This window comes from Brevundimonas sp. MF30-B, from assembly GCF_004683885.1.
Classification (GTDB): Bacteria; Pseudomonadota; Alphaproteobacteria; order Caulobacterales; family Caulobacteraceae; genus Brevundimonas.
In genome coordinates, this window is record NZ_CP038440.1 from 996,136 (window position 1) to 1,214,745 (window position 218,610).

Here is a 218,610-nt window from a genome sequence, read left to right on the forward strand (position 1 = left end):
GTCAAGAACCCGTATCTGGAAGAGCTGCTGGACGCCAAGGGCCAGAACACCGACGCCGTCTGGTCCTCGATCCTGGAGCACGAGGGCTCGGTCCAGCATCTGGATTTTCTGAGCGACGACGAGAAGTCGGTCTTCAAGACCGCCTTCGAGCTGGATCAGCGCTGGATCGTCGAACTGTCGGCGGATCGCTCGGCCGACATCTGCCAGGCCCAGTCGGTCAATCTGTTCATCCCCGGCGACGTGAACAAGTGGGACCTGCACATGCTCCACTGGCAGGCCTGGGAGCGGGGCGTGAAGTCGCTCTACTATCTGCGCTCCAAGTCGGTTCAGCGCGCCGCCTTCGCCGGCGCCGAGGACAAGGCTGAGGCCGAGGTCGACCTGAACCAGCCCGACCTCTTCGCCGTCGCCAAGACGGACTACGAGGAATGCCTGGCCTGCCAATAGGCCGGTAACGTCCCCGTCAGACGACGATGGCCGCGGAACGATCTGCAAGGACGCCGCGTTTGCCGCCTGATGTCAGGATCGTGTCCGCAAAATGGCCGTAGACTCCCCGCCGTCAACCGGTGCAGGGTGACGCGTGCCGGCGGATCGAGGGGACCGTTGATGCGTGCATTGGCCGGGATGGCGGGACTGGGAGCGGGGGTGGCCATGGCGGCTGCGGCCTCGGCTCAGAACTATGTCCCCTCGGCCTGGAGCGATCCGGCCGGCGATCAGATCACAAACACACTGATGCGCCTGGACCGCCAGGCGCGTTTTGAAGCCGCCCTGGATGGGCCGTTCGGCCCGGCGGTCGACGTGGAGGCGACAAGCCTGTCCGACACCCCGTTCGCGGCGGCGAGCCGTCGCGACGCCTGGTTTGCGGGCGACGGCTTCGCAGACCGGGTCAGCCTGACGACCACCGGCCTCGCGCGCCGCGGGGACGGCGCGCCCCTGCCAGCCGCAGCGGGTCAGGCCGTCCGACTGGACGAGAGCGGATACGATCTGCGCTATGTTCGGGGCTGGACAGGTCCCGCCAGCCGGACGGCCTCGGGCCTGGAGGTCAGCCTTACGCCGCACGCGGGAGTGGGTCTGGGGTCCGAAGGCCGCTCCGCCGAGGCCGGCGCGACCTTGCGCATCGGTTCGGGCCTGAACAGGCTGGTGCAGGACGGACAAGAGGCTTTCGGCGAGCGGCCGCGGTGGTATCTCTACGCCGCCGGATCCGGCCGGGCGGTCGGCTACAACTTCGCCCGGAACCGTGATGGCGACTTCGCCCGCTCGGGCGTCAGCCACGACTCTGGAACCTTCATGGGCGACGCGTCGGTCGGCGTCGCCTTACGTCGTGGCCCTGTGCAGAGCTCCTTCGGCGTGGTCTATCGCAAGATCAAAGTGCGGGGCTTGCGTACCGGACATGGCGACGACACCGACGCGACTGAAGGTCTGGTCGCCTTCCAGCTGTCGATCAAGCCCGGCCGCTGATCCGCGCTACTGCGTGCGCGCCACGCCCTCGCGGCGGGTGTCCGCCCCGCCGTCCCACCGTCCATTCCGCCACACACCGCCGTGCAGGCCCGAGGTCTCCGACGCATTGGGGCGCAGAGCCATGCCGGCATCGGCCAGGGCGTCGCGCACAGCCGGATCGAACAGGGCGGTGTCGGCCCCCACGCTTTCACCGCGCACAACCAGATTGGGCAGGTCGAAGGCCTGCTGCAGCGGCAGGCCCCAATCCAGCACGCCGATCAGCGCCTTGGCGTTATAGGCTAGGATGGAGTTGCCGCCGGGCGATCCCAGGGCGGCGACGAAGCGTCCCTGGCTGTCCAGCACGATCACCGGGCTCATCGACGAGCGCGGCCGCTTGCCCGCCGCCACCGCATTGGCGGCTGGGCGGCCTTGCGCGTCCGTCGGCGTCAGGGAGAAGTCGGTCAGCTGATTGTTCAGAAAGAAGCCGCCCGCCATCCGGCCCGATCCAAAGATGCTCTCGACCGTGGTGGTCATGCTGACCGCATTGCCCTGGGCGTCCACCACGACGAAGTGCGAGGTGCCGGCCGGCTCTCGCGTGGCGTCGGCGCCGGTGAAGACGCCGCCGGGCGGATTTCCCGCCTCAGGCGCGCCGCGCAGGCCGGGAACCAGAGCCGCCCGCGAGGCGACGTAGCCGTCATCCAGCAGACCTTGGACCGGCACGCGGGCGAAGGCGGGGTCGCCGACGTAGCGGTCGCGGTCGGCGTACATCAGCTTCTGCAGACGGCCGAAGGCGACCCAGGCCTCGGGGCCGTTCGGACCGCGCTGGATGTCCGGGGTCTTCTCGGCCATGGCCAGCAGCTGCAGCAGCGCCAGGCCGCTGGACGGCGGCGGTGGGACGCAGACGACATAGACCCGATAGGGCCGGCACAGGGCGCCGCGCTCCAGCGGCTCATAGTCGGCGATGTCCGCCTCGGTCAGGGCGCCCGGCCGCGGATCGCGGCGCACGGCCTGGACAATCTCGCGAGCGATGCGGCCGGTCTGAAGGGCGGCGGCGCCGTCACGGGCAATGGCCGAGATGGTCTCGGCGTAGGCGGGGTTCCTCAGGGTGTCGCCGGCCTGATACGGCTGGCCGTCGGGCCGAGTGAAATAGGCGCGGGCGTCCGGCGTCGCGGCCTGGGGCGCGCTGCTCGAGATCATGCCGGCCAGGCGCGGGCTGACGACGAAGCCGTCGCGGGCCAGACGTTCGGCGTCGGCGAACAGCTCGGACCAGGGCAGCCGCCCATGATCCTTCTGGGCCTGGGCCAGCATCGGCAGGGCGCCCGGCGCGCCGGTCGAGCGGCCCGACAGCACCGCGTCGCGGAAGTCCAGCGGCCGGCCGTTCTCGAAAAACAGCTCCGGCGTGGCCGAAGCCGGGGCCGTCTCGCGGCCGTCATAGGCCGTGATGTCGCCGGTGGCGGCGTCGAAATGCATCATGAAGGCGCCGCCGCCCAGGCCCGAGCTCTGCGGCTCGACCAGCCCGAGCACCGCCTGGATCGCCACGGCCGCGTCGACGGCCGAACCGCCGGCGTTCAGCACCTTCAACCCCGCCTCGACCGCCAGCGGATTGGCCGCCGCCACAAACGGGCCGCGCGCCGGCGGAGCGGTCGGCGCCTCGGTCGGCGTCGGCGCGGTGGTCACAACGGGCGCGCAGCCGGCCAGCAGGCCGATGGCGGCCAGGGTGGAGGCCAAGGTGCGGATCGGGCGGCGCATGGCGGGCTCCGGAACAGTCTCGGGGGAGGAGACCTGTGGCCTAGCCCGCGAGCGTCGCCGCGCCAAGGGCGGCGTCCATGATCGCCGCTGGAACCGGCGTCAGCCGAGGCCCGTCGGTCCACACCAGCGCCGCCTCGACCGGGCGGTCCGGATACAGCCGCTGCAACACCGCGCGATAGGCCGCCATCTGCAGCACATAGGCCGGATCGGCGTGTTCGATACGATCCGGCGCCGGCCGATTTGTCTTGTAATCGACCACCAGCACCCGCTCGGGCGTCACCACCAGCCGGTCGATCCGTCCCGACAGCACCATGCCGGCCGGCAGGCCGGGCGCGGCGCCGGTCAGGGCGACCTCGGCGCGCGATCCGGGCCCGAATACGGCGGCGAACCGCTCGTCGCCCAGCACGCCCAGCGCGGCCTGGATCATCTCGTCACGGACCGCATCCGACAGGTCCGTCTCGCGCGCCAGCAGCCGACGGGCCAAGTCGGGCCAGGCGCCGGGCGCGGCCTCGGGCAGTCGCTCCAGCAACCGGTGGATCAGGTCGCCGCGCCGGAACCGCCCCAGACCGCCCGCCGCCCGGTCGAGCGGCGACGGCGCGCGGCCCCCGATGTCGCCCGCCAGCTTGGACGGGGCCGCCAGCCGCGCGCCCGGATCCGCCGCCGGCCGCTCGCTGACCCAGGCCGGCAGGGTAATGCTCGAGGCGGCTTCGCCGGGCGCCGCGCCCGCCTCGACCGGATCGACGCCGAAGCGAAACTTGCCGTCGCCAATGTCGCGCGCGCGGCCGTCGGCCAGCAGGCTCTCAAACGTCTGGCCGACGACATCCCACCACGAACCGGGCTCGAACCCTTCCTTGGGACGGCCCATGGCGCGGCCCATGACGATCACCCGCTCGCGCGCCCGCGTCAGGGCGACATAGAGCAGGCGCAGCGACTCGGCGTCGGTGCGGTCGATCCGGCCCTGACGCGCCAGGGCCGAGGCGTCGCAATCGCCGGCCTTGGACGACGGACACATCAGCCACGCTTCGGTCCCATCCGCCTGATCCACGGCCATCAGGGTCGGGCCCTGCGGCTTCGCCTTGCCGGTGGTGTCCGGCAGGATGACGATGGGCGCCTCCAGCCCCTTCGAGCCGTGCACGGTCATGACGCGCACCTCGTCGCGCGCGCCCTCCATCTCGCGCTTCACCTGGACGTCGGCCTGTTCCAGAAGCGCCAGGCAGGTCTCCAGGTCCGTCCCGCCGCGCGCCTCGGCGGCGAGAATCTGGGCCAGGGTCTCGTCGATCGCCTCTTCGGCCTCGCGGCCCAGCCTGTGCAGTATGCGCGCCCGACCCGAACGGCCATCGGGGCCGAGCCGGTTCAGAGCCAGGGAGAAGAAGGCCAGCGGATCGCGCCCGCGCGACGCGATCAGGGCGCCGGCCAGATCGCGCGCCTCGGTCCATTGCGGGTGCTCGGCGGCCCGTTCGCGCAAGGCGCGCCATAGGGACCGGCCGTTCCGGGCTTCGGCGTCGGCCAGAGGATACAGCGCATGCGCCGGTCCGAAATCGGGCACGTCGCAGAAGGGCCCGCGCAGCACCTCGGCCAGGCTCAGATCGTCGTCGGGATACAAGGCGAAGCGCGCCAGGGCCATCAGGTCGTCGAAGACGATGTGGGCGTTCAGCTTCAGTCGGTCGGCCCCAGCCACGGGCGCGCCCTTGGCCTTCAGGGCGCGGATGATCTCCTCGAACGTCGCATCGCGGCGGCGCACCAGGATCAGGAAGTCGCCATAGCGCACGGCGCGCCGGCCCTCGGGCGCCTTGCGGTCATGGATCGTCACGCCCGCCTCGACCTGGCGGCGGATTTCGCGGGCGAGGGCGCGGGCCAGCTGCTTGCGCGCGCTCTGGGGGCCTTCCTGGTCGACCGGCGCGGTCCAGGCCTCTGGCGGCTTGGTCGCCGGTTCCTGGAACAGCGGCCAAAGGTCCACTGATCCGTGCTGGCCCAGACGCGCGGGGAGGTGGCGCGGAATTTCGCCGGTCTCGCCGACCAGGGCGCGGGCGCGCTCGGGCGCGTGGAAGGCGGCGTCCACGAAGGCCAGCACCTCTTCAGTCGAGCGGAACGAGGTGTCGAGCGGCACCTCCTGAAAGGCGTGGCCGGCGTGGCGCACGGCCTGGTCATAGACCTGAGCTTCCTGACGCAACCGTTCGGGACGGGCGCCCTGGAAGGAGTAGATCGACTGCTTTTCGTCGCCCACGGCAAAGACGGTGCGCGCCGGAACGTCGGTGGGACGCTCGCTTCCGTCGCCGGCGAAAAAGGGCTCGGTCAGGGCGCGCACGATGGCCCATTGCTCGGGCGCTGTGTCCTGCGCCTCGTCGATCAGGACGTGCTCGATCCCGCCATCCAGCTTGTACAGCACCCAGGCGGCGTCGGCCCGGCGGGTCAGCAGGTCGGCGGTGCGGCTGACCAGGTCGGTGAAGTCCAGCGCGCCGGCCTCGGCCTTGGCCGTCTTGTAAAGCGCGTGATGCTCGTCGGCGAGCGCTAGCACCTTCATGGTCTCGTCGGCGACGCGGGCGGCGCGGACGCGCTGCAGGGTCGCCAGATATTGGCCGCTGGTCCGGGTCAGGAACTCGACCGCGCCGGGCGGCGACCCCTTGGTCGTCAGCTGTTTGCGCGGCTCTCCCGATGTCAAGAAAACCTGACCGACGCTGTCGAATGTCCAGTCCTGCTTGGCCGCCCTCATGCGCTCGGCGCAGCGCTGATCCATGATGCCGCCGGTCGCCATAGCATCGGCTGCGGCATTCCAGGCGGTGCGGTCCAGGTAGCGCATGAAGTCGTCGGACAGGCTCTGCGGCGTCTCGTCGGGCGTGACGCCAGTCAGGTGATAGGGGCTGGGCGCGCGGCCTTCGGCGATGGCCAGCAGGTAGGCGTTCAGGCTTTCGCGCCTCGCCTCGATCACGCCCAGCAGGGCGTTGAAGGCGTCGAACGCCAGCTCGACCGCGAAGTGTGAATAGGCCCGGCCCACACGGCCGTCGGGCTGGTTCAGCGCTGCCCGCGCCAGGTCCGCCCGCGCCCGGTGCGACAGGGCCAGGGCGGCCTGGTCCTCCAGCACCTCGAACCCCGGCGCCACGCCGGCCTCCAGCGGGAAGCGACGCAGCAGGCTTTCGCAGAAGGCGTGGATGGTCTGGATCTTCAGCCCGCCCGGCGTCTCCAGCGCGCGGGCGAACAGCCGCCGGGCCTCCGACAGCTCTTCGGCGGTCAGGGACCGGGGGTCGCGCCCGTCCAGCTCGGCCAGGGATTCCGACAGCGCACTATCGTCGGCGACGGCCCAGCCGCCCAGCTTGTCGAACAGCCGCGTCTGCATCTCGGCGGCGGCGGCCTTGGTGTAGGTGATGCACAGGATGTCGCCGGGCCGCACCCGTTTCAGCAGCAGGCGCGCCACCCGGTTGACCAGGGTCGAGGTCTTGCCCGAGCCGGCGTTGGCGGTGACGAAGACCGACAGGCCGGGATCGGCGGCGACGGCCTGATTGGCGCGGGCGATGTCGGCAGGGGAGAGCGGCGAGGTCATTGCGCGCCCTCTTCTTCGGCCCCGGCGACATGCCATTCCCAGACGCGCGCCAGATGGTCGAAATTGCCGCCGAAGGTCCCCATGAATTGAGGCGCGACCCAGCTGCGATACGGCATGGCCTCGTCGTCGAAGAGGGCGACCCCGGCCTTGAGCCGCGCCAGCTCGCGCTCGGCCATGAAGGCAGCGCCCTCGGCGCCGACGTCGGTGACCTTGCCCGGCTCGCGTCGGCCGGTCAGTTGGACGTAGAGAAGCTCTGTCGCCTCGGTCGGCGGCGCGGGGAAGCCGCCCTCGGCCAAGATGGCGGCCGCCAGGGTCAGCTGCGGCGCAAAGCCGGCGGCCACCTGCTTGGCCTGAGGCGCGGTCCCGGTCTTGAAGTCGATGACCGCTGCGCCCGTCGCATCCAGTTCGATCCGGTCGGCCTTGGCGGTGACGGTGAAGGGCCCGCCGGGCGCGTTAAAGGTCAAGGCGCCCGACTGCTCGACCAGAAGCTGGGCGCCGCGCGCGCGCCGGGCCCGCTCGAAGCCTTCCAGCCAGCGGGCGCAGTTGGCCGCCAAGGGGCGTTCGCGCGCCATGGCGTGATCCTCGAAACCCGCGGCGTCGATCTCATGGATCAGCCAGGCTTCGATCTGTTCGGCGCAGTCTTCCGGCAGGGCGTCCGGCCAGGTCCGCACCACGGTCTCCAGCGCCGCGTGGATGGCGGTGCCGCGCGCCATGGCCTCGGCCGAGGCGCCCGGCCGGTCCAGCTTCTTGAGCCCCAGCACGCGCGAGGCGTAGATGGCGTAGGGATCGCGCACCCAGCGCTCGATGCTGGTCACGGGCAGTTGGCGCGGCCGGCGGTGGACCGGGGGGCGCGGCTCGGGGCGGCGCGCATAGTCGGGCGTCGCGCGCGCGGGCGCATCCAGCGCGCGGGCCAAGCTCAGCACCGCGTCGGGCGCAGCGATGGTTACGGGCGTGGTTTCGCCATGTGCGCCGCTGACCAGCATTTCCAGCCGCCACAGCCAGCGTGACCGGACGGCCGGCTGACCGCCGCGCCGCTCGCGCACCACCATGACCGCTTCTGGCGCGCAGGCGGCCTGGACGAAGTCCTGGGCTGTCTGACCCAGCCGCCGCTCGGGCGCCGGCAGGCCCAGGGCCTTGCGCATGGGTCGCGACAGGAAGGGATCGGTTGGCGCGGGCCGGGGCCAGACGCCCTCCTCCAGTCCCGCTAGGATCATCAGGTCTGCCCGCGCCAGCCGCGCTTCGATGGCGCCCAGAATGCGGAGTCGCGGATGGCTGGCGCCGCCGGTGCGCACGGTCTCGGCCGCGATCAGTTCGGCGACCAGGGCCGCCAGCTCGTCGGGGGTGACGCCGCCCAGGGCCTCGCCCTGTTCGATCAGGGCCGACAGAAGGCCGGCGGCCGCCTCGCCGTCCCGCCCGCCCCAGGCGGCTGGCCCGGCCAGCGCCTCGATGAGTTCGGTCAGGGTTGTCGCGGCCTTGTCCAGCGGCGCCCGGTCGCCGGCGAAGGGCGCGTGCGCCGCCTCGACCAGACCCTGCAGGGTCTCGGCCAGGTCCCGCGCCTCGCTCAGACGGGCCAGGCGCTCGGGCGAGGGCGCAGCCTGGCCGTCGCGCGGTTGGCCGGCCTGCTCCAGTTTGCGCAACAGGGCGGTCCAGTCGCGCGGACGCGGGCCGCGCAGACCCTTGCCCTCCAGAGTGCGGGCCGCGATCTCGGTCGCAAGCTCGGGGCGACGCCGCGCGTGCTTCAGCAGGGCCAGCAGGGTCTGGGGCGACAGCGGGTCCCCCATCCAGCGCGCGGCCAGCTGAACCAGCCCGCCCGCTTCGGTCAGGGCCAGGGGCGAGCCCGCCGACGAGTCCGCCGTGATGCCCCAGCGCTCCAGCCGCGCCTCGACCCGGCGCGACAGATCCAGGTCCGGCGTCACCAGGGCGCAGGTGCGGCCCGGCGTCTCCAGCGCCTCTCGCATCATCAGGGCGATGGCGGAGGCGGCCTCCTCCTCGGCGCGGACGGTCAGCAGCGACAGGCCCTTCAACCCTTCGGCGATGGGGTCGGCGGAGCGGTCGGCCCAGACGCGTGCGCGCAGTTCGCGGATGGCGCCGCGCCAGTCGTCCGTCGCCTCGGCGGGCCGCAGAGCCTCCTGGATGACGCGCGAGCGCGCCGTCTCGACCTCTGAACCCAGCCAGCGGTGGACGGCCGCACGCTCCACGCCGTGCCGTTCCAGCAGCCGTTTCAGCGCCGCCAGCGGATGCGCCTCCTCGATCTTGGACCACGCCGCCTCGTCCAGGGCCTGATCCAGGCCGGGCACGACGACGCAGCCCTGGGGCGCCCGCGCCACAGCGCCCAGGACATCGGCGGCCGAGGGCAGGGTGCCGGTCGAGCCGGCGGCGATGACCGGGCGGGCGGGCGGTTCGGCGTCCCAGGTCTCGGCCAGCCGCCGCAGCAGGGTGGCGCGTCGCCACGCAGGATCGACCAGCCCCAGCGTCTTCAACCGTTCGGGCCAGGCCTCGACGGCGAGGGACAGAAACTGCGCCGACCGCTCCCAGTGCCGCGCCATCTCGCCCTCAACCAAGTCGGCGACGCGGGCGGGATCGACGATCTCCTCCAGCTGGCAGGAGTCCAGAAAGCCGCCCAGCGCATCGGCCAGCTCCAGCGCCCGCAGCGGCGTCAGATCCGCGTCGAACCGCTCAACGATCAGGCGCGCCATCTCGAACCGGCGCCGCAGGGGCGCGATGGCGGGCGGCAGGTCCAGGCCGAGCGCGCCGGGGGCGAAGGGCGGCTCGTCCTCTTCCAGGTCGCCCAGCGGACGGACCTCGGGCAGCAGCACCGGCCGCTCCCCGGCCGCCCGCGCCAGGGCGGTCGAGAAGGCGCGAGCGGCGCGTCGATTGGGCAGCAGGATTATGGCGTCCGACAATGTTTCCGGCGAGGCCTCGCCCAGCCAGGCCAGCACGCCGTTGGCCAGGTCTTCCAGGAACGGCCGTTGAGCGGCGATCGTGAACCAGCGCGGGCCGGACCCGGCGAAGGGGTCGAACGAAGTCACGCCTCGCCGTCCAGCCGCGCCTCGGCCTGATCGCGCGCCTGCGGGTCGCCAACGTGCATCCAGTCGCCGTCCAGAACGCAGCCATAAAGCCGACCCTCGGCCGCCGAACGCCGCCACAGCGGGCTGAGCGAAAAGGGGCCGTCGGGCCCCGCATCTGCATAGTCCGGCCGGGTGATGTGCACGCCCATATAGGCGAAGGGCGCGCTGGTCGCGTCGCCTCGGAAGGTGAGGCGGCCGTCTTCGGCTAGGAAGAAGTCGCCATCGCCCTCGAAACCGATGGAGCCCTCTCGCCGCGCCAAAAGCAGGGCGGCGTCCATCCGCGACGGATCCCACAGCCGCGCCAGCTGGGCCAGAGCATCGCACCGGTCGATCCAGATGCTGTCGATATTGGCCACGACAACCGGGTCGTCGCCCAGCAAGGGCCGCGCCTTCTTCAGCCCGCCGCCGGTCTCCAGCAGTTCGGCGCGCTCGTCGGAAATGGTGATGCGGGGCGCGGTGCGGTCCGCCAGGTGCGCCTCCAGCCGATCCGCGAACCAGTGGACATTGACCACCGCGATCTGGACGCCCGCCTGCGCCAGCCGATCCAGCACATGGTCGATCAGGGCGCGGCCGCCGACCTCGACCAGGGCCTTGGGCCGATCGTTCGTCAGGGGACGCATGCGGGTGCCCAGACCGGCGGCCAGCACCATGGCGGTTCGTGGAGGGGTCTGGGGCGTCATGCGCGCGCCTCCGCCGGCACATGGGCGTCGAACCAGCGCGCGACGGGCACCAGCGCCGGCTGCTCCAGATTGGCGTTCAGATGGCCCCACATGCGCGGCAGGAACTGGCGGTAACGCGGCTTGCCGTCGCGCGCGATCAGCCGCGCGAAGACGCCGATGATCCGCGCCTCGTTCAGCGCCGCCAGGCCGGCGTAGTCGGCCATGAAGGCGGCGCGGTTCGTGTGAGGTCTCAAGGCGAAATAGCGCTCCAGCGCCTCGGCCTCCAGGGCGGGCGAGACGTCGCGCCGGGCGTCCTGCAACAGCGAGTGCAGGTCCCAGCTGGGGTGGGCGCGCACCGCATCCTGGAAGTCGATCATGCCGACCCGCGCCGCGCCGTCGCGTTCGGGCAGCCAGATCAGGTTCTCGGCGTGATAGTCGCGATGGGCCAGCACCGAGGCGCCCGCCGCGCCCGAGGCGACCATGGGCGCCCAGGCCTCTCGCCAGGCGTCGACGGCGGCCGCGTCGAACCGCACCCGCTCGTCCAGCTTCGGCAGCCATTCCACGAACAGGTCCGCCCCGCCCTGCAGCGCCGTCTCGTCATAGGTCAGGATCGGCCAGTCGCCGCCGGGACCGCTCAGCACCTCGGGAGGCGCCCCGGCTTCATGCAGCCGGGCCAGCGCCTCGACGGCGGTCAGGTACAGGGGCACCTCAGGCTCGCCGTCCTCGATCACGCGGGCGAACAGGGCGTCGCCGAAATCCTCGAGCACCGCCAGGCCGTTCGCCGCATCGACGGCCACAACGCCGGGCGCGGACAGACCCAGCGACCGCAGATGCTCGGCCACGGCGGCGAAGGCCTCGATGCGTCCAGCCGACAGGCGCGCGACCGCGTTCCAGCCTTCGGCGCGGCGCCGCTCTGGGCTCCAGTCGGGGGCGCACGGACGGCTCTCCGCCGCCGGCGGCTGATCCATCAGCATCAGCGACGGCTGGCCCGACCGGATCAGCCGCTCATAGCGGCGCGTCGAGGCGTCGCCGGGCAGGGGTTGTCGCTCGCTTACGCCCAGGTCGAGGGCGTCCAGGAAGGCGTCGATCAGGGGCGCGCGGTCAGACATTCAACTCTCCGATCCGGGCTTCCCACGCCCCTGCGCCGGAAACGGTCGCAGTTCTTCCATTCTGGGCCCTACCGCCAATCTCGCGGAGATTGGCTGCTTGAGGGAGGGGGGCGCTGGGGTCCGACAGCGTGACGACCAGTCGGTCGGGGCCGAGAAACTTTGAAGGATCGTCGCCTAGGCGTTCGGGCCATTCGATCAGGGCGCAGCCTTCGTCCAGGGCCTCGTCCAGGCCGATCTCGAAGGCCTCCTCCGGCCGGGTCAGGCGATAGAGGTCGAAATGGGCGATGGGCGGGTCGCTTTCGTAGAACTGGACCAGGGTGAAGGTCGGGCTGGGCACGTCTTCGTCCGGCCGGGTCAGGGCGCGGATCAGGCCGCGGGCCAGGGTCGACTTGCCCATGCCCAGCGGGCCGTACAGCAGCACCGCCTCGCCCGGCCGCAGCAGGGGCGCGATCGCCTGGCCCAGGCGCGCGGTGGCCTCGGCGTCGGGCAGGTGGAGCCTCATGCGAACTCCGCGTCCGGCTGGCCCGGCAGCATCCGCTCGACAAAGGCCTTGAGCGCATAGGTGGCGCGCGTGGCGTCCGCGTCGATGCGCGAGGGCGGGATCGGCAGGCCGACGGACAGGCGAAACGCCTGCTTCTTCTTGTTCAGCATCTCGTGGAACAGGGTCACGTCGCGCAGTTCGGTCGAGAACCGGTCGAACAGGTGAAACAGCTTCGATGTCGGGCCGGCGACATGGATGGGCACGATGGGGGCGTCGTATTTTCTGGCCAGGGACGCGGCCGTGGGCGCCCAGTCGGGATCGATGAGAGAGCCGCCCTTGTCCACCCGCGCCAGCCGGCCGGCAGGGAACATGATCAGGCAGCGTTCGGCCTCGAACGCGTCGCGCGCGGCGGCCAGGGTGGCGCGGGTCTTTTCGCGCGTGCGCTTGTCCAGCACCCATTCGACCGGAATGACCGTCTCACCCAGGCGCGGCGAGACCCTGAGCGCGTCGGCGTTGGCGAAATAGATGGCGTCGTCGCGCCGCTTGCGGATCGCGTCATGCACGGCCAAGCCGTCGGCGATGCCGGTCGGGTGGTTGCAGACCACGATGCAGCGTCCCGTCGCCGGGATGCGGTCCAGGTTCAGCGTCGAGACCTTCAGGTCCAGCAGGTTCGAGACATAGGCCAGGGCCTCTCGCCCCGACAGGCCGGCGATGCCGTCGGCCATGGCGCGCGCCTCGCGATAGCCCAGCAGCCGATACAGGGCCGGGCGGATCAGCGGCCAGGCGGGCGAGCCCGTCAGACGCGGCGCCCGCTCGGCGATCAGCACATCGACGATGTGGTCGCGGTTCGATCTGGCGGGCGGGGATGCGGACGACATGCCTGTCGCTTGTCGCCGCTCGCGCGACGCGGGGCAAGACGCCGCCTTGGCGTTTGGCCGCCGCCACGCTAGCCCTTTCGCATCGACGGTTTCGGGAGTGGGCGGATGGTGCGGTTTCTGACGGCGGCGGGCCTTTCGGCCTTGATGATCGGTCTGTCCGGCGAGGCGGCGTGCGCGCAGGCCGCGCCCGAGACGGCTACGCCCGCCGCCGCAGAGGTGCGGCAAACGACGGCTCGCTCGGGTCTGGGCCTGCGCGACCTGGCGATGATGGAGCGTGTGTCGGATCCGCGCCTGTCGCCCGACGCCCGGCAGGTGCTTTACGGCCTGCGGACCACGGACTGGGAGAACGACCGAGGCGTCAGCGCCCTGTGGCTGGTCGATGTCGAGGGCGGGACGCCGCGCCGCTTGGGCGCTTCGGATGGCGGCGCCGCCACGGGTCGCTGGGCGCCGGACGGCCGCGCCATATATTTCCTGTCCTCGCGCGGCGGCTCCAGCCAGGTCTGGCGTATGGATCGCGAGGGCCGAGCGGCGGTGCAGGTCACGACCCTGCCGGTCGAGGTGACCCATTTCCAGGTAGCCCCGGACGGCCGATCGCTGATTCTGTCCGCGCCGGTGTTCGTGGATTGTGACACGTTGCAATGCAGCCGCGACCGGCTGGACGCCCGCAGCCAGTCCAAGTCCAAGGTCCGCACCTTCGACCGCCTGCCGCTCCGGCCGTGGGACAGCTGGAACGACGGGCGGCGCAGCCAGCTGTTCGTGCAGCCGCTGAATGGGTCCGGCTTGGGCGACGGGGCCCCGCGTCCTCTGACGCCCGGCCTGGACGCCGACACACCCTCGCGGCCCCAGGGCGGGGACAACGCCTTCACCGTCAGTCCCGACGCGACGCAGGTGGTCTTCTCCACCCAGACTCAGGGCCGCACCGAGGCGTTTACGAACAACACCGACTTGTTCCGTGTACCGCTTGCCGGCGGCGAGCCGGTCAATCTGACAGACGCCAACAATGCGCCCGACGGCGCGCCCGCCTATTCGCCGGACGGTCGACGCCTGGCCTGGCTGGCCGGCCGGCGCGAGAACGTCGGGGGCGATCAGCCGGTGGTCATGGTCGCCGACGCAGATGGCTCGAACGCCCGCGCGCTGACCGACTGGGACCGCGGCCCGGGCGGCCTGTCGTGGCGCTCGGACGGGCGGGCGCTTTACGTCACCGCCGCCGAAAACGGGCAGCAGAAGCTTTTCGAGATCGACGCCCGCACCGGCCGCGTGACCGCCCTGACGGAACAGGGCGCGGTCTCCGCCTATGACGAGGCGCGCGGCGTCCTGGTCTGGGCCCAGGACGGCTTCACCAGCCCGACCCAGCTGTGGGTCAAACGCGGGTCGGGCGAGGCGCGTCGTCTGACCGATCACAACGCCCAGGCCCTGGCGCGGCTGGACCTGCCCGCGCCAGAGCTGTTCACCTTCGCGGGCTGGAACGGCGAACAGGTGCAGGGCTGGGTGTTCAAGCCCGCCGGCTTTGTCGAGGGGCGGCGCTATCCGGCGGTGCACCTGATCCACGGGGGGCCCAAATCACCCTGGACCGACAGCTGGTCCTATCGCTGGAACCCGCAGACCTACACTGCCGCTGGATACGCCGTGGTGATGATCAACTTCCACGGCTCGCCCGGGTTCGGCCAGGCCTTCACCGACGCCATCAACGACCATTGGGGCGACCGGCCGCTTGAGGATCTGCAGAAGGGCTGGCAGGCGGCGATCGAGGCCAATCCCTGGATCGACGGCGGCCGCGCCTGCGCGCTGGGTGCGTCCTACGGCGGCTATATGGTCAACATGATCGCTGGCCGCTGGAACGAGCCCTGGCGCTGCCTGGTCAACCATGCCGGCGTCTTCGACGTGCCGCAGTTGATGAACGCCATGGATATCGGCACCTTCATCTGGGAGTTCGGCGGGCCCAGCTGGGAGCGCAAGGAGCTCTACGACCGGCACAACCCCGAGACCTATGTCTCGAACTGGTCCAAGCCGATGCTGGTGCTGCACGGGTCGCGCGATTTCCGGGTGCCCGAGGAACAGGGGCTGGCGACCTTCTCGGCCTTGCAAAGGCTCGGCATCCCCAGCCGCTACGTCCACGTCCCGGACGAGAACCACTGGGTGACGAAGGCCCGCAACTGGGTCGACTGGCAGCAGGAGATCCTGGACTGGACCGATCGCTGGACCGCCGAGAGCCCCTGATCTTTTGTCGCACCCCCGGCGGTGCTACGGCTGACGACCTCGGATTTTGAGGAAGCTCGCCCATGCGTCGCCATTCGCTGCTCTCGGGGGCCGTCGCGGCCCTGGCCCTGATCACTGCCGTGCCGGCCTTGGCGCAAGCACAACCTGCTCCCGCTGTTTCAGGCGCGCCGGCCATGCCGACCACGCCTGCGCCGCATCCGGCCGCGACGCCGGACGCCTTCACCTATCAGGACATGATCGGGCTGAACCGCCTGGCCGATCCGCAGGTGTCGCCCGACGGCCGTCGCGTCGTCTATTCGGTGACCGCCACCGACGTGGATGCCAACCGCCGCGCCACCACCCTGTGGATTCGCGACATCGACGGCGACGCCGCGCCGCGCCGACTGGCGATCAACGAGGGCGGAGCCAATACCGCGCGCTGGGGCGCCGATGGCAATCTGTACTTCCTGTCGGGCCGTTCGGGGTCGAGCCAGGTCTGGCGCGCCGACGCCTCGGGGGCCAATCCGGTGCAGGTGACGCGCCTGCCGACCGACGTGAACGCCTATCGCCTCAGCCCGCGCGCCGACAAGGTCGCTGTGTCGCTGGCCGTCTATCCCGACTGCGCCGACCTGGCCTGCTCGGTCGAGCGCGCCAAGGTCCAAGGCGAGCGCAAATCCACCGGCCAGGTCTATGAGCGCATGTTCGTGCGCCACTGGGACACCTGGGAGGATCACACCCAGAACCACCTGTTCGTCCTGCCGATCGCCGCCAGCGGGCGGGCCGGCGAGGCGGTGTGGGTGACCAAGGGCTTCGACGGCGACACGCCCTCCAAGCCGTTCGGCGACGAAAGCGAATTCACCTTCGCGCCCGACGGTGAATCGGTGGTCTTCTCGGCGCGGCTGAAGGGCCAGTCCGAGCCGTGGAGCACCAACTTCGACCTGTGGCGCACCAACGCCCTGACCGGCGACGGCACGTTCGAGAACCTGACGGCCGACAACCCCGCCTGGGACACCGGCCCGGTGTTCTCGCCCGATGGCCGCACCCTGGCCTATCGCGCCATGGCCCGACCGGGCTTCGAGGCCGACAAATACGCCATCTTCCTGAAGGACGTGGCGACCGGCCAGACCCGCCAGATCGCGGCCAACTGGGATCGCTCGGCCGACACACTGCAATGGTCCGCCGACGGCCAGACGCTTTACACCACCGCCGGCGACGTGGGTCAGACCCGTTTGTTCGCCATCGATACGCGCAACGGCGTGGTGACGCCGGTGACCGGCCCGGGCCATGTCTCGGCCTTCGCCCAGACGCCCTCTGGCTTCGTTTTCGCCCAAGACGCGCTGGATCGACCTTCGGACCTCTGGTTCAAGACCTATCTCGGCCGCGAAATGCCGCGCCGCCTGACCAACGTGAACCCGTCGCTGGACGCCAAGACCTTCGGCGAGGCCGAGCAGTTCAGCTTCCCCGGCTGGAACGGCGAGACGGTGCACGGCTATGTCATCAAGCCCGCGGGCTATGTCGAAGGCCGACAGTATCCGGTCGCCTTCCTGATCCATGGCGGGCCGCAGGGCTCGTTCGGCAACAGCTGGTCCTACCGCTGGAACCCGTCGACCTACGCCGGCGCGGGCTATGCGGTGGTGATGATCGATTTCCACGGCTCGACCGGCTACGGCCAGGCCTTCACCGACTCGATCAGCCAGCACTGGGGCGACCGCCCGTTGGAAGACCTGCAGAAGGGTTGGGCCTACGCCCAGCAGCAGTACCGCTTCCTGGACGGCGACCGCGCCTGCGCGCTCGGCGCATCCTACGGCGGCTATATGGTCAACTGGATCGCGGGCAACTGGCCCGGCGAGTTCAAGTGCCTGGTCAACCACGACGGCGTCTTCGACACCCTCGGCATGGGCTATTCAACCGAGGAGTTGTGGTTCACCGAGTGGGAATACGGCGGCACGCCGTGGGAGAATCCGCGCGGCTATCAGCAGTTTAACCCGGCCAACCACGTTCAGAACTGGCGCGACCCGATGCTGGTGGTCCAGGGCGACCGCGACTTCCGCATCCCGACCGCGCAAGGCCTGTCGACCTTCACCGCCCTGCAGCGTCGCGGCATCGAAAGCCGGCTGGTCTTCTTCCCGGACGAGAACCACTGGGTGCTGCGGCCGGCCAACAGCCTGCAATGGCACAATGAGGTGTTCGGCTGGCTGAACCGCTTCATCGGGCCGGACGCCGAGCAACGCTGACGCGACCATCCGCCCGGTCGCGCGTTCAGGTCTCTTCAAGGAGAGCAGCGCGCTGACCAAGGGGTTGAAAGATCGACTGAACTGGAGGGGCTGGCGCGACGGCGCGCTGGCCCCTGTCGGCGTTCGCGCTCGCGCCTTCGGCGGCTGGGTGCGCGACAACGACCCGGTCTATCGCGCCTTTCGCCATCCGGGGCCGGTCGAGAAAGGCGCGGTGCTGGGCGTGCTCATCCTTGTCGCGGCCCTCGTCCTGTTCCTGATCCTGTTCGACTGGAACTGGCTGCGCGGGCCGATCGGACGCTGGGCCTCGGTCCAGTATGATCGCGAGATCGCCTTGAACGGCGATCTGGATGTAAGGCTGTTCAGCTGGACGCCGTCGGTCACGGTCAATCAGCTGACGGTGGGCGGCCCGTCCTGGGCGAGGGACGAGGACACGGCGCGCGTGTCGCGCATCGAGGCCTCGGCCAAGCTTAGCCAGCTCCTGCGCGGGCGGATCGAAATGCCGCTGCTGGCGATCACCCGTCCCCAGCTGGTCCTGATCGCCACGGAGGACGGCCGCCGCAGCTGGGACCTGAACCCGGACAAGCCCGACGATGGGCGCGGCGCGAACCTGCCGTTGATTGAGCGGCTGATCATCACCGACGGGCGCCTGTCACTGGATGAGCAGCGGCGAGGCATGAGGCTGGACGCTGTGGTCAACGCCCGCGAGGCCGCGGCCTCCGCCGACCCCGGCGAGACCGGCTTCCGCCTGGAAGGCGAGGGCGAGATAAACGGCGCGCCCCTGACCCTGACCATCGAAGGGGGCGCCTTCGTCAACATCCGGCGCGACCGTCCCTATCGATTCACCGCCGAGGTGGAGGGCGCGCGCACCCGCCTGCGCGCAGATGGCGCCATCACCCGGCCTTTCGATCTGGGCCGCTTCCAAGCGAGGCTGGCCTTGCGCGGTCAGGACCTTAACGATCTCTATGTCCTGACCGGCGTGGTTGCGCCCAACACGCCGCCCTATGAGCTGGCGGGCACGCTGACGCGCGACGAGGCCTTGTGGACCTTCACCGACTTCGCCGGCCGCGTCGGGTCGTCGGATCTGGCCGGCGACCTCAAGGTGGACAAGGTCGGCGACCGTCGATGGGTGGAAGCCGACCTGGTATCGCGTTCGCTGGACATAGACGATCTGGCCGCCGTGCTGGGGGCCCAGCCACAGGTCACGCCAGGCGACACTGTGGCTCACTCCGGCGCCCCCGGGAAGCTTCTGCCCGACGCCCCTCTGCAGACCGACCGCCTGCGCCAGATGGACGGCCGCCTCAGTTTCAAGGCGGGCTCGGTCAAGCGCAACACCTTCGCCGTGCGGCAAGTGGATCTGGGCGCGGCGCTGAAGGACGGCATTCTGAACCTGGACCCCGTCAGCTTCACCTTCAGCCAGGGCGAATTGAACGGCACGGCCCGTATCGACGCCACCGACGACATGCCCAACAGCACGGTCGATTTCCGCCTTTCCGGCTATCCACTAGAGGCCATCATTCCCGCGCGGAACGGCGCGCCGACGGTGACGGGTCGAGCGCTGGGGCGCGCCCGGCTGGAAGGGCCCGGCCGCTCTATCAGCGAGTTCGCAGGCCGGTCGAATGGATCGCTGAGTCTGGTCGTGCCGCAGGGGCGGATCCGATCCGCATTCGCCGAAATGCTGGGCATCAATGTCGGCGCGGGCCTGCGTCGATTGTTCAGTGGCGACGTCAGCGAAAGCCCGATCCGCTGCGCCGTCGCCGACTTCACGGTGAGGGGCGGCACGGCGACGGCCCGGACCCTGGTGATCGACACCGACGTGGTCCTGACAAAGGGCGAAGGCACCATCGATCTGGGCTCGGAGCAGATGAACCTGCGTCTAGACGGGGAGACCAAGAAGCCGCGCCTGTTGCGCGTCTGGGCGCCCATCACGGTCAGCGGCCCGCTGCAGCAGCCGCGCATCGGCGTCGACACCGGGGCGGTCGCGGCCCAGGCGGGCATCACCGGACTTCTGGGCGCCTTGGTCGCACCCGTCGCGGCAGTCTTCGCTTTCGTCGATCCCGGTCTGGCCGAGGACGCCGACTGCGGCGGATTGATCGCAGGCGCGCGCTGAGTGGAGCCGAAGGCCCCTTGTGTGCGTATCTGTCGGACTTCGCATGCGCCGAGAGAGGCCAGATGACCCGGAGAGGCGTTTTCGCCGGCGCGCTTGGCGCCCTGACGGCGGCCTGCTCGCCGCTTTCCCTTTTGAACACTCTAGGCCCGCGCGACCGAGGAGCACGGCGGGTGGCGCGCGGCCTAGCCTATGGCCAGGACGCACGCCAGACCATGGATGTCTATGCGCCCACCGATGCGCGTGACCTGGCCGTGGTCGTCTTCTTCTACGGCGGCGGCTGGGATTCCGGCTCGCGCGAGGTCTACGGATGGGCCGCCCAGGCTCTGGCGGCGCGCGGCTTTGTGGTCTTTCTGCCTGACTATCGGGTCGTCCCCCAGGTGCACTTCCCCGCCTTTGTCGAGGACGCGGCGGCCGCGACGGCCAGCGCTGCGGACTTGGCTGCGGGGCTTGGCGGCGATCCCTCGCGCCTGGCGGTGGCGGGCCACTCCGCCGGAGCGCATCTGGCGATGATGATCGCTCTGGACCGCCGCTACATGCAGGCCGCCGGCCGGCCCGATCTGATCAAGGCGGCGGTCGGCTTGGCGGGGCCTTACGAGTTCCTTCCGCTCGCCGTGCCGGCCTCGATCAACGCCTTCGGCCGCGCTCCGGACCCTACGCTGACCCAGCCGGTCACATTCGCGCGTCGCGACGCGCCGCCGCTATGGCTGGGCCATGGCACGGCTGACACCGTGGTGCACGACGAGGATACGGTGATCCTGAATGACCGCATGCGGGCCGTCGGGGGGCGGTCCGAAGCGAAACTCTATCCCGGCCTCGACCACGCCGACCTGATCGCGACCTTCTCGCCCCTTTTTCGCAAGAAGGCGCCGGTCTTGGACGACGTGACAGCGTTCCTGAATCGGGAACTGGGCTAAATCTTCGAGGCGCGGGTCAGCCGAGAAGGGCCGCTTCATGCAGATGGCGGTCCTGCGATGGATTTCAGGCGGGAGCTCCGCCTCCGCGAGCGATCCACCCGTCGATCTGGTCCTCAAGCACGTCCAGCGGCACTGAGCCGGATCCCAGAACGACGGTGTGGAAGTCCTTGATGTCGAAGCGGTCGCCTAGCGCTTGGCGGGCGCGATCGCGCAGCTCCATGATCTTCAGTTCGCCGATCTTGTAGCTGGTCGCTTGGCCCGGATTGGTGATGTAGCGCTCGACTTCCTTTTCGATGTCCCGCTCGCTCAGCAGAGAGTTCTGGCGGAAGTAGTCCATGGCCTGTTCGCGGGTCCAGCGCTTGGCGTGCAGGCCGGTGTCGGTCACCAGGCGCACCGCGCGCCACAGCTCGGTCGAGAGGCGGCCGAAGTCGGAATAGGGGTCCTGATAGAAGCCCATCTCCTTGCCCAGCCGCTCGGCGTACAGGCCCCAGCCCTCGGCATAGGCGCCATAGCCGCCGAACCGGCGGAAGCGCGGCAGGCCCTCGATCTCCTGGGCGTAGGCGATCTGGAAATGGTGGCCCGGCGCGCCCTCGTGATAGCTGATGCCCTCGATCTGGGGCTTCAGCACCTGGGTCATGTCCGACAGGTTGACGTAGTAGATGCCTGGCCGCGAGCCGTCCGGCGCGGGCGAGTTGTAAAATGCGATCGAGGCGGTGGCCTCGCGGAACGGCTCCACCGCCCGCACCTCAAGAGCCGCCTTTGGCAGGGTCGAGAACCACTGCGGCGCGATCTCCATCACCTGGGCCACGAAGGCCCGCGCGTCGGTCAGATACTGCTCCTTGCCTTCGGGCGTGTTCGGATACTGGAAGCGCGGGTCGGTCTTCAGCAGGGTGAAGAAGTCGGTCAGCGGGCCGTCGAAGCCCACCTGCTGCTTGATGACCTCCATTTCGGCCTGGACGCGGGCGACTTCCGCCAGACCGATCTCGTGGATCTGCTCCGCCGTCAGGTCGGTGGTGGTCGAGAGCTGGAGCCGGGCATTGTAATAGGCCTCGCCGTTCGGAAGGCGCCACACGCCGGCGTCGCTGTCGGCCATCGGCCGGACCTCGTCCAGCGCGGCCAGCACGGTCTCATAGCCCTGGCGATACGGCCCGGTCAGGGCGGCGCGCGCCGAGGCGAGCAGACGGTCCTTGGTCGCCTGGTCCGCCTCAAGGGCGCCGACCTTGCGCTGGACGTCGGCCCACACCGGGTTGTCGGCGCCGTCGTCGAAAGGGGCCCCTGTGATGACGGCGCGGGTGTTTTCGATCGAGGGCTCGAAGACGAAGCGCGGCGACACGACGCCCCGCGCGGCCCGGGCCTTCAGCGTATCGGCGACCTGGGTCATGTAGCGGTCCACCGCGGTCAGGCGGGCGACGTAGGCTTCGGCGTCCTGGACGCTGGTGACCCGGTGGTTGTTGATCATGAAGACCGGGATAGAGGTCGTCGGATTGCCGTTGGCGGCGAACTGGAAGCCCCAGTCGCGCCACTGGTTCGCCAGCCGCGCCTGCTCGACGCCATATTCGAACATGCGCCACGAAAGCCGGCTCTGCGCGCTCAACGCCTCTGGGTCGAACCGCGCCTTCATCTCGGCCAACTGCGCCTCCTGCAGAGCGAGGGCGCGGTCGGCTGCCGCTTCGGACACGTCGTTCAGCTTGTCGTAGTCCGTCTTCAGCCCCAGGGCCGTCATCTGTTGCGGCGACTGGGCGATGCGGGCCTGAAATGCCCGTTCGAAGAAGGCGTCGAGCCGTGCGTCCTCGGTCTGAGCCGCCGCAGCGGTCGGCATCGTCTGCGCCAGAACGGCTGAAGGGTGCGCGGCCAGGATCATTGCGGCGCAGGAGGCGAGCAGAAGACGGCGCATCAAGCGGACTCCAGAAGGGAAGAGGCAGAGACCTTCGCCGTCCGCCGCCGTCGTGGCAAGGGCGCCTGTCCAAGCCATTTCCGGAAATCAGGCATGAAAAAGCCCGCTGCGGGGGATACGTCGCAGCGGGCTTTCTCGCTCTCTGAAGGAGCGGACGTTTCCTCCCCGAAACGCCTTCAAGATGCGCTTCAGCGCGTCTCGAGTGGGTTCAAATGACGCAGGGGCGCCCCTGTCGTCAACCAGACCTCGGGCGAATTCCGCCCTTTATCCGACTAAACGTCGATAAGTCACACGCCTGTGTTGATGTTTATCGACGAACCTTCGATAATATCCCGAACTGCGGCCACCATCTGGCCGCGTGGCACGACCCGCTGTCCGGGCCGTTCGGCCTTCCACGCCTCGTTGTCGGCGATGGCGGCGGCGCGGGCGCGGCCGGCGTCCAGATCCTTGAGCGTCACCTGACCCGCCGCGATCTCGTCCCCGCCCAGGATGACCGCGACCGGCGAACGCCGTCGGTCGGCGTATTTCATCTGCGCCTTCATGCCTGCGTGGCCCAGATAGACTTCGGCCGGTAAGCCCGCGCGGCGCAGCTCGGCCACCGCATCCAGATAGTGGCTCATGTCGTCCTGGCTGAAGACGATGACCACCGCCGGGCCGCGCGTCTCGTCCTGGGCGCCGCGTCCCGCCGCGCGCAGGGCCGACGCCAGACGCGAAACGCCGAACGAAAAACCGGTCGCCGGCGTGCGCTCGCCGGTGAAGCGCGCCACCAGGTCGTCGTAGCGCCCGCCCCCGCCGATCGACCCGAACCGGACCGGCCGGCCCTTCTCGTCGGTGGTGCTGAGCAGCAGCTCCGCCTCGAACACCGCGCCGGTGTAGTATTCCAGTCCCCGCACGATGGCTGGATCGAACTGGACCTGGGCCTGGCCCGCGCCCATGGCCGTCAGGGCCCGGTCGATGGCCGACAGCTCCGCCAGGGCGGCGTCGCCCGCCGCGCCCAGGGCGCCGGACGAAGCGATGGCGTCCAGCACGGTCGCGCGGCTGAGGTCCTGCGCCGCGGCGGAAGTCAGGAACGCCTCCACCGCCGTGATCGCCGCGCCCGACAGCTGGGCGCCCTTGGTGTAGTCGCCTGACTCGTCCAGCCGGCCCTCACCCAGCAGGGCGCGCACGCCCTCGATGCCCAGACGGTCGAACTTATCGATGGCCCGGAGCGCCGTCAGACGCTGGCGCGGGTCGGCCACGCCTTGCGCCTCGAACAGGGCGTCGAACAGCTTGCGGCTGGAGACGCGGACCACCGCCTGGCCTTCGCCCAGGCCGGCAGCCTTCAGCCCCTCGACCGCCATGGCGATGATCTCGGCGTCCGCCTCGGGCCGGTCCGAGCCGACGGTGTCGGCGTCGCACTGGACGAACTCGCGGAAGCGGCCGGGACCGGGCTTCTCGTTGCGCCAGACCGGACCGTAGGCGTAGCGGCGGAACGGCTTGGGCAAGGTCTCCCACGACTGCGCCGCGAACCGGGCCAGCGGCGCGGTGTGGTCGTAGCGCAGCGCCATCCAGCTGTCGGCGCCGTCGTCCTCGGGATCGTCCTGCAGCGCGAAGACGCCCTCGTTGGGCCGGTCGGCGTCGGGCAGGAACTTGCCCAGCGCATCCGCGAACTCGAAAGCAGGCGTCTCCAGCGGCTCGAAGCCCCAGCGCTCATAGACCTCGGACACGCGCGCGACGATGCGGCGCTCGGCGGTCAGGTCGCGGCCGCGGCGGTCGGCGAAGCCACGCGGATTGCGGGCGACGGGGCGTGAGGAGGCGTCGGTCATGTCGGGCGCTTAAGCCATCGGCCGCGCGCTCGCAACGCGGCTTAGTTCTGGCGGCGGATCGCGACGCGCCGGCCCAGGGTCAGCGATCGCCACAACCACTCGAACGGACCATACTGGAAACGCGCCAGCCATAGCGGCGACCAGATCAGCTGAAGCGCCCAGACCGCCACGACCAAGGCCCACAGCGCGGGCCAGTCCATCAGGCCGAACCATCCCAGTCCCCGACCGACGTAAAAGATCGTAGTCATGATCAGCGTCTGCGTCAGATAGTTGGTGAAGGCCATCCGGCCGGCCGCCTTCAGCGGCGTCAGCAACGCGCCGGCGCCGAACCGGATCAGCAGGATCAGCACCGTGACGTAGCCCAGGGCGATCACCGGCGCGAACAGGTCGTTGACGGGCCGGCTCATGTACTGCGGGAACGGAAAGTCCTGGGCCAGCATAGCGCGAGCGTGCGCCGCCGCGCCCGCCAGCAGCACGCCGGCGACGACGACCAGCGCCAGATAGGCCCAGACCGGCCAGCGGCCCGTCCAGAACCCAAGCTTGAAGAGTCCCAGCCCGGCCAGCATCAGGCCGATGGTGGAGGGGCCGAAGCCGATCAGGCTGTTGGGCTGAAGCACGGCCCAGGCCTGGAAGTTCTGCCAGGTCCCGGCCAGAGCGCCCTCACGATAGGCGGCGATAGTGGCGCGCACCCCTTCTGCTCCACCCAGGGCCATGCTGGTGCGCACCTCGCTCAGGACGTCGGGCGGCGCATAGGCCAGGGCCGCCATTGCGCCGGCATAGGCCAAGCCTAATCCGAACCAGGTGCAAGCGCCGAGGATCAGCAGGCTGCGCCCGCTCCATGACCGCATGCGCATCGCGATGAAGCCGCACACGGCATAGAGAAACAGCACGTCGCCGTACCAGAACACCAGGCCGTGGATCAGACCGAACAGCGCCAGCCAGCCCAGCCGCCGCGACAACAGGCGGCCTCGGGTCTCATCGCCATGCTCGCCCCCTACGAGAAAGATCGAGACGCCGAACAGCATGGAGAACAGGGCGAGGAACTTGCGCTCGAAGCCCACATGCATCGTCGCCCAGCCCAAGGCCGACCAACCCTCCAGCGGAAACGGCGACAGGTTCGGCGACGGATAGACCGCCATCGGCATGGCGTAGGTAATGACGTTGACCGCCAGTATTCCGAGGATGGCCAGGCCGCGCGCCGCATCCAGGGTGTCGATGCGTGCCCCACCGGGCGCGTTCATCGCGGCTGGCCGCTCATCAGCCCAAGCCGGTCGCGCACCGGTTTGGGCCGAGCGCGGAAGGCCACGAAGGCGGCGATCAGTCCCGCCCACAGGCCGTGACTGACGCCCACCAGCATGGCGATGGGCAGGCCGCCCAAGCCGTAGATCAGAAGCAAGGTCTCCACAGAGCCCAAGGCCTGCCCCAGGCTCTGAGACTGGACCGCGCCCAGGATGACCATCACCAAGGCGACCACCAGCTGCAGCCCGGCCGCCAGCAGCCCGCCGAACAGGATGAAACGCCAGACCACGCCCAGCCGGGTCGATGGCCGATCGTCGCGATCCAGCTCGCGGCGCAGCAGAGCCAGACCGGCCGGCACGGCGATCACGGCGATGATCAGGACGGTCAACCGCCAGTCCATCTCAAAACCGGGCCACCAGTTCGCCGGCGGCCAGATCGGCAGTGTCAGCCACAGCGGCGGCCACAGGGCGCCGGCCAAGGCAGCGATGGCGACAGGCGCGCCGCCGCCGCGCCAGACGACGCCTTCTCGCCCCGGAAGGTCTTGAACCGTGCGGATCATCGGGTCGGCGCCGGCGTCGGGCCGGAATAGTCATAGAAGCCGCGCCCGCTCTTACGCCCCAGCCAGCCGGCCTCGACATATTTCACCAGCAGCGGGCAGGGCCGGTATTTCGTGTCGGCCAGCCCCTCGTGCAGCACGTTCATGATGGCCAGCACCACGTCCAGCCCCATGAAATCGGCCAGCTCCAGCGGCCCCATGGGATGGTTGGCGCCCAGCTTCAGCGCCGTGTCGATCGAGGCCACGTCGCCGACTCCCTCGTACAAGGTGTAGACCGCTTCATTCATCATCGGCGCGAGGATGCGGTTGACGATGAAGGCGGGGAAATCCTCGGCCTCTGTCGTGGTCTTGCCCAGGCTTTCGGCGAAGGCGACGGCGATCTCGTAGGTTTGGGCCGAGGTGGCGATGCCCCTTACGATCTCGACCAGCTTCATCACCGGCGCCGGCTTCATGAAGTGCAGGCCTATGAACCGCTCGGGCCGGTCGGTCACCGACGCCAGCCGCGTGATCGAGATCGAAGAGGTGTTGGACGCCAGGAGCGTGTCCGGCCCCAGCAGCGGCGTCAGCTCGGCCAGAACCGCCTTCTTGGCCGCCTCCTGTTCGGAAATGGCTTCGATGACCAGGTCGGCCTTGGCCGCCTCGCCCAGCGACGAGACCATCGATATCCGCTTCAGCGCCGCCTCGGCGGTCGCCGCATCGACCAGGTCGCGCGCCACGCGCCGCGCCAGGCTGGCGCCGATCACGCCCTGCGCCCCGGCCGACCGCTCCGCCGAGACGTCGTACAGCCGCACCTCATAGCCGCCCAGCGCCACGGCCTGGGCGATGCCCGAGCCCATCTGTCCGGCGCCGAGAATGGATACGGTCTTGATCGAGGTCATGGTCAGCGGCAGGGCGGTTGCGGAGGCGCGCACCTTAGGAACATGGGGGGCGGGCGCAAGCGGAGTCTGTCCTGCGGGGTCAGTAGCCGCCCAACAGACGCAGCAGCGTCACATGCAGGGCCGGCAGCAGATAGCCGCGTACGCCCTGGATCACGATCAAGGCGATGATCGGGGTGATGTCCAGGCCGCCCAGGCTGGGGATCACACGCCGCAGCGGATCAAGGATCGGTCCGGTCAATCGATCCAGCCCATACGCCAGCTGGCCCACGAACCGGTTGCGGGGATTGATCACATCGAAGGCGAACAACCAGCTCAGAATCGCCGAGGCGATGATGGCTATGACCAGAAGGAGCAGCAGGGCGTTGGCGACGAAGAAGATGAAGCCGAGCACGCCGACGATGAGGTTCATGGGGAAATGTCCTTGGGAATCTGCGGCGGACCTTAGCCGAAAACGGCCGCCGGTCTAATCTCCAGATCACCCAGTTGACACCCGCCCCGCCGCCCGCCTATGTCGCGCCTCGCCTGGGGCCCGATCCAGACTGGAAACGGGGCCGTAGCTCAGTTGGTAGAGCGCGTCGTTCGCAATGACGAGGTCAGGGGTTCGACTCCCCTCGGCTCCACCAGGCGCATCTATTTTCCGCAATTATTTCAAGCCTTTGTCGCACCGCCGGTTTAGTTACCCTAACCGCGACCCTAACTCGGAAGCGTCATGACCGCCGGGCGCCCCAACGCTGACCGTTTGGACGCGATGCTCGCCCACGCTGAGCCGGGTGCAGTGCTCGTCCTCAGCAACGCCGACTGGTTCGCCGTCCGAGCCGAACGCGCGCCAAGCGTTGATGATCACGGAGCCAAGGGCCTTATCTTCAGGGGGCGGCAGGTCTATGTGGGCGGTGAGACGCGCCTCATGGGCGCCGCCGAGGCCGCCGAGTGGGGCATCAGGCAGGTTTAGGGGCTTCGGGCGAATGTGTCCTTGGGCGATAGGACGACTGACCATCATCACGCTCACCTGTCGAAACAGTCTGCTCTGAGTCAGACCGACGATCTTCTGGACCGGGTCTGGATTGAGCAGTCCAATCAATCACCGCATTTCCGGCCGCGTCGTTGATATGTTCGGCCCCGAAAGGCAGGCGTGCATCACTTTCTGAAGCGCAGCACGTTCGCGCGGTGCGATTGTTGGCCGCGTCGTAGCTGTAGCTCCGCGTCGAGCCTTCGCCGGAACTGGTGCTGATCAGCCGGCCATGGACATCGTAGGCATAGACTCGGACTTGAGAATGGGCGGGCTCTGCTGGCGAAGCGCAGCAGATCATCGCGATCGCGCAAAAGGCGATTGTACAGGTCCGCATCCCCAGGTCCCCCACACCGACAACTCTACCTTGACGCGTTCCTCGCTCCGAGACAACCTTGTTATGGGGAAGGGGGCAAGAATGAACCATAATCATAAACGCGGCGCGCGCCGTGTGCACGGTCGCGACGTCAGCGTGCTGGCGCTCATCTTGGCGGGCGCGCTCAGCAGTCCCGCGCTGGCGCAGGTTCAGCCCATCCCTCCGGAGTTTTATCAGCTCGACGGCCGAGGGGTGGACCTAGCCCGAGGCACTTTCAACTATTCGACGACCGAGGTGGTGATCGGCCAGCCCGGCGCGGGCGGCCTGGCGTATGGGCGCAGCTATCTCAGGCTCGGCTCGACCTGGCGGAACAACCTGCTGGGCAATCTGACGATCTCTGGCTCGGTCTACACGGTGGCGATCGGCGCGTCGGCCCAGGTGTTCATCTCGTCCGGCCCGGCCTTCAACCCTGTCATACGTGATGGGGCGACGCTGAGCCGCAGCGGCGACATCTTCACCTACACCACCGCCGACGGGGTCCAGGCCCGGTTCCGATTCTACAGCCCGACGACCTATCCGACCAACCGCTATGGCGGATATCCAATGATCGATCTGCGCCATCCCAATGGGGAGCTGCGCACCTACGACTACGAAGAGACGCCCTACTGCACCGTCTGGTGGGAATGGGGCGAGTGCGCGGCGTTCGGCGCCGCCATGCGGCTGACCAGCGTGGTCAATAACTACGGCTACGCCATCAATTTCGACTACGCTTCCAACGACCCAGACATTGAAGGCGTTGAGCAGTGGCTGGATCTGCGCACCGTGCAGGGGCGCAACCTGGCCTATCCCGCCATCTGGGGTCCGTCGGTGACCTACGATAACGGCTTTCGGCCCACGGTCGTGACCGACCAGGACAGCCGCGAGACGCATTACGCCTACAACAGCTGGGGCAGCCTGTCGGGCGTGCGCCTGCCGGGCGACGCCGCGGACACCGTCAGCGTGACCTACGATACGAGCGTGGGCCGGGTCAGCGGGGTGACCGACGCCTCGGGAAGCTGGAGCTACGCCTCCACGGTCGCGGACGGCTTGAGGACGATGATCGCGACCGGCCCGATGGGCCAGCAGATAACGGCCGTGTCCGATGAGCAGACCCACCGCCTGCGCTCGGTGACCGACGCCCTGGGGCGCGAGGCGAGCTATCAATACGACACCGGCGGACGGACGACGCGGGTCACGCGGCCCGAGGGCGACGCGACCGTGTGGACCTATGATGCGCGCGGCAACCGCCTGACCGAGACCCGGCAGCCCACGCCCGGCTCGGCCGAAGCGCCGGTGACGACAACCTGGACCTATCCGGAGGTGTGCGCCAATCCGGTCACCTGCAACCAGCCGACGGCCATGACCGACGCGCGCGGCCATGTCACCGACTACACCTACGATCCTGCGCACGGCGGGATGACCAGCGTCACCGGGCCGGCGCCCACCATCGGCGCTGTGCGTCCCCAGACCCGCATCGCCTATGCGGCTCAGACGGGATCGGGTTTCTCGGCGCCGGGAGGGGCGATCACCCTGCCGGTTTCGGTCTCGGCCTGCGCAACCCTGGCCTCGTGCGCCGGCACGGCGGACGAGGTGCGCAGGACGATCGCCTATGCGGGAGCGGGCGGGGCCAACAATCTGCTGCCCACCTCGACCTCCACGGGGGCGGGCGACGGTTCGCTGACCGCGACCACAAGCCAAACCTACACGCCCTTCGGCGACGTGGCCCGCGTGGACGGGCCGCTGACCGGGACGGAGGATTCGGTCCATTACCGCTACGACACCGCGCGGCGATCGGTCGGCGTGATCGGCCCCGATCCGGATGGCGCGGGCCCTCTCCCGCGCCGGGCCTCGCGCATCACCTACGACCCGGCCGGGCGGGTGGTGCTTCAGGAGGTCGGCACGGTCGTCGGGCTGAGCGAGCCCGACTGGGCCGCCTTCGTCAGTCTGCAGCAGACCGCCGTCGTTCACGATCCCGTGGGACGCCCAACGCATCAGCGCGTCCAGGCCGGCGGCCAGACCTTTGCCCTGACGCAGCTCGGCTACGACGCCGCCGGGCGGGTGGAGTGCGCGACAACGCGCATGGACCCGGCGGCCTTCGCCGCGCCGCCCGCCGACGCCTGCGCCCTGGGGCCGGTTGGCGCGTTCGGTCCGGACCGGATCCTGCGCACCGCCTATGACGCGGTGGGTCGCCCGGTCTCGACGACCTCGGGTCATGGCACGGCCGATCCGATCACAGAGAGCGTGGCCTATACCGCCAATAGCCAGGTCGCCTCGCTGACCGACGGTCGGGGCAATGTCTCGGTGATGGAGTACGACGGCCTGGGTCGGTTGAGCCTTCAGCGCTATCCCAACCCAACGGGCGGCGGGACCTCCACGACCGACTATGAGCAGTACGGCTACGACGCGGCCGGGAATCTGGTCACGATGCGCGACCGGGCGGGGCAGACGACCACGGCGGCCTACGACGCGCTGGGCCGCGTGACCCAGGTCGCCTATCCGGGCGCGACGCCGGACGTGGCGACCACCTATGACCTGCTGGGCCGGCCGCTGACGGTCTCGACGCCCGGTCAGACCCTGACCCAAGGCTGGGATGCGCTGGGCCGGCTGGTCACCGAGACCGGGCCGTTGGGGACGATGGCCTCGCAGTACGACCTGGCGGGGCGGCGCACCCGCCTGACCTGGCCGGACGGCTTCTTCGCGGCCTACGACTACAACCTCGCCGGCGAGCTGACGGGCGTTCGCGAGAACGGGACCGACTGGCCCCTGGCGGCCTTCGCCTACGACGCCCTTGGCCGGCGCATCGGCCAGACCAACGCCAACGGCTCGATCGCGACCTGGGCCTATGACGGGGCCGGCCGGCTGGCCAGTCTGGGCCACGCCCTGGTCGATGCGCCGTACAATGTGACCCTGGGCTTCAGCTACAACCCGGCGGGCCAGATCGTCGCCCGGTCGGTGAGCAACCCGGCCTACGACCAGGCCCCGACAGCGGGGACGACCGCCTACGCCAACGACGGGCTCAACCGGGTCACGGCGGTCGACGGCGCGGGCGTGACCTACGACACCCTGGGCAACCTGACCGCCGCGCCGGGGACGCCGGCCTACGGCTACGACACGATCAGCCGGCTGACCTCGGCGGGGAGTTCCAGCATGGCCTACGACCCGGCCGGCCGGCTGGCCCAGACGACGGGCGCGGCCACGACCCGCTTCCTCTACGACGGGCTGCAGCTGATCGGGGAGTATGACGCCGCCGGAACCCTGGTGCGCCGCCATGTGCCCGGGGCGGGGCTGGACGGGGTGATCGCCTCCTACGAGGGTACGACCTTCGACCGGCGCTGGCTGCTCGCCGACGAGCGCGGCTCGGTCCTCACCCTCAGCAACAACGCCGGGGCCGTCACCGCGCTGAACACCTACGACGAGTACGGCGTGCCGAGGCCGAACAACGCGGGGACGTTCCAGTACACGGGGCAGGTGTGGCTGCCGGAGGCGCAGCTGTACCACTACCGGGCGCGGGCCTACCTGCCGGGGCTGGGGCGCTTTGCCCAGGCCGACCCGCTGGGCTACGCGGCCGGGGCCAACCTCTACGCCTACGTCGGGGCCGACCCGATGAACTGGATCGACCCGCTGGGGCTGATGCAGGAGCAGGACGCCTGGTGGGTGGATGACGTCTGGGTATTCGCGGATCGTATTCGCACGGGTCCTCCGGGCGGGGGCGACATCGTTGGGGGGTGTGGCCCGCAATGGGTGGCACAGGTGTCCACGGATAGCGTCCGCTGCTTGGCGAACCTTGGTCTTGGACGACCCGGGACACATCATCGTCCGGGGCAGCGTCCTGAAGCTGGGTTTTGCGAGGGTTATAGCGATACCCGTCTAGCATCTACTATTGCCGGCTATACTTCTGATTTGGCAACTTTGGCTCGCGTAACCGGCGAAAGATCACCAGCCAGGTTCGTGCCTCAGGCTCAAGGATACTTACAAGCGTTGCGCATTATTGAACTTATTGGAAGTTCGGCCGCAACCGGAGCCGCTTTATGGCTTGCGTATAGGTATGAGGATTATAGCGGAGCAGCGGAAGCTCTTGCCCGCGAACTAGCTGGATCGGGCGTTGCATCCGCTTATCGGCGGCTTCCTGCCTCGATGAGGGGGGCATCTGGAGACCTTGCGACTGACCTCATGAGTCTGATAGTGCCTCAAGGCATAAATATAGAATCCGCTGGACCGTGTAGAAACAGGAACTAATATCGTGATTACATTTTTTATTTTTGCGGTGTATATATATTTGTTTTTCTTGGTTCCAGATAGGATAATATTGTCCACGTCAAGAGACATGGGTTTCAACTCTAAGCTATTTGATGGTAAGTTTAGATATTTTCAGTTTTACCGTGTAGTATTCGTTGCCGTAAGCGCACTTCTGGCCCTAGCTATAATGCTAATTTTTAATAATAAAGACTTATCGATAATTATTATCATTGCGTCTAACATAGCTCTAAACATAATGGACTTTACTAAGATCCAAAAGATCGGATCCAACATTAGGAGCGAAAATCTAGAGAGGGGGGCAACGAGCCGACCTCGACAATAGCATAGACCCAGCTCCTGAAGGCAGCTGGTGCATTCTTCGGGGCTAGGGCAGATGCATTGTGCAACAAACGGCCTCCAGTTGGCCCCAGAACGCCGGCCGAAGCCGAGACGGAAAGCTCCCGCGACCCACCGCTGAGACTGAACGTGTCCCTGCCACAAGCTTGGTCAGTCGGATCGACGCCGCCGCGCGGGCCAACGGCATGACGCGCTCGGCCCTGCTGAGCGTGGCGTCACGTCAGTGGTTGGGCGCGAACGCGCGGCACGGCTGATTGGTATCGGAACGATTGCTTTACAACCTCCGGGGATATAGCAGTGTTCGCCCTGACGCATGGGCCGTGCGCTGCTGGAGGAAAGCGACCGAATGGCTGGAACTTCAGTCACCCTTGATATCTCTACGCGTTTCGTAGGTCAGAACGAAGAGATGTACATCGTTCGGCCGGGTGAGGGCTTCTCACTCTACAACGACTTCATGCGCCATAGGGCCATCTTCCTAGACTTCCCGGACATTCGCCTAGACTTTGCTGCCACCCCGAAAAAGGACGCGTTAAGGCAGGCTGTCGTGCGCTCCATGGAGCTCCGAGAGTGGCACCGTAGGCATCAGCGGGGCCCGGAGCCGTCCCGCGATCCCTCGGATTATGTAGACGCGGCAAAAGGCCGCCGGGTCGGACGCTATGTGGGAGCGGTAGAGCGCCTTTATTACACCCTGAAACCAGGCACGATCGTTGTCGTGCCTGGGCCGGGATACTTCAGCGACGTCTTAATCGGTGAAATCGTCGGCCCGCCCACGACCGTCACAGACGTTTCCCTCTACCCTGGAGAGACACTGCCCGCTCGACGGGTACGGTGGATTGGGAAGCGGCCTAAAGCTCGTTTCAAGGAGGTTCTGAGGGACAGGCTACAAAAGCCCACCCCCCTCATGGCGATTGATCGCAGCGTTCGCCATGAGGTTTTGGAGGCGGCATTTGATCAGTTCGCGATCGGGGAGACATTCAGCGCTCGGCTCCGAACCACAGCAGCCGATTTCAGCACTCTGGACGATTACAACATCCAATCATTCCTGAACTATGTCTCAGGAGTGCTGGCAGCGGTTGAGGAGGAGAAGAGGCCTGCCAAGGCGATGGACATGGCAGCGGCCCTAGAGATGTTGAAGGCGCACCGGGATCTTGTCCCGGAGCTTACATCCAATATCAACTCACCAGGCGCGCTTCGGCTATTTAATAAGAGGATGCTGCCAATTGCAGCCGCTTTGCTTCTGGCCCTCGCCACGTCGGGCGCCTCCATTTCGCCGGCCACCGTTGATATCAAGGTGGTGAACAGTGCAGTCGCCGGCGACGATCCGTGCGCACTGGTGGTGCAGGAACACGTAATGGCGGCTGTCCGGCTGATGGACCTAGATACATGGCATCAAGTTTGCGTTCAGGCGCGGGATGCCGCAAAATCGACTGGACTGGCGACGAGCATCACAGTCGTGAACGACGTGGACACGCCATGACGATGGCCGCAGCAGCGCCGGGCCGGGACAAACCAGCAAGCAAGACGCTGGTCGTCGCTGGTTTCATATCTGCCACGCTTTTTACAACTGTTGCTGGCGGTCTCGTGACGCACTGGGTCGGTATCCGCTCCGTGCAACATCAAGCCCACCTTTCGGAGCGATCTGCGCAGATCGAACGGTTCAGGACTGCGGCCGAAGCCTTTGACCCTTTGGTGGTCGCGTTCGTCAGCGAAGTCCGGGACGGTCGGCTCCGTCAAAGCACCAAGGACGCCATAAAGGCGAACCTCCTTCAGCAGCGAAGCGCTCTCGAGAGCGCTGAAAGTTTGCTTGCTGACCAAGATCGCGATCTCGCCGTGAGCTATGTTGAAGCTCTGGTTGCGGCTGATGCTGGCTCAAAGAGAGCAACTGGCGCTCTCGATTCGCGGGAGTTCGCTCAGGCCGCAGTGCAAATCGCTACGCTGAGACCAAGGCTGGTTAGCGCCCTTCGAAACGGCTAACCCTTAGACCCTAAATTTTGCAAAGGCGCGACCACACCGCGTTGTGCTCCTTCACTTCGCGGATCGTCTCGTCGGTGTCCCGCGACGACCAGGTGATCGGACGGGCGACGGCGCAGTAGGTCGCCGCGCCCTGGATCGGCTCAATCGCGCCGGAACCCGTCATCGTCGCGCAGGCGCTCAGGATCGGCGTCGCGGCGAGCAGCATCGACGCGAGCAGCAGTGGCTTCCTTGACCGCATGACCGGCCTCCTTTCGTTTTGAGGTGACTGCAGACGCGCGCCCGTCCTTGCGGCCCTCGCGGAAGATGAAGAGGGCGGCTAGGCCGGCGAGGGCGCCGGCGGCACCCCGGATGCCGAGCAACCGCCAGGCGGCGTAGATGAGGCCCACCCCGCCGACGAAGGCGACCGGGAAGGGGACGTGTTCGATCAGCCAGTTCATCGGGCCCAGGCTCCGGTCTTTCCGTGCAGCCACGACAGGAACTGCCCGACCGTCTTGCCGCGGAGGATTGAGGGGTTGGCCGCCGTCGCTGCCGGGCCGGCCAGGCTTTCCGCGCTATCGTTGACGTCGGCCTTGATGACTTTCGCGGCGACGCCTGGTCCGAAGAAGTGCGCAGCGTAGAGGCTGGCCTTATTGATCGGGATGCCTTGCCGTTTCAGGTAGTCCGCGTTCTTGGCCGTGAATGTCTTAGCCCTCGCCAACTGCTCGGCCTCGCTTGGGCGTAGCCCCCCGAAGGCTGGTCGCGCGATCAGGCGACCCTTGGCGTCGCGCCCCCACGAGCCGCCCTCGCCGATCCATGTGCTCTGGATGAACTGGTATAAGCCGGAAGCGGTGCTGGTGGGCGCCTGGACATAGGGCCGGTTGTTGCTCTCGATCTTGCTGAGCATCGGCCAGTAATCGTCAGGAATTTGGCTGAGCGGAACCTGAGGTTCCTCGATGCCAGCCAGCCGCGCCAGCTCACGCAGCTTGCCGACGGTGTCGTTGCCAGCCCATCCGTCTTCCTTCAGGCCGAACGTGCGCTGAAACAGACGAACGAAGTCGTCGTCGCTCATGATGCTCATGGCGCTGTCTCCAGATTGTGAGGATGGATTTGGCCGCCAGCGTGAGAGGCTGTTCCGGTTCAACCGGAGGAAGCCATGGGCAAGGCCAAGGATTTGATGATCGAGACCCACCAGCTCCGGAGGGTCGCGGAAGCGCTGGGGATTGAGGTCGCTGAACTGGAAGCCGCTGATTACGAGGTCGAGGCGGACACCGATCGAGACGGCAACGTCATTCGAACCTTCATCATCTGGCACGATGAAGTGCCGGACGGGGTCGACCTTGACCCCGGCAGTGAAAATGAGACCACGATTATTTTGCCCGATGATCCAGACGGGCCTGATTGATGAGCCGATCCCGCCGCGCTGTTCAGAATATCCGCAGGCGTCAGCCCGGCCCGTAGCTCATGGCCGCGAGGAAGGCCGCGACCGCTACGATCAGCAGGCCAGCACCCGTCAGGATCGCGATCCGACCTCTACGCTTGGACTGCGGCTCGTCACGGGGTGGCAGGGCTCCCATCGAGGCCGGGGGCAGGCGCATCGCCGCGAACTTCACAGGCCCATCGCGCCCGAGCAACGCGACCATCCGCAACATCTGAACGGTCCAGGCCGGGGGGTTTCGGTCGGCCTGGACCCATTGCAGCAGGGCGAGGGTCACGCCGAGGACCGCGGCGGCCGACATTGGAGCGACGAAGCTGATGCTGCTCGTCTCGATGAGCTTGCCGGGGAAAAGCAGGGTCACGCCTCGGATGAAGAATACGATGGCCGCACTGCGTGTCAGCCATCGCCAGGCCCAATGGAGCGTCTTGATCTTGTCGAAGTCGGGACCGAGCAGGCGACCGATCTCGAGCAGGATCATGCCCGAGAACATCCAGATCAGACCGGCGACGGCGGCGAGCAGGTTGCCCATCTATTTGCCCTCTTGGTTCATGGCGGCTTTGATGATGCGCTGGCCCATGGCGAAGATGCCGCGCGGGTCGTTCGTGGCGGTCCAGCCGAGGACCAGGGCCACGCCGCGCATGTCCAATAGGGGCAGCACGGCGAGGATGACCGGCCGGGTCAGCGCCTCGGCCACGATGGGACCGGCCAGCAGGCCGAACCCGAGCCGCCACCACGCCTTGACCTGGGCGCCATCGGATCCAGCCCTTGCGGAGTAGGCGGTCATCAGACCGTGCAGGCCCGACAGCAGGCCGCCGCACAGGCCCCAGAACGCGGGCCACTCAAGCGCGCCGCGCAGTAGGTCAATCATCCGCCCCTCCAAAGGAACAGCCGGTTACAGGTGCACTCTCGGGCGGCAGGGCGAACTCAATCGCGGCTGAAGTTCAGCAGGACGGTGATGAAGGCTATGACGCGCCACGACAGCCGGACGCCGTCGACGGCCATGGCCTCCAGAAAGATCACGTCGGCCTTCAGCTTGGGCACGCGCCGGTCTGAGCGCAGGAGGTCATGCACGATGCTGGCGCGGGCAAGCTTGCGGGCCAGGCGTCGTCCCCAGCGCAAGCGCTGTGTCCAGACCGGGAGGCTGGCCAGGTCGGTGCAGAAACCCTCCGGAGCCTCGACCACCCATCCCGATCCGAGATAGCCGATCTCATATGCCAGCGGCGTGGTGAGGCAGACTTCCGGCCGGCCGTTGCGCATCTTGCCGGTCAGCTCGTAGCGGGCCTCGGTGAAGCGGCTCATTCCGGCCAGCCATTCCGCCATTCGAAGGCCGTCAGGTCTTCGGCCTCGGCCGCCGCATCCTTCAGGCCACGGGCATGGAAGGTCAGGGCGGACTTGAACGCCACCCCGGCCTGAAACAGGGCCAGCACCTGATAGGCGTCCAGCGGGACCAGCTGGTTGTCGGCCGTGATCCAGACGAAGTCCTGATCAGGGTTGGCCCACCGCAGATTGCCCGGCTCCGCGCCCTGGCCAATCGCGCCCACGGCCAGTTGAGCCGCGCCCATGATGTTCTCCCGATCCGAGGGACGAGACTGGAAGCGGTGGCCCATGAAGGTGAAGCCGCTGTCGATCCGGCGGTCCCGCTCCCGGTCGATGTCGCGGCTGACAGTTTGAACGGTCGGGACCGCCGGTGCGGCCAGCAGGCCCGGGGCCGTGCCCTTGGCGAACGACAGGGACCGCGCCAGCGGTGCCGGGAGGCCGACCGGGAACAGGGACTGATCTCCCTCGACGCCCGACAGCGCTTCCGCCACCTGACTCAGCAGCAGGCCGATATGGCGTTCGACAGACAGGCGGTCGGTGAAGGTCTCGGTCATATCGTCCTCACGTGGTGGAAGAAGCGCGCAGCGTGCCGTTGATGGCGATGTCGCTGGCGGCGACGGCCGATCCGCTCAGGCGGCGCGTCTGGAGTTCGTATGTGATGTTCGGGCCGGACTTGGCGCCCAGCAGCCCGTCGAAGCCGATCAGGCCCGTCCAGATCGTGCCGCTGCTGTCCCAGGTGGCGCCGAAGCTGGTCGTGGACCCAGCGATGACGGCCCCGCCCGAGAGGTCGTATTCCAGCCAACGGGCCTCGCCGTTCCAGGAGCCCGACTCTGACGCGAAGCTCCCCCCGAACAGAGACAGGTCGAAGTCGAGATACGGATTGACCGGGATGCGTGAGGTGACGCTGTAGGTGGACTGCCAGGCTGTCGAGGCGCTAAGGCCGATGAACCCCTCCAGAGGCTTCGTTACCGGCGCCCGGTCCATGCTGGTGACGTTGGTGTTGTCGAAGACGTAGGGCGAGTTCGTCATCCGCCCGTTCAAGCCGTTCGCCGTGGTCATGGCGCTCAGGGCGATGGACGACGGCCCCCACCACTCCAGCAGGTTGCTGGCGGCGCCGAACGGTGAGCCCAGCGCCAGCACACGGCGTAGGGAGCCGATGGTGGTCTGAAGGGTATCGGTCGCATCATCGAAGACGGTGTTGTCGCCCCAGTAGATGAAGGGCGCATCGATGGCGGCTGCTGAGCCGAGGCTGGACGACACTAGCCGGAAGCGGGCGGGCTTTCCGCCAGACGCGGCGGCGATCAGCTCGAACTTGGCGAGCGCCTGGCCGGTTTCGAGATCCACAATGGCCAGGCGCTGCTCTGAAACGCTCGCGGCCAGGTCACGCTGGGTGGCGTCATCGCTCCAGTCCGTGGCGACCGGGCCGCTGTTGACCTTGACCCTGGACCAGTAGGCCGGAACCCCCTGCGTATCGATGACGACGCGAACGCCTGTGGTGCCCTCGGGCGCAGGGAAAGCCGACGTCGATCGCTTGCGGGTCCAACTGCCTGTGTTGAACGAGACGAACTGCGCGATCTGAAAGCTTGGAAGGAAGCTGAGATAGGCGAAGCCCCCGCTCAACTCGGTGTCGATCGACAGGCCTTTCACATCACCGGGGCCGCACGGGATCACGTCCGACACATAGGATCCGGTGCCGAAGAAGATGCTGCCCTGGGCCGAGCCGTGAGCGACGCTGAGGGGACCGCCAGAGTTGACATGCCAACCCTCGGTTCCCTCGATCGCACCTCCGTTTCTCACGAGGTTCGGCGTCGAGGCGGACCGCGCGATGATCAGGCTGTCCGCCTGCTCCCTCAGAACAGTCTCGCTGGCCTGAAGCGCCTCCAGAGCGGCGAGTTCTTCCTCCAGCGCCACCAGAGAAGGCGCGGTAGGGATCAGGTCTCCAGCGACAAGGCCAGGGGACAGGTGGGGGCCGTCCACGACTCGCGCAGAAGAGCTATCGCCGCGTCGGTTGGTCAGCCCGATCCAATACCACCGTCCAGGCTCCACACTGATAGGGACATCGGTCGTGGTCGGAGGCCAGATTCCTGCGGACTTCCAGCCGATGGCCGGCGGCGGCGTGTTGGGATCGGTGCCGTCGGGGACTTCCCAAAACTCGACTAGCACTGTCGTGACGGTCGGGTTGCTGACGACGATCGACAGGTCGAAGCCGGGCACCTGACCGCCGGGCACCGGGGGCCGAGGCGTGACCGTCACGTCGCCGGGTTCGGGCGGGCTGACGAAGGTCGGGTCCGGCGGCGTAAGGTCCGGATATGCCGGCAGCTCAGTCGTCTTGCCGAGCGCCAGTGGGTGCTTGCTATCTGTCTCGGAACGGAAGGCGACGCGGACGATGCCGGTCTTCGGATCGTATCCCCGGCTCAACACTATGCACTTCACGCCGTTCAGCACGAAGTTGGGCTCGTTGATGGTGAAGCAGTCGCCGCGTTTCAGCTGACGCAGGTGCGGCTTGAGCGGGATCGTCCCGCTGAAGGGTTCGCGCGCGTCCAGGATGTCGTAGGCAGCCAACTCCGCCGCCTGCTTCACGGATGGGACGAAACGATAGTCGATCAGGTCGGACCGACGCCCACCATCCTCTGTCACATAAGCCGGAAAGCTCACCGGCGCGGCCGGCGTCGCCTGCCACTTGTGCGCCGCGCTCATGAACCTAGGCGTGATGGTGTTTAGACGGTTGAAGCGGCTCGCCCCGGTATCAAGCTCGATCGCGCCCGCAGTATCTTGGCGGGTGATGGTGACGATGGATGGGCGCGGGGCCCCTCGGCTTACGCAGCTGATCTTGCCCGCGTGCCTGGCGCGCACGGCGCCGCCGGCTTGCAGCATCTGGTCTAGCACCGACGAAACGTCCTCAGACGTGTCGGGCCAAGCCGCGATCTTCCAGCCGTTCGCGTCAGCGGTGTTGGCCGCATCCACGAAGGCCGGGAAATCTATGCCGCGCGGCGAGACGCCGACGCCACCGACGATCTTGCCATTCTCCACCATGCCCAACGACCAGTTCAGGGCCGCGATGATGGGGTTTTCGATCCAGAGGTAGGTCGAACGGACGCCGAGCCGGCACGCGCCCATGCCGCCGGGATAAGTGCTGTCGTAGCGAGGGTCGTAGCCGTAGATGCCGTCGATGACCGACAGCGGCTTGGGCTCCGCATTGCCCGGATAGACGCTGAGCTTGGAGTCTTGCGTCAGGGTCCACAGATCGCATGCCTTGCCAGACAGCCTGTAGGCTGCGCCCCACATTGGCATGGCTGGGCCGGACATGGGCGGCAGAGACAGCGCCGTGTCGGGCTGCGCGCCAAGGCGCCACGACCGATACATCTGCCCATTGCGCGAGCCGGTTGCTGATCCCCCATTGGACGCGAACGTGATCGGCACATCATCGGCCGAGAAGCTTACGAACGCGCGGACTGGCCCAGCGCCGGAAAAGACGTGCACGAAGCTCTGCGCGTGGTTGTCCTTACCCCACTCGTCCCGGTGAATGATCTTGCCGGTGACGCCCATCCGGCCAAAGAGGAAGGGCGTTGGCTGATCGGGGTTAGACGTCCAGTCGGTCGGGTTTGCAGAGGCTTGAGACTTCGGCTTGTCCAGCAGGCCGCCGACAGCCATCAGCCCGGCGCTGGCCATTTGAAGGCTGGAAATGCTCGCGGTGCCGATGCCCGCGATGCCGATGGCGGTGACCTGAAGCCCAGCGATGGCCCCGACACCGGTCGCGATCAGGACGGCTCCCCCGATGATGGCGCCGGCGGTTTTCAGGGTCTTACCCATCGATCACCCTCCATGCCATCGGGTCGCCGCTCTCGTCCCGGGCAAAGCCGGTGATGTCGGTCATGATTTCGGCCGTTCCGGTCTCTTCGGTAAAGGTCAGGGCTGTGCCGTTTCCCAGCCAGATGGCGAGCGAGCCGAACCGATGTCCGCACTCCAAAGCCACGATGTCCCCGACCCCCGCCATGGCCGGCGCGATGCGCGGTAGACCGAGGCTGTCCAGGGTCTCAAACAGGGTCTTGAAGCCGAGGGATCGAAGCACCTTCAGGCCCTCGGCTTCCGACCGGTAGCGGAGCTTGCGGGAGAAGGGGACGCGGACATTCATCTGGCGCAGCGCGTGCAGAGCCATCATGCAGCAGTCTCGCTTGCCGGGCTCGTAGGGCTTGCCCCGGAAACGGTCGATGCAGCCCTGCGCGGCTCGCAATCGCATGCGGGCGCGGGCGGGTCGGTATTGGCTTCTGGTCATAGGGAATTGCCGAACCCTGGACCGGAGCCGGGCACGCCGTAACTCCCTCCGCCGCTCATTCCCGATGGCGGGTTCTGGCGCCAGTAGATCTTCCGCCCGACGCCGGTGACATGGCTCATCCCAAGCTCCCCCGGCCAGATGTCGCGGTGAGCGGAGTCTGACAGTCGGCGGTCCTCGTTCGGCTCGTTCAACAGAGCGTCCTCGGTTTCGCACTCCAGGATCAGCTCGTTGCGCTCACCTATGACGAACCGGGCAAAGTCCACCTCACCGGAGAAAAGCTCGTCCGGCTCACCCCACAGGGCGCCGGTATCCGGATCGATGGCGCAGTCGAAGACCTCGATCCGCGAGCCCTGATGCTCATTGCCGGCCATGGCGGCCAGGGCGGCCTCACCGTCCGGGTAGAAGCCCAGGTCAACCCGAGTGGTCTGGTTGTCGATGCCGTCCTCGAAAGGCGGCAGATCGGCCAGGACGCCGTAGGTCGGGTCTCTCTGCAGGAAGACCTCCGAACCCCAGACCACAACCCCGCCTGTCGTGAGGCGCAGTGTGAAAGCACTCGTGGTCCAGCGGAGGATTTGGGTCAGCCAGACGGCCTTGCCGGACCGGCCGGCGATCGCTGCGCTGTCCACTACTCCCGCTCCTCGACGGTGAAGCGCAGCCAGACCAGCTGATCCACCCCGACCCGAAGGCTTTCAGGGTCAACCGTGGCCCAGCCCTCAGCCTTCGGAGCGGCGATGGCGACCGCGGCGTTATTCGCCGGCGGAACCCGGATCATCGTGCGCAGCGGCACGGCGACATTGCCCGAACCATCGGCGGTCGCCGCAGCACTCGTCTTGTAGGCGAACCACTGTGCGCTGACCTGAAACGACAGCCATTGGCCCTTCCGCAGCACATAGCCGGGCGTCAGACCCTTGAGGTTCAGCGTCCGGCCCAGCTGGCTCCCGCCGTTGATCTGCGGCGCGCCAGGATTGCCTATGACAAGACCGGGCTGAAGGATGTCGATGACGACCGTTTCGTCCTCGGAAAGGATGTCGTCGAACGCCAGCGCCTGCACATAGGTCATCGCCGGCATGTCGATATCCCAGGCCCAACGGGTGCCGGGGCGAAGATTGCGCCCGACCGAACCGCCATAGGCCGGGCGGGTCTCGTTACGCGCGAAGATCGGCCGGGGCGTCATCGACGACGGCCCCGGTGAGGACGGTAGGATATGAGGCATCTATCGTCTCTTTCGTCCGACCGCAGAGGCCTGCTGTTTGGCGGTCTGGCTCATCGTCAGTTTCGGGGCGTCAGCCATGGATCGGCCGTAAGCACGGTTCTCAGCCCCTCCTGTTTCCGCCTGGATTTGACGCCAGAACTCCGGCGTGAGCAGGTTGCCCTGAATGACGTAGGTCGCACCCGTTGGCCCGAGGTCTTCTCCCGGACGTCGGACGTTCACCATCTCGCCGGGCGTCAGGCGCATCGACACGAGCTTGCTGTCGATCCCGCCGGCGCCGCCGACCTTGAACGACCCGCCTGTCGAGAAGCCGGGAATGCGGCTGAAGAACGAGCCGATGGTCTTGCCGATGCTGCCGAGGTTGAAGCCGCCGGCGCCGCTGCCAGACCTGTCGAACAGCGAGCGACCGATGTCCTTCAGCCCATTGCGGAAGGCGTCGCCGAGGAGCCCCTCCAGCAGTCCCTTCCAGTCGCCGCGGAGAGCGCTTTCCATGCCCCAGGCGAAGCTGTCGGCGAAGTCCTCGCGAGCGTCGTGGATGGCCTTTTTCATCCGCTCCATCGCCTCGTTGAGGCGCTGAATGCCGGGATTATCACCGATAGGCGTGAGACGAGACAGCGGCCGGATCGATAGCCCCTCAGCGTCGAGGCCAGCACTGTCTTCGGCAAACTTTGCGTTCAGGCGCCGGCGCGCCTCAGCCAGGAATTGCGGATCGAAGCGGCCGGATCGTTCAGCCTCGTCTAGATCCGAACTCTCTTTCCGGAACTCCAAAACCAGCTTCTCGCGATCAGTCAGCAGGTCCCGCATGATGCCCTGCACGCGGCGCTGTAGGTCGGCGAAAGCGTCGCCAGCCCTTTTGGTGGCCTTTTCGGCAGGATCGACGAGCGTTTCCTGAAGCTTGCCCATCCACTGGCCGATCTCTTCGACCATGTCCGGCACGTAGCTGTTTCCAACGACGCGGTCATAGAGCGTGAAGAAAGCGTCGCCGACCTCTTTCGCCTTGTTGCTCACCCAGTTGAGGATTGAACCGAGACGATCCTGAAGCCAGGTCTTCACGCCGTCGTAGAGCCGGCGCATGGCTTCGACCGTCTTCGGTGCCACCGTCTCGAATGCGCGCCAAATCCCGCCCAGCACGCTGGCGACTGCCGAACCAAGCGCGTTCCACATCGTCGACCAGTCGCCGCGCAGCAGCGCGCCGATGGCTCGGAAGACGTGGCCAAGCGCTTCGAACAGGCCGCGCACGACCTCCATCACCCCCGCGAAAACCTCTCCGACGATCTGGCCGAAGAAGCGGAGGGCCGGGACGACATCGCCGCTCTCGCCGCCAAGCAGTTGACCGATGAGCCTGCCGAACTCCACGAAGGCTGTCTTGGCAGCCTCGATGACAGGCATGATCGTAGGTCCGACGGCTTCGATCACGGCGCTGCCGAAGGCCTTGAGCGCCGGAATGACTTGGTCGCCCCAGATCAGGAAGGCCGCCGCGACGGCAGCAACGGCGATCCCGATCGGTCCGAGCAGGGGCACGATGCTGGCCAGGACGCCGGTTCCGCCGAAAGCCGCCATGAGGGTGCCCCACGCGGACACCATCTGGCCCACCACGATCAGCACGGGCCCGATGGCAGCGGCCAGACCAGCGAAGATCATTCCGAACTGCAGAACCTGCGGGCTGAAGGCCGCGACACGCTCCAGGCCCTCGGCAAGAGCCCGAACCACCTTAGTCACAAGGTCCAGCAGGCCGCTGTTGCCGATGGCGATGGCGACCTCTTCGAACGCGCCGCCGAGTTGCTCGAGCTGGCCGGCCAGACCCTCCATCCGCTTGGCGGACTGGGCAGCCGCATCGGTCGCCTCAATCCGTGCAGCAATGTTGTCCAGCCCGGCCGCGCCCTGGTCCATCAAGGCGATGGCGGTCCGCATGGAGTCGGTGCCGAAGATGCGGCTGAGCACCTCGGTCTTCGCCTTGTCCGAAAGGCCACCGAGCTTGTCCTGCAACATCTGAGCGATGTCGGCCATCGGGCGCATCGCGCCAGTCGCGTCATGGAATGTCAGGCCGTACCGCTCCATCATGGCGGCGGCCTGCTTGGTCGTCGGGACCATGCGCTGCAGGAAGGTCTTGAACGATGTGCCGGCGTCCGAGCCGGAGGCGAACAGCGGGCTGGTGGCCGCCAAGACGGTGTTGAAGTCCTCGAACGTAACGCCGAGGTTCGCCGCGACGCCGCCAGCCTGACCGATGGCGAGAGTGAAGTCGCCGAAGTCGAGCTTGCTCTCGTTCACGGCGCCGGTGATGCCGTTCACGATCCGGGGCAGGTCTTGGACCGTCAGCTTGAACTGCGCCATGCTGTCGGTGATCGCCGCGGCAGCCGGGTCAAGCTCGGTACCTGCGGCGGCGGCCAAATCCACCGCCGCGCGCGCGGCACCTCCGAGGATGTCTTCGACGGACACGCCGCTCTTGGCCAGCATGTCGATGGCGTCGGCCGCCGTACTGGCGCTGAAGACGGTTTCCCGCCCGATCTCGCGCGCCAGGTCAGACAGCTGGCGGAAGGTGTCGCCAGCCGCGCCAGTCGAGATCGAGACGCGGTTCATGGCGGTTTCAAAGTCGGCGGCCGTCTTGGTGACCGCCACGCCGAGACCAAGAACCGGCAGAGTGATCGCCGTCGACATCGTTTTGCCGAGGTCGCCGATCTCCTTGCCGATCTTCTGAAACTCCTTCCCGGCTTTTCGGAGCTCCTTCTGGGCCGCCGTCAGGCCACCCTCAAAGGCGGCCGCATCCAGGCCGAGGACGACCTTCAACGCGCCGATCGTGGCTGCGCTCATATGGCCTCCTTGCCAGGCGCGCCCGGCTGGTTCTGAATAGAGAGATGAAATCGCTTCTGATCGCCGCCGGCCTGATGGCCTTCGTTGCCCCCCAGCAGACTGTGCCTGGCCCAGGGACCGCCCAGCTCGCAGCCGCTCGCGCGGCGCTCGATGAGCGGTTGCTCGACTATCCGTCTGCTCGGTTTCGGGAGGTCCGCGGGAACAACATGGTGCTCTGCGGAAACGTCAACGCGAAGAACAGGATGGGCGCGTACAGTGGCTGGACGCGCTTTGCCGTTTTCCACAGCGACGGCTCTTCGTCCGTGTACATGGACGGCGAGGGATCAGGGACGATTATGGTCGATGGGTTCTGCGGAAGCGGTGTCTTCGACGGCAGGGACTACACCGATCAGCTGCGCCACCGCTGAGCCCCCAATCAGTGACGCGCCTCGCGCATGGCCGCAAAGACACCCTTCATCTGATCTGCCGACTGCAAGGCGACCTGGACCTTCTCGCCGGTGATGTCCTCCAGAGACGGCATCCGCTTGACGCGCCCCAAAGCGGCAGTCGTCCACGCCGCCCAGGCCATTTCCTTATGCGCGTGGTCCTGAAGGTCTCGAAAGGCCTTCAGGACCAGCGCGAAGGTTCTGGGCGTCTGGCACCAGAACTCGGCCTCAGGACGACCGGTCCGGAACCAGGCTGTGAGCGCTACTTCCCAGTCCCAGCTTTGCCGGGAGCCGTCTGAGGGGAGGCGTCTTCCTCCCCTCCGGCTGGAAAGGACGCCTTCATGCCGTCGACGACGAGAGCCGCAGCTTCCTTCAGGCCCAAATCCTGCATTACGCGGCCGGCGTCATGCACGGTAAGGCCGGGATGGTGCTGGATGAGGCCCGCCCAGAACACCGCCCGGATAGACCGGACGGAGCTCAGGTCGGCGTCGCCGTCCATCAACCCTGCAACGTGGGCCTCGGCCTCGCAGAGGGCGTTCAGGTCCAGCAGGAAGGTATAGTCCTTCCCGCCAGCCTGGAACGGCACCTCGCCCTTGATCGATTTTGCCATTCGATCAGGCCTCCGTGTAGACCGGCAGGCCAGAGACCTTCATCGGCAGCGAGAAGCGGCGAACGCTGTCGACTTCGATCGCTTCGCCCGGCTTGCCGGTGACGATTGCGTCGAAGTCCTCGGTCGAGCCGTCCGGATAGTCGATGCGGAACCCCTGGACATTGTCGTCGAGGAACAGCGCCGACGCCTTGGCGTAGGCGGCCGGGGTGAAGTTGAACATCACGTTCACCTCGCCGCCGTCACGCAGCGTGCCCTTGAACTCGCGAGTGCCGTTCGGGCTCTTCAGGTGGGTCACATCCACCGTCTCGCGGGTGGGGTTCGGCGGGGTGATGGACACGGCCTCGCCGACCTCGGCGTAGACCGCCGGCGTCACGCCGGCCGCCGACGTGCGGTGCAGGAAGGCCGAGCCAAGGCCGATAGTCGCTTCAGAAGCAGCCATGACGTTCTCCTTTATGAGGTCGGGCTGAAGGACACCCGGACGTCTATCCGGGTGCGGAAGAGGGTGTTGGGGGCGTCGCCGAACTGGCCGCGTTCCTCGTCGAGGACCACCGCCCCTTGAAATTTCATCCCGCCGATCACGGCGCCGATGCTGGGAAGGGCCTGTTTAAAGGCTTCTCCGATGGCCTTTGAGCCCAAGAAGGTGACGGCCCAGCCGTCCGCCTGGACCCGCGCCATGACCAGACCGCTCGGGCCGCCCAGATGCCAATCAGGCGGCGCATCAATGAGGTGGAGCGCCAAGGACGGCGCGCCTTCGCGCACGCCCCACTGGATACGATCGGCGACGAGGTCCGTCAGCGCAGTATTTGCGGCGAGGTGGGCGCGCAGAGCCTCTTCCATGTGTCAGCCTTTCCCGGCACGCTTGGCCCGGCGCTGCGCGCGGGCGCGCGCCTTATCGATCTCCGAACCCAGCGAATCCTTCACCCGCTCAAGGGTGAGGCGCTGTTCCTGATCCCAGGCGGGACGGCCGTAAGGCTGCGGCCCGTGGTTCTCGTTGCCGAACTCCTGCTGGATCGCCTGCGGAGGCATGCCGCCTCCGACCACTGATACGCCCGCGTAGGTTTCGACCGTGCTGCTTTCCGGGAAGTGCTTCTTGGAGCCCTTCTGCCGTTTCGTCCCGGTGTGGATGGCGTCACGTAGGTCTTCGCGTCTTTTCGGCGCCTTGTCCTTCATGACCTCGGCGACAGGCTCAAGCGCAGCTAGACCGGCGCGGCGAAGGATGTTGCGGGCCGTCGCCTTGCTGAACTCGCCCAGCGCGACGTCCATCTCCTTGAACCCCTCCAGCTTGACCAAGGGCTTCACTGAGGGCCGGGCACCTGCTGGGTGACCGCGTGCAGTTCGACCACATCGTCGAATGGGCGGACGTCCTGAATGTCCCAGTCCGACCCGTCGAACATGATCTTCATCGAAAGGTCGACGGGTCGGGGGTAGATGCGGAACACGCCCCGGCGAGAGGTGTCGGTGCCGGAGTTTGCGAGAAACTCCTTGCCGCCCGGAAAGGCGACCTTGGCCCAGACACGGGCCACCAGCTGCGAAGTCTGGACAGGCGCTCCGGCCGCATCTCTCCCGGTCCCGGTCGGCCTGACCAGATCGATCAGCTTGTTGAACTCGCCGGGGTCCATCAGGCGGCCTTGGACTTACCCGAGGCCGGCGCCTTGGGCTCTGCCTTCAGGACGCCGGCCCGGTCGGCCGCCACGGCGCGGTCGTTGCTGATCTCGCCGCTGAATCCGGCAGGATATTCTTCGTAGGAAGTCGCGCTGGTGGGCCAGCGCCAGGCCTTCGCGAACTCGACAGGCTTCATGGGTTGATGTCCCTGAAAGGAGCGAGCAGCGCATTCACGCCGAACGGCAACTCGGTCACGGATAGGTTTCCGGTGTTCACCGGAAGGCGGTTTCGGAACCACATGGCGATGAGCAGAAGCGCCGCCTGACGCAGTTCCGACGGGTGGTCCTCGCCGTCGATGAAGGCACGCCCGGTGAGGCGGCCGATGTAGGCCTCAGCCGCCTCGATCAAATCCCTGATGAACTGATCCTCGTTCGCCTCAGTCACTCGCAGATTGGCCTTGGCCTGTTCCAGACTGACGAGGCTCATGGATCAGGCCTTGGTCTCGGCCGCCTTGACGGCCTTGTTCTCGGGCGCGCCGGTCTTGGCCTGGGCCGCCTTGACGGCCTTGGCGTCCAGATGCCCGGCGGCGACGGTGCCCTTGGCGATCAGCTTCTCGCCGTAGGCCTTTTGGATGCGGTAGTGGTCGCCCTCGACGTGCGAACCCTCGGCGTTGAGGTGCTGCTTCAGCGCGGTCACCTCGATCTTGCCGTCTTCGGTCTTCTCGGTCTTCTCGGTCATGTCGCCCTCCTCAGGCGGATAGACGGGGACCGGCGAACCGGCCCCGTCTTCAGGTGGATCAGGCGGCAGCCAGGGCGCCGGTGATGAAGGCCGGCGGGCGGTAGACCGTCAGGGCCAGGCGTTCTTCGGCGCGCACCGTGATGGCGTTGCGAACGAAGTTGTCCTTGTCCTCGGTCGAGACCTCGACGCCGGCGTCCTCGCGATCCCATATCTGGGCGGCGGTGGCGAAGGCGCCGACGAGGAAGGAGCCGGCGGCGATGGCGTCGCTCTCGACCACGCGCAGGCCCCACAGACGCTGTTCGGCGCCGGAGGTGAACGCGGAGTAGAGGTAGCGGCCGTCCGCATCCTTCAGCAGCTCGATCTTGGCCCAGTCTTCCGGATTCAGGACGACGCCGTCGGCCGGCAGGAAGGCCTTGCGGGCCTGCAACTTCGCCCAGCGCAGTCGGTCGACGAAGCTGGTCGAACCGGCCGGGATGCCGGTGGCGCTGAACGCGGTCGCCTGAGGGATAATGCCCTCGAGGTTCTGGCCGGTCCCGTCGCCCAGCAGCAGTTGCGCGTCTTCGATGACCGCCAAACCGTAGCGCAGTTGGCCGTCGATTATGCTCTCCAGCATCGGCGTGTCGTCCAGCACCTGCTTGGAGGCGGCCACCCAGTGCGCGATGGTGCGGACGGGCACCGTCTCCATGCTGAACTGCATGTTCGACTCGGGCTTCAGCGCCAGTTCCGCGACGGGCGCGGCGGCGTTGGTGAAGCCCGTCATGCGCGGATATTCCACGGCCGACTGGCTGGTTCGGCCCTGGGCGAGCAGCGACCGGACGGTGACCGGCTGCTGGGGCAGGCCGACCAGGCCGACGCGCTGCGCTTGGCCGAGCGCCTGGACGGTCTGGCCGGAGACCGAGGTGTTGGCCAGGGTGATGGCCTTCATCTCGATGCGGCCGGTCGAGCCGCGGCGAGCCTGCTGCATCGCCTTGAACTGCTCGGAGGCTGACGCGATCTGGCCGGCGGACTTGCCCTCGATGTCACTGCCGCGAGGGCGAGACGCCTTCTTGTCCACCTCGTCGGCCAGGTCGACGGCCTTCTTCACCTCGACCTGCAAGTCCTTCAGGCGGCCTTCCAGATCGGTCGTGTCCGCCTTGCCTTCGACGGCCTTGCGGATTTCATCGATGACCTGGGCCAGATCCTCGGTCTTCTTGTCGACCTTCTCGTAGGTCGACTTCACCTCGCTCTTGATTTCGTCGGCGAGGGCTTGGGTTTCAGCATCATAAGCCATGGGTTCAGCTCCTGTTGATGGCTTTGAGGTCGGAGAGGACGGCGTGAGCCATCCGGTTGACCGCACCGTCACCAGCGTCACGCTTGGCTTGGATGGCGGGGAGGCCGGAGCGCATCAGGGCGCGCGCGACCGTTCGGGAAAGCCCAGCGCCGCGCGTGAGCCGTTCCTCGATCTCGTTGGCGGTCATCTCGGCCGCCTTGACGGAGTCGATGCGGGCCGTGCCCAGCATCGGGAAAGTGACGATCGACGTTTCGAAGAGGCGCACTTCCGTCAGGCGTCGGCCTTCGCCGTCGCGCTCGAAACGCAGGGTCTTGTAGCCGATGGACAGACCGTCGAGGGCGCCCATCTTTATCAGGCCGTGGGCTTCGCGCCCGTCCTGCACGTCGAGGGCCAGCTGGCCTTTCACGCGCAGGCCCCGGTCGTCCTCGGTGTAATCCGTCCAGACGCCGATCACGTCGCGGGGCTCATGCTCGCGAAGCATGGGCATGGGCCGGCCAGCGCGGATCGCCAGCGTCTTCGTGAACGCGCCGCGCACCACCGTGTCGCCGCCGTCGTCGCGCTGGCCGAACAGCGAGGCGTAGCCGGTGATGATCCCCTCGTCGGTGATGGTCGCGTCGGCCAGGCCGATAGCCTTATGCTCCAGCATTGTTGGTCTCCTTCGGCGCGTCGCCGGCGCCCAGGCGCATGTTCAGGGGGCTCAGGAACTCGTCGCCGCCGTCGCGGGGGTTCCGGTTCTCGGCCTCGCGGACCTCGTCTGGGCTCATCGCGCCCATGTTGACCATCTTCGCGTAGAAGGCCGACCGCTTGTCGGGGTCGCCCTCCATCAGACCGTCGAGGATGAACCGCGGCCAGACGTCCACGTCCTTGGTTTCCCAGCGCACCACGTCGCGTTTCAGCGCACCCTCCCAGCGCTCGGTCCAGGGCGCGATGGAGTGGATGACGTGGGCTTGGAAGAAGGCCCCGGCCGAAGCGAAGGTCGAAGCCTTGTCGGACTGCATGACCATCTGCGGAAAGACACGCACGGCGCGGCAGCCTTCTTCGATTTGGAACCGACGGGTCTCCAGCTGCTGGGCGTCCACGCCGGTCATATTGAGGGACGTGAACTTCCAGTTCCCGTCGAGCATCGCCACACCGCCATCGCCGCCGGGACCGAAACGCTCATTCCAGCGCACGCGCATCTTCTGGACGGCTTCGTCCCCGACCGGCGTCTCAGTCGCGAGAACCCCTGACGGCCTTGCCCCCTTGCCGAACAGATCAGCCTGGGACTGCTCCAGCGCCGTGGCCAGGCCGATGGCTTCTCGGGCGAGGCTCACAATGTTGAGGCCGATGGCGCCGTCCCACGACGGCCCCTTGAGGTGGAAGATTTTCTCCCGCTCGACCTTGGTGAACTGGCCGCCGCCCAGGTTGATCTCGTAGCGGACGCTGCGGTCTTCCTCGACGATGACCTTGATGTCATCCGGGGCGATGGGGATCAGTTCCCGGACCTCGCCGTCTGAGTCCCTGCGATTGATGAAGGCATAGGCGTTGCCAGCCAGGACCGCATGCAGGGTCAGGGTCTCGCGAAACTCGAACGAGGTCATCCAGTCGTTCGGCTGGTAGGCGATCAGCTTGTAGAGGGCGTGATCCCGCGCCGGCGAGCGCACGGTGCGGCCGTTGGGGTCGTTCTTTTCGTCATAGAGCTTGAGCGGAACCTGGGCCACGCCTTCCGCAATGACGCGGGCGGCGCACAGGATCGAAGTCACCTGCAAGGCGGTCTCGGGCGTCACCGAGACCTTGGAACGCGTGCCGGAGCTTTCGCGGCCGTTGACGACCGAGGGGCGACGGATGCGCCCCCAGATGCCGCGCCAGCTGGGAAGGGTCCAGGACGCCATCAGAGGATGATCAGCTCACCGGTTTCGAGATAGCTCTTCATCGGCTGCTCCTGTGCGAGGACGCTCATCGCCGGGTGCAGCCCGGTCACGAGCGCGTCCATGCCGTCGATCTTGTTCGGGGAATCCGGGCTCTCCTTCTTCGGAAGGATCGTCCCGTCGATCTTCTTCGTGACCACGACGTTCGAGGCCATCCAGTCCATGACGGGATTGCCGTCGTGCCGGAGCTTGCTGGGCCCGGCCTTCACCCGAGCCTCGATCTCCTTGGCCGGGTCGGTGTGGTTCCTGGCGTTCTTCGGCAGGATCGCGGCGACCGGGTCGTCGGGATTGCCCAGATCCTTGTTGATCCGGCTGGCCATCTGCTGGAAGGCGGCGAACTGGTCGCCGGTCGCCCTGCGGACGGAGTAGCGCTCGATCCAGGCCCTGATCTGGGCCTCGATCACGTCATGATCGACCCAGTCGCCTTCGGTCAGCTGCAGGTGGCCTTGGTCGACCCAGGTCCGATAGGGGGCGGGGCCGTCGCCCTGGGCATGATCGGGCTGGTCCAGCACGGCGCTGGGCAGCCAAAAGATCGGCTTGAAGATCAGCCGGCCCTGCTTGTCGAAGGCGCACAGGACCAGGGCGGTGATGTCGTCCTTGTCGGCAAGGTCCGCGCCGATCCAGCAATCCAGGCCGTCGAAGTCTTCCCAAGACAGGGCAGGGTCGGCGCAGGCGCGCCACGCCGTCATGTTCAGCCAGGCTGACGCGGCGCCCAGCCAGCGGTTCAGGTTCTTCGTGAAGAAGTTGGCCTCGGCCGAGGGCGAGGCTTTCGCGTCCGCCGCCTCCTTATTCATGAAGGCGATGCTGGGGGTCACGCCCAACATCGGGTTGGCCTTGACCCAGACCTTCGGATCGTAGGGGTCGTCGGCCGGCGTCACGACGGCGCCGGTCTCGTCTAGGACTTCCTCGTCCAGCGTGAAGATGATGCCGAAGTAGTGGTCGGCTTCGAAGATGCCCTCTAGCACCTTGGTCAGATAGGTCCGCTGCTCGTAGCAGATGCCGTTGGTTTTGAAGCCGGCCGTGGTGATGATCCACATCAGCGGGTTCTGGCGCGCGCCGAAGGCCGACTTGATCACGTCGAACAGGGCGCGGGTCGGGTGAGCATGAAGCTCGTCCAGCACGCCAAGGTGCGGGTTATGACCGTCCTGCGTCGAGCCCTTGGAGTTGATCGGCTGGATGTAACCGCCGTTGTCGCTGCAGGTGATCGACTTGGCCCAGGCCTCGACCCCGAAGGCTTCGCGAAGGTCCGGGCTCTTGCCGACCATCTTCCGGGCCGGGTCGAACACCTTGCCGGCCTGGGCGCCGGTCGTGGCGCCGATGACCACCTGCGGGCCGACCTCGCCCTCACAGGTCAGGCAGTAGAGGCTGACCCCGGCCGTGAGCGTGGACTTGGCCCCCTTCCGGGCCATCTCGACGTAGGCGTAGCTGAAACGCCTGCACCCGTCGTCGCGGCGGCGCCAGCCGAACACCGCAACGAGGATGAAGATCTGCGGCGGCTCCAGCCGGATGTTCGGCGTCTCCCAGACGCCCTCGACGTGCGGCAGCTTCTCGATGAAGTCGCACACGTCGTCGGCGTGCCAACGATCAAAGACGTAGCCCCAGCGGCGATCCCGTTTCGCGCGCGCCAGATCGGCCAGGTGCCGACGACACGCCAGCTTGACCCATTTGCAGGCCACAACCCTCCCAGTGTCGACCTGTTTGGCCCAGCGCTCCGCGATGCCAGCGTAATCTCGGGCACCGTGGCCCTTAATTCGCGCGGCCATTCCGCGCGAACGGGTTGGCGGGCTTGCCGTTGTCGGCCGGCTTCACCAGCCGCGACTTCGGCCCGGCCAGGCCGAACAGCTCACCCAGCATCCTGAACTGCGCCACGTAGCTGGCCGGCGCCGGTTCCTCCGCCGTCCGGCACTTCCGCAGGTTCGCCGCCATCGAGCACCACTCCGCGAAGCTCTCCGCATCGCACTGGCGCGCGCCGTGCGCGATGGCCTCGTTGACGTAGTCGGCCCAGACCTCGGCGACCTCGTCGGGCAGTGGCGGCGGCTTCAGCGAGAGCGCAGGCGAGATGGTCTCCATGACCTTGACGCCAGTGTCGCGGCTCGGGCGAGCGGTCCCGCGGGCCTCCTTCTGACCCGGCAGAGCAGGGCGGCGATGACCTTTCTGCATTTTTCGGGGCCTCCGAAATGTTTCATTCGCACGCGTCTTTTTTCGTCCCCGCCCGCCGGTCCCCAGGCGCTCGCGCCCAAAGATTGACCTCCCCCCTCCCCTCTGATGCGATCCGCTCGCATCTGGGGGTCGTCGCGGGTCAGGGGCGGGTGACGACCTGATGGTCGCCCACCCTCCGCTCATAGGCTGCCCACCATCGGAGGATGGCGCGGCCCATGCCGTCGATGGCGTCTGTCCTCTCTGGGTCGAGGCGCAGGCGGGCGCGACAGACGGCGGGGTCGGTCTCCATGACGGTGATGGACGCGGGCTTAAGGGTGTCCTTCCACCACTGGCGACGCTCGGCCTTCGGCTCGGAGACGATCAGCCAGGCGGCGGGCCAGGAGCAGGGCGTGCGGGACAGGCGGCCCAGCAGTTCGTTGCGCTCTCTCAGCGCCGGGTCCAGCCATTGGCTTCCCCAGCTGTGCTGCCCCTTGCCCGAGAGGCGGGAGGCGATCACGTCGAGGTCGAGGACCAGGTCGTCGGGCCCAGCTCTCTCCCGAACCCATGTCGACTTACCCGAGGCGGGCGGACCACAGACGATGTGCAGCGGAACCGATGCGGGCCGAAGCCAGTCGGGCCAGCGAGCGCCCCGGCCGCCAAAGGCCTGATCCCGCGCGGTGCGCCGGTCGTGGCATGGCTTGCAGAGCGGACGCAGGTTGGACCAGACGAGGCGCAAGTCAGGCCGGTCCTCGATGCTGATGATGTGGTCAGCGACCGTGGCAGCCTCGACTATGCCGGCCTCTTCACAGAACAGGCACAGCGGGTTGGCCTGGAGCAAAGCGGCCCGGAGGCGGCGCCAGTCCGCATCGTATCCGCGGCTGGCTGCCGAGCCGCGGCGGCTATCCGCTTTGCGCTTGGCGACCTTGCGCTGTTGAACCAGGAGGGGCGACGCTCCGATGACCGGCGGGCGTGTGGCCATCAGCGTCTCCAGTGATGTCCGGGTGTCCCTGGCCATGGCCGTCCGTGGCCGCAGCCCCGTCGACGCCGGCGTTGACGCCCGAGGGCGCTGGTCAGGTGGATGCGGCCTCGCCCGGTCAGGCCCCGCTCGCAATGCGTCGACGGTGTCGGGTCGGAGGGGGCGACTGGCGGTAGCTGGCCGAGGCTTGGCGCCCATCCCAGCTTTTTGTATTTTCCCCCCTCATTTAGCGAGGGAGGACATGACCTACTTTTGCTTCATCGAGTCGTCGATCCTGTCGGTCCCGCATATGGAGCCGCTGATCGCAGAAACACTGGAAGAGGCTGAGGCCGAGGCTGAAGCTCTGCTGCGCACCCACTCCAGCGGATACGCAGCGCATGTCATTCTTGATGACGAGCGAGTGGCTACGATCAGGAAATCACCGCCACGACGACGCGGAGGAACAGCGGACGGCGCTGCCGCATCTCAGAGCCTGTAATCAGGATCACAAACGAGAGGCCGACGGCGGGACTCGAACCCGCGACCTCGACGCTACGGTTGTCGCTTCCGCTTACCCGCAGCCCCGCGCTCTCAATCTCTGCTGAGCTACGCCGGCGCTCTCGCTCGTGATGACGTTCGCCGGTGATCAATCCGGCGGCCTGCCGAGGCAGGTCTCAAAGCCCGATGCCGAAGCAGAGCGGGGACAGTCGCGTCCGTGCGTTGAAAGGCCTGATCGTCGGAGGCAGGCTCTAGGTCTCAACTCGAGAGGGCATCAATGACCCACGACCCTAAGTTCATGTTCGACTGCTTCTTGTGCCAGCGGCCATTCCGGTTCGGTCCGCACCGATATGAGGGCCGCGCCATCGGGCCTTGGAAAATCCGGGCCTGCGACCGTTGTATCGATCAGAACTGGGATGGTCTGGTTCCAAGTCAGCATCCTCGGCTGCTGGAGCACCTCGAGAGCATTGGAGTGCCGATCAAGCTGAACGAGGACGGTTGGCTGTCCATCCCGCCGCGAGGCGCCTGACTGTCAGGACAGCATAGCTCTGAGGCCTTCAGGCAACGAGACTGGAGGCTTTATGCCTACGGGCCCTTCCCAGCTCTTCCCGTCCACCGTCAGAACGACCTTGCTGGCCGTGTGGTTGACCGAAAACTCGGTAGGCGGACCCTTCACAGACCAAATTGCCAGCCTGCGAATGTTGTCGGCTGCAAGGAACTGGGACGCGGCCAAGAGGCTGCTGCTCACCTTCTCAAGGTCGGTCACTGCCGCTCTTGCCTGGCCGAGCCTCGCCTTGCGGGCCGTCGGGCTCAGGCCATCAGCCCAGACGCGTGCATCTGGACTCGCATCCCTGGCCAGCGCTTGGAGGGTGCCGATCGCCGCAGTGAGCTTTGTCGCTAGATCCCATTGCCCGATCAGGAAGTCGCGCCCCGCGATCTTGCCGATGGTCTCCGTACGGTACTGACCATCCGCATAGAAGGTCGCGGTCACTGAGTCATTCGCCTTAAGGACGCGGTGTATCGTGGATCGAAGTCGTGGCAGCGCCTGTCTGAGACCAGCTTGCGCTTTGGATGCCGCAGTTGCTGCGGCCTTTGAAGCCGTCGCCCAGGAAATGAGATCGGGAGCCAATGTCGCGATGTCAGCGAGGATTCGCGCTCGGCGCCGCTCCTGCTCCTCGACGTTGTAGGCGTTGATCGCGGAACTGATCCGGTCACCGCCATCCAAACTGGTATAGCAGTCGGGGCCTATCACGTAGACCGCCTCAGTGTCCTCGCACCAGATCAGCGTTCCGTTCGACAGCCACTTTCCGGCGGCCGTGCTGCAAATGGGGCAAGGCACCCGACTGCCGCCGCGCGCCTTGTCGTTCACCGAGATGGGCCGAAACAGCACCTCAACCCGCCCATCTCGGGGAAACCCAGTTTGGGTGACACCTGGGAAGGTCTCTGGCCTTGCGGTCTGCCGTACGTGCTCGCGGAAGGCCGAGACGAAGTCGGGACCGGGCGGTTCTTCGAAGCGAATGATGGGCTGCGCACTCACGGTTGAAACCGTTGCACGATTCGGGCGCATTTCCGGATTGGGTCGGATCGGGCCGCTGAGCGGTTGCCTGTCCGAAGGTCTAGCCGGCCCCTGCGGTGGAGCACTGTTCCGGGTCGCGTTGCCCGTGCCGTCGCCTTGCAGCATCTATGGGGCGCTTCGCTGGAAACCGCAAGATGTGCGATCACGCAGCCTCGCTCTCGTCCACAGGCTCGAAGTGATCGGCGGACATCGGGATCGGTTCGGCACGAAACACGCCCTCGAACCGGACCATCAGTTTTCCGTCCGCGATCTCGACGACCCGGGCCGAATGGCCGGTCGCCCAGCCGGTAACGGCGCGGACCAGCTGATCCTTGCAGTAGGCCGGGCGCTTGGACGTCGTGTGGTCGAAGATCCCGGCTGCCTCCATCGCTGCGATCTGGACCACCGACCAGGGGCTGATGATCGCAGTGCGGCCGTCAGTCTGGAGCACGCCCTCGATGCCGTCGACTTGCGTGAGGTCGTAGACCGCCTGGTGGGGCGCCAGGCCGATGAAGATGTAGCCCACCAGCAGCGGGCGCATGGTCTCGATCTTCACGCCGCGCGGTCGGCGGTAGAACCTGTTCATCGGCATGTAAGCGGCGATCCGCCGTTCACGCAGGGCCGTGAGCACCTTGCGCTCGGCCATGACCCCGGTGCGCGCGATGCACCACCGCATGGGCTCGGTCCGCACTCCGGAAGCCATCACGTCGGCCGGAGAGACGTGCAGGTGCGCAACGTCGAGCAGCGGGTCGACGGGGCGCGGGGCCTGTGGCGCCTCGGCCACCCGGACGGCGCGAGCGGCAGCGCGAGAGGCAGCGGCGGCTTGAGCGCGGCGCTCATTGCGCCGGACTTTCGCTCGACGGGTGTGTGATCCCTTACCCATCAGGCGGCCTCTTGATCTGGCGCGGGCGCCTCGAAGATCGTCACGGTCACGCGCTTCTCGGTCAGCCACGCGCCCAGCTCGGCCCTGAGTTTTTTCGCGGCGAAGGCGTTGCGCGCTACCAGGCGCCGGTTCTCGGCGTCGTACCGGCACTGGGGCAGCCACTTCTGGGCGAAGTCCTCGCCCGCGGCCCTGGCCACCGAGGCAAAGACCTCTGGCGGGCCGTCGAAGGTTGGCGTCGGTAACGCCGACGCCGCCGTGACGAACCCCAGGTGCTTGGCGCTTTTGAGCCAGCGGGCCATGTCTGGCGCGCCCTTGCCGCCGCAGACCTCGACCACCTTCGGCTTGAACCGGCCGATGGCGTCCAGCAGTCCAGCGCGTTCCTCGTCGGGCAGCGCCCGCCAGTGCTTCAGCGCCTCCGGCTTCGACGAACGGCCCTCGACGTGCGGGTACGCCGCCCAGGCCGCCTCAAACTCGGGCGGGCCGACAGTGCGCTGGCGGCGTGCCTTGGGGGTCTCGGCATCGCCGAGCGGCGTCGGCGTCTTCGGCTCGGCGAAGACAATATCTTTCTCTTTTAATGTCCCTGTCCCTGTCCCTGTCTCTTGGGACAATATTCCGGGCTTTTGGTCATCCCTGTGGGACGCCGCTTCTATCCCACTGGGATCGCCTGTTCGTCCCAGTGGGATGCCAGCAGCGATCCCAGCGAGAGATTTGCGGGCCTTCATAATGGCCTTCGACTGCGGGTTCAGTCGCTCCAGGCACTGGATCAGGGCTTCGAGGTCAGCGGCCAGAGGCGCTGGGTCAAAAGCGACGCCCCACCGCTTGCCGTTGCCGTTGCCGCTGGCCAGGCGCTGGCGCAGCTTCTCCTGCCAGCTTTCGAGGGCGACCTCGCACACCACCGGGTGATAAAGGCGGCCGTCCTCGCACTCGACCCAGCCGCGCATGGCGAGAGCCTTGGCCTTGTCGAATGACTTTCGGTCGAAGCCAAGCTCTGCGAGGTGACACAGGTCGTCGGGGTCGGCGGGCAAGCTTCCGGCCGGCACCTGATGCCATGAGCGATACCAGAGCTTGTGACCGATCATCCAAGCCAGCGGATTGCGCGAAGCCGTGGCGTTGAACGTGCTCGCGAACAGGCGCGGAACGTCGATCATCAGCTTGGGGAAGTCCCGCAGATCGCAGCCAGGAGGGGTCAACGGCGCGGTCATTGGCCACCACCGGCGAAAGAGTAGACCGGCTCGCGCGAAAGGCTGGGCGTGTGTCCGTAGCGATCGTCTCGGCCGAGGTTGCCGAACTTGGTCGTGTCCTCATCGAATGAGAGGCGGACCGTTCCGATGGGGCCGTGCCGCTGCTTGCCGACAATGACCTCGGCAAGACCGTCGACGTGGGCCATCTCGTCGGACCAGGCCAAGTGCTCGGGAGTGTTCTCGCGCGGCTCCTTGCGGGCCTGATAGTAGGCGTCGCGGTAGACGAACATCACGCAGTCGGCGTCTTGCTCGATAGAGCCCGACTCCCGCAGGTCCGACAGCATCGGCCGCTTGTCCTCCCGCTGCTCGACCTGACGCGACAGCTGGGACAGGGCCAGCACCGGTACATTCAGCTCCTTGGCCAAGGCCTTGAGCGCGCCGGTGATGATGCCGACCTCCTGGGTGCGGTTCCCACCGGCCAGGTCAGTGGTCATCAGCTGCAGATAGTCGACGACGATCAGGTCGATCCCGTGCTGGCGATGATGGCGCCGCGCGCGGGCGCAGAACTTCTGGATATTGATCCCGCCGGTCGGGTCGATGAACAGGGGGATGCTGCTCAGTTCGGTGGCGGCATCGGCATAGAGCCGGATTTCGTGGGCGTCGGCCTCCCCCTTGCGGATCCTGTCGCCAGGGACGCCGCTGCGCTCGGACAGTATTCGGGCCGCCAGCTGTTCCGCGCTCATCTCAAGGGAGCCGAAGAAGACGCGCCCGCCATCGACAGTCCGACGGCCGCTCGGCGCCCCGTCATCGGGCTCCCAGACGTAGGACCGCGCCACATGGAAGGCGATGTTGGTCGCCAACGCCGTCTTGCCCATCGACGGGCGCCCGGCGAGGATCAGAAGATCAGAAGGGTGAAGACCGCCGAGCTTGCGGTCCAGATCAACCAGGCCGGTCGAGATGCCCGAGAGCTTGCCGTCGCGCTTGAAGGCGGCCTCGGCCATAGCGACGGCGCGGGCGGAGGCGGCGGCAAATGGGACGATGGCCTGAGCCTTATCGCCGCTCTCAGCGAGCCCGAACAGAACCCCTTCCGCGTCGGCGATGTGCGCCACGGCCGTCTGGTCGAAGTTGTGGGCCTGGACCTTCAGGCTGTCACCCAGGCGTGAAAGATCGCGGCGGACCGCGAGGTCGTAAATCTGGCGCGCGTAATCCCGGGCGGCGGGTGCCGGCGGGGACTTCTCCATCAGAGCGGCAAGGTACTTGTATCCGCCGTAGTCCTGATGCGCCGGATGGCTGACCAGTGTCCCGGCGATCAGGGTCGGATCGGCCAGGCGCCCGGCGCCTGCTTCTGATCGGAGGGCGTGGAAAATGGCCTGATGATACGGCTCGTGAAAGTGCTCCGGACGCAGCTGCCCGCCAATGGCCTCCAGCTTCTCATTGTCGAAGAGCAGGATGCCGAGCAGCGCCGACTCAGCTTCGAGGTTGTGCGGCAGTGGTCTGAACTGGAGATCGCTGGGCGTCATCGGCCCTCCGGGGGGCAGGCGTAGTCAATCGCACGCTGCATCGCCGCGCGACCGGCCGCGGGGCCGAGCAGGGCCGCCAGATGAACAGCGGCGGCCATGGCGAGAAACGAAACGCCCGACCCCGGCTGGCCATTCAGGTCCAGCTCGTGTCCGGCGGCTTCCACAATGGCGTGCGCCCTCGGAACGCGGCGCAGGGTCGGGCACCGGTCCACTCGAACTTCCTGAAGGACGGTGATGGTCATTGCGCCACCGTCAGCTTGCCGACAGCCGCGACGGTGTCCCGGGCCTGGGCGAAGAGCGTCTCGGCTTCCCGCGCCAGCTCGGCTTGCTCTCCAGGCGTGACGACGCCGTCGGCGATGGCGCGGCGCACCTTGGACTGAAAGGACGCCGCTGCTTCGGTGCTTTCCGAGGCCTCGGTCATCAGGCAGTCGATCTCAGCGGCGCTGGGCCGGGCATCGAGAAGCGCCTGCCCAACGATCGACTGGCCGCTGTAGGCTTCCAGACAGGCGATGATGTCGAGGGGCAGGTAACAACCCGACCCGGCCGTCTGGCAGCGCGAGAGCTGCGCGATCGAATAGGGGCGCGTCATGTCCTCGCAGGCCTTGGAGGCCTCTTCGAGACCACCGCATGCGTCGATCAGGCGCTTTGTGAGGATGGGCAGGCGGCGAGCGGTCAGCATGGAAACGGAGCCTTTGCGTTTCCGGTGACGCCGGTTGGCGAGCGGGCCAAGTTGGCGGCGTCAGAGCGGAGGGATTGCAGATGGACAGAGGAAACGGGGGGCAGGAGCCGGGCGGCGCTTGGCTGCAGGCGATCCTTCATGGGGTGGCGGCTGGGGCGTGCCGGGTGGCGGCGCGCGAGACAGGGGACATGACGTGGGCGGAAGAGGCCGGGCGCCAGTCGTTCAAGGCGGCCCGCGAACTGCATCACGCAGCCTCGGCGCGCGACAGCCGCCGGCGTTCGGCGACGTCAGCGAGATGAGCCACCGTCACGCCGTCAACGCCGCGCCGCCTTGCGGCTCGGGCGACGGCGGCGAACCACTCAGCCGGGATAGAGTCGAGATCGACCCAGCGACGGACGTTCTTGCTGGGCAAGCCTATAGCTTCGGCCAGGTCGGTGACGCCGAAGCGCTCGATGATCGGAATGAAGAACATGAGCGCGATGCTACACGAAACGTGTCACGCGTCAACATGACGGACGATCCGTTTTCTGCCACGGCGAGTGCTATGGAACCTCGCGAACGATTGCGCCTGCGCCGTACGGATGCTGGGCTCTCGATTGAACAGCTGGCTGTGCGCGCCGGCATGGCGCCCTCGACTATTAGAGCGCACGAGAATGGGCAGAATGGGATCCGCAGGCCCGCGGCGGTCAAATATGCTCGCGCGCTGGCCACCACGCCGGAGTGGCTCATGTTCGGCGCTGGGCCTGAGGCTGCCGACCAGGCCGCCAATGACGCTGCGCCGGTCGCGCGTATGGTCCCGATCCTCGGCCAAATCCAAGCAGGCGCCTATCTGGTGATCCCTGATGAACCTGAGCCAGAGGGCTTCGTACCGTTCTATGACCCCCGCTATAACCGGGCGAACGTGTACGCCTTGCGCGTCGTAGGCCGCTCGATGGACCTGCATTATCCTGATGGCGCGACGGTCTATGTAGTGCCGGCGGTCGAGGCTGGCATTCGAGAGGGCGACCACGTTGTAGCGCGACGCGAACGGTCGGGTCTGTGGGAGACCACCCTGAAAGAGATCGTTTTGATCGACGGTAAGATGGCCTTGCGGCCTAGGTCTTCAGACCCGGCGCACCAAGACGTTTTGCGCATCGACGACGGCGGCGCTTGGCCGGAAATCATTGCTGTGGTGGTGGGCAGCTACGTTCCAGCGACCCCTCGCACAGCCCACGTGTTGATGGGCGGCGGCATGTGACACGAAGCGTGTTGACACGAAACGTGTAAAGGCGCACTCATGCTCCCGACTTCAGGGAGACGCCGATGTACGCCGCCACTACCGAAAGGCCCGCCGCTAAGGCCGCCGCTGCCCTCCGCAGCGTCAAAGCGGCATCCATCCGCCACGCTGATGTAGCGCCCAGCAATCCGTGGCCCGATCTCTACGACAGGTATCTCGCAGCCAAGGCTCTGAGCGACGCCGCGGCCGATCGCGAAAGCGTCGCGGTCGGTTCCGATGAGCATGAAGCCAACAAGACGATCCACGCTGACTTCATCGCCGCGCGCGCTCAACTGTTCGAAGAGCCAGCGACCACGTGGGAGGCTATCTCCCAAAAGGCGGCAGCGTTCGCCTACGCCCACGATGAAAAGGCGAGCTGGGTTGCTGAGGCCGTCGCCTTAGAGGGCGCCGCTGACGAGATCGCGATCAAAGGCCCTGACGCCATCCGACTGATCAACGCCTGCGGTCACGCGGAGCGGATCATGTTCTATCTCTGCAAGCGGCCGGACGGGTTCGCAGACTACGGCATCGGCCTTGGCCAGGTCGGGCGGATGGCGCAGGCCGCTGAGCGCCTGGTTCAGGACGTCCGCGATATCTGCGATGCGGACCCTCTGGCCAAGGCCATGCGCGGCGCCGCGATCGACGCGGTTTGGTACGGCAGGGTGCCGTTCGAACAGCCGGCGAAACCCTGCCCGATCGAAGTGGTGGCCGACGAGATGTCGCGCCTCATGCGGATCGCTCAGGTGGATGACGCGAAGGAGTCCCCCGCCAATCGCGCCAAGGCCAAGGCGGCGCTGGAGGACATTCTCGGCATCGAGACGGAATCCTTCGCTTCGGTCCCCAGGACGCAAGCCGGTGTCGCTCATCAGCTGATCGTCGCCGCAGGCGAACTTGATCTGATCGAGAACGGCTCGGAGCCCGAGGACAAAGAGCGGGCGCTGGCCAATGTCCGCGCGGCCATCTGCAACACCATCCGCGCGATGGGTTTGCCCTTCGACACTCTCGTCGCCGAGCACTACCTGGGCAACATGCTCGCGGACCTCGATGGGTCGCGCCGGCCGGGTGCGGCCAAATGATCCGCCGAACCTGGACCAACGACGCGCACCGCGAAGTCTCAATCTGGAAGCTCTGCGTCATGGGTGCCGTCTTTGGCGTCGCCAGCATGGGCTTGGGAGAGCTGCTGCTCCGGGTGGCGGGATGAGCCCGGTTTTCTGGCTCGCCCGTCTGATTGAGCGCAAGCGGTTGGTTTCCGCCGCCAACGCCGTTCTCGGTGATGACGACGCGCACGACCGTGAGGTGGAGCGCCTGTCGGATCTGGCCCTCGCCATTGAGCGCGAGATAATCGCTGCCGACCCCGCCGAACCGTGCGCTCAGGCGGCCCAGCTTCAGCTTGCGCTCTGGCATTGGGCCGAGGGTGCGCCTGTCGAGCCGCGCCTTCAAGCCCTGCTCGGTGCCTTGGCGGCCGAACTGGTGCTGACGCCCGTCCCTCTGCATCCCCACGTCGTCGAAGACCTTCAGAAGCAGTCGGCTGACGACCTATGCGCGGGCGTGGCGATGGCCGTCCTGCTCTCGCTGCGAGAGCCATCCGAGGCGATGCAAAACGCTGGCGTCGACTTCGCTTCGAGCGCCTTTGACGGCTGGGTGGACGAAGGCAAGGTCACTAAGCTTTTTGCCGCGATGATCGACGCGGCCATCGCCGAGGGCCGAGCGCCGTCGCTCGCGTTCGATCGCGGCGAGACGATCCGGCTGATGCAGGCTGAGCCAGCAGTCCGCCGAGCGGTCGACTGGCTGGCCGACGAGACCGCCGCCGCTGAGCGGGGAAAAATCAGCACCCGAAAAGCCCGGAAGGGCCAGGCCAAGAATGAGGCCACCAACCGGATCATGGCGGCGGTGCTGCCGAAAGGAGACCCAGCGTGAGCAAGCATGTTGAAGGCCTGCTGGTCGTCGTGGCCGTGCTGGGCGGCTTGAAGGCTGTTGAGTTGTTCTTCGGGTCCGTGGTCGCCGGCATCCTGGCGCTGGTCATGCTGGCCTGGTGCCTAGGCGTCTTCTGGGGCGCGGGCGATCAGATCAGGAAGTCTCGCGAAAACCCCGACGCGGGTGACGCATGAGACCCGAACTGCTGAAGAAGCTCGCGGCGGCACTGTCCCGCGAAGGAAAGCCGCGCGGCGATCACATGATCGAGGCCTACGCGATGATGGCGAAGGTGGCTGAGTCATCCGGCGACGAGGACCAGGTCGCATTGGCCAGCGTCTTCGACTGCGCGTCACGCTCAATCGCCGCCGAAACCGCCATGTTTGACGGCCTGAAGGCGGCAGTCGCCGACATTCTGGACGCTGAGGTCGCGGCTTCCGTTCCCCTCTCTCCCGACCAGCGGATCGAGCGACTTGAGGGCGTGGTCCATTCTCTGGCGAGATGGGCGTGGGGACAGGAACGAGCCAACGCCGCGTTGGGTGCTCGGCCATGAGCCTCAACCGCCGGCAGATCGCGTGGCTGCGCCTGCCCGCAGCCGACCCAGCGCCGCATCGCTGGGCCTGGGTTGACCGTTATGGAAGCCGCAGGCCGCCGATGTCCGAGAAGAACTACCTGCGCGCCTGGCGCATCGGTCCATACAAGATCGGCGGTGCCAAAGTGCAGCAGGCCACCATCCATCAAGACGACCGCGCTGGTCTGGAGCCCTTCATGAACTCGCTGGCGATCAACGACGCCGGCCGGGCGCTGCTGGAGACCCTGAAATGAAGATCACCCGCGAACAGTTCATCCGAGGCTTCAACGCTCTGAAAGCCGAAATCGATCGGCGCGCTCTCATTGAGCAGACCGCCCTCGACGCCGGCCTGCAAGACTTCAATATGGGCAGCAGCCCGGTCGCCAACGAGCTTGAACAGCAGTTGGTCGAGCGGTGCCGGGACGAGTGGGACGACAACGGACCGTGGCCTGAGGACTCCTACGGCGAAGGCGACATCTCGCTCGCGCTCCACGACGCCGATACCCCGATCTACGATGAGGATCACGTCCGTCTGCCGAACCTGTCGACGGCCGAAGAAGTCTGGGCGCACTGGGAAGCGACGCAGGCCGGGCCGTTCAGGCCGGAGGTCTTGAAGTGAGCCCGGTGGACTTCGAGCACGAGCGCGCCGCGCGCCTAGGCCCATGGACCAAGTGGGCCGACGCCCCACCGGCTGATGACGTGGTGGGTCGCCTGCGTGGGGACGTCCGCCTTGCCGGCGAAACGGTGAACATGACCTTGGGCGGTCGATACTGCCGCCGGGGCCAAGCTCTCTGTCACATTGAAGGCGACGGAACACTTCGCCTCGTTCGGCCGCCATACGACCATCTTGAATGGACGCCAGGATGACGAGCGCCGCGAACTGCAACGATCAGAAGCGCCGCAAGGCTATCGACCTCCCGCCTGGTGCTAAGCTGGCCTACACGGTCGATGAGGCCGCGCAAGCCCTTGGCCTGAGCGTCGCGACAGTGTGGGCGATGCTGAAGGTCGGTGAGATCACAGCCAAGAAGCTGCGGGGCCGGACGCTGGTGCCCCGCGATGAGCTGGAGCGCGTCCTAGGCGCGGCGCCGTCCGCGCGGGCAGCCTAAGCTCGCCTCATGTCCACCACGTTCCCGGCCTTCGGGCGGTCGCAGTAGCTCGCCCAGGCCTCCATCATCTTGCGGCGCTTCTCCAGCACGTCGCCGCGCTTGTAGGCGCGCTCGACCTCGGTGCCGACCTGATGGGATAGGGCGGCCTCGGCCACGGCCTCGGGGAATGTCGTGGCTTCGCCGGCCCAGTCCCTGAAGGTCGACCGGAAGCCGTGCACGCTGAAAGCTGAGAAGCCCATCCGAACCCGCAGCAGCCGCGACATCGCGGCGTCGGACAGTTGGTCCCCCTTGGCATCGGCGAAGACCAGGCCGTCCGGATCGGGCATGTCGGCGAACACGCCCTCAAGCAGGACCACCGCCCGCGACGACAGCGGCACGCGGTGATCGACGCCCAGCTTCATGCGCTCAGCCGGGACGGTCCAGACCCTCTTGTCCATATCGAACTCGGCGCGGCGGGCGCCCAGCACTTCGTTGGTGCGCGCCGCCGTCAGGATCACAAACTCAAGAGCGCGGGCAGACAGCGCCGGCCGGGAGCGCAGCAGGGGCATGAAGTCGCCGACCTGTTCGAACGGCATAGCCGGGTGATGGCCCTTGGTCAGCTTCTGGCGCTTCGGTAGCAGGGCGGCCAGGTGGCCCTTCCATCGCGCGGGGTTCTCGCCTGTCCGGTTGCCCGCGGCGCGCTCGGCGTCGAGCACACGCTCGATGCGTCCACGCGTCCGCGATGCCGTCTCCGGCGTCGTTGTCCAGATCGGCTTCAACGCGGCCAAGACATCAGCCGTGGTGATCGCGTCGACGGCCAGCGGGCGCAGCGAGGCCGCCAGGGTCTCCAGGCTGTATTTCCACTGGTAGGCGTGTTTGTCGTTCCGCCACTCCGGTTGTAGCGAAGCCAGCAGATCGTCGGCGGCTTGGCCGAACGTTCGCCCCTTCGTCCGCGCGGCCTTGCGCTCGGCAATCGGATCCAGTCCCTTGGCGATCTGACGCCGGGCGGCGTTGGCCATTTCGCGCGCTTCGGCCAAGTCCGTCGTGAGTGTGCCACCCAAGCCCATTTGCCGCCGCCTGCCGCCAGAGCGCCAGATGAAGGTCCAGCGCTTGGAGCCGCCCTCGTCGACCTCTAGATACAGACCACCACCGTCGGAATGGAGTCCGGCCTTCTTCGTGGTCGCGACGAAGCGCGCGCTCAGGAGGTTGATCGGCCGGGCCATAGAGAGCCTTGAGCGGGCCGAGGTTCGGAAGGCGTCGGTCTTACCCTAACCGTTACCCTAACCCCGGCTCTAGATTGTGGTGTAGCACTATGGAGCACTACGGAGGACGGGGCGGGAAAAAGTCAAGCCGATCAACAGCAGGACGATCACTATAGACCGTTATGGAGGCTGGTCAGACGGCCCTCGGCTCCACCAGGCGTTACTAAGCCCTTGTGGCTGAAGTAATATTCCTGAAAATCAGCCACTTACGGTCTATATGTCGCGCGCGTCTGCTACACACGGTGCAGGTGATGATATGTTGACAGGGCTTGTTCGTCGCGGCGGTCGCTACTCCTTGAGGCGGCGTATTCCGCACGATTTGGTCGCACATTATGGGAAACGGGAAGTCACGAGCGCACTCGGCACCTCGGACCCTAAAGAGGCGAGGCGATTGCACCCTCTTCGATGGGCGGACCTCGATAGAGAGTTTGAGGCGGTGCGGGCTAACACCGCTGCTTCAGAACCAATCAACGCTGTCCCAGTGTCCGAACTCAGCCCTACCCTGATTGCACTGGTCAATCTTGATAGAATCCGGGGCGAGCGAGACCAAGCGGCCAAGGACGGCACTCTCAGTGGCTTTGTAGCCCGGTCTCGCGAGACGCTTCGACTCATCCAGTCGATGCTGGACGGCGAGGTCAGGCCGACCGAGGACCTGAGGGTGCTGGAGGGGAAGCGCAACGCTCTCAAGGCTGTCCTAGACGGTGAAAACGCCTTTGCAATCTCGGCGGCTAGAAGGGCTCGCCACGCCCTGAGCGAGGATGAAAACAACATGAGGTCTAATACAGAGACCTCTTGGGGTGAGCTTGTCACTAAGTGGGCTCGAGAGCGAAATAAGGACGCCAAGAGTAAGAAGGCACACGAGGCTGTTACGAGGTGGTTTGTGGAGCGTGTTGGGGGCAAAACAGTTGAGAAGATAACCAAGAAAGATATCATTCTCTTCAAAGACAAGCTTGTTGAAGAAGGCGTCGGCCCTAGCAATATCAACGTAAAGCTAACTCGCCTTAGAACTTTGCTGAATTTTGCTTATATGAATGACTTAGTAGCCATCAAGGCTGCTGAGGGTATTCGAGTACACGATTACGAAGCAGCGAAGAATAGGCGAAAGCCCTTCGATGAAGCTGCTCTTGTCAGGCTCTTGTCCGGCCCCGTTCACTCAAGCGGCGAAAGACCGTCTGGCGGCAAGGGTGAAGCAGCTTTCTGGCTTCCGCTTCTTGCGCTCTTCACAGGGGCCAGAATGGAAGAACTGGGTCAGCTAAGGCCACGCGACGTCGTTCGCCAGCACGTTCGTTCCGGCCAAACTTCCCTCCCCGTTTGGGTCATCCACATCAGGGCCGACGACGCTGATGGCCTAAAGCTGAAGAACGAGGGCAGTGAGCGGATAGTGCCCGTTCATAACGCTTTGATTAGACTTGGCTTCACGTCGTTCTGCGAGTCGGCGGTAAACGAGGGCCGCGCTTGGCTCTTCCCCGATCTGAAGCCCAATGTACACGGAGTGCGAACAGCAAAGTGGGGCGAGTGGTTCTCACGATATTTGAGAGGTGTCTGTGGCGTATCAGACAGCCGTATAGTCTTCCACTCGTTGCGACACACGTTTAAGGACTGTGCGAGAAATTCAGGCATCGAAGAGGGGATGCAGCGCCAGATTATGGGTCACGCTGGAAGGGATGTTGCGGACACCTACGGGTCTGGGTACTCACTCGAGAAAATATCCAATGCCATCACTCGCTATGAAATTCCAAACGATGCTCAGAATATAATAGATTCATTGCAATCATTGCAATACAAATGAGTATGTGGGTTTATAGCTGACTTCGACATTTCCTTATCTATTATATATCAATTTCATAGGCGTATAAAGAGGTCTTTCTTTAGCTGCATCTATATAGAGTTGGAATCCTATCTAGTGATATTTAGGCAAGCTCCACCATTACCCTCGTTTTGGCGAGGGCATGGGTTGGCTTTGGAAATGCTAGAGGGCGGCATCGTCCGGTTCGGGATACTACATGCGGTGATTGCCGCCTTCAGATTTTAGGCGAAGGCTTGCCTAGATTGGAAATCGCCGGTCCAGAGCACCTTTGCTGGATCGCCGCTGATTAGGTCGACTTCCTTGGAGCAGTAGGAAACCCAACCGTAGGGGTCTGTCAGGGGCGTTATGAGAACGGACCCACCTTCATGAATCTCTCGAAACTGTCTGGCGTAAAGGTCCGCTAAGCCATCAAATCCAAGCGTATCGAGGTCGTCGGCCGGAAGCCGGATCAGTCCGTGATAATGGGGATGGCCAGCGTCGAATAGCTCGGGCGAAGCCGTAATCGCTAGCCGCTCGCTAGCTGGCTTCTCGTACCATCGACCGCCTAACCTGCGCTCGTCGATGGCCGCCTGATATCTCTTAACCACCGCCTTAGTTGCGAAATGCGAAAAATTGGTTCTGTTAAATACTATCGTGATAGCGGCTGGATTGGGTGAGTGAAAATCTACATAACCATCCACTAGTAATTTTCGGTTCAAGAATAGATTCCGTAATATTCCTTTTTTTATTGAGTCAACTCAGTATTGAGAGACCGAATCATAGCCGAATTTGGGGATTTTGGCAAGGCTGCGCGGGGTAACTCGTGACGCGAGGAGATATTTTGTATCGCGCCTACGTCTCATGCCGGAAGAGGCCGGGGGGTTGAGATTGCCGGCTTTCAATCTTTCTCCGTTAGGCTGCTAGTGCTCTGTAGACGCTAGCTCTGCCAATCTTCAGGCGCTTTGCGATCTCCGTAGGGGCTACGCCCTCAGCCTTGAGGGCTTTGATGGCCTCCACCGGCACTGAGGGCTTACGACCGCGATAAACGCCCTTGGCCTTGGCCTTCAGAATCCCCTCCTTCTGCCGTTCCCGCCTGAGGTCGGTCTCAAATTCAGCAAACGCCCCCAATAGGTTCAGCATCAGCCTGCCGTTAGAGGTGCTGGTATCCACGTCCCCTTGCTGAAGCGCGCGAAATGCCACCTGCTTCGCAGTCAGCCGGTCGATGATCTGGCGTAGGTCTGTGATCGAGCGAGCCAACCGGTCGAGGCGGGTGACAACGAGGGTGTCACCGTCCCGAACGTAGTCTAGCGCGAGGGCGAGTTGCTCCCGACCATCCTGCGACCCACCGCTCCGCTTCTCCTCAAACAGGCGAGTGCAACCAGCCGCTAGAAGCTGATCGCGTTGCACCTCTAGTGACTGGCCTGTGCTGCTGACCCGCGCGTATCCGATCAAAGCCATCTCGTTTGTCCCAATAGGTTCTAGACCATGGGACTATGAGTCTCAGAACTGTGGATTGCAAGCCTATTGAGACGGTATAGGCGTCTCAGCCCCCAGTCCCAATTGGGTATACCCAAAAAGGGAGTTGTCTAGAGCCACTGACGCTGCTTACGGTTGACTATCGGAGGGGCCATGCGGTTTGAATCTTTTCGGATCATCAATTTTCGCGGGATCGAGGACGCTAAGCTCGACCTCTCGCCACGCGGCGCTGGCATATTTACCCTAATCGGTCTGAACGAGAGCGGAAAGACCACCATTCTCGAAGCGATCAACAGCTTCAGCTTTGATGAGGGGGAGGAGAAGTCACTTTACAATCGATCTCCTACGGAAGAGGACCCTTCTACTTTTGTCCCCAAACACAAAAAGTACAATTTTTCAGGCGATATCGAAGTCGTCGCAGTCACAGCGTTTGAGGCGGATGAAAAGGAATACTGTATAGCTCTCGCTGAGAAGCGCACTGGTTCAAAGATTGACCCAGATTCGGTACCGGATCGATTCGCAATCACACGTGGTCATGTCTACGTTGATTCCGATAAGACACGGACTATTAGCACATGGGACCTGCCCCTAGAGGTCAAGGACAAGGGGGCGAGAAAATTTAGAGAAGTCCCTAGCTCCCATGAAACGTGGAAAAGTTTTGTTGGCATAGTCAAAGAGCGTCTGCCGGAGATTGTGTATTTCCCGACCTTCATATTTGATCAGCCTGACAAAATTGTCCTCAATCCAAAAGAGGACGAAACTGACGTTGATCGCCTGTATAGGCAAATTATAGAGAACATAGGATCGTCACTGCCGAATCCTATAAGTACTAAAAAGCATATAGTTGACAGGATAGTTGATCCCGCGACTCCCATAGAGCAGTTTGCCGGACTTTTTGGCCTGAGTGATAATAAGCAGCAGCAGATAGACTCTGCGCTTGAGCAGTTATCCAGCCATCTTAAAGATACTATATTTGATAGCTGGTCGAAGGTGTTTGGACAGTCTTTCAAAGACCGTGAAGTGCGTTTAAAACTTATAACTGATAAGTTTGACGATGGCTCTCCGAGGATAGCCGTTCAAATTTGGATGAGGGATGGAAAGCAGCAGTATTCTCTCTCGGAGAGATCGCTGGGTTTTCGTTGGTTTTTCTCATTCCTACTATTCACTATTTTTCGCTCAAACTCCTCTCGAAACAAGAAGACTATATTTCTTTTGGATGAACCAGCCTCAAATTTACATTCAAGTGCTCAGACCCAGCTTTTAGATAGTTTTCCTCGCATCACCTCGGGTGGGAATATACTGCTGTATTCCACGCATAGCCACTATATGATCAGCCCGGAGTGGCTGGACCAAGCTTTCATAGTATCCAATCTGGCCGTGGATTATGACGACACGAATAGCCTTCCGTCAGCGCCCAGTCACACTAACATAAAGGTTCAGAAATACAGAACCTTTGTGGGGTTGAATGCCGATAAGGCGACGTACTTTCAACCTGTGCTCGACAGGCTGCAAGTTGTTCCTAGTCGGCTTGACGCGCTTCAGCCGAGCGTGCTCGTGGAAGGTAAGGGTGATTACCTAATTTTGATGTATGGGTTAAAATCGTATGGCCTATGGGATGGTTCATATTCGATTATCCCAACTAGAGGCGCTGATGGGTTCGAGGAACTTGCAGGCATAATGCTAGGTTGGGGCGTGAACTTCGTTCTATGCTTTGACGATGATAAGAAAGGTCGGGCTGCATGCGAATCTTTCCGATCGGAATGGTGCATTTCTAGAGATAAGGCCTTTACCCTCGCAGAGGTTCACCCATCACTAGCAGGAAAGCCTATCGAAGGAATACTCTCCAAAACCGATGAAGATTTGATATCTGACCACTACGGTATTAATTCGAAGCCGTCAAAAAGCCAAATCCAACTGTTCTTCAGCGAAGGATTGGCTCTGTCCAGAGAAAATAGCTTGTCCGACCATTTCAAAGCTTGCGTTGAATCGTTCGACAAAGCTTGCCGGAGCGGCTTGAGTATCTCCTGATACCCCGATTCCGGGTTGTAGTTGCAGTTTGACCTTCGTCGTCACTCAAACAAGTGTCATCTCATCCACTGGAGTTGTTGGAACTGTTTGATGGCACTTCGTGGAGAGCGAAAAGCTCGATTATATTGACCTGAAGGGCTTCGCTTAGGCGCGCCATCACCGAGAGGCTGGGGTTTCGTTTCCCTCTCTCGATCCCGCCTTGATACGTGAGGTCGATACCCGCGTCGAACGCCACCTGCTCCTGCGTTAGACCGCGCTCCAACCGCAGTCGGCGCACGTTTCCACCGACAATCGCTTTCCAATCCATTTGCAGGACAGGGCAGGATCGGGCTTATAGTCACTAGGGAATATAATCCACATTCGTGCCTTGGGGGCAAATGCACATGACATTCGAACTTTCACCTCTGCCGCCGAGCGATCCTAAGACGCAGCCCCCAAAACCTAGCATTGGGCCGGTGCTTCTGACTCTCCTGTTGATTCTGTGCATCGGAGGAATTGTTGGCTGGTTCTTTGATGGGAGAGACCTAGGAGCGTTCGTTGGCGGCTTTATGATTACCGGCCTTATTGTCTCAGTTTTGGGCGCGCTGGTGCGTTTGCCGTTTTTCTTCAACAAGAGGCTCGTTGCTATCGGTGCAGGGCTAGTGACGCTGCTTGCGGGCGTCCCTTTCGCAATGAGCCTTGAGGCACCTGAGCGGACCCTAAAGCGAGAGGCGAAAGCCACCGTCGCGAAGGCTGAAAGTCGGGGGACGTACGACGACGTGCACCGGAAGCCGGAGAGGTACCTCGTGATGCGTCCGGTCTACGGGAGGGAGTTTGGAAGGGTGAGCATCGGGGGAACGCTATCCAACTCCTCGCCGTACGCAATCAAGGACGTGAAGCTGAAGTGTCGGGCGGTAAGCGAGACCAATAAGACGTTGGCAAGGCACCGCCTCACCATTTTCAAGCGTGTTCCCGCTGGCGAGACCATCACGTTTGCCCCTGTTGAGGTTGGCTATGTCGATCCTCAGGTCGTGGAGGTCTACTGCGAGGTCTCGGGTGCTGACATGATCCCCGGTCCCGCTAAGGTTAGCACGACTGCGGGCTGAACCTGCGCACCCCACATGGGAGGCTTGGTAGCCGAAGCTGATTTTGCTACACATAGCCCCCACACGCAGGCTCCGAGATATAGGCCATCTAGCTGTTTTCGTTGAGGAACGAGAATTTCCCCTCGGCTCCACCAGGCGTCCTTTGGGAATGAAGTTCCGGCCGCGCTTGATTGCGGAACGGAAGTAGAACACAAGTTCGGGATGCCTGCCGCAGCCGTGCATCTCGAACTGGTCTTCTCGCGTCCCGAGACGACGCTCGGTGTCACACGCGGCGCGGCGCGGCTGCTGATGGACATGGGCTATGCGCCGCTGACCGAGGTCTGCCTGCCCAATGGGCGTCGCGCGGACGTCATGGCGATCGGCCGGCGCGGCGACATCGTCATCTGCGAGGTGAAGTCCGGGGTCGAGGACTATCGCGTGGATCGCAAGTGGCCCGAATATGCGCCCTTTTGCGACGCCTTCTTCTTTGCGGTGGCGCCCGAGTTTCCCGAGGGCGTCCTGCCTGACGAGCCGGGCCTGATCGTGGCCGACGGGTTCGGCGGCGCGGTGGTGCGGGAGGCCCCGGTCAACGCCCTGGCGCCGGCGCGCCGCAAGGCGCTGACGCTGGCCTTCGCCCGCCTGGGCGCCCTGCGCGCGATGCGCTGCGACTGAACGAAAAAGGCCCCCCGCCGAAGCGAGGGGCCCTGATCTTGTCGATCCCGCCTGCGGTTCAGACCGCGACGACTTCCGAGGCTTCCTCGGCCAGGATGGTCAGGCCCTGGGCGTTGACGTCCGCGAAGCCGCCCTTGACCGCGAAGACGCGGCGAGCAGCGCCTTCGTAGATGGTGACCGCGCCTTCGCGCAGGGTGGTCATGAAGGGCGCGTGACCCGGCAGGACGCCGAAGTCACCCTCGACGCCCGGCGCATCGACCTGGTCCACGAGGCCGGTGAAGACCTCGCGTTCAGGGGCGACCAGCGAGAAGTTGAGCTTGCCGGCCATCAGGCTTCCGACGCCATCTTCTGGGCCTTCTCTACGGCCTCTTCGATCGCGCCGACCATGTAGAAGGCGGCTTCCGGCAGGTGGTCGTATTCACCGGCGACGATGCCCTTGAACGAGCGGATCGTGTCTTCCAGCGAGACGAACTTGCCGGGCGAGTTGGTGAACTGCTCGGCCACGAAGAACGGCTGCGACAGGAAGCGGCTGATCTTGCGGGCGCGCGAGACGACCAGCTTGTCCTCTTCCGACAGCTCGTCCATGCCCAGGATGGCGATGATGTCCTTCAGGCCCTTGTAGGACTGCAGGACTTCCTGGACCGAGCGGGCCACCTGATAGTGCTCTTCGCCGATGACCAGCGGGTCCATGATCCGCGAGGTCGAGTCCAGCGGGTCCACGGCCGGGAAGATGGCCTGGGCGGCGATGTCGCGGCTCAGAACGGTCTTGGCGTCGAGGTGGGCGAACGAGGCGGCGGGCGCCGGGTCGGTCAGGTCGTCGGCCGGGACATAGATGGCCTGGATCGAGGTGATCGAGCCCTTCTTGGTCGAGGTGATGCGCTCCTGCAGGTTGCCCATCTCGGTGGCCAGAGTGGGCTGATAACCCACGGCCGAGGGGATGCGGCCCAGCAGAGCCGACATTTCCGAGCCAGCTTGCGTGAAGCGGAAGATGTTGTCGACGAACAGCAGCACGTCCTTGCCTTCCTCGTCGCGGAAGTACTCGGCCTGGGCCAGGCCGGTCAGGGCGACGCGGGCGCGGGCGCCGGGGGGCTCGTTCATCTGGCCATAGACGAGGGCGCACTTGGAGCCTTCGGTCGAACCGCCGTTCTTGGTCGGGTCCACGTTCACGTTGGACTCGATCATCTCGTGATACAGATCGTTGCCCTCGCGGGTGCGCTCACCCACGCCGGCCAGAACCGAATAACCGCCGTAGGCCTTGGCGATGTTGTTGATCAGCTCCTGCATGGTCACGGTCTTGCCCACGCCGGCGCCGCCGAACAGGCCGGTCTTGCCGCCCTTGGTGTAGGGGCACATCAGGTCGATGACCTTGATGCCCGTGACCAGGATTTCCGACGAGGTCGACTGCTCTTCGAACGAGGGCGCCTCGCGGTGGATCGGGCGGTACATGGTGGTCTGGATCGGGCCCTGCTCGTCGATCGGCGCGCCGACGACGTTCATGATGCGGCCGAGCGTGCCCGGGCCGACCGGCGCCTGGATCGAGCCGCCGGTGTCGATCACGGCCTGGCCGCGGGTCAGACCCTCGGTCGTGTCCATGGCGATGGTGCGGACCATGTTCTCACCCAGGTGCTGGGCGACTTCCAGGACCAGGGTGAAGGGCTCGCCCGTCTTCTGGTCGACGTTCTGGGTCTGCAGGGCGTTCAGGATCGCCGGCAGGTGGCCTTCGAACTCGACGTCCACGACGGCACCGATGACCTGGGCGATCTTGCCCGTGGCGACGGCGGAGACGGGAGCGGCAGGCGCCGCCGTCTTCTTGGCGGCGGGCTTGCGGGCGGCGGGCTTCTTGGGGGCGATGGCGTCGGTCATGGGGTGCGTCCGGTTCGGAATGTCGGTTCGGTCGGGATCAGAGGGCTTCGGCGCCGGCGATGATCTCGATCAGCTCGGTGGTGATCTGGGCTTGGCGCTTGCGGTTGTACTGCAGCGTCAAGGCATTGATGAGGTCGCCCGCGTTGCGCGTGGCGTTGTCCATCGCGGCCATCTGGGCGCCGAAGAAGCCGGCCTGGTTCTCGTACAGGGCCGCCAGGATCTGGGTCGTGATGTTGCGCGGCAGCAGGGTCTCGAGGATTTCCTCTTCCGACGGCTCGTACTCGTACACCGCGCCATTGAGGTCGATCGGCTCGGCGCCGCCCTCGACGACGGCCGGGACCAGCTGCTTGGCGGTCGGCACCTGCGAGATGACCGACTTGAACTGGCTGTAGAACAGCGTGACCACATCGGCCTCGCCGCCCTCGAACGCCTCGGCGATCAGTTCGGCCACGGGCTGGGCGGCGGGCAGACCCAAGGTCTTGTGCTCGCTCAGCTCGAAGGTGCGGATCACCTTGTCGCCGTACAGGCGGGTCAGCTGGTCGCGCGACTTGCGGCCCACGGCCACGATCCGCACGTCCTTGCCCGAGGCGATCAGGCTGTTGATGCGCTCACGCGCAGCACGGATGACATTGGTCGAGAAGCCGCCCGCCAGGCCCTTGTCGGCCGTCGCCACCACGATCAGGTGACGCTGGTCCGAGCCGGTGCCGGCCAGAAGGCGCGGCGCGCCTTCGCCCGACACGCCGGCGGCCAGATTGGCGATGACCGAGGCCATGCGCTCGGCGTAGGGCCGGGCGTTCTCAGCCTGGTCCTGGGCGCGCTTCAGCTTGGCCGCGGCGACCATCTGCATGGCTTTCGTGATCTTCTGCGTGGCTTTCACGCTTCCGATCCGATTGCGCATTTCCTTGAGACTGGCCATCCGGCTTTGCTCTTCCTCTAACTAACCGGTCGGGCTCAGGCGAAGGTCTTGGCGAAGGCGTCCAGGATGCCCTTGAGCTCGGCTTCGAGCTCGGGCGTCAGGGCCTTCTTGGTGCGGATGCCGTCCAGCAGGCTGGCGTGATTGCCGTGGACGCGGGCCAGCAGCTCGCGTTCGAAGCGGCCGACGTCGGCCACCGCGATGCCGTCCAGGTAGCCGCGCGTGCCGGCGTAGATCGACACCACCTGCTCCTCGACCGCCAGGGGCGAGTACTGCGGCTGCTTCAGCAGCTCGGTCAGGCGGGCGCCGCGCGCCAGCAGCTTCTGGGTCGAGGCGTCCAGGTCCGAGCCGAACTTGGCGAAGGCGGCCATCTCGCGATACTGCGCCAGCTCGCCCTTGATGGTGCCGGCCACCTGCTTCATCGCCTTGATCTGGGCCGAGGAGCCCACGCGCGACACCGAGATGCCGACGTTCACGGCGGGGCGGATGCCCTGATAGAACAGGTCCGATTCCAGGAAGATCTGGCCGTCGGTGATCGAGATCACATTGGTCGGGATGTAGGCCGACACGTCGTTGGCCTGGGTCTCGATGATCGGCAGGGCGGTCAGCGAGCCCGAGCCGTTGTCCTCGTTTAGCTTGGCCGAACGCTCCAGCAGGCGCGAGTGCAGGTAGAAGACGTCGCCCGGATAGGCTTCGCGGCCCGGCGGACGGCGCAGCAGCAGCGACATCTGGCGATAGGCCACAGCCTGCTTGGACAGGTCGTCATAGACGATCAGGCCGTGCATGCCGTTGTCGCGGAAATACTCGCCCATGGCGGTGCCGGCGAACGGCGCCAGGAACTGCAGCGGGGCCGGCTCCGACGCGGTCGAGGCCACGACGATGGTGTACTCCAGCGCGCCCGACTCCTCGAGGGTCTTGACGATCTGGGCCACGGTCGAACGCTTCTGACCGATGGCGACATAGATGCAGTAGAGCTTGGCGCTCTCGTCGTCGGTCTGGTTGACGTTCTTCTGGTTCAGGATGGTGTCGACGGCGACGGCGGTCTTGCCGACCTGACGGTCGCCGATGATCAGCTCGCGCTGGCCACGGCCGACAGGGATCAGGGTGTCGATGGCCTTCAGGCCGGTCTGCATCGGCTCGTGCACCGACTTGCGGGGAATGATGCCCGGCGCCTTGACGTCGACGCGGCGACGCTCGGTGAACTGGATCGGACCCTTGCCGTCGATCGGCTCGCCCAGCGGGTTGACGACGCGGCCCAGCAGGCCCTTGCCGACCGGCACGTCCACGATCTCGCCCAGGCGGCGCACTTCGTCGCCCTCGGCGATGGCGGCGTCGGCGCCGAAGATCACCGCGCCCACGTTGTCGCGTTCCAGGTTCAGGGCCATGCCCTTCACGCCGGCCTTGGTGAATTCGACCATCTCGCCGGCCTGGACGTTGTCCAGTCCGTGGATGCGCGCGATGCCATCGCCGACCGACAGCACCTGGCCGACGTCGGAAACGTCGGCTTCGACGCCGAAGTTGGCGATCTGCGACTTGAGGATGGCCGAGATTTCAGCGGCGCGGATGTCCATGTGGATCTCTCTGTCTTGGTCTCTGGTGCGCTGTTCAGGCGCCGTCGTGGGTTAGGCGCGCTTGAGCGCGAACTTCATCTGGTCGAGCTTGGTCTTCAGCGAGGCGTCGAAGAGCTTCGAGCCGACCTTGACCTTCAGGCCGCCCAGGATCGACGGATCGACGCGGGCGGTGAGTTCGGGATCGCGGCCCAGCGCCTGACGCAGCGCGGACTGGATCGATTTCGACTGGGCGGCGCTCAGCGGCTGGGCCGAAACGACCTCGGCGGCGACCACGCCCGTCTTCTTGGCGTACAGGACCTCGAACCCGGCGATGACGGCGGGCAGGTCGCGGGCGCGGTGATTCTGGCCCAGCAGACCCAGGAAGTTGCGCGTCGCCGAATTGAAGCCGGCCGCAGCGGCGATGGCGACCAAGGCCTTCTGCTGATCGTCTGCGGGAATGATCGGGCTGGTCATGGCGCGGCGCAGGTCCGCGCTCTCGCCCCACGCAGCGCGCAGGCTCTTCAGATCGGCCCGCACGGCGTCCAGCGCGCCTGTTTCGTCGGCCAGATCGAACAGCGCTTGGGCGTAGCGTCCGCCGACTTCGGTCGTTCTGAAAAGATCAGCCACTTATATAGTCCGCCACGAAAAGCTTTGGGTCGCGCCGGCGAATGCTGTCGCGACGATCTCAGGGGCTTGAAATGCTTGCAGAAAGCACGCCGGGGACGCGCCTTGCGACGCGCCCCTTGGCTAAGCCGGGCGCCTGATAGCACGGGGCCTTACCCCCCGCAACCGAGGCAGCGCGCCACACCCGACCCCGTTGCAGCGATGGGAACCAGCGCGGTAGAAGACGCGTTCGGCGCCCGCCGACCTCTCCATCTGGATCCCCGCACATAATGTTCGATATCGCACCTCTCGTCACCGACCCGGCGGCTTGGGCGGCCCTTGTCACGCTCATTGTCATGGAAGTCGTGCTAGGCATCGACAACCTGATCTTCATCTCCATCTTGTCGAACAAGCTGCCGCCCGAGCATCGCTCGCGGGTGCGGCGCATCGGCATTTCGCTGGCGCTGATCATGCGCCTGGCGCTGCTTTCAACGATCGCCTGGATCGTGACTCTGACCGCCCCGATCTTCTCGGTCATGGGCAACGCCTTCTCGTGGAAGGACGTGATCCTGATCCTGGGCGGCCTGTTCCTTGTCTGGAAGGCGACCAAGGAGATCCATCACACGGTCGATCCCAAGCCCAGCAAGGACCTGTTGGAGAAGAACAAGAAGGATATCGTAATCAACAACGCCGGTGCGGCGATCTTCCAGATCATCCTGATCGACCTCGTCTTCTCGATCGATTCGATCCTGACGGCGGTCGGGATGACCGAGCACCTGCCTATCATGGTCATCGCGGTGCTGGTGGCCATCACCGTCATGCTGCTCGCGGCCGACCCGCTGGGCGACTTCATCGACAAGAACCCGACCGTGGTCATGCTGGCCCTCGGCTTCCTCCTGATGATCGGCATGGTGCTGATCGCAGAGGGTTTCGGCGCCCATGTGCCTAAGGGCTACATATACGCCGCCATGGCTTTCTCGGCGGGTGTCGAGGCTTTGAACATGTGGGGGCGCCGCTCTTCGGCCAAGCGCACTGCGGCCGAAGAGGCCCTGCTGGCCCGCGCCGAGGCCGATGAGGCTGAAGCCAAGGCGCAGAAGGCGGAAGCTCGCGCCGAGGCCGAGCCGAACGCCAAGGTCTGATCGGTCTGTTTCGCCCGGCGGCCGGTTTGGTTCGCCGGGCGAGCGGCTCGCGTGCGTTAACCCTGCCCTGAAATCGCCTCCCACGGCGAAGCTGAACGCGAATCACCCTGAGTCCGTTGGGTTTTTCGGAAGGGCGATCAACTGCGCGGGAATGCGTTCATGAGGACGGCGACAGACGCCTTGATGGCGGAATGGCTCGATGCGTTCGGAGAGCCGCCAGCGGTGGCGGACGCGGAACTGATGACGGCCTTGCTCGCTGAGCAGGTCGAATATCAGGAGCCCGAGACATGACGGAAAAAACCTTCAAGGCTGGCGACAAGGTGCGCTGGGACCACAGTCAGGGGTCCACCACCGGCAAGGTGGTCAAGAAGCTGACCTCCGCCACCCAGATAAAGGGCCACAAGGTCGCCGCGTCCAAGAATCATCCCGAATATCTGGTGGAAAGCGGCAAGACCGGTGCGCGGGCGGCGCACCGGCCGCAGGAGCTGCGAAAGGCGTGAGCGCGAGACAGGCCGTCGCCGCCGCCCTTGGGCTGACCCTGCTGGCGGCCTGCAGCGCCGAAGAGGATGCGCCCCGCCCGGCTGGGCCCAACGTCCCCGGCCCGGCGGCGGCGAGCCCGTCCGAAAGCCATACCGAGACGCGGAAGTTTCGCGGCTGGCTGGCGGTCTGCGACAATGGCCGGGACTGCTTCGCCTTCGCCGGCCCCGTTGATGGGGACACGGGCTGGCTTCGCATCGCCCTGCCGGCGGGACCGGACGCGCGCCCCGCGGTCTGGGCCGGGCGAGCCGCCTGGGATGAAGCCGACCAGCCTTTGGTCGTCGAAGTCGATGGCCGACAGTGGCCCACGGGGGCGCCTGAGCCTCAAGACGGCGGCGATATCGGGGCTCAAGGCGTCGTGACGCAGGACGTCTCGGGCCTGATCAACGCCCTGGGCCAGAGCCGCTCGATAAGGCTGCTCGCAGGCGGTCAACCCGTCGCGGTGCTGTCGCCGTCGGGAGCCGCGGCGGCCTTGCTATGGCTGGATGAGCGTCAGGGCCGACTGGGCACGGACACTGCCGTGTTCCGCAAGGGCGACCGCCCGGCCGCCGCCGTGCCGGCAGGGCCGGCCCTTCCCCCGGCCCCTCGCCCGACCGGCTTGGCGCAGCCTCTCGAAGCCCGCCGCGCGCCCGCCGCCGCCGAGCTGCTGCTCAAGATCGTTGCCTGTCGGGCCGACATGGCCGAGCGCAAGGATCTAGAGATTCCGGACCAGGGCTGGCGGCTGCCTGACGGCCGGCATTTGTGGGCCATACCGTGCTTCGTCGGGGCCTATAATGTCGGCCAGTCTTGGACCATCACCGATGCGGCCGGCGGACAGTCTCGCCTGCTCAGCCTGCCCTCGTCTCGCAGCGCCCTGGACGAGACCGTCAACGGCGAGTTCGATCCGGCGACCCAGACCCTGACGGCGTTCAACAAGGGAAGAGGCCTGGGCGACTGCGGGATACTGTCGCGCTGGGTCTGGACCGGCGACGCCTTCGCCCTGGAGAGTGAAAGCGAAATGCGTGAATGCTGGGGCGCGCCGCCCGAGGCCTGGCCGACGACCTGGCGGACGCGCTGACCGGTCAGGCACGGCGGCGCCTTCAGCCGGAATGGAGTTGCTGTTTGACGCGCTCGGCCAGGGTCTTGATGTCCAGCGGCTTGGGCAGGAAGGACACGCCCGCCTCGTCCTGAAGCAGGTCCGAGAAGTCGCTCTCGGCATAGCCCGAGATGAACATGACCGGCGCGTCGCCCAGATAGGGGCGGGCCTTCTTCAGCAGGGCCGGTCCGTCCAGGCCGGGCATGATGACGTCGGAGATCAGCATGTCGATCCGACCGGCCCATTCCTCGGCCAGCTCCAGCGCCTCTTCGCCGTCGGCGGCCTCGATGACCTCGTAGCCGCGTTGGCGCAGCAGGCGGGCGGCGATGCCGCGCACGGCCGCCTCGTCCTCGACGAACAGGATGCGGCCGGCGCCGGACAGGTCGCGCGGCGCCTTGACGGCCTTGACTTCGACGGGCTGCACCTCGGCCAGTTCGGCCTCGCCGGCGGCCGGCAGGAAGATGCGGAAACAGGCGCCGCCGCCGGGCGCGGCCGTCACATCGATGTGGCCGCCCGCCTGCTGGACGATGCCGTAGACGGTGGCCAGGCCCATGCCGGTGCCCTCGTTCACCGCCTTGGTGGTGAAGAAGGGCTCGAAAATCTTGTCCATCAGCTCGGGCGGCACGCCCGGCCCGGTGTCGGCGACCTCGATCAGGGCGACCTCGCCGTCCGGCGCCCCGGACCAGCCCTGGACGCGGGCCTCAGCAGCCTCGAGCCGACGGGTGCGGATGGTGACCACCCCCGAGCCGGGCTCGACCACGCCGCGCATGGCGTCGCGCGCATTGACCGCCAGGTTCATGACGGCCGTCTCCAGCTGGCTCTTGTCGGCGACGACGGCGGGCAGGTCGCGGCCGTGGTCGGTCTCCAGCCGCACGTCCTCGCGCAGCAGACGACGCAGCAGCACGGCGAACTCGCTGACCAGCTCGGCCAGGTCCAGCCGCTCGCGCCGCACCGTGGACTTGCGAGAGAAGGCCAGCAGCTTGCGCACCAGATCGGCGGCGCGGATGGCGGTCTGGCGGATCTCGTTCAGCCCCTCGTAGGAGGGGTCGCCAACCGGGTGGCGCTCTAGGAGGCCGCTGAGCTGCAGCTGGATGGCCGTCAGCAGATTGTTGAAGTCGTGCGCCACGCCGCCGGCCAGCTGGCCGACCGCCTGCATCTTCTGCGCCTGCGACAGCTGAAGCTCCATGGACTTCTGGGTCGAGACGTCGAACAGCCAGATGCGGCGCTTGTCGCCCTCGGGCGCGACATAGAGGTGCAGAACCCGGTCGGGCCAGGCGCGCGGCGCCAGATCCAGCGGGCCGGACGAGCCCTCGGCCAGGCGGGCGCGGGCCTCGGTCACGCCGGCGGGGTCGAACAGATGGCCGAAGGCGGCGTCGCCGGCGGCGGCCGGGCCGGTCAGCTGGCCGAAGGCGGGGTTGGCCTCCTCGATGCGGCCGGTGAACAGGTCCTCCCCGCCGATCACCGCGGATCCGAAAGGCGCGCCGGCGGCCATGGCGCGCGCCTCACCGGGCGTGAAGCTGGGCGCCGCGGCGGGCTCGGCCGGGCTGATCGTCAGGGCGGCCTCGGGCGCGGCGCGAACCAGGAAGCGGCCTTCGCCGGCGCGGGCCACCACCACCTCGACCTCTCGCTCGCCGATCGGCACGATGGCGCGTCCGGCCTCGCCCTGACGGGCCTGGGCGAAGGCCATGTACAGCGCCTGGGCCGATCGGCCGGGCGCGGGCCGCGGCAGGCTGGTCATGGTGCCGTTCTCGGCGGCCCAGGCGGCGTTGAAGGCCAGCACCTGACCGCCGGCCAGCACCAGGGCGGCGGGCTCGGCCAAGGCGTCCAGCAGGTCGACCGAGGCGTCCCCTGACGGCGCGCGCGGCTCGGCGCGCGAAAAGCCCAGCAAGGCCATCAGGCCGACGGCCGCCGCCGCCAGGATCAGGATCAGGCCGGGCGTGGTCAGCGGTCCGGCGCGAAAGGCCGGCCAGGCCAGGGCGGCGACCGCCACGGCCAGCCCGACCGCCATCAGCAGCAGCCAGGGATCGAAGGCGGGACGACGGATATCGGAAGGGGCGGCGGCCATCGGACCTCGCGGGCGCGAATCAGATCGAACAGCATACGCCCGTTCGCCGTGCGACGCGCGGCGCGCTTCTCTCGACCGAGACGAGCGGCTATCAGGCCCCATGACCCTGCCTCATCCGCTGCCCGCCCTGTCCGCCGTCGCCGGGGACTATGACATCCTGCTGTGCGACGTCTGGGGGGTGATCCACAACGGGCGCGAAAGCTGGCCCGAGGCGTGCGAGGCCCTGACGCGGTTCAATGCGGCGGGCGGCCATGTGGTGCTGATCTCCAACTCGCCGCGCCCCTCGTCCGACGTGGTGGGGCAGCTGGATGGGCTGGGCGTGCCGCGCGAAAGCTGGAAGGCCTTCGTCACTTCGGGCGACGCCACGCGGGCGGAACTGGCGCGTCGCGCGCCGGGGCCGGCCTGGATCATCGGGCCGGATCGCGACTGGCCGCTGTACGAGGGGCTGGGGCTGGACCTGGCCGAGGGCGCGGGCGACGCGGCCTTCGTCTCGGTCACCGGCCCGCGCGACGACGCGACCGAGACGCCCGAGGACTATCGCGAGCGCCTGATCCCCGCGGTCGAGCGCGATCTGGAGCTGATCTGCGCCAACCCCGACCGCGTCGTCCAGAAGGGCGACCGGCTGATCTATTGCGGCGGCGCGCTGGCCGACCTTTACGAGGCGCTGGGCGGACGGGTGGTCATGGCTGGCAAGCCCTTCGGCCCGATCTACGATTTGGCGCTGAAGGAGGCGACGGCGCTGCTGGGCCGCGCCGTCGATCGCTCGCGCGTGCTGTGCATCGGCGACGGGGTAGTGACCGACGTGCTGGGCGCCAACGCCCAGGCCCTGGATTGCCTGTTCATCGCGCAAGGAATTCATGGTGACAAAGCGCGTGGCGAAGACGGTGCGCTGGACCCGGCGCGGGCCGGCGAACTGCTGAAGGCGGAGACGGCCTACGCCCGCTACGCCGCGCTCGACCTGCGCTGGTGAGGCTCGCCATTTCGTCGCACCCCGTCTAAGGACCGCCCATGGTTGAGACAGTTCAGCAACATCCGTCGGGCGGCTACATCCTCGACGAACTCTTCGTGGGCATGACGGCCGAAAAGGTCGTGGACGTGACCGAGGACCGGATCGCGCGCTTCGCCGAGGCTTCCGACGACTTCAACCCCGTGCACATGGACGAGGCCTTCGCCTCCAAGACCGCCTATCGCGGGCGGATCGCGCACGGCCTGCTGAGCGCCTCGTTCGGCTCGGCGGTGGTGGGGACCATCCTGCCCGGCGCCGGCTCGATCTACATTTCCCAGACCCTGGCCTTTCATAAGCCGGTGCGGATCGGCGACGCGGTCGTGGCGCGCATTTCGGTGGCCTCGATCGATCCGGAAAGCGCGCGCGTGGCCCTGCGCTGCGACGGCTACGTCGACGGCGAGCTTATCATGGAGGGCGAGGCCGTGGTGCGTGTGCCGCGCCGCCGCCGTCCGACCCGCGGCTGAGGTGACCCACGGCGTTCAGATCGTCCGCGACTGGCGTGGGCTGAGCCCTGAGCTGACGGGCGCGGCCGTGGCGGTCGGCGCGTTCGACGGCGTGCATCGCGGCCACCGCGCCGTGATCGCCCAGGCCGCCGAGGCTGCGCGAACCCTGGGCGCGCCGCTGGGCGTCGTCAGCTTCGATCCCCATCCGCGCCGCTGGTTCCAGCCCGAGGCCGCCCCCTTTCGGCTGATGAGCGCCGACCAGATGGCCACAGCCCTGACGCCGCTGGGCGTGAAGCGCCTGTATCTTCTGCCCTTTGACGCCGAGATGGCGGCCATGAGCGACGCTGATTTCGCGCGACGCGTGCTGTCCGAGGGCCTTGGGGTCGTCCACGCCGCCGTCGGCTTCGACTTCACCTTCGGCAAGGGCCGCAGCGGCTCGCCCGAGGCGCTGAAGGCCTATGGCCGCGACCTGGGGTTCACCGTCTCGGTGGCCGAGCGGATCGACGACGCCTCAGGGCTGAAACTGTCGTCCAGCGCGGTGCGCGAGGCGCTGGCGGCCGGCGACATGGACCGCGCCGCCGCCATCCTGGGCCGCCCCTTCGCCATCGCCGGCGAAGTGGTGCACGGCGACAAGCGCGGCCGCACCATCGGCGTGCCGACCGCCAATGTCCGCATGGGCGATTACATGCGCCCAGCCTACGGGGTCTATGCGACGCGCACGCGCCTGGCCGACGGCCGGGTGATCGACGGGGTGGCCAACCTGGGCGTTCGGCCGATGTTCGAGACGCCCGAACCCCTACTGGAAGTCTGGCTGTTCGGTTTCGACGAGAGCCTCTACGGCCAGGTCATCGAGACCGAACTGGTCGCCTTCCTGCGCGGCGAACTGAAGTTCGACGGCCTGGACGCCCTGAAGGCCCAGATCGACGCCGACGCGCAAGCCGCGAAAGCAGCGCTTAATCGATAGACGCCATCAGCGTCTCGCTGACCGGGCGCCCGCCCTCGGGCTGGATGTCATCGACGCGCCACAGCGGGCCTTCCTTCAGCAGCGACAGGGTCTGGGTGCGGGTTTCGCCGCCCTGGGTGAAGGCGACCTGGGCGCGGGCGGTGGTCGGCCGTTCGTCGGCGATGCTGACGGACTGAAGCGTCACGTCGGTCGAACCGGGCGGGCACTGGCAGATCGGGTCGACCGACAGGGTGCGGCGCTGGCGGCTGTCCTCGCCGATCATGGCGTTCAGCATGCGCGAATGGACGGGGTCCTGACCGGCGGCCGGCGGCGTCTCGGACGCAGCGTAGGAGGCGTAGAGCGCGCGAACGAAGGCTTCGGGCGTGCCGCGCGCCGCCTCGTAAACAGCTTCTCTGCCCGCCAGCGCAGGCGCGGTCTCGGCGGTCGGCGCCGGCTCGGCGTTCTGAGCCGGCTCAGAACAGGCGGCGGCGAGGGCGGCGAGGGCGAGGACGGCGGCGCGGCGCATGGCGGTCTCCTGAACGTGCAGGGTGGACTATCGGCAAGCGCGAGACTGGCCGCAAGACACGCCCCGAAGGCTGGCGCGGGCGGGCGGCCCCTGCTATCGCCCATCCATCATGACCGCGCGCGTCCCTCGCCTGATTTCGATTAGCCGCCCGGCGTAGCGCCGCAGGGCCCAAGGCCTCGCGCTCGCCGGGTTGCCGCCGGACGGCGGACCTTCAGACCAAGCGCACGATCCCCTTGCCCGAGACCGAATTCATGGCTGACGCCCAGACCCCAGATGCTCCCACCGGTCGCGACTATCGCGAGACCGTCTTCCTGCCAGAGACGCCGTTCCCGATGCGCGGCGGCCTGCCCAAGAAGGAGCCGGAGATCATCGAGCAGTGGGGCGACCTGTATGGCCGCCTGCGCCGCCTGCGTCAGTCGCAGGGCGCCGAGCTGTTCGTGCTGCACGACGGCCCGCCCTACGCCAACGGTGACATCCACATCGGCCACGCCCTGAACAAGACGCTGAAGGACTTCGTGGTCCGCAGCCAGTTCCTGCTGGGCAAGGACGTCGACTATGTGCCCGGCTGGGACTGCCACGGCCTGCCGATCGAGTGGAAGATCGAGGAGAAGTTCCGCAGCCAGGGCAAGCGCAAGGACGAGGTCTCCAAGGCCGCCTTCCGCGCCGCCTGCCGCGAATACGCCGCCGGCTGGATCGACGTGCAGCGCGACCAGTTCAAGCGCCTGGGCGTGCTGGGCGACTGGAACAATCGCTACGCCACGATGGACTTCGGCACCGAGGCGGCGATCGTCGCCGAGTTCCACAAGTTCAAGAACTCGGGCCAGCTGTATCGCGGCTCCAAGCCGGTGATGTGGAGCCCGGTTGAGCGCACCGCCCTGGCCGACGCCGAGGTGGAGTATCACGACCACGTCTCGCCCACGATCTGGGTCAAATTCCCGGTCATCGGCGCCTCGGACAGCCATTCCGACGACCTGCTCGCCTTCCGCCATTCGACGCCATCGGTGGTGATCTGGACCACCACGCCCTGGACCATCCCGGCCAACCGGGCGATCTCCTACGGTCCCGACATCGAATACGGCCTGTATGAGGTCACGGCCATGGAAGAGGGGCTGGAGTTCGAGCCCTGGGCCAAGCCGGGCGACCGCTTCATCATCGCCGACAAGCTGGCCGCCGATGTGCTGAAGGCCGCCAAGGTCAGCGCCTTCGACCGGGTGGACGCCATCGACCCGTCGGGGCTGGAGTGCGCCCATCCGCTGGCGGCTCTGGACCCGGGCTACGGCTTCTCCGTGCCGCTGCTGGCCGGCGATCACGTCACCGACGACGCGGGGACAGGCTTCGTGCACACCGCGCCCGGCCACGGCGCCGACGACTTCGAGGTGTGGAAGGCCCACGGCCATCGCGAAGTGCCCGACACGGTCGATCCGGACGGCGCCTACTATGAGCACGTGCCGCTGTTCGCCGGCCTCAAGGTGCTGGAGACCGAGGGCAAGAAGACCGGCAAGTTCGGCCCCGCCAACGGCGCGGTGATGGAAAAGCTGATCGAGGCCGGAAATCTGCTGGCGCGCGGGCGGATGGAGCATTCCTATCCGCACAGCTGGCGGTCGAAGGCTCCGATCATCTTCCGCAACACGCCCCAGTGGTTCATCCGCATGGACGAGCCGCTGAAATCCGGCGAGACCCTGCGCGAGACGGCGCTGGCGGCCATCGACGCCACCGCCTTCCACCCGGCGGCGGGCAAGAACCGCATCCGCTCGATGGTCGAGGGCCGCCCCGACTGGCTGATCAGCCGCCAGCGCGCCTGGGGCACGCCGCTGGCCATGTTCGTCGACCGCCAGACCGGCCAGCCGCTGCATGACGACGAAGTCGACGCCCGCATCCTGAAGGCCGTGTCCGAGGGCGGCGCCGACGCCTGGTTCGAGACCCCCGACGCCGACTTCCTGGGCGCCCACGATCCGGCCCGCTACGAAAAGGTCGAGGACATCCTGGACGTCTGGTTCGACTCGGGCTGCACCCACGCCTTCACCCTGGAGGCGCGCGACCCGGCCCATGGCTACAGCGGCGACCGCCCGTCGCACTGGCCGGCGAACCTGTATCTGGAAGGCTCCGACCAGCATCGCGGCTGGTTCCAGTCCAACCTGCTGGAAGGTTCGGGCACGCGCGGCTGCGCCCCCTATGAGGCCGTGCTGACCCACGGCTTCACCCAGGACGAGAACGGGGAGAAGATGTCCAAGTCGCGGGGCAATACGACCGACCCCGCGGTGGTCATCAAGGAGAGCGGCGCCGACATCCTGCGCCTGTGGGTCGCCCTGGTGGACTACGCCGAGGACCAGCGGATCGGAAAGCAGATCCTGCAGACCACGGTCGACGCCTATCGCAAGCTGCGGAACACGGTCCGCTATCTGCTGGGCGCCCTGGCCGACTTCGACGAGGCCGAACGCTTGCCGCTGGACCAGATGCCGCCGCTGGAGCGCTTCATCCTGCACCGCCTGTGGGAGCTGGACGGCCAGGTCCGCCAGGCCTATCGCGACTATCGCTTCCAGGACGTGGTGCGGCCGGTGCTGGAGTTCTGCTCGGGCGATCTGTCGGCGCTGTATTTCGACATCCGCAAGGACAGCCTGTACTGCGACCGCCCCGACGCGATCCGCAGGCGCGCCGCCCGCACGGTGATGGACGCGGTGTTCGAACGGCTGACCGCCTGGCTGTCGCCGCTGACGCCCTTCACCATGGAAGAAGCCTGGACCACGCGCTTTCCCGAGGGTGGGAGCAACTGCGACCGGGTGATCCCGGAGACGCCGGGTGAGTGGCGCAACGGAGCCGAGGCAGAGCGGTGGGCGAAGGTCTGGAAGGTGCGAGAAGCGGTAAACGCGCAGCTCGAGTATGAGCGCGGTTTCAAGCGTATCGGGTCGAGCCTGGACGCGACCGTGCGCGTGTACTTGGACCCGAGTGTCGAAGGCTATCTGGAAGCATTCGACGGGCTTGACCCGGCGGAGGTCTTCATCGTCAGCGAGGCTAGCGTTTCATCAGGGCCGGCTTCTGAGAAAGCCATTCAAGACGACGATTACGCCCACATTGAAACTGCGGTAACGGCCTCAAGCCTCCCCAAGTGCGCCCGCTCGTGGCGGCGGGTGCCGGACGTGGGATCGGACCCCGCCTATCCCGAGCTGTCGGCGCGCGACGCCGATGCGGTAAGGGCCTGGGATGCGGCGCGGGGCTGACGCGCCTCAGCCCCCGCTGTCGTGGTGAGGGCCTGATGGAGGGTTTCAGGTTCTGGCCTGGCCGGCTGTCGCCTGAGGAACAGGCCTCGCTCGTCGCCGAAGTGCTGTCCGCCGTCGAACACGCTCCGTGGGTGCAGCCGGTGACGCCCGGCGGTCGACCGTTTTCTGTGCGGCAGACCAGTCTGGGGCCTCTGGGCTGGGTGTCGGATCGGGGCGGCTATCGCTATCAGGCGACCCATCCCGAGACCGGCCGCCCCTGGCCGCCCATGCCGGCCCGGCTGATCGACCTCTGGACCGAGCTGACCGGCTGGCCCCAGCCGCCGGACGCCTGCCTGCTGAACCTGTATCGCGGCCCGGCCAAGATGGGACTGCATCAGGACAAGGATGAAAGCGACCTCGGCGCGCCTGTGCTTTCGATCTCGCTGGGCGACACGGCGGTGTTCCGCATCGGCCCGGCCGAGGGCGGGCGTACGACGAGCGTGCGGCTGGCGTCAGGCGACGTCTGCGCCCTGACCGGCCCGGCGCGACTGGCGCGCCATGGCGTCGATCGGGTGCTGGCGGGCTCGTCCAGCCTGATCCCCGGCGGCGGCCGGCTGAACCTGACCCTGCGCCGCGCGGCCTGACGCCCGACATCGTGACTCGACCGGCCGCCTACGCCGGGCCAAGGTCCGCGCCTCACCCTTTGCGACGAGGCGTTTCATGACCGTGCTGACCCGACCCGAAGGCTCCGAACCCGCCGACTTCCACCTCAGCCGTCGGTCGCTGGGCCTCGCGGCCGCGGTCTTCGCCGGCTATGCGCCCGCCGCCCTGGCGCAGGAGGCGCAGCCCGTCACGACCGACGCCGACGGCCTGACGACCGAGACGGTCAGCGTCCAGGCCCCCGACGGCTTCGACCTGCCGGTTTATGTGGCGCGCCCGGCGGGCGAGGGGCCGTATCCGGTGGTGCTGGTGGCGTCCGAGATTTTCGGCCTGCACGCCTATATCCAGGATGTGTGCCGCCGCCTGGCCAAGGCCGGCTACGCCGCTATCGCTCCCGCTTTCTTCGTGCGCGCCGCCGACCCGGCCCCGCTCAGCGACATTCAGGAGATTCAGCGCATCGTGGCTCAAGCGGGCTATGAACAGGTGATGGGCGACATCTCCGCCAGCCTGGAATGGGCCAGTCGCCAAGCCTGGGCCAACGATCAGCGCATCGGCATCACCGGCTTCTGCTGGGGCGGCAAGGTGGTGTGGCAGGCCGCGGCCCGCTTCGCCAACATCCGCGCCGGGGTGGCCTGGTACGGGCGCCTGGCTCCCGCCGCGAACGCCACCGAGCAACAGCGCGAGGCCGGCAAGCCGTGGCCCGTCGACATCGCCGCCGATCTCAAGGCGCCGGTGCTGGGCCTGTACGGCGAGGCCGATCAGGGCATTCCGCTGGACACCGTCGAGGCCATGCGCGCCGCCCTGCAACGCGCGGGCAAGACCGACAGCGAGATCGTGGTCTATCCGGCCGCCCCGCACGGCTTCCACGCCGACTATCGAGCCAGCTATCGCGCGGCGGACGCCCAGGACGGCTGGAGCAAGCTGCTGGCCCTGTTCGAGGCGCGGCTCAAGGGCTGATTCGGCGAGGGCGGCGTCAGTCCCAGCGGGTCGAGACGCCGCCGCCTTCGTCCCATTCGCCGCCGGCGTCGAAGGCGTCGTCGAAAGTCAGCAGGCGGTCCAGGATGATGCCGGCCACGGCCCCCGCGACGGCGACGCCGATCAGGGTGGCCAGGCTGGCGACCCCGACCTTTTCACTGCGGGTCAGGCGGCGACGGCCCGAGGCGTCGATGACGCGGTCGCGGCCGCGGGTCAGGCGAGAGCGGGCCATCAGGCGGCCATCCGCTCGCGAGCGACCTTCTTGCACTTGGCCGCCGCGCGTTCGCGCTTCAGGCGCGACAGGTGGTCGATGAACAGCACGCCGTTCAGGTGATCCATCTCGTGCTGGATGCAGACGGCGTAAAGGCCCTCGGCCTCCTCCTCGATCGTCTCGCCCTGATAGTTCAGATAGCGGATGCGCACGCGGGCTGGTCGCTCGACCTTGTCGAAATATTCGGGGATCGACAGGCAGCCTTCCTCGTAAGTGAACATCTCGTCGGACGACCACAGGATCTCCGGATTGACGAAGTGACGCGGGTTGCGGCGCGCTTCGGCGTCCTCTCCCTCGGCCTCTTCGACGCCAGGCTTGTCGCCCAGGTCCATGACGATGACGCGCTTCAGCTCGCCGATCTGCACGGCGGCCAGGCCGATGCCGGGCGCGTCGTACATGGTGTCCAGCATGTCGTCCATGAGGGTGCGGACGGCGTCGTCGACGCCCTCCACCGGCTTGGACACCTGCTTCAGGATCGCCAGGTCGGCGGCGTTGTCGATGGTGAGGATGCGTTGGACGGCCATGACCGCGAGGTAGGACGCCGGACCCTCTCGGTCAAGATTTCCCAGCGTCGCGCTGGGTTAATCCTGAGGCGGCGGCAGAAGGCGCGGGCGACGTTCGTCGTCGATGGCGACGTAGGTGAAGACCCCCTCGGTGACCCGCACGAGTTCAGAGCCCGTCTGGTTGCGCGACCGCTTCCAGGCCTCGACATGGACGCGGATCGAGGTGCGGCCCCGCTTGACCACGCGGGCGTAGGTCGAGACCTCGTCGCCGACCGACACCGGCTGGTGGAACACCATGCCGTCCAAGGCGATGGTCACGCAGCGGCCTTCCGCGAGTTCGAACGCCGGCGTGGCGCCCGCCAGGTCCATCTGGGCCAGCAGCCAGCCGCCGAAGATGTCGCCCTCGGGATTGGTGTCGGCGGGCATGGCGATGACACGCCCGACCAGCTGGCCTTCGGGATCGGAAGAGACGGGCTCGGTCATGGCTCGGGATCGGGCGTCGGCGACGGAGAGGGGAGGGCCGCCTTCTTGCGCGTCTGGCGCGGGGTGTCGACCGGTCTCAGCGTCAGAGTGGTGTCGGGCAGCAGCGCCTCGTGCTGGACCATGTCACGCCACAGGGCTCCGAGCTTGAGTGCAGAAGCAAGCGCTTCGCTCGCAGCCACGCCGCGTCGCGCCCGCAGCCAGGCGCATCCGGCCAGTGCTCCGGACGCCTGGACCAGTTCCGGCGTCTCGCGATGAACGGCCCCCAGGTCATCGCGAGACCCAAAGCGCCACCCGGCCTCACGCGGATGGTCCGCAGACAGTGCGAACTTCTGTTCGGGCGTGAGGGTCTCGGCGATGAAGGCCCAGTCCATGGCGCCCGGCGCGCGGCGATAGTGGCCTTGCGCGGTCGGCAGGCCGTGGCGCGCATAGACGGCGAGGGCGGCGCGCTCAACCTCCTCGAGGAGGTCGGCGAAGGCGTCGACCTCGGAGGGGGCCCGGTCCTGAGCCGCGATGAAGGGATCTCGCCCCGGATCTGCGTCCGCACGGCGCGATCCCAACAAACGCGACAGCCAGCCGGCCATGGCTAGTCGAGATTCAGGGCGCTGGTGACAGAGATGTCGTAGATCACGCGGGTGAAGCTCTGCACGAACTCGAAGAAGGTGCGCGCCTCCGCCGCTCCGGCTCGGGAAACGTAAACCACGTCGTCGGGCCGAATCTCGAAGTTGGAGGCGATGAAGAAGCCCGACCCCTCAGCCAGGTTTAGCCGATAGACAACCGGCACGCCCCGCGGCGTCGGCGGCTGATCCACGCCCAGCGCTCGCGCGACCTCTGGACGCTCGAAACGGAAGACCAGCACCGAACGGGCGTTCGCCTGCTGGGGATTCAGCCCGCCCACGCGGCCGAGCGCTGTGGCCAAGGTCACTTCGCCCGCGCCCATCTCGGTTTCGCGGATGGCGTTCAGCGCCCCGAAGGTCGAGAAGCGGCGCGGCTGATAGCGCAGATTGATCTGGTCGCCAGCGCGCAGCCTCACATTCTCGTCGAAGGCGGTGGTGACCACCGCGAGCGGTGCGGTGAAGGTCTGCCCGTCCCGCTGGATGGCGACGACGACGTCCTCGGTCGGACGCGCCGTTCCCCCGGCGCCGGCGATCACGTCAAGGATGCGGTCGGCGTTGACGGTGAGCGGTTGCCGACCGGGCTGCCGCACCTCGCCCAGAACGGTGACCGTGCTGGAGACCGGCTGCGCCACCGACACGACCACCTGGGGATTGGCCACGCGGCCGATCAGGGCGCGCCGGATGGCGTCGGCGGCCTGGCCTGACGTCAGGCCTTGCACGTTGATGCGGCCGGCGAAGGGGACAGACACCTGTCCCGCGCGGTCGACCGTGAGGGGCGGCAGCGCCTGGTTGCCGGCCTGGACGCGGATGTTGCCGCCGCCGCCGCCCCCGAACAGAGCGCCTGAGGGTTCGAAGATGGATACGGCCAGCACGTCCCCGACGCCGATCAGGTCGGTTGGGGCGTCGCTGTCGGCCGACGCCAGCGTGCCCAAAAACTGCTGCGGGACAGCCTTGATGATTTCCGACGCCCGATAGTCCAGCGGCACGATCGCGTAGGAGCCCTGGGATTCAGGGGTCGTCGCACCCTGGTCGATCGCGCGGCCGGAAGGGCCATCCCGAGGCAGGGTCGAACAGCCGGCGAGCAGGGCGGTGATGGCGAGCAGGGCGGTGATGGCGAGCAGGGAAAGGGTCGAGCGCATCATGGAGGCGGCGTCTCTCGTTAGGTCCGCTGGGCGCGGATGCGATTGATTTACCGGGCTTTGCAGCCTGGGGCCAGAGGTTCGGCGGACCCCCCGCCCGAAAGGCCGACGCAGGCCGCGACGGCGGCGAAGTGCGCGGCCCATGTGGGAGCGACATAGGGCGCGGGCGCCGCAGGCCGCACGCGGGTGGCTGACTCTAGGGCGGCGATCCAGCCCGGTCCGTCCAGCGGGTCGATCAAAGCGGCGTCGGGCACGAGTTCCCGATGCGCCGGAATGTCCGACGCAATCAGCGGCACGCCCATGGCCGAAGCCTCGACTGCCGGGAGGTCGAAGCCTTCGACAGCGGAGGGCGCCAGAACCGCTCGTGCGCCCCGCATCAGCTCCGACAGAGCGCGGTCGGGCAGATTGGCCGCCTGGTGCACAAGGCCTCGCAGCCTGGGGGACCGTTCGAGATGGTCCAGCACGGCTTCGTTCTCCCAGCCGTAGCGCCCGATCAGGACGAGGCGCGGAGCCTCGGCGCCCATCCGCTCCTCCAATCGACGCCACAGCGTCAGGAGGAAGGCCAAGTTCTTGCGCGCCTCGATCGTGCCCACATGGAGGAAGTACGGCGGGGCGTCTTGCGAGGCTCCCGGCGACAGAAACACGGGCTCCAGTCCCAGGTGAGCTACCTGCACGGGCGGCGCGCGCAGGCCTTCGCTTGCCGCGAAGGCTTGAACTTCATGGCCGGTATAGGCGGAGTTGACCAAGATTTGGTCCGCATGGGTCAGGGCGTGCCGCACCCGGCGCTCATGCTTGGGCCCGTCTCCGGGACGGCAGAACTCAGGGTGGGTGACGGGGATCAAGTCGTGGATCATGATTACCGGCCGCACACCCCTAGCCTGCAGACCGGCCAAGATGTCGGGCGTGTTGAGGCTGGTGTGGCCGACGTTGAAATAGAGATCGCCGCCGGGCGTCTCGGCGCGGCGACGCGAACGGAAATACTGCTTCACCACCCTGAGGCGCGAAGGCTTGGCGTCGGTCGCCGGCGGTGAGCTGATGACCGAGGCGGCCGGGCGGTCGGGCGCGCGCACGGCGGCAAGCAAACGAGCCTCGTGCTCGGTCGGCGTCCGATCGAAGAAAGCGCCGCTCCACTGTTCGCGCATGCGTCTGGCGCAGGCCCTGAACCAATCGTCGTCGACCGCGACGAGCCGCTCGTCCAGGCAGCGAACCGCCCGCATTTCGACGTCGGGATGATCCAGCAGCCATTCGGCGTAGGCGAGGCAGACTCGGTCCACGCCGGTCGGCACGCGGCGTTCTGTCCGGCTCAGCAGCCGGCTGACGTCGAACAGGACGCGGACGCTCACAGCACCCCGACGCGGCTGTAGAGATCGCGCAGCCGATCCTGATAGGCGGCGGGCGTGAACCTGGCGGCCTGCACCAGGCCTCGCTCCACCAGGTCGTCACGCAGAGCTTCGTCGGAGTCCAGCGCCTGCAGGCCCCGCGTCATGGCCTGAACATCATAGGGATCGACGCTCAGCGCCGCGTCGCCGGCCACCTCGGGCAGGGACCCGCCCGTCGAGGTCAGCACCGCGGTGGACAGGGCCATGGACTCCAGCACCGGCAGGCCGAAACCTTCGTAAAGCGAGGGGAAAAGCGTGGCCTTGGCGCCGCGGATCAGGCTGATCAGCATGGAAAAGGACATGTATTCGTACTGACGGATGCGGTCCGCCATCGGCCCGCCGTCGCGCTTGACCTGGTTCAGCAGCGCCGTCTCGGGCTCGTCCAGCCAGGCGCGGCCCCCGACGATCACCAGGGGCGTGGTCAGGCCCGACGCCAGATAGGCCTCCACGATGCGGCCTAGATTCTTCTTGGGCTCGATGGCGCCGAAGTGCAGGAAATAGTCCTTCCAGCCCAGGTTGAAGACGCCTTCAAGCTCCAGCGCCACCTCGGGCTGAGGACGGGAGGTCAGCCGTTCGGGCAGGTCCACGGCCTGATAGGTATTGGTGACCCGGTCCTCGGACACGCCCAGCAGGCGGATGACGTCCTGGCGCGTCGTTTCGGAAACAACGGCGATATGATCCGCCCGCGCCGCGATCTTGCGGCACAGGTCCATGTACTTGTCCTTGTTCTCCAGCGTCGTGTGCGGGAGGCGCAGCGGGATCAGGTCATGGATGGTGTAGAGATTGGGCACGCCCTTGGCGTACAGCGGCAGGGTCGCGGTCCAGTGCATGGCGCCGGGCGCCGGGGCCTCCGAGGTTGCGTCGAAGCGCACGGGCGTCTCGGTCCCGTAAGCTTGGAAAGCGCGGTGAGACACGGCGAACAGGTCGCGCGCCGCCCAGAAGTAGTCGGCGTCCGGCCGGCCGCCGCCCCGTGAAGGCCAGACAATCTCGCCTGACGGCAAGATCGGATGGGCGTCATGACCCATCCGGCTCATCCACGTACGCTTGAACCGCTCGAACCGCTTCTGCTTCGCCGGCGGACGGTCCGCGTCGGCTAGAAGGGCTTCGTTCAGGGTGTTGTTCTTGGATCGCGAGGAGGGCGGGCCGTAGAGAACCTGGGTGCCCAGACCCAAGGCGCGGGCGTTGGGCAGCAGGTTGCGACCGTAGGTGGCGATGCCCGACCCCTTGGGCAGCGCGATGTTGAAGCCGTCGATGCAGATGGAGCTCATGAATCTCTTCGCGGCTTTGGAGCGGGCTTCGGGAAAGGGCGCGACGCCTAAAGGCGGCGACCGGTTGGGTCAACCGTGGCCGTCAGGAGACGTAGCCAGCCTGCATCAACTCGGCGATGTGGACGATCGCCACCGGGCGGCTGTCCTGCACGACGAACAAATTGGCGATCTTGTTGGCCGCCAGCAGATCGACGACGTCGCTCATCCGGGCGTCGGGATCGACGATGATGGGGCTGCGGCTCATGATGTCCTCTGCCTTAAGGGACGTGATGTCCTGAGCGAAGGCGCGGCGGATGTCGCCGTCCGTGACGATCCCGGCCAGGGTCTGGTCAGGGTTCAGAACCGCGACCGCGCCCTTGCGGCCCTCTGTGATGGCGGAGACCACATCGGTGAACGGCGCGTGAAGCGGCACGCTGGCCGGGGCGGCGGCGTTGTCGCCCATCCATTCGCGAACGCTCTGCAGGCTCATGCCCAGCGAGCCGCCGGGGTGGTGCAGGCCGAACGCCTCGCGCGTGAACTCGCGGCGGTCCATCAGCACCATGGCCAGTGCATCGCCCATGGCCAGAGTCATCAGCGTCGATGTGGTTGGCGCTAGGCCGTTGGGGCAGGCCTCCGCCACGCTCGGCATGGTCAGGCAGACCGCCGAGTTGCGCCCCAGGAAGCTGGAGGCGCGCTGGGTGATGCCGATCACAGGGATGCCGCTGCGCTGGCAGAACAGCAGCGGGTCGCGCAGTTCGCGGCTCTCGCCAGAGTTGGAGATGGCCAGGAGCGTCGTGTCCGCGCGAAGCATGCCCAGATCGCCATGGCTCATCTCGGCGGGGTGGACGAAAAAGGCGTTGGTGCCGGTCGACGCCAAGGTGGCGGCGATCTTGTTGCCGATGTGTCCCGACTTGCCCATGCCGGTCACCACCACGTAGCCCGGTCGGCTGAGAATGATGTCGCAGGCCCGCGCGATGTTGACGTCAATGGCGCGCTCCAGCGCTGTGAGAGCGTCGATGTTCAAACGAACGACCTCGCGGGCGCGCTCGGTCATCCGGGCGATGTCCTCGGGGGGCGACGCGGCGATGTCGAAACTCATGGGGCGGGGCCTCGGCAGTGGTCGATGCATGGCAGATAGACCCTTGAAGCGGCTTGGCCAATGCCGCACGCCGGGCCAGCCGGCGCCGCAAATGCGAAGAAATGCGCGACGAGGGGTCAACTTTGCAGGCCCAAGGGCGTTAGGCTGGCCGGGGATCAAACAGAAGAACCGGAATGCCGCCAGCGACCGCCATCGTCGAACCGTCCTCGGCCGGAGACCTGCCCGCACCGCCTTCGCGTCTGGCGCGGCCAGCGCTGTTCCTTGACCTGGACGGGGTGCTGGCGCCTATGGCGCCGACGCCGGACGCCGTGCTGCCCGACCCCCGGCGAACGGCGGTCTTGAAGGCGCTCGACGCCCGTCTGGCGGGCCGGCTGGCCATTGTCAGCGGGCGCACCCTGGCTGAGATCGACCGCATCGCCGACGGCGCCAGCCGATCGGCCTCGGGCGTGCATGGCCTGGAGCGGCGGCGACGCGACGGCTCGATCGTGCGCGGCGCGCCGGACGCGGGCGTGGCTGAGGCGCTGGCGGCCTTCCAGCAGTTCGCTGAGCGCGACGAGGGCTTGATCGTCGAGGACAAGGGCGTCTCGGCGGGTCTGCACTACCGCCAGGCGCCGGATCAGGCCGAGGCGGCCGCCGGCCTGGCAGACGACTTGGCCGGCCGCACCGGCCTGACGCTTCAGCCCGGCCATATGGTGCTGGAACTCAAGACGCCGGGTTCCGACAAGGGCACGGCGGTGACCGCCTTCATGGCCGAAGCGCCTTTCGCCGGGGCCATCCCGGTCATGCTGGGCGACGACCTGACCGACGAGCACGGCTTCGAAGCGGCGCAGCGACTGGGCGGCTTCGGCGTCCTGGTCGGGCCCGCGCGCGCCACGGCCGCCCGCTATCGACTGGACGGCGTGGACGCCGTCATGGACTGGCTTGAACGACTGGAGGTCGACGCATGACCGAGACGAAACGCACCCAGGCGAACCTCGACCTCTTCCCCATCGGCAACTGCGCGCTGAGCGCCCTGATCGACCGACAGGGCCGCCACGTCTGGGCCTGCGCGCCGCGCGTGGACGGCGATCCGATCTTCTCGGCCCTGATGGACGGCGACGACCCTGAGCACGGCTTCTGGTCGGTCGAACTGGCGGACGTGAAACACGTCAGCCAGACCTATGTGCGCAATACCCCGATCCTGCGTACGGTCCTCACCGCCGAGGACGGGGCTTCGGTCGAAATCCTGGATTTCGCCCCGCGTCATTCCAAGCAGGGCCGCACCTATCGCCCGCTGGCGTTCGGCAAGCTGATCCGGCCGCTGGAGGGCGCGCCGCGGATCACCATCCGCCTGCGGCCGTCCGCCGACTGGGGCGCGCGCCGGGCCAAGATCACCTCGGGCTCCAACCACATCCGCTATCTGTGCAGCGACGTGGTGATGCGGCTGACCACCAACTGCCCGGTCTCGCACGTGCTGGACGAGCGGACGTTCCGGCTGGAAAACGAGATGGCCTTCTTCCTGGGGCCGGACGAGGGCTACGACCAGCCCGTGCTGTCGGGCGTCACGGCCGCCTATGAACAGACGGCGTCCTATTGGAAGAACTGGGTGCGCACCCTGTATCTGCCGCTGGACTATCAGGAGGCGGTGATCCGCGCGGCGATCACGCTCAAGCTCTGCGCCTATGAGGAGACCGGCGCCATCGTCGCCGCCATGACCACCTCGGTGCCCGAGTTCCCCGAGAGCGGGCGGAACTGGGACTATCGCTACTGCTGGATCCGCGACGCCTATTATACGGTGCGCGCGCTGAACCGGCTGGGTGCGGTCGACATTCTGGAGAACTACCTCGTCTATCTGCGCAACCTCGTCGACGCCTCAGGCGGCGGCCACGTCCAGCCCGTGTACGGCGTCGGTCTGGAAGAGGACATCGACGAGCGCATCACCGAGACCGTCGAGGGCTATCGCGGGATGAAACCAGTGCGCGTGGGCAACCAGGCGCGCGAGCACCTGCAGCACGACGTCTATGGCCAGATCGTGCTGCCGCTGGTGCAGAGCTTCTACGACCATCGCCTGCTTCGGCCCGGATCTGTCGAGGATTTCTGCGCGCTCGAGAAGGTGGGCGAGCGCGCCTACGCCATGCACGATCAGCCCGACGCCGGCCTATGGGAGTTCCGCACCATCGCCCGGGTGCACACCTATTCGTCGGTCATGTGCTGGGCCGCCTGCGATCGCCTGGCCAAGGCGGCGGATCATCTGGGGCTGCAGTCTCGCGGCGAGGTCTGGCGCGAGCGGGCGTCCGAAATCCGCGCCCGTATTGAGAAGGAGGCCTTCCTGCCCGACGAGGGCCGGTTCGGCGCCAGCTTCGGCGGGACGGAGCTGGACGCAAGTCTGCTCCAGATGACCGATCTGGGCTTCCTCGATCCGGCGGACCCGCGCCAGGTCCAGACCTTCGACGCCATCGAGCGCGACCTGAAGAAGGGCAGCCATCTGTTCCGCTACGTCGAGCCGGATGACTTCGGCGAGCCGGAGACGGCGTTCAACTTCTGCACCTTCTGGTTCATCGAGGCCCTGCACCTGAACGGCCGCACCGAAGAGGCGCGCGAAATCTTCGCCGAGATGCTGAACCGACGCACGGCGGCGGGGCTGCTCAGCGAGGACATCGCCATCGAGACGGGCGAACTGTGGGGGAACTATCCGCAGACCTATTCGCTGGTGGGCATCATCAACTGCGCGGTGCTGCTGAGCCGTTCCTGGACGGAAGCCCGCTGAAGCCATGTCGCGTCTGATCGTCGTTTCGAACCGGGTCTCCGCGCCCAAGGACCCCGCCGCCGGATCGGCGGGCGGACTGGCCATGGCCCTGTCCGCCGCCCTTCGCAAATACGACGGCCTTTGGTTCGGCTGGTCGGGCGAGACGGTGGAGACCTTCAAGCCCGAGGCCAAGTTCGAGGATCGCGCCGGCGTCACCGTCGCCCTGGTCGATCTGGAAGCCCAGGACGTCGACGAATACTACAACGGCTACGCCAACAAGACGCTGTGGCCGCTGTTCCACCATCGGGTGGACCTGACCGCCTATGAGCGCAGCTTCGGCGAGGGTTACGAGCGGACCAATGCGCGCTTCGCCGAGGTGCTGGCGCCGCTGATCGAGCCCGACGACCTGATCTGGATTCACGACTATCACATGATCCCGCTGGCCCGGGATCTGCGGCGGTTGGGCGTGACCAACCGCATCGGTTTTTTCCTGCATACGCCGTGGCCGGCGCGCCAGCTGCTGGTGACCCTGCCGTATCATCGGCGGCTGGTCGAAAGCCTGTTCGACTTCGACCTGATCGGCTTCCACACCCGCGAGTGGATGGACCTGTTCACCGACTATGTGGTCAGCGAGGCCAAGGGCGATGTGACCGGCGAGAACGGGCTGGAATGCTTCGGCCGTCAGGTGCAGGTCGGCGTCTTTCCTATCGGCATCGACGTCGACGGCTTCCTGGAGGCGCGAAACTCGACCCTGGGCGCGCGCACCTACGACAGGATGGCGGCGTCCGCGGTCTTCCGCTCGATGATCGTGGGGGTGGACCGGCTGGACTACTCCAAGGGTCTGGAGCAGCGTCTGCTGGGCTATGAGCAGTTCCTGCACAACAATCCGTCCATGCGCGGCGACGTCTTCCTGTTGCAGGTGACGCCGATCTCGCGCGACGACGTGGACACCTACCAGGACATTCGCGGGCGGTTGGACGCCCTGGCCGGGCGGATCAACGGCGAGTTCGCCGACATGGACTGGCAGCCCATCCGCTACCTGAACCGCACCTACCGCCGCGACCAGCTGGCGGGCATCTATCGCGCCGCGCGAGTGGGTCTGGTGACACCTCTGCGCGACGGCATGAACCTGGTCGCCAAGGAATATGTGGCGGCCCAGAACCCGGAAGATCCCGGCGTGCTGATCCTGTCGCGCTTCGCCGGCGCGGCCGAGCAGATGGGCGAGGCCCTGCTGGTCAATCCGTTCAGCCGCGAAGAGCTGTCGGACGCCATCAAGAACGCCTTGACCATGCCCCTGGCCGAACGCATTCGGAAATGGGAAGCGCTGATGAAGGTGGTGCGCGACACCGACGTGTCGATCTGGCGCGACGACTTCGTGCAGGCGCTGATGTCGGCGCCGCGCGTCAAGGAGCTGCCGGTTTTCGACGCGGCCTGATCGGGCGGAATACTTGACTATTTCCTAGGGGCTTCTATATGCGCCCCAACCCCGGGACAGGTCTGCGATGCGCGCCGCCCGTTCGCCCCTGAACATTTGGGCGGTTCCGAGGTCCGCAACGCGACCCTTCGTTCCCATAGGTTTCATGACTGAATTCACCCAACTGGGCCTTTCGCCCACGACCCTGCAGGCCGTCGCCGACACCGGCTACACCACCGCCACCCCCATTCAGGCCCAGGCCATTCCGGTGGCGCTCGCCGGCCGCGACGTGCTGGGCATCGCCCAGACCGGCACCGGCAAGACGGCGGCCTTCACCCTGCCGCTGGTCGACCGCCTCGCCTCGGGACGTGCCCGCGCCCGGATGCCGCGCGCCCTGGTGCTGGCGCCGACCCGCGAGCTTGCCGACCAGGTCGCCGAGAGCTTCGCCAAATACGCCAAGGGCACCAAGCTGAACTGGGTGCTGCTGATCGGCGGCGTCTCCATGGGCGACCAGGTCGCGGCGCTGAACAAGGGCGTCGACGTTCTGATCGCGACGCCCGGCCGCCTGATCGACCTGTTCGAACGCGGCAAGATGATGCTGAACGGCGTCGAGATCATGGTCGTTGATGAAGCTGACCGCATGCTCGACATGGGTTTCATCCCGGACATCGAAAAGATCTTCAAACTGACGCCGCCCAAGCGCCAGACCCTGTTCTTCTCGGCCACCATGCCGCCCGAGATCACCCGGCTGACGACGCAGTTCCTCAAGGATCCGACCCGGATCGAGGCCTCGCGTCCGGCCATGACCGCCGACACCATCACCCAGTATGTGGTGCGCATCCCGACCTCGGACCCCAAGGCCAAGCGCACGGCGTTGCGCGCCCTGGTCGGTCGCGAGGACGTCAAGAACGGCATCGTTTTCTGCAATCGCAAGAGCGAGGTCGACATTGTCGCCAAGTCGCTGAAGACTCACGGTTTCGACGCCGCGCCGATCCACGGCGATCTGGACCAGTCGCTGCGCACCAAGACCCTGGCGGACTTCCGCTCGGGTGCGCTGAAGATCCTGGTGGCGTCCGACGTCGCAGCGCGCGGCTTGGACATCCCCGACGTCAGCCACGTCTTCAACTACGACGTCTCGCACCACGCCGACGACTATGTGCACCGCATCGGCCGCACGGGTCGCGCCGGCAAGCTGGGCCAGGCTTTCATGATCGTCACTCCCGCCGACGACAAGTCGTTGGACAAGGTGCTGAAGCTGATCAAGAAGGACCCGGTCGAACTGGCGCTGGACGGCATCGATTTCGCCTCGATCAAGGACCGGCCGCGTGACGACGAGCGTCGTGGACGCGGCCGCGAACGCGGCGGGCGCGACCGCAAGCCGCGCGCCGAGGCCGCCCCGGCCGAAGCCGCGCCTGTCGCGGCGATCGAAGCCGCCCCCTCGATCGAAACCGAGGCGCCGGCGCCCAAGCGCGGCCGCTCGCGCCGCAAGCCGGCCGCCGATGCGACTCCGGTCGAAGTCGCCGCAACCGAACAGGCCGCGCCGGTTTCCGCCCCGGCTCGTCCGGTCCAGGCCCCTCAGCTGCGTCAGTCCGACCGTCGCGGCGAGCAGCGCCAGCCCGAGCCCGAACGCCAGAACGCGCGCGGCTTCGGTGACGACATACCGGCCTTCCTGCGGCGTCCGGTGCTAATCAAGGGTTGAATTCAACCTGCCGAGGCGGCGCGTTTAACCCGCCGTTACGGAAGCTGATCTACGCTCGTCGTCGCGTCTGTTCCGGCGCGCGGCGAGGACTGTTCATGACCACTCAGGTCGAAACCGCAGTGCGGGGCCCGGAAGCGTATGGTCTGGCCCGCCGCGTCATCAACGAGATGGAACAGGCCGGGGTCTGGCCGACGCCGCTGAACTTCGAACTGTGGCTGCACTATCTGGGTGATCCTGAAGGTCCTCTAGGCCGCGAGATTCAGCGGGTGTTGGGCGCGGGCGAACCCTTCAGCGAATCGACCGCTGAAATGCTCGCCGCCGAGTATCTGCCGCGCGGCCGCCTGTCTGAAGAAATCCGCGACGCCGGCGTGGTCCTTGATCGCGAGTTGCGCACGGTGGCTGAGGCGATCGCGGCTGCGTATCGCACCCATTCCGACTACGGTGCCACCCTGGCCGACGCGGGGCGCAGCATGAGCGCTTCGGTGGATTCCACGCGGCTCAAGAAGATCGTCGCTGGACTGTCGAGCGCCACCCGCAAGGTGCAGCGTGAGACCGCGGGCCTGGAAAAACGGCTCGACACCTCGACCCGGGAGATCGCCCGGCTGCGTGAACATCTTGAGCAGGCGCGGCGCGACGCCATGACCGACGCCTTGACCAATCTGGCCAACCGCAAGGCGTTCGATGAACAACTGGTCCGCGCCTGCGCGGAGGCGGACGCCTCGCAGCGCCCGCTGACGTTGGCTGTCGTCGACATCGACCATTTCAAGCGCTTCAACGACACCTGGGGCCACCAGACCGGTGACCAGGTGCTGCGCTATGTCGCCAGCGTGCTGAATCGCCTGGCGCGCCATCCGCGCGTGGCGGCCCGCTACGGTGGCGAGGAGTTCGCCCTGATCTTCCCGGCCGAGAACCGCATGAAGGTCATGGAGGCGCTCGAGGCGGCCCGCAAGGAGATCAGCAGCCGCGCCCTTCGCCGGCGGTCGACCAACGACGAACTGGGCGCGATCACAATCTCAGCCGGCTTGGCGCAGCATCGCTTGGGCGAAAACGCTTCCGCGCTTCTCGAAAGGGCGGACGAGGCGCTTTACGCCTCCAAGAGAGGCGGCCGCAACCGCGTCACGGACGCCGACGCCGTCGATGCGGCGGCCGCTTGATTATTCCGGCCGCGATACAGCGGGATCTAGTCGAGAACCACGTCCGACACTCCGCCAGCGTCGGGCTGCGACTTGGTCAGATTGGCCTTCAGCACCTCGAAGCCGAAACCCAGCGGGCCCTTCTTTGACACCCACACGCGCCCGTCGTCTCCGTCGAAGCGGATAAGGGTTAGGGCGGGATCGTCCTTGCCGTCCGGATACCAAGCCGCCACGACCGGATTCCAGTATTGGTCGATACGCTCACGGTCATGCTCGAGTGTCATGGAGCCATGTATGCAGGCCTGCACCTCCTGGTCTTTCGACTGATAGGTGAACATGCCCGCCTGGGCGCCGCCTCCGATGTCACGCGCCAAATCCGTGTCACTACGGGTGAAGAACCAGATCGAGCCGGTCTCCGGCTCGCCGAAGCCGGTCATGGGTTGGCTGTGGGCGCCCGGACGATCCAGGCCCAGCATGCCTGTGTTGAACTCCTTCAGGCTGCGCCAGAACTCCTTTTCGGCGTCCTGAGGGGTCAGGGTGTCGTCGGTCATGATCGGTCTCTCCGTTTCGGGGGCCAGGATCAAACCGACGGCTGGCGTCGCGGTTCCGCTATTCGGCCCCGACCGCCAGGCGTGCGGCGTGGATGAGCAGGAGCAGGGCCAGAGCCGCGCTCAGCAGCATCAAGAAGCGCCAGGGCACCAGCCGCGGCCCACGCAACGGATCGGGCTCGCGCGCCCCACGCCATCCCGAAAAGCCGGCGAGGGCGAGCGCGGCGATCAACAGAGCGAAAGTCATTGGGCCGGACATCGGCGGGCGTTTGGCGCTGCTTGCGGCCCCGCGCAAGGAAATCTTTCGCAGGGGTTAATCTTAAAGGCGCGTTAACCACGCCGGAGCGAAGAACGGAACCGGCGGGACAGGTGTCCACAGGAATGCCGGATCGGCGCTAGATATTGGGGTTAACCGCGCGTTTACACCCCGCATCTTGCCGGTTAGCGTCCTTGCCATGGGTCGGGAGGCGAATCAGTGACCGCAGCCGCGCCGTGGAGCGTGAAGGGTATCGATCCCAAGGCGCGCGAAGTCGCCAAGGACCTGGCGCGCCGGTCAGGCATGACGCTGGGCGAATGGCTCAACTCCATGATCATGGAGGACAATGACGATGACGACGTGGTGCCGCTGGCCCGTCGTCCCCACGTCGAGGTCCATGAGCGCCGGGGCCGTAGCCGCCGGCTCGAGGACGCCTACGGAGTATCCGACGAGACGGTGCAGAGGCTTGGCGCCTCGATCGAGGCCATCGGCGCGCGACTGGAGGCTTCGGAACGTCGCGCGACCGTCGCCATACAGGGCGTCGATCAGGCTGTGGCCGGTCTGGTTCGTCGGCTGGACGGCGCAGATGTCCTGGCTCAGGAATCGGGCCGTCGAATTGACGACATCGCCCAGGAGTTGAGAGAGGGCCACCGTCGTCTGCGCCGCTTCGAGCAGGAGACAGGCCCGCATACAACGGAAGCCTTCGGAAAGGTCGAGGCCTCTCTGGGGGGGCTGTCCAGCCGGCTCTACGATATCGAAGAGCGCCAACGCACGGGCGTGATGGAGCTGCGCCAGCGTCTGGACGCGGTCGAGAAGACCACGGCCGCAGGCTCGGAAAGCGATGCGCTCGCCCATATCGGTCAGCGGCTGGACCAGGCGCAGGCGCGCACCACCGAGGCCCTGCGCCAGCTCGAACGGTCTTTCGGTGATCTGGACGCGCGTGTTCGTCTGGCGGAAGGGCGGGGCGAACCCGAGGGCGCCCGGTTCGAAAAGCTGGCTGAAAGCCTCACTCGACAAGTGGAGAGCAGCCGAGCTGAGCTGTTGCGGCGGCTGGACACGGCCGAGACCGAAGGCCGCATGGACCGCATCGAGCGCGCGGTCTCTTCCATGGCCGATCAGGCGCGCGCCGCCGAGCAGCGCTCCGTCGCCGCCGTCGAGGCCATGGGCCGCGAGATCATGCGCATTGCGCGCAACCTCGACGATCGCGTCGAGAGGGTCGAGCGGTCGGCCGGCGGCGTCGATCTGACGGAACTGACCCAAGCCCTGTCGGCTCGAATCGATCGCGATTTCGCCCGTCACGCCCAGACGGTGGATCAGCGGCTGGCCGCCAGCGACGAACGTCATGCCCAGGCGCTGGAGCGTCTGGGCGGCGAGATCACGCGCATCTCGGACCGCCTGAGCGAGCGCATCGCCCAGTCGGAACGTCGCTCGGCGGAGGCGCTGGATGACATCGGCCGTCGACTGGCGGATCGCTCGGAGAAGATCGAGCAACGCCACGACCGCACGTCTGGCGAGCTGGCTGAACGCATGCGTCAGTCCGAAGAGCGCACCGCCCGGCTGCTTGCCGAGGCGCGCGAAAGCATAGAGCGACGGACGTCTCGGCCGGCCGCGCCGCCCGTGGCCGACTGGCGCGCCGCAGCCTTCCCGGAGGACGCCTTCGAGCCGATGTCGCCCACGGCCGACTGGTCTCGCGATCCCCTGTCGGACGAGCCCCCCCAGCCGTTCCCCGCAGGCCTGGAGGTCGGCGACGAGCCGGATGTCTTCGTGGCGGAGCCATCACCGCAGTCCGATCTAGAAAGCCCTGAAAACCTGGACGACCAGGCCGCGCCGGCTGCGTTCGGCGAAGGGCCTTTCGGCGCTCTCGATCCCGCCACGGCGCCCTCGATCGAGGCCGCAATCGAAGACGACTTCGACACTGTCGAAACGCACTACGCCGCCGACGCGGCCGACGCCGAGTACGTCGACCGCGAGGCTCTGCGCGCCGCCGCAGCCGCCGGCCGCGCCGCCAGCGGGACTGAGTCGGTGTCGACCATCGACGCCGTTCAGGCCGCGCGGGCGGCCATGGCCGGGCCGGCTGAGGATGCGCGAAGCGGTTTCGGGCTGAAGCGCGGCGGTAAATCGCAGTTGCAGGAGAGGCTTGACCGCCAGGCGGCGAAGGAGGGATCGACTGTTCGGCGCGCCCTGGCGGTCTCAGCCGCCGCGGCTTTGGTTACGGCCGGCGGCTATGGATACGCCCGGGTGGCGGGCGAGTTCGGACTGCCCATGCCGCAGGGGCTGTCGCAGGTTCTTCAAGCTCAGGACGCCACCGCGCCTGCGCCGGGCGACGCGGCGCCAGTGGCGGCGCTGGCCTCGGTTACGGCCACGCCGGCGCTGGATCCGGCTGAGGGCGCCAATCTGTATGCACGCGCCGCCCGCCTTCTGACTGAGGGCGACCCGACGGCCCTGGAGACGCTCAAGCGCGCCGCCAACCTGGGGTATCCGCCCGCTCAGCTCCACTTGGCGGGTCTGTATCAGCAGGGCCGGGACGGTGCGCCGATGGATCGGCCAGAGGCGCGGCTGTGGGCGAAGCGGGCCGCCGAAGGCGGGGACGCCAAGGGCATGCACGCCTACGCCATGTATCTGTTTGACGGCGTGGGCGGGCCGGCCAATCGCGCGGAGGCCGTCAGTTGGCTCAAAAAGGCCGCCGAGCAGGGGCTTGTCGACAGCCAGTACAACCTCGCCAAGATTTATGAGGACGGGCAGGGTGTTGCGGCCAATCCCACCGAGGCGCTCAAGTGGTATGCGATTGCCGCCCGCGGCGGCGACCAGCAGGCCCAGATCGGGCTGGAACGCCTGACGCCTTCGGCCACCCCGCAGGCGCGCCAGGCCGCGCGTCGCGCGGCCGACGATTTTCAGGCGGAGCCGCTGAAAGGCTGACGCCGCCTGTGGCGCGGCGCGCGCCGCGCCTCTAAGACCGATCAGTCGCCTTTCGGCGCGTAGTGTTCACCGTCCAGCCGAAGGCGCGCCCTTTGGACATCTATCTGCCGATCGCCGAGGTTTCGGTGAACTGGCCGACCCTGGTGATCCTGGGGGCGGTGGTCGGGTTCGTGTCGGGCCTGTTCGGCATCGGCGGCGGCTTTCTGATGGCGCCGATCCTGGTCTTCCTGGGCATTCCGCCTACGGTGGCGGTGGCCAGCCAGGCCAGTCATGTGGTCGCATCCTCCACGTCCGGCGTCATCCGGTACACCAGTCAGAAGATGGTCGACTATCGCATCGGCGGGGTTATGGCGCTGGGCGGCGTTCTGGGGGCGCTGCTGGGCGTTGAGTTGTTCCGCTACCTGCGCCTGCTCGGCCAGGCGGATCTGGTGGTGGCCCTGGCCTATCTGCTGTTCCTCGGCTCGATCGGCTCGCTGATGCTCTACGAGAGCCTGACGCAGATTCTGCGCCGGATACGGGGCGAAACGCCGCCGCGCAAGGATCGACGTCGGCCCATGTGGCTTTACGGGCTTCCGCTGCGGATGAAGTTTCCTCGTTCAGGCCTCTACATCTCGGCCATCCCGCCCTTCGGCCTGGGCGTGTTCGCGGGCATTCTGTCGGCCATTATGGGGGTCGGCGGCGGCTTCATTCTGGTTCCGGCCATGCTCTACGTGCTGCGCATGAAGGCCAGCGTCGTGGTCGGCACCAGCCTGTTCCAGATCATCATCACCACCGCCATCACGACCGTGCTTCAGGCCGGGCGCAATCAGACTGTGGACATTGTCCTGTCGACCATACTGCTGCTGGGCGGGGTTGTCGGAGCGCAGATGGGAGCCAAATACTCGGGCCGCTTCCGGGCCGAGGAGCTTCGCGCGGTGCTGGGCCTGATCGTCCTGCTGGTCGGCATCCAGATGGGGCTGGAGCTGTTCGTGCGGCCCAGCGACATTTTCCTGTTGGCGCCGGGGATCGCGGACTGATGATGTTCCAGGTCCTCCCTCCCACGCCGCCGGTGGCAGAGGCGCCGGCTCCGGAACGCTCTCAGGCGACGCTGGACGAGGTGCGGGTCGCCGCCGCCTTGACCGACGCCCGGGTCCAGGTCGACTCCAGCTTCACCGGCGCTTCGATCGTGTTGTACGGCGCGGTGTTCAATCCAACCCCCCAGCCGGCCGATGTGGTCGTCGTTGTCAGAGGCCCCGACGCGCCGGTGCGCCTGGTCAAGAAGACGCGCAACATGGGTGTCTGGCTGAACAGCCGGCCCGTGCTGTTCGAGGGCGCGCCCGGCTTTTACATGACGGCCTCAACCCGGCCGCTCAGCGACATCACGGATTTCGGCCAGCTGCGTCGCCTGGGGGTGGGGGTCGATCACCTGCGCATCGACGCGCCTGAAGAGGCCCGCACCGTCACCCGCTACGGCGTTCGCGACGTGGTCGTCAGCCGGCTGGGCGACGATTATCTGGACTGGCGGCGCGCCGTGATCCGGCTGAGAGAGGCGGCGGCCCTCTACGCGACCGATCCCGAAGGCGTGTCATTCGTCGATCGCGGCCTGTTCCGCGCCGAGGTCAAGCTGCCGACGGTGGCCCCAACGGGCCGCTATCATGCGGAGGTGTGGCTGTTTCAAGAGGGAGCGCCCGTCTCGGTGTCCAATCTGACCCTGACGGTCGAGAAGGTCGGGCTGGAGCGCGACATCTATGAGTTCGCCCATCGCCGACCCTGGACCTATGGTCTTCTCTGCGTGTTCCTGGCGGCGTTCACCGGCTGGGCCGCGTCGCGTGTGTTCAGAAGAGATTAGGGTCAGGGCGCTTCGGCTCTGATCCCGAGGGCCTGAATCTGGGCTGAAAGCACGGCATCCACCGGCGCCGCCCAGGCCTGCAGCCCGCCTTCGGCGAAACCGCCGACGGAATAGGTCCATTCCAGCGAGGTTCCAGTCTCGGTCGGTGTCAGGACAATGTCCAACGCTCCCGAGACGCCCAAGGTGTTCAGAGGACCCAGAGCCCCGTGCAGCACCAGCCTTCGTTCCGGCTGGACCATGGCCACGCTGAGGTGTCGCGCGCCGCCGCCATCTTGAGCAACTTCGCACCAGCACCCACCCGGCGTCGCGTCCAGGGTCAGTCGAGACCCGGCGAACCAGCGATGGGAGCGGCTCCACCAATCGTCAGGGTGGACCAGCGCCGTCCAGACCCTTGCGGGAGAGGCCGCAATCACGATTGACCCGCCGATCTTGAACCCACCCGCGTCGGCGACGCGGACATCGGCCACGGCCGGAGCGGCGAGGGACAGGACGAGTGTCGACAAAATGATGGGCGCGGGTCTGAACACGGGTGCCTCCTATCTTCAGGAAGCGGGCTGCGGGCCAGACCGTCAAGCCGTCTTATCCAGGTCACCAAGCTTCGCTAGAGATGGAGGTCGGGCCGGCCGCGGTTTCGCACTTGAATGCGGAAGGGTCGCCGCAGCATCAATTCGGAGCATTTGACTGGCTGCGGATTGATCCGAGACGATAATGGTCTAGAGGAGGCCATGACAGAACTGATGACAGCCGAGGCGGCGCTGGACCGCCTGCAAACCCTTTATGATGACGCCGTGGCCAATCTGCGCCGGGCGGTGAAGATCTTCCTGGACACCGGTCAGCGCGCCGACCCCCAGGCCCGGGCCAAGGGCCTCTTCTCCTATCCCCAACTGAAGATCAGCTGGTTCGGCGAGCGGCCGGCCAATCTGGAGACGCGGGCCTATGCCCGCCTGTCGCGGCCGGGCGTCTATTCGACCACGGTGACGCGGCCGGACCTGTTCCGACCCTATCTGATCGAACAGCTGACCCTGCTTCAGCAGGACTATGGCGCGACCTTCGAGGTCGAGCCGTCCGAGCAGGAAATTCCCTTCCCCTATGTGCTGGACGGCTCCGACGTGGCGCTGGACCGATCGCAAACCGCCTCGATCGCCCGGTATTTCCCGACGACGGATCTGGCGCATATCGGCGACGAGATCTCCGACGGCCTGTTCGACCTGGGCGAGGATTTCCCCCTGTCGCAGTTTGACGGCCTGCGCACCGACTTCTCGCTGGCGCGGCTGAAGCACTACACCGGCACGCCGGTCGACGATGTGCAGAGCTACATCCTGTTCACCAACTACAACCGCTATGTCGACGAGTTCGTGCGCTGGGCCATCGAACAGGTGCGCGATCCCGACAGCCCGTATCAGACCCTGTCGTGCGCGGGCGGACTGGTGATCACCGCCGAGACGGCGGACCCGCAGACGGCCATCTCGGACTCGGCCTGGAAGAAGCACCAGATGCCGGCCTATCACCTGACCGCGCCGGGCGCCGAGGGCATCACCCTGGTCAACATCGGCGTGGGCCCGTCCAACGCCAAGACCATCTGCGACCACCTGGCGGTCACGCGCCCGCACGTCTGGATGATGATCGGCCACTGCGGCGGCCTGCGTCCCAGCCAGACCATCGGCGACTATGTTCTGGCCCACGCCTATCTGCGCGACGACCACGTGCTCGACGCTGTGCTGCCGCCGGACATTCCGATCCCCTCGATCGCAGAGGTCCAGCGCGCGCTGTACGACGCCTCCAAGATCGTGTCCGGGGCGCCGGGCGAAGAGGTCAAGCGGCGCCTGCGCACCGGCACCGTGGTCACCACGGACGACCGGAACTGGGAGCTGCGCTATTCCAAGTCGGCGCTGCGATTCAACCAGAGCCGGGCTGTCGCAATCGACATGGAAAGCGCCACCATCGCCGCCCAGGGCTATCGTTTCCGCGTGCCCTACGGGACGCTGCTGTGCGTCTCGGACAAGCCGCTGCATGGAGAGATCAAGCTGCCGGGTCAGGCCAACCGCTTCTACGAGGGCTCGATCTCCGAGCATTTGCAGATCGGCATCCGGGCCGTGGACCTGCTGCGCCAGGAGGGGTCGCGTCTGCATTCCCGCAAGCTGCGCGCCTTCGACGAGCCGCCGTTCAGATAAGGCGGCGGGGCGGGCGTCGCCTCAGCGGCTGCGCAGCAGATACAGGCCGAAGCCGAAATAGGGTCGGCCGAACTCGAACAGGGCGCGGATCCGGTCGGCGGTCGCCTGCACGCGCGGCGTGGCCTCGTCGTCGGGATGGGTTTCCAGCCAAGCGCTGACGGCTTGATCCATGGCGGCGATGTAGCGGGCCCAGGTTTCGTCCGATGACATGACGGCGCTGACGACGTCCAGGCCGGCGCCCTCGGCCGCAGATCGCCAACCCTCGTCGGAGGCGTAGGTGTTGGTCAGCTCCACGATCTGGCGGAGCGGGTCAGGCGGCGAGGCCGTCCAGACCAGATCGCCCCACAGCAGCCAGCCGCCCGGCGCCAGGCCTCGGCGCAGACCGCGGAACACGTCGGCGGGGTCCAGGCGGCCGTCCCCGACAGGGTCGGTCGCGCCGATGGCGGCGATCAGGTCAAAAGGCGCGTGAGTCTCCAGCGTCTCTCCTGACCGACCCTGGTTCAGGGCGACGCGCGCCGAGGCCGGAGAGGCGCCGATTCGCGCCTGGGCCAGTGCGACCATGGCGGGATCCAATTCGATGGCCGTGACGTCCAACCCGAACCTTTCGGCCAGCCGAACGGCGATCGCGCCGTTGCCGCACCCGATGTCCAGGGCGCGTCTTCCTGCCGGGAGGCCGGTCTGGGCCACCGCCTGATCGACCGAGGACATCTCCAGGGCGTTGCAAGCGTCGAGCGCCGCATAGGCTATGCTGTGGAAGCTGGTGCGCATGTCCGACGCATAGGCAAGGCCAACAGATGTGTCCAAACAAATCGCTTTACAACGCAAAGTACTTGATGCAATGTTGCGCCATCAACGACGGGAGGTCGACATGGCTGCTCACCAAACAGCGCCCCAAGCGCAAGACGACATCGCCTACATCCGCGCCCTGGCTCAGGAGGGGCGCCACGCTCCGCCTCTGAACGGGCCTTTCCTGGTGACTGCGGCGGTGATTTTCGGCGGCGCCAGTGTGGCGCAGTGGGCGATCCAGAGCGGCTTGGTCGACGTCAACCCCTGGGCTCAGCTGTGGGTCTGGTTGGCGGCGGGCGCCGCCTTCGCCGTCGCCTTGGTCTTCCTGATCCGCAATGTGAAGACCAAGCCGGGAGCCAGCACAGTGCGCAACGAGGCCATAGGCGTGGCCTGGTCCGGCGTGGGCTATCTGATCTTCACGGTCTGGCTGTCGATGATGGCCGTGGGCTTCTCCACCGGCGATTGGACGCCGATGCGCCTGATGCCGTCCCTGGTGTTCGCCGCCTACGGAACCGCTTGGCTGGTCGCCGCCGCCATGAGCGGTCTGAAGTGGATGAACCTGGTGGCCCTGGTTTCCTTCGGCGGCGCGGTGCTGTTCGGCGCCCTGTCTCATACGGTCTGGGTCTATCTGGTCTTCGCCGGGATGCTGATGGCTGTCGCGCTGATCCCCGGCCTGATCCTGATGCGTCAGGAACCGGCCGAGGTGATCTGAGCATGGCCGACGATTTCGACATCGGTCGCATCGATGACGTCATTCACGGTCGCGTCAGACTGGGCATCATGGCCTATCTCTCGACGGCCGGTACGGCGGACTTCAACGATCTCAAGACACGGCTGCAGGCGACGGACGGCAATCTGTCCGTCCATCTTAGGAAGCTTGAGGACGCCGGTTTCGTGGCCATAGACAAGAGCTTTCAGGGTAAGAAGCCCCTGACGCGGGCGCGCCTCACCGAGCCGGGGCGCAAGGCTTTCGTCGCCTATCTCGACGCCCTGTCCTCCCTTATGCCCACGAACTGACTTTGACGCATTGGATGCGCGGACTAAGCAGGCGGTCATGAGCGACCGCCTGCACGCCTTCGAGGCCTTGGACAATTTTCGCGACTTCGGCGGCCATCCGACGGCGGACGGCCGCCGCGTCCGCAAGGGACGGCTTTTTCGCGCGGCGCATCAGGCGCGCCTGACCGAAGGCGATTTGGCTACGCTCGGCGCGCTCGGCCTCGGCTGCGTCGTGGATCTGCGCCGCCCCGGGGAGCGCCGGGACCAGCCCAGCCGCCGGCCGCCGGACTTCGAGGGGCTGATCATCGAGGGCGGGGTCGACGACGGCGCCGAGGCGCCACACCTGGCCTTTCTGAAGTCGGGAGACCTGACCGCAGAAGCGGGCCGCCGTTTCATGACCCGGACCTACGCCTCCCTCATGTTCGATCCGGCGCACATCGACGTCTTCTCGCGATACTTTCGGCGCCTGGCCGACAGCGACCGGCCGGTGCTGATCCACTGCGCGGCGGGCAAGGACCGGACCGGGGTTCTGGCGGCCTTGACGCTCCACCTGCTCGGTGTGAAGCGCGAGCCGCTGATCGCCGACTATCTGGAGACCAATCGCGCGGTGGGCCTGGTGGGTCGCGCTCCGGCGATCGCCCTGCAGATCGAGCGAATGACCGGCCGGCGCCCATCCAACGACGCGGTCGTCGCCTTTCTGGGTGTGGACGCCGCCTATCTGGACACCGCCTTCGCGGCGGTCGAAGCTCGTCATGGCGACCTGGACGCTTATGCTGAACGGGCGCTCGGCGTGGACGACGCCTTGCGGACGCGCCTGATCGAGCGGCTGGTGGAATGAGCCTGTGGACGGCGACCGATCGGCGCCAGCTGGCTTGGCGCGATCCTCAGGCCGTGGCGGCAGGGCTGGCTCCAGCGCCCGGCGCGCTGCTGCTGATGTCCGACGGCGGTCCTCTCGGCCGATACTCCTGGCTCACGGCGCAGCCTGAACGGATCGAGATCTGCGACCGGGTCCGAGGCGATCTGTTCGCAGCCCTTCGCGATCCCCTCTGGTCCCGCGGCGTTGCAGGGCTGGCGGCCTATGACGTCGGCGCCCGCCCGGCGACAGGGGACCGGGGCGGCGGCTGGCCCGACCTGATCCTTGGCCGCTATCCCGCCTGGCTCAGGTTCGACCATCACACGCGCCGCCTGACTGCGATCGGTCACGGGATCGACGAGACAGCCGCGCGTTGCGCGCGGGCGATGGCCGAAACCTGGCTGGATCGGTCGGAACGAATGAACACAGTGCGCGCGCCCGCCGAAACCTGGCTTGAGGAGGTGTCGGCGGATGCGTACCGTCAGGCGGTCGCGCAGGTGGTGCGCCGCATCGGCGAAGGCGAGCTGTTTCAGGCCAACATCGCTCGCGCCTGGAGCGGACGACTAAAGGCCCACGCTGATCCGATCGACGCCTTCTTCAGGCTGCAGTCCGGGCGTGCATCCGCCTATGGGGCCGCTTGGCGACTGGACAACCGGGCCCTGGTCTCGAACTCGCCGGAGCTTTTCCTGACCTTCGATCCGGCTAGTCGACGCATCGAGACGCGGCCTATCAAGGGCACCCGCCCGCGACGGGCCGACGCCGCCGCCGACGCCGCCGAGGCCCACGCCCTGGCCCACAGCGCCAAGGATCGAGCCGAGAACCTCATGATCGTCGATCTGATGCGCAACGATCTGGCGCGCGTGTCTGAGCCGGGTTCGGTCACGGTCGATAGGCTTTTCGCGGTGGAGCGCTTGCCCACCGTGCACCATCTGGTCTCGACCGTTTCGGCCCGGGCGCGCGCAGAGGTCCAGGCGGCCGACCTGCTGCAGGCCGCATTTCCGCCCGGGTCGATCACAGGGGCGCCCAAGCATCAAGCCATGAAGGTGATCGCGGACCTGGAGCCGCCCCGCGGCCCGTGGTGCGGAAGCCTGTTTCACCTGGACGACGAGGGGCGGCTTGCGGCGTCGGTCCTGATCCGAACCGCCGGTTTCGAGCGCGGGGCCGACGGCTGGACCTATCGGACCCTGGCCGGCGCAGGCATCACCGCCGACAGCGACCCGCATGCGGAGGCCGACGAAACGGAGGCCAAGATTCGCGCGCTTCGCGAGGCGCTGATCGGATCCTATTCGCTGTAGGCGACCTGGTTCACGGTCCGCGGCCGCAGATAGTACCGCTGCGAAAACTTGGTCAGTCCCGGCATCAGATAGTTGGCCGGGGATCTGTAGTTGTAGGTGGCTTCAGCCATGATCAGGCTTTCACCATTGCCGATGAGGCCCGTCGGTATCCCCGTTACGACGAAGTTGCGTTCGAGCGCGTCCTCCCCCGACCCGCGGCTCCAGTCGACCTTGGCCACCCCCGAGGAGTCTCGAGTCACGCTGCTGACCCGCTGGGTCAGACCGCTCGCGGTGAAGGGGCGCATGATGAGGGCGCCGATGCTGAAAATGTCATCCACCTGGGCGCCGGTCACGGAATCCGACTGAGCCACGAGGTCGGCGACCTGCGACGCCACGTGCCCCATGCGCTTCTGCGCCATATAGCCCTGGCAGAATTCGACTAGGCCGAAATAGAAGAAGACCATGATCGGGGCCAGGAGAGCGAACTCTACGGCCGACAGGCCTCTCTGATCTCGTCGCAGGCGGCGAAGCAGGGCGGTCATGGGTTGGTTCCCGTTCCCCAGCCCCAAGGCTCGTTGCGGAAGGCGGTGGTGGCCGTCAGCATGGCCTTGCCGTTGTTGAGGCGAGATAGGCCCTGCGAGAGAAAAGGAGTGACGAGCGGCTGCTGGTACCAGGCCCGCACCACCATCAGGCTGCCCGGCTGGCCGTTGGCGTAGGTCATCTGGCTGGTGTCGAAGGTTCCACCCGCCATGGGATCCGGCAGAACGGGATTGCCGAAGCGCGGCACCTCGCGCACATCCACCTGGGCGCGGCCCTCGCAGTCTCCGGCGAAGATGCTCATCCTGCCGCACATCTCGGCCTTGAAAGCCGCCTGATCGAAGTTGCGGGTCGACGCCTGTCCGGTCCGCACCAGCCGCGCCGTCTCGAGCGTCGCGTTCTCCAGCAGCGAACTTGTCACGAACACCATCCCAATCTCGAAGATGGCGAACATCATGAAGAAGAACGGCAGGGCGACGATGCCGAACTCAACGGCGGCCGCCCCCTCGCGTCGGTTGCGCCCGGTCGATCGACGGCTCTTCATCACCCGACGCATCTACGGCTCAGGGGGCCTCTGAGCCGACGCCGCCGCCGGCGCGCACCGACGGCGCGCACGACGATCCGGCGCAGGCCATTTCCGTTGCGCGGCCGCCGCGCCACACGCGGACCGCATTGTTGGCGCCCGCCGTCACCACGATCGGGCTCTGAAACACCGTCCGGCCGATCGGGTCCACGGCCACCACTTCGGTGACCCCATAGCCCTTGCCTGTGATGAAGAGCGTGTTTGCGTCCACCACCGTGACATCGGCGATCGCGGGGTTGCCCACGATGACGGAGGCGGCCGGCGCACGCAGGCTCACCCGGGTTGAACGGTCAATCTCGACGTGCACGCCGCTTGACTGGCTGGTCGCCGAGGTCGCCATGGCGCCCGCAAGGACGAGGGCGGCGGTCAGCAGTGTAACGATCTTCATCCGAATGACCCGGCTGGCGAACGCCCGTGAGGCGAACCCCCTCAGGATCGCTCGCAAAGCTCAAGAAAGTCTGAAATGCGGATCAGGCTGTCTACGCCTCTACCTGCGCGGCGTCAGGCGTCGGTCTCGGGATCCACGCTCACGAAATCCTGGGCGAACTCCGGCGCGTCTTCGGCGTCGGGCGGGGGCTCGTCGTCGCCGTCGTCGGCGCGGGCGGGGTTGGGGACTTCGAAGCCGGCGGGCAGGGACAGGTCCAGCAGGCCGGCGGTCTTCATTTCGGCGGCGCCCGGCAGATCGATCAGCGACGCCAGGCCGAAATGCTCCAGGAAATGGTCGGTGGTGCCGTAGGTTACGGGCCGGCCTGGCGTGCGGCGACGCCCGCGCAGGCGCACAAAGCCCATCTCGAGCAGCAGATCCAGGGTGCCGCGCGACATCGAGACGCCGCGCACGCTCTCGACCTCGGCGCGGGTGCAGGGCTGGTGATAGGCGATGATCGACAAGGTCTCGAGCGCGGCCTTGGACAAGCGCCGAGGCTCCTCGCGCTGATCGGTCATGAGGAAGGACAGGTCCTCGGCCGTGCGAAAGCGGAAACGCCCGGCCACCGCGTCCAGCACCACCCCGCGATCGGCATAGCGGGCCTGCAACGCGCGCACGGCGCTCTCGGCATCGGCGCCCTCCGGCAGGCGGGCGGCGATGTCGGCGAGAGACAACGGCCCGGCGGCGGCGAACAGCAGGGCCTCGACGCGACGCTCCAACTCGGCGGGATCGGGGGCGAAGGACAGGCTCATCCCGTCAGCTCCAGCGGCTGGCCCTGGCCTCGGCGTTTCAGCAGCAGTTCGGCGAAGGCCGAGGACTGGCGCATGTCCAGCGCGCCTTCCTTGACCAGCTCCAGGCTGGCCGAAAGGGTCGAGGCGACATAGCTGGCCTGGCTGGGTCCCTCGACCTCCGGCTCGATCCCGACGCTGGCTTGAGGTGCGATCTGCTCCAGCGGCGTCCAGGCGTCCAGGCGGGGCAGGCGGTCGCGCAGCCAGTCGCGTGCGGCCTCCAGCGGAAAGGCCTCGACCCGCTGGCCGGGGGCGTAATGGCGGGCCTGTTCGCGGCGGCGCTGGGTCACATAGGCGGCCATCAGGTCGTACAGGCTGGCGTCGATCTGATCCGACGGGATCACCACCGTCGCCTCGGGGTCGCCGCGCGTGAAGACGTCGCGCTTCAGCTGGGGCCGCTCCATCAGGGCGTCGACCGAGCGGCGCATGGCTTCCAGCTTCTGCAGGCGGAAGGCGAGGGCGGCGGCCATCTCTTCGGCCGGGGGCTCTTCGGCCTGGGCCTTTTCGGTGCGGGGCAAAAGCAGGCGCGACTTCAGATAGGCCAGCCACGACGCCATCACGAGGTAGTCGGCCGCCAGGGCGAAGTTAAGCCGCCGCGCCTCGTGCACGAAGGCCAGATACTGTTCGGCCAGGCGCGTGATGGACAGCTTCAGCAGATCGACCTTCTGGGTGCGGGCGAGGGCCAGCAGGACGTGCAGCGGCCCTTCATACCCATCCAGATCCACCACGAACGCCTCGCGCGCATCGACTTCCTCTACGGCGGAGAAGTTCAGCGTGGGCTGAAAGGCGTCGGTCATGCTCAGGCCTGGGCCTCGCCCACGTCTGGGCCTCGGGCGGCGTCAAGCCGGCCCGCCAGCAGCGCGTCGAAGCGGGCGCGGGCCTCCGGCAGGTCCAGCGGCTCGGGCGTATGGACAATGCGCGACAGGGCAGTGGCGGCGCGAGCGGCGGCCTTGCCCTTCAGGCGCCCCACGCCAGAGGCGACCTGCTGCATCTCGGCCATGTCGCCGGTCCAGTGGACGACGAGGTCGCAGCCGGCCTTCAGCGACTGACTGGCCCGCTCTTCAAGCGTGCCGGACAGGGCGTTCATGCACAGGTCGTCGGACAGCAGCAGGCCGTTGAAGCCCAGGCGCTCGCGGATGAGGCGGATCGCCGTCTTCGACTGGGTGGCCGGACGTTTCGGGTCGATGGCGTCGAAGACGATGTGGGCGGTCATGCCGATGGGCATGTCGGACAGGGCCTTGAAGGGGGCGAAGTCCCAGGCGTCGAGCGCGTCCAGATCGGCGTCGACGACCGGCAGCTCCTTGTGGCTGTCGGCGAAGGCGCGGCCGTGGCCGGGCATGTGCTTGATGACCGGCAGGACCCCGCCGGCCAGCAGGCCCTCGGCCACCGCGCGGCCCATCCGGGCCACCATCGCGGGATCGCGGGCATAGGCGCGGTCGCCGATGATGTCGTGGGCGCCGGGCGTGGGCACGTCCAGCACAGGGACGCAGTCGACGTCGATGCCCACGGCCTTGAGATCATGCGCCATCAGCCGGCCGGACAGCCGGGCCAGCTCGCGCGCGGTAAAGGGATCGTTGGCCGCCTTCAGATAGGCGTCGCCCGGCGGATACTTCGGCCAGTGGGGCGGCCCCAGCCGCTGGACGCGGCCGCCTTCCTGATCGACCAGGACGGGCGCGCGCCAGCCGACGCTGTCGCGCAGGGCCTCGGTCAGGCGCAGAACCTGCTCGGGGCTTTCGACGTTGCGCCGAAACAGGATGAAGCCCCAGGGCCGCACATCCGAAAAGAACGCGCGCTCGGCCTCGGTCAGAACCGGACCCGAGCAGGCGTAGATGGCGGCGCTGGTCAAACCCCTACCGCACCAGGCAGTCGCGGCCGGCGGCCTTGAGCGCGTTGCAGAAGGCGGTGGCGCGCTCGCGGCTGAGGCCGGTGAAGGTGGTGCGATAGACGGTCGAGCCCGACGAAGTGGTGACCTCCTGCACGCGCTTCTCGGCGCCGCGCGCGAACTCGGGGAAGCGGGCGGCGACCGTGGCGTATTCGCGATCCGCGATGGCGGTCGAGGAAAAGGCGCCGATCTGCACCGCCGAGGCGCCGCCGGCCGCTGCGGGCGGGGTCGCCGGCGCGGGAGTCGGGGTGGCGGGCGCCGGACGGGCGGGGGCAGGCGCGGCGGGCGCGGGCGCCGCCGGGGCCAGGCCGCCGCCGGTCACGGGCGGATTGGCGGGCAGGGGCTGGGGTTCGGGGCGCGGCTGGGGCGCTTCGGGTCCGGGGGTGAAGGTGGGGGCGGCGTCGGTCGGCTCGCCGGCGTCGCGATAGACGCGGATGTCGGCCTCTGGGTCGACCGGCTGGGCGTCGATGGGGGCCTCGACCTTCATCTCACCAACGGGCGAGCCGACGGCTGCGGGCGCGTCGGTGGAGGAGCGCACGCCCGAGCGATAGAAGACCACCACGGCCACGATGAGCAGCAGCAGCACCACGGCGCTGACGATCAGGGTCACGGGCGGGGCCTTGGACGCCGGGCCGCGCCGCGCGTCGAAATCGCCGCGGCGGAAGGGCAGGTCGTCGTCGGTCGGCGGCGTATAGGCGCCCCGGTCGCGGTTGTAGCGGTCGTCGTCGTGGTGGGACATCGGGGCTCTCGCACATAGGCCCGGCCGCGAATCGTCGCGCCGGCCGTCCAGTCTAACCCGCCCCCGCGGTTCTACGAATCACAGATCGCGATGCAGGTCGAGGCGGAACAGCCGCCCATGCTCCTCAATGGCGAAGCCGTCGGTCATGCCGGCGATGTAGTCGCACACCGCGCGCGCCTTGCGCACCGGGTCGTCGGCCACCGCGCGGGCGGCCCATTCGGGCGGCAGCACGCCGGGATCGGCCAGGAACAGGTCGAACATCTCGGCCAGACGTCGCCGCGCCTGACTGCGCATCCGATTGACCCGATAGTGGCGGTACATCCGCTGATGCAGGAAGGCCCGCAGCACGCCCAGGTCGGCCATCATGGCGTCCGAGAACTGCACCAGAGTGCGCGGGGCGGCCCGCACGGCCTCGGGCGAGGCGATGTCGTGCTCGGCGATCCGACGGGTGGTCTCGGCCAAGACGTCGTCGATCATGACGCCGATCATGCGCCGCACGGCCTCCATACGGGTCATGCGCCCGTCGATCTCAGGCCAGTCGCGCCGCACTTGGGCCAGCACCGGCCCGATCAGCGGCAGGTCGGCCAGGTCGTCCAGGGTGAACAGGCCCGCCTGCACCCCGTCGTCCACGTCGTGGTTGTTGTAGGCGATGTCGTCGGCGATGGCGGCGACCTGGGCCTCGAGCGAGGCGAAGGTGTCCAGCCGCAGGTCCCAGCCCTCGGCGTATTCGGCGATGGCGCGCCAGGCCGGCTCGTCCAGACGGTGGGCCACGGGACCATTGTGCTTGATGACCCCCTCGACCGTCTCCCAGCTGAGGTTCAGGCCGTCGAAGGCCGGATAGCGGTTCTCCAGCTTGGTGACGACGCGGAACGTCTGGACGTTGTGGTCGAAGCCGCCCCAGTCCGCCATGCGCGCCTGCAGCTCGTCCTCGCCCGCGTGACCGAACGGCGGATGGCCCAGGTCGTGCGCCAGGGCGACGGTCTCGGCCAGGTCCAGGTCCAGGCGCAGCGCATGGGCCAGCGACCGCGCGATCTGCGCCACCTCCAGCGAATGGGTCAGGCGGGTGCGGTAATGGTCGCCTTCATGCGCGACGAAGACCTGCGTCTTGCCCTTCAGCCGGCGAAAGGCGGTGCAGTGGATGATGCGGTCGCGGTCGCGCGCGAAGGGGGTGCGGGTGCGGCTGGCGCCCTCTGGAAAGCGACGCCCGCGCGTGGCGTCGGGACGTTCGGCGTAAGGGGCGCGGTCGGGCTGGCTCAAGTGATCGGGCCTGAATGGTCGCGGACCCTTTGCGAACGCCCGCGCCGCCCTCATATAGAGCCCCGTGAGCAGCGTCCAATCCGCCCCGTCCGAACTGAAGCTGACGATCGCCCCGCGATCGCCCGAGGGCATCGTGCTCGCCGACAGCGCCGCGCGCCGGCTGGACGCCCTGTCCCAGGCCGAGGGCCGCGAGCTGATGCTGCGCGTCGCGGTCGACGGCGGCGGCTGTTCGGGCTTCCAGTATCGGATGGAGCTGATCGAGGCGGCGGACGCCGACGATCTGGTGATCCAAGCCCACGGCCGCGCCCTCGTGGTCGATCCGGTGTCCGTGCCGTTCCTCAAGGGGTCGGAAGTCGCCTATGTCGACGAACTGGCCGGGGCGCAGTTCGTGGTCCGCAACCCCAACGCCGCCTCCAGCTGCGGCTGCGGCGTCAGCTTCTCGATCTGACGCAGGCGGCTTTTGGCCGTCATGCTCGGACTTGATCCGAGCATCCAGGCGTTCGGACCTCACCGGCGACGGAGCTGGATCGTCGGATCAAGTCCGACGATGACGGCTTCAGGGGCGGCCTAGGCCCCCAGGATCCAGCCCTCTTCGCCTTCAACGCGGGCGATCAGGGCCTCGTCGGCGCCCTTCGGCGGAGCGAAGGCCTGAGCCAGGGCGCCGGTCTCGTCCATGCGGGCGAAAGCCTCCGCCGTCGTGCGCACCTGGGCCTGGTCCTTGAACTCGCCCGGCTGGGGCTTGGTGTCGAACATCGAGGGCCAGACCTCGACCACCAGGGTCGACAGCGGCTCGACGTCGGCGGCGTCCAGCGCACGCCAGCCGGTGCCGAAGGGCCAGACGGCGCCCGACGGGCCTAGTGTCTCCAGCAGGCGGCGCACCATGGGCACGCCGACCAGGGTCTGACCGCCAACCGCGCCCGCGCCGTGCATCTGCCAGACGCTCTTGGGCTGCAGCCGGCCCTTGCGGGCGGCGTCTTCGGTGGCGCGGAACTCGGGGATGTCGGCGCCCGATCCGGCGGGCGGCTTGGTCGTGGTCAGCCAGCGTTGCGCCTGCTTGGCCGGCGCGCCCCAGAAGGGCCAGGGCTGATCGGTCATCAGCCGGTTCATCTTGGCGGCGACCTGATAACGGTTGTTGGTGTTGTCGACCTTGTCCACGACGTTGCCGGCCAGGAACTTCCACATCGCCTGCCACGGCGTCCCATCCAGCTTCAGCCGCTCGGCGGTGCCGGCGGGGAAGCCGAAGTTGAAGTCCAGGCCCAGCAGCACGCGGTCGCCGCGCTTGCGGTGATCGGCCAGCAGCGCCTGCAGCAGCTTTTCGCCCTCGGCGCGCGTCGCCACATTGTGCGTCTCGGCATAGAGGCGGAAGCGCACGTCGCGCTTGGCCACGCCGATCCAGACGGACTGGTCGCCCAGCTTCTTGGTTTCGGCGGCGGTCCAGTCGGCGATGATGTAGGCGTCGAAAAGGCGGGCCACGGCGGGCCTCCTCAGGCAGGCGTTACAGGAATGCCGGCCTTCTAGCCCTCTCGCGTGGCGGACGAAAGGCCGTCAGGCCTTCAGCAGGGCCTCGATGTGCGAAAGCCAGCGCCGCCCCAGTCTCAGCGCCTCGGCCGGCGAGCTGGTGGGGGCGGGGCGGTCAGCGTTCCACAGTGACAACTCGAACTCGGGATTGCGCGGATCGGCGAACATCAGGCGCAGCACCACCTGCTCGGCGTCGGGCGCCATGACATCCAGCGCCTTGCGCGCCTCGCCGCGCCGCACGCGGGCGACGACGTGGCCGTCGACGATGATCTCTCCGCCCTCGGTCTCCTCGAAGCCGTAAATCAGGCCGTTGGAGCCTCGGTCCCACAGAACGACGACCTGGCCCGCGTCGAAATCCAGAACGGCTGCTCGACCCTCGGCGGGCGAGAAGGCTTCGGTCTCGATGCGGCCGACCACGGCCTTGGTCATGGCCCGGCGCAGTCGGCGCGCCGGCTCCATCCACCAGGAAAAGGTCAGGGCGGCCGTCGTCAGCAGGGCCGCGGCCAGACCGATCAGCAGGACGGCGCGCACCGCCTCGCCCATGGCTCAGTCCTCGATCTCGATGACGACCGGGACGTGGTCGGAAGGTTTCTCCATGTCGCGGGCGTCCCGGTGGGTCTCGATGCCGCGGAACCGGTCGGCGGCCTGCGGCGACATCAGATGGTGGTCGATGCGGATGCCGTGGTCGCGCTGCCAGGCGCCGGCCTGATAGTCCCAGAAGGTGTAGGTCCCGGCCGGCTCGCCGCCGGCTTCGTGCGCGTCGGTCAGGCCCAGCCACTTCAGCGCACGCCAGGCTTGGCGGCTTTCGGGCTGGAACAGGGCGTCGCCGGTCCAGGCGTCGGGGGTCTTGGCGTCCTTGGCCTCGGGGATGACGTTATAGTCGCCGCACAGGACAAAGGCTTCCTCAAGCGCCAGCAGGTCGCGGGCGTGGGCGTTCAGCCGTTCCATCCAGCGCAGCTTGTAATCGAACTTCGCCGTGCCGATCGGATTGCCATTGGGCAGATAAAGTCCGCCGACACGGATCGGGCGCGGCGCCTCGATCACCGCCTCGATGTAGCGGGCGTGGTCATCGTCGCCCTCCAGGCCGGACTCTTCGTGGCCGGGCAGGCCGCGCCGCACGTCCGAGACCGGATGCTTGGAGAGCAGTGCGACGCCATTGTAGGTCTTCTGGCCGTGGACCTCGACATTGTAGCCCAGCGACTCGAAGGCCTCGCGCGGGAACTTCTCGTCGACGCACTTGATCTCCTGGAAGCAGGCGACGTCCGGCTGGGCCGCCTCCATCCAGGCCAGGACGGTCGGCAGGCGGGCGTTGACGGAGTTCACGTTCCAGGTGGCGATGCGCATGGCGCGGACGCTAGATCGCGTCGGCAAATGCGGCAAGCAAAAGGCCCGGCGGATCGCTCCGCCGGGCCTCGTTCATTCCGGGGGGAATGAAGCCCTAGTTCTGCTCGGTCGTCGCCGGAGCGGCGGCGACCTGGGTCAGGGTGCAGCCGCCGCCGATGCGCTGGGCGGTTTCGCAGGGATAAACCTGCTGCACGGCGGTGTCCTTGATGCGAGCGATCAGTCCGTTCCCGGCTGCGCACTTGGCTTCATAGAAGCGGCCGTTGGCGTTCTCGCCGATGAACCGCGCCTGATTGACGTCGCAGGCTGCGCCCTCTGATCCCGCAAGCATCGCCTTCACGCTGGCGGCGCCCTCCGCGGCCGTAGTGAAGCGGCAGGTGGAGTTCTGCGTGATGATTTGCAGGCACTCAGAAGCTGCGAATCCGTCTGAAACCTGCTCGACCCAATAGCCCTGAACACCGTTGCAGCCGACCTCGTACATCGCCAGTCCAGCCTCAGTGCGACCGATCGCCAAGGCCTGGTCCACTTCGCAGGGCACGCCCGCCTGACGGGCGTAGTCGGCAATAACTCGGACGATGTCCGTGTTGCTTTCCAGCGTGCATTGGGTGCCAACGTCGGCCTCCGGGTTACGCTCGCGCTCGCGGACAGCCTGGCTGGCCAGCAGCACACAGTCTGATGACTGAGGGGGCTCGGAAGCGATGATCAGGTAGCCCGGCCCCTTCGCGCAGGCGACCTCATAGTAGGGGTGTTGCTCAGCGTCGCGTCCTAGCAGGCGCGCATCGGTCACGTCGCAACCCTGCACTGCGCGCGCAGTTACCTCGCGAGCGCCCTGCAGCACATCCTCACGAGCACTTTCCACGGCTGCGGCAGCCGCCTCACGTCGAGCTCGCCCCACCCGACTTTGACCACCGCCGGAACTCGATTCCACTGCCGTGCCACCGCTGGCGTGCGCGGATTGAGGCGTTGCGCCCAAGGCTATGGCCGCTGCTGCGCTCACGGCTAGAAAGGTCAGCTTAAAACTCATGGACGAACTCCCCTCAACACCCCGGCTTCTATAGCCGCGCTCTAGACCCAGACACATGCTCCAGCCGCCCGGCGACCGCAAGCGTCACCTCAAAAGTGGTGAACTGTGTCCAGATTGTAACAACCGGGCAGGAATGTGGCGGCAGTTGGCTCCCGCGGGTTGCCTCCACCAAGCCCGTGCGGGTAACCCCAATGCACCAGCAGTGGGCAAGGTGCGCGCTGCGACGTCTATCAACCGCTAGGGGGCGCTGCTTATGCAGAGACACCGTCAGATTTTGTTTGGCACCACATTCCTCGCAGGAATGGTGGCTTTGGCTGCGCCGGCTTGGGCGCAAACTGCGCCTCAGCCGCAGACGCCTCCAGCCCAACAAGCTCAAGACCAAGCGGTCCAGGTTGAAGAAGTGGTCGTCACGGGTTCGCGCATCCCGCGTCCCCAGTACGAAGGCACGATCCCCGGCGCCCAAGTGACGCGCGACACCATTGAGGATCGCGGCTTCACCAACGCCATTCAGATCCTGAACGACATCCCGCTGGTCGGCCCTCCGGTCTCCGCGGTCTCGACCGGCACGGCGCAGCCCGCCAACCTGGGCGCCCAGTACGTCGATCTGCTGGACATTGGCTCGGCCCGCACGCTGACCCTGGTCAACGGCCGTCGCATGGTGTCGAACAACGGTGGTACGATCTTCGTGGCCGGCAACGAGCCCGGCAACCAGGTTGACGCCAGCACCATTCCGCCGGCGCTGATCGAGCGCGTCGACGTTCTGACGGTCGGCGGCGCCGCCGCCTACGGCTCGGACGCGATCGCCGGTGTGGTCAACTACATCCTGCGTGAAAACTTCGAAGGCTTCGACCTGCGTACGTCGGTGCGCGGTTACGAAGGCGGGCAGGGCGAAGTCTATTCGCTGGGCGTCACCACCGGTAAGAACTTCCTCGATGGCCGGCTGAACGTCACTCTGTCCGGCGATTTCTCGAAGACCGACGCGCTCTACGCTCGCGATTTCGACTTCCTGGCCCGCAACGACAACACCTACGCCTTCCCGATTGCGCGTCGCAATCCGGCTTACGTCCTGGGTTCGGGCGTCGGCAGCGTCTTCTTCCCCGCCAACGCCGATGGCCTCCCGCCTTCTCTGTACGTTGATAGCTTCCGGTCTCACACCGCTCTGCCCGGTGGAACGATCTGGCGCGCCAATCCCATCCGTCAGCTTCAGCCCGGCGCAACCGCGCAGGTCTGGGAAGGCGGCGCGGCGAGCACGACGCCGAACGTCAACGCTAACTTCAACCTTCTGTCCGTCGACTCCGGCGCCTGGTACTCGGGCCAGTTCTTCCCGAACCAGCCGGCGCTGTGTAATGCGGGCGCCTTCTCGGCGGCGCAGATCTCCGCCGCCGCCACGGCCAATGCTCGTGTTTGTAACTTCGCGCCCGCATCGCTGCCCGGCTCTACGGCTGCCGAACAGGCGGCCAACGCTGCTCGCGTTTTCGCCGCCTATGGCGTCACGCCCACGGCCGGTCTGACGCAAGCCCAGCTGAATCGCCTGGCGCTTGACACCTTGCAGGCGAACTTGCCGACGGCCCGCGAATACTTCCAGGCCAACCCCGGCCTTGACCCGAACCTGTTCATCGGTTCGTTCATCCAGGGTTATCCCGGTGTCGCCAGCGGCAACGCGATCCTTCCGATCCTGGCCCAGCCGCTTCGCTTCGACAGCTCGGGCAACATTGTCCAGTTCTCGACCGGAACGCTTGGCCCCAACTCGCCGGGCCAGTTCGGCAGCGCGCCGGGCAACAGCTCCGATCTGTACAATGCTACGGACCGCAACGTCTCGCGCTTTGAACAGACCCGCGCCATCGGCAACCTGAACGCTCGCTTCGACATCACCGACCGGATCACCTTCTTCACCGAGAACCTGTACTCGGACATCGAAAGCGTGAACCCGATCAACCAGCAAAGCGCGTTCAGCAGCATCGGTTCGACCGGCGTTGAAAACGGCGCGATCCTGGTCAACAGCCAGACCAACCCGTTCCTCACCGCTCAGAATCGCGCTGACCTCGCCGCTCGCGGCATCACCGGCAACTTCGTTCTGTCGACCGACTATTACTCGCTGTACGGCGAGAACAATGAAGCGATCGGCCGTTCGAAGACCTTCCGCACCGTGAACGGCCTGCGCGGCGACTTCGATGTCTGGAATCGTCGATTCACCTGGGAGCTGGCGCACTCGTACGGCGGTTCTGACTTCGAGTACCGTACGACCTGGATCAAGGACCTCGAGTTCCTGCTGGCCATCGACGCCGTCAATGACGGCGGCACCATCCGCTGCCGCAGCCAGACTGCGGCGGGCGCAGGCATCGTTGGAACGACCCTGCCGGGCATCACCAACAACGTCGTGCGCGTGCCGTTCGCGGTCGATCTGCCTACCGGCGTGACCCGTCCGGTGCCGGTGACCGGAGATGTGCCGCAAGACCAGAACTATCAGCCGGTCGTCACTCAAGCGATGGTCGATGGCTGCCGGCCGCTGAACCTCTTCGGCGACGGTCGCGCTGATCCGGCGGCTCTGAACTACATCCTGGCGGAAACCTTCATCACCAACGAAGCGCGCCAAGAGTATTTCTCGGGCGTCTTCACGGGCGAAATCTTCAAGCTTGACTCCGGTTCGGTGGCGTTCGCGCTGTCGGCCGAGAAGCGGACTGAAAGCCTGAACTACGGCGGCGACCAACTCGGCATCCTGGGACGCTCGCGTTCGGCGCCGACGGCCTTGACCGACGCCTCGATCGACACCGAAGAGTATGGTGTGGAGCTGGATATCCCGCTGGTCAGCCCCTCGATGAACATTCCGTTCGTTCACAGTCTGTCGATCAACCCGGCCTGGCGCTGGGTGAAGCAGACCGGCGAGGCGGCCTCGTTCCGTAACGCGAACGGCACTCTGGTGTCGCCGCAGTACGATGGCGACTTCGAGAACATCTACTCGATCGCCATGACCTACGCTCCGTTCCAGGATCTGACCTTCCGCGGCAACGTGTCTCGGTCGGTTCGTCAGCCGGGCATCGTGGACCTGTTCCTCGGCAGCCAGCCGGCGTTCCTGAGCAACGGTACGGACGTCTGCGGCTCCACCCAGATCGACTCGGGTCCTAATCCCGCGATCCGCCGTCGTAACTGCGAGGCGGCAGTCCGTGCGCTCAACCCGACTTCCGCCACCTTCCCGACCGGCGTTATCGATCCGTCCCTCTCGGCGGCTGAGAACGACGCCCGCGTGAGAACCTTCCTTTCGACGTTCTCCGCTGCGGTGCCGACCTTCCAGACGATCGTCGCCGGTGAGCCGGGCCTGAGCCCTGAAACCGCCAACAGCTACACCTGGGGCTTCGTGGCTCAGCCGCGCTGGGTGCCGGGACTGACCTTCTCGGCGGACTATGTGAAGGTTACAGTCAAGGGTCTGATTTCGAACCTGTTCGCCACCACCGCGAACCAGTTCTGCTTCGACTCGGAAACCTATCCAAACACGGCTCCGCAGGTGCAGGGTCTGGATCTCTGCCCCTACGTCATCCGCGACCCGCAGTTCGCCATCACCAATGGTTCGATCTCGGGCTTCTGGAACCAGGGCGGCATCCGCGTCCAGGCGCTGAACATCAACGCGGCCTACGGCTTCGATGTCAGCGAGTTGTTCGGTGACGGCACTCAGGATTGGGGTCGCGTCGGTTTGCGCACCTCGGCCTATAATCTGATCAAGTATCAGAACTCGCCGGACGGCAACTTCGGGTCGAACACCACCTTCAGCCAAGACACTCTGGCTCGTCCGGAGTGGAAGGTGCAGCTCACCGGCAACTACACCCTCGGCAAGGCCCGGATGTCGTGGACCGGCAACTGGCAGTCGGAAACCGGCGTGTTCGCTGGCAACGGCACCGTGGTTCCGACCATCGACCAGGCTCTGGTCCGCGAGCGCCGCTCCTACTGGCTGCACTCGGCGACCTTCGCCTACGATGTGACCGAGCGTGCTCGCGCTCAGCTGACGGTCGATAACGTCTTCGACACCATCTACCCGTCGTTCAACTACGAGCAGTCGTTCCAGCCGGTCAGCTTCGGCCGGACGTATCTGGGTCAGCTGATCTACCGCTTCTGATCAGACTGATAGGACTGGAAAGGGCGGCTCTTCGGAGCCGCCCTTTTTCTTTGTCGATCGACGTTCCTGGGGAAAGTCGTGGAGAATCTGCGGCCACGCTTTCCTGCACCGCTTTCATTTGGTCCGACTCAGGCTACCGGTAACCTCTCGTTAACTCCGAGCGCGCTTTTCTTAACGCGCTCATAACCAATGCGATTCGGCGGGGATTTCGCATCGGGGACTAACGGGGCAAAGGGTCGAAGGGTCGGAACTGAAATGTCGCTGTCGCTGGTCAAGCCGCAAAATACCGAATTGAAACCCCGCATCGTCGTGTTCGGCGTGGGCGGGGCCGGCGGCAACGCCGTCAACAACATGATCGACGCCGGTCTCGAAGGCGTCGAGTTCGTGGTCGCCAACACCGACGCCCAGCATCTGTCGTTCGCCAAGACCGACCGTCGCATCCAGCTGGGCGAGACGATCACCCAAGGCCTGGGCGCGGGCGCCCACCCCGAGGTCGGCATGAACGCCGCCGAGGAAAGCGCCGACGAGATCCATCAGCATCTCGAAGGCGCCCATATGATCTTCATCACCGCCGGCATGGGCGGCGGGACCGGCACGGGCGCCGCGCCGATCATCGCCAAGTGCGCGCGGGACCGCGGCATCCTGACCGTCGGCGTCGTGACCAAGCCCTTCACCTTCGAAGGCCGTCACCGCATGCGTCTGGCCGATGCGGGCATCGCCGAACTGCAGCGCTACGTCGACACCCTGATCGTCATTCCGAACCAGAACCTGTTCCGCGTCGCCAATGAGCGGACCACCTTTGCCGACGCCTTCGGCATGGCCGACCAGGTGCTGCATTCGGGCGTGCGGTCGATCACCGACCTGATGATCCTGCCGGGCCTGATCAACCTCGATTTCGCCGACGTCCGCGCCGTCATGTCCGAAATGGGCAAGGCGATGATGGGCACGGGCGAGGCCACGGGCGACGATCGCGCCCTGCTGGCGGCCCAGAACGCCATCGCCAATCCGCTGCTGGACGAAACCAGCCTGAAGGGCGCCAAGGCCGTTCTGGTGAACATCACCGGCGGCATGGACATGACCCTGCTGGAGGTCGACGAGGCGGCCAACGCCATCGCCGCGGAGGTGGACGGCGACGCCAACATCATCTTCGGCGCCGCCTTCGATCCGGCGCTGGACGGCAAGATCCGCGTCTCGGTCGTGGCCACGGGCATGGACGAGGCCGTCATCCAGAAGATCGAGCCCCAGGCCCCGGCCTTCACCGCGCGACCGGCCGCACCGACCTATTCGACCGCGCCGCGCACGCCCGAACCCACCCGCGCCGAGCCGGCCCGGATCGAGCCGGTCGCCGCCGCCCGCGCCCAGGTGCAGGCCCAGGCTCAGCCCGCTCCGGAACCCACGCAGGCCGCCCGCGCGCCGGAGCCGCAGCCCGAGCCGGTGATCCGCCCGGTCGAGCAGAGCCGGCTGGACCCGATCGTCGATCCTTGGGTCGAGGAGTATGAGGCGAATCCCCGGCCGGCCGCCCGCAGCCAGCCGGAAACCTCGCAGGGCGACCTGTATCTGGACCGCACCTCGACCCCCAGCCGCCAGGGCCCGGTCGAACCCGCGCCGCATCCCGACGACGCCTACGACGACCGCGACCATCGCAGAAGCGGCTGGAGCCTGTTCGGCCGCGGCCGTCGCAACGCCCAGCCGCAGCCGCCGACCTATGCGCCCCAGCAGCGCAGCGCCGCCCAGATGCGGCCCGCCCAATCGGCTCAGCCGGTCCAGCAGCAGGAGGCGGACCAGGCCGATGATGACCTGGAGATCCCTTCCTTTCTCAGACGACTGGCCAACTAAGCGTCAGGACTGATCCCTGATCCGCCGCCCCGGAGCCGCCGCTCCGGGGCGGTTTGCGTTTCGAGCTGCGTGTCGTCACGAAACATTCCGAAACCGAGCTTTCATTTAACCACGACGGGACAGGGGCTATGAGGGCGGCGTGGCGCACCCTGCACGTCAGAGGCGGGGGCGCGATTTCGAGAGATTGAGCCCTTGTCCCCTGTCCGCGATCATAACGAGCGCACCCTGTTCGCCCCGGCCATCTGCGCCGGCGTGGGCGTGCACACGGGCCGTCGCGTGCGTCTGGCCGTGCGTCCGGCTCCGGCAGGCACAGGCGTCGTGTTCGTGCGGACCGACATCACCGACCGCGACAACCGCATTGCGGCGACAGGCGAGGCGGTCATCGACGCGCGCCTGAACACCATGATCGAGAATGCCGACGGCGTGCGCCTGTCGACCATCGAACACCTGATGGCGGCCTTTGCGGCGCTGGGCGTGTCGAACGTGGTCGTCGAAGTGGACGGCCCTGAACTGCCGATCCTGGACGGCTCGGCCCGCCCCTTCGTCGAGCTTCTGGACCGCGCCGGCTTCCGCCGTCAGGAGGCGCCGGTCCGCTATATCGAGATCCTTAAGCCCGTGCGCGTTCAGGACGGTGACAAGTCCGCCGTGCTGCTGCCGTGCGATCGCTACGAAATGCGGTTCGAGATCGACTTCGCCTCCAAGGTCATCGGCAACCAGGTGGTGGACTTCGTCGTCGACGAACCGACCTTCCGTCGCGAGATCATGGCCGCGCGCACCTTCGGCTTCGCTCACGAGGTCGAGGCGCTGCGTCAGGTTGGGCTGGCGCGCGGCGGCAGCCTGGAGAACGCCGTGGTCATCGATGGCGACCAGATTCTGAACCCCGGAGGCCTGCGCATGGAGCGCGAGTTCGTGCGCCACAAGGCGTTGGACGCCATCGGCGACCTCTATGTGCTCGGCGCGCCCCTGCTGGGCCGTTACGAAGGCGTTCGCGCCGGCCATGCGGTCAACAACAAGCTGGTCCGCGCCCTGCTGGCCCAGCCCAAGGCCTGGCGGGAAGTCGTGCGCACGCCGCAGCTGGCGATGGCTAGCTAAGGCGGGCTTTACCCGCAGCCGCTAAGGCTTGAATCATGTCCGGCTTCACAGACAAGATGCGTAGACGCGCGGGGCGCTACCTCGGGCGTCGCCCCATCCAGATCAAGCCGCCGCGCGGCGTGCTGAGCCTGTCGTTCGACGACATCCCGGCCTCGGCCTGGCGCGCAGGCGGGCCGGTCTTGGGCGCGCACGGCTTAAAGGCGACCTTCTATGTCTGCGGCGGTCTGGCCGGCGGGACCAATCTGGACCTGCCGCAGTTCGAGACTGAAGATCTGCAGGCCCTTTACGCCGACGGGCATGAGGTCGGGTGCCACACCTTCGAGCACGTCAGCTCCCTGGCGATCTCGCCGAGGGTGCTGGAGGCCAGCTGGGCGCGCAACGCCGCCTGGGTGGCCGAGCGGCTGGACGGGGCGGTGATGGACACCTTCGCCTGGCCGTTCGGCGACTGCGCCCTAGAGGCCAAGAGCGGCGCGGCGCGGCGGTTCAAGCTGGCGCGCGGCGTGCGTGACGGCGTCAATGCGGGCCGCGCTGACCGCACCAATCTGCAGGCCATCGGCCTGGAGAGCCGCCGCATCCCCGGCTACGACTTCGACGCCCTGTGCGCCGAGGCGGCCCAGACCAACGGCTGGCTGATCGCCTATGGCCACGACGTGTCCGACAGCCCGACGCCATACGGATGCACCCAGCGCGACATCGAGCGCCTGATCCTTTCGGCCAAGGCGGCCGGGCTGGAGATCCTGCCCGTCAGCCGCGCCTTCGACCGGGTGACGGGCTAGGCCGCCCCCCGCGCGCGGCCCCAGGCGACCAGACTGTCGCGCGGCCAGGCCATCAACCAGGACCGAGCGGTGTAGTCGCCGCTGTCGATCAGGGCCTTGCGGGTCGGAGAGGCCGTGCCGGCGCGCAGAGTGTGGATCTCGCCCGGCCCCTGATGGACCATGAAGGCGCCCCCCTTCAGCGGGTTCAGCCGCAGATGCGCCAGACGCGGGCTGATTTCGGTCAGGGGCGGATCGTAGAACCAGCTTGAGCCGATCATGCCGGCCAGTTCGGGCTTGCGCTCGCAGATGGCCGCCGCCGTCGCCCAGGCGCGGTTCCAGCCCTCTTCGTTGAAGTCGTCCAGGTGGCGGCTTTCGGTATGCACCTCCAGCCAGGTCTTCCAGCCGCCGTGGCGCAGCCAGTTCAGCGGCGCCGACAGGCCGCGGCCTTGAAGCGCGTGCCGCACGGTCTGGCCGGGGCCGAAGGGAGACGACAGGTCGATCACCTGGCTGCGCGCGCCGGGCACGCTGAGCGCCAGGGCGAACCGCACGTCCTTGGCCCAGAAGTCGGCGTCATAGGGCTCGACCGCCTCCAGCAGGAAGTCCGCCATCTTGTCGAGCCAGTAGGGATAGAGGTCCAGGACCTGCGGCGGCATGTCCAGATGGGCTGCCCGCTCGACGACGCCCAGAGCCCAGCGCGCGATCAGGCCGCGTCGCACCGCATCCTCGGCCTTGGGGCCCAGCACGATGTCGACGGCCTGGGCCGGCAGGGTGAAGTCCCAGTGCGAGGCGGCGTCGGCGGCTCGGCGTTCGGCCTCGGGCGCGGCGGCCTTGACCCGTGCGCGCTGGCCGTCGCTCAGTCCGGCCAGAACCTGGCGGAAACGGTCTTCGGGGCTGGGCGTGTCCATGACGTCAGTCTCCCACGCAGCCGTTAGCGAAAGGCTGGGCCCGCATCAGCCGGCGTTCCGGGCGCGCCAGGCCTGATAGGCCTCGATGTGCGGCTGTCGGCGCAACACCTTATTGGCCGGATCGATCAGAACGTGGGCGCGGCCCGGAACCGCGATCTCGCCGCGTCCGTCGGTCATGGGCACGACGGTCAGCGCGCCATCCACCTCGACCTCGATCGGCATGGGAAAGGGGCCGTCGTCGCCGGTCTTCCACTCCAGGCTCAGTCGCCCCCCCTCACGCGTCTGGACCAGGTCGGGCAGCTCGGCCTGGCGCAGATAGGCGTGGAAGAACCAGCCCAGGTCACGGCCCGTCACCTGGTTGACGATGGCGACATAGTCGTCAGTCGAGGCGTAGCGCGGCTGGAAATTGCCGGGCGCTGGGTCCGTCCTACCGTACACCAACTGGCGCAGGCTGTCGTAAAAGGCTTCGTCGCCGATCATGAGTCTCAGCGTATGGGCGACCAGCGCGCCCTTGTAATAGAGGTCCAGCCCCGGCCCGCGCGCGCCCTCGTAGACCTCGCCCGAGGTGCGGCTTTGCCCGGAGACGACGGGGAACTTGTTGGCCACGGTCAGCCGCATGGTCTGCAGTTCAGACGCCATCGCCCGGTCGCCGTTCAGCCAGCGGGCGTAGAGCGGCTGCATATAGGTGCCGAAACCCTCGTGCAGCCACATGTGATCCCAATCGGTGTTGGTGATCTGGTTGCCGAACCATTCGTGGGCCAGTTCGTGCTGCAGCAGCCAGTCGTAGCCCTTGCCGTCCAGCCGGTAGCCGTTGCCGTAGGCGTTGATGGTCTGGTGCTCCATGCCCAGGTGCGGGGTGACGACCACGCCCATCTTCTCGTCGGCGAAGGGGAAGGGCCCGATGGTCGCTTCGTAGAAGTCGAGCAGTTTGGAGAACTCGGCGAACAGGTCGGCCGCCTGCATCGGATCGTCCGTCTCCAGCCGCCAGAAATGCAGGGGAATGCTGTTGCCGAACCGGCTCTCATAGGTCCCGGTCATCTCGACATAGGGGCCGACGTTCAAGGCCACCGCATAGGTGTTGGGCTGGCGGGCCGTCCAGCTCCAGGTCGTCGTGCCGTCGCCGTTGTCGGTCCTGCCCACCAAGCGGCCGTTAGAGGGCGCCGAAAGACCTTCAGGCACGGTGATGTGCAGGTCCATGCGCTGGGGCTCGCCTTGCGGATGGTCGATGCAGGGCCAGAACAGGTCGCAGCCCTGGCCCTGGACGGCGGTTGCGATCCACGGCTGACGGCTGGGCGCAGTGCGCCAGACGAAGCCGCCGTCCCATGGCGCGCGCAAGGCTTCGTGCGGCGCGCCTGAATAGGCGATGCGCAGGCTGACCGACTGACCGGGCGACAGGGCAGCGGGCAGCGGCACGGTCATGCGGCCTTCGGGGTTGGTCCAGCCGGTGACTTCCGCGCCGTCAATGGTGACCGCGGAGACGTCAAAGCGGGTGTCCAACTCGACCACCAGGGCGGCCACGGGCTCGGTCGCCGTGAAGTCCAGCGTCGCCACGGCCTCAAGCGACTTGGTCTCCGCCAGCACACGGATCGCAAGGTCCGCCTTGTCGAACCGAACCGCCAACTGCTCGGGCGCACGTGGGTGGCCGGTGTCGAGCGTGAACGCCGTCGATACGCGCGGCGGCGACTGGCTCAGGGCCGGCGCGGCGGCGACGCAGAGCAGGGCGACGAGACAGAGGCGCGCGATCATGTTCGCAAACTAGACATTTCGCGCGGCGCATCAACCGCAGCCTTCGTCGTCAGCCGGCCGCCCAGGCCTCCAGCAGGGTGCGGGCGATGGCGATGGGCGGGGGCGGCTTGATCGGGTGCCGGCCGGCCAGGCAGTCGCGCGCCTCGTCGCGGGTCAGCCAGGCGACGGCCTCAAGCTCGGTCTGGTCGGGCCGGGCCTGGTCGGACGAGACGTCCGCCATCAGCCCGATCATCAGCTGTGAGGGAAAGGGCCACGGCTGGCTGGAGTGGTAGCGCACGGCGGTGACCTCCAGCCCGGCCTCTTCCTTGATCTCGCGAGCGCAGGCCTCCTCGATGGTTTCGCCGGGCTCGAGGAAGCCGGCCAGGGCCGACATGCGCCCGGCGGGCCAGGCGGCCTGGCGGCCCAGCAGGCAGCGCGGCCCATTGGGACCGTGGTGGATGGCCAGCATGATGACCACCGGGTCGACGCGCGGGAAATGCTCGGCTCCGCAGGCAGGGCAGACGCGCTTCCAGCCGCCGCAGGCGTCACGCGTGGCCTTGCCGCAGGCGGCGCAGAAGCCGTGGCGGCGACGCCAGTCGAAAAGGCTCTTGGCCGTGCCGGCCATGGCGGCGTCCGGGCCGGGCAACAGGGCGGCGGCGTCGCGCATCTCGTAAAAGGCGCCCAGACCGCGTGCGGAGCCGGCCGTGGGGTCGATCGAGCCCTCGAACTCGATGGCGAACACCGGCTCATCGTCCCAGCGGCCCAAGAAGACCTCGCGGTCGGGAACCATGTCGCGCGCCTGGTCGAACGGCAGCCAGGCCAGGCGGGGCCCGTCGGGCGCGTCTTCCAGCAGCGGGCGGCCTTCCCACAGCACGAGCGCCAGGGCGCCGTCGCGCTCGGCCTGCTCGGCCAGCCAGTCGGGATCGTTGCGCAGGTCGCCGGCGCGATCCAGCGGATTGCCGGCGAAGGTGTTGAGGGGATCGAGCGACATGATCTCTCCATAGGCCCAGCGGCGCGCTTGGCGAAGGCGCCGCTTGAAATCCGACGCGTCAGCGGCGATATGGGGGGCGGAGATCGGCGCGGGCGAAGGCTTCGCCAATCTGGTCAGGGCCGGAAGGCAGCAGCCACAACGAAATCCCCTTCGGGTCGTGTTCGGTCTCCACCCTCGTTCCGGCGAGGCGCGATGTGAAATGGGGCGGTCCGCAAGGACCGCCCCTTTCGCATTTCCGATCAGCGGCGCGTCCGGCGCGCCGGGGTCGTGACGCCCAGTTCCTCCAGCAGGCGCGGCTGGTCATAGACGTTGCGCAACGCCTCGGTGATGGCGGCGGTCGAGACCGACACCGTGCGGTTCAGCTCGCCATCGTAGCCGAAGCTGCCGCCCAGCGAGTGGATATTGCCGTCGAACGCCGCGCCGATGACCTCGCCGGCCGCGTTGATCACGGGCGAGCCCGAGTTGCCGCCGATGATGTCATTGGTCGAGACGAAGTCGTAGACCACGCTCTTGTCGATGCGGTTTTCGGCTTCCAGGAACTTCTCGGCGGCATTGAAGGGCTCGGAGCCGGTGGCGCGTTCGTACAGGCCGCCCATGACGGTGGTCGGCGGCACGGTCACGCCGCGATAGGTCCAGCCCTTCACCTCGCCGTAGCTGAGACGCAGCGAGAAGGTCGCGTCGGGATACAGGTTGTCTCCATAGACGGCGAAGCGGGCCTGGGCGACGCGCTCGGCCGCGCGGGCGCTGGGGGCCGAGACCTTGGCGTTCCACTCGGTGCGCAGAGCCTGGGCGGCGTCATAGTTGCGAAGCGCCAGATCGATCATGGGATCGTTCAGGGCGGCCAGCTGCTCGACCGTCATGTCCAGGGCGGCGACGCGATAGGCGGCCTCGTCCAGCCGTGTGCCCTCGACCGCGCGTTCGGCCAAGGCCTCGGGGCTTTCGCGGCCCAGCAGGTTTTTGACCGCCGCATTGTCGACCGTCAGATACTCGCGGGTCTTGGACAGCCAGAAGCCGAGACGGATTTCCTCCAGGTCGGACGAGATCGGCGTCTCTTCCTGCAGCTGGGTGCGGGCGCGGGCGACGGCGGCCTCGGTGAAGCTCGGCTGGCGCTGATCGGCCGGCTTGGAGCGTTCCTTGGCGACGCCGACGATGGCGTTGGCCATGCCGTACAGGGTCGAGCCGCCGCCGGCCGAGGTGGCCAGCTGGCGATAGGGGACCGCCAGGTCGCGGGCCGCGGCTTCGACGGTTTCGAGCTCGGTCCAGGGATCGCCGATGCGTTGCTGCAGGGCCGGGTCGGCCGCGACGCGCTGGCGCAGCTCGGCCTCTTCCTGCTGCTTGCGGCCAAAGAAGGCGGGGTCCAGCAGGGCCTGCTGCTGGCCGTACCAGACCTTGAAGCTGTTCTCGAGGCCGAAGATCGGGTCGACCGAGACGCGCTTCGCCTCGTCGCCCGTGGCCGAATAGGCCAGCAGACGGCCGCGCAGTTCCGAGCTCTGGATCAGCTGGAGCGGCAGCTGCTGGTCGCGCAGGCGCTCCAGCTGGGCGATCGTCAGCAGGCGCTGGGTCGTGCCCGGGTTGCCCGCGACGAATGTCACGTCGCCCTCGCGCGGGGCGTTGGCGTTCCACTTGAGGTGATTGGGTGTGGCGGCCGGGCGGCCGTCCTCGTAGGCGCGCAGGAAGGCGCCGTCGAGCGCATAGCGGGGGAAGTTGAAGTTGTCGGGATCGCCGCCGAAGAAGGCGGCCTGGAACTCTGGCGCGAAGACCAGGCGCACGTCGTCGTACTTGCGGAACTTGTACAGGGCGTAGCGGCCGCCGCGGTAGAAGCTGATGACCTGGCAGGTCAGCTTGGCGTCGTCGCCGCAGTTCTCCTGCTGGATCTTCTGGGTCTCGGCGCCGCGCGCCTGGATGAAGGCGGCGCCTTCCAGGCCCTGGCCGGCGCCCAGGACGCGGTCGGTCACGTCGACGATGTCGGTCAGAACCTCGGCCGTCTGGCCGGGGCACTGCTTCTCTTCCTCGCGGGTGGCCGGCATCCAGCCGTTCTTGACGTAGTCGTTCTCGGCCGAGGACAGCTCCTGGACGCAGGACACGACGCAGTGGTGGTTGGTCAGGATCAGGCCTTCGGGCGAGACGAAGCTGGCCGAGCAGCCCTGCAGGCGCACCGCGGCGCCGCGCACGCGGTCCAGCCAGGCCTGGTCGATCCGCGTGCCGTACTTGTCGTTGACGGTCTGGATCGGGAAGTTGTCCAAGGTCCACATGCCTTCGTCGGCCTTCGCGGCCGAGGCGGGCAGGGACAGGATGGTCGTGGCGGCCATCAGGACGCCGAGGGAGGCGGTCAGGCGAAACGAGGCGAGCGACATGGGGCGTCTCCGATGCCGACGTCTGCGCGCCGGTCGTGGTCCGAGGGTGCGTCAGGCTGACGCACTCAAGCCCTCTACGCCCGCATGTCGCCAAAGCAAAGGGGGCGCCCCCTTCGGGCGCCTTACCCCGATTTAACTTGGCCCCGGCCGCCCATCCCGTCAGATGACTAAGTCAGTTCATGGGCTTTCCGTTTTCATGTCGCTCGCGCTTTCCACGCTGCTGTTCGAGTGGCGCCGCTATATGGCGGCGGTCATGGCGTTGGCGCTGTCGGGCTTGCTGGTGCTGGCCATGACGGGGGTCTTCATCGGCATCGGCAAGGGCTTCACTGCCCAGATCGAGCGCTCCCGCGCCGACATCATCGTCATGCAACCTGGCGCCAAAAGCCTGATGGGCGGGCCGTCGGGCGTACCGCGGCGGTTCATCCCTCTGGTCTACAACCATCCTGACGTGCGCGAAGTTCGCCCGCTGGCGGGGTCGGGCGGATCATTCCAGAGCGTCAAGAACGTCGATCCGACCATGAGCCAGGCCGACCGCGCCAAGCAAGGCGCGCCGCGCCAGCGGTTCGTCCAGGCTAGCGTGATCGACACAGCGCCTGACGCCGTGACCATACCGACCGACTATTCCCAGGAACTGGTGGACGCTCTGCGCCAGCCCTACACCATCGCCATCGACGAGACGGCGGTTCAGGTGCTCGGCGTCAAGCTGGGTGAAAAGGCGCTCTACAACGGCCAGACCGTGACCGTCGCGGGCATCACTCGCGGCTATCCCAACATGATGCAGCCGAGCATCGTCATGAGCCGCGACACAATGCGGATGTTGGGTCAGACCAGCGAGTCCAGCCCTCGTGTCGGTCCATTGATGGTGGCTCTGAACAATCCCGGCCGCGCCGATGTCGTCGCCGCCCAACTCAACGAATTGGGCAATGGCCAGTACAAGGCCTGGACGCGTCAGGAGCTCGCCGACGCCAACTCGGCCGCCATGTTCGAAGAAGGCATTCTGGTCATCATCATCGGCGGCTGCGTGGTCCTGGGCATCATCATCGGCGTGGCCATCACCTGGCAGACGCTGCGGGGCGCGATCATGGCCAATATCAAGGAATTCGCTTCACTGCGGGCCTTGGGCGTCTCCATGGGCTCGCTGCGGCGCATCGTCGTCGAGTTGAGCTTCTGGGTCGGGGTGGCGGGCGTCGCGGCCGCCATTTTCCTGACGTGGCTGGTGCAGCTTCTGGCTGCGGCCAACGCTGTCATCATTGCGCTGCCGCCGATGCTGCTGATCATCGTCGGCGGCGGGCTGATCCTGATCGCCATGGGGTCGGGCTTGCTGTCGCTCGGCGTCCTGAAGAAGAGCCAACCGGCGGATCTGCTCCGATGAATGCTCACACCACACTGCATGGCCAGCATGGCTCGCCGGCGATCGAGGCCAACGGCCTGGTCAAACGATTCAAGAGCGGGCGCGCCTTCGTTCAGGTGTTGAAAGGCGTGGATTTCGATGCCCGTCACGGCGACCTGACCATGGTCATGGGCCCCTCGGGCTCCGGAAAGTCGACCCTGATCGCCGCCCTGTCGGGCCTGTTGCGTCCCGAGGAGGGCCGGGTGGACGCGCTGGACGTCGACGACCTGTGGAAGCTGTCCTCGGGCCGGATCGACAAGTTCCGCCTGGCCAACTGCGGCTTCATCTTCCAGGGCTTCAACCTGTTCCCGTCGCTGACGGCGCTGCAGCAGGTCGAGACGGTGCTCAAGTATCAGGGCCTGTCCAAGTCCCAGGCGCGCAAGCAGGCGACCCTGTCGCTGCAGGAGGTCGGGCTGGGTCATCGGCTGAACCAGCGGCCCGCCGCCCTGTCCGGCGGCGAAAAGCAGCGCGTCGCCATCGCCCGCGCCCTGGCCAAGAATCCGAAGATCCTGTTCGCCGACGAACCGACCTCGGCCCTGGACGGCGAGAACGGCCAGGTGGTCATCCGCCTGCTGCGCCGGGCCGCCACCGAACACGGCGCCGCCGTCATCTGCGTGACCCACGACCCGCGCCTCGAGGCCTGGGCCGACCGCGTGATCCATATCGAGGACGGCGTCATCATCGACGATCAGCGCCGCATCCCCAATCCCGACGCCGTGCTGGCGTCGCACTGACCCTGCCTTAGGACCTTCGACATGCCCGCCTTCCTGAAGAACAAGTGGCTCTGGATCGGATTGCTGCTGGTCATCGTGCTGGTGGTCGGTTTCCTGTTCATGCAAAGCGCCAGCGCCGCCAAGAAGGCCGAGGCCGAGCGCGCGGCTGCGACCCGGGTGGAGAGCCCCTACGCCGCCATCGCCAACGGCCGCGTCGATGTCGAGGGCGGTCTGATCCAGATCGCCGCGCGCCGCGGCGGGGTGGTCCGCTCGGTCCTGGTTCAGGAAGGCGACCGCGTCACCGCCGGCCAGATCCTGGCCCGGCAGGAGGACGACGAACCGCGCCTGGCCGTGCAGCGCGCTCAGGCCGAGGTGGCCCAGGCCGAAAGCCAGCTGGCCGCGATCCGCGTCGACATCAACACCGCTCAGCGCGAGCACGACCGCCTGGCGCGCCTGGTCGACACCAACTTCGTCGCCGCCGCCCGCATGGACCAGGCCCGCGACGCGATCTCGACCGCCCAAGCGCGGCTGGCCTCGCAGCAGGCCTCGGTCCAGACCGCCCGCGCACGCCTGAACGAGGCGGCCTATAATCTGGAGCTGACGGTCATCCGCGCGCCCATGGCCGGCCGGATCGTTCGGCGCTACGCCAATCCCGGCGCCGGCGCCTCGACCCTGAACGTCTCAACCATGTTCGATCTCGAGCCCGACACGCCGCGCATCGTCCGCGCCGAAATCGTCGAGAGCGACATTCCCAACATCGCCGCCGAACAGGCTGTCGAGATCACGCCCGAAGGCGATCCCTCCAAGGTCTATGTCGGCGCCGTGATCCGTCGCGCCGCCGTCTTCGGCGCTCGAAAGCTGGCGTCCGACGACCCGTCGCAGCGCACCGACGAGCGCGTGGTCGAGGTCGTGGTCTCGGCCAATGACGCGCCCCTGCTGATCGGCCAGCGCGTCCTGGTCAAGTTCATGAAGCCGGGCGAGACGGCCGGCGCGCCGCGCGAAGCCGCCATCGGCGTGCCCGCCAACCGCGCCATGCGCACGCCGACGAACACCTAGGCTTTCGCAATATCCGGATTTCCCGCTTGTCCGCGCGAAGGCGAGGATCCAGCCGGCGCCGGGCTCGACCTGGGATCATCCGAACCCCCGCCTTCGCGGGGGCGAGCGGGAAGAGAACTATCGGCCCTTGAACTGGGCCGGGCGCTTTTCCAGAACGGCGGCCACGCCCTCGGCGTGGTCCTCGGTCAGGTGGGCCAGGGCCTGCATGGCTGCGGTCATCTCCAGCATCTGATCGAAGTTCACGTCGCGGCCCTGGCGAAGCAGAGCCTTGGCCATGCGCAGGGCGTGGGGCGGCTGGGCGGCGACCTCGCCGGCCAGGGCCAGGGCGTCGTCCATCAACCGTTCGGGCGTGGTGACCTGGTTGACCAGGCCCCAGCGCTCGGCCGTATCGGCGTCGATCGAGCGGCCGGTGAACAGCATCTCGGCGGCGCGGACATAGCCGACATTGCGCGGCAACAGCCAGGCTCCGCCGTCGCCGGGCACGATGCCCAACTTCAGGAAGGGCACGCCGAACCGGGCCTGGGTCGAGGCCAGGCGCAGGTCCGCCAAGCCGGCGATGTCGCAGCCCAGCCCCATGGCCGGCCCATTGACCGCCGCGATCAGCGGAACTTCGAGCCCATAGAGAGAGCGAACGATGCGATGGACCACGCGACGATAGGCCTGACGCAGGTCGGCGCCGCCGCCCTGGAAAAGGTCACGCTTGTCGCGCATGGCGGTCAGGTCGCCGCCGGCGGAAAAGGCGCGGCCCGCGCCGGTCAGGATCACGCAGCGGACCTCCGCGTCCGCGTTGACGGCATGGCAGGCGCGGGCGAAGGCCTCTCCGTCGTCCGGGTCGGGCAGGGCGTTCAGGCGCTCGGCGCGGTCCAGGGTCCAGATTTCGATGGGGCCCCTGCGTTCGACGACGATCAAGCTCATGCGTGTGTCTCCTCAAGTCGTCCGGCCATGCCCGGCCCGTCGCCGGGCCGCAATTGAAAAACCCCGGCCGTTCTGACCGGGGTCTTGGAAGATTCAAAGGTGCGCGCGTTCAGCGGCGCAGGCGCTTTGGATCGATCGGCACGAAGTTGGACGGGTGGCTGACCACGCGGTCGGCTGCGCCGTTTGTCTGTTTCGTGTTCACCAGCATCCCGCCGAAAAGGGCGAATGACAGCATGGCGTGTTGGAGGTTGCGGCTTCTATCGTTCATTATTGGCGTCTCCTTTCGCTAAACGATGAAAAGAGACGCGTCGTGCTTGTCGGGGAATTTCACCCTTCTCAGTCGTTTCGCGTCAGGGCCTATGTCGCATTTCTGTCATGAAAAGTCAAGGTTGCCGTCATGAACGGCCCCCCTCGCGCCGTCCGAACGCCGTGCGTCAACGTCTGCGTGGTCGATGGCGCGTCCAGCCTGTGCTTGGGCTGCTACCGGACGTTGGAGGAAATCGGGCGCTGGTCGCGCTTCGACGAGGCGCAGCGCGAGCGGATCATGGGCGAGTTGCCAGGCCGGGCGTCGCGCATTGATCCGGCCTTGCGCGCGCCGCCCGGTTAGATTCCGGCAACCACGTCGCTTCACCTCGTCCAAAGGCGAGCGTGTCAGGTTGTGGTCATGTTCCGCTTCGACCCTCGCTCCCTGTCCGTCGGCGCCCTGGCCCTGGCGGCGGCCCTGACCACCGCCTTCTGGCTGGACCGGATGGACGGATCGGCCCAGGCGGCCGAGCCCGCCGCGCGCGTGGCCCGAGCCGACGACGGCCACTATTGGGCGCGCGCCTCGATCGAGGGGCAGCCGATCGACCTCATGGTGGACACGGGCTCCAGCCTGGTGGTGCTGACGCGGCAGGACGCCGAGCGGCTGGGCTATCGGCTGGATGAGGCCGACTACAGTGTTCGGCTCAGCACGGCTGCGGGCCCGGTGGCTGCGGCGCCGATCCGTCTGGCGGTCGTTGGCGTCGGCTCGGCCCGGGTCGAGCGCGTCGCCGCCCTGGTGGCGGCCGACGGCCTGCCGCACTCGCTGCTGGGCATGAGCTATCTGGGCCGGCTGTCGAGCTTCGAGGCCACGCCAAGGGACTTGACGTTGCGCGGCTGACACAGTCGCCCGCATTTCACCGGCATTACACGACGGTAATGCAGCCGGTCACCCCACAGCCACGTTCGCCCCCGAACTGAAAAGCCGCCCGCGCGACGGAAGCCGCGCGAAAACTCGTTTGTGTGTGATGACCCGTTTGACCTCCTTGCTCGCCGCGACGGCGCTCAGCTCCATCCTGACGGCGGGGGCGGCCTACGCCCAGACCGCGCCCCAGACGCCGCCGCCGGCCCAGGATGACGAGGTCTATGATCTCGGTGAATTGACCGTGTCCGCCAGCCGCCCGCGCGGTTCGGTCGACAGCGACATCCCGCCGGACATCGTGCTGGACGAAGAGATGATCCGCACCTACGGCGCGGGCAACATCCAGGAGCTGATCGCCGCGCTGGAGCCCCTGACCCAGTCCAGCCGCGGTCGTGGCGGCGGCCAGCCGATCTTCCTGCTGAACGGCCGCCGGGTGTCGAGCCCGCGCGAAATCTTCAGCATCCCGACCGAGGCGCTGGAGCGCACCGAGATCCTGCCTGAGGACGTGGCCCTGGCCTATGGCTACCGCGCCGACCAGCGGGTGGTGAACTTCGTGTTGAAGCCGACCTTCCGCTCGGTGACGCTGCAGGCGGACGGGCGGGCGGCCACCGCAGGCGGGCGGACCCAGCTGGGTGCGGACGCCGACTTCTTCCGCGTGGACGGGCTGAACCGATCGACCTTCGACATCGAGTATCGCCGCGCCGGCGCCCTGTTCGAGGACGAGCGCGACATTGTTCGCTCGGATTCGGGGCGACCCTTCAGCCGACGCGGGACGGTGACCGGGCTGCTGGACGACGGAATGATTGGCGAGATCGACCCGGAACTGTCCGCGCTCGCGGGTTCAACGGTGACGATGGCCCTGGCGCCCTTGTCCGCCGCGAACGGTCCGGTGGGGCTGGACGCCTTCGTCGCCGGGGCGGGCCTGTCGGGATCTGAGGATCTCACCGAGTCGCGCACCCTGTTGCCGCGAACGGAGTCGATCGAGCTGAAGGGTTCGATCACGCGCGATCTGTCGCAAACCCTGGCCGGCACGATCAGCGGCAGCATCCAGGACCAGTCCAGCCAGAGTTTCCTGGGCCTGCCTGGCTCGGTCTTCGACCTCGGGGCGGGCAGTCCGTTCTCGCCGTTCAGCAACGACGTCCTTGTCTATCGCCTGCTGGATGCGCCAGAGAGCCTGACCCGTGACGTCGACACCCGCACCCTGGAGGGCAGCGGCCAACTGGACGGCTATCTGGGCGACTGGCGCTGGACGCTGACGGGAAACTACAGCCGGGTCGAGACCGATACGCGCACCGGCCAGGGGTTGGACGACCAGGCGCTGCAAGACGGCGTGGCGGCCGGAACGATCAACCCCTTCGGCCCGATCGATGCATCGCAGTACGCGGCTCTCCCGTCCGACACGGCCAACTCGATCGCCAGCACGGCGGGGGCCGAGATGGTCGTGCGCGGTCAGCTGTTCGACCTGCCGGCCGGCGGGGTCAACGCGACCCTGACCGCCGGGGCCGACACCCGCTCGCTGGATTCGACCAGCGTCAGGTCCGGCGTGACCACCGACCGGTCGCAGTCGCGCGACCGGGGCAATGTCAGCGCCAACCTGAACCTGCCGCTGACCAGCCGCGACCGCGAGGTCTTCGGCTGGGTCGGGGACCTCTCGGCCAACTTCAACGCCGGCTATCAGGAGCTGTCGGATTTCGGCGGCCTGACCAGCCTGGACGTCGGACTGAACTGGTCGCCGATCGAGAAACTGTCGTTCAACGTCGGCTTTGCCGGTGAAGAAGGCGCGCCCAGCGTCCAGCAGTTGAACGACCCCGTCGTATCGACCCCCAATGTGCCGGTGTTCGACTTCGCCACGGGCCAGACCGTCAACATCACCCGCATCGACGGCGGTAATCCCAACCTGGCGGCCGACGACCGCTCGACCCTGCGTCTGGGCATGAACTTCCGCCCGTTCGAGAGCCAGGATCTGCGCCTGCAGGCCAACTACACCCGCAGCGAAATCCGGAACTCCATCGCCACCTTCCCCACCATCACGCCTGACCTGGAAGCGGCCCTGCCCGAGCGTTTCGAGCGCGACGCCGACGGCAACCTGGTTTCGATCGACGCCCGGCCCCTGAACTTCGCCAGCACCAATCGCCAGGACATCCGCTGGGGCCTGAACTATTCGCGCGCCTTCGGCACGCCCACGGTGCCCCAGCGCGGCCAAGGCGGCCCAGGCGGGCAGCGCGGACCGGGTGGCGGCCGTGGGGGCGAGGCCGTTGTCGTGAGCTCTGGCGGTCCCCCGCCGGGCGGCGGAGGCGGCGGGATGCAGTTCCGGGGCGGCCCCGGCGGCGGGGGCCCGGGCGGTCGCGGACGCGGCCCCCAGATGCAGCCGGGCCAGGGGCGGTTCAACGTCTCGCTGTTCCACACCTACCGCATCCAGGACGAGATCCGCATCCGCGACGAGCTGCCGGTCATCGACCTGCTGGACGGTGCGGCGGTCGGGTCGCGCGGCGGCCAGCCGCGCAACGAGGTCCAGTTCCAGGCTGGGGTGTTCAGAAACGGCTTCGGCGGCTTCCTGAACGCGACATGGCGTGACAGCACGCGCGTGGATGGCGGACCGACGGGCGAGACCCTGTTCTTCGACGACCAGTCGACGGTCAATCTGAACCTCTTCGCCGACCTGTCGTCGCGCACGGCCTGGGTCGAACGCTATCCGTTCCTGAGGGGCGCGCGGATCACCCTGGGCGTCGAAAACCTGTTCGACAGCCGGCTGCAGGTGCGCAATGCCCTGGGCGTGACGCCTCAAGGCTACCAGCCGGATTATCTGGACCCGCAGGGCCGTGTCGTGCGCCTGACGCTGCGCAAGCTGATCTTCTGACCGGAGCTTCGATGGCCGCAGAGCGTTGAGGGCAGGTCAGCACCGGGAGCCGACCATGATCCAGCGCGCCGTCCTCATCGCCACGGCCCTTTCGGCCGGCCTGGCCGCCTGCGGTCAGGCCGAAAGCCCGCCGCCCGCCACGCCCGCCGTAGACCCCGCTCCGGCAGAGGTCGGTCCGGCCGCGTGCCGCAGCGCGGACATGCAACTGGCCACGGCCGGCGGGGACGCCGGCATGGGCAATCGAGTGGCGGTTCTGTCGGTCCTCAATCGCGGGGAGGGGGCCTGCGAGCTGGTGGGCTATCCGACCGTGACGTTGGCCGACAAGGCCGATCGCCCGCTGGGATCCATCGAGGCGCGACAGCATCCGGGCGCGTATTTCAGCCAGGGTGACGCGCTACGGCCTGTGGTGGTCCAGCCGGGCGCGCGAGCCTACTTCGACCTGGCCTGGAATGTGATGCCGCACGAAGGCGACGGCGAGGTCGTCTGTCCCATCGCCACGACCGTCAGGGTCGCCGCGCCAGGCGACGGCGCCTTCGCCATGCTGCCGATGGAGCTGACCCCGTGCGGCGGTTCTGTGCGGGTCAGTCCTTTCCGCCCGACGGCCGAGGATGAAGCGCCGGCCTCGCGGGCGGCCTGATGCGGGGTTCAAACCGTCGCGAAAAGCGCGTAGCGGAGACGCCATGACCGCTTCCGACACACAGTCCTTCCACGACCGTATCTCCGCCGAACTGGCCGACATCGACAGCCAGGGCCTGACCAAGCCCGAGCGCGTCATCGCCAGCCGCCAGGGGCCGGTGATCTCGGTCAATGGCCGCCAGGTGCTGAACTTCTGCGCCAACAACTATCTTGGCCTGGCCGGCGACGACCGCGTGGTGAAGGCCGGTATCGAGGCGCAGGAGCGCTGGGGCGCCGGCACCGCCTCGGTGCGCTTCATCTGCGGCACGCTGGAGATCCACAAGGAACTGGAACGTGCCATCGCCGACTATCTCGGCTTTGAGGACGCCATCCTGTTCGCAGCCGCCTTCGACGCCAACGGCGGCCTGTTCGAGCCCCTGTTCGGGGCCGAGGACGCCATTGTCTCGGACAGCCTGAACCACGCCTCGATCATCGACGGCGTGCGGCTGTGCAAGGCCAAGCGCTATCGCTTCGCCAACTCCGACATGGCCGAGCTGGAGGCTCAACTGAAGCAGGCGCGGGCCGACGGCGCGCGCGACATCATCATCGCCACCGACGGCGCCTTCTCGATGGACGGCTATGTCGCCGATCTGAAGGGCGTGCGGGAACTGGCCGACCGCTACGGCGCGCTGATCATGGTCGACGACTGCCATGTCACCGGCTTCATGGGCGAGCGCGGGCGCGGCTCGTTCTCGCACTGCGGGGTCAAGGTGGACTTCGTCACCGGCACCTTCGGCAAGGCGCTGGGCGGGGCCATGGGCGGCTTCATCTGCGCGACGGCCGAGGTGGTTCAACTGCTGAAGCAGCGGGCGCGGCCCTATCTGTTCTCCAACGCGCTGAGCCCGGCCGTGTGCGGCTCGTCGATCGAAGCCATCCGCATCGCGGGCGGAGACGAGGGCGACGCCCTGCGCGCGCAGCTGTTCGCCAACGCCAAACGCTTCCGCACGGCGATGACCGAGGCTGGCTTCGACCTGTTGCCGGGCGAGCATCCGATCATCCCCGTCATGCTGGGCGACGCCAGGCTGGGGCAGGACATGGCGGCGCGCATGCTGGAGCTGGGCGTCTATGTCATCGGCTTCTCGTTCCCGGTCGTGCCGCGCGGCCAGGCCCGCATCCGCACCCAGATGTCGGCGGCGCACACCTTCGAACAGATCGATCAAGCGGTCGCGGCGTTCACGACGGCCGGCAAGGAATTGGGAGTGATCGAATAATGACCGAGACCATGAAGGCCCTGGCCAAGACCAAACCCGCCGAAGGGCTCGAGCTGATCGACGCGCCCATTCCCGTCGCGGGCGACGAGGACGTGCTGATCAAGGTGCACAAGACCGCCGTCTGCGGCACCGACATCCACATCTGGAACTGGGACGAGTGGTCCCAGAAGAACGTGCCGGTCCCCATGATCACCGGGCACGAATTCTCGGGCGAGATCGTCGCCATCGGCAAGGACGTGGACCGTCGCCTGAAGGTCGGCCAGCGCGTCTCGGCCGAGGGCCATGTCATCGACCTGAACTCCGAGGCGGCCCGCGCCGGCCATTTCCACCTGGATCCCGACACGCGCGGCATCGGCGTGAACCGCCAGGGCGCCTTCGCCGAATACGTCGTGGCCCCGGCTTTCAACGTCATCGAGCTGCCCGACGATGTGCCCTATGAGATCGGCTCGATCCTGGATCCGTTCGGCAACGCCGTGCACACGGCCCAGCAGTTCGACCTTCTGGGCGAGGATGTGCTGGTCACCGGGGCCGGGCCCATCGGCATGATGGCCGCCGCCGTCGCGCGCCACGCGGGCGCCCGCACCGTCGTGCTGACCGACATCAACGACTTCAGGCTTGAGCTGGCGCAGAAGGTCGCGCCGGGCGTGCGCACGGTGAACACCACCAAGGAAGACCTGCACGACGTCATGCACGAGCTGGGCCTGAAGGTCGGCTTCGACGTGGCGCTGGAGATGTCGGGCTCGCCGATCGCCTTCAAGCAGTGCGTCGACACCCTGATCATGGGCGGCGGCATGGCGCTGCTGGGCATTCCGTCCAAGCCGATGGAGACCGATTGGGGCGCGATCATCCTCAAGGCCCTGACCATCAAGGGTGTCTACGGGCGCGAGATGTTCACCACCTGGCGCAAGATGCTGGGCCTTCTGAAAGCCGGTCTGGACCTGCAGCCGCTGATCACTCACCAGATGCCGTACCAGGACTTCGAAAAGGGCTTCGAGGTCATGAAGGCCGGCAAGTCGGGCAAGGTCGTCCTGGACTGGGCGGCCTGATCCAGGCCGCCTGAGCTTAGGCGCTCAATCCCTCAACGAAGCCCGCGAACATGGCGGTGGGCTGGCCCCAGTCGTCGAACAGCACGAGGCTGTCGCGCCCGTCGTCGCGCGGCGGGCGGCGCAGCCAGCTGTCGCGGTCGCGCAGCGCCCAGGTGGTGATGCCATATTGCTGAGCCGCCGGCAGCTCCATGTAGGCCTGGACCAGTTCGCGCGTCACGGCGTGCTGGCGCGCGCGCTTGTGCTTCAGGCTGCGGGTGTCCGGCAGCCGGCCCTCGCGCCGCTGGGTCGCGTCCAGCTCGGAGATGTGGATGGGCAGGCCGAACCTGGCGGCCTCGCGGATGAAGTTTCGGATCTGGCCGTCGGCGATCTCGATATCCAGGTGGGACTGCACCCCCAGCCCGCCCAGCGGCGCGCCGAGCGTCAGCAGCCGTTCGACCAGGCGCAGATAGGTCGCCCCCTTGGTCGGATTGTTCTCCAGATTGTAGTCGTTCAGGAACAGGACCGCGTTCGGGTCGGCCGCCTTCGCCTGCTCGAAGGCCCGCACGATATAGGCCTCCTGCCCGCCCAGCCGCTCGCTCCACAGGCAGTCGCGCAGGCCGTTTCCGTCCTCGGCCACCGCCTCGTTGACCACGTCCCAGCCGATCATCCGTCCGGCGTAGCGGCCGGCGACCTCGCGGATGTAGCGGTCGTACTCCCCGGCGAACCGCTTGGGGTCCAGGGTCATGAAGTAGGGCGCTTCTTGCGCGTACCAGATCAGGGCGTGACCATGCAGGCCCAGGCCGTTGTCGCGCGCGAAGTCGGCGATGCGGTCAGGCGCGTCGAAGCGGTAGTCGCCCCGATTGGACTGGAGCACATACTCCATCTTCAGCTCCCACTCCGGCGTGATCTGGTCCAGCTGACGACGCGCCAGCTCGACCCAGGACGGGTCGTCCAGATAGGCGCTGGGCACGCAGGCCCCGACGGGAAAGGGCGCGATGTCCTTCAGCGCCGGAACGGGTCCGGTCCAGGGGGCGGGCTGGGCTTCGGACCGGCAGGCGGCCAGCGCCAGGCCGGAGGCGAGCACAAGACGGCGGGAGGGATCGGCGCGGGTCATGGCGCCACTCTAGGGCGAGGACCTTACCCCCGGCCTTACGGGCGACCGCGCGCCACGTCGGCGAACTTCACGGCCGAGCGCCAGTAGCGCAGGCCCAGTCGCTTGGGGTCGCCCGCCAGCCGCCACAGCCATTCGCCGTTCAGCCGCTGGACCCAGGCCGGGGCGCGGCTGACCTCGCCGGCGATGAAGTCCAAGGCCGCGCCCACGCACAGGAAGCCGGCCTGGGGCACGCGATCCGCCAGGGCGGCGGCCAGCAACTCCTGCTTGGGCGCGCCCAGGCAAAGCAGCACCAGCCGCGCACCCGAGGCCGCGATCCGCTCGGCCATGGCCTGGACGAAGGCGGAATCGTCCTGTGGTGCGGCTGGGACCATCGGCGTCTCGGCGCCGGCGATGCTGAGGCCCGGATGGTCCGCCCGCAGCCGCTCCAGGGCCCGCGCCTGAGCGTCCGGCCCCGGCCCCACGACATAGACGGGCAGGCCGTCGCGCGCGGCTCGCGCCATCAGCGGCTCGACCATGTCGGATCCGCACACCCGATCCAGCACCGCCCCCTGGCGACGCGCCAGCCAGACGATGGGAAAGCCGTCGGCGCTGACCAGTTCGGCCCGCGCATAGGCGGCGCGGAAGGCGGGCTCGTCCAGCTTGACCAGATGATCCAAGTTCAGGGTGAACAGCAGAAAGCCCTGGCCGCGCGCGGCGCGCGCCGCCGCGACGTCCACCGCCTGATCCAGGGTCGCCAGATTGACCCCGATGCCCTCGATCCGCGCCAGTTCCTGCGGCATGGCCCCTCACGAAAACGCCCGCCGGGTGACCGGCGGGCGTGTGTTTCCTGCGCTAGGCTCGGCTCGCGGAGCCTAGCGGCTTTAGCGTCGCCTTAGGCCGCCGCGCTCTTAGCGCCCTCCGCCGGATCGCGCAGCACATAGCCGCGGCCCCAGACGGTTTCGATGTAGTGTTTGCCGCCCGCCGCTGTCGCCAGCTTCTTGCGCAGCTTGCAGATGAAGACGTCGATGATCTTCAGCTCGGGCTCGTCCATGCCGCCGTACAGGTGGTTCAGGAACATTTCCTTGGTCAGGGTCGTGCCCTTGCGGAGCGAGAGCAGCTCCAGCATCTGATATTCCTTGCCGGTCAGGTGCACGCGATGGCCGTCCACCTCCACCGTCTTGGCGTCCAGGTTCACGGCGATCTCGCCGGTGTGGATGATGGCCTGGGCGTGACCCTTGGAGCGACGCACCACGGCGTGCACCCGGGCGATCAGCTCGTCCTTGTGGAAGGGCTTGGTCAGATAGTCGTCGGCGCCGCCGCCGAACGTCTTGACCTTGCTTTCGATCTCGTGGCTTCCGGACAGGATCATCACCGGCGTATTGACCTTGCCGACGCGCAGCTGACGCAGAACCTCGATGCCGCTCATGTCGGGCAAGTTCAGGTCCAGGAGGATCAGGTCGTAGTCATAGATCTTGCCCAGATCGATGCCTTCTTCGCCGAGGTCGGTCGTATAGACGTTAAAGCCTTCCGACTTGAGCATCAGTTCGATGCTCTGCGCCGTCGCATGATCATCTTCGATAAGCAGGACGCGCATTCATGCCCCTCCAGGCAAAGCTTGACAGTCGCACCGCGCGAGAGCCGAGCGGTAACCTTGTTCCGACGTTAATCTCTCAAAACCTTAAGAAGGGTTAACGTCCCCAATTGAGACGAATCGTAGGCTGATTTGCGAATCGCCGTCGAGAGTCCCGATTCGCTCAAGCGAAAATAAATTAACCACCCCGAACGCCCCTGCGGTCGCCGCAACCTGTGAGCGATCCTGCGTCCGACTCTGACGTTGAGTAGGGATATATTCCTATCACGAGAGCGGGCGCCCCTAGGCTGGGCGCTCGTGATAACCAAAAGGAGTTCGGGGACAATGCGGGAAGCCTATTTCGTGCCGGTGGGCCAGACGGATCGGATCAAGGCGGACCTGGCGGTGCATCTGGTCGCCGCCGCCTTCGGCGTTCCGGCCGAGCGGATCATGGCGCGCGGCCGCGCCGAGCCGATGGCGTGTCACGCGCGGCGCATCGCCATCTACATCGTGCACGTCACATACGGCTGGACGCTGGAGCGAGTGGGCCACGTCTTCCGCGTCAATCGCGCCACGGCCGGCACGGCCTGCCGCTGGGTCGAGGACCGCCGCGAGGAGCCCGCCTTCGACGAAACGGTGGAGCGGCTGGGCGAAAGCCTGATCTGGCCGTCGGCCGCCCCGGCGCGGGGGCTCTTGGCATGAGCCGGGCGGTCGAACGCGCGCGCGGCCTGCTGGCGCGGCCCGGAGCCTGGCTGGACGCGGGCGAGGACGGCTATCGGCTGAGGCTTCGCCCCGACCGTCGCGCCCGGCCGGCCTTGACGTTGGACGAGCCCGCCTTTCGCGCCCTGATCGACCAGCCGGGCCTGCGCCTTCGGCAAGGCGGCGGCTGGACGGCGCGGGAGGCGGCGCGGCCCGAGACCCCGGCCTTCGCGGGACGGCCCGGCATGGTCGAGGGCGTCCGGCAGGTCGTCACGCCCGACGGTGTCCTGGCCTCGCGCCGGGCCAATCTGGGGCAGTCGCCGATCGCCTGGCTGGCGGCGCGTCGCGACGCCTCGGGCGCGCCGCTGCTGACCCCTGCCCAGGCCGCCGCAGGCGCGCGCCTGACCCTGGACGCCGAACGCGCCCAGGCGGGCCCGGCCCTAACCATGCGTTGGGACGCCCTGCCGCGCTCGGGCGCCGGCGGGCGCACCCGCCGCTCCGAGCCGACTGACCCCGCCCTGGCCGCCGGCCGTCGCGTGGCCGAGGCGCTCGCCGCCGTCGGCCCGCGCCATCGCGCCGTGCTGGACTGGATCTGCGTGCGCGGCTCGGCGCTGGCGGTCGCCGAACAGAGCCTGGGCCTGAAGCGACGCACCGGCAAACAGGCCCTGCGCGAGGCCCTACAGGCGCTGGCGGAGCACTATGGCGCGGGGTGAGGCCTCAGCCGGCCCGCGCGGCTTCCTCTCGGATGCGCCCGACCATGCTGTTCAGCCCATTGGCGCGCTGGCGCGTCAGGGCCGAGGGCAGGCCCAGCCGGTCGAGGGCGGCCCGCGCGTCGAAGCCCAGAATCTCGGCCGGCGCGCGGCCCGAGTACAGCTTCAGAAGCAGGGCGATGTTGCCCTTGGACAGAGCGCTGTCGGAATCGGCGTCGAACCAAAGCCGCCCGCCCGCCTCGCGGCTGGACAGCCAGACCTGGGCCGCGCAGCCCGGCACCTTGTTGGCCTCGATCCGGGCGGCGTCCGGCAGCGGCGCCAGCCCCTTGCCCAGGTCGATGACGTATTCGATCCGTCCCTCCCAGTCGCCCAGCAGGTCGAACTCCTCGACCAGTTCGGCGAGGGTCTCGTCGATCGAAAGGGCGGGCGGCGTTGTCATGCGGTGCAGATAGGGTCCCGGCCCCCGACTTGTCCACGGCGGCGGTTCGCCTGTGAGGTGCGCGCGCTTGGGACGACTCACTCGCGCGCCTAGGCTCGGCCGTATTTTGCACCGAGGCTGAAGCCCGCTTGTCCCGCACCACCCCCACGTCAGATCCGATCGCGGAGGCCCTTCCGGCCGTCGCCGCCTGGCATGCCGCCTGGGCGGGGGCGCTGGGGCTGACCGCGCTGGGCGCGGCCTGGAGCTCGCCGGACCTGGGCGCGGCGTCGCTGGCGGGCCTGCTGGTGCTGGCGCTTCCGGGCCTCGGCGGCCTGCTGGTCCTGACCCGCCGCCGCGACGCGCAAAGCCGGATGGCGCTGATCGCGGGCTGGACGCTGGCCGCCGTGCTGGCCGCGGGTCTGACCGGCGGCCTGGCCGGGCCTCTCGCCGGACTGGTGTTCGCGCCCCTGGCCGCCGGGCTGGCGCTGGGCGAGCGCCGCTGGGTCGAGGGCGGGGCCATGGGCGCCATGCTGGCCGCCGGATCGGGATTGCTCACCTCGGCGCTGGGGGGCGCCGAGGCGGGGGGCGCGGGGCTGGCGGCCGTGACCGCCGTGCTGACGGCGGGGGCGGCGGCGCTGGCCCCCGGTCTGGCCGGCCGGCCCCGCGAGCGCCGCGCGGACGCGGACGGAGAGGCCCTGTCGGTGGCCCGCGCCCTGACCGCCGCCGTGCCCGGCGCGTTGCTAACCGTGGCTCCGTCCGGCCGCATCTTGGCGCGGGCGGGTGTTGAAGCGGACCTGGCCGGCGACGACCTGATCGCCGCCGCCGCGCCCGACGAGCGCGAGGCCCTGCGCGACTGGCTGGCCGGATCGCACGCACGGGGCGAGGCCGGCGAGCGCCTGACCCGTCTAGCCGACGGCCGGACCCTGCGCCTGCGCGCCGCGCCGCTGAACGGGCCGAACCTGGCGGTGCTGGCGCTTCAGGCCGACGGCGCCGTCGCCCAGCTCGCCGATCTGGCCGCCCAGCGCGACCGGGCCGAGGCCCGCGACGCCGGCAAGAGCCGCTTCCTGGCGCACATGAGCCACGAACTGCGCACGCCGCTGAACGCCGTGGTCGGCTTCTCCGACATCATGCGCCAGCGCCTGTTCGGCCCCCTGCCCGAGCGCTACGCCGAATACGCCGGCTCGATCCACGAGGCGGGCGGCCACCTGCTGGACCTGATCAACGACGTGCTGGACGTCTCCAAGATCGAGGCCGACCGCTATGAACTGGCGCTTGAGCCGTTCGACGCCCGCGAGGCGATCGAGGCGGTCGCCGTGCTGATGCGCGGCCAGGCGCGCGACAAGGGCGTCGAGCTGGCCGTCGTCCTGCCCGCCGAACCGCTGAAGGTCATGGCCGACCGCCGCGCGCTCAAGCAAATGGCGCTGAACCTGGTGTCCAATGCGATCAAATTCACCCCCGCCGGCGGCTCGGTCAGCCTGGCCGCCGAACGGCTGGGCCCGATGCTGGAGGTGACGGTGTCCGACACCGGCGTAGGCATCGCCGCCGAGGACCTGGCCCGCCTGGGCCGCCCCTACGAACAGGCCGGCGGCGCGGATCAGAAGGCGCAAGGCAGCGGCCTGGGCCTGTCGCTGGTGCGCTCGCTCGCCGAACTGCACGGCGGCCGTCTGATGCTGGACAGCACCCTGGGCGAAGGCTCCGCGGCCACCGTCCGCCTGCCGGTCATCGACGAGACGCCGGCCGAAGGAGATGCACCGGGCGGCGCGCAGATCATCCCCTTCGCCCAGAAGGCGTGATGGCGAGGGGACGTTAAGCAGACGCTGCGAATGTCGGCTGAGGGTGGGAAGCGGACATTTCTATGAGCGGTTCAACTCTGTCGGGCTTTTGAGAAGACCCGGATGACGGCCCTGAGCGTCGCACGCTACCTCTGGCGGGCAAATCGTAGCTCTTCCTCTCCATGCACGACGAGCCGCTGGCCGTCGCTCGATATAGACCACCCAGACGTGGGGTCAGCGAAGAGTATACGTTCCGCAAGCTCGACCGCTCGCTCGTTAGGTGGGTAGTCTCCACCGCAGCCCGCCGTCGTGATGATGACAGGACTTGGGAAGACTACCGTGGGCGGACGAACCTCGTAGCTGCCTGACATGCTGTTGCAACGGGATGTGCCAAGCATGAGGCCATCTCGGCCAAAGTCCATGGTCATCGCCCGTGACACCGATTGCCCCCCGACCCTCGTCAATGACCATTTTCCGATCACTCTTTCCGCGCTGATGGGCATCTCAATCACGGGCGTGGTCGCGCAGGCCCCCAAGCCAGCTACGAGAACGGCAACGAACGGGACAATAGGCGGTCGCATCCGGCTTCGAACGCGCCAGAGTGCTTCCAGTGCCGATGTCCGCTGCGGGTCGAATGCGGTCCTCGGCTTCGCCGCCGTGAGCAGACATTGGGCTTCGAACCGGACAACGGACGCTGGCTGTTTCCGTTAAGGGTGGCAAGCGGACAGCCAGCGACGCATGCTTTAGCGTTTGACCTGCACCGGAGAGGCGGCGTGGAAACGGACTACAGGCGGTTGAGGACCAACTGGGAAAGCGGAAGCCGAGACCGCGATGATGCGCTTCATCTGCTCTTTCTCGCTTGGATGCATTGGGCTGATCCGCCCGTCGTGACCGGCCTGAATGATGCGGACGCCGACGAACTTTGGCGCGAAATCTATGCATACTTCGGCGGTGAAGAAGCACAGGACGCTGAGTTTCTCTACGTCGCGTCTCTTATGGCTGGCCTCTTCCCGTGGGGGCTCGGCAACGAGAAAGAATGGAGTTCACGCGCGAAGCGGATGGAGGAACGATATATCCATCTCAAGCCGGATGGCTTTTCGCCAGAGTTCTTCGAAGGCCGCAGCGACTACGGCGAGTATTTCGCGCACCACGCACGGGTCCGCGCCGGGCGATGACGCAACTTCCGCAACGGGTCGAATGCGGCCTCGACACCCCGCCCCACAACCAGCCCTACCGCCGCGTCATCACCACCGTGCCGATGTGTCCGCCGATGGGCAGCAGGCGGACGCGCAGGTTGACGGTCCCGCTGAAGCCCGCGCCGCTTCGATCCGCGAGGGTGTAGGTCATGCGCACTCCGCCGCCGGCTGAGGCGACGACCAGGCGGCCGTCCCGGATGCGGCAATCCGCAGGATCGTTCCTCAACACGCAGGTGAGGCGGCCGTTGGATCGCTCGGTGATCGTCAGCGGCAGATCCAGTTGCTCGCCGCCATCCTTGGCGCGAAACGAGATGTTCAGATCGTCGCGGTCGGCGGGCGTGACGAGCAGCCGCCATTGGCCAACCACGTCCCGATTGGTGATCGGCGGAGCGCTCTGCGCCGACGCCGCACCGCCCAAGGTCAGCATCACCAAGGCGGTCATCAGGGTCGTCAGCGGCTTGGCCATGGAACGCTCCGAAAGGACAACGTCCGGCAGCATCGATCAACCTGACCGGCTTGGCACGTGAACCTTTGGACAGGTCGTCGCTAGAGCGCGCCCATGGCCAGGAAGGCGCGGGCGGCGGCGAAGTCGCCGGCTTCGAAGCGGACGCGGGCGACGCTGTCGTCGCGGAACAGGAACTCGACCGTGAAGCCCTCGCGCGGGTCCAGGCGGGACAGGGCCTGGGCCGCCGTCGCCGGGAAGGTCCACAGCTCGCCCTGGCGCTGGTCGCCCAGCAGGAGGCGGTCGGCGGCGGTCGATCCCGAAGACAGGAAGACCCGGCTCTGGCGCTCGGGCGCCAGGCCCTCGCCCGACAGCCAGGGGCGCGGCGCCAGATCGGGATCGCGCATCACCAGCCGCGCGGCATAGGGCCGGGGCTTGCCGGCGAAGGACACCACCGCCGCCAGTCGGTCGGCCTGGTCCAGCCCGCCGACGGCGCCGAAGGTCACGGGCGAGGCGCCGACGCTGGAGGTCTGGGCCAGCCGCCAGGTCGGGGTGGAATAGGCGCCGCGGTTCGCCGCCCAGGCGGCTCGGTCGCCGGGGAAGGTCATGCGCGCGGTGCGCCGCCAGCCTTCGAAACCCTGGTTCACCCGGCCCTGAACGACGACCAGATCGGCCGAGCGGCAATCGACGCCCGAAGCCTGGGCGCGGGCGCGGCCGGCGCGGGCGGCCACCTCGGCCTCGGTCACCCCGGCGCGCAGCGCGGCGCCGCGCGCCTGCCAGGCGGCGGCGGTCAGGGCGGCGGCGACCTCGGGCTGGAACAGGCCGCAGCGCTGATGCGCGGCCAGGACGAAGCTGCGCTCATAGTATTTGCCCATGGCGTCGCCGCCGGCGAACGCCGGTGCGACCGAACCCATGATCGACGCCAGCGCGAGCGCTGTCGCCGGTCCCGCCCTTCTGGCAAGATGACGCATCCCCATGCCGCAGCCTTAGCGGCGCCAGGGCTTAGGTCCCGTTTCCAAGCAGGGTTAGCGATTTGCTGATTTCCACCGACGTGTGGGTGGCGGCCCTGATCCGCCGGGCCGAGATCGAGGGCGCCTTCGCCACCGTGGTCAAGCGCGGCGACGCGCGCGCCGGCTCGGTGATCGTCAAGGCCTATGACACTGCCAACCGCACCGCCCGGCTCTACACCGAGGCGTTTGGGACCGACGGCGAGCGCCTGTGGATGCAGCCCGTCTCCAGCGACAGCGAGAGCGAACTGGACGCCTACATCGCCCGCCAGCGCGGCTATGACCCCGACCTGTGGGTGGTCGAGATCGAGGATCGCCAGGGCCGCCATTTCATCGTGGAGAAGGTCGCCGCCGGCTAAGGGGCGATTGCTAGCGCGCGTCGAAGTCGGCGCGGGCGGTCTCGATCCGGTCGATGTTGGCCTCGGCCCAGGTCCAGACGCCGCAGAAGGCCTCGGCCAGCGAGCCGCCCAGGTCGGTCAGCCGATACTCCACCTTGGGCGGGATAACGGGATGCACGGTGCGGATCACCAGACCGTCGCGCTCCATGGCCCTGAGCGTCTGGGTCAGCATCTTCTGGCTGATGCCGCCGACCAGATCGCCGACGCGGGTGAAGCGTTGCTCGCCGTGCTCGGCCAGGACCTCCAGCACCAGCATGGTCCATTTGTCCGCCACCCGGCCGATGACGTCGTTCACCAGCGCCTCGACGCGCGGATCGGCGGTCTGACCGGTCTCCGGGTGGGCGATTCTGGCGGGCGGAGGGCTCGGCATGGCCAAATCTTTCGCTGAAGTAAGTATAGCCCTTTTCGGTGCCTGCTTACCGATGGAGAGCGTTTGCCTTATCTAGCCTGTCGTTCACGCACGGCAAGGAGAAAGACCATGGATATCACCCGCTCGACCCTACTGATCACCGGCGGCGGCACGGGCATCGGCCGAGGCCTGGCCGAAGCCTTTCACGCGCGCGGCGCCAAGGTCATCATCGCCGGCCGCCGTGAAGCGCCGCTGCGCGAGGTCGCCGAGGCCAACCCCGGCATGGCCTGGGCGACGCTCGACATGGATGATCCCGCCGCGATCCGCGCCTTCGCCGACACCCTCGTGCGGGACCATCCCGGCCTGAACGGCGTGATCCACAACGCCGGGATCATGAAGACCGAGGACCTGACCGCCGAGCCATTCGATCTGGCGACGGCCGAGGCGATCATCACCACCAATCTGCTGGGCCCCATCCGCCTGACCGCCGGCCTGCTGCCGCATCTCAAGGCCCAGCCGGCGGCCACCGTCATGACCGTCACCTCGGGCCTGGCCTTCATCCCGCTGACGGCGACGCCGACCTACAACGCCACCAAGGCGGCCCTTCACAGCTGGACGATCTCGCTGCGCGACCAGCTGCGCGACAGCCCTGTCGAGGTGCTGGAGTTGGCGCCGCCGGGCGTGGCGACCGACCTGATGCCTGGTCACGCCGACAACCCCGCCTCCATGCCCCTGGCCGAATACATCGCCGAGGTGATGAGCCTGATCGAAGGCGGCGAAACGCCGCGCGGCGAAATCCTGGTCGAACGGGTCAAGCCCCTGCGCCAGGCCGAAAGCAGCGGCAAGTGGGACCAGGTCTTCGCCATGCTGAACCGGTGAGGGGAGGGCCGGCGGCGCAACGTCGCCGGCCGCTGTCTTGACTTCTCAGCGATAAGCGCCCATTTGCGCTGCGTCGCACAATTGCGGCTTCCGGTGCGCTCCAGCGCGTGTGGGTCCTTCGCAAGTCGGACCTGACTGTAGCAGCGGCCGGCTCCTCAAGATTCATTCGTCGTCCGGACACGCGGGGCGGCGCCCGATCCACCCCGTCGGCTTCTGTTTCAGAGGCTCAATCGGGACTGGCGGTGCGCGGCCCAATGGCGTTGAGCCCGGCTGTGCGCATCGCCGCATGCGAAAGAATGCTCCGTGAGCAACAACACCTTTGAATCCATGGGCCTGAACAAGGCTCTGCTGACCGCGCTGGCCAGCGAGGGCTATGTCACCCCCACCCCGATCCAGCAGAAGGCCATCCCCGACGTGATGGCCGGCAAGGACCTGCTGGGCATCGCCCAGACGGGCACCGGCAAGACCGCCGCCTTCGCCCTGCCGATCCTGCATCGCCTGGCCGAGAACCGCGTCGCGCCCAAGCCGCGCACCACGCGCTGCCTGATCCTGTCGCCGACGCGCGAACTGGCCACCCAGATCGCCGACAGCTTCAAGGCCTATGGCCAGCACCTGGGCTTCCGCGTCGCGGTGGTCTTCGGCGGCGTGAAGTACGGCCCGCAGGAACGCGCCATCCAACAGGGCCTCGATGTCTTGGTGGCCGCGCCTGGCCGCCTGCTGGACCACCTGCAGCAGAAGACGCTGGACCTGTCGTCGACCGAAATCTTCGTGCTGGACGAGGCCGACCAGATGCTGGACCTGGGCTTCATCAAGCCCATCCGTCAGATCGTCAGCCGCATCCCGGCCAAGCGCCAGAACCTGTTCTTCTCGGCCACCATGCCGACCGAGATCGGCAAGCTGGCGGCTGAACTGCTCAAGGACCCGGTCAAGGTCCAGGTCACGCCCCAGGCCACCACCGTCGAGCGCATCCAGCAGTCGGTCATCTGGGTCGAACAGGGCCGCAAGCGCGCCCTGCTGACCGAGCTGTTCTCTGATCCCGCCTATACGCGCTGCCTGGTCTTCACCAAGACCAAGCACGGCGCCGACAAGGTCGCGGCCTATCTGGAAGCCGGCGGGGTCGAAGCGGGCGCCATTCACGGCAACAAGAGCCAGCCTCAGCGTGAACGCGCGCTGGAAGCCTTCAAGACCGGCAAGCTGCGTGTCCTGGTCGCCACCGACATCGCCGCGCGCGGCATCGACGTGGACAAGGTCACCCATGTGGTGAACTTCGAGCTGCCCTTCGTGCCGGAAGCCTATGTCCACCGCATCGGCCGCACGGCCCGCGCGGGCAAGGACGGCACCGCCATCAGCTTCGTCGCCGGCGACGAGATGAAGCTGCTGAAGGACATCGAGAAGGTCACGCGCCAGAAGATCCCGGCGGTGGACCGCAGGAACGACCGCGCTCTGCAGGCGCTGGACGCGTCCATCATGGCCGCCGGCGTCGGCAAGAAGGCCAGCATCGATAGCGCGGGCAAGTCCGAGCAGCAGCCGCGCGGCCGCCGCAACCCGCGTCGCGACGGCGTCCGGCCCGAGGGCGGCGGCCAGCCGCACCGCCAGCGCAAGCCCGGCGGCCAGCGCGATCGCACGCATCACGCCGACCGTCCTGTTGCGACCTACAACCCCTTGGCCGGCGAGCGCACCACGCCGGCCCCGGCCAAGCCGGAAGGCGAACTGAAGCGCCGTCCGCGTCGCCGCCGTCCGTCGAACGGCGGCAAGGGCGTCGCCCAGGCCTGATCGCCAGACGCTGAAGAAACAAGGCCGCGACGGTTCCCCGTCGCGGCCTTTTTCACGTCGAAACAGCCCTAATAAGTCTGTGGTCTTTAGGCTGGCGCGTGGCGGCCCGGCGTGCTTCAAGCCCCGCCATGAGCGACATCGTCACCGATCCCCTGGCCCTCAAGAAGGTCGAGACGCGGGCCTGGTTCGAAGCCTTGCGCGACCGCATCCACGCAGGCTTCGAGGCGCTGGAGGATCAGGCGCCGGCCGAGCTGTTCCCCGGCGAACCCGGCCGCTTCGTGCGCACCCCCTGGCAGCGGCCCGAGGGCGGCGGCGGCGTCATGGGCATGATGCATGGGCGGCTGTTCGAAAAGGTGGGCGTGCACGTCTCCACCGTCCACGGGACCTTCCCCGCCGACTACGCGAAGACCGTGCCCGGCGCGGCCGAGGATCCGCGCTTCTTCGCCACGGGCGTCAGCCTGATCTGCCATCCGGTCAGCCCGCGCGTGCCGGCGGTGCACATGAACACCCGCTTCATCGCCACGACCCAGAGCTGGTTCGGCGGCGGCGGTGACCTGACGCCGGTGCTGGACGTCGATCGGCGTGACGACGCGCCCGACACCGTCGACTTCCACTCCGCCATGAAGGCCGCCTGCGACGCTCACGACCCGACCTGGCACGCCCGCTTCAAGCAATGGTGCGACGAATATTTCTTCCTGCCGCACAGGAACGAGCCGCGCGGCACCGGCGGCATCTTCTACGACCACCACGACAGCGGCGATTACGACCGCGACTTCGCCTTCACCCGCGACGTCGGCGAGGCCTTCCTGGACGTCTATTCCCGCATCGTCGCCCGCCGCATGGTCGAGCCCTGGACCGCCGAGGAGCGCGAGGAGCAGCTGGTCCGTCGCGGCCGCTATGTCGAGTTCAACCTGCTCTACGACCGCGGCACCATGTTCGGCCTGAAGACCGGCGGGAACGTCGACTCGATCCTCAGCTCCATGCCGCCCGTGGTGAAGTGGCCCTAGGGTCTAGGCTCCCAGGAACTGTCTGATCCATGCGCCCAGCAGGGGGCGGTCGTCGGGCTGGCTCAGGCTCTGGACCGCGTCGTCGACCAGGGCGGGGTCGATGCGGCCTCGGCGGCCCTCGACCAGGGCGGTCGCATAGGCGGGGTCGAACTCGGGGTGGCACTGGACGCTGATGGCGTCATCGCCCCAGGCCAGGCCGGCGAAGGGCGTGAAGTCGCTGCGCGCGATCAGCCGCGCGCCCGGGCCGGGATCGACCACCTGATCCTGGTGCGAGACGGGAATGGCCAGGGTAGGCGCCGGGGGCGTCATCCAGGCCTCTTGGGACACGACGTCGTAGCGGTGCAGCCCCACGCCCCAACCGCGATCTGACTTTTCGACCCGCCCGCCAAAGGCCTGGGCCATGGCCTGGTGGCCGAAGCAGACTCCCACCAGCCGCGTGCGACCGCGCGCGTCGCGCAGCCAGTCCATCAAGGGCGCGATCCAGGCGTGATCCTCATAGACGCCGGCCGCCGACCCGGTGACGATGGCCCCCGCAAAGGCGTCGGGATCCGGCAGTTCTCCGGCCTGAACATCGACGCTGCGCGTCTCAACCTCGGGGCCCAGCAGGGCGCGGAATTGGGACGGATAGTCCCCGAAGGCGTCGACCAGGGCCTCGGGCGGGCGGCCGGTCTCCAGGATGGCGATGGGCTTGGTCATCTACAGGCTCCAGATTTCGGCGCGCGCGCCGGCGTCGCCCAGCTCGGCGGCGACCCAGCTGCAGATCTCGCGCGCCGCGCCCTCGGCGCCCGGCGGCGGGTTCAGCACCGTCATGGCGCAGCCGTTCATCTTCATGGGATTGTTCAGCGGCCGCAGCCGAGCCTCGGCCATCAGGGCGGACCGGACGCCCGCGATCTCCAGCCGGCGTACGAAGCCGTCGAAGGTCTCCATGTCCTTCAGCGGCGTCCAGATGGCGACCACCGCCGTCGGGTCGCGCCGGGCGATCGCCGCCCCCGTCTCGGCCGCACGCAGATAGTCGTCGGGGCGTTCGAACGGCGGGTCGATCAGCACCAGAGGCGCCTTGATCTTTCGCGCCTCGGCCTCGGCCAACGCATAGCCGTCGCCCTCGACCGCGCCCGCCCGGTCGTGCGCCTTCAACGCCTCGACCAGCAGGTCGTGCACCGGCGGGTTCAGTTCGAAACCGACGTAGCGGTCGCCGGGACGCAGGGCGCGAGCCACCAGCAGCGGCGAACCGGGATAGAAGCGCACCGTCTCCCCCGCATTCAGCGCCGCCACCTCGTCGGCCAGGGACTGGATGGCCGGCGGGCGCTGGGCGGCCTGCATCAGGCGCAGCACCCCGGCCTCGGCCTCGCGCGATCGCACGGCGTCGCCTGACAGGTCGTATAGGCCGGCGCCGGCGTGGGTGTCGATCACCGTGACCGGACCGGCCGCCTGTCTGTCGGCCAACAGCCGCAGCACCAGGGCGTGCTTGACCAGATCGGCGAAGTTTCCGGCGTGGAAGCTGTGGCGATAGTTCATCCCCGCTCGTCCCCCGCGCGTCCGTCGCGGTCAAGAGGAACCGCCGGGCCTACGCCGCCGTTGCCGTCACCTGCGAGCGAGACATGATGATGGCGGATGGTTCAGCGGGCTTCGCGCCCGACATCGAGGTTCCCGAGGGCCTGACCTGGTGCTCGGACGACCAGCCGGGCATCCGCCGCCGTCGCGCCGGCAAGGGCTTCAGCTATCGCGACCGCAACGACAAGCCGATCAAGGACGCCAAGGTTCTGGACCGCATCCGCGCCCTGGCCATCCCCCCGGCCTGGGAGGATGTCTGGATCTGCCCGCGCGCCACGGGTCACATCCAGGCCACCGGCCGCGACGTGAAGGGCCGTAAGCAGTACCGCTATCACGCCGACTGGACCTCGCACGCCTCGACCAACAAGTTCGACCGCCTGCCCGCCTTCGCCCGCGCCCTGCCGAAACTGCGGGCGCAGGTGGACGCCGATCTGCGCAAGAAGGGGCCGGTGCGCGAGAAGGTGCTTGCCACCGCCGTGCGGCTGCTGGAGATCACCCTGATCCGGGTCGGCAATGCCCAATACGCCAAGCAAAACCGGTCCTATGGCCTGACCACGCTGAACAAGCGGCACCTGGAGGTGGACGGCACGGGCCTGACCTTCGCCTTCAAGGGCAAGAGCGGGGTCGAGCACCGCGTCAGCGTGCGCGACCGGCGCCTGGCCACGGTGGTCAAGGCGATGCGCGAGCTGCCGGGCCAGCATCTGTTCAAATATCGCGACGCCGACGGCGACCTGTGCCCCATCACCTCGGACGACGTGAACGCCTATATCCGCCAGGCGATGGGCGAGGACTTTTCGGCCAAGGACTTCCGCACCTGGGCCGGCACCGTCTCGGCCGCCCGCGCCCTGCGCGACGTCGAGGCGCCGACCTCGCCCACGGACGCCAAGCGAAAGATCACCGTCTGCGTCAAGGCGGTGGCGGGCCTGTTGGGCAACACGCCGACCGTATGCCGCTCCAGCTATGTGCACCCGACGGTGTTCAGCCTGTTCGAGGCCGGCGAACTGGCCGACCACCTGCCCGGCCCCGACGCCAAGAGCTTCGAGACCGCGCTCGTGAAGGTGCTTAAGGGCTAAAGGACCCGGCGGCGCAGGGCCATTTCGTCGAAGACGGCGGTTTCGCGCTTCTGCTGAGCTATCAGCGTGTTCAGCCGCGTCGTTTCCGCGACGTGCTCGAACTTCTTCAGTTCCTCGAAGGCGGCGGTGAGGGCGTCGCGGGCGCCGTCTTCCTCGGCGGAGACGACGGCTACCTCGGTCTCCGCGTCCGAGCGGCGGGTCTTCCAGCCCGACAGATAGGCGTTCAGCATCATGGCGGCGGTCGGGTCGGCGGCGGCGCGGTCGCGCTCGCCCTCGGCCTCGGCGTCCAGAACGGCGACGCGCATCTCGGCCTCGGCCTTGCGCAGATTCACCTCGGCCAGGCGCTTCTGCAGCGTCTCGACCTCATAGCTGGAGATGCGGATCAGGGATTGGGCCCAGGCGGTCATGGCGTAACCCTTGAGTGGCGAGTGGCGAGTGGCGAGTGGCGAGTGGCGAGTGGGGTAGTGTGTAGTGGCTAGAGGTTAGTGATTGGTGAGGGTGGCGAGAGGACGGGCAAGCTAATCACTCGTCACACGTCACTCGTGGATCATCCCCTGGTTCAGAATGGCTTCCAGGCGGTTGAAGGAGTCGTCCAGGCGCGTGACGTCGTCCTTGTCCTGGCCCAGAAACGCTTCGAGGGCCGGGTTCAAGGCGATGGCGCGGTCGACGATGGGGTCGGCGCCAGCACGGTAGGCGCCGATGCGGATCAGCTCTTCCATATTGGCGTAGGCCGACAGGCACTGGCGGGCGCGCTTGTTCAGCTCGCGCTCCTCGGGCAGCTGGCAGGCCGGCAGGGTGCGACTGACGGACTTCAGCACGTCGATGGCCGGGAAACGGCCGCGCTCGGCGATCTTGCGGTCCATGACGATGTGGCCGTCCAGAATGCCTCGAACCGCGTCGGCGATGGGCTCGTCATGATCGCCGCCGTCCACCAGCACGGTGAACAGGGCGGTGATCGGCCCCGCCGTTGTGCCGTCGGCGCGCACCGGGCCGGGGCCGGCGCGCTCGAGCAGCTTGGGCAGTTCGGAAAAGACGGTGGGCGTATAGCCCTTGGTCGTCGGCGGCTCGCCGGCCGCCAGGCCGATCTCGCGCTGGGCCATGGCGAAGCGGGTGACGGAGTCCATCAGGCACAGGACCTCCAGGTCCTGGTCGCGCAGGAACTCGGAAATGGCCAGAGTCATATAGGCGGCCTGGCGCCGCTTCAGCGCCGGTTCGTCCGAGGTGGCGACCACGACGATGGCGCGGGCCAGACCCTCTTCGCCCAGGGTCTCCTCGATGAACTCGCGCACTTCGCGGCCGCGTTCTCCGATCAGGCCGACCACCACCACGTCGCAACTCGCCTGGCGCGCCAGCATGGACAGGAGCACCGACTTGCCGACGCCCGAACCGGCGAAGATGCCCAGGCGCTGGCCCCGGCAGGTGGTGGTGAAGACGTCCATCGAGCGCACGCCCAGGTCCAGACGCTCGCCGACGCGTCCGCGCGCATGGGCTGGCGGCGGGGGCGCACGCAGGGGATAGGGGACCGGGCCCTGGGGCAGGGGGCCCTTGCCGTCGATGGGGTTTCCAAAGGCGTCGATGATGCGGCCCAGCCAGGCGGTGGTCGGGCGTACGCTGGCGGCGCTGTCGATGATGCGGATGTCGGCGCCCGGCGCCACGCCCTCGACCGGGCCGAAGGGCATCAGCAGGGCGGTGGAGGCGCGAAAGCCCACCACCTCGGCCGGCAGGGGCGTCAGCCCGCGTCCGCGCACGATCTCGGCCCGCGCGCCTACAGCCAGCCGGCTGAGCCCGCCGCGGGATTCGATCAGCAGACCCGACACGCCCGCGACCTTGCCGGTCACGACCAGCGGATCGATCGCTTCGACGGCGGCGACGAGATTGCGCAAATGAACGGCCCCGATACTGGGGTTTAGAAGTCGTCCATCGTGGTTAACGGGTGGTGAAGCGGTTGCGGTCGCCCACAGGCTTGTGTGGCGGTCGCCCCTTGCGAAACGGCGCCGACGCCTATCTCTTGGAGGATCAGCCTCCCGGAGATCTCCCCATGTCCGACGCTTCCTACGACGCCAGCCGCCACCGCAAGTCGGGTCGCGGCAAGGTCTATGACTCGATCATCGACACCATCGGCGACACGCCGATCGTCGGCTTGCCGCGCCTGTCGGCCGAGATGAACCCCAAGGCCCGCGTGCTGGCCAAGTTGGAGTTCTTCAACCCGATCGCCTCGGTCAAGGACCGGATCGGGGTCGCCATGATCGAGGCGCTGGAGCAGGCGGGCAAGATCGGCCCCGGCAGCGTGCTGATCGAGCCGACCAGCGGCAACACCGGCATCGCCCTGGCCTTCGTGGCCGCCGCCAAAGGATACCGCCTGATCCTGTGCATGCCCGAGAGCATGTCGATCGAGCGGCGCAAGATGCTGGCCCTGCTGGGCGCCGAGCTTGAGCTGACCCCGGCCGAGAAGGGCATGAAGGGCGCCATCGCCCGCGCCGCGGAACTGCTCGAGAAGACGCCTGGCGCCGTCAGCCCAGCCCAGTTCGACAATCTGGCCAATCCCGCCATCCACGAGGTCACCACGGCCGAGGAGATTTGGAACGATACGGCCGGCGCGGTCGACATCGTCATTTCGGGCGTCGGCACCGGCGGCACCATCACCGGCGTCGGCCACGCCCTGAAGGCCAAGAAGGCCTCGGTGCGGATGATCGCGGTGGAGCCGACCGCCTCGCCCGTGCTGTCCGGTGGCGAGCCGGGGCCGCACAAGATCCAGGGCATCGGCGCGGGCTTTGTGCCCTCTATCGTCGACCGCCAGGTGATCGACGGCGTCGAACAGGTCTCGAACGAAGACGCCTTCGACATGGCTCGCAAGGTCGCGCGGGTGGAGGGGATTCCGGTTGGCATCTCGTCCGGCGCGGCCCTGGTCGCCGCCTTCCGCCAGGCGGCGCTGGAGGAAAACGCCGGCAAGACCATCGTCGCCATCATCCCCAGCTTCGCCGAACGCTATCTGTCGACGGCGCTGTTCGAGGGGCTCTAGGGTCCGGCGAGGCCGCCGAAGAGACCGATCGCCATCACCGGTATCATGCCGATCTGCGCGGCCAGCTGCATCAGGAAGGCCAGGGCAACACCCTTTACCACGCCGCCGGCAGGGGTGCGCCACCACCGGCCGCGCCCCGCTCTGACGAAGGCGACGACGCCGAGCAAGACGGTCAGGGGCCAGGTGATCCAGACCAGCTGCGGATCGTAGCTGAACCAGGCGATCGGCAGCAGGGTGATCGTCCAGACGTTCAGAAATACGAAGCTGGCTCGCAGACCCCGGCGCCAGCCCAGGTTCTCGCGATCCCAAAGCCTGAGGACTGGCATGGCCGCCAAGGCGTAGAAGGCCGACAGGATCGGCACGAGCGTCAGGCTCATCCAGCTGTCGACATCGGCAAGGAAGGCTTCGCTGGACTTTCCGGATTGCTCGATCAGCGGCGCGTAGAACTCGGACGGCAGCTGGCTCATGATCCCGCCTGCTCCGCCCCGGAAGAACAGCAGGAGCATCAGGGCCCCGCACAGCGCCAGATACAACTTCAGAGGACGAGTGTAGACGCCGCCCGCCGTGGGCCCCAGCGTCATATAGGCCTCCAGAACCGTCCGTGGCGTGAGGAGAGTGTCGCGCAGGGTGCGAATCTCGACCTGGCCGACGCCGATCGAATCCTCGCTGAACTCGGCGACGCCGAGCGGGTTGCGTTTCGACCGATCTCGGCTGTCGTTACGACCTTCGCTCATCTCGGCGCCCCCTCGAGGGAGGCACGGTGTCACACCCGGCACACGAGGGCCAGCTTTCCGCGCCGTCACCCCTGATTAACCGCTGAACGCTAGCCTGCGGCCATGGGTGACGCTCCAAGGCTTGAAGAGACGCCGGACCAACCTCCAGTCGAGGCCTTCCGCGCACGCCGGGCGCTGCTCAAGCGCCTGGCCGACGTGGTGTCCCTGCCGGCCAGCCGGATCAACGCCTTCGAGCGCTCGGTGACGGGCGATCTGCTGGTCGAGATGCTGCGCATGGCGGCGCCGAAGGAACGCGAGCGCGTGGCGGTCCGTTTGGCGCCGCTCAGCGAGATTCCCAACACCCTCACGCGCCTGCTGCTGCGCGACGAGCCGCAGGTGGCGCGACACCTGATCGAGCAGTGCGCGTCTCTGACCGACGCCGACCTGACCGCCTGCGCCCGGGACGCCACTGAAGTGCATCGGCTGATGATCGCTCAGCGACGCGGCCTGTCCGAGGTCGTCACTGAGACCTTGATGAGCTTTGGCGAAGACGCCGTCATCGAGGCGGTGCTCAAGAACGGCGCGGCGCGCTTGTCCCAGACCGGCCTGGAGGGGGTGGTCAGCCTCAGCCGCCAGTCTCCCGCCCTGTGCAAGCACCTGTTGCGCCGACCCGAACTGCGGCCTTCAGGCGCCTACGTGATGTTCTGGTGGTGCGGGCCCGAGGATCGCAAGACCATCCTCCAACGCTTCGCGGTTTCGCGCGAGGTCATGCAGGAGGTCGCCGACGAGGTTTTCGCCTTGGCGGCTCAGGAGAACTGGCAGGATCCCGTTGCGCGCAAGGCGCTGCAGTTCATCGAGCGGCGGCAGAGAAATCGGGCCGCCATCGCCAAAAGCCCGTACGGATCCCTGGAGCATGCGATCGCCACCGCTGCAAAGGACGGTCTGGGCCGTGCGGTAGCCAGCGAGATCGCCTATCTGGCGGGCGTCAAACCGCTGACCGGCGCCAAGATCCTGGGCGATCCTGGAGGTGAGCCGCTGGCCATTCTGTGCAAGGCCACAGGGCTTTCGCGTCTGGACCTCCAAAACCTTTGGACATCGATGCGTCGGCCGGAAACGGACGCCGAGGGTCGGATTCATCCGTCTTGGGAGCGCGTCCAGGTCACCTATGAAATGCTGGCGGTAGACCGTGCGCAGACGGTTCTGAGGTATTGGAACTGGTCGTTGTCCTCGGCGCTTACGCCGGCTCTTCTTCGGGCGATACGCGAAGGAGAGGATGAAGCGATCGACGAATATTCGGCGCCTGAGCGCGCCGCGATGATGGCGCTGGCCGAAAACTTCGGCCGATGAAACCGATCGGTCTCTAGACTTCGGTCAGCGTAATCTTGCTTTCAGGGGAAGCTGTCCCTATTCACTCGGACATGGGCTGATCCGAAGCGATCAGTCATGCTCGCATCATCACAAGAACAAGGCGGCTTCCCATGGAAGAAGGACCCGAACTGCTGGAAATGACGGCTGATATCGTTTCGGCCTATGTCGGCAACAACACGGTGGACGCCTCGGCGCTGCCGTCGCTGATCGCCAGCATCCATACGGCCCTGGCCCAGGCCACGGGTGCCGCCGCAGAGCCCGAGCCCGAGCCGCAGGAGCCGGCCGTGCCGGTCCGCAAGTCGATCAGCCCTGACTTCCTGATCTGCCTGGAGGATGGTCGCAAGTTCAAGTCGCTGAAGCGCCACCTGCGCACCAAGTACGACATGAGCCCGGAAGAGTATCGGGCCAAGTGGGGCCTGCCCAAGGACTATCCGATGGTCGCCCCGAACTACGCCAAGGCGCGTTCGGAACTGGCCAAGCAGATGGGCCTGGGCCAGGGCGGCCGCAAACCCGCCCGCGCCGGCCGCGCCAAGAAGTAAGGTCTGACATCAGATCGAGAAACGCCCGCTTCCCGCAAGGGAGGCGGGCGTTTTCATGTGCGGATCAGGCGGCTTGCGCTTCGCGACGCAGCCGCCAGAAGCGCAGGGTGCGCAGCGCCGCCTCGCGTTTAAGCTCGGCGTACATGCGGGCGTAGGCGTGCGCCTTGGCCATGGCGTCGCCCTCGGTGTTGAGCAGGGCGACGGCGTAGGTCAGGAAGAGCGAGCGGTCGAGATCCGCCGCCTTGCAGACCACGGCCAAGGCGTCCAACTCGCGCCGCTCGACGATCTGGCGCGCGGTGTGGAAATCGATGTCGGCCAGCTGGGCGAGGGCGATGTAGAAGGCCGTGCGGCTGCCCGACCGCAGGAAGCGGGCCAGCATCTGAGGCGTCAGCTGATTGGCGGCGCGCAACTCTTCGACATAGCTGACACACTCCGCATAATCGGCCGGCAGGACGCCGTCTTCGGTGGCGACGCGGGTGCGCCCGGCCGCCAGGGCGCTCTCCAGCAGCGCGGGATCCAATCGGGCGTTCTGCTCCAGGATCTGATGGCGGAGGCGCTGCTCGACGACGAAATACATTTCATTCAGCAGATCGATCGGCAGGGCCTTTCGCGCCACCGTCGCTTCGTGCAGGGCCGGATTGACCAAGGCGCGCTCGACGGCCTGTTCGGAGGCGTCGCGCGACAGGCGGGCGCCGTCGTTGCGCAGAAGGACGTTCAGCGTCTCGTCGTCCCCGTGGGCCACGATGGCGTCGGACACGGCTTCTGACACGACCTCGCGCTGGGACACCGCGCGGATGTGCAACTGCGACCGGCGCCCGATCACCTCGATGAGGTCGGCGTCCGTGAGCACGGGGGACGAGCGCAACACGGACTGGGCCACAGCCGCGTCGTCGCGCGACAGGGTGCGGATCAGATAGGGCGGCGCCTCCAGAGCGTCGGCGAACCGCCGGGCCAGTTCGGCGCGCACGGCCGTCTCCATTTCCGAGGCGAGCTGGCTCAGGACCTGGCCGTACAGTTCGGCCTCGGCCGCCGTGCGGTCGGGCGACCCGAAGAAGTGCTCGGTAAGCTCCCTCAGCAGGGCGCGGCGCTTCTCGCTGGACGGCTCGCGGGCGAGTTCGATCAGGTCGGGCAGCCGCGTGCCCAGACTGGCGGCGACTTCAGCGACGGCCTCGCTCATGGAATGAAATCCGCCTCGACCTGCGGCGCGGCGCGCACCCGGCCCTGGGCGTCGCGATACAGGGGCGGCGGCTCAGGCGGGGCGGCGAGGTCGCCGGACGATGGAATCTCGTCCATCTGCACCGGCAGGGCGTCGAGATAGACCGGCGGCGGGGTCGGCACGGAATCGGGCTGGCGGCCGGCCTGACGGTGCAGGGAGTAGTAGCGCGAGCCCTGGCCCGCAGCGCCGGCGATGACGCGCGGCTGTGGGGCGGCCTGGGCCGGGGCTTGAGCGGCCTGCGGGGGTGCATGCTCGGCGGGCGGCGCGGAAGCTGGCGGCGCGCCGGTCTCGGCGGCCGGGCGCTGCAGGCGGAAGATCGGCGCGTCGCGGCGCGGAGCCATGGGGTCGTAGGCGGGGTCGGCGGCCGGCGCCGCTTCGCGCAGCGGGGCGGCTTCTCGGGCCGTCTCACGCACGGGTTCGGGGATGGGCGCCGGCGGCGGCGCGTAGGCCGGAACGGGGACGGGCGCGGGCGCGGCCTCGCGGACGACCTCATGCATCGGGGCGGCGGCGGCGGTGAGCGGCGGCGGCGCATAGGCCGTCTCAGCCGGCGTGGAATAGACGACGGCCGGGGCCTCACGCGGCGGCAGCCAGGCGCTCGCGGGCGTCAGGCCCGGGCGCGGGGCCTCGGCCATGGGCGCGCGGGCGATCAAGCGCGCCGACGGCGGGCGCAGGGTCCGGGCCGCCGGGGCGTCGACCACAGGCGACGAGGCGACAGGGGCCGCGGGCTCAGGAGCGGCGGCTTGCGGTGCGGCGACCGCGCCCTTGCCGGGCCAGGACAGGTAGCGCAGGCCGTTGGCCCCGACCTGGCTGGACTGGGCGAGCGCGGGCGCGGCGACGCCGCAGGCGGCGACGGCGGCGATAAGGGCGAGGCGACGACGCACGGCGGCTCCGACAGGACGAAGGGCGATCGTCGGAGCGTACGGCGCCGGGCTTAATCCGCCGCTAACGTCCAGGTTCAGCCTCGGCCGGGCAGATAGGCGTCGGTGAAGAGATCGCGCGGGGCGGGCGCCGAGGCGAACAGGCCGGCCTGGACCGCCGCTTCCCCCGTCATGACCCAGCGCTCGGTGGTCATGGCGCCCAGGCCGAACAGGGCGGCGTCGCCGCCGTCGACGAGGGCGAAGGTCTTCAGCCGGTCGCGGGCGGCCGACTGGGCGCGTTCCGTCAGCTGGGGCGCCGAGCGGCGCATCAGGGCGTGCGCCTCGCCGGGATCGCCCTGCAGATAGTCGCGCCAACCCTCGACCACGGCGGCGATGAAGCCGCGCAAGGCCCGGGCGTTGTCGCGCGCGAAGGCCGTGGGAGCCAGAAGCGCGCCGCCATAGGGCGGATAGCCGTCGTCGGCGGCCAGGCGGATCGCGGGGCGGGTCTGAAGCACCGCCTCGGGCGCAGTCAGCAGATCGCCCACGAGCACGGCCCGCGGGGCGTCGAAGAAGCCCTCGACGCCGGCCGGCTGGCGCTGGTCCTCGCTGAGTCCGTACCGGGCGCGCAGCCAGGGCCACAGCAGGCGCGCATCCTCCGGGTCGATCAGTATGGGGCGGTCGCGCAGATCGCCGGCCGACGCCAGGCCGCCTGCGCCGCGCGCGAAGAAGGCCAGGGGGCTTTTCTGGAAGAAGGCGGCCACGGCGCGCACCGGCGCGCGCTGGGCGGCCAGGTCCAGGGCCGTCAGCCCGTCGGAGGCCAGGGCCAGTTCGGCCGCAGAGGCCGCCAGACGTTCGCCCAGGCCGCCTTCGCCGCTCAGCATCTCGACCGTAAGGCGCTGCTTTTCGAAGCCGCCGGACGCCAGCGCCTGGAAGACGCCCGCCTGACCCAGGCCGGCCTGGGCGTCCAGCGCCAGCCGCAGCCGCACCCGCCCTTGGGAGTCGGTCGGCGCCGTGCCGCGGCCGCAGGCGCCGAGCAGGCCGATGGCCGCGCCGCCCACAATCAGGCCGCGACGGCCGATTCGAGGGGAAACGGGCGACATGACCGAGACTTAGAATGCAGGTGAGGTCTTGGAAAGCCGGCGTGTGCAGCGCGCCGGGCGTCGTGGCGGACGCCGGAATTGAGCGAGGGCGCGGGACCCCGGTCGAACCGTTGGTCTCGCGCCCTCGCCAAGTCCGGGTTGGACTTGGCCGTTGAGGGTCAGAACCTTGGCCTGGGCGCCGGTCGGGCGAACCCGAATGGCGGTCGGCTGTATCCTGGCGGCTCCTGGTCTCTGGCGTTCCGCGGGGCGTGAGCCCTGCGCCGTCCGTCGATCCCGGCCTGGTTCTCCGTGAACCTGGCGCCGAGGCGCTTCGGTTCGGGAGCCTGGGCCCTGTCTGGTCGCTTCATCCGGTCCGAAGACCTCAGGAAGCGTCCTGATCAGAGAGCCGGACCGACCCGCTTGAACTCCAGGTCTCCCTGGTTTTCCGCGCCGCCGTGTCCCTCGGCCTGTTGACGTTCCCGCAGATGCCGCTATGACGCAAGCACCCGATCTTCCGGCGCTGTGCGGAAACGCAGCCGATGCGGTGGGCAAGCCTGTGGACATCGGTGGATGGTTTCGATTCGCCGCGGCGGATCAGAGGCTTGCGCTGTCCACAGGAAAGCGGCCTCGGCTGATTACCCCGCCAGAGCGGCCTTCTTCTCTTCAAGCTCCAGCCATTCAAGCTCGGCCGCCTCGAGGTCGGCGCGGGCCTTGTCGGCGGCCTTCATGGCGCGGTCGAAGGCGGAGGGATCGCGGGCGTAGAGGTCGGGGTCGGCCAGGGTGGCGTCGTGCCGGGCGATGACGCCGGGCAGGCTCTCCATCAGGCCCTCGACTTCCTCCAGCCGCCGGGCGTCCTTGTAGGACAGCTTCGCCTTCTTGCTGGGGGCGCGGTCAGAAGGCTCCGCCTTCTCGACCCGACGCGGGCTGTCGGTCGGCGGGCGGGGTCCAGCGCTGAGAAAGCCCGGGTTTTGCCGCACGAAGTCGGTCCAGCCGCCGGGGGTCTCCACGATGTCGCCGCGGCCGTTAAGGGCCAGGGTCGAGGTGGCGAGGCGGTCGATGAAGTCGCGGTCGTGCGACACCAGGATCAGGGTGCCGTCATAGCTCTCGAGCAGCTCTTCCAGCTTGTCGAGCGTGTCCATGTCCAGGTCGTTGGTCGGTTCGTCGAGGACCAGCAGATTGGCCGGTTTGGCCAGGGCGCGGGCCAGGAGCAGGCGGTTGCGTTCGCCGCCCGACAGGGTCGAGATCGGCTGCTTCAGCTGCGCCTCCTGGAACAGGAAGTCCTTGGCGTAGGCGGCGACGTGCATGGAGCGGCCGCGCACCAGAATGCTGTCGCCGCCGCCGGGTGTCAGGGCGTCCCACAGGCTCATGTCCGAGCGCAGGCCCTCGCGCGACTGATCCAGATAAACGGGCTCCAGATTGGCCCCCAGGCGCACCGAGCCTTCGTCCGGCGCCAGCTCGCCCAGCAGCACCTTGACCAGGGTGGTCTTGCCCGCGCCGTTGGGGCCAACGATGCCCAGCCGGTCGCCGCGCATGACGCGGGTGGTCAGGCTCTTGAAGATGGTGCGCTCGCCAAAGCGTTTGGCGACGCCCTTCACCTCGGCCACCAGCTTGCCGGACAGGGCGCCGGAATCGACGCCCAGGTTCAGCTCGCGCGGCAGGTCGCGGACCCGCTCGGCGCGGTCTGCGCGCATGGCCTGAAGCGCCCGGGCGCGGCCCTCGTTGCGGGTGCGCTGGGCGGTGATGGAGCGGTAGAAGGTGTAGGTCTCGGCCTCGATTTTCTTGGTGAGGCGGCGCAGCGACTCGGCCTCTTCGTCCATGACCTTGGCGGACCAGTCGTCGAACGCGTCGAAGCCCTTGTTGAGGGTGCGGACGCGTCGGCCTTCCAGCCAGTGCACCGTGTCGGTGACGCGGTTCAGGAAGGCGCGGTCGTGGCTGACGACCAGCACGGCGCAGCGGGCGGCCAAGAGCTCCTTCTCCAGAAGCTCGATGGCCAGGATGTCGAGGTGGTTGGTGGGCTCGTCCAGCAGCAGCAGGTCGGGCTCTTCGGCGAAGGCCTTGGCCAGCGCGGCGCGGCGGGTCTCGCCGCCCGACAGGCCCTGGGTCGACTTGGCGGGATCCAGGCCGAAGGTGGTCAGCCAGGCCTCGGCGGTCCAGGGCTCGGCCTCGCCGGAGGCGGCGTAGTCCAAAAGGGTGTCGCCGGTGATCGGCGGCTCCTGCGGCACATAGGCGAAGCGCACCCCGGCCTGGACCGAGCGGTCGCCGCTGTCGGGTTCGATCAGGCCCATGACGACCTTGATCAGGGTCGACTTGCCGGCTCCGTTCCGGCCCACCAGGGCGGCGCGGCTGCGCGGCTCCAGCGCCATGTCGACGCCGTCGAACAGCGGGCGCGGCCCGTCCTGAAGACGAACATCCTTGAGAGCGACGAGGGGGGGACGAGCGGCCATGAGGCGGGGCATATAGGCCAAGGCGGGACGTCTCGCCATGTCGGAAACGCCGCGACACGGCCCGGATCGCCGGCTATGAGGCCGCGCATGCGTCCTTTCTGGGAAACCAAGACCCTGGCGGAGATGAGCCCCGCCGAATGGGAGAGCCTGTGCGACGGGTGCGGCCTGTGCTGCGTGGTGCGGTTCGAGGACGAGGACACCGGCGAGGTGATCCCGACGCGGGTGCACTGCAGGCTGTTCGACCCGCAGGTCTGCGCCTGTTCCGACTACGCCAACCGCAAGGCGCAGGTGCCGGACTGCATCAAGCTGACGCCCGGCAACATCGAGGCGCTGGAGTGGATGCCCAAGTCCTGCGCCTATCTCCGGCTGCATGAGGGGCGGCCGCTGGCGGCGTGGCACCCTCTGGTGTCGGGCGATCCCGAGACGGTCCATTCGGCGGGCGTGTCGGTGCGCGGGCAGACGATCAGCGAGCTGAGCCTGGCCGAGCCCGAGGACGCGCTGGACTTCGAAGCGCCGGAATGGGCGGTCGAGCGCGGCTGAGCGCGCAGTCGGTCGGGCGAGGCTGCTGATCGACAAGGTGTTTCTCGATTCCTGAGGCGACTTGCGCGCCCGAGGACGCTGGCCCGCTATGGTCTGGGCATGACGGGAAAAAGCGAAGAGGCGGGGCGGGCCGAGGCGTGGCTGGAGGAGGTGTTCCAGACGCTGAAGGGCCTGACCGACGAGCTGCTGGCCGTCGCCAGGGCGGCCCCGGCGCCGGAGCTGGGCGAGGTCGACAAGCGCGGCCGCACGCTGAACGTGATCGCCCGCGCGGCCAAGGCCGTGGCCGCTCTGATCACGCCGCTTCGCAAGGCCCGCGACACCCAAGAGGACGACATGCGCGAAGACCATGACATCATCGACGACGCCGAAGACGGACGACTGCGCGACGATCTGGAGTCTCGCATCGACCATCTTTGCGGGATCGTCGAACGCAAGGGACGCGGCGCTTCAGCTGGTGCGCCGGGCCGATCGGTCGCGGCTGAGGGCGCTGCTGGAGACCGCGCCGCGGCTGACGGACGGGCAGGCGTGGCCGCTTGAAGACGGCTGGCGGACCTGGGTGCTGCTGGGCGGACGCGGGTCGGGCAAGACCTTCGCCGGCGCCTTCTGGCTGAGCCAGCTGGCGAAGCGGGCGGATCGCACCTTCGCCCTGGTCGGGCCGGCGTTGCACGACGTGCGCGAGGTGATGGTGGAGGGGCCGTCAGGCCTGAAGGCGCAGGCACGGCGCGAGAACCGGCCGCGCTGGGAGGCAGGACGGCGGCGGCTGGTGTGGCCGTCGGGCGCCGTGGCCTACGCCTTCTCGGCCGAGGACCCGGACAGTTTGAGGGGGCCGCAGTTCCATGCGGCCTGGGCGGACGAGTTCTGCGCCTGGCGGAACCCGGAGGCGACGCTGTCGAACCTGAGGTTCGGGCTGAGGCTGGGGGCTGATCCCAAGCTGGCGATCACCACCACACCGCGGCCGATCCCGAGCCTGAGGCGGCTGCTGGCGGAGGAGGGCGCAGTCACGGCGAGGCTGGCCACGGCGGGCAATGCGGACAATCTGGCGCCGGGCTTTTTGGAGCATCTGAAGGCGCTCTACGCCGGGACGCGGCTGGAGGCGCAGGAGATGGAGGGGCTGGTCGTGGAAGCCGACGGCGCCCTGTTCCGGGCCGAGGATCTGGCGCGGGCGCGGGGAAGCCGGCCGGCGCGGCTGGACCGGATCGTGGTGGCGGTGGATCCGCCGGCCAGCGCGCACGGCGACGCCTGCGGGATCGTGGTTGCGGGGCGCAGGGACGGCGTGGGCCATGTGCTGGCGGATCGCTCGGCGCGGGGCCTGTCGCCGCTGGGCTGGGCGCGGCGGGTGGCTGAGGCGGCCAGGGAATTTGAAGCGAACCAGGTGATCGCGGAGGCCAATCAGGGCGGCGAGATGGTGCGCAGCGTGCTGGCCCAGGCGGGGTGCGAGGCTCCGATCAAGCTGGTTCACGCCAGCCGGGCCAAGCGGGCGCGGGCCGAGCCGGTCGCGGCACTGTACGAGCAGGGGCGGGTGGTGCACTGCGCGGCCTTTCCCGAGCTTGAGGAAGAGCTGATGGCCCTGGGCGCCAGCGAGCATCGGCGCAGCCCGGACCGGGCCGATGCGCTGGTCTGGGCGCTGACGGAGCTGCTGCTGACGGGGCGGGCGGCGCCGAGGGCGCGGGCGATGTGACCCTGTCTCGCTGTCATCCTCGGGCTTGACCCGAGGATCCAGCGGCGGCGCGGGGGAACTCAGTCTGGCAGAGTTCAGGCGTCGTGCGGCTGGGCCCTCGGGTCAAGCCCGAGGGTGACGGCGGATATAGGGAGAACCACATGGATTGGCGACGACCGTTCGGTCGGCGGCGCGCGGGCGCGCCTGAGGTCAAGGAAAGCCGGGTAGGGGCGGTCATAGCGCTCGGCGGCGCAGGTCGGGCGCAATGGACGCCGCGAGACTATGCGGCGCTGGCGCGGGAGGGGTTCGCCAGGAACCCGGTGGCCTATCGCTGCATCCGCATGATCGCGGAGGCGGCGGCGTCGACGCCGCTGGCGGTGCTGGCGGACGGGGTGCGCGACGATGAGCATCCGCTGGCCCGGCTTCTGGCCAAGCCCAATCCCGAACAGTCGGCACCGGAGCTGATGGAGCAGGTGTTCGCGGCGCTGCAGACGGCGGGCAACGCCTATCTGGAGGCGTCGGGCGACCAGGACGGCGACGGCGCGCCCGATGAGCTGTGGGCGCTGAGGCCGGATCGGGTGAAGGTGGTGCCCGGTCGGCACGGCTGGCCCGAGGCCTATGAATATTCCGCCGGCGGCAGGGCGGTGCGGATCGGGCGGCAGGCGGACGGCTGGTCGCCGGTGATGCAGTTGAAGCTGTTTCATCCGACGGACGATCACTATGGCTTTTCGCCGCTGGAGGCGGCGGCCATGGCGGTGGATGCGCACAATGCGGCCGGGGCCTGGAACAAGGCGCTGCTGGACAATGCGGCGCGGCCCTCGGGGGCGCTGGTCTATGGCGCGGCGGACGGGGAGCGGCTGACGGCGGATCAGTTCGAGGCGCTGAAGGCCGAGCTGTCGGAGGCGCATTCCGGGGCGGCGAACGCCGGGCGGCCGCTGCTGCTGGAAGGCGGGCTGGACTGGAAGCCGATGAGTCTGACGCCCGCGGACATGGACTTCATCGCCGGCAAGCACGCGGCCGCGCGCGAGATCGCCCTGGCGTTCGGGGTGCCGCCGCAGCTGCTGGGGATACCGGGCGACGCGACCTATTCGAACTATCGCGAGGCCAATGCGGCCTTCTGGCGTCAGACGGTGATCCCGCTAGTCAGGAAGGCGTCGGGGGCGATGACAGGATGGCTGGGAAGCCGGTTCGTCGGTTGTCGGATCGAGCCCGATCTGGACGCCATCCCGGCGCTGCAGGTCGAGCGCGACGCCCTATGGGCGCGGCTGGAGGCGGCGAGTTTTCTGACGCCGGAGGAGAGACGGCGCATGGCGGGGCTGGGGGCATGAGCGACTTCAGGAAGGCGCCGGCGGCCCTGGTCGTCGCGTTGGTGGTGCAGACGGTCGGAGGGCTGGTGTGGGCCGGCGGGGCGGCGGCGCGGATCGCGACGCTGGAGCAGCGGGTCGGCGAGCAGCGGCTGGTGGCCGAGCGCCTGGCGCGGCTGGAGGAGCAGGGCGTGGCGACCCGCGCGGCCGTGGAGCGGATCGAGCGACGGCTGGAGGGGGGAAGATGAGTGGCGGGGCACTCCGCATCGAAGGCTACGCCTCGTTGTGGGGCCAGGCCGATCTGAACGGAGACGTGACGGCGAAGGGCGTGTTCGCCCAGAGCCTGGCGCGGACCGGGGCGGGCGGGGTCAGGATGCTGAGCCAGCACGAGGGCCGGGCAGTGGTAGGGGTGTGGGACGAGATGATCGAGGACGACCGGGGCCTGAGGGTCAAGGGCCGCATCCTGGACTGGTCGGCCGAGGCGCGTTTCGCCCAGGCGATGGCGCGGGCAGGGGCGCTGGACGGGCTGTCGATCGGCTTTCGCGCGGCGAAGGCGAGGCGGGACGGGCGGCTGCGCGTGCTGAGCGCCGTGGACCTGTGGGAAGTGTCGCTGGTGACCTTTCCCATGCTTCCGGGGGCGCGGTTTCGGGTCGGTCAGTCCGGCAGGTATTGCGGCGGCAGGGGCAGGGACGGCTCCTCGGCCTGCCAGTAGACGGAGACGATCCACCAACGCTGGCCATCGTCGAACAGCTGGATGGAGTTGATCCCGCGCAGGAAGGGTTCGGCGTCGGTGGAGGCGCGGCGGGCCTCGTAGGTGGAGAAGACGTGGGTCAGGCCGCCGAAGCGTTCGACGCGGCGGGCGATCTCGCGCTCGTGGAAGCCCTGGCCGATCAGGCCGGGGCCGGCGCGCTCGACGTACTGCTCCGGCGTCAGAAGACCCAGGTTCCGACGACTGTCGCGCAGCGGGCCGATGGGCATGAGCCGGCCGGTGGGATGGAACAGGGTTCGGAAGCGGTCCCAGTCGCGAGCCTGGCCCTGATCTCCGGAGATGACGTCGTAGAGGGCCGCGATGATGGCGTCGGCGGAGGCGACGTCGGCGGCGTGGGCGGGATTGGAGGCGGCTTGCGGAGCGGGGGCAGGCGTTTGGGCCTCAGCGGTCGGAGCCAACAGCGCGAGCGCGACGGCGATGGGGATGAAACGCATCAGAATAAGCCTCCGAAGATTGGATCGCTGACATGATCGGCCAAACTTGTCAGCTTCTCCTGCCCGTGTGCGCTAGCGATCTCTTGCTGATCCAAACAAAAAACCTGGGGTCCAGATTGTGGTCATCATAATCAAGACTGTTCCATGAATGACTGTCACCAACAATCGATTATCAGAGGTTACAACATCTGACTGCTGAATCCAGAAGAGGGCAATATAACTAGCCCACATAATCAGCATAACTACAATCTTAAGAGCAGATGCCAATGGACGTTGGCGAAAGATATCGCGAATAGGGGGACCGCCGTCCTGGTGGTTTCGCCAAGCGAGGCTCGCCAGCCAGATCGGGAGAAACAGGATGCTCCCACCTATGGCGAACCAATGACCCCAAGGCTGTATGGCGAGCGTGAAACAGACGATCAGGACGGCGACGCTGGCAAGTCCCAGCAGGGTCGGCATGCGACCGACACCCACCGACTGAGTTTTTCCGATTTCGGCAAGCTTCCCCACGTCCGAAAAATAACCGCGATCGGCGGTTCCTTCAACCGGAGATATCATGAAAGAGACCAAACAGGCCCCGGCTCAGCCGGAGGCGCGCGAGGCCGTGCGCGAGATGATGACGGCGTTCGAGGCCTTCAAACAGGCCAATGACGCGCGGCTGGACGAGATCGAGAAGAAGGCCTGCGCCGACACGCTGCTGGAGGCCAAGGTGGCGCGCATCGACCAGGCGGTCTCGGCGGCGCAGGCGCGGCTGGATCGCGCGATCAGCGCCACGCGGCGCCCGGCGCTGGAGGCGGTCGAGCCGGTCGGGCTGGCCAGCGCGCCGGAGGCTAAGGCGGCTTGGGACGGCTATCTGCGCGCCGGCGGCGTGCAGGGGCTGGAGCTGAAGGCGGGCCTGTCGTCGGCGGCGAACTCGGGCGGCTATGTCGTGCCGCCGGAGACGGAGCGGGCCATCGAGCGCCGGCTGATGGCGGGGTCGCCCATACGCGAGATCGCCACGGTGCGCACGGTGGCCTCGGGCGTGTTCAGAAAGCCGGTGTCGACGGCGGGGATCGCTTCGGGCTGGGTGGCCGAGACGGCGGCGCGTCCCGAGACGGATCCGGCGACCCTGGCGCTGCTGGAGTTCCCGGCCGCCGACCTCTACGCCAATCCGGCGGCGACGCAGAGCCTGCTGGACGATGCGCTGGTGGACCTGGACGAATGGCTGGCCGCCGAGGTCGAGGACGCCTTCGCCGCTCAAGAGACGCAGGCCTTCGTCACCGGCGACGGGACGAACAAGCCGCGCGGCTTCCTGAGCTACACGACCGTGGCGGACGCGACCCAGACCTGGGGGCAGATCGGCTATGTCGCCTCGGGCGCCGCGGGCGGATTCGCGGCGGCCAATCCGGCCGACAAGCTGATCGACCTGGTCTATGCGCCCAAGGCCCAGTACCGACCGAACGGCCGCTTCGTGATGAATCGCAAGACGGTCTCGGCCGTGCGCAAGTTCAAGGACGCGGACGGCAACTACATCTGGCAGCCGGCGCAGCGGGCGGGCGAGACGGCGAGCCTGCTGGGCTATGCGGTGACCGAGATCGAGACGATGCCGGACCTCGCGGCCAACAGTCTGTCGATCGCGTTCGGCGACTTTCAGAAGGGCTATCTGATCGTCGACCGGGCGGGGGTGCGGGTGCTGCGCGACCCCTACTCGGCCAAACCCTATGTGCTGTTCTACACGACCAAGCGGGTCGGCGGCGGGGTGCAGAACTTCGACGCGATCAAGGTAATGAAGTTCAGCGCGACGTAGTCGCGCTGAGTGGCGAGTGGTCAGTGGCGAGTGGCGAGAGCCGCTCGTCGCTGGCGTCGGCATGAATAGGCGAGGCGAAGAGCTGGGATTGGCGATGGCTCGCCACTCGTCACTCGCCACTATCGAGCAAAGCGAGATTCATATGACCGCACCCGTGACGCTCACGGAGGCGAAGCTGTTCCTGCGCGTCGAGCACGACGCGGAGGAGGGGCTGATCCAGACGCTGATCGATGCGGCGCGCGCGCGGGTCGAGGGCGATGTGGGCCTGAGCCTGACGTCGACCAGCCCGGCGCCACTGAGGCTGGCGATCCTGATGCTGACGCTGCGCGCCTATGAGCGCGGCGAGGCCGAGATGGCGATCGGGCCGGTGGAGGCCTGGATCGCGCCATACCGCGTGGTGAGACTATGAGGGTGTTGGCCCGGGTGCTGAGCCCGGTCGAGACGGTGACCCCCTACGGCGGGCGGGCCACGACCTATGAGCCGGCGGGGATGGTGTGGCTGGCGCTGGGGGTCCGGCGGCGGCGCACGCGGACGGAAGCGGGCGCGGCGCGGGCGACCGAGACGTTGAGCGCGGGGACGCGGGCCGATCCGCGGCTGGCGGTGGGCCAGGTGCTGCGCTTTGGCGGAGCGGACTGGACGCTGGATTGCCTGGCGCCCGACGCGGCCCGTCCGGGGCGTCTGAAGCTGGAGCTGGAGCGGCGCCGATGAGCGATCATCAGAACGGGCTGGTGCGCGGGATCGTGCGGCGGCTGGGCGAGGATGCGAGCGTGGCGGCCCTACTGGGCGAGCCGGCGCGGATCTGGGACCAGCCGCCGGAGGACGCGGGCTTTCCCCACGTGCGGATCGGGGCTTGCGACAGCCGGCCGGTGGCGGCCGACGGCGGGGCGGTCGAGCACCGGCTGAGCCTGACGGTCGTCTCGACCTTTTCGGGCGCGGAAGAGGCGCGGGCGGTCGCGGCGGCGGTGCGTGCGGCGCTGGAGGATGCGCGGCTGGAGGCCGACGGGGTGCGGACGGTCAGTCTGGGCGTCAGCCTGGTGGAGACCTTCCGCGCGACGGACCTGGGCCGGGCCTATGCGGTCATCCGCCTGCGGGCGGTGACGGAAGAGAGTGGCGAGTGATGAGTGGCGAGTGGCGAGACAGGTCACGCGCGCCCCGCGGCGCCGTGAGGGACGGGCGGGTCGGGCGGTGATCGCTCGTCACTCGTCACTCGCCACTCATCACTAAATCAAAGGAGGCGGCCATGGGCGCGCAGCGCGGCAAGGACATGCTGCTGAAGATCGAGGGCGCGGGGGGCGTCTATGAGACGGTCGCGGGCCTGAGGGCGCGAACCATCTCGCTGAACGCGCGAAGCGTGGACGTGACCGACGCGGACAGCGCCGGGCGGTGGCGCGAGCTGCTGGCGGGCGCGGGCGTGCGCTCGGCGGCGGTGTCGGGGCAGGGCGTGTTTCGGGATGCGGCCTCGGACGCCGTGATCCGGGAGAGCTTCTTCGAGCAGTCGGCCAAGCGCTGGCGGCTGATCGTTCCGGACTTCGGCGTGCTGGAGGGGCCGTTTCTGGTGGCGGCGCTGGAATACGCCGGCGAGCACGAGGGCGAGGCCAGTTTCGCCCTGAGCCTGGCCAGCGCGGGGCCGGTGGAGTTCAGCGCGCTGTGACGGCGGCGAACGGGGCGCGGGGCGAGGTCGCGGTGACGCTGGGCGGGGCGCGGCGAAGGCTGTGCCTGACGCTGGGCGCGCTGGCGGAGATCGAGACGGGGCTGGCGCTGGACGGGCTGGAGGCGTTGGGCGAGCGGATGCGGCGGTTGTCGGCGCGGGACCTGATGGTGGTGCTGGCGGCGCTGTTGCGGGGCGGCGGGGAAGAGGACGCGGAGCTTGTGGCGCGGTCGGTCGACCCGAAGGCGGCGGCCGAGGCTGTGGCCGCGGCGTTCGCGGCATGTTGCTAGGCGCTATCGCTCGCGACGCGGTCGCTCACTGCTGGAGCGCAGTCCCGTGACACCGTGGGCGGACATGATGCGGGCGGCGGCCAGTGCGGGGGTCTCGCCCGAGGGCTTCTGGCGGCTGTCGCTGAGGGAATTCCGCTGGCTGACCGAGGTCGAGGGCGGCGGGGCGCCGATGTCTCACGCCGAATTGGATCGAATGAGGGAGCAGTGGCCCGATGAGTGATGCGTTTCGACCGGACGGCCTGGACGCCGTCCCGCTGAAGGCGGCGGAGGCGGCGGCGGCGCTGGAGGGACTGAAGGCGCCGGCGGAGCGGGCGGCCAATGCGATCGACGAGGCGTTCGGCAAGGCGGGCGACAGCCTGACCCGGTCGCTGGCGCGGGCGGCGGCGGATGGCGAGGTGACGCTGGCCGAGCTGGCGCGGGCGGTGCTGAACGCGGTCAATGCGGCGGCAGGCGGCGGGCGTGGACAGGGTCTGGCGGAAGCGGTGGCGCGGGCGGTCGGCGGAGCCTTTTCCGGCACGCGGGCCGAGGGTGGACCGGTCGTGGCCGGCGGCGCCTATCTGGTCGGAGAGCGCGGGCCGGAAGTGTTTCGTCCGGCGAGCGGCGGCAGCGTCGAGCCGATGGCGGCGGGGCAAGGCGTGACCGTCAACATCCGAATGGACGGCGGCGGCCCAGGCCTGATGCGGTCTGAGGCGCAGATCGCCCAGATGCTGGCGCGCGCCACGGCCTTGGGCGCGCGCCGGCTTTAGAAGAGCGCTTACTCGCCCTTGGGGTTGGGGCCGTATTTGTTGGCGCCGGGCTGGCTGTTGCCGATGCCCATCCAGAGCCAGAAGGCCAGGCTGACCAGGGCGGCGATGGCCATGAGGCCGAAGGCGGAACCGCCGGTGGCCAGCAGGACCTCGGGGTCCATGGTCGACATGGCGTTGGGGTTGGTCAGGATCTGCATGCCGAAGGCCGAGACCATCAGGCCAAAGGCGCCGTACCAGAGCACCCACGGTATCACGACCAGCCAGCCGGGCTTGCCCATGTCGTGGAAGCGTTTGAAGCCGATGGCGAAGTGCGGAACCAGCAGGATCAAGCCGGCGATGAAGCTGATGGCGGGCATGAAGCTGAAGACGATGCCGAGCACGAACAGCACGGCCCAGCCGATCCAGAAATGCTTGCGGCGAATCCGGCCCTTGAAGGACAGGAACAGGCCCTTCCAATCGATCTTGTCGGAGACGGGGGCCTCTTCGCCGCCCACGGCGCCGGACAGGATCATGATCTGGGTGGCGCGCGAGCCGTCCGGCGCGAAGTCCGCGCGGACGCCGACGCGGGCGACACCCGGCGGATGGATGGCCGAGCGCTCGAAGCCGTAGCGGACGCCGTCGTCGCCGCTGATGAGACCAGTGCCGGTCACGTCGTCGTAGCTGAGAATTTCTCCGCGCATGCGGAAGCCCTCCGATTGTCCCGGCCACCCCCGGCCGTGCGGCGAGCATGGACGAGGCTGTGGCGCGTCACAAGACAAGAGGAGACGACATGACCCTGGATCAGGCGTTTCATGAGGTGCGGCTGCCGGCGCGGCTGGCGTTCGGATCGACCGGCGGGGTAGAGCGGCGCACCGAGGTGTTGACGCTGGCTTCGGGCTTCGAGCGCCGGTCCACGCCGTGGGCGCTGGGTCGCCGGCGGTACCTGATCGGGGCGGGTCTGCGTTCGCTGGACGACCTGGCGGCTCTGACGGCCTTTTTCGAAGCCCGGCGCGGCCGGCTGCACGGGTTCCGCTTCCGGGATTTCGCCGACTATCGATCGAGCGCGCCGGGCGCGGCGCCAAGCGCGACCGACCAGCGGATCGGGACCGGCGACGGCGCAGGCCGGACCTTCCAGTTGACGAAGGCCTACGGCGACGTGGTTCGCGATATCGCCAAGCCGGTGGAGGGCACGGTGCGGGTCGCGGTCGGTGGCGTCGAGCTGTCTGCGGATCAGGTCGAGATTGCGCCGACGACCGGGCAGGTCACTCTGGCGAGCGCGCCGGCCATGGGCGCGGCGGTGACGGCGGGGTTCGAGTTCGACACGCCGGTGCGGTTCGACACCGATCGACTGGAGGCGACGCTGGAGACCTTCGAGGCGGGGCGGCTGACGGCGGCGCCGCTGATCGAGATCCGGGTCTGAGCCATGCGGTTCGTTCCTGAGGAAATGAACGCCCGGATGGCCTCCGGCGCGGCGACGCTGTGCCATGTGTGGATACTGCGCGCCGGCGAGACGGTGCTGGGGTTCACCGACCACGACCGTGTCCTAAACGTCGAAGGCGTCGACTGCCATCCCGAGGCGGGCTGGCGCCAGGGCGCGGCGGCGACTGAGCTTGGACTGTCGCCGGGTCAGGCGACGGCTGACGGAGCACTGGGAGCGGACGGCCTGGCCGAGACGGACATCGCGGGCGGCCGGCTGGACGGGGCGCGGGTCGAACTGTTCCGGGTGGACTGGGATCGACCGGCGTTGAAGGTCCGGCTGTGGGCCGGGACGCTGACGCGCATCCGGCGGGCCGGCGGCGGCTTCGAGGTCGAGCTGGAGGGCCCGATGGCGGCCCTGGAGCGAGTGGTGGGGCGCACCTATGGGCGTCTGTGCGACGCGGTGCTGGGCGATGCGCGCTGCCGGACTGACCCGGTCGGCCGGACGTGCGACAAGCGATACGCCACCTGTTCGGGGACGTTCGGAAACGGGAAGAACTTTCAGGGCTTTCCGCACTTGCCGGGCGAGGATTTCCTGACGGCTCACCCGGCCAACGGGCGACGCAACGACGGCGGGAGCCGCGGGTCGTGAGGGCGAGGGCGCTGGAGGCGGCGCGCGCCTGGCTGGGCACGCCGTATCGGCATCAGGCCAGCGCCAAGGGGGCCGGCGCCGACTGTCTGGGGCTGGTGCGCGGGGTTTGGCGTGAAGTCGTCGGCGAGGAGCCTGAAGCGACGCCGGCCTACAACCCGGACTGGGCCGAGGTCGGGGGCGAGGAAGCGCTGCTGGCGGCCGCGGGGCGCTGGCTGACGCCGATCGGCCTGGACGAGGTTCAGCCGGGCGACGTGATCCTGTTCCGCATGAGTGCGGACGTTCCGGTCAAGCACTGCGCCATCCTGAGCGCCGACGACGGGCCGGAGCCCAGGATGATCCACGCCTATTGGGGGCGGGCGGTGGTCGAAAGCTGGATGGGGGCGTGGTGGAAACGGCGGCTGGCGGCCGCCTTCACCTGGCCCGAGACGGGAGAGCATTGAATGGCGCAGGCGGTTCTGGGCGGGCTGGGCGGCGCGCTGGCGGGCGGGGTCGGACAGGCGGTCGGCGCGGCGCTGGGCCGGGTTGTGGACAACGGGCTGGTGGCCGCCCTGGCGCCGCCGCAGCAGCGCGGGCCCAGGCTGGAAGGCCTGAAGCTCCAGTCCTCGGCCGAGGGCGCGCCGATGGCCTGCGTGTTCGGCCGGGCGCGGGTTACGGGCCAGGTCATCTGGGCCGCGCGGTTCCTGGAGCGACGACGCACGACGTCAGCCGGCAAGGGTGGGCCGCGCACGACCGAAAACGACTATTCGCTGAGCTTCGCCGTGGCGCTGTGCGAGGGTCCGATCGACGGGATTGGCCGCGTGTGGGCTGACGGCCAGCCGATGGATCTGTCGGGCGTGACGATGCGGGTGCATCGGGGCGGACCGGATCAGGCGCCGGATTCCCTGATCGAGGCGGTCGAGGGCGCCGCGCCGGCCTATCGGGGCGTCGCCTATGTGGTGTTCGAGGACCTGTCGCTGGGTCCGTTCGGCAATCGGGCGCCGCAGCTGAGTTTCGAGGTGTTCCGGCGTCCGCTGGGAAGCGCGCCGGGCCTGGAGGATCGTCTGGAGGGGGTGTGCCTGATCCCCGGCGCCGGCGAGTTCTGCCTGGCGGACGAAGTCGTGCTGCGGCGCGACGGCCTGACCCGGGTGGTCGCCGAAAACATGAACAATGCTGAGGGGCGACCGGACTTGGCGGTCTCGCTGGATCAGTTGGAGGCCCAGTGCCCGAAGCTGAAGCGCGTCAGCCTGGTGGTCGGATGGTTCGGCGACGACCTGAGGGCCGGGCATTGCCGCGTTCGGCCGGGCGTCGAGCGACGCGACAAGCTGACGATCCCGCAGGTCTGGAACGTGGCCGGCCTAGACCGTCAAGCGGCGCATCTGATCTCTAGGAGCGGCGGGAGCCCGGCCTATGGCGGCACGCCGTCTGACGCCAGCGTGCGTCAGGCGATCCGGGCGCTGAAGGCGCGCGGCTGGGCGGTGACGCTGTATCCGTTCGTCTTCATGGACGTGCCGAGCGACAATGCGTTGCCGGACCCCTATGGCGGCGCGCGCCAGGCGGCCTATCCGTGGCGAGGGCGGATCAGGGGACGGGACGGGGCCGAGGCGGCGAGCGATGTCGCCGCCCTGTTCGGGACGGCGCAAGGCTGGGGCCTGCGACGCATGGCGCTGCATTATGCGCGGATGGCGGCCGAGGAAGGGGCGGCGGGCCTGCTCATCGGGTCGGAGATGCGGGGGCTGACCTGGACCCGGGACGCGGACGGCGGGTATCCGGCTGTGGCTCAGCTGCGCGCCCTGGCCGCAGAATGCCGGACGGTGGTCGGGCCGGGCTTCGACCTGTCCTATGCGGCGGACTGGTCGGAGTATTTCGGCCACCAGCCGCAGGACGGCTCGGGCGACGTGATCTTTCACCTGGACCCGCTGTGGGCCGATGCGAACATCGATTATGTCGGCATCGACTGGTATCCGCCGATGGGCGACTGGCGCGCGGGCGAGGGCGGGCTGGACGCCGAGGCGGGCGCGGCCGGGCCGGCGGACCCCGCCTATCTGGCCGGTCAGGTCGCGGGCGGCGAGGGACATGACTGGTTCTACGCCGATGCAGAGGCGCGGGCCGCGCAGGACCGCAGGCCGATCCTGGACGGCGCGCATGGCGAGCACTGGGTTTTCCGGCCCAAGGACCTGAAGGGCTGGTGGTCGAACCGCCACCACGACCGTCCGGGCGGCGTGCGGCAGGTGACGCCCACGGCCTGGACGCCGAGGCTGAAGCCGATCCGGCTGACGGAGTTCGGCTGCGCGGCGGTGGATCGCGGGGCAAATGCGCCCAATCTGTTTCAGGACCCGAAGAGCGCGGAGAACGCCCTGCCGCCGCATTCGACGGGCGGGCGCGACGATCGCATGCAGCGGCGCCTGCTCGACGCGGTGCTGACGCACTATGCCGAGCCCGAGGCCAATCCGGTGTCGCAGGTCTATGGCGGGCCCATGCTGGCGGGTGCGGACGCCTGGTGCTGGGATGCGCGGCCCTATCCGGCGTTCCCTGGAAGGTCGGACGTGTGGGCGGACGCCGGCGGCTGGCGGACGGGCCACTGGCTCAACGGACGCCTGACGGGCGAGGCGACGGCGATGCTGGAAGCCATTCTGAGGCGCGGAGGGCTGGGTGAAGCGGACTTCGTAGTCGAGCCGCCGATGGTCGGCCTGGCCGGCTATGTGATCGACCGGCCCATGCGGACGCGCGACGCGCTGGAGCCTCTGCTGGAGGTGCTGGGCGTGGCGGCGGCCGAGCGGAGCGGCCGGGTCGCCCTGATCGCCGATCAGGCGGAGACGATCGATCTGGATGACGGGGACATGACGCTGCCGGAAGATGGGTCGCCGTTGCGCATCACGCGGCGGCTCGAGGCCGCGCCCTCGGCGGCGCGGGTGCGGTTCATTGATGACGAAACCGACTATCAGGTCGGCACCGTAATCGTGCGCGGCGAGGGGGAGGGCGGCGGGGTGGACCGGGACCTGCCGATCGTGTGCGGCCGAGGAACGGCCGAAGCGCAGGCGCGAAAGCTGCTGCGCCAGGGCGGGGTGCGGGAGACGGCGTCCCTGAGCGTGGGGCCGGGCGCGGTCCTGACGCTCGAGCCGGGCGATGTCGTGAGGGCGCCGGGCCTCGAAGGCCGCTGGCGCGTGCAAAGCCTGGATATGGACGAGACGCCAAGCCTGGGACTGGCCCCGGTCGAAGCCATCGAGCCGGGATGGGACGAGGGGCCGTCGTCCCCGGCCGCGCCGCTGACGCCGCTGGGCCCGCCTTGGTTCGCGGTGCTGGAGCTGCCGCCCTCCGAGAGCGGACCGAGAGCGCCCCTGTTCGTGGCGGCCGCGGAGCCCTGGGGCGGGGCGGACCTGCATGTCGGGGTGAGCGCCGATCCACTGAGGCCGGTCGCGTCGGCTTCGGCGCCGTGCTCTGTAGGCGTGCTGAGCGAGGCCCTGGCGCCAGGCAGAGCGGGGCGGTGGGATGAAGCCAGCGCCTTATGCATCCGACTGGAGGGCCGGGACCCGTCGGGCGCGATCGACGCCCTGGTGCTGGGCGGGCGCAATCGGCTGGCGGTCGAGGTCGAGCCCGGGCGCTGGGAGGTGCTGGCGTTCGCGCGAGCTGAGCCGATGGCGGACGGGGCGTGGCGGTTGTCGCGCCTGCTGCGCGGGCTGGACGGGACGGAGGTCGAGGCCTTGGCCGGGGCGGCGGCAGGCTCCGTGGTCGTGATGGTCGACGAGGCGGTGGCGGAGGCGGCCCTGACGCGCGCGGAGCGGGACGTGGAGCTGCTGGCCCGGGCTGTGCCGCGCGGGGCGCCGCCTGGGGGTGTTGTGGCGACGGCGACGAGTCTGCGCTGGACTGGGCGCGGTCTGAAGGGCTGGGCGCCCGCGCGGCTGGAGGTCAGGCGCGGGTCGGGCGGGCTTGAAGCGTCATGGCTGGCGCGCAGGCCGGGGCATGACGGCTGGGACGAAATCGATCCGCGCAATGTCGGACCCTGGAGGGTGACGCTGTCGAACCAAGCCGGGCGACTTGACTTGGAGGTGGCCGATAGCGGTCTGGAGACTGTCGATCCCTGGCCGGAGCAGCCGATCACCGTTGACGTGTGCGAGTGGGTCGAGGGCGTCGGTTGGGGTGCGGCTGCGCACGCAGCGGCCTAGGCGCCCTTTCGGTCGGGGCCGCCATGGCCTAACTGACAGACCTGACTTCCAGCGGAGCAAGGCGAACGTGGCGGGAGACCCCTACAAGGAACTTGGCGTGTCCAGGGGCGCAAGCGCCGAGGACATCAAGAAGGCCTTTCGCAAGCTGGCTAAGACGCTGCATCCGGACAAGAACCCCGGCGACAAGGCCGCCGAAGAGCGGTTCAAGCGCATCACCGCCGCTTTCGACCTGCTCGGCGATCCGGAGAAGCGCGCCAAGTACGATCAGGGCGCCATCGACGCCGACGGCCGCGAGCAATATCGCGGCTTTGGGGGCGGCGGCGGCGCGGGCGGCTTTGGCGGCGCTCGTGCGCGGCCCGGCGCGGAGGGCGGACCGGGCGGCCGGGCCAGCTTCGACAACATCGACCTGGACGACCTGTTCGGCATGTTCGGCGGCCAGGGCCGTCAGCGCGGGGCGCGGGACTTCACCGCGCGCGGCCAGGACGTGCGCGCCACGCTGGAGATCAGCCTGGAGGACTCCATCCTGGGAACGACGCGGCGCATCCAGTTCTCGGACGGCCGGACGCTGGACGTGACCATTCCGCAGGGTGCGGGCGATGGCCAGGTCATCCGCCTGCGCGGGCAGGGCGCGCCGGGGGGAAACGCCGAGGCAGGCGACGCGCTGATCGAACTGAAGATCGCCGCCCATCCGCTATACCGGCGCGAGGGCGCGGACCTGGTCGTGGAGGTGCCGATCTCGGTCCCCGACGCGGTGCTGGGCGGCAAGATCGAGGCGCCGACGCCTGAGGGCCGGGTCAAGCTGACGGTCCCCAAGGGCTCGAACTCGGGCCAGGTTCTGAGGCTGAAGGGGCGGGGCGGCTATGCGAACGGGCGGCGCGGCGACCTGAAGGCGCGGCTGGTGGTGACCCTGCCGGCCACGCCCGACGAGGCGCTGATCCGTTTCGCCGAAGAGTGGCGCGCCAAGCGACCCTATACGCCGGGAAGCTGACGAATGAACAAGCCCAGCGTGCGGCCGGCGCGGCCATGGTTCTCGTCCGGTCCGACGGCCAAGCGGCCGGGCTGGTCCGCCGAAGGCCTGCCGCAGGACCTGCTGGGCCGAGGCATCCGCGCGCCAGAGGTGGTGGAGCGGTTCGCGCATGGGCTGAGGCTGACGCGCGCGGTGCTGGGCGTGCCGGACAGCCACGTCCTGGCCTATACGCCGGGATCTGACACGGGGGCGGTCGAGGCCGCGCTGTGGTCGCTGCTGGGCGCGCGGCCGGTGCAGGTTCTGGCCTTCGAGAACTTCGGCTGGCAGTGGGTCAGCGACATCCGCGAGCATCTGAACCTCGAGCCCGAGGTGCTGGAGGCGCCTTGGGGCGCGCTGCCGGACCTGAGGCGGGTCGATCCGGTCAAGGATGTGGTGTTTCCGTGGAACGGCACGACCTCGGGGGTGCGCGTGCCGAATGCGGACTGGATCGCCGAGGACCGCGAGGGGCTCGCCATCTGCGACGCGACCTCGGCCGCCTTCGCCATGGCCTTGCCCTGGGACAGGCTGGATGTGGTGACTTTCAGTTTCCAGAAGGCGCTGGGCGGAGAGGCGGGCATCGGCGTCATCGCCCTGTCGCCGCGCGCAGTCGAGCGGCTGGACGCGCACCGCGCGCCGTGGCCGATCCCGAAGGTTCTGCGGCTGCAGGACGACAAGGGCTTCGACCGGAAGCTGGCGACCGGGTCGATGATCAACACCTTTTCGATCTGGACTCTGGAGGACTGGATCGACGGGCTGGAGTGGGCGCAGTCGGTCGGAGGGCTGAACGAACTGATCCGGCGCACCAACGCCAATGCGGCGGCGCTGGGCGAATGGGTCGAGCGGACGGCGTGGGTCGAGCCTCTGGCGGAGCGGCCGGACACGCGGTCAACGACCTCGGTCTGTCTGAAGATCGTCGATCCGCGTGTGACGGCGCTAGACGAGGCGGGGCGTCACGCCTTTGTCCGACGGATGAAGGCGCTGCTGGAGGACGAGGGCGCGGTCTTCGACGTGGAGAGCCATCGCAACGCACCGGCGGGCCTGAGGCTGTGGTGCGGCTGCACCATCGAGGTCGAGGATGTCCGGGCCACCACGCCGTGGCTGGACTGGGCCTTTGCGGTCGCCGTCGAGGAACTGTCATAGTTTTACGCCGGCGGGCGCGACAGCGGATGATTCCCCGGCTATAGGCTCAGCCCCGCATCGAGAGTGAAATCGGTCCGGCGGACGAGGTCCGAACCGGCCCTGATTTTCGCTCCAGTCTCGTGAAGCGGAGAATGATCTTGGCGAACGTCGCAGTGGTCGGCGCCCAGTGGGGCGACGAGGGCAAGGGCAAGATCGTGGACTGGCTGTCCAACCGCGCAGACGTGGTGGTGCGGTTCCAGGGCGGCCACAACGCGGGCCATACGCTGGTGGTCGGCGAGACCGTCTACAAGCTGAGCCTGCTGCCCAGCGGCGTGGTGCAGGGCAAGCCGTCGGTCATCGGCAACGGCGTGGTGGTCGATCCCTGGGCGCTGCTGGACGAGATCGCGCGGATCGAGGCGCAGGGCGTGGCGATCACGCCCGAGGTGCTGATCCTGGCGGACAACGCATGTCTGATCCTGCCGCTGCACCGCGATCTGGACCAGGCGCGCGAGGCCCAGGCCGGAAAGACCAAGATCGGCACAACCGGGCGCGGCATCGGTCCGGCCTATGAGGACAAGGCGGGACGTCGCGCCATCCGCGTCGGCGACCTGGCGGACCCTGAATCGCTGGACGCCAAGATCGAGCGGCTGCTGGCCCACCACGATGCGCTGCGCAAGGGCCTGGGCCTGGCGAGCGTCGACGCGGCGGCGCTGAAGGCCGAACTGCTGACCATGGCGCCGAAGATCCTGCGCTTCGCCACTCAGCCGGTCTGGCGGATGCTGGAGAAGGCGCGCCGCGACGGTCAGCGCATCCTGTTCGAGGGCGCACAGGGCACGCTGCTGGACGTCGATCATGGCACCTATCCCTATGTGACCTCGTCCAACACGGTGGCGGGGCAGGCGGCGGCGGGCTCGGGCCTGGGCCCGCGCTCGGTCGGCTATGTGCTGGGCATCGTGAAGGCCTATACGACCCGCGTCGGCGAGGGGCCGTTCCCGACCGAGCTGTTCGACGACGACGGCAAGCGCATTGCCGAGCGGGGCCGCGAGTTCGGCACCGTCACCGGCCGGGCGCGGCGCTGCGGCTGGTTCGACGCGGTGCTGGCGCGCCAGTCCATCGCCATCAACGGCATCGAGGGCGTGGCCCTGACCAAGCTGGACGTGCTGGACGGTTTCACCGAACTGAAGATCTGCACCGGCTATCGCTTGGGCGACCAGACGCTGGATTATCTGCCGGCCGGGCTGAAGGCGCAGGAAGGCATCGAGCCGATCTGGGAAACGATCGAGGGCTGGAGCGAAAGCACCCAGGGCGCGCGGTCGTGGAAGGACCTGCCGGCCAACGCCATCAAATACGTGCGCCGGATCGAGGAGCTGATCGGCGCGCCGGTGGCCCTGCTGTCGACCAGCCCTGAGCGCGACGACACCATCCTGATGCGCGATCCTTTCGCCAGCTGATGAGCGGGACGAGGCGCGGCTCAACGGGCTCTTAACCCGAAGCGGTCATGGTGAGCGCCCCTTTAGGGAGCTGTCCTTGTTCGCCGTTGACGCCCGTACCCTGCAGCGTATCGAGCCCGCCGTCCGGCGGGTGATCGTCGTGGACCCGACGCCCGCATCGGCGCGGCTGATGCTGGACCTGATGAAGAACATTGGCGCGCGCGAGGTTCTGACGGAAGGGGATGAGGCGCGCGCCTTCGATCTGGCGCGCGACTTCGAGCCCGGTCTGATGCTGATGGAGCGGACCGGTCCCAGTCTGGACGGCGAGAATCTGGCGCGGCGGATCCGGCGGTCCAGCCTGGGCTGTCGGCGCATGCCCATCATCATGGTCACGGCCGAGGCGACCGTTTCCACCATTCGTGGCGCGCGGGATTCCGGGGTGCACGAGTTTCTGAGAAAGCCGTTCGCCGCCGCCGACCTGTTCCGGCGTGTGGAGAATGTCGCCCTGAAGCCGCGGCCCTGGGTGGAGGCGGTGGGCTATGTCGGACCTGACCGCAGACGCTTCAATTCGGGCGAGTACGCAGGCCCCCGCAAGCGGCGCGCTGACAACTCGGCGATGCAGGCTGGCCCCGGCGCCGTCAAGGATCAGGCGCTGCGCATCCTGGCCGCCGCCCTGAACCAGTTCGACAACGATCCAGCTCAGGCGGTTCGGGCCGTCAAGCAGCAGGCTGAAACCCTGAAGGGGTTGGCGCAGAAGACGGGCGACGCCGGTCTGGCGGTGGCTGCGGCGGGACTGGATGGGTATCTGAGCGCCGGACAGCCGACCAAGGCCGGTCTGGTCGCGCCGATCAACGCCCTGCTGGCCCTGGCCGATCCGGCCGCCGATCTGAGGGCGGCCGGCTAGGCTCGCTTTTAGGCGTCGACCAAGTTGCGCTCTTCCGCCGCCGCCCGCATGGCCTTCTGAAGCTTTTCGAAAGCGCGGACCTCGATCTGACGCACGCGTTCGCGGCTGACGCCGTACTGGCCGGCCAGTTCTTCGAGCGTGACCGGATCGTCCTTGAGACGACGCTCGGTCAGGATGTGCTTCTCGCGATCGGTCAGCTCCTCCATGGCTTCCTGCAGCAGGCCCATGCGCAGCGACTTCTCTTCGCTGTCGGCCAGCGCAGTCTCCTGGCTGACGGCGGTGTCGTCGGCCAGCCAGTCCTGCCACTCGCTTTCGCCGTCGGCGCGCAGCGGCGCGTTCAGGGAGGCGTCGCCGGAAAGGCGACGGTTCATATTGGTGACCTCTTCCTCCGACACGCCCAGCTTGGTGGCGATGGCGGCGAGGTGTTCGGGACGCAGGTCGCCTTCCTCGAAGGCCGAGATCTGGCTCTTGGCCTTGCGCAAGTTGAAGAACAGCTTCTTCTGCGCGGCGGTGGTGCCCATCTTCACGAGCGACCAGCTGCGCAGGATGTATTCCTGGATCGAGGCGCGGATCCACCACATGGCGTAGGTGGCTAGGCGGAAGCCCTTGTCGGGGTCGAATTTCTTGACCGCCTGCATAAGGCCGACGTTGCCCTCGGAAATGACTTCGCCGATCGGCAGGCCGTAGCCGCGATAGCCCATGGCGATCTTGGCCACGAGGCGCAGGTGGGACGTGACCAGACGGTGGGCGCTCTCGGCGTCCTGGTGTTCAGACCAGCGCTTGGCCAGCATGAACTCTTCGTCCTTGGTCAGCATCGGAAACTTGCGGATTTCCGTCAGATAGCGCGACAGTCCCTGTTCAGGCGACATGACGGTAAGCGTGGTGTTGGCAGCCATTAGACCCTGGTCCCTCCGACCCGTAAAATGAGCGGACGTTTCGGTCGGCCACCGAATGTGCGCCTGACCCTCGCCCCTCAACTGGACATCTGGTGATCGGTTTCGCCGATTTCGAGAGGCGAATGGTCACAGAATGCACAGATTGTGGCCGTCTCGCGTCACCTTCTGTCCAGCTGGCGGATTTACTAGCACAGTTGCTGTTGCTTATCAAGGTCCATCCTTTTTGAGGACGGACTAGAGATCGGCCAGGCGGCGCTCCAGATCGGCCATGTCGGCGGGCAGGTCCGTCTCGAAAAGCAGCGTCTCGCCCGTCACCGGATGGACGAAGCCCAGGACGGCGGCGTGCAGCGCCTGACGCGTCAGCCCGGCCTCGCCGATGGCGGCGCGGACGGGAATGGCCGGGCTGCCCGAGCCATAGACCGGATCGCCCAGGATCGGCGCGCCGACCGAGGCCAGATGCACGCGGATCTGATGGGTGCGGCCGGTGTGCAGGGTGCAGGCTACGCGTGCGGCCATGGGCGCGCCGCCGGGCTTGGCGGGGCGGCCGAAAACGCTCTGGACCTTGTAGTCGGTGATCGCCTCGCGGCCCCCGGCCTTGAGCACGGCCATCTTCTTGCGGTCCGACGACGAGCGGCCGATGCGCGTGTGGATGCGGCCCGCCTCGGGGCTTGGCGCGCCGCGCGTCAGGGCGATGTAGGTGCGCTCGATGTCGTGGGTCGCGAACAAGGCGGACAGGCCGGCGTGGGCGCGGTCGGACTTGGCGGCGACCATGACGCCCGAAGTGTCCTTGTCCAGCCGATGCACGATGCCCGGACGAGCCACGCCGCCGATGCCCGAGAGCCCAGCGCCGCAGTGGGCCAGCAGCGCATTGACCAGGGTGCCGTCGGGCGTGCCGGGGGCCGGGTGGGCGGCCATGCCGGCCGGCTTGTCGATGACGATCAGGTCGTCGTCTTCGTACAGGACGACGAGCGGGATGGCCTCTGGCGCCGGAACGGCGGGCGCGACCGGCGGAAGGGTCACGACATAGAGGCCGGGCTGGGCCTTGGCCGAGCCGCCGGACACAGCCGCTCCGTCGCGGGTCACGGCGCCCGAGGCCAGAAGGGTCTGGAGACGGGCGCGCGACAGGCTGGGGAACAGGTCGGCCAACGCCTTGTCGAGTCGGCCCGAGCCTGCGTCGAGGCGCGCTTCCAGAATGTCGACGTCCGCCGTATCGTCGGTCAGCAAAGGTTCATCTTCCACGGCGTGATCTAGCACCGAGGGGCCCCGGCGACGCAATCGCCGCGTGGGATGAAGAGGGGAAGACGATGAGATCGGTCCTGCTGGCCGCGGGCGCCATGCTGCTGATGGGCGGCTGCGCGAGCATGAACGAGGATCAGTGCCGGGCCGGCGACTGGGGCGGACAGGGCTATCGCGACGGTGAGCGCGGCTTTCCGATGGAGCGTCTCGACGCCCACGCCAAGGCCTGCAGCAAATACGGGATCGCGCCCGAACCCGCCCCCTATCGGTCGGCGCGCGAGGACGGACTGCGCGGCTACTGCCGGTTCGAACGCGGCTTCGACGCAGGGCGGCGGGGCGAGAACTATCACGGGGTCTGTCGCCTGAAGAGGAGTTCGCCTTCCTGCCCGCCTATCGGGATGGGCTTCGGCTGCACGCTGCGGAGTCCGCGCTGGAGTCCGCGCGGTCGGACCTGGACAGCGCCATCGCCTGGATCAACGACCGCGCCGACAAGCTGGCGGCCAAGCAGCGTGACTTGGGGGAAGCAGGGCTCTCCGACGCGGAGAAGGATCAAATCCGCTCTCGCATTGAAGAAGTGCGCGGGGAACTGCGCGACGCCCGGCGACGCGCTCGGGACGCCGAGCGCGCGCTGCAGTGGGCAGAAGACGAAGCGGACCGGGTCCGCTTCGAGCTTTCCGGGCGATACCCCGTCTGAGCGGTATCAGGCGGCCAGATCTTAGGCGGCCTGGGCGGTCGCCTTGCCGAAGTGGGGGTCCAGTTCGCCCGAGGCGTAACGCTTGGCCATCTGGGCGGTGGACAGCGGCCGGATCTTGGACGCCTGGCCCTCGCAGCCGAACTGCTGATAACGCTCGATGCACAGCTTGCGCATGGCTTCCTTGGCGGGCTTGAGCCAAGCGCGGGGGTCGAACTCGCCGGGCTTTTCGGCCAGCAGTTTGCGCACCGCGCCGGTCATGGCCATGCGGTTGTCGGTGTCGATGTTGATCTTGCGCACGCCGTGCTTGATGCCGCGCTGGATCTCCTCGACCGGCACGCCCCAGGTCTGGGGCATCTGGCCGCCGTAGGCGTTGATGATGTCCTGCAGATCCTGCGGCACCGACGAAGAGCCGTGCATCACAAGGTGGGTGTCGGGCAGGCGGCGGTGGATTTCCTCGATCACGTTCATGGCCAGCACTTCGCCGTCGGGCTGGCGGCTGAACTTGTAGGCGCCGTGGCTGGTGCCCATCGCAATAGCAAGAGCGTCGACCTTGGTGGCGCGCACGAAATCGACGGCCTGGTCCGGGTCGGTCAGCAGGGCCGAGTGGTCCAGCTTGCCCTCGAAGCCGTGGCCGTCCTCGGCCTCGCCCATGCCGGTTTCCAGCGAGCCCAGCACGCCCAGTTCGCCCTCGACCGAAACGCCGCAGGCGTGGGCCATCTGGGTGACGCGGCGGGTTACATCGACGTTATATTCGTAGCTGGCGGGGGTCTTGGCGTCCTCCTCCAGCGAGCCGTCCATCATGACGCTGGTGAAACCGTACTGGATGGCGGTGGCGCAGGTCGCCGGGCCGTTGCCGTGGTCCTGGTGCATGCACACCGGGATGTGCGGATAGAGTTCGGCCAGGGCGTCGATCAGCTTGGCCAGGACGATGTCGTTGGCGTAGCTGCGGGCGCCGCGCGAGGCCTGGATGATGACCGGCGCATTGACGGCCTCGGCCGCCTCCATGATCGCCAGGCCCTGCTCCATGTTGTTGATGTTGTATGCGGGCAGGCCGTAGTCTTCCTCGGCCGCGTGATCGAGCAGTTGCCGCAGCGTGATGCGCGCCATGAGTAGTCTCCTGAGCCCTTTGATTTTGCCCGTTGTCTAACGCGCGCGCGCCGAAAAGTCACGCAATGTAACAGGCTGGAGTCAGCTCTGGAGCGCCTCGACGCCGGGCAGGGGCTTGCCCTCCATCCACTCCAGGAAGGCGCCGCCGGCCGTGGAGACGAAGGTCATGTCGTCGGACACGCCGGCGTGGTTCAGGGCCGACACCGTATCGCCGCCGCCGGCCACGGCGATCAGGGCCCCGGCCTTGGCCAGATCGGCGGCGGCGCGCGCGGCCTTGACGGTGGCGGTGTCGAACGGCGGCACCTCGAACACGCCCAGAGGGCCATTCCAGATCAGGGTCTTTGACAGGGCCATGGCCTTGATCAGCTTCTCGACCGTCAGCGGGCCGGCGTCGAGGATCTTCTCGTCGTCGCCGATCTCTTCGCGGGTCAGGACGGTGCGGGTCTCGACGCTTGGCTTGACCTCGGCGGCCACGACGACGTCGATCGGCAGCAGGATTTCGCAGCCCTTGGCCTCGGCCTCCGCCAGAATCTGACGTGCTGTGTCGGCCATGTCGCGCTCGGCCAGCGAGCCGCCGATGTCGACGCCCTGCGCGAACAGGAAGGTGTTGGCCATGCCGCCGCCGATGGCCAGGCGATCCAGCTTGCCGACCAGGTTCTGCAGCAGGTCCAGCTTGGTCGAGACCTTGGCCCCGCCGACAATGCCCAGCACCGGCTTGACGGGATTGCCGAGCGCCGCATCCAGCGCCTCAAGCTCGCGCCGCATGGCCTCGCCGGCGTAGGCGGGAAGAAGACGCGCCAGCCCTTCGGTCGAGGCGTGGGCCCGATGGGCGGCCGAGAAGGCGTCGTTGACGTATAGGTCGCCCAGGTCGGCCAGCAGTTGCGCGAAGGCGGGGTCGTTCTTCTCCTCACCCTTGTGGAAGCGCACATTCTCCAGAAGCACCACGCCGCCGGCGTCCAGATCGGCGATGGCCGTTCTCGCGGTGTCGCCCACGCAGTCGTCGGCGAAACGCACCGGGGCGCCCAGCAGGGTCTCCAGATCGGCCACGACGGGCTTCAGGCTCATGGCCGGCACGCGCTCGCCCTTGGGCCGGTCGAAGTGGGCCAGCAACGCCACCTTGGCGCCCGCGTCCCGCAGCCGCTGGATGGTCGGCAGGGCGGCGCGCAGACGGGTGTCGTCGGTGACCTTTCCACCCTCCGTAGGCACGTTGAAGTCCACGCGCACCAGGGCGGTCTGGCCCGAGATGTCGCCGGCGTCGTCGAGGGTGCGGAAGGTCATTGTGCGACTCGGTAAAGCTGATTGATTAGGGAGATGCGGAATGGAGGGCGAGGCATGGGAAGTGATCTTAGGCGTTACACAGACGTTCTGAGTCTGATTGATATACTGACGCACCGTCGCATAACTCTAACCAGTCCTGTCCAGTGGGTTGATCAAAATGATAGCCATGGACTTGAGGTCTACCGACGGCGTAAATCAGCGGACTATGTAACCGCATTTTGTATGACAGAAGCGGACGAAACCTACCATCATTGGCACATCTTTGCTGGACACGGTCATGGCGTCTGCGTCGTTTTCCGTAAACGAAAGTTTATCCAGCACATCGCAGCTGTGAACGGCCTCGTACATGGGCCGGTCATCTACCGAAACCTGAGCTCCATCAACCGAGAGAAGGCGGTTCCTACGGACGAGTTGCCGTTCCTCAAGAGAAAAATGTTTGAGGATGAACGCGAGTATAGAATCGTTGGTCTCGAGGAGCAGTTATTTGGATCGATGTCTCGTCGGATCCCAATTACCTTGGATCTCATTGAACGTGTCGTTTTCAGCCCCTACGCGCCGCGGCCGCTCCTTGATACGCTGAAGGAACGGCTTGTGTCTGACAAGGAGGTGGAAACGATCACCTTCCGACACTCAACTCTTACGAACAATCGTGAGTGGCGGAAGGCGATAGATTTCTTACCACATGATTGAATATTAAAGGTACTTCGCCATCACCAGGGCGGTGTCGCTCATCCGCGTCGCGAAGCCCCATTCGTTGTCGTACCAGCTGAGGACGCGGGCCAGCTTGCCATCGACAACCTGGGTCTGGGGCAGGGCGGCGGTGGAGGAGGCCGCGATGTGGTTCAGGTCGATGGAGACGACCGGGTCGGCGGTAACCGCCAGCACGCCCTTCATCGGGCCGTCGGCGGCGGCCTGGAGCGCGGCGTTGATCTCTTCGACCGTCACTTCGCGGCCGGCCACGACCTTGAGGTCCACGCACGAGACGTTGGGCGTGGGCACGCGGATCGACGAGCCGTCCAGCTTGCCCTTCAGCTCCGGCAGGACCAGGCCCAGGGCCTTGGCGGCGCCGGTCGAGGTCGGGATCATCGACAAGGCGGCGGCGCGGCCGCGGTACAGATCCTTGTGCATCGTATCCAGCGTCGGCTGGTCGCCGGTGTAGGCGTGGATGGTGGTCATGTAGCCGCGCTCGATGCCGAACAGGTCGTTTAACACCTTGGCGATGGGCGCCAGGGCGTTGGTGGTGCAGCTGCCGTTCGAGACGATGATGTCGTCGGCGGTCAGGGTCTCGTGGTTGACCTTGAAGACAATGGTCTTGTCCGCGCCGTCGGCGGGGGCCGAGACCAGGACGCGCTTGGCGCCCGCCTTCAGGTGGGCGCTGGCCTTGTCCTTGGAGGTGAAGATGCCGGTGCACTCGAACGCGATGTCGACGTTCAGATCCTTGTGCGGCAGGTTGGCCGGATCGCGCTCGGCGGTTACCTTGATCTTGCCCAGGCCCACGTCGATCCAGTCCTCGCCATGCTCTACCGTGCCGGGGAAACGGCCGTGGACCGAGTCGTACTTCAGCAGGTGGGCGTTGGTGGACACCGGGCCCAGGTCGTTGATCGCCACCACCTCGATGTCGCGACGGCCGTGCTCCACGATGGAGCGCAGGACGAGGCGGCCGATGCGGCCGAAACCATTGATGGCGACGCGAACGGTCATGGGGCGGTCTCCTGGAAGGGTGTTTTCGTTGCGGCTTCAATGGAACCCTGAGGCCGACGTTTCAACCCCGCGCCTGTAACAAGCTGTGATCCGCTGTAACGCTCAATAGCCGATCAGGGTCGGGGCGGCCTGCCAGACGATGGCCACCGCCGCGAGGCCTGCGCCCAGCATGGCCAGCTGATCGCCGAAGCGTCGGGTCTCGCCCTCGCGCTGCCGGTTCAGGACGCGCCAGCCAAGCACCAGCAGGGCCAGGGCCGCCAGCAGGCACAGCACGCTGAAGCCCAAGCCGACCATGCGCCACAGCGGGTCGGCGGCGCGGCTGACCACCTCGCCGATGCTGGCGATGGCGTAAATGCCGATGAAGTGGATCGTCCAGACGATCCAGCCGCTCATCATCCAGATCCAGCGCCGCACCTCAGCCCCCCGGGAACAGGCGGGTCAGCAGCGCGGCGAAGGCGCTCTGGCCGGCGGCATAGGTCAGGAACAGGGCCATCAGCTCGGCCGTGGCGGGGCGCTTGGCGCTGGCGTGGCCGGCCAGCCAGCGGGCGGGCGCATACAGCGCCATGATGGCGGCGGTCAGCACGAACATCCCCTGCCAGGCCAGGAAGGCATAGACCGTCGCGCCCTGGCCCGAGTGCTGCGGCATCAGGCCCGTGCCGCGCCACGTCGTCAGATCCAGGCCCCAGGCGGCGACCACGGCGATCGCGCCCAGCGAGGCCAGAACGGCCCAGATCATCGGACTGCGCGGACGGTCGGCCTTCAGCATCCTGACCGAGGTCCAGAGCAGCACGACCGCCAGGGCGTCCAGCGCCAGCACGCCCACCAGCGTTAGCATCTCGGGCGGCGGAGCCCAGGTCTCGGGCCGGCTGCTCCACAGGAAGACATAGGAGAAGGCGGTCATCACCGTGACCATGCCGGCCACGATCAGGGTGATCGACATGGCCCACCAGCCGTGGCTGGCCGTGCCGCTGGCGTAGGTCGGCACCATGACGCCCGCGCCGATGTCGGCCATGTCGACCTCGTGCGGGCGATCGAGTTTCCAGCACCACATGACGATGCAGTAGACCGCCGCCACGCCGCAGACGGCCGCGACGGCGTAGGCCTGGATCACCAGGATCAGGAAGAAGGCGGCGGTGAACAGGGCGGCCCAGACGTGCCAGCCGCTGGGGCGCGGCAGGCGCATCAGCTGGATCGGTTCGGCGTTGATGGCGGTGGTGACCAGCGTCTCGCGCTCGCCCGTGACCGTGCCGGGTATGAAGTAGCGGCCGGCGTCGACGTCCCTCTGCAGGTTTTTCTGGTCCCACAGGGGGTACAGGCTTTTCACGACCGGCACCGAGCGGATCGAGAACAGGCCGCCGCGCAGCCACTCGAGCCCCGGCCCGCCGTAGATGTTGCCCGCCTCCTTGCCGGCGAACGGACGGAAGTTGCGGATCATGTCGATGACCCACAGCAGAACCGCCAGGCCGAAGATGAACGAGCCCACCGACGAGATGAAGTTGGGCAGGTCCCAGCCTCGCTCGGGCAGATAGGTGTAGACCCGCCTGGGCATCCCCATCAGCCCAGTCAGGTGCATGGGCAGGAAGGTCACGTTGTGGCCAATGAACATCAGCCAGAAGATCCACTTGCCCATCCGCTCGCTGAGCGGTCGGCTGCTGAGCGCCGGCAGCCAGTAGTAGATCGCCGCGAACAGCGGGAAGACCATGCCGCCGATCAACACATAGTGAAGGTGGGCGACGATGAAGTAGCTGTCGTGCGCCTGCCAGTCGAACGGCACCATGGCCACCATGACGCCGGTCAGCCCGCCCATGACGAAGATGATCAGGGCCCCGATGACGAACAGGCTGGGGGTGTTGTTGGGCATCTTCCCGGACGCCACGGTTGCGATCCAGGCGAAGACCTGGACCCCCGCGGGTATGCTGACGGCCATCGACGCGGCGGAGAAGATGCTGATCGACATGGTCGGCATGCCGGTCGTGAACATGTGGTGCGACCAGACGCCGAAGCTGATGAAGCCCGTGGCGATCATGGCCAGCACGACCATGCGGTAGCCGACCAGCGGCGTCTTCGCGAGCGCCGGGATGATGGTCGACATGGCGCCGGCCGCCGGCAGGAAGATGATGTAGACCTCGGGGTGGCCAAAGAACCAGAACAGATGCTGCCACAGCATCGGATCGCCGCCCAGGATCGGGTCGAAGAAGGGCCAGCCGAACGCGCGCTCCAGCTCCAGCAGCAGCGTCGCCAGGATCACCGATGGGAAGGCGATGATGATCATCACCGCGAAGATCAGGCACGCCCAGGCGAAGATCGGCAGCTTGTCCAGCGTCATGCCGGGCGCGCGGGTCTTGAGCACGCCGACGATGATCTCGATGGCGCCGGCGATGGCCGAGATCTCGATGAAGCCGATGCCCAGCAGCCAGAAATCGGCGTTGATCCCCGGCGAATAGGTCATGCTGGTCAGCGGCGGATACATGAACCAGCCGCCGTCCGGCGCCAGACCGAAGAACAGCGAGGCGAAGAAGCACAGGCCGCCCACGAGATAGGCCCAGAAGGCGTAGGCGCTGAGCCGGGGGAAGGGCAGGTCGCGGGCCCCCAGCATCTGGGGCAGGATGGTCACCGCCAGCGCCTCGACCGCCGGCACGGCGAACAGGAACATCATCACCGTGCCGTGCATGGTGAAGAACTGGTTGTAGGTCTCCTGCGGCAGGAAGCCGACCATCGGCAGGGCCAGCTGGGTGCGCATGGCCAGGGCCAGCACGCCGGCCAGCACGAAGAACAGCATGGCCGCGCCGACGTAATAGACGCCGACGTAGTTGTTGTTGATGACCGTCAGCCACTGCCAGCCCTTTGGCCCGCACCAGACGTCTTCAAGCGCCTTCTTCTCGCCGCGCGGACGCGGGCCTTCGGTCGGAAAACGATCGTAGAGCTTGGGATCGAAGCCGCTCTCCGAACTCATTTCAGGCTGTCCAGATAGGCGGTGACTTCACGCAGGTCCTGGCCGGTCAGGACCGGATAGGAGGGCATGCGGTTGCCCGGCTTGATGGCCTGGCTGTCGGCGATCCAGCCGGCCAGCGTGCCGGGGTTGTTGGGCATGATGCCCGCGCCGATGGTGCGCCGCGCGCCGACGTGGCTCAGGTCCGGCCCCGCCAGTCCGTTGAAGGTCGTGCCGGCCACCGTGTGGCAGGCGCCGCAGCCGTTGGCGTCGAACACCTGGGCGCCGCGCGAGGCAAGGGCGGCGGTCGGGGCGGGCTGCAGCCGGCGCGCGCGCCAGGCGTCGAAATCAGCCGGTTCGTGGGCCACGACCACCAGGCCCATCAGGGCGTGCGGCCCGCCGCAGTATTCCGCGCACTGCCCGCCATAGACGCCGGGCTGGTCGGCCTGGAGGCGCAGCACGTTGCGACGGCCCGGGATCATGTCCAGCTTGCCGCCCAGGCGCGGCACCCAGAAGCTGTGGATCACGTCGGCGGACTCCAGCTCGAAGGCGATCGGCTCGCCGACGGGAATGTGGATCTCGTTGGCGTCCTGGATCACCTCGCGGCCCTGGTCGTCCAGATAGGCCACGCGGAACCACCACATCTCGCCGGTGACACGCACGCGCATCTCGCCGGGCAAAGGCTCTGAGGCGACCTTGGACGTGACCGCCAGGCCATAGAGCAGCAGGCCGCTCAGCACGACGATCGGAAAGGCCAGGCCGCCGGCCCAGATGATTTTCTCGCCGCCCAGCCGCGCGCGCCATCTGCGCGGTCCGAACAGGGCCAGGCCCAGCGCGACGACCACGACCACGAGCACGATCGCGCCCATGGCGAACAGCACCCAGCTGACCAGGTTGATCGCGCTGGCGTAGGGGCCGGCGGGGTCCAGGGCGGGCGGCGGCCAGCCGGAGATTCCAGGCGGCGCCGAAGATCCAGTTGAAGTCTGTGCGGTCATCTCAGCGTGTACAGATAGGCCGCGACGTCGCGGGCTTCGGCTTCGGTCAGAGGCAGGGCAGGCATTCCGGTCGAGGGATCCAGCGACGGCGCGTCGCGCAGCCACTGAACCAGAGTGTCGGGCTGGTTGGGGAAGCGGCCGGCGATCATGGGCCGCTCGCCAAAGCCGGCCAGGGTTCCACCGACCCGGCCCGAGGGCCAGCTGACACCCGGCGTCTCATGACAGGCGGCGCAGCCGATGCGCTCGGCGATGACCAGGCCGCGCGCGGCGTCCGCCCCGCTGATGACGCGCGGCGGGTCCTTTTCGGCGCAGGCGCTCAGGCTCAGCGTCGCCACGACGATGAGCCATGCAGGCCCGACTGCGGTTGCAGGCGATCGACGGTCCATTCCACCCCGGCTGTCCCTTCAAGGCAGGACAATCCCGGCGAAGCGTCGCGGTTCCGTGGAAAACGGCGGAACCTTGACCGTCAGCCCTCGTTCGATGCCGCGTGCGCGCTTCTCCCATCATCGCCGTCTGGCTGTCGACCGCCGCCGTGGCGGGGCTGGCGGCCTGCCATCCCATGACCAATGAGACCGGCCAGGCTCTGACCGCCACGGGCCAGTTGGTGGCGTTGAGCGGCGGCGACGGCGGGGCGGCCAACGCCTGCTTCACCTGCCACGGCATGGAGGGCCAGGGCGACGGCGTGGCCGCGCCCCGCCTGGCCGGACTGGATGTCGGCTATCTGCAGAAGCAGATGGAGGACTACGCCTCGGGCGTACGCGGCGACGACGTCATGGGCCCGGTCGCGCGGGGCCTCAGCCAGGCCGATCGGCGGGCTGTCGCCGCCTGGTACGCCAGCCTGCCTGCGCCGGTCGCAGCCACGGCGCCCCTGCCGACTCCGGTGGTCTATCTCAGCGGCGATCCGTCGCGGGGCATCCAGCCGTGCGCTGTCTGTCACGGCGCCCAGGGCCAGGGCGCCGGCCCGGGCGGACCGGCGATCTCGGGCCAGCCGCGCGCCTATACGGTCGAGCAGATCGAGCGCTGGCGCACCGGCGGGCGCCGCAACGATCCGCGCGGCGTCATGCGGGCCGCCGTCGCAGACCTGTCAGCCGCAGAAATCCAAGCCATAGCCGCCTGGCTAGAGACTTCGCCCGCTTCTCGACCGCCCGGTAGCGGCGCTGCCACTTCGTCCGTCGCCGCGGCAATTGCGGAACAACCGGCAGCATCCAGTGCAGTACGTCGTCCCGATCAATGAAGTGATGTTTGACCGCCGCCCCGACGTGGATGGGGATGAGCAGCAGCAGGCTTACGATCAGCGCGCCATGCATCCATTCCGCCACCGCCTCGACCCGCCAGCGCGCGGGGTTTGACATGTCGGCCATCGGAATGACGGGCCAGGGCAGCAGTCCCGCCACCGTCAGCCCCTGCTGGGGCGCGGTCGCCGAGATCATGAACCAGCCGGTGATCGGCAGGCCGAACAGGCAGATGTAAAAGACATAGTGGGTGATGCTGGCGGCTGTGCTTTCCCAGCCCGGCTTGTCGGCGTCATTGATGCTGGGCGGCGCCAGCAGCCGCCAGGACAGCCGCCCGATCACCAGGAGCAGCATCAGCACGCCCACGCCGATATGCACGTCATAGGCCGCCAGCTTGTCGCCGCCGACCGGCAGCCGGCCCATGCGCCAGCCCCACACCAGCTGGAACACCACCAGCACCGCCATGGTCCAGTGGAAGGCGACGCCGATGGGCGAATAGCGGCCCTTGTCGTGGTGCCCTGCGGCCCACTCCAGAATATTGCCGATAAGCCGGTCGATCATGCCGCTCGGGTCCGCGGCGCGTCCGGCCCCAGCATGCGTCCGAGCACGACCAGCGCCGCCGCCAGATAGGCCGCCGCCGCCGGGGCCCACATGATCAGACCGGCCGCCTGCTGGTCCTCGAGCGGGGTCAGGCTCCAGGCCAGGGTCGAGGCGAAGTGGGGGGCGTAGAGCGGGTCGACCGCGAAGGTGATGATCGCGCCCAGCAGCCCCATCTGCACCATGGCCACCAGCAGGGCGGCGACGCCCGCCGGCGCCCGGCTGGCGCGCACGCTGGCCCAGAAGGCCAGGGCCGCGCCCAGAATGCTGGCCTGCATCAGCCAGTAGGCCCCGTCGTTCGACAAGGCCCAGCCATAGGCCGCCGGCGCATGCCAGGCCCACAGCACCGCTGTCTGCAACAGGACGGTCGTCCAAAGTCTTGGCTTGGCCACGCGCGGCAGGGCCAGCGCCATCAGCGGCGCGGCGACCAGCATCAGCAGCAGATGGTGCAGGGTGCGGGCGGTGAACAGCGCCGAACTGAGCGCGCACAGCGGTGAAACGAAGCTGACAAACAGGGCGACGACGGCCAGGGCGGCGGCCGCCTGCCGCTTCCAGCCCGCGCCGCGCAGCCCGAAGGTGAGGGCCGCCGCTAGCAAGGCCAGGCCGATCAGCAGAACGGGATCGCCGTTCCACCGGCTCCATATCGCGGCCGGGTCCGGCGCACTGCCGCAGTATGGCGTCCAGGTGTTCATCGCTAGGTCAGTCTCCCCCGAGACGCGCGGCGGCGGCGAATTCGAGCCTTGGCGATTCAAATCCGCTGGACGCCTCCAAGTTCCGAGCCGGCGACGGCTCTTCATCGACTGGCCAGCGACCGCTTCGGCTTCTAGACATGGAGCATGCCCGAGTTCGTGACAGACATGACCCGCCAGGTCTTCGCCTTGTGGCGACAGTTCCACTGGCTGCCGGAATGGGCGGTGATCTCGGTCATCGTTGCAGTGTTCGTCTTCATCGGCTGGGCGGCCAACCAGATCGTCTTCGCCCTGCTGACCTGGATCGTGCGCAAGCGAGACCTGTTCTGGCGCGGCGTCGTGGGGCGGGCGCGCCTCAAGGTGCGGATCGCGGTGATGATCGTGGCGCTGGCGCTGGCGGTCACGGTTTCGCCGCTGCATCCAGAGCCCTCGCTGTTCATCCGCCAGACGCTGCTTTTCGCCTTCATCCTGACCGTCGGCTGGATGTTGATCGGCGCTGTGGACATGTGGGCGGTGGTCTATCTGCGCCGCTTCAACATGGAGACCGAGGACAATCTGGTGGCGCGCAAGCACGTCACCCAGGCTCGGATCCTTCAGCGTGTCGCCGCCATTGTCATCGGTCTGATCACCCTGGGCCTGGCGCTGATGACCATCGGGGCCGTGCGCCAGTGGGGGTTGTCGCTGCTAGCCTCGGCGGGGGTGGTCGGGATCATCGCCGGCATCGCGCTGCAGCCCTTCTTCACCAACATGATCGCCGGCATCCAGATCGCCACCGCCCAGCCGATCCGCATCGACGACGCCGTGATCGTGGAAGGGGAGTGGGGGCGGGTCGAGGAGATCACCTCGACCTATGTGGTGGTCAAGCTGTGGGACTGGCGGCGCATGATCCTGCCGCTGACCTACTTCATCCAGAAACCGTTCCAGAACTGGACGCGCGAGAACTCCAGCCTGATCGGCGTGGTCTTCCTCTACGTCGATTACGAGGCGCCGATGGACCGGCTTCGCACCGAGCTTGAACGGATCGTTCAAGCCAATCCGCTGTGGGACGGCGATGTGCTGAGCCTGCAGGTCACAGACATCACCGAACGCACCGCCGAGGTCCGGTGCCTGGCAAGCGCCCGCAACGCGCCGACCGCTTTCGATCTGCGGTGCGAAATCCGCGAGCAGATGCTGGCCTTCATGCGCGACCAGTGCCGCGAAGCCCTGCCGCGCGATCGCATGGATTTGGAGCAGCGAGGACGACTCCCCGCCTGACGGGGCCGGCCCTGATGCGTCAGTGACGCGAGGTCGGCGCCAGCGGCAGACGCACGCGCGCCGCAAACCCCTGGCCAGGGGCCGTCTCCAGCACAAGGCTCCCGCCCAGGTGCTCGATCAACCCGCGCACCAGCGCCAGCCCTTCGCCCGTGACGCCGCTCTCAGCCCCGACGCCGGTGTCGCGCACCACCAGGCTGATCCCGTCGGCGGCGCGTGAGGCGGCCACCGCAACGGCCCCGCGCCCTCCATCCGGGAAGGCATGCCGCACCGCGTTCGAAAGCAGTTCGTGAAGAATGATGGCCAGAGGAGTCGCATGGGTCTCCGGAAGCGCGCCGACATCGCCGCGGAGTTCGAGCCGCACCGGGCGGTCGTGAACAGCCCGCCGCCAAAAGGCGATCGCGTCCTCCAGATAGCCGGCGACGTCCACGGCGCCCCCTGCGAGCAGGCGTCGGTTCAGCAGGCCTAAAGCCGCCACGACGTCGCTGAGCCATGTCAGATGCCGCCGGCTTTCCGGATCGCTTACAGCGCGAAGCCGAATGCCGACCAGGGCCTGCAGCAACTGATAGTTGCCCGCCAGGCGCAGCTTCAGGTCTGAGACGTCCGTGTGTACGTCCGGCGCCATGGCTCCCCCGGCAAAAAAACTCTCCTGTTTCAATAGCCACGCCGAACCATTTCGCCAAGCGCGAGTTTAATGTGTCCGGTGGCCGACACAGGGTGGTAGACACCGCCGGCTGGGAGGACCGTTCGTTTGACTTCACCACCAGGCCTACGGGTCATGATCGTCGAGGATCAGGCCATCTTGGCCATGGAAATCGAAATGGTGCTGACCGATGTCGGCTGCGAGGTGGTGGGCTGCGCTATGGACCAGGCGAGCGCCTTCGCCACGGCGGAGCGGGAACGCCCGGACCTGGCGCTGGTCGACATCAATCTGCTGGACGGCATGACGGGTCCACAGGTGGCGCATCGACTGGTTCAGGACTATGGCGCGACGGTGATCTTCCTGACGGCCAACCCAGAACAGATCCCTGAGGGATTCGCCGGAGCGATCGGCGCGATATCAAAGCCCTTCGACGAACAGACGCTGCAGGCCGCCGTGGCCTTCGCCGGCAAGTTCATCTTCCACCGCACCCTCGGCGAAACGCCGCGACGGTTTCGACTGGCGCCGTGGCTTCTCACCCCTCCGGAGGACATCGCCCCGCACTGATCGGGGTTCACCGCCCGCAGGCGAAACCAGCCGAATCGGGCGGCGCGTTCGCTCCTGCGCCCAGCGGACGCTGCATGAAGACCACATCGCGCCAACCGTCGAACTTCCAGCCCGCGCCCTGGAACCCGCCGGCGGGACGGAAGCCGCAGGCGGCGTGCAGGGCCACAGAGCCGGCGTTGGCCCCGTCCCCGATGACAGCGGCCATCTGCCGCAGGCCAAGCGCCTCGCAGCGCGCGATCAGCGCTTCGAGCAGGGCGCGCCCGACACCGCGTCCCCGGAAAGCTTCGGCGACATAGACCGAATCCTCGACCATGTAGCGGTAGGCGGCGCGCAAGCGGAACGGCCCGGCGTAGGCGTAGCCCGCAACCGCCCCGTCGATTTCGGCGGTCAGACAGGGCAGGTCCAGCGCCGCGACCGAGGCCAGGCGCGCGCGCATGTCTTCGACCGACGCCGGCGTCAGTTCGAAGGTGCCGGCTCCATGCGCCACGCTGTCGGCGTAGATGGCGGTGATGGCCGAGAGGTCGCTCTCGGCCGTCTCGCGGATGATCACGCCTGCTCCCAGCCCTTTGCGACGGCCCAGACCGCAAAGGCGTAGTCGTGGGCGACTTCCTTCAGATAGTCGAAGCGGCCGGAGGCGCCGCCGTGGCCGGCCTCCATGTTGATCTTGAGCAGGATGGGCTTGCCCGAGGTGGTCGCGGGTCGCAGCTTGGCTACCCACTTCTCGGGCTCCCAATAGGTGACGCGCGGATCCGACAGGCCGCCGGTCGCCAGCACCGCCGGATAGGCCTTGGCTTCGACCTGATCGTAGGGGCTGTAGGACATCATGTAGTCGTAGGCCTCGGCGTCCTCGATCGGATTGCCCCACTCGGGCCACTCCGGCGGGGTCAACGGCAGCGAGGTGTCGCTCATGGTGTTGATGACGTCGACGAAGGGCACCTGGCCGATGACGCCGGCCCAAAGTTCGGGGCGCATGTTGTTGACCGCGCCCATCAGCATGCCGCCGGCCGACCCGCCCTGAGCCACAATGTTTCCGGCCCGGCCGTAGCCGCGCTGGATCAGATGCTCGGCGGCGGCGATGAAGTCGGTGAAGGTGTTCTTCTTGGTCATGCGCCGGGCGGCCAGGAACCAGCCCCAGCCCTTGTCCGAACCGCCGCGGATGTGGGCGATGGCGTAGATGAAGCCGCGATCCACCAGCGACAGACGGCTGGTGGAGAAGCTGGCCGGCATCGGAATGCCGTACGATCCGTAACCGTAGAGCAGGATGGGCGCGGAGCCGTCGACCGGCGTGGACCTGCGGCGCAGAACGGTAACGGGCACCAGCTGGCCATCGGCGGCCGGGGCGTTCAGTCGCTCGACGACATAGTCGGCCGGGTCGTGGCCTGACGGGACTTCCTGCACCTTCTTCAGCACCCGCTCGCGCGTCGCCATGTCGTAGTCATAGGTCGACGTCGGCGTGGACGGCGAGTTGTAGCCGTAACGGAGATTGGTGGAGTTGAACTCCGACGAGCCCATCAGCGACAGGGCGTAGGCGGGCTCGTCCACACCGATCTCATGCTCGGCGCCCGCGCGGTCGCGGATGACGATTCGGGTGTTGGCGTCGGCGCGTTCCTGGCGGGCCAGATGGCCGGCGGTCAGGCTCATCTCCTCGATGAAGCGACCGGGGCGGTGCGGCACCAGGTCGGTCCAGTTGGCCTTGGCCGGTTCGGCGGTCGGGGCCTCGACAATGCGGAAGTCGATGGCGTCGTCGGCATTGGTGCGCAACAGCCAGCGGTCGCCCCAGTGATCGGCGTCATAGCGAACGCCTACGGTGCGGGGCTCGAGCACCACTGGCTCTGCCGTGGGGCTAGCCGCCGCGACGTAGCGGACTTCCGAGGTTTCCTGGTTGCCGATGGAGATCAGCACAAAGGCGTCGTCAGCCGTGCGGCCTACGCCGATGAACATGCCGTCGTCGGTTTCGTCATAGACCAGGATGGTCTCGCCGCCGCGCGCGGGCCGGCGGAAGATCTTGTCGGGCCGGCCGTTGTCGTCGCGGTTGGTCCAGAAAATCCACTGGCTGTCCGGCGAGAAGGTCAGGCTGGCCGAAGCTGACTCGATGGGCTCGCCGACTAGTTCGCCGGTCGCCAGATCCTTGACGAAGATGCGGTAAACTTCGGATCCCTGAGCATCGTGCGCATAGGCGAACAGGCTGTGGTCAGGGCTGTTTTCCGTCACGGTGATGCGAGAATAGGCCAGGCCCTCGGCAAGGGCGTTGCCGTCCAGCAGCAGCTGCGCTGCACCCGATCCGCCGCGAGGGCGACGCATGTAGCGCGGGTGCTGATCGCCCGTGCGGTATTCGACGTAATATTCCCACGGACCGTCGGGCGAGGGGACCGAGCTGTCGTCCTCCTTGATGCGGCCCTTCATCTCTTCGAACATCGTCGCCTGCAGCGGCAGGGTCGAGGCCATCATGGCCTCGCGATAGGCGTTTTCCTCGGTCAGGTGCGCCTTGACGTCGGCCTTGATCAGGGTCGGATCGCGCAGAACCGCCTGCCAGTTGTCGTCCTTCATCCACTGATAGTCGTCGGTGCGGACGCGGCCGAGCTGTTCGATGCGGACGGGGATCTTCTTGGCCACGGGGGCGACGGGCGTTTGAGGCATTCGGCTTCCGGAAGTCTGGCGAGCGAGAGCGGGGGCGGCGCCGGCCAGGGCGGCCGCGGCGGCGGTCGAAGCGATCAGTTCGCGACGGTTCATGGTGTCAGGTCCCCGAGATGGTCGAGGCGGACCTTGTGCGCCAGTCTCGCGCGCCGTCAAATGAACAAAGCCCGCCGATAGCCGAAACCGTGATGTTTATCGATCAGACGCCCCCGCCCGCCGTCGTCGTCCAGGCTCCGCCGCCCCAAGTCGCGGCCCGCGTCGCCCCGGCGTGGGACCTGACGGTGGGGCTGATCAACGCGACGGTGCAGGTCGATCAGTCGCTGGGCGACGGGACGCGCAAGGTGGGCACGGCCTTTCTGATCAATGCGCCGCGCCCCGACGGCCAGCCCCGCACCGTGCTGGTCACCGCGGCCCATGTGCTGGAGCAGATGCCCTCGGCCGGTTCGCGCATCGGCTGGCGCGTCCAGGGCGCCGACGGCGGCTGGAGCTTCGACGCCAGCCCGTTCGTCATCCGCGACGCGGCCGAACAGCCGCTGTGGGTGCGTCATCCGGATCGCGACGTGGCGGTGATGGAGATTGCGGCGCCGGAGAACTTCGCGCGGGCGGCCATACCGCTGGCCTGGCTGGCGGACCGCGACGCCTTTGAGGATTTCGAGGTCGGGCCGGGCGACGAGCTGCTGTCGCTGGGCTTTCCGCGCGGCCTGTCGGCCAATCGCGCGGGCTTTCCCA

At 67.7% G+C, this 218,610-nt stretch carries 223 protein-coding genes, 1 tRNA gene, 1 other RNA gene and 2 pseudogenes (2 of these 227 cut by a window edge); 106 read left to right on the forward strand and 121 right to left on the reverse strand.

Going from position 1 to position 218,610, the window contains the following annotated elements; all coding sequences use genetic code 11:
- Window positions 1-444, forward strand: partial view of a ribonucleoside-diphosphate reductase subunit alpha gene (locus E4M01_RS05025; protein WP_135061935.1) — the 3' end only. It extends 1,437 nt beyond the left edge of the window; only the last 444 of its 1,881 coding nucleotides appear in the window; its start codon lies beyond the left edge, outside the window; the stop codon is at window positions 442-444.
- 159 nt (window positions 445-603) lie between these two features.
- Window positions 604-1,455 carry a lipid A-modifier LpxR family protein gene (locus tag E4M01_RS05030; RefSeq protein WP_245158168.1) on the forward strand — a complete coding sequence of 284 codons (852 nt, stop codon included), beginning with the start codon at window positions 604-606 and terminating at the stop codon, window positions 1,453-1,455.
- Window positions 1,456-1,461: 6 nt separating this feature from the next.
- On the opposite strand, the gene E4M01_RS05035 is transcribed toward E4M01_RS05030, so the two are convergent.
- From E4M01_RS05035 to E4M01_RS05065, 7 genes are read right to left on the reverse strand one after another with little or no spacing between them, the layout of a single operon-like run.
- Window positions 1,462-3,183 carry a gamma-glutamyltransferase family protein gene (locus E4M01_RS05035; RefSeq protein ID WP_135061934.1) on the reverse strand — a complete coding sequence of 574 codons (1,722 nt, stop codon included), beginning with the start codon at window positions 3,181-3,183 and terminating at the stop codon, window positions 1,462-1,464.
- Between the two features lie 40 nt (window positions 3,184-3,223).
- Window positions 3,224-6,718 carry a double-strand break repair helicase AddA gene (gene addA / locus E4M01_RS05040; protein WP_135061933.1) on the reverse strand — a complete coding sequence of 1,165 codons (3,495 nt, stop codon included), beginning with the start codon at window positions 6,716-6,718 and terminating at the stop codon, window positions 3,224-3,226.
- Window positions 6,715-9,747: a double-strand break repair protein AddB gene (gene addB, locus E4M01_RS05045; RefSeq protein ID WP_135061932.1), complete on the reverse strand. Its 3,033-nt coding sequence runs from the start codon at window positions 9,745-9,747 to the stop codon at window positions 6,715-6,717. The genes addA and addB overlap by 4 nt, the downstream gene beginning before the upstream one ends.
- Window positions 9,744-10,436: an N-acetylmuramate alpha-1-phosphate uridylyltransferase MurU gene (gene murU, locus E4M01_RS05050; protein WP_135062719.1), complete on the reverse strand. Its 693-nt coding sequence runs from the start codon at window positions 10,434-10,436 to the stop codon at window positions 9,744-9,746. Before murU ends, addB begins: the two co-directional genes overlap by 4 nt.
- A 26-nt stretch (window positions 10,437-10,462) precedes the next feature.
- The gene (gene amgK / locus E4M01_RS05055; protein ID WP_135061931.1) at window positions 10,463-11,554 is read right to left on the reverse strand and encodes an N-acetylmuramate/N-acetylglucosamine kinase AmgK; all 1,092 of its coding nucleotides are present in this window, start codon (window positions 11,552-11,554) and stop codon (window positions 10,463-10,465) included.
- Entirely contained in the window at window positions 11,547-12,056 is a 510-nt protein-coding gene (gene tsaE / locus E4M01_RS05060; RefSeq protein WP_135061930.1) for a tRNA (adenosine(37)-N6)-threonylcarbamoyltransferase complex ATPase subunit type 1 TsaE, read from the reverse strand. The genes amgK and tsaE overlap by 8 nt, the downstream gene beginning before the upstream one ends.
- Window positions 12,053-12,913 (reverse strand): GNAT family N-acetyltransferase, encoded by an 861-nt coding sequence (locus E4M01_RS05065; RefSeq protein ID WP_135061929.1) that lies wholly within the window; start codon window positions 12,911-12,913, stop codon window positions 12,053-12,055. Before E4M01_RS05065 ends, tsaE begins: the two co-directional genes overlap by 4 nt.
- Window positions 12,914-13,018: 105 nt before the next feature.
- Here E4M01_RS05065 and E4M01_RS05070 point away from each other — a divergent pair, with 105 nt between their 5' ends.
- The 4 genes from E4M01_RS05070 (at window position 13,019) to E4M01_RS05085 (ending at window position 20,364) form a co-directional block, all read left to right on the forward strand.
- The gene (locus E4M01_RS05070; RefSeq protein WP_135061928.1) at window positions 13,019-15,130 is read left to right on the forward strand and encodes a S9 family peptidase; all 2,112 of its coding nucleotides are present in this window, start codon (window positions 13,019-13,021) and stop codon (window positions 15,128-15,130) included.
- A 62-nt stretch (window positions 15,131-15,192) separates the two neighbouring features.
- Window positions 15,193-17,343 carry a S9 family peptidase gene (locus E4M01_RS05075; protein ID WP_135061927.1) on the forward strand — a complete coding sequence of 717 codons (2,151 nt, stop codon included), beginning with the start codon at window positions 15,193-15,195 and terminating at the stop codon, window positions 17,341-17,343.
- A 64-nt stretch (window positions 17,344-17,407) separates the two neighbouring features.
- Window positions 17,408-19,450, forward strand: a complete 2,043-nt coding sequence (locus E4M01_RS05080) for an AsmA family protein (protein WP_245158167.1) — start codon at window positions 17,408-17,410, stop codon at window positions 19,448-19,450.
- 170 nt (window positions 19,451-19,620) lie between these two features.
- Entirely contained in the window at window positions 19,621-20,364 is a 744-nt protein-coding gene (locus E4M01_RS05085; protein ID WP_245158166.1) for an alpha/beta hydrolase, read from the forward strand.
- A gap of 64 nt (window positions 20,365-20,428) precedes the next feature.
- Here the strand turns inward: E4M01_RS05085 and E4M01_RS05090 are convergent, their stop codons facing one another.
- The 6 genes from E4M01_RS05090 to E4M01_RS05115 form a co-directional block, all read right to left on the reverse strand.
- On the reverse strand, window positions 20,429-22,258 hold the full coding sequence (locus E4M01_RS05090; protein WP_135061924.1) for a DUF885 family protein: 1,830 nt from the start codon (window positions 22,256-22,258) through the stop codon (window positions 20,429-20,431).
- A 287-nt stretch (window positions 22,259-22,545) separates the two neighbouring features.
- Window positions 22,546-24,063, reverse strand: coding sequence for a histidine--tRNA ligase (gene hisS / locus E4M01_RS05095; RefSeq protein ID WP_135061923.1), 1,518 nt, complete (start codon window positions 24,061-24,063; stop codon window positions 22,546-22,548).
- A 41-nt stretch (window positions 24,064-24,104) separates the two neighbouring features.
- Window positions 24,105-25,304, reverse strand: a complete 1,200-nt coding sequence (locus E4M01_RS05100; RefSeq protein WP_135061922.1) for a DUF418 domain-containing protein — start codon at window positions 25,302-25,304, stop codon at window positions 24,105-24,107.
- Window positions 25,301-25,861, reverse strand: coding sequence for a phthalate transporter (locus E4M01_RS05105; RefSeq protein WP_135061921.1), 561 nt, complete (start codon window positions 25,859-25,861; stop codon window positions 25,301-25,303). The genes E4M01_RS05100 and E4M01_RS05105 overlap by 4 nt, the downstream gene beginning before the upstream one ends.
- A complete protein-coding gene (locus E4M01_RS05110) occupies window positions 25,858-26,736 on the reverse strand; it encodes a 3-hydroxybutyryl-CoA dehydrogenase (RefSeq protein WP_135062717.1) in 879 nt (292 codons plus the stop codon). Before E4M01_RS05110 ends, E4M01_RS05105 begins: the two co-directional genes overlap by 4 nt.
- 79 nt (window positions 26,737-26,815) lie before the next feature.
- Entirely contained in the window at window positions 26,816-27,145 is a 330-nt protein-coding gene (locus tag E4M01_RS05115; protein WP_135061920.1) for a YggT family protein, read from the reverse strand.
- A 138-nt stretch (window positions 27,146-27,283) separates the two neighbouring features.
- Between E4M01_RS05115 and E4M01_RS05120 the strand changes: the two genes are divergently transcribed.
- Window positions 27,284-27,359, forward strand: a tRNA-Ala gene (locus E4M01_RS05120).
- Window positions 27,360-27,445: 86 nt separating this feature from the next.
- A complete protein-coding gene (locus tag E4M01_RS05125; protein ID WP_135061919.1) occupies window positions 27,446-27,685 on the forward strand; it encodes a hypothetical protein in 240 nt (79 codons plus the stop codon).
- Here E4M01_RS05125 and E4M01_RS14670 read toward each other — a convergent pair.
- Entirely contained in the window at window positions 27,672-28,175 is a 504-nt protein-coding gene (locus tag E4M01_RS14670; protein WP_135061918.1) for an RHS repeat domain-containing protein, read from the reverse strand. The genes E4M01_RS05125 and E4M01_RS14670 overlap by 14 nt on opposite strands.
- Between E4M01_RS14670 and E4M01_RS05135 the strand changes: the two genes are divergently transcribed.
- The 3 genes from E4M01_RS05135 to E4M01_RS05145 all read left to right on the forward strand — a co-directional run bounded on the left by E4M01_RS05135 (window position 28,161) and on the right by E4M01_RS05145 (window position 34,664).
- Window positions 28,161-32,333, forward strand: a complete 4,173-nt coding sequence (locus E4M01_RS05135) for an RHS repeat domain-containing protein (protein ID WP_167765271.1) — start codon at window positions 28,161-28,163, stop codon at window positions 32,331-32,333. The two genes, E4M01_RS14670 and E4M01_RS05135, sit on opposite strands and share 15 nt — an antisense overlap.
- Before the next feature lie 703 nt (window positions 32,334-33,036).
- Complete coding sequence (locus E4M01_RS05140) at window positions 33,037-34,167, forward strand: hypothetical protein (RefSeq protein WP_135061916.1); 1,131 nt, start codon at window positions 33,037-33,039, stop codon at window positions 34,165-34,167.
- The gene (locus tag E4M01_RS05145) at window positions 34,164-34,664 is read left to right on the forward strand and encodes a hypothetical protein (protein WP_135061915.1); all 501 of its coding nucleotides are present in this window, start codon (window positions 34,164-34,166) and stop codon (window positions 34,662-34,664) included. The genes E4M01_RS05140 and E4M01_RS05145 overlap by 4 nt, the downstream gene beginning before the upstream one ends.
- Window positions 34,665-34,804: 140 nt before the next feature.
- Here the strand turns inward: E4M01_RS05145 and E4M01_RS05155 are convergent, their stop codons facing one another.
- Together E4M01_RS05155 and E4M01_RS05160 are read right to left on the reverse strand one after the other, a co-directional pair.
- On the reverse strand, window positions 34,805-35,101 hold the full coding sequence (locus tag E4M01_RS05155) for a hypothetical protein (protein ID WP_209316076.1): 297 nt from the start codon (window positions 35,099-35,101) through the stop codon (window positions 34,805-34,807).
- A complete protein-coding gene (locus tag E4M01_RS05160) occupies window positions 35,098-35,721 on the reverse strand; it encodes a peptidoglycan-binding protein (RefSeq protein WP_135061914.1) in 624 nt (207 codons plus the stop codon). The genes E4M01_RS05155 and E4M01_RS05160 overlap by 4 nt, the downstream gene beginning before the upstream one ends.
- Window positions 35,722-35,796: 75 nt before the next feature.
- Here E4M01_RS05160 and E4M01_RS05165 point away from each other — a divergent pair, with 75 nt between their 5' ends.
- Window positions 35,797-36,045 (forward strand): hypothetical protein, encoded by a 249-nt coding sequence (locus E4M01_RS05165; protein ID WP_135061913.1) that lies wholly within the window; start codon window positions 35,797-35,799, stop codon window positions 36,043-36,045.
- 40 nt (window positions 36,046-36,085) lie between these two features.
- Here E4M01_RS05165 and E4M01_RS05170 read toward each other — a convergent pair whose 3' ends face one another.
- From E4M01_RS05170 to E4M01_RS05210, 9 genes are read right to left on the reverse strand one after another with little or no spacing between them, the layout of a single operon-like run.
- A complete protein-coding gene (locus E4M01_RS05170; RefSeq protein ID WP_135061912.1) occupies window positions 36,086-36,607 on the reverse strand; it encodes a hypothetical protein in 522 nt (173 codons plus the stop codon).
- On the reverse strand, window positions 36,608-36,946 hold the full coding sequence (locus E4M01_RS05175; protein ID WP_245158165.1) for a hypothetical protein: 339 nt from the start codon (window positions 36,944-36,946) through the stop codon (window positions 36,608-36,610). It abuts the gene before it with no gap.
- A gap of 56 nt (window positions 36,947-37,002) precedes the next feature.
- The gene (locus tag E4M01_RS05180) at window positions 37,003-37,377 is read right to left on the reverse strand and encodes a DUF1353 domain-containing protein (protein ID WP_167765269.1); all 375 of its coding nucleotides are present in this window, start codon (window positions 37,375-37,377) and stop codon (window positions 37,003-37,005) included.
- Complete coding sequence (locus E4M01_RS05185) at window positions 37,374-37,949, reverse strand: DUF4376 domain-containing protein (protein WP_135061910.1); 576 nt, start codon at window positions 37,947-37,949, stop codon at window positions 37,374-37,376. Before E4M01_RS05185 ends, E4M01_RS05180 begins: the two co-directional genes overlap by 4 nt.
- A gap of 7 nt (window positions 37,950-37,956) precedes the next feature.
- Window positions 37,957-41,205, reverse strand: coding sequence for a phage tail protein (locus tag E4M01_RS05190; RefSeq protein ID WP_135061909.1), 3,249 nt, complete (start codon window positions 41,203-41,205; stop codon window positions 37,957-37,959).
- Window positions 41,198-41,668 carry a hypothetical protein gene (locus E4M01_RS05195; protein WP_371682914.1) on the reverse strand — a complete coding sequence of 157 codons (471 nt, stop codon included), beginning with the start codon at window positions 41,666-41,668 and terminating at the stop codon, window positions 41,198-41,200. The genes E4M01_RS05190 and E4M01_RS05195 overlap by 8 nt, the downstream gene beginning before the upstream one ends.
- Window positions 41,665-42,294 carry a hypothetical protein gene (locus tag E4M01_RS05200; RefSeq protein ID WP_135061907.1) on the reverse strand — a complete coding sequence of 210 codons (630 nt, stop codon included), beginning with the start codon at window positions 42,292-42,294 and terminating at the stop codon, window positions 41,665-41,667. Before E4M01_RS05200 ends, E4M01_RS05195 begins: the two co-directional genes overlap by 4 nt.
- Entirely contained in the window at window positions 42,294-42,881 is a 588-nt protein-coding gene (locus E4M01_RS05205; protein ID WP_135061906.1) for a hypothetical protein, read from the reverse strand. The genes E4M01_RS05200 and E4M01_RS05205 overlap by 1 nt, the downstream gene beginning before the upstream one ends.
- A complete protein-coding gene (locus tag E4M01_RS05210; RefSeq protein WP_135061905.1) occupies window positions 42,882-45,686 on the reverse strand; it encodes a phage tail tape measure protein in 2,805 nt (934 codons plus the stop codon).
- A 44-nt stretch (window positions 45,687-45,730) separates the two neighbouring features.
- Here E4M01_RS05210 and E4M01_RS05215 point away from each other — a divergent pair, with 44 nt between their 5' ends.
- Window positions 45,731-46,093 carry a hypothetical protein gene (locus tag E4M01_RS05215; RefSeq protein WP_135061904.1) on the forward strand — a complete coding sequence of 121 codons (363 nt, stop codon included), beginning with the start codon at window positions 45,731-45,733 and terminating at the stop codon, window positions 46,091-46,093.
- An 8-nt stretch (window positions 46,094-46,101) separates the two neighbouring features.
- On the opposite strand, the gene E4M01_RS14265 is transcribed toward E4M01_RS05215, so the two are convergent.
- The 15 genes from E4M01_RS14265 to E4M01_RS05285 all read right to left on the reverse strand — a co-directional run bounded on the left by E4M01_RS14265 (window position 46,102) and on the right by E4M01_RS05285 (window position 55,356).
- Window positions 46,102-46,254, reverse strand: a complete 153-nt coding sequence (locus E4M01_RS14265) for a hypothetical protein (protein WP_167765267.1) — start codon at window positions 46,252-46,254, stop codon at window positions 46,102-46,104.
- Between the two features lie 119 nt (window positions 46,255-46,373).
- Window positions 46,374-46,721 carry a hypothetical protein gene (locus tag E4M01_RS05220; protein ID WP_135061903.1) on the reverse strand — a complete coding sequence of 116 codons (348 nt, stop codon included), beginning with the start codon at window positions 46,719-46,721 and terminating at the stop codon, window positions 46,374-46,376.
- Between the two features lie 4 nt (window positions 46,722-46,725).
- Window positions 46,726-47,160 (reverse strand): phage tail tube protein, encoded by a 435-nt coding sequence (locus E4M01_RS05225; RefSeq protein WP_135061902.1) that lies wholly within the window; start codon window positions 47,158-47,160, stop codon window positions 46,726-46,728.
- Window positions 47,161-47,171: 11 nt separating this feature from the next.
- Window positions 47,172-47,558 carry a hypothetical protein gene (locus tag E4M01_RS05230; RefSeq protein ID WP_135061901.1) on the reverse strand — a complete coding sequence of 129 codons (387 nt, stop codon included), beginning with the start codon at window positions 47,556-47,558 and terminating at the stop codon, window positions 47,172-47,174.
- Window positions 47,559-47,561: 3 nt separating this feature from the next.
- The gene (locus E4M01_RS05235) at window positions 47,562-48,020 is read right to left on the reverse strand and encodes an HK97 gp10 family phage protein (RefSeq protein WP_135061900.1); all 459 of its coding nucleotides are present in this window, start codon (window positions 48,018-48,020) and stop codon (window positions 47,562-47,564) included.
- A complete protein-coding gene (locus E4M01_RS05240; RefSeq protein ID WP_135061899.1) occupies window positions 48,017-48,340 on the reverse strand; it encodes a phage head closure protein in 324 nt (107 codons plus the stop codon). Before E4M01_RS05240 ends, E4M01_RS05235 begins: the two co-directional genes overlap by 4 nt.
- Window positions 48,340-48,519 (reverse strand): hypothetical protein, encoded by a 180-nt coding sequence (locus E4M01_RS05245; protein WP_135061898.1) that lies wholly within the window; start codon window positions 48,517-48,519, stop codon window positions 48,340-48,342. The genes E4M01_RS05240 and E4M01_RS05245 overlap by 1 nt, the downstream gene beginning before the upstream one ends.
- The gene (locus E4M01_RS05250; RefSeq protein ID WP_135061897.1) at window positions 48,516-48,809 is read right to left on the reverse strand and encodes a head-tail connector protein; all 294 of its coding nucleotides are present in this window, start codon (window positions 48,807-48,809) and stop codon (window positions 48,516-48,518) included. The genes E4M01_RS05245 and E4M01_RS05250 overlap by 4 nt, the downstream gene beginning before the upstream one ends.
- 3 nt (window positions 48,810-48,812) lie before the next feature.
- Window positions 48,813-49,061, reverse strand: a complete 249-nt coding sequence (locus E4M01_RS14270) for a hypothetical protein (RefSeq protein WP_167765265.1) — start codon at window positions 49,059-49,061, stop codon at window positions 48,813-48,815.
- A gap of 58 nt (window positions 49,062-49,119) precedes the next feature.
- The gene (locus E4M01_RS05260; protein WP_135061896.1) at window positions 49,120-50,331 is read right to left on the reverse strand and encodes a phage major capsid protein; all 1,212 of its coding nucleotides are present in this window, start codon (window positions 50,329-50,331) and stop codon (window positions 49,120-49,122) included.
- A gap of 4 nt (window positions 50,332-50,335) precedes the next feature.
- Window positions 50,336-50,977: an HK97 family phage prohead protease gene (locus E4M01_RS05265; RefSeq protein ID WP_135061895.1), complete on the reverse strand. Its 642-nt coding sequence runs from the start codon at window positions 50,975-50,977 to the stop codon at window positions 50,336-50,338.
- Window positions 50,964-52,202 (reverse strand): phage portal protein, encoded by a 1,239-nt coding sequence (locus tag E4M01_RS05270; RefSeq protein ID WP_135061894.1) that lies wholly within the window; start codon window positions 52,200-52,202, stop codon window positions 50,964-50,966. The genes E4M01_RS05265 and E4M01_RS05270 overlap by 14 nt, the downstream gene beginning before the upstream one ends.
- The gene (locus tag E4M01_RS05275; protein WP_135061893.1) at window positions 52,202-54,001 is read right to left on the reverse strand and encodes a terminase large subunit; all 1,800 of its coding nucleotides are present in this window, start codon (window positions 53,999-54,001) and stop codon (window positions 52,202-52,204) included. Before E4M01_RS05275 ends, E4M01_RS05270 begins: the two co-directional genes overlap by 1 nt.
- Window positions 53,985-54,308 carry a hypothetical protein gene (locus tag E4M01_RS05280; protein WP_135061892.1) on the reverse strand — a complete coding sequence of 108 codons (324 nt, stop codon included), beginning with the start codon at window positions 54,306-54,308 and terminating at the stop codon, window positions 53,985-53,987. The genes E4M01_RS05275 and E4M01_RS05280 overlap by 17 nt, the downstream gene beginning before the upstream one ends.
- Before the next feature lie 229 nt (window positions 54,309-54,537).
- Window positions 54,538-55,356 (reverse strand): AAA family ATPase, encoded by an 819-nt coding sequence (locus E4M01_RS05285; protein WP_135280315.1) that lies wholly within the window; start codon window positions 55,354-55,356, stop codon window positions 54,538-54,540.
- Window positions 55,357-55,594: 238 nt separating this feature from the next.
- Between E4M01_RS05285 and E4M01_RS05290 the strand changes: the two genes are divergently transcribed.
- Window positions 55,595-55,831, forward strand: a complete 237-nt coding sequence (locus E4M01_RS05290) for a hypothetical protein (protein WP_135061891.1) — start codon at window positions 55,595-55,597, stop codon at window positions 55,829-55,831.
- 276 nt (window positions 55,832-56,107) lie between these two features.
- Window positions 56,108-56,359, forward strand: coding sequence for a hypothetical protein (locus tag E4M01_RS05295; RefSeq protein WP_135061890.1), 252 nt, complete (start codon window positions 56,108-56,110; stop codon window positions 56,357-56,359).
- A 3-nt stretch (window positions 56,360-56,362) separates the two neighbouring features.
- Here the strand turns inward: E4M01_RS05295 and E4M01_RS05300 are convergent, their stop codons facing one another.
- The 7 genes from E4M01_RS05300 to E4M01_RS14275 form a co-directional block, all read right to left on the reverse strand.
- Window positions 56,363-57,511: a hypothetical protein gene (locus E4M01_RS05300; protein ID WP_135280316.1), complete on the reverse strand. Its 1,149-nt coding sequence runs from the start codon at window positions 57,509-57,511 to the stop codon at window positions 56,363-56,365.
- A 37-nt stretch (window positions 57,512-57,548) separates the two neighbouring features.
- On the reverse strand, window positions 57,549-58,169 hold the full coding sequence (locus E4M01_RS05305) for a transcription termination/antitermination NusG family protein (RefSeq protein ID WP_135061888.1): 621 nt from the start codon (window positions 58,167-58,169) through the stop codon (window positions 57,549-57,551).
- Window positions 58,170-58,267: 98 nt separating this feature from the next.
- Window positions 58,268-59,416 carry a hypothetical protein gene (locus E4M01_RS05310; RefSeq protein ID WP_135061887.1) on the reverse strand — a complete coding sequence of 383 codons (1,149 nt, stop codon included), beginning with the start codon at window positions 59,414-59,416 and terminating at the stop codon, window positions 58,268-58,270.
- Between the two features lie 50 nt (window positions 59,417-59,466).
- Window positions 59,467-60,969 carry a replicative DNA helicase gene (locus E4M01_RS05315; RefSeq protein ID WP_135061886.1) on the reverse strand — a complete coding sequence of 501 codons (1,503 nt, stop codon included), beginning with the start codon at window positions 60,967-60,969 and terminating at the stop codon, window positions 59,467-59,469.
- Entirely contained in the window at window positions 60,966-61,211 is a 246-nt protein-coding gene (locus E4M01_RS05320; protein ID WP_135061885.1) for a hypothetical protein, read from the reverse strand. Before E4M01_RS05320 ends, E4M01_RS05315 begins: the two co-directional genes overlap by 4 nt.
- Window positions 61,208-61,648: a hypothetical protein gene (locus tag E4M01_RS05325; RefSeq protein ID WP_135061884.1), complete on the reverse strand. Its 441-nt coding sequence runs from the start codon at window positions 61,646-61,648 to the stop codon at window positions 61,208-61,210. Before E4M01_RS05325 ends, E4M01_RS05320 begins: the two co-directional genes overlap by 4 nt.
- Before the next feature lie 244 nt (window positions 61,649-61,892).
- The gene (locus E4M01_RS14275; RefSeq protein WP_167765263.1) at window positions 61,893-62,120 is read right to left on the reverse strand and encodes a carph-isopro domain-containing protein; all 228 of its coding nucleotides are present in this window, start codon (window positions 62,118-62,120) and stop codon (window positions 61,893-61,895) included.
- 36 nt (window positions 62,121-62,156) lie between these two features.
- Between E4M01_RS14275 and E4M01_RS05330 the strand changes: the two genes are divergently transcribed.
- The 8 genes from E4M01_RS05330 (at window position 62,157) to E4M01_RS05365 (ending at window position 66,491) form a co-directional block, all read left to right on the forward strand.
- Entirely contained in the window at window positions 62,157-62,885 is a 729-nt protein-coding gene (locus E4M01_RS05330; RefSeq protein ID WP_167765261.1) for a LexA family transcriptional regulator, read from the forward strand.
- 65 nt (window positions 62,886-62,950) lie between these two features.
- Window positions 62,951-63,979 carry a hypothetical protein gene (locus E4M01_RS05335; protein WP_135061882.1) on the forward strand — a complete coding sequence of 343 codons (1,029 nt, stop codon included), beginning with the start codon at window positions 62,951-62,953 and terminating at the stop codon, window positions 63,977-63,979.
- Between the two features lie 121 nt (window positions 63,980-64,100).
- Window positions 64,101-64,820 (forward strand): hypothetical protein, encoded by a 720-nt coding sequence (locus E4M01_RS05340; protein WP_135061881.1) that lies wholly within the window; start codon window positions 64,101-64,103, stop codon window positions 64,818-64,820.
- Window positions 64,817-65,011, forward strand: coding sequence for a hypothetical protein (locus tag E4M01_RS05345; RefSeq protein WP_135061880.1), 195 nt, complete (start codon window positions 64,817-64,819; stop codon window positions 65,009-65,011). Before E4M01_RS05340 ends, E4M01_RS05345 begins: the two co-directional genes overlap by 4 nt.
- On the forward strand, window positions 65,008-65,367 hold the full coding sequence (locus tag E4M01_RS05350; protein ID WP_135061879.1) for a hypothetical protein: 360 nt from the start codon (window positions 65,008-65,010) through the stop codon (window positions 65,365-65,367). Before E4M01_RS05345 ends, E4M01_RS05350 begins: the two co-directional genes overlap by 4 nt.
- Window positions 65,364-65,639 carry a hypothetical protein gene (locus tag E4M01_RS05355; RefSeq protein WP_135061878.1) on the forward strand — a complete coding sequence of 92 codons (276 nt, stop codon included), beginning with the start codon at window positions 65,364-65,366 and terminating at the stop codon, window positions 65,637-65,639. The genes E4M01_RS05350 and E4M01_RS05355 overlap by 4 nt, the downstream gene beginning before the upstream one ends.
- Entirely contained in the window at window positions 65,636-66,004 is a 369-nt protein-coding gene (locus E4M01_RS05360; protein WP_135061877.1) for a hypothetical protein, read from the forward strand. Before E4M01_RS05355 ends, E4M01_RS05360 begins: the two co-directional genes overlap by 4 nt.
- A 244-nt stretch (window positions 66,005-66,248) precedes the next feature.
- Window positions 66,249-66,491 carry a helix-turn-helix domain-containing protein gene (locus E4M01_RS05365; RefSeq protein ID WP_167765258.1) on the forward strand — a complete coding sequence of 81 codons (243 nt, stop codon included), beginning with the start codon at window positions 66,249-66,251 and terminating at the stop codon, window positions 66,489-66,491.
- Here the strand turns inward: E4M01_RS05365 and E4M01_RS05370 are convergent.
- Window positions 66,488-67,693, reverse strand: a complete 1,206-nt coding sequence (locus E4M01_RS05370) for a site-specific integrase (protein ID WP_135061875.1) — start codon at window positions 67,691-67,693, stop codon at window positions 66,488-66,490. The two genes, E4M01_RS05365 and E4M01_RS05370, sit on opposite strands and share 4 nt — an antisense overlap.
- A gap of 295 nt (window positions 67,694-67,988) precedes the next feature.
- Between E4M01_RS05370 and E4M01_RS14675 the strand changes: the two are divergent.
- Window positions 67,989-68,162: pseudogene (locus E4M01_RS14675) on the forward strand (DUF6538 domain-containing protein); the annotation flags it as partial.
- 51 nt (window positions 68,163-68,213) lie between these two features.
- Window positions 68,214-69,521, forward strand: coding sequence for a site-specific integrase (locus E4M01_RS05375; protein WP_135061874.1), 1,308 nt, complete (start codon window positions 68,214-68,216; stop codon window positions 69,519-69,521).
- Between the two features lie 909 nt (window positions 69,522-70,430).
- Here E4M01_RS05375 and E4M01_RS05380 read toward each other — a convergent pair.
- Window positions 70,431-70,976, reverse strand: coding sequence for a recombinase family protein (locus tag E4M01_RS05380; RefSeq protein ID WP_135061873.1), 546 nt, complete (start codon window positions 70,974-70,976; stop codon window positions 70,431-70,433).
- A gap of 171 nt (window positions 70,977-71,147) precedes the next feature.
- Here E4M01_RS05380 and E4M01_RS05385 point away from each other — a divergent pair, with 171 nt between their 5' ends.
- The gene (locus E4M01_RS05385; RefSeq protein ID WP_135061872.1) at window positions 71,148-73,022 is read left to right on the forward strand and encodes an AAA family ATPase; all 1,875 of its coding nucleotides are present in this window, start codon (window positions 71,148-71,150) and stop codon (window positions 73,020-73,022) included.
- Between the two features lie 61 nt (window positions 73,023-73,083).
- On the opposite strand, the gene E4M01_RS05390 is transcribed toward E4M01_RS05385, so the two are convergent.
- Window positions 73,084-73,329: a helix-turn-helix domain-containing protein gene (locus tag E4M01_RS05390; RefSeq protein WP_135061871.1), complete on the reverse strand. Its 246-nt coding sequence runs from the start codon at window positions 73,327-73,329 to the stop codon at window positions 73,084-73,086.
- Between the two features lie 76 nt (window positions 73,330-73,405).
- Here E4M01_RS05390 and E4M01_RS05395 point away from each other — a divergent pair, with 76 nt between their 5' ends.
- Together E4M01_RS05395 and mmcB are read left to right on the forward strand one after the other, a co-directional pair.
- Window positions 73,406-74,107: a threonine/serine exporter family protein gene (locus E4M01_RS05395; RefSeq protein WP_167765257.1), complete on the forward strand. Its 702-nt coding sequence runs from the start codon at window positions 73,406-73,408 to the stop codon at window positions 74,105-74,107.
- Between the two features lie 201 nt (window positions 74,108-74,308).
- Window positions 74,309-74,758, forward strand: a complete 450-nt coding sequence (mmcB, locus tag E4M01_RS05400) for a DNA repair putative endonuclease MmcB (RefSeq protein WP_135061869.1) — start codon at window positions 74,309-74,311, stop codon at window positions 74,756-74,758.
- A 58-nt stretch (window positions 74,759-74,816) separates the two neighbouring features.
- Here mmcB and E4M01_RS05405 read toward each other — a convergent pair whose 3' ends face one another.
- Genes E4M01_RS05405 through E4M01_RS05425 form a run of 5 tightly spaced genes read right to left on the reverse strand, consistent with a single transcriptional unit; the run spans window position 74,817 to window position 79,711 of the window.
- On the reverse strand, window positions 74,817-75,086 hold the full coding sequence (locus E4M01_RS05405; RefSeq protein ID WP_135061868.1) for an ATP synthase F1 subunit epsilon: 270 nt from the start codon (window positions 75,084-75,086) through the stop codon (window positions 74,817-74,819).
- Window positions 75,086-76,621 (reverse strand): F0F1 ATP synthase subunit beta, encoded by a 1,536-nt coding sequence (gene atpD / locus E4M01_RS05410; RefSeq protein ID WP_135061867.1) that lies wholly within the window; start codon window positions 76,619-76,621, stop codon window positions 75,086-75,088. Before atpD ends, E4M01_RS05405 begins: the two co-directional genes overlap by 1 nt.
- Window positions 76,622-76,658: 37 nt before the next feature.
- Complete coding sequence (locus E4M01_RS05415; RefSeq protein WP_135061866.1) at window positions 76,659-77,537, reverse strand: F0F1 ATP synthase subunit gamma; 879 nt, start codon at window positions 77,535-77,537, stop codon at window positions 76,659-76,661.
- Between the two features lie 35 nt (window positions 77,538-77,572).
- Complete coding sequence (gene atpA / locus E4M01_RS05420; protein ID WP_135061865.1) at window positions 77,573-79,105, reverse strand: F0F1 ATP synthase subunit alpha; 1,533 nt, start codon at window positions 79,103-79,105, stop codon at window positions 77,573-77,575.
- Between the two features lie 51 nt (window positions 79,106-79,156).
- Complete coding sequence (locus tag E4M01_RS05425; RefSeq protein WP_135061864.1) at window positions 79,157-79,711, reverse strand: F0F1 ATP synthase subunit delta; 555 nt, start codon at window positions 79,709-79,711, stop codon at window positions 79,157-79,159.
- Between the two features lie 266 nt (window positions 79,712-79,977).
- On the opposite strand from E4M01_RS05425, the gene E4M01_RS05430 reads away from it, so the two are divergent.
- The 4 genes from E4M01_RS05430 to E4M01_RS05440 all read left to right on the forward strand — a co-directional run bounded on the left by E4M01_RS05430 (window position 79,978) and on the right by E4M01_RS05440 (window position 82,420).
- A complete protein-coding gene (locus E4M01_RS05430; protein WP_135061863.1) occupies window positions 79,978-80,826 on the forward strand; it encodes a TerC family protein in 849 nt (282 codons plus the stop codon).
- Between the two features lie 159 nt (window positions 80,827-80,985).
- On the forward strand, window positions 80,986-81,117 hold the full coding sequence (locus E4M01_RS14610; RefSeq protein ID WP_256359994.1) for a hypothetical protein: 132 nt from the start codon (window positions 80,986-80,988) through the stop codon (window positions 81,115-81,117).
- Entirely contained in the window at window positions 81,114-81,326 is a 213-nt protein-coding gene (locus E4M01_RS05435; RefSeq protein WP_135061862.1) for a DUF2945 domain-containing protein, read from the forward strand. The genes E4M01_RS14610 and E4M01_RS05435 overlap by 4 nt, the downstream gene beginning before the upstream one ends.
- Window positions 81,323-82,420 (forward strand): DUF1176 domain-containing protein, encoded by a 1,098-nt coding sequence (locus E4M01_RS05440; protein ID WP_135061861.1) that lies wholly within the window; start codon window positions 81,323-81,325, stop codon window positions 82,418-82,420. Before E4M01_RS05435 ends, E4M01_RS05440 begins: the two co-directional genes overlap by 4 nt.
- Before the next feature lie 22 nt (window positions 82,421-82,442).
- Here E4M01_RS05440 and cckA read toward each other — a convergent pair whose 3' ends face one another.
- Window positions 82,443-84,503 (reverse strand): cell cycle histidine kinase CckA, encoded by a 2,061-nt coding sequence (gene cckA, locus E4M01_RS05445; RefSeq protein ID WP_209316077.1) that lies wholly within the window; start codon window positions 84,501-84,503, stop codon window positions 82,443-82,445.
- Between the two features lie 100 nt (window positions 84,504-84,603).
- On the opposite strand from cckA, the gene E4M01_RS05450 reads away from it, so the two are divergent.
- From E4M01_RS05450 to E4M01_RS05460, 3 genes are read left to right on the forward strand one after another with little or no spacing between them, the layout of a single operon-like run.
- Window positions 84,604-85,473 carry a TIGR01459 family HAD-type hydrolase gene (locus E4M01_RS05450; RefSeq protein WP_135061860.1) on the forward strand — a complete coding sequence of 290 codons (870 nt, stop codon included), beginning with the start codon at window positions 84,604-84,606 and terminating at the stop codon, window positions 85,471-85,473.
- Between the two features lie 38 nt (window positions 85,474-85,511).
- On the forward strand, window positions 85,512-85,973 hold the full coding sequence (locus E4M01_RS05455; protein ID WP_135061859.1) for a MaoC family dehydratase: 462 nt from the start codon (window positions 85,512-85,514) through the stop codon (window positions 85,971-85,973).
- Window position 85,974: 1 nt separating this feature from the next.
- Window positions 85,975-86,916, forward strand: a complete 942-nt coding sequence (locus E4M01_RS05460) for a bifunctional riboflavin kinase/FAD synthetase (RefSeq protein WP_135061858.1) — start codon at window positions 85,975-85,977, stop codon at window positions 86,914-86,916.
- Here the strand turns inward: E4M01_RS05460 and E4M01_RS05465 are convergent.
- A complete protein-coding gene (locus tag E4M01_RS05465) occupies window positions 86,906-87,421 on the reverse strand; it encodes a DUF3828 domain-containing protein (protein ID WP_135061857.1) in 516 nt (171 codons plus the stop codon). The genes E4M01_RS05460 and E4M01_RS05465 overlap by 11 nt on opposite strands.
- A 251-nt stretch (window positions 87,422-87,672) precedes the next feature.
- Here E4M01_RS05465 and ileS point away from each other — a divergent pair, with 251 nt between their 5' ends.
- The 3 genes from ileS (at window position 87,673) to E4M01_RS05480 (ending at window position 92,232) form a co-directional block, all read left to right on the forward strand.
- On the forward strand, window positions 87,673-90,636 hold the full coding sequence (gene ileS, locus E4M01_RS05470; protein ID WP_135061856.1) for an isoleucine--tRNA ligase: 2,964 nt from the start codon (window positions 87,673-87,675) through the stop codon (window positions 90,634-90,636).
- A gap of 35 nt (window positions 90,637-90,671) precedes the next feature.
- On the forward strand, window positions 90,672-91,259 hold the full coding sequence (locus tag E4M01_RS05475) for an alpha-ketoglutarate-dependent dioxygenase AlkB (protein WP_135061855.1): 588 nt from the start codon (window positions 90,672-90,674) through the stop codon (window positions 91,257-91,259).
- Window positions 91,260-91,335: 76 nt separating this feature from the next.
- Entirely contained in the window at window positions 91,336-92,232 is an 897-nt protein-coding gene (locus tag E4M01_RS05480; RefSeq protein ID WP_135061854.1) for a dienelactone hydrolase family protein, read from the forward strand.
- Between the two features lie 16 nt (window positions 92,233-92,248).
- Here E4M01_RS05480 and E4M01_RS05485 read toward each other — a convergent pair whose 3' ends face one another.
- The 8 genes from E4M01_RS05485 to E4M01_RS05520 all read right to left on the reverse strand — a co-directional run bounded on the left by E4M01_RS05485 (window position 92,249) and on the right by E4M01_RS05520 (window position 98,985).
- Window positions 92,249-92,482 carry a hypothetical protein gene (locus E4M01_RS05485; protein ID WP_135061853.1) on the reverse strand — a complete coding sequence of 78 codons (234 nt, stop codon included), beginning with the start codon at window positions 92,480-92,482 and terminating at the stop codon, window positions 92,249-92,251.
- Complete coding sequence (def, locus tag E4M01_RS05490) at window positions 92,482-93,045, reverse strand: peptide deformylase (RefSeq protein ID WP_135061852.1); 564 nt, start codon at window positions 93,043-93,045, stop codon at window positions 92,482-92,484. Before def ends, E4M01_RS05485 begins: the two co-directional genes overlap by 1 nt.
- A 57-nt stretch (window positions 93,046-93,102) precedes the next feature.
- On the reverse strand, window positions 93,103-93,507 hold the full coding sequence (locus E4M01_RS05495) for an acyl-CoA thioesterase (RefSeq protein WP_135061851.1): 405 nt from the start codon (window positions 93,505-93,507) through the stop codon (window positions 93,103-93,105).
- Window positions 93,504-94,088, reverse strand: a complete 585-nt coding sequence (locus tag E4M01_RS05500) for a hypothetical protein (protein WP_135061850.1) — start codon at window positions 94,086-94,088, stop codon at window positions 93,504-93,506. The genes E4M01_RS05495 and E4M01_RS05500 overlap by 4 nt, the downstream gene beginning before the upstream one ends.
- Before the next feature lie 2 nt (window positions 94,089-94,090).
- Window positions 94,091-95,263 (reverse strand): polysaccharide biosynthesis/export family protein, encoded by a 1,173-nt coding sequence (locus tag E4M01_RS05505; RefSeq protein ID WP_245158164.1) that lies wholly within the window; start codon window positions 95,261-95,263, stop codon window positions 94,091-94,093.
- Window positions 95,264-95,310: 47 nt separating this feature from the next.
- On the reverse strand, window positions 95,311-96,603 hold the full coding sequence (locus tag E4M01_RS05510) for a glycosyltransferase family 1 protein (RefSeq protein ID WP_135061849.1): 1,293 nt from the start codon (window positions 96,601-96,603) through the stop codon (window positions 95,311-95,313).
- A complete protein-coding gene (locus E4M01_RS05515) occupies window positions 96,600-97,907 on the reverse strand; it encodes a glycosyltransferase family 1 protein (RefSeq protein ID WP_135061848.1) in 1,308 nt (435 codons plus the stop codon). The genes E4M01_RS05510 and E4M01_RS05515 overlap by 4 nt, the downstream gene beginning before the upstream one ends.
- Window positions 97,908-97,989: 82 nt before the next feature.
- The gene (locus E4M01_RS05520; RefSeq protein WP_135061847.1) at window positions 97,990-98,985 is read right to left on the reverse strand and encodes an SIS domain-containing protein; all 996 of its coding nucleotides are present in this window, start codon (window positions 98,983-98,985) and stop codon (window positions 97,990-97,992) included.
- Window positions 98,986-99,158: 173 nt separating this feature from the next.
- Here E4M01_RS05520 and otsB point away from each other — a divergent pair, with 173 nt between their 5' ends.
- The 5 genes from otsB (at window position 99,159) to E4M01_RS05545 (ending at window position 105,977) form a co-directional block, all read left to right on the forward strand.
- Window positions 99,159-99,932, forward strand: a complete 774-nt coding sequence (gene otsB / locus E4M01_RS05525) for a trehalose-phosphatase (protein WP_135061846.1) — start codon at window positions 99,159-99,161, stop codon at window positions 99,930-99,932.
- Window positions 99,929-101,731 (forward strand): glycoside hydrolase family 15 protein, encoded by a 1,803-nt coding sequence (locus E4M01_RS05530; protein ID WP_135061845.1) that lies wholly within the window; start codon window positions 99,929-99,931, stop codon window positions 101,729-101,731. The genes otsB and E4M01_RS05530 overlap by 4 nt, the downstream gene beginning before the upstream one ends.
- A 4-nt stretch (window positions 101,732-101,735) precedes the next feature.
- Window positions 101,736-103,145 (forward strand): trehalose-6-phosphate synthase, encoded by a 1,410-nt coding sequence (locus tag E4M01_RS05535; RefSeq protein ID WP_135061844.1) that lies wholly within the window; start codon window positions 101,736-101,738, stop codon window positions 103,143-103,145.
- 145 nt (window positions 103,146-103,290) lie between these two features.
- A complete protein-coding gene (locus E4M01_RS05540) occupies window positions 103,291-104,823 on the forward strand; it encodes a DEAD/DEAH box helicase (protein WP_135061843.1) in 1,533 nt (510 codons plus the stop codon).
- A 95-nt stretch (window positions 104,824-104,918) separates the two neighbouring features.
- Window positions 104,919-105,977, forward strand: a complete 1,059-nt coding sequence (locus tag E4M01_RS05545; protein WP_135061842.1) for a GGDEF domain-containing protein — start codon at window positions 104,919-104,921, stop codon at window positions 105,975-105,977.
- Window positions 105,978-106,003: 26 nt separating this feature from the next.
- On the opposite strand, the gene E4M01_RS05550 is transcribed toward E4M01_RS05545, so the two are convergent.
- Together E4M01_RS05550 and E4M01_RS05555 are read right to left on the reverse strand one after the other, a co-directional pair.
- Window positions 106,004-106,507, reverse strand: coding sequence for a pyridoxamine 5'-phosphate oxidase family protein (locus tag E4M01_RS05550; RefSeq protein WP_135061841.1), 504 nt, complete (start codon window positions 106,505-106,507; stop codon window positions 106,004-106,006).
- A 58-nt stretch (window positions 106,508-106,565) separates the two neighbouring features.
- Window positions 106,566-106,751, reverse strand: coding sequence for a hypothetical protein (locus tag E4M01_RS05555; RefSeq protein WP_245158163.1), 186 nt, complete (start codon window positions 106,749-106,751; stop codon window positions 106,566-106,568).
- 228 nt (window positions 106,752-106,979) lie between these two features.
- Here E4M01_RS05555 and E4M01_RS05560 point away from each other — a divergent pair, with 228 nt between their 5' ends.
- From E4M01_RS05560 to E4M01_RS05570, 3 genes are all read left to right on the forward strand, one after another.
- Window positions 106,980-109,676 (forward strand): hypothetical protein, encoded by a 2,697-nt coding sequence (locus tag E4M01_RS05560; protein WP_245158162.1) that lies wholly within the window; start codon window positions 106,980-106,982, stop codon window positions 109,674-109,676.
- A 92-nt stretch (window positions 109,677-109,768) separates the two neighbouring features.
- Window positions 109,769-110,692 carry a sulfite exporter TauE/SafE family protein gene (locus E4M01_RS05565; RefSeq protein WP_135061839.1) on the forward strand — a complete coding sequence of 308 codons (924 nt, stop codon included), beginning with the start codon at window positions 109,769-109,771 and terminating at the stop codon, window positions 110,690-110,692.
- Complete coding sequence (locus tag E4M01_RS05570; protein ID WP_245158161.1) at window positions 110,692-111,504, forward strand: TIGR02186 family protein; 813 nt, start codon at window positions 110,692-110,694, stop codon at window positions 111,502-111,504. The genes E4M01_RS05565 and E4M01_RS05570 overlap by 1 nt, the downstream gene beginning before the upstream one ends.
- A gap of 2 nt (window positions 111,505-111,506) precedes the next feature.
- Here the strand turns inward: E4M01_RS05570 and E4M01_RS05575 are convergent, their stop codons facing one another.
- Entirely contained in the window at window positions 111,507-112,031 is a 525-nt protein-coding gene (locus E4M01_RS05575) for an SRPBCC family protein (RefSeq protein WP_135061838.1), read from the reverse strand.
- 198 nt (window positions 112,032-112,229) lie between these two features.
- On the opposite strand from E4M01_RS05575, the gene E4M01_RS05580 reads away from it, so the two are divergent.
- Window positions 112,230-113,675, forward strand: a complete 1,446-nt coding sequence (locus tag E4M01_RS05580) for an AMP nucleosidase (protein WP_135061837.1) — start codon at window positions 112,230-112,232, stop codon at window positions 113,673-113,675.
- 21 nt (window positions 113,676-113,696) lie between these two features.
- On the opposite strand, the gene E4M01_RS05585 is transcribed toward E4M01_RS05580, so the two are convergent.
- A complete protein-coding gene (locus tag E4M01_RS05585) occupies window positions 113,697-114,479 on the reverse strand; it encodes a cyclopropane-fatty-acyl-phospholipid synthase family protein (RefSeq protein WP_135280318.1) in 783 nt (260 codons plus the stop codon).
- 64 nt (window positions 114,480-114,543) lie between these two features.
- Here E4M01_RS05585 and E4M01_RS05590 point away from each other — a divergent pair, with 64 nt between their 5' ends.
- From E4M01_RS05590 to E4M01_RS05605, 4 genes are read left to right on the forward strand one after another with little or no spacing between them, the layout of a single operon-like run.
- Window positions 114,544-115,173 carry a hypothetical protein gene (locus E4M01_RS05590; RefSeq protein WP_135061835.1) on the forward strand — a complete coding sequence of 210 codons (630 nt, stop codon included), beginning with the start codon at window positions 114,544-114,546 and terminating at the stop codon, window positions 115,171-115,173.
- Window positions 115,174-115,175: 2 nt separating this feature from the next.
- Window positions 115,176-115,478, forward strand: coding sequence for a transcriptional regulator (locus E4M01_RS05595; RefSeq protein ID WP_135061834.1), 303 nt, complete (start codon window positions 115,176-115,178; stop codon window positions 115,476-115,478).
- Window positions 115,479-115,515: 37 nt separating this feature from the next.
- Complete coding sequence (locus E4M01_RS05600) at window positions 115,516-116,295, forward strand: tyrosine-protein phosphatase (protein WP_135061833.1); 780 nt, start codon at window positions 115,516-115,518, stop codon at window positions 116,293-116,295.
- Window positions 116,292-117,605, forward strand: coding sequence for an anthranilate synthase component I family protein (locus E4M01_RS05605; RefSeq protein ID WP_135061832.1), 1,314 nt, complete (start codon window positions 116,292-116,294; stop codon window positions 117,603-117,605). The genes E4M01_RS05600 and E4M01_RS05605 overlap by 4 nt, the downstream gene beginning before the upstream one ends.
- On the opposite strand, the gene E4M01_RS05610 is transcribed toward E4M01_RS05605, so the two are convergent.
- The 8 genes from E4M01_RS05610 to E4M01_RS05645 form a co-directional block, all read right to left on the reverse strand.
- A complete protein-coding gene (locus tag E4M01_RS05610) occupies window positions 117,593-118,126 on the reverse strand; it encodes a TadE/TadG family type IV pilus assembly protein (RefSeq protein WP_135061831.1) in 534 nt (177 codons plus the stop codon). The two genes, E4M01_RS05605 and E4M01_RS05610, sit on opposite strands and share 13 nt — an antisense overlap.
- Window positions 118,123-118,677 carry a TadE/TadG family type IV pilus assembly protein gene (locus tag E4M01_RS05615; RefSeq protein ID WP_135061830.1) on the reverse strand — a complete coding sequence of 185 codons (555 nt, stop codon included), beginning with the start codon at window positions 118,675-118,677 and terminating at the stop codon, window positions 118,123-118,125. The genes E4M01_RS05610 and E4M01_RS05615 overlap by 4 nt, the downstream gene beginning before the upstream one ends.
- Window positions 118,678-118,684: 7 nt before the next feature.
- Window positions 118,685-119,092: a pilus assembly protein N-terminal domain-containing protein gene (locus E4M01_RS05620; RefSeq protein ID WP_135061829.1), complete on the reverse strand. Its 408-nt coding sequence runs from the start codon at window positions 119,090-119,092 to the stop codon at window positions 118,685-118,687.
- A 113-nt stretch (window positions 119,093-119,205) separates the two neighbouring features.
- The gene (scpB, locus tag E4M01_RS05625; protein ID WP_135061828.1) at window positions 119,206-119,880 is read right to left on the reverse strand and encodes an SMC-Scp complex subunit ScpB; all 675 of its coding nucleotides are present in this window, start codon (window positions 119,878-119,880) and stop codon (window positions 119,206-119,208) included.
- Window positions 119,877-120,713, reverse strand: coding sequence for a ScpA family protein (locus E4M01_RS05630; RefSeq protein WP_135061827.1), 837 nt, complete (start codon window positions 120,711-120,713; stop codon window positions 119,877-119,879). Before E4M01_RS05630 ends, scpB begins: the two co-directional genes overlap by 4 nt.
- Before the next feature lie 2 nt (window positions 120,714-120,715).
- Window positions 120,716-121,762, reverse strand: a complete 1,047-nt coding sequence (nagZ, locus tag E4M01_RS05635) for a beta-N-acetylhexosaminidase (protein ID WP_135061826.1) — start codon at window positions 121,760-121,762, stop codon at window positions 120,716-120,718.
- A gap of 4 nt (window positions 121,763-121,766) precedes the next feature.
- Window positions 121,767-122,537: an SPOR domain-containing protein gene (locus E4M01_RS05640; RefSeq protein WP_135061825.1), complete on the reverse strand. Its 771-nt coding sequence runs from the start codon at window positions 122,535-122,537 to the stop codon at window positions 121,767-121,769.
- 78 nt (window positions 122,538-122,615) lie between these two features.
- The gene (locus E4M01_RS05645; protein ID WP_245158160.1) at window positions 122,616-123,794 is read right to left on the reverse strand and encodes a deoxyguanosinetriphosphate triphosphohydrolase; all 1,179 of its coding nucleotides are present in this window, start codon (window positions 123,792-123,794) and stop codon (window positions 122,616-122,618) included.
- A gap of 106 nt (window positions 123,795-123,900) precedes the next feature.
- On the opposite strand from E4M01_RS05645, the gene erpA reads away from it, so the two are divergent.
- Window positions 123,901-124,242: an iron-sulfur cluster insertion protein ErpA gene (gene erpA, locus E4M01_RS05650; protein ID WP_245158206.1), complete on the forward strand. Its 342-nt coding sequence runs from the start codon at window positions 123,901-123,903 to the stop codon at window positions 124,240-124,242.
- 119 nt (window positions 124,243-124,361) lie between these two features.
- Here erpA and E4M01_RS05655 read toward each other — a convergent pair whose 3' ends face one another.
- The 4 genes from E4M01_RS05655 to E4M01_RS05670 all read right to left on the reverse strand — a co-directional run bounded on the left by E4M01_RS05655 (window position 124,362) and on the right by E4M01_RS05670 (window position 127,677).
- Window positions 124,362-125,267 (reverse strand): cobalamin biosynthesis protein CbiG, encoded by a 906-nt coding sequence (locus tag E4M01_RS05655; protein ID WP_135061822.1) that lies wholly within the window; start codon window positions 125,265-125,267, stop codon window positions 124,362-124,364.
- 72 nt (window positions 125,268-125,339) lie between these two features.
- Window positions 125,340-125,855: a hypothetical protein gene (locus E4M01_RS05660; RefSeq protein ID WP_135061821.1), complete on the reverse strand. Its 516-nt coding sequence runs from the start codon at window positions 125,853-125,855 to the stop codon at window positions 125,340-125,342.
- A 3-nt stretch (window positions 125,856-125,858) separates the two neighbouring features.
- Window positions 125,859-126,656 carry an exodeoxyribonuclease III gene (xth, locus tag E4M01_RS05665; protein ID WP_135061820.1) on the reverse strand — a complete coding sequence of 266 codons (798 nt, stop codon included), beginning with the start codon at window positions 126,654-126,656 and terminating at the stop codon, window positions 125,859-125,861.
- Window positions 126,657-126,750: 94 nt separating this feature from the next.
- Window positions 126,751-127,677 carry a hypothetical protein gene (locus E4M01_RS05670; protein ID WP_245158159.1) on the reverse strand — a complete coding sequence of 309 codons (927 nt, stop codon included), beginning with the start codon at window positions 127,675-127,677 and terminating at the stop codon, window positions 126,751-126,753.
- A 400-nt stretch (window positions 127,678-128,077) separates the two neighbouring features.
- On the opposite strand from E4M01_RS05670, the gene E4M01_RS05675 reads away from it, so the two are divergent.
- The 4 genes from E4M01_RS05675 to E4M01_RS05690 all read left to right on the forward strand — a co-directional run bounded on the left by E4M01_RS05675 (window position 128,078) and on the right by E4M01_RS05690 (window position 135,486).
- Complete coding sequence (locus tag E4M01_RS05675; RefSeq protein ID WP_167765255.1) at window positions 128,078-131,782, forward strand: TonB-dependent receptor domain-containing protein; 3,705 nt, start codon at window positions 128,078-128,080, stop codon at window positions 131,780-131,782.
- A gap of 255 nt (window positions 131,783-132,037) precedes the next feature.
- Complete coding sequence (ftsZ, locus tag E4M01_RS05680; protein ID WP_135061818.1) at window positions 132,038-133,618, forward strand: cell division protein FtsZ; 1,581 nt, start codon at window positions 132,038-132,040, stop codon at window positions 133,616-133,618.
- Window positions 133,619-133,810: 192 nt separating this feature from the next.
- Entirely contained in the window at window positions 133,811-134,710 is a 900-nt protein-coding gene (gene lpxC / locus E4M01_RS05685; protein ID WP_135061817.1) for a UDP-3-O-acyl-N-acetylglucosamine deacetylase, read from the forward strand.
- A gap of 56 nt (window positions 134,711-134,766) precedes the next feature.
- Complete coding sequence (locus E4M01_RS05690) at window positions 134,767-135,486, forward strand: polysaccharide deacetylase family protein (protein ID WP_245161287.1); 720 nt, start codon at window positions 134,767-134,769, stop codon at window positions 135,484-135,486.
- Here the strand turns inward: E4M01_RS05690 and E4M01_RS05695 are convergent.
- The 3 genes from E4M01_RS05695 to nudC are packed head-to-tail and all read right to left on the reverse strand — an operon-like array spanning window position 135,483 to window position 139,086.
- Window positions 135,483-136,370 (reverse strand): hypothetical protein, encoded by an 888-nt coding sequence (locus E4M01_RS05695; RefSeq protein ID WP_135061815.1) that lies wholly within the window; start codon window positions 136,368-136,370, stop codon window positions 135,483-135,485. The genes E4M01_RS05690 and E4M01_RS05695 overlap by 4 nt on opposite strands.
- 45 nt (window positions 136,371-136,415) lie before the next feature.
- Complete coding sequence (locus tag E4M01_RS05700; protein WP_135061814.1) at window positions 136,416-138,116, reverse strand: M1 family metallopeptidase; 1,701 nt, start codon at window positions 138,114-138,116, stop codon at window positions 136,416-136,418.
- Between the two features lie 49 nt (window positions 138,117-138,165).
- A complete protein-coding gene (nudC, locus tag E4M01_RS05705) occupies window positions 138,166-139,086 on the reverse strand; it encodes an NAD(+) diphosphatase (RefSeq protein ID WP_135061813.1) in 921 nt (306 codons plus the stop codon).
- Window positions 139,087-139,162: 76 nt separating this feature from the next.
- On the opposite strand from nudC, the gene ffs reads away from it, so the two are divergent.
- An RNA gene (ffs, locus tag E4M01_RS05710) (signal recognition particle sRNA small type) lies at window positions 139,163-139,261 on the forward strand.
- 64 nt (window positions 139,262-139,325) lie between these two features.
- Here the strand turns inward: ffs and E4M01_RS05715 are convergent.
- Complete coding sequence (locus E4M01_RS05715) at window positions 139,326-141,440, reverse strand: S46 family peptidase (RefSeq protein WP_135061812.1); 2,115 nt, start codon at window positions 141,438-141,440, stop codon at window positions 139,326-139,328.
- 196 nt (window positions 141,441-141,636) lie between these two features.
- Between E4M01_RS05715 and E4M01_RS05720 the strand changes: the two genes are divergently transcribed.
- From E4M01_RS05720 to E4M01_RS05730, 3 genes are read left to right on the forward strand one after another with little or no spacing between them, the layout of a single operon-like run.
- Window positions 141,637-142,812 (forward strand): ABC transporter permease, encoded by a 1,176-nt coding sequence (locus tag E4M01_RS05720; RefSeq protein WP_135061811.1) that lies wholly within the window; start codon window positions 141,637-141,639, stop codon window positions 142,810-142,812.
- A complete protein-coding gene (locus E4M01_RS05725) occupies window positions 142,809-143,564 on the forward strand; it encodes an ABC transporter ATP-binding protein (RefSeq protein WP_135061810.1) in 756 nt (251 codons plus the stop codon). Before E4M01_RS05720 ends, E4M01_RS05725 begins: the two co-directional genes overlap by 4 nt.
- Before the next feature lie 21 nt (window positions 143,565-143,585).
- On the forward strand, window positions 143,586-144,599 hold the full coding sequence (locus E4M01_RS05730) for an HlyD family secretion protein (RefSeq protein ID WP_135061809.1): 1,014 nt from the start codon (window positions 143,586-143,588) through the stop codon (window positions 144,597-144,599).
- A gap of 117 nt (window positions 144,600-144,716) precedes the next feature.
- Here E4M01_RS05730 and E4M01_RS05735 read toward each other — a convergent pair whose 3' ends face one another.
- Together E4M01_RS05735 and E4M01_RS14280 are read right to left on the reverse strand one after the other, a co-directional pair.
- Window positions 144,717-145,514, reverse strand: a complete 798-nt coding sequence (locus tag E4M01_RS05735) for a crotonase/enoyl-CoA hydratase family protein (RefSeq protein WP_135061808.1) — start codon at window positions 145,512-145,514, stop codon at window positions 144,717-144,719.
- 109 nt (window positions 145,515-145,623) lie between these two features.
- Entirely contained in the window at window positions 145,624-145,782 is a 159-nt protein-coding gene (locus tag E4M01_RS14280) for a hypothetical protein (protein ID WP_167765252.1), read from the reverse strand.
- Window positions 145,783-145,911: 129 nt separating this feature from the next.
- Between E4M01_RS14280 and E4M01_RS05740 the strand changes: the two genes are divergently transcribed.
- From E4M01_RS05740 to tdh, 6 genes are all read left to right on the forward strand, one after another.
- The gene (locus E4M01_RS05740; RefSeq protein WP_135061807.1) at window positions 145,912-146,121 is read left to right on the forward strand and encodes a DUF1289 domain-containing protein; all 210 of its coding nucleotides are present in this window, start codon (window positions 145,912-145,914) and stop codon (window positions 146,119-146,121) included.
- A gap of 57 nt (window positions 146,122-146,178) precedes the next feature.
- The gene (locus E4M01_RS05745; RefSeq protein ID WP_135061806.1) at window positions 146,179-146,655 is read left to right on the forward strand and encodes a TIGR02281 family clan AA aspartic protease; all 477 of its coding nucleotides are present in this window, start codon (window positions 146,179-146,181) and stop codon (window positions 146,653-146,655) included.
- Window positions 146,656-146,782: 127 nt separating this feature from the next.
- On the forward strand, window positions 146,783-149,533 hold the full coding sequence (locus tag E4M01_RS14285) for a TonB-dependent receptor (protein WP_167765250.1): 2,751 nt from the start codon (window positions 146,783-146,785) through the stop codon (window positions 149,531-149,533).
- A gap of 55 nt (window positions 149,534-149,588) precedes the next feature.
- Entirely contained in the window at window positions 149,589-150,170 is a 582-nt protein-coding gene (locus tag E4M01_RS05755; protein WP_135061805.1) for a DUF4232 domain-containing protein, read from the forward strand.
- Between the two features lie 43 nt (window positions 150,171-150,213).
- Window positions 150,214-151,419, forward strand: coding sequence for a glycine C-acetyltransferase (locus tag E4M01_RS05760; RefSeq protein ID WP_135061804.1), 1,206 nt, complete (start codon window positions 150,214-150,216; stop codon window positions 151,417-151,419).
- 11 nt (window positions 151,420-151,430) lie between these two features.
- Complete coding sequence (gene tdh / locus E4M01_RS05765) at window positions 151,431-152,465, forward strand: L-threonine 3-dehydrogenase (protein WP_371682918.1); 1,035 nt, start codon at window positions 151,431-151,433, stop codon at window positions 152,463-152,465.
- A gap of 16 nt (window positions 152,466-152,481) precedes the next feature.
- On the opposite strand, the gene E4M01_RS05770 is transcribed toward tdh, so the two are convergent.
- The 3 genes from E4M01_RS05770 to ctrA all read right to left on the reverse strand — a co-directional run bounded on the left by E4M01_RS05770 (window position 152,482) and on the right by ctrA (window position 155,131).
- Window positions 152,482-153,558: an endo-1,4-beta-xylanase gene (locus tag E4M01_RS05770; RefSeq protein ID WP_135061802.1), complete on the reverse strand. Its 1,077-nt coding sequence runs from the start codon at window positions 153,556-153,558 to the stop codon at window positions 152,482-152,484.
- Between the two features lie 35 nt (window positions 153,559-153,593).
- Complete coding sequence (locus E4M01_RS05775; protein ID WP_135061801.1) at window positions 153,594-154,337, reverse strand: WecB/TagA/CpsF family glycosyltransferase; 744 nt, start codon at window positions 154,335-154,337, stop codon at window positions 153,594-153,596.
- A gap of 92 nt (window positions 154,338-154,429) precedes the next feature.
- Window positions 154,430-155,131 (reverse strand): response regulator transcription factor CtrA, encoded by a 702-nt coding sequence (gene ctrA / locus E4M01_RS05780; RefSeq protein WP_135061800.1) that lies wholly within the window; start codon window positions 155,129-155,131, stop codon window positions 154,430-154,432.
- A 321-nt stretch (window positions 155,132-155,452) separates the two neighbouring features.
- On the opposite strand from ctrA, the gene E4M01_RS05785 reads away from it, so the two are divergent.
- Both E4M01_RS05785 and E4M01_RS05790 read left to right on the forward strand, forming a co-directional pair.
- Window positions 155,453-155,809, forward strand: coding sequence for a chromosomal replication initiator DnaA (locus E4M01_RS05785; protein WP_135061799.1), 357 nt, complete (start codon window positions 155,453-155,455; stop codon window positions 155,807-155,809).
- Window positions 155,806-156,519 (forward strand): DUF6456 domain-containing protein, encoded by a 714-nt coding sequence (locus tag E4M01_RS05790; protein ID WP_135061798.1) that lies wholly within the window; start codon window positions 155,806-155,808, stop codon window positions 156,517-156,519. The genes E4M01_RS05785 and E4M01_RS05790 overlap by 4 nt, the downstream gene beginning before the upstream one ends.
- A 4-nt stretch (window positions 156,520-156,523) precedes the next feature.
- Here E4M01_RS05790 and E4M01_RS05795 read toward each other — a convergent pair whose 3' ends face one another.
- Window positions 156,524-156,955 (reverse strand): SufE family protein, encoded by a 432-nt coding sequence (locus E4M01_RS05795; protein ID WP_135062702.1) that lies wholly within the window; start codon window positions 156,953-156,955, stop codon window positions 156,524-156,526.
- Between the two features lie 128 nt (window positions 156,956-157,083).
- Here E4M01_RS05795 and E4M01_RS05800 point away from each other — a divergent pair, with 128 nt between their 5' ends.
- Window positions 157,084-158,727 carry a HAMP domain-containing sensor histidine kinase gene (locus E4M01_RS05800; RefSeq protein WP_245158158.1) on the forward strand — a complete coding sequence of 548 codons (1,644 nt, stop codon included), beginning with the start codon at window positions 157,084-157,086 and terminating at the stop codon, window positions 158,725-158,727.
- A gap of 125 nt (window positions 158,728-158,852) precedes the next feature.
- Here E4M01_RS05800 and E4M01_RS14680 read toward each other — a convergent pair whose 3' ends face one another.
- Window positions 158,853-159,287: an META domain-containing protein gene (locus tag E4M01_RS14680; protein ID WP_135061797.1), complete on the reverse strand. Its 435-nt coding sequence runs from the start codon at window positions 159,285-159,287 to the stop codon at window positions 158,853-158,855.
- A 192-nt stretch (window positions 159,288-159,479) separates the two neighbouring features.
- On the opposite strand from E4M01_RS14680, the gene E4M01_RS05810 reads away from it, so the two are divergent.
- On the forward strand, window positions 159,480-159,881 hold the full coding sequence (locus E4M01_RS05810; RefSeq protein WP_135061796.1) for a hypothetical protein: 402 nt from the start codon (window positions 159,480-159,482) through the stop codon (window positions 159,879-159,881).
- A gap of 55 nt (window positions 159,882-159,936) precedes the next feature.
- On the opposite strand, the gene E4M01_RS05815 is transcribed toward E4M01_RS05810, so the two are convergent.
- Entirely contained in the window at window positions 159,937-160,368 is a 432-nt protein-coding gene (locus E4M01_RS05815; protein ID WP_135061795.1) for a hypothetical protein, read from the reverse strand.
- An 80-nt stretch (window positions 160,369-160,448) separates the two neighbouring features.
- Window positions 160,449-161,258, reverse strand: a complete 810-nt coding sequence (locus tag E4M01_RS05820; protein WP_135061794.1) for a hypothetical protein — start codon at window positions 161,256-161,258, stop codon at window positions 160,449-160,451.
- Window positions 161,259-161,377: 119 nt separating this feature from the next.
- Here E4M01_RS05820 and E4M01_RS05825 point away from each other — a divergent pair, with 119 nt between their 5' ends.
- Window positions 161,378-161,710 carry a DUF1491 family protein gene (locus E4M01_RS05825; RefSeq protein WP_135061793.1) on the forward strand — a complete coding sequence of 111 codons (333 nt, stop codon included), beginning with the start codon at window positions 161,378-161,380 and terminating at the stop codon, window positions 161,708-161,710.
- A 10-nt stretch (window positions 161,711-161,720) separates the two neighbouring features.
- On the opposite strand, the gene E4M01_RS05830 is transcribed toward E4M01_RS05825, so the two are convergent.
- Window positions 161,721-162,119: a helix-turn-helix domain-containing protein gene (locus E4M01_RS05830; protein WP_135061792.1), complete on the reverse strand. Its 399-nt coding sequence runs from the start codon at window positions 162,117-162,119 to the stop codon at window positions 161,721-161,723.
- A gap of 108 nt (window positions 162,120-162,227) precedes the next feature.
- Here E4M01_RS05830 and E4M01_RS05835 point away from each other — a divergent pair, with 108 nt between their 5' ends.
- From E4M01_RS05835 to hemF, 3 genes are all read left to right on the forward strand, one after another.
- Window positions 162,228-162,977, forward strand: coding sequence for an SDR family oxidoreductase (locus E4M01_RS05835; protein WP_135061791.1), 750 nt, complete (start codon window positions 162,228-162,230; stop codon window positions 162,975-162,977).
- Window positions 162,978-163,304: 327 nt separating this feature from the next.
- Window positions 163,305-164,750 carry a DEAD/DEAH box helicase gene (locus E4M01_RS05840; RefSeq protein ID WP_135062698.1) on the forward strand — a complete coding sequence of 482 codons (1,446 nt, stop codon included), beginning with the start codon at window positions 163,305-163,307 and terminating at the stop codon, window positions 164,748-164,750.
- A 137-nt stretch (window positions 164,751-164,887) separates the two neighbouring features.
- Complete coding sequence (gene hemF / locus E4M01_RS05845; protein WP_371682919.1) at window positions 164,888-165,757, forward strand: oxygen-dependent coproporphyrinogen oxidase; 870 nt, start codon at window positions 164,888-164,890, stop codon at window positions 165,755-165,757.
- Between the two features lie 3 nt (window positions 165,758-165,760).
- On the opposite strand, the gene E4M01_RS05850 is transcribed toward hemF, so the two are convergent.
- Both E4M01_RS05850 and rlmJ read right to left on the reverse strand, forming a co-directional pair.
- Window positions 165,761-166,453 carry a type 1 glutamine amidotransferase gene (locus E4M01_RS05850; RefSeq protein ID WP_135061789.1) on the reverse strand — a complete coding sequence of 231 codons (693 nt, stop codon included), beginning with the start codon at window positions 166,451-166,453 and terminating at the stop codon, window positions 165,761-165,763.
- On the reverse strand, window positions 166,454-167,272 hold the full coding sequence (gene rlmJ / locus E4M01_RS05855) for a 23S rRNA (adenine(2030)-N(6))-methyltransferase RlmJ (protein ID WP_135061788.1): 819 nt from the start codon (window positions 167,270-167,272) through the stop codon (window positions 166,454-166,456).
- A gap of 89 nt (window positions 167,273-167,361) precedes the next feature.
- Here rlmJ and E4M01_RS05860 point away from each other — a divergent pair, with 89 nt between their 5' ends.
- Entirely contained in the window at window positions 167,362-168,381 is a 1,020-nt protein-coding gene (locus E4M01_RS05860) for a DNA topoisomerase IB (protein WP_135062696.1), read from the forward strand.
- On the opposite strand, the gene E4M01_RS05865 is transcribed toward E4M01_RS05860, so the two are convergent.
- Both E4M01_RS05865 and fliI read right to left on the reverse strand, forming a co-directional pair.
- A complete protein-coding gene (locus E4M01_RS05865) occupies window positions 168,378-168,788 on the reverse strand; it encodes a flagellar FliJ family protein (RefSeq protein ID WP_135061787.1) in 411 nt (136 codons plus the stop codon). The two genes, E4M01_RS05860 and E4M01_RS05865, sit on opposite strands and share 4 nt — an antisense overlap.
- A 129-nt stretch (window positions 168,789-168,917) precedes the next feature.
- Window positions 168,918-170,264 carry a flagellar protein export ATPase FliI gene (fliI, locus tag E4M01_RS05870; RefSeq protein ID WP_135061786.1) on the reverse strand — a complete coding sequence of 449 codons (1,347 nt, stop codon included), beginning with the start codon at window positions 170,262-170,264 and terminating at the stop codon, window positions 168,918-168,920.
- Window positions 170,265-170,419: 155 nt separating this feature from the next.
- On the opposite strand from fliI, the gene cysK reads away from it, so the two are divergent.
- Window positions 170,420-171,400, forward strand: a complete 981-nt coding sequence (gene cysK / locus E4M01_RS05875; RefSeq protein ID WP_135061785.1) for a cysteine synthase A — start codon at window positions 170,420-170,422, stop codon at window positions 171,398-171,400.
- On the opposite strand, the gene E4M01_RS05880 is transcribed toward cysK, so the two are convergent.
- Window positions 171,397-172,134 (reverse strand): hypothetical protein, encoded by a 738-nt coding sequence (locus E4M01_RS05880; RefSeq protein ID WP_135061784.1) that lies wholly within the window; start codon window positions 172,132-172,134, stop codon window positions 171,397-171,399. The two genes, cysK and E4M01_RS05880, sit on opposite strands and share 4 nt — an antisense overlap.
- A 102-nt stretch (window positions 172,135-172,236) precedes the next feature.
- On the opposite strand from E4M01_RS05880, the gene E4M01_RS05885 reads away from it, so the two are divergent.
- Both E4M01_RS05885 and E4M01_RS05890 read left to right on the forward strand, forming a co-directional pair.
- Complete coding sequence (locus E4M01_RS05885; RefSeq protein WP_135061783.1) at window positions 172,237-173,460, forward strand: DUF2336 domain-containing protein; 1,224 nt, start codon at window positions 172,237-172,239, stop codon at window positions 173,458-173,460.
- 131 nt (window positions 173,461-173,591) lie between these two features.
- Window positions 173,592-174,020 (forward strand): MucR family transcriptional regulator, encoded by a 429-nt coding sequence (locus E4M01_RS05890; RefSeq protein WP_135061782.1) that lies wholly within the window; start codon window positions 173,592-173,594, stop codon window positions 174,018-174,020.
- Between the two features lie 64 nt (window positions 174,021-174,084).
- On the opposite strand, the gene E4M01_RS05895 is transcribed toward E4M01_RS05890, so the two are convergent.
- From E4M01_RS05895 to E4M01_RS05910, 4 genes are all read right to left on the reverse strand, one after another.
- Window positions 174,085-175,197 (reverse strand): DUF2336 domain-containing protein, encoded by a 1,113-nt coding sequence (locus E4M01_RS05895; protein WP_135061781.1) that lies wholly within the window; start codon window positions 175,195-175,197, stop codon window positions 174,085-174,087.
- Entirely contained in the window at window positions 175,194-176,117 is a 924-nt protein-coding gene (locus E4M01_RS05900) for a hypothetical protein (RefSeq protein WP_135061780.1), read from the reverse strand. Before E4M01_RS05900 ends, E4M01_RS05895 begins: the two co-directional genes overlap by 4 nt.
- A gap of 74 nt (window positions 176,118-176,191) precedes the next feature.
- A complete protein-coding gene (locus tag E4M01_RS05905; RefSeq protein WP_135061779.1) occupies window positions 176,192-177,193 on the reverse strand; it encodes an ABC transporter substrate-binding protein in 1,002 nt (333 codons plus the stop codon).
- Between the two features lie 614 nt (window positions 177,194-177,807).
- Complete coding sequence (locus E4M01_RS05910) at window positions 177,808-179,616, reverse strand: ABC-F family ATP-binding cassette domain-containing protein (protein WP_135062694.1); 1,809 nt, start codon at window positions 179,614-179,616, stop codon at window positions 177,808-177,810.
- Window positions 179,617-179,691: 75 nt separating this feature from the next.
- On the opposite strand from E4M01_RS05910, the gene E4M01_RS05915 reads away from it, so the two are divergent.
- From E4M01_RS05915 to E4M01_RS05940, 6 genes are all read left to right on the forward strand, one after another.
- Window positions 179,692-180,156, forward strand: a complete 465-nt coding sequence (locus E4M01_RS05915; protein ID WP_135061778.1) for a YcgN family cysteine cluster protein — start codon at window positions 179,692-179,694, stop codon at window positions 180,154-180,156.
- Between the two features lie 99 nt (window positions 180,157-180,255).
- A complete protein-coding gene (locus tag E4M01_RS14400; protein WP_135061777.1) occupies window positions 180,256-180,693 on the forward strand; it encodes a hypothetical protein in 438 nt (145 codons plus the stop codon).
- Window positions 180,611-181,834 (forward strand): DNA-packaging protein, encoded by a 1,224-nt coding sequence (locus E4M01_RS05925; RefSeq protein WP_245158157.1) that lies wholly within the window; start codon window positions 180,611-180,613, stop codon window positions 181,832-181,834. The genes E4M01_RS14400 and E4M01_RS05925 overlap by 83 nt, the downstream gene beginning before the upstream one ends.
- A gap of 140 nt (window positions 181,835-181,974) precedes the next feature.
- Window positions 181,975-183,141: a phage portal protein gene (locus E4M01_RS05930; protein WP_135061776.1), complete on the forward strand. Its 1,167-nt coding sequence runs from the start codon at window positions 181,975-181,977 to the stop codon at window positions 183,139-183,141.
- Window positions 183,138-183,365: a hypothetical protein gene (locus E4M01_RS05935; protein WP_135061775.1), complete on the forward strand. Its 228-nt coding sequence runs from the start codon at window positions 183,138-183,140 to the stop codon at window positions 183,363-183,365. The genes E4M01_RS05930 and E4M01_RS05935 overlap by 4 nt, the downstream gene beginning before the upstream one ends.
- Entirely contained in the window at window positions 183,362-183,829 is a 468-nt protein-coding gene (locus E4M01_RS05940) for an HK97 family phage prohead protease (RefSeq protein ID WP_135061774.1), read from the forward strand. Before E4M01_RS05935 ends, E4M01_RS05940 begins: the two co-directional genes overlap by 4 nt.
- Here E4M01_RS05940 and E4M01_RS05945 read toward each other — a convergent pair.
- Together E4M01_RS05945 and E4M01_RS05950 are read right to left on the reverse strand one after the other, a co-directional pair.
- Complete coding sequence (locus E4M01_RS05945) at window positions 183,772-184,320, reverse strand: hypothetical protein (RefSeq protein ID WP_135061773.1); 549 nt, start codon at window positions 184,318-184,320, stop codon at window positions 183,772-183,774. The two genes, E4M01_RS05940 and E4M01_RS05945, sit on opposite strands and share 58 nt — an antisense overlap.
- 72 nt (window positions 184,321-184,392) lie before the next feature.
- Window positions 184,393-184,878: a hypothetical protein gene (locus tag E4M01_RS05950; protein ID WP_135061772.1), complete on the reverse strand. Its 486-nt coding sequence runs from the start codon at window positions 184,876-184,878 to the stop codon at window positions 184,393-184,395.
- Here E4M01_RS05950 and E4M01_RS05955 point away from each other — a divergent pair.
- From E4M01_RS05955 to E4M01_RS05990, 8 genes are all read left to right on the forward strand, one after another.
- A complete protein-coding gene (locus E4M01_RS05955; protein ID WP_135061771.1) occupies window positions 184,877-186,106 on the forward strand; it encodes a phage major capsid protein in 1,230 nt (409 codons plus the stop codon). The two genes, E4M01_RS05950 and E4M01_RS05955, sit on opposite strands and share 2 nt — an antisense overlap.
- Before the next feature lie 142 nt (window positions 186,107-186,248).
- On the forward strand, window positions 186,249-186,515 hold the full coding sequence (locus tag E4M01_RS05960; RefSeq protein ID WP_135061770.1) for a head-tail connector protein: 267 nt from the start codon (window positions 186,249-186,251) through the stop codon (window positions 186,513-186,515).
- Complete coding sequence (locus E4M01_RS05965) at window positions 186,512-186,814, forward strand: head-tail adaptor protein (RefSeq protein ID WP_135061769.1); 303 nt, start codon at window positions 186,512-186,514, stop codon at window positions 186,812-186,814. The genes E4M01_RS05960 and E4M01_RS05965 overlap by 4 nt, the downstream gene beginning before the upstream one ends.
- Window positions 186,811-187,224, forward strand: a complete 414-nt coding sequence (locus E4M01_RS05970) for a DUF3168 domain-containing protein (protein WP_135061768.1) — start codon at window positions 186,811-186,813, stop codon at window positions 187,222-187,224. The genes E4M01_RS05965 and E4M01_RS05970 overlap by 4 nt, the downstream gene beginning before the upstream one ends.
- A gap of 122 nt (window positions 187,225-187,346) precedes the next feature.
- Entirely contained in the window at window positions 187,347-187,757 is a 411-nt protein-coding gene (locus E4M01_RS05975; protein WP_135061767.1) for a phage major tail protein, TP901-1 family, read from the forward strand.
- Entirely contained in the window at window positions 187,754-188,044 is a 291-nt protein-coding gene (locus tag E4M01_RS05980; protein WP_135061766.1) for a GTA-gp10 family protein, read from the forward strand. The genes E4M01_RS05975 and E4M01_RS05980 overlap by 4 nt, the downstream gene beginning before the upstream one ends.
- 46 nt (window positions 188,045-188,090) lie before the next feature.
- Complete coding sequence (locus E4M01_RS05985; RefSeq protein WP_245158156.1) at window positions 188,091-188,264, forward strand: phage tail assembly chaperone; 174 nt, start codon at window positions 188,091-188,093, stop codon at window positions 188,262-188,264.
- Window positions 188,257-188,790: a phage tail tape measure protein gene (locus E4M01_RS05990; protein WP_135061765.1), complete on the forward strand. Its 534-nt coding sequence runs from the start codon at window positions 188,257-188,259 to the stop codon at window positions 188,788-188,790. Before E4M01_RS05985 ends, E4M01_RS05990 begins: the two co-directional genes overlap by 8 nt.
- A gap of 8 nt (window positions 188,791-188,798) precedes the next feature.
- Here E4M01_RS05990 and E4M01_RS05995 read toward each other — a convergent pair whose 3' ends face one another.
- Window positions 188,799-189,470: a DUF805 domain-containing protein gene (locus tag E4M01_RS05995; RefSeq protein ID WP_135061764.1), complete on the reverse strand. Its 672-nt coding sequence runs from the start codon at window positions 189,468-189,470 to the stop codon at window positions 188,799-188,801.
- 89 nt (window positions 189,471-189,559) lie between these two features.
- On the opposite strand from E4M01_RS05995, the gene E4M01_RS06000 reads away from it, so the two are divergent.
- From E4M01_RS06000 to E4M01_RS06035, 8 genes are all read left to right on the forward strand, one after another.
- The gene (locus E4M01_RS06000) at window positions 189,560-190,189 is read left to right on the forward strand and encodes a DUF2460 domain-containing protein (protein WP_135061763.1); all 630 of its coding nucleotides are present in this window, start codon (window positions 189,560-189,562) and stop codon (window positions 190,187-190,189) included.
- Window positions 190,190-190,192: 3 nt separating this feature from the next.
- Window positions 190,193-190,837, forward strand: a complete 645-nt coding sequence (locus E4M01_RS06005; protein ID WP_135061762.1) for a DUF2163 domain-containing protein — start codon at window positions 190,193-190,195, stop codon at window positions 190,835-190,837.
- On the forward strand, window positions 190,834-191,277 hold the full coding sequence (locus tag E4M01_RS06010; protein ID WP_135061761.1) for an NlpC/P60 family protein: 444 nt from the start codon (window positions 190,834-190,836) through the stop codon (window positions 191,275-191,277). The genes E4M01_RS06005 and E4M01_RS06010 overlap by 4 nt, the downstream gene beginning before the upstream one ends.
- On the forward strand, window positions 191,278-194,976 hold the full coding sequence (locus E4M01_RS06015) for a glycoside hydrolase/phage tail family protein (protein WP_135061760.1): 3,699 nt from the start codon (window positions 191,278-191,280) through the stop codon (window positions 194,974-194,976). It begins immediately after the preceding gene.
- 67 nt (window positions 194,977-195,043) lie between these two features.
- On the forward strand, window positions 195,044-195,964 hold the full coding sequence (locus E4M01_RS06020) for a DnaJ C-terminal domain-containing protein (protein WP_135061759.1): 921 nt from the start codon (window positions 195,044-195,046) through the stop codon (window positions 195,962-195,964).
- 3 nt (window positions 195,965-195,967) lie between these two features.
- Complete coding sequence (locus tag E4M01_RS06025; RefSeq protein ID WP_135061758.1) at window positions 195,968-197,122, forward strand: phosphoserine transaminase; 1,155 nt, start codon at window positions 195,968-195,970, stop codon at window positions 197,120-197,122.
- A gap of 137 nt (window positions 197,123-197,259) precedes the next feature.
- Entirely contained in the window at window positions 197,260-198,552 is a 1,293-nt protein-coding gene (locus E4M01_RS06030) for an adenylosuccinate synthase (RefSeq protein WP_135061757.1), read from the forward strand.
- 76 nt (window positions 198,553-198,628) lie between these two features.
- Entirely contained in the window at window positions 198,629-199,435 is an 807-nt protein-coding gene (locus tag E4M01_RS06035) for a two-component system response regulator (RefSeq protein WP_135061756.1), read from the forward strand.
- An 8-nt stretch (window positions 199,436-199,443) separates the two neighbouring features.
- Here E4M01_RS06035 and rpoH read toward each other — a convergent pair whose 3' ends face one another.
- The gene (rpoH, locus tag E4M01_RS06040; protein WP_135061755.1) at window positions 199,444-200,331 is read right to left on the reverse strand and encodes an RNA polymerase sigma factor RpoH; all 888 of its coding nucleotides are present in this window, start codon (window positions 200,329-200,331) and stop codon (window positions 199,444-199,446) included.
- 234 nt (window positions 200,332-200,565) lie between these two features.
- Window positions 200,566-201,570 carry an RluA family pseudouridine synthase gene (locus tag E4M01_RS06045; protein ID WP_371682915.1) on the reverse strand — a complete coding sequence of 335 codons (1,005 nt, stop codon included), beginning with the start codon at window positions 201,568-201,570 and terminating at the stop codon, window positions 200,566-200,568.
- A 65-nt stretch (window positions 201,571-201,635) separates the two neighbouring features.
- Here E4M01_RS06045 and E4M01_RS06050 point away from each other — a divergent pair, with 65 nt between their 5' ends.
- The gene (locus E4M01_RS06050) at window positions 201,636-202,286 is read left to right on the forward strand and encodes a DUF2799 domain-containing protein (protein ID WP_209316079.1); all 651 of its coding nucleotides are present in this window, start codon (window positions 201,636-201,638) and stop codon (window positions 202,284-202,286) included.
- On the opposite strand, the gene fba is transcribed toward E4M01_RS06050, so the two are convergent.
- Together fba and pgk are read right to left on the reverse strand one after the other, a co-directional pair.
- The gene (gene fba / locus E4M01_RS06055; protein WP_135061753.1) at window positions 202,283-203,368 is read right to left on the reverse strand and encodes a class II fructose-bisphosphate aldolase; all 1,086 of its coding nucleotides are present in this window, start codon (window positions 203,366-203,368) and stop codon (window positions 202,283-202,285) included. The two genes, E4M01_RS06050 and fba, sit on opposite strands and share 4 nt — an antisense overlap.
- An 81-nt stretch (window positions 203,369-203,449) precedes the next feature.
- The gene (gene pgk / locus E4M01_RS06060; protein WP_135061752.1) at window positions 203,450-204,646 is read right to left on the reverse strand and encodes a phosphoglycerate kinase; all 1,197 of its coding nucleotides are present in this window, start codon (window positions 204,644-204,646) and stop codon (window positions 203,450-203,452) included.
- A 222-nt stretch (window positions 204,647-204,868) separates the two neighbouring features.
- Between pgk and E4M01_RS06065 the strand changes: the two genes are divergently transcribed.
- Entirely contained in the window at window positions 204,869-205,336 is a 468-nt protein-coding gene (locus tag E4M01_RS06065; RefSeq protein WP_167765244.1) for a DUF2971 domain-containing protein, read from the forward strand.
- A 3-nt stretch (window positions 205,337-205,339) separates the two neighbouring features.
- Here the strand turns inward: E4M01_RS06065 and gap are convergent, their stop codons facing one another.
- The 5 genes from gap to E4M01_RS06090 form a co-directional block, all read right to left on the reverse strand.
- Window positions 205,340-206,347 (reverse strand): type I glyceraldehyde-3-phosphate dehydrogenase, encoded by a 1,008-nt coding sequence (gene gap, locus E4M01_RS06070; RefSeq protein WP_135061750.1) that lies wholly within the window; start codon window positions 206,345-206,347, stop codon window positions 205,340-205,342.
- Window positions 206,348-206,449: 102 nt separating this feature from the next.
- On the reverse strand, window positions 206,450-206,761 hold the full coding sequence (locus E4M01_RS06075; RefSeq protein ID WP_135061749.1) for a hypothetical protein: 312 nt from the start codon (window positions 206,759-206,761) through the stop codon (window positions 206,450-206,452).
- A gap of 1 nt (window position 206,762) precedes the next feature.
- A complete protein-coding gene (locus E4M01_RS06080) occupies window positions 206,763-209,300 on the reverse strand; it encodes a cbb3-type cytochrome c oxidase subunit I (RefSeq protein ID WP_135061748.1) in 2,538 nt (845 codons plus the stop codon).
- On the reverse strand, window positions 209,297-210,271 hold the full coding sequence (gene coxB / locus E4M01_RS06085) for a cytochrome c oxidase subunit II (protein WP_135061747.1): 975 nt from the start codon (window positions 210,269-210,271) through the stop codon (window positions 209,297-209,299). Before coxB ends, E4M01_RS06080 begins: the two co-directional genes overlap by 4 nt.
- Complete coding sequence (locus tag E4M01_RS06090; RefSeq protein WP_245158155.1) at window positions 210,268-210,606, reverse strand: cytochrome c family protein; 339 nt, start codon at window positions 210,604-210,606, stop codon at window positions 210,268-210,270. The genes coxB and E4M01_RS06090 overlap by 4 nt, the downstream gene beginning before the upstream one ends.
- 224 nt (window positions 210,607-210,830) lie before the next feature.
- Here E4M01_RS06090 and E4M01_RS14490 point away from each other — a divergent pair.
- A pseudogene (locus tag E4M01_RS14490) lies at window positions 210,831-211,337 on the forward strand (cytochrome c); the annotation flags it as partial.
- On the opposite strand, the gene E4M01_RS06100 reads toward E4M01_RS14490, so the two are convergent.
- The gene (locus tag E4M01_RS06100) at window positions 211,330-212,064 is read right to left on the reverse strand and encodes a cytochrome b (RefSeq protein WP_245158154.1); all 735 of its coding nucleotides are present in this window, start codon (window positions 212,062-212,064) and stop codon (window positions 211,330-211,332) included. The pseudogene E4M01_RS14490 and the gene E4M01_RS06100 overlap by 8 nt on opposite strands.
- Window positions 212,061-212,792, reverse strand: a complete 732-nt coding sequence (locus E4M01_RS06105; protein ID WP_135061744.1) for a cytochrome c oxidase assembly protein — start codon at window positions 212,790-212,792, stop codon at window positions 212,061-212,063. The genes E4M01_RS06100 and E4M01_RS06105 overlap by 4 nt, the downstream gene beginning before the upstream one ends.
- A 144-nt stretch (window positions 212,793-212,936) precedes the next feature.
- Here E4M01_RS06105 and E4M01_RS06110 point away from each other — a divergent pair, with 144 nt between their 5' ends.
- The gene (locus tag E4M01_RS06110) at window positions 212,937-214,043 is read left to right on the forward strand and encodes a mechanosensitive ion channel family protein (RefSeq protein WP_135061743.1); all 1,107 of its coding nucleotides are present in this window, start codon (window positions 212,937-212,939) and stop codon (window positions 214,041-214,043) included.
- Window positions 214,044-214,062: 19 nt separating this feature from the next.
- On the opposite strand, the gene E4M01_RS06115 is transcribed toward E4M01_RS06110, so the two are convergent.
- Window positions 214,063-214,665, reverse strand: coding sequence for a sensor histidine kinase (locus E4M01_RS06115; protein ID WP_135061742.1), 603 nt, complete (start codon window positions 214,663-214,665; stop codon window positions 214,063-214,065).
- Between the two features lie 153 nt (window positions 214,666-214,818).
- Between E4M01_RS06115 and E4M01_RS06120 the strand changes: the two genes are divergently transcribed.
- A complete protein-coding gene (locus E4M01_RS06120) occupies window positions 214,819-215,247 on the forward strand; it encodes a response regulator (protein ID WP_135061741.1) in 429 nt (142 codons plus the stop codon).
- A gap of 7 nt (window positions 215,248-215,254) precedes the next feature.
- Here the strand turns inward: E4M01_RS06120 and E4M01_RS06125 are convergent, their stop codons facing one another.
- A complete protein-coding gene (locus E4M01_RS06125; RefSeq protein ID WP_135061740.1) occupies window positions 215,255-215,797 on the reverse strand; it encodes a GNAT family N-acetyltransferase in 543 nt (180 codons plus the stop codon).
- Window positions 215,794-217,977 (reverse strand): S9 family peptidase, encoded by a 2,184-nt coding sequence (locus tag E4M01_RS06130; protein ID WP_135061739.1) that lies wholly within the window; start codon window positions 217,975-217,977, stop codon window positions 215,794-215,796. The genes E4M01_RS06125 and E4M01_RS06130 overlap by 4 nt, the downstream gene beginning before the upstream one ends.
- A 92-nt stretch (window positions 217,978-218,069) precedes the next feature.
- On the opposite strand from E4M01_RS06130, the gene E4M01_RS06135 reads away from it, so the two are divergent.
- Window positions 218,070-218,610 carry the 5' portion of a serine protease gene (locus E4M01_RS06135; protein WP_135062688.1) on the forward strand. 296 nt of this gene lie beyond the right edge of the window, so 541 of the gene's 837 nt are visible here — the first part of the coding sequence; its start codon is at window positions 218,070-218,072; its stop codon lies beyond the right edge, outside the window.

What these genes read in the sequence shown, in the direction of transcription:
- E4M01_RS05830 (WP_135061792.1), bottom strand. Translation starts at nt 162,119, where the DNA reads ATGCCGAGCCCTCCGCCCGCCAGAATCGCCCACCCGGAGACCGGTCAG.
- E4M01_RS05660 (WP_135061821.1), bottom strand. Translation starts at nt 125,855, where the DNA reads ATGGGCGAGGCGGTGCGCGCCGTCCTGCTGATCGGTCTGGCCGCGGCC.
- E4M01_RS05195 (WP_371682914.1), bottom strand. Translation starts at nt 41,668, where the DNA reads ATGACCAGAAGCCAATACCGACCCGCCCGCGCCCGCATGCGATTGCGA.
- E4M01_RS05590 (WP_135061835.1), top strand. Translation starts at nt 114,544, where the DNA reads ATGGCTGCTCACCAAACAGCGCCCCAAGCGCAAGACGACATCGCCTAC.
- atpA (WP_135061865.1), bottom strand. Translation starts at nt 79,105, where the DNA reads ATGGACATCCGCGCCGCTGAAATCTCGGCCATCCTCAAGTCGCAGATC.
- E4M01_RS05480 (WP_135061854.1), top strand. Translation starts at nt 91,336, where the DNA reads ATGACCGTGCTGACCCGACCCGAAGGCTCCGAACCCGCCGACTTCCAC.
- E4M01_RS05110 (WP_135062717.1), bottom strand. Translation starts at nt 26,736, where the DNA reads ATGACCTCGATCAAGACCGTATCCATTCTCGGCGCCGGACAGATGGGC.
- E4M01_RS05970 (WP_135061768.1), top strand. Translation starts at nt 186,811, where the DNA reads ATGAGCGATCATCAGAACGGGCTGGTGCGCGGGATCGTGCGGCGGCTG.
- addA (WP_135061933.1), bottom strand. Translation starts at nt 6,718, where the DNA reads ATGACCTCGCCGCTCTCCCCTGCCGACATCGCCCGCGCCAATCAGGCC.
- E4M01_RS05135 (WP_167765271.1), top strand. Translation starts at nt 28,161, where the DNA reads ATGAACCATAATCATAAACGCGGCGCGCGCCGTGTGCACGGTCGCGAC.
- gap (WP_135061750.1), bottom strand. Translation starts at nt 206,347, where the DNA reads ATGACCGTTCGCGTCGCCATCAATGGTTTCGGCCGCATCGGCCGCCTC.
- xth (WP_135061820.1), bottom strand. Translation starts at nt 126,656, where the DNA reads ATGCGCATCGCCACCTGGAACGTGAACTCCGTCAACGCCCGCCTGCCG.
- E4M01_RS05075 (WP_135061927.1), top strand. Translation starts at nt 15,193, where the DNA reads ATGCGTCGCCATTCGCTGCTCTCGGGGGCCGTCGCGGCCCTGGCCCTG.
- cckA (WP_209316077.1), bottom strand. Translation starts at nt 84,503, where the DNA reads ATGGCCGCCGCCCCTTCCGATATCCGTCGTCCCGCCTTCGATCCCTGG.
- E4M01_RS05995 (WP_135061764.1), bottom strand. Translation starts at nt 189,470, where the DNA reads ATGCGCGGAGAAATTCTCAGCTACGACGACGTGACCGGCACTGGTCTC.
- E4M01_RS05515 (WP_135061848.1), bottom strand. Translation starts at nt 97,907, where the DNA reads ATGAGCTCCATCTGCATCGACGGCTTCAACATCGCGCTGCCCAAGGGG.
- E4M01_RS05740 (WP_135061807.1), top strand. Translation starts at nt 145,912, where the DNA reads ATGAACGGCCCCCCTCGCGCCGTCCGAACGCCGTGCGTCAACGTCTGC.
- E4M01_RS05930 (WP_135061776.1), top strand. Translation starts at nt 181,975, where the DNA reads ATGGATTGGCGACGACCGTTCGGTCGGCGGCGCGCGGGCGCGCCTGAG.
- E4M01_RS05500 (WP_135061850.1), bottom strand. Translation starts at nt 94,088, where the DNA reads ATGGCCGGCTGGCTGTCGCGTTTGTTGGGATCGCGCCGTGCGGACGCA.
- E4M01_RS05455 (WP_135061859.1), top strand. Translation starts at nt 85,512, where the DNA reads ATGGTTGAGACAGTTCAGCAACATCCGTCGGGCGGCTACATCCTCGAC.
- E4M01_RS05965 (WP_135061769.1), top strand. Translation starts at nt 186,512, where the DNA reads ATGAGGGTGTTGGCCCGGGTGCTGAGCCCGGTCGAGACGGTGACCCCC.
- E4M01_RS05185 (WP_135061910.1), bottom strand. Translation starts at nt 37,949, where the DNA reads ATGACCGAGACCTTCACCGACCGCCTGTCTGTCGAACGCCATATCGGC.
- E4M01_RS05595 (WP_135061834.1), top strand. Translation starts at nt 115,176, where the DNA reads ATGGCCGACGATTTCGACATCGGTCGCATCGATGACGTCATTCACGGT.
- E4M01_RS05615 (WP_135061830.1), bottom strand. Translation starts at nt 118,677, where the DNA reads ATGCGTCGGGTGATGAAGAGCCGTCGATCGACCGGGCGCAACCGACGC.
- E4M01_RS05280 (WP_135061892.1), bottom strand. Translation starts at nt 54,308, where the DNA reads ATGGAGACCATCTCGCCTGCGCTCTCGCTGAAGCCGCCGCCACTGCCC.
- E4M01_RS05260 (WP_135061896.1), bottom strand. Translation starts at nt 50,331, where the DNA reads ATGGCTTATGATGCTGAAACCCAAGCCCTCGCCGACGAAATCAAGAGC.
- E4M01_RS06025 (WP_135061758.1), top strand. Translation starts at nt 195,968, where the DNA reads ATGAACAAGCCCAGCGTGCGGCCGGCGCGGCCATGGTTCTCGTCCGGT.
- E4M01_RS05840 (WP_135062698.1), top strand. Translation starts at nt 163,305, where the DNA reads ATGGGCCTGAACAAGGCTCTGCTGACCGCGCTGGCCAGCGAGGGCTAT.
- E4M01_RS05570 (WP_245158161.1), top strand. Translation starts at nt 110,692, where the DNA reads ATGATGTTCCAGGTCCTCCCTCCCACGCCGCCGGTGGCAGAGGCGCCG.
- ileS (WP_135061856.1), top strand. Translation starts at nt 87,673, where the DNA reads ATGGCTGACGCCCAGACCCCAGATGCTCCCACCGGTCGCGACTATCGC.
- E4M01_RS14285 (WP_167765250.1), top strand. Translation starts at nt 146,783, where the DNA reads ATGACCCGTTTGACCTCCTTGCTCGCCGCGACGGCGCTCAGCTCCATC.
- E4M01_RS14670 (WP_135061918.1), bottom strand. Translation starts at nt 28,175, where the DNA reads ATGATTATGGTTCATTCTTGCCCCCTTCCCCATAACAAGGTTGTCTCG.
- atpD (WP_135061867.1), bottom strand. Translation starts at nt 76,621, where the DNA reads ATGACCGACGCCATCGCCCCCAAGAAGCCCGCCGCCCGCAAGCCCGCC.
- E4M01_RS14275 (WP_167765263.1), bottom strand. Translation starts at nt 62,120, where the DNA reads ATGTTCTTCATTCCGATCATCGAGCGCTTCGGCGTCACCGACCTGGCC.
- E4M01_RS05475 (WP_135061855.1), top strand. Translation starts at nt 90,672, where the DNA reads ATGGAGGGTTTCAGGTTCTGGCCTGGCCGGCTGTCGCCTGAGGAACAG.
- E4M01_RS05430 (WP_135061863.1), top strand. Translation starts at nt 79,978, where the DNA reads ATGTTCGATATCGCACCTCTCGTCACCGACCCGGCGGCTTGGGCGGCC.
- E4M01_RS05550 (WP_135061841.1), bottom strand. Translation starts at nt 106,507, where the DNA reads ATGACCGACGACACCCTGACCCCTCAGGACGCCGAAAAGGAGTTCTGG.
- E4M01_RS06080 (WP_135061748.1), bottom strand. Translation starts at nt 209,300, where the DNA reads ATGAGTTCGGAGAGCGGCTTCGATCCCAAGCTCTACGATCGTTTTCCG.
- E4M01_RS05340 (WP_135061881.1), top strand. Translation starts at nt 64,101, where the DNA reads ATGAGCCCGGTTTTCTGGCTCGCCCGTCTGATTGAGCGCAAGCGGTTG.
- E4M01_RS05070 (WP_135061928.1), top strand. Translation starts at nt 13,019, where the DNA reads ATGGTGCGGTTTCTGACGGCGGCGGGCCTTTCGGCCTTGATGATCGGT.
- E4M01_RS05885 (WP_135061783.1), top strand. Translation starts at nt 172,237, where the DNA reads ATGGGTGACGCTCCAAGGCTTGAAGAGACGCCGGACCAACCTCCAGTC.
- E4M01_RS06015 (WP_135061760.1), top strand. Translation starts at nt 191,278, where the DNA reads ATGGCGCAGGCGGTTCTGGGCGGGCTGGGCGGCGCGCTGGCGGGCGGG.
- E4M01_RS05910 (WP_135062694.1), bottom strand. Translation starts at nt 179,616, where the DNA reads ATGGCCGCTCGTCCCCCCCTCGTCGCTCTCAAGGATGTTCGTCTTCAG.
- E4M01_RS05115 (WP_135061920.1), bottom strand. Translation starts at nt 27,145, where the DNA reads ATGAACCTCATCGTCGGCGTGCTCGGCTTCATCTTCTTCGTCGCCAAC.
- E4M01_RS05405 (WP_135061868.1), bottom strand. Translation starts at nt 75,086, where the DNA reads ATGGCCGGCAAGCTCAACTTCTCGCTGGTCGCCCCTGAACGCGAGGTC.
- E4M01_RS05890 (WP_135061782.1), top strand. Translation starts at nt 173,592, where the DNA reads ATGGAAGAAGGACCCGAACTGCTGGAAATGACGGCTGATATCGTTTCG.
- E4M01_RS05035 (WP_135061934.1), bottom strand. Translation starts at nt 3,183, where the DNA reads ATGCGCCGCCCGATCCGCACCTTGGCCTCCACCCTGGCCGCCATCGGC.
- E4M01_RS14610 (WP_256359994.1), top strand. Translation starts at nt 80,986, where the DNA reads ATGAGGACGGCGACAGACGCCTTGATGGCGGAATGGCTCGATGCGTTC.
- E4M01_RS14680 (WP_135061797.1), bottom strand. Translation starts at nt 159,287, where the DNA reads ATGCGACCGCCTATTGTCCCGTTCGTTGCCGTTCTCGTAGCTGGCTTG.
- E4M01_RS05065 (WP_135061929.1), bottom strand. Translation starts at nt 12,913, where the DNA reads ATGTCGTCCGCATCCCCGCCCGCCAGATCGAACCGCGACCACATCGTC.
- E4M01_RS05860 (WP_135062696.1), top strand. Translation starts at nt 167,362, where the DNA reads ATGGCGGATGGTTCAGCGGGCTTCGCGCCCGACATCGAGGTTCCCGAG.
- E4M01_RS05330 (WP_167765261.1), top strand. Translation starts at nt 62,157, where the DNA reads ATGACGGACGATCCGTTTTCTGCCACGGCGAGTGCTATGGAACCTCGC.
- E4M01_RS05895 (WP_135061781.1), bottom strand. Translation starts at nt 175,197, where the DNA reads ATGAGCGAGGCCGTCGCTGAAGTCGCCGCCAGTCTGGGCACGCGGCTG.
- rlmJ (WP_135061788.1), bottom strand. Translation starts at nt 167,272, where the DNA reads ATGAACTATCGCCACAGCTTCCACGCCGGAAACTTCGCCGATCTGGTC.
- E4M01_RS05865 (WP_135061787.1), bottom strand. Translation starts at nt 168,788, where the DNA reads ATGACCGCCTGGGCCCAATCCCTGATCCGCATCTCCAGCTATGAGGTC.
- E4M01_RS05435 (WP_135061862.1), top strand. Translation starts at nt 81,114, where the DNA reads ATGACGGAAAAAACCTTCAAGGCTGGCGACAAGGTGCGCTGGGACCAC.
- E4M01_RS05380 (WP_135061873.1), bottom strand. Translation starts at nt 70,976, where the DNA reads ATGGCTTTGATCGGATACGCGCGGGTCAGCAGCACAGGCCAGTCACTA.
- E4M01_RS05495 (WP_135061851.1), bottom strand. Translation starts at nt 93,507, where the DNA reads ATGACCGAGCCCGTCTCTTCCGATCCCGAAGGCCAGCTGGTCGGGCGT.
- E4M01_RS05320 (WP_135061885.1), bottom strand. Translation starts at nt 61,211, where the DNA reads ATGACCATCACCGTCCTTCAGGAAGTTCGAGTGGACCGGTGCCCGACC.
- E4M01_RS05350 (WP_135061879.1), top strand. Translation starts at nt 65,008, where the DNA reads ATGAGACCCGAACTGCTGAAGAAGCTCGCGGCGGCACTGTCCCGCGAA.
- E4M01_RS05990 (WP_135061765.1), top strand. Translation starts at nt 188,257, where the DNA reads ATGAGTGATGCGTTTCGACCGGACGGCCTGGACGCCGTCCCGCTGAAG.
- tsaE (WP_135061930.1), bottom strand. Translation starts at nt 12,056, where the DNA reads ATGAGGCTCCACCTGCCCGACGCCGAGGCCACCGCGCGCCTGGGCCAG.
- E4M01_RS05695 (WP_135061815.1), bottom strand. Translation starts at nt 136,370, where the DNA reads ATGGACACGCCCAGCCCCGAAGACCGTTTCCGCCAGGTTCTGGCCGGA.
- nudC (WP_135061813.1), bottom strand. Translation starts at nt 139,086, where the DNA reads ATGTCGCTCGATCCCCTCAACACCTTCGCCGGCAATCCGCTGGATCGC.
- E4M01_RS05335 (WP_135061882.1), top strand. Translation starts at nt 62,951, where the DNA reads ATGTACGCCGCCACTACCGAAAGGCCCGCCGCTAAGGCCGCCGCTGCC.
- E4M01_RS14265 (WP_167765267.1), bottom strand. Translation starts at nt 46,254, where the DNA reads ATGGCCTGGGCGGCGTGGACGACTGCCGCTTTGGGGCGCGTCAAGCGG.
- E4M01_RS05175 (WP_245158165.1), bottom strand. Translation starts at nt 36,946, where the DNA reads ATGATTGACCTACTGCGCGGCGCGCTTGAGTGGCCCGCGTTCTGGGGC.
- E4M01_RS05180 (WP_167765269.1), bottom strand. Translation starts at nt 37,377, where the DNA reads ATGAGCCGCTTCACCGAGGCCCGCTACGAGCTGACCGGCAAGATGCGC.
- E4M01_RS05620 (WP_135061829.1), bottom strand. Translation starts at nt 119,092, where the DNA reads ATGAAGATCGTTACACTGCTGACCGCCGCCCTCGTCCTTGCGGGCGCC.
- E4M01_RS05745 (WP_135061806.1), top strand. Translation starts at nt 146,179, where the DNA reads ATGTTCCGCTTCGACCCTCGCTCCCTGTCCGTCGGCGCCCTGGCCCTG.
- scpB (WP_135061828.1), bottom strand. Translation starts at nt 119,880, where the DNA reads ATGAGCCTGTCCTTCGCCCCCGATCCCGCCGAGTTGGAGCGTCGCGTC.
- cysK (WP_135061785.1), top strand. Translation starts at nt 170,420, where the DNA reads ATGTCCGACGCTTCCTACGACGCCAGCCGCCACCGCAAGTCGGGTCGC.
- E4M01_RS05190 (WP_135061909.1), bottom strand. Translation starts at nt 41,205, where the DNA reads ATGGGTAAGACCCTGAAAACCGCCGGCGCCATCATCGGGGGAGCCGTC.
- otsB (WP_135061846.1), top strand. Translation starts at nt 99,159, where the DNA reads ATGCCGCCAGCGACCGCCATCGTCGAACCGTCCTCGGCCGGAGACCTG.
- E4M01_RS05245 (WP_135061898.1), bottom strand. Translation starts at nt 48,519, where the DNA reads ATGAAGCCTGTCGAGTTCGCGAAGGCCTGGCGCTGGCCCACCAGCGCG.
- E4M01_RS05395 (WP_167765257.1), top strand. Translation starts at nt 73,406, where the DNA reads ATGACATTCGAACTTTCACCTCTGCCGCCGAGCGATCCTAAGACGCAG.
- E4M01_RS05520 (WP_135061847.1), bottom strand. Translation starts at nt 98,985, where the DNA reads ATGAGTTTCGACATCGCCGCGTCGCCCCCCGAGGACATCGCCCGGATG.
- E4M01_RS05775 (WP_135061801.1), bottom strand. Translation starts at nt 154,337, where the DNA reads ATGCCGCAGGAACTGGCGCGGATCGAGGGCATCGGGGTCAATCTGGCG.
- E4M01_RS05125 (WP_135061919.1), top strand. Translation starts at nt 27,446, where the DNA reads ATGACCGCCGGGCGCCCCAACGCTGACCGTTTGGACGCGATGCTCGCC.
- E4M01_RS05530 (WP_135061845.1), top strand. Translation starts at nt 99,929, where the DNA reads ATGACCGAGACGAAACGCACCCAGGCGAACCTCGACCTCTTCCCCATC.
- E4M01_RS05450 (WP_135061860.1), top strand. Translation starts at nt 84,604, where the DNA reads ATGACCCTGCCTCATCCGCTGCCCGCCCTGTCCGCCGTCGCCGGGGAC.
- E4M01_RS05140 (WP_135061916.1), top strand. Translation starts at nt 33,037, where the DNA reads ATGGCTGGAACTTCAGTCACCCTTGATATCTCTACGCGTTTCGTAGGT.
- E4M01_RS14270 (WP_167765265.1), bottom strand. Translation starts at nt 49,061, where the DNA reads ATGACCGAGAAGACCGAGAAGACCGAAGACGGCAAGATCGAGGTGACC.
- E4M01_RS05485 (WP_135061853.1), bottom strand. Translation starts at nt 92,482, where the DNA reads ATGGCCCGCTCTCGCCTGACCCGCGGCCGCGACCGCGTCATCGACGCC.
- E4M01_RS05640 (WP_135061825.1), bottom strand. Translation starts at nt 122,537, where the DNA reads ATGTCCCACCACGACGACGACCGCTACAACCGCGACCGGGGCGCCTAT.
- E4M01_RS05715 (WP_135061812.1), bottom strand. Translation starts at nt 141,440, where the DNA reads ATGTCGCTCGCCTCGTTTCGCCTGACCGCCTCCCTCGGCGTCCTGATG.
- E4M01_RS05555 (WP_245158163.1), bottom strand. Translation starts at nt 106,751, where the DNA reads ATGACTTTCGCTCTGTTGATCGCCGCGCTCGCCCTCGCCGGCTTTTCG.
- E4M01_RS05285 (WP_135280315.1), bottom strand. Translation starts at nt 55,356, where the DNA reads ATGGCCACACGCCCGCCGGTCATCGGAGCGTCGCCCCTCCTGGTTCAA.
- E4M01_RS05270 (WP_135061894.1), bottom strand. Translation starts at nt 52,202, where the DNA reads ATGGCGTCCTGGACCCTTCCCAGCTGGCGCGGCATCTGGGGGCGCATC.
- E4M01_RS05465 (WP_135061857.1), bottom strand. Translation starts at nt 87,421, where the DNA reads ATGCGCCGCGCCGCCGTCCTCGCCCTCGCCGCCCTCGCCGCCGCCTGT.
- E4M01_RS05975 (WP_135061767.1), top strand. Translation starts at nt 187,347, where the DNA reads ATGGGCGCGCAGCGCGGCAAGGACATGCTGCTGAAGATCGAGGGCGCG.
- E4M01_RS05505 (WP_245158164.1), bottom strand. Translation starts at nt 95,263, where the DNA reads ATGATGCGCTCGACCCTTTCCCTGCTCGCCATCACCGCCCTGCTCGCC.
- E4M01_RS05265 (WP_135061895.1), bottom strand. Translation starts at nt 50,977, where the DNA reads ATGCTGGAGCATAAGGCTATCGGCCTGGCCGACGCGACCATCACCGAC.
- tdh (WP_371682918.1), top strand. Translation starts at nt 151,431, where the DNA reads ATGAAGGCCCTGGCCAAGACCAAACCCGCCGAAGGGCTCGAGCTGATC.
- E4M01_RS05725 (WP_135061810.1), top strand. Translation starts at nt 142,809, where the DNA reads ATGAATGCTCACACCACACTGCATGGCCAGCATGGCTCGCCGGCGATC.
- E4M01_RS05290 (WP_135061891.1), top strand. Translation starts at nt 55,595, where the DNA reads ATGACCTACTTTTGCTTCATCGAGTCGTCGATCCTGTCGGTCCCGCAT.
- ctrA (WP_135061800.1), bottom strand. Translation starts at nt 155,131, where the DNA reads ATGCGCGTCCTGCTTATCGAAGATGATCATGCGACGGCGCAGAGCATC.
- E4M01_RS05225 (WP_135061902.1), bottom strand. Translation starts at nt 47,160, where the DNA reads ATGGCTGCTTCTGAAGCGACTATCGGCCTTGGCTCGGCCTTCCTGCAC.
- E4M01_RS05325 (WP_135061884.1), bottom strand. Translation starts at nt 61,648, where the DNA reads ATGCTGACCGCTCGCCGCCTGCCCATCCTCACAAAGCGCCTGATCGAC.
- E4M01_RS05580 (WP_135061837.1), top strand. Translation starts at nt 112,230, where the DNA reads ATGACAGAACTGATGACAGCCGAGGCGGCGCTGGACCGCCTGCAAACC.
- E4M01_RS05540 (WP_135061843.1), top strand. Translation starts at nt 103,291, where the DNA reads ATGACTGAATTCACCCAACTGGGCCTTTCGCCCACGACCCTGCAGGCC.
- E4M01_RS05670 (WP_245158159.1), bottom strand. Translation starts at nt 127,677, where the DNA reads ATGAGTTTTAAGCTGACCTTTCTAGCCGTGAGCGCAGCAGCGGCCATA.
- E4M01_RS14280 (WP_167765252.1), bottom strand. Translation starts at nt 145,782, where the DNA reads ATGAACGATAGAAGCCGCAACCTCCAACACGCCATGCTGTCATTCGCC.
- E4M01_RS05915 (WP_135061778.1), top strand. Translation starts at nt 179,692, where the DNA reads ATGAGGCCGCGCATGCGTCCTTTCTGGGAAACCAAGACCCTGGCGGAG.
- E4M01_RS05935 (WP_135061775.1), top strand. Translation starts at nt 183,138, where the DNA reads ATGAGCGACTTCAGGAAGGCGCCGGCGGCCCTGGTCGTCGCGTTGGTG.
- E4M01_RS05610 (WP_135061831.1), bottom strand. Translation starts at nt 118,126, where the DNA reads ATGACCGCCCTGCTTCGCCGCCTGCGACGAGATCAGAGAGGCCTGTCG.
- E4M01_RS05030 (WP_245158168.1), top strand. Translation starts at nt 604, where the DNA reads ATGCGTGCATTGGCCGGGATGGCGGGACTGGGAGCGGGGGTGGCCATG.
- E4M01_RS05720 (WP_135061811.1), top strand. Translation starts at nt 141,637, where the DNA reads ATGTCGCTCGCGCTTTCCACGCTGCTGTTCGAGTGGCGCCGCTATATG.
- E4M01_RS05210 (WP_135061905.1), bottom strand. Translation starts at nt 45,686, where the DNA reads ATGAGCGCAGCCACGATCGGCGCGTTGAAGGTCGTCCTCGGCCTGGAT.
- E4M01_RS05820 (WP_135061794.1), bottom strand. Translation starts at nt 161,258, where the DNA reads ATGGGTTCGGTCGCACCGGCGTTCGCCGGCGGCGACGCCATGGGCAAA.
- E4M01_RS05390 (WP_135061871.1), bottom strand. Translation starts at nt 73,329, where the DNA reads ATGGATTGGAAAGCGATTGTCGGTGGAAACGTGCGCCGACTGCGGTTG.
- E4M01_RS06130 (WP_135061739.1), bottom strand. Translation starts at nt 217,977, where the DNA reads ATGAACCGTCGCGAACTGATCGCTTCGACCGCCGCCGCGGCCGCCCTG.
- mmcB (WP_135061869.1), top strand. Translation starts at nt 74,309, where the DNA reads ATGCCTGCCGCAGCCGTGCATCTCGAACTGGTCTTCTCGCGTCCCGAG.
- murU (WP_135062719.1), bottom strand. Translation starts at nt 10,436, where the DNA reads ATGGTGCTGGCCGCCGGTCTGGGCACCCGCATGCGTCCCCTGACGAAC.
- E4M01_RS05205 (WP_135061906.1), bottom strand. Translation starts at nt 42,881, where the DNA reads ATGCCTCATATCCTACCGTCCTCACCGGGGCCGTCGTCGATGACGCCC.
- E4M01_RS05215 (WP_135061904.1), top strand. Translation starts at nt 45,731, where the DNA reads ATGAAATCGCTTCTGATCGCCGCCGGCCTGATGGCCTTCGTTGCCCCC.
- E4M01_RS06005 (WP_135061762.1), top strand. Translation starts at nt 190,193, where the DNA reads ATGCGGTTCGTTCCTGAGGAAATGAACGCCCGGATGGCCTCCGGCGCG.
- E4M01_RS05790 (WP_135061798.1), top strand. Translation starts at nt 155,806, where the DNA reads ATGAGCCGGGCGGTCGAACGCGCGCGCGGCCTGCTGGCGCGGCCCGGA.
- E4M01_RS05370 (WP_135061875.1), bottom strand. Translation starts at nt 67,693, where the DNA reads ATGGCCCGGCCGATCAACCTCCTGAGCGCGCGCTTCGTCGCGACCACG.
- E4M01_RS05355 (WP_135061878.1), top strand. Translation starts at nt 65,364, where the DNA reads ATGAGCCTCAACCGCCGGCAGATCGCGTGGCTGCGCCTGCCCGCAGCC.
- E4M01_RS05940 (WP_135061774.1), top strand. Translation starts at nt 183,362, where the DNA reads ATGAGTGGCGGGGCACTCCGCATCGAAGGCTACGCCTCGTTGTGGGGC.
- E4M01_RS05630 (WP_135061827.1), bottom strand. Translation starts at nt 120,713, where the DNA reads ATGACCGACGCCTTTCAGCCCACGCTGAACTTCTCCGCCGTAGAGGAA.
- E4M01_RS06050 (WP_209316079.1), top strand. Translation starts at nt 201,636, where the DNA reads ATGAGATCGGTCCTGCTGGCCGCGGGCGCCATGCTGCTGATGGGCGGC.
- E4M01_RS05220 (WP_135061903.1), bottom strand. Translation starts at nt 46,721, where the DNA reads ATGGCAAAATCGATCAAGGGCGAGGTGCCGTTCCAGGCTGGCGGGAAG.
- E4M01_RS05835 (WP_135061791.1), top strand. Translation starts at nt 162,228, where the DNA reads ATGGATATCACCCGCTCGACCCTACTGATCACCGGCGGCGGCACGGGC.
- E4M01_RS05360 (WP_135061877.1), top strand. Translation starts at nt 65,636, where the DNA reads ATGAAGATCACCCGCGAACAGTTCATCCGAGGCTTCAACGCTCTGAAA.
- coxB (WP_135061747.1), bottom strand. Translation starts at nt 210,271, where the DNA reads ATGACCGCACAGACTTCAACTGGATCTTCGGCGCCGCCTGGAATCTCC.
- E4M01_RS05365 (WP_167765258.1), top strand. Translation starts at nt 66,249, where the DNA reads ATGACGAGCGCCGCGAACTGCAACGATCAGAAGCGCCGCAAGGCTATC.
- E4M01_RS05315 (WP_135061886.1), bottom strand. Translation starts at nt 60,969, where the DNA reads ATGACGCCCAGCGATCTCCAGTTCAGACCACTGCCGCACAACCTCGAA.
- E4M01_RS05955 (WP_135061771.1), top strand. Translation starts at nt 184,877, where the DNA reads ATGAAAGAGACCAAACAGGCCCCGGCTCAGCCGGAGGCGCGCGAGGCC.
- E4M01_RS05960 (WP_135061770.1), top strand. Translation starts at nt 186,249, where the DNA reads ATGACCGCACCCGTGACGCTCACGGAGGCGAAGCTGTTCCTGCGCGTC.
- E4M01_RS06120 (WP_135061741.1), top strand. Translation starts at nt 214,819, where the DNA reads ATGATCGTCGAGGATCAGGCCATCTTGGCCATGGAAATCGAAATGGTG.
- E4M01_RS05880 (WP_135061784.1), bottom strand. Translation starts at nt 172,134, where the DNA reads ATGAGCGAAGGTCGTAACGACAGCCGAGATCGGTCGAAACGCAACCCG.
- E4M01_RS05785 (WP_135061799.1), top strand. Translation starts at nt 155,453, where the DNA reads ATGCGGGAAGCCTATTTCGTGCCGGTGGGCCAGACGGATCGGATCAAG.
- hisS (WP_135061923.1), bottom strand. Translation starts at nt 24,063, where the DNA reads ATGACCGACGCCTCCTCACGCCCCGTCGCCCGCAATCCGCGTGGCTTC.
- E4M01_RS06065 (WP_167765244.1), top strand. Translation starts at nt 204,869, where the DNA reads ATGACAGAAGCGGACGAAACCTACCATCATTGGCACATCTTTGCTGGA.
- E4M01_RS05850 (WP_135061789.1), bottom strand. Translation starts at nt 166,453, where the DNA reads ATGACCAAGCCCATCGCCATCCTGGAGACCGGCCGCCCGCCCGAGGCC.
- E4M01_RS05545 (WP_135061842.1), top strand. Translation starts at nt 104,919, where the DNA reads ATGACCACTCAGGTCGAAACCGCAGTGCGGGGCCCGGAAGCGTATGGT.
- E4M01_RS05760 (WP_135061804.1), top strand. Translation starts at nt 150,214, where the DNA reads ATGACCGCTTCCGACACACAGTCCTTCCACGACCGTATCTCCGCCGAA.
- pgk (WP_135061752.1), bottom strand. Translation starts at nt 204,646, where the DNA reads ATGACCTTCCGCACCCTCGACGACGCCGGCGACATCTCGGGCCAGACC.
- amgK (WP_135061931.1), bottom strand. Translation starts at nt 11,554, where the DNA reads ATGTCTGACCGCGCGCCCCTGATCGACGCCTTCCTGGACGCCCTCGAC.
- E4M01_RS05165 (WP_135061913.1), top strand. Translation starts at nt 35,797, where the DNA reads ATGGGCAAGGCCAAGGATTTGATGATCGAGACCCACCAGCTCCGGAGG.
- E4M01_RS05170 (WP_135061912.1), bottom strand. Translation starts at nt 36,607, where the DNA reads ATGGGCAACCTGCTCGCCGCCGTCGCCGGTCTGATCTGGATGTTCTCG.
- E4M01_RS06100 (WP_245158154.1), bottom strand. Translation starts at nt 212,064, where the DNA reads ATGATCGACCGGCTTATCGGCAATATTCTGGAGTGGGCCGCAGGGCAC.
- E4M01_RS05160 (WP_135061914.1), bottom strand. Translation starts at nt 35,721, where the DNA reads ATGAGCATCATGAGCGACGACGACTTCGTTCGTCTGTTTCAGCGCACG.
- E4M01_RS05250 (WP_135061897.1), bottom strand. Translation starts at nt 48,809, where the DNA reads ATGAGCCTCGTCAGTCTGGAACAGGCCAAGGCCAATCTGCGAGTGACT.
- E4M01_RS05600 (WP_135061833.1), top strand. Translation starts at nt 115,516, where the DNA reads ATGAGCGACCGCCTGCACGCCTTCGAGGCCTTGGACAATTTTCGCGAC.
- E4M01_RS05690 (WP_245161287.1), top strand. Translation starts at nt 134,767, where the DNA reads ATGCGTAGACGCGCGGGGCGCTACCTCGGGCGTCGCCCCATCCAGATC.
- E4M01_RS05605 (WP_135061832.1), top strand. Translation starts at nt 116,292, where the DNA reads ATGAGCCTGTGGACGGCGACCGATCGGCGCCAGCTGGCTTGGCGCGAT.
- E4M01_RS05240 (WP_135061899.1), bottom strand. Translation starts at nt 48,340, where the DNA reads ATGGACCCCGGCGAGTTCAACAAGCTGATCGATCTGGTCAGGCCGACC.
- E4M01_RS05100 (WP_135061922.1), bottom strand. Translation starts at nt 25,304, where the DNA reads ATGAACGCGCCCGGTGGGGCACGCATCGACACCCTGGATGCGGCGCGC.
- E4M01_RS05155 (WP_209316076.1), bottom strand. Translation starts at nt 35,101, where the DNA reads ATGAACTGGCTGATCGAACACGTCCCCTTCCCGGTCGCCTTCGTCGGC.
- E4M01_RS05535 (WP_135061844.1), top strand. Translation starts at nt 101,736, where the DNA reads ATGTCGCGTCTGATCGTCGTTTCGAACCGGGTCTCCGCGCCCAAGGAC.
- E4M01_RS05730 (WP_135061809.1), top strand. Translation starts at nt 143,586, where the DNA reads ATGCCCGCCTTCCTGAAGAACAAGTGGCTCTGGATCGGATTGCTGCTG.
- def (WP_135061852.1), bottom strand. Translation starts at nt 93,045, where the DNA reads ATGGCCGTCCAACGCATCCTCACCATCGACAACGCCGCCGACCTGGCG.
- E4M01_RS05310 (WP_135061887.1), bottom strand. Translation starts at nt 59,416, where the DNA reads ATGATCGACGTTCCGCGCCTGTTCGCGAGCACGTTCAACGCCACGGCT.
- E4M01_RS05770 (WP_135061802.1), bottom strand. Translation starts at nt 153,558, where the DNA reads ATGACCCGCGCCGATCCCTCCCGCCGTCTTGTGCTCGCCTCCGGCCTG.
- E4M01_RS06110 (WP_135061743.1), top strand. Translation starts at nt 212,937, where the DNA reads ATGCCCGAGTTCGTGACAGACATGACCCGCCAGGTCTTCGCCTTGTGG.
- ftsZ (WP_135061818.1), top strand. Translation starts at nt 132,038, where the DNA reads ATGTCGCTGTCGCTGGTCAAGCCGCAAAATACCGAATTGAAACCCCGC.
- E4M01_RS05755 (WP_135061805.1), top strand. Translation starts at nt 149,589, where the DNA reads ATGATCCAGCGCGCCGTCCTCATCGCCACGGCCCTTTCGGCCGGCCTG.
- E4M01_RS05230 (WP_135061901.1), bottom strand. Translation starts at nt 47,558, where the DNA reads ATGGAAGAGGCTCTGCGCGCCCACCTCGCCGCAAATACTGCGCTGACG.
- E4M01_RS05950 (WP_135061772.1), bottom strand. Translation starts at nt 184,878, where the DNA reads ATGATATCTCCGGTTGAAGGAACCGCCGATCGCGGTTATTTTTCGGAC.
- E4M01_RS06105 (WP_135061744.1), bottom strand. Translation starts at nt 212,792, where the DNA reads ATGAACACCTGGACGCCATACTGCGGCAGTGCGCCGGACCCGGCCGCG.
- E4M01_RS05090 (WP_135061924.1), bottom strand. Translation starts at nt 22,258, where the DNA reads ATGCGCCGTCTTCTGCTCGCCTCCTGCGCCGCAATGATCCTGGCCGCG.
- E4M01_RS05735 (WP_135061808.1), bottom strand. Translation starts at nt 145,514, where the DNA reads ATGAGCTTGATCGTCGTCGAACGCAGGGGCCCCATCGAAATCTGGACC.
- E4M01_RS05105 (WP_135061921.1), bottom strand. Translation starts at nt 25,861, where the DNA reads ATGATCCGCACGGTTCAAGACCTTCCGGGGCGAGAAGGCGTCGTCTGG.
- E4M01_RS05415 (WP_135061866.1), bottom strand. Translation starts at nt 77,537, where the DNA reads ATGGCCAGTCTCAAGGAAATGCGCAATCGGATCGGAAGCGTGAAAGCC.
- E4M01_RS05700 (WP_135061814.1), bottom strand. Translation starts at nt 138,116, where the DNA reads ATGATCGCGCGCCTCTGTCTCGTCGCCCTGCTCTGCGTCGCCGCCGCG.
- E4M01_RS05145 (WP_135061915.1), top strand. Translation starts at nt 34,164, where the DNA reads ATGACGATGGCCGCAGCAGCGCCGGGCCGGGACAAACCAGCAAGCAAG.
- E4M01_RS05295 (WP_135061890.1), top strand. Translation starts at nt 56,108, where the DNA reads ATGACCCACGACCCTAAGTTCATGTTCGACTGCTTCTTGTGCCAGCGG.
- E4M01_RS06000 (WP_135061763.1), top strand. Translation starts at nt 189,560, where the DNA reads ATGACCCTGGATCAGGCGTTTCATGAGGTGCGGCTGCCGGCGCGGCTG.
- E4M01_RS05815 (WP_135061795.1), bottom strand. Translation starts at nt 160,368, where the DNA reads ATGGCCAAGCCGCTGACGACCCTGATGACCGCCTTGGTGATGCTGACC.
- E4M01_RS05385 (WP_135061872.1), top strand. Translation starts at nt 71,148, where the DNA reads ATGCGGTTTGAATCTTTTCGGATCATCAATTTTCGCGGGATCGAGGAC.
- E4M01_RS14400 (WP_135061777.1), top strand. Translation starts at nt 180,256, where the DNA reads ATGACGGGAAAAAGCGAAGAGGCGGGGCGGGCCGAGGCGTGGCTGGAG.
- E4M01_RS05275 (WP_135061893.1), bottom strand. Translation starts at nt 54,001, where the DNA reads ATGGCCGCGCGAATTAAGGGCCACGGTGCCCGAGATTACGCTGGCATC.
- rpoH (WP_135061755.1), bottom strand. Translation starts at nt 200,331, where the DNA reads ATGGCTGCCAACACCACGCTTACCGTCATGTCGCCTGAACAGGGACTG.
- E4M01_RS05945 (WP_135061773.1), bottom strand. Translation starts at nt 184,320, where the DNA reads ATGCGTTTCATCCCCATCGCCGTCGCGCTCGCGCTGTTGGCTCCGACC.
- E4M01_RS05905 (WP_135061779.1), bottom strand. Translation starts at nt 177,193, where the DNA reads ATGTCGCCCGTTTCCCCTCGAATCGGCCGTCGCGGCCTGATTGTGGGC.
- E4M01_RS05300 (WP_135280316.1), bottom strand. Translation starts at nt 57,511, where the DNA reads ATGCTGCAAGGCGACGGCACGGGCAACGCGACCCGGAACAGTGCTCCA.
- E4M01_RS06115 (WP_135061742.1), bottom strand. Translation starts at nt 214,665, where the DNA reads ATGGCGCCGGACGTACACACGGACGTCTCAGACCTGAAGCTGCGCCTG.
- fba (WP_135061753.1), bottom strand. Translation starts at nt 203,368, where the DNA reads ATGGCGCGCATCACGCTGCGGCAACTGCTCGATCACGCGGCCGAGGAA.
- E4M01_RS05795 (WP_135062702.1), bottom strand. Translation starts at nt 156,955, where the DNA reads ATGACAACGCCGCCCGCCCTTTCGATCGACGAGACCCTCGCCGAACTG.